We start from the raw sequence: 223,006 nt of genomic DNA on the forward strand, positions 1-223,006 counted from the left end.
GGTTTCCAAAAAGAAAACGGCCAGCGCGATGAGCGCCAGCCGTCTTCTGGTGGCCTTTGCGGCCGAGCTTACTTGCCCCAGATCTTCTTGTATTGGTCGCGGTAGCCGTTGCCCGGGTCGAAGCGGTTGTCCGGGCCGCCGTCGAATTCGACATTGTCCGACGTCACCACATGCAGCGGCGAGATGTAGCCCGACCATTTCTCGCCGGCCATGGCGCGGTTGAGCTCGTCGACGAGCTGCCAGCCCTGCAGGTTCAGCGGCTCTGCCACCGTCACCTTCTGGAACTGGCTGGAGCGGATGCGCTGGTAGGCGGATTCGGAACCGTCGCCCGCCGCCACGTTGATCGGCGCGTCGGTGCCGGATAATTTGCCGGCGGCCGCCAGCGACGGGCCCATGAAGTCGAAATAGAGATCGTTGATGGCCAGCGAATGGGTCCAGGCGTCGCCGTATTTCTGCAGCAGCGAGGTGGTGAGCTGCGGCATGCGCTGCGAGGTTTCGGCGATCGGCGTGTCGACATATTCGAGCACCTTGCCGCCGAGATCCTCGATCTCCTTCTTCATCCGGTCCGCCTTGGCGATGGCGATCTGGTAGGTGGAATCGGTGAAGATGATGACGCCAGGCTTGCCCTTGGCGTCGACAAAGGCCCAGTCGGCTGCCGCCTTCGACACTTCCATCGGATCGGTCGAGACGTTGGCGATGATGCCGAGATCGTCGATCGGGCCGACCGTCGGTGCCGCATGCCACGCCGCCATCGGAATCTTGGCCGCTTTGGCCTGCTCCATCGCCGGCTTCTGCTCGACGGCGTCGAAGCCGTTGATGATGATGCCGTCGGGATTAAGCGCGAGCGCCTGGCCGAAGGCCGCCGTGCGGCCGCCGATGGAGCCGGCGCCGTCAAGCGTCTTGACCGTCCAGCCGAGGGCCGCCGCTGCTTCCTCGACGCCCTTGGTGACGCCCAGGATGCCGCCGTTCTTCATGTCGGCGCCAAGCACCACGATCGTCTTGCCGGCAGCGCCTTTCGGTCCGGTCGTCGGGCCGTCCCATTTGTCGACCTTGCTGGCGTATTTGTCGACGACGGCCTTGGCGTCGGCCATCGGGTCGGCCAGCGCGGTTGAGACGATGCCAAGCGCCAGGCAGGCGACGCCGAGTTGAAGGACTGTTCTGCGATGCATGTTTCTTCTCCCATTAAGCATTGTCATTTGTCTTTGTCGGTTGGCTGGCGGCTGGGGGCGGCACGACCGCGCCGCGGCGGCGCTGCGCGTAGCCGGCAATGCCGATGGCGACGAGCAAGGTGACGCCGTTGAACAGCGGCTCGACCCAGAACGAGCCGCCGAATTGCTGGATGCCGGAAATGCCGGCGGCGAGGATGACGACGCCGATGATCGTGCCCCAGACATTGACGCGGCCGGGCTTGATGGTGGTCGATCCGAGGAAGGCACCGACCAGTGCCGGCAGCAGATATTCGAGACCGACGCTGGCCTGGCCGATCCGCAGCTTCGAGGCGAGAAGCACACCGCCCAGCGCGGTCAGCGCGCCCGAAGCAATGAAGGCGCCCATGACGAATTTCTGCACCGGTATGCCGTTGAGCGCGGCGGCCTTGGGATTGGCGCCGATGGCGTAGAGGTAGCGGCCGATCGGCATGTATTCGAGCACAAGCCACATCGCCAGCGCCAGGACGATCACGTAGTAGCCAGTGATCGGCAGGCCGAACAGCATCGTGCCGTTGAGAGCGAGGAAGCCGTCGGGAAGCATGCCGACGACCTGGCGGCCGCCCGTGTACCACATGGCCAATGCATAGAGCACGGTGCCGGTGCCGAGCGTGGCGATGAAGGAATCGATGCGCGCCACCTCGACCAGCAGGCCGTTGATGAAGCCGGTCACGACGCCGAGCAGGATGACGATGAGCACCGCGATCGGCCAGGGGACACCGAAGGCGGTCTGCAGGCTGATGGCCAGGATATGCCAGAGCACGATGCCGTAGCCGACGGTCAGGTCGATGCGGCCGGAGGCCATGGGGATCATCGCCGCCAGCGAGAGCAGGGCGATGATCGCCTTGTCGGAGATGATCGAGCGCAGATTGAGCAGCGTCGGGAAGGTGCGCGGCAGGAGCAGCGAGAACAGCAGGATGAGCAGCAGCGTCAGGATCGGCAGGCCGTAGACCGGCAGATAGCGCGCCGCCTTCTGGCCAAAGCTCAGCCCGGAGAGTTCCGAGCGGGTCGGCTCCAGCGCAGTCGATTTGATCGAGTTCATGGATCCTCCTCAGGCGGCTTCGGACACGGAGGCGGCGTGGATGAGCGCCGCCGTCGTCAAGGCATCGCCCGCCAGTTCGCGCACGATGCGGTTATGCGAGAAGACAAGGGCGCGATGGCAGATATGGGCGACCTCCTCGAAATCCGTGGACACGACGATGACCGCCAGCCCGGCCTCGACGGCCGCCGCGATCAGCCGGTAGATTTCGGCCTTGGCGCCGACATCGACACCCGCCGTCGGATCCTCGGCGATCAGCAGCTTGCGGCCCGTCGCCAGCCAGCGGCCGACGACCACCTTCTGCTGGTTGCCGCCGGAGAGCGCCTCGATCGGCAGATGCGGGTCGTTTGGCCTCAGGCCGAGCCGCGCGCCGAGCTCCTGCGTCAGCTCGCTCTCCCGCGCCGGCTTCATGAAGGAGAAAAGTCCGCGGCCGACCGCCGACGGGTTGAGATACATGTTCTCGCGCACGGACAGCGACAGCGCCACCGACTCCTCGGTGCGGTCGCGCGCGATCAGACCGACGCCGGCGGCAAGGGCTGCACCGACCGAGGACAAATCGAGGCGTTTGCCGTCGAGTGAGACTGTGCCGTCGAAAGGCTCGGCGCCGAACAGCGCGCGGCCGACGGCTTCCTGTCCTGCACCGCGCAGGCCGACCAGGCCGAGCAGTTCACCCGATCGCGCCTCGAAGCGAACCGGACCGACGCTGCCGCAGCGCAGATCCTCGACCTTCAGCCGCTCGGGTCCGTCCTGCCAGCGCGACTTGGCGAACATCTGGTGCGCCGGGCGGCCGACGATGAGATCGACCAGTTCCTGCGGCGTCGTCTCGGCAACCGGCTTGACCGCCACCATGCGGCCGTCGCGCATCACGGCGACACGGTCGGCGATGCGGAACACTTCGTCCAGGCGGTGCGAGACATAGATCATGCCGACGCCGCGCTCGCGCAACGGCCGCAGCGCCTGGAACAGGCGTTCGACCTCATCTGCCGGCAGGCTTGCCGTCGGCTCGTCGAGCACCAGCACGTCGGCTTCGGTGGCGAGCGCGCGGGCGATGGCCACCAGCGATTTCTCGGTGCGCGAAAGATCCTGGACGCGCGTCGCCGGATCGAAGGCGCAGCCGACCAGTGCCAGGGCGCTCTCGGCACGACGCTCGGTGTCGCGCCAGTCGATCAAGCCCGAGCGGCGCGAAAAACCCTGCGCCATGCCGACATTCTCGGCCACCGTCATCCATTCGATGAGGCCGAGATCCTGATGGATGAAGGCGACCTTCTGGGGCTGGTTGGGGCGCGGCGGGCGGTGGTGATAGTCCTCGCCGCGAAAGCGGATTGTTCCCTGGTCGCGCTTGTAAATGCCTGCCAGCGTCTTGATCAGCGTCGACTTGCCGGCGCCGTTCTCGCCCAGCAGCGCCACGACCTCGCCCTCGTGGATGTCGAGCGAGACCGACTTCAACGCCAGGGTGCCGCCGAAGCGCTTGGAGATGTCGATGAATTCGATGAGCTTGGGCCGCATCTATGGCCCTCCCAAGCCAAACAAACGGACTGAATTGGCAACGATGTTATCGCTAACATTTTTGCAGGTCAAGTCTTGAAAATGGCTCGCCGCGAAGGCTATCGATAGGCCGGCTTCGTGGAGGACAAGGCATGTTCGGAGACATTGAAGGCGCAGGCTTCGAGGTTCTCGACGAGCGGTTCGAGCGCTGCTTCGTCGGCCATGTCGCCGTCGAACGGCTGTGGACGGGCGGGCGCTGGCTGGAGGGTCCGGCATGGTTCGCAGCCGGGCGGTATCTGTGTTTTCGGACATCCCGGACGACCGCATCATGCGCTATGACGACACCAGCGGCATGGTCTCGGTTTTTCGCGCGCCGGCGAACAACGCCAACGGCAACACAGTCGACACTGAAGGGCGGCTGGTCACCTGCGAGCACCGCGCGCGGCGCGTCACCCGCACCGAGCATGACGGGTCGATCGCGGTGATCGCCGACCGCTTCGAGGGCAAGCGGCTGAATTCGCCCAACGATGTGGTGGTTCACTCGGACGGCACGGTGTGGTTTACCGATCCGCCCTATGGCATCGCGACGGACTATGAGGGCGACCGCGCCGAGCAGGAGATCGAGGGCTGCCACGTTTACCGCGCCGACCCTGCAACGGGCGCGGTGACACGCGTCGTCTCGACGATGGCGAAACCCAACGGTCTCGCCTTCTCGCCGGACGAAACCATCCTGTATGTCGGCGACACCGGCGTAACACACCAGAAGGATGGGCCGCGGCACATACGCAAGTTCGCTGTCGAGGGTGCCGCGCTCAACGAACTCGGCGTCTTCGCGACCTGCACGGCTGGCCTGTTCGACGGATTCAGGGTGGATACGGCTGGCCGCGTCTGGGCTGGCGCCGGCGATGGCGTCCATTGCTTCGACCCCGACGGCACGCTGATCGGCAAGATCCGCATTCCGGAGACGGTGGCGAACCTCACCTTCGGCGGCCCGAAACGCAACCGCCTGTTCATCACGGCGCGGCAGTCGCTCTATTCGGTGTATGTCGTGGCGAATGGCGCAGGGCGGGGATAGTCCTGCCTGCCCTGCCAGGCAGGCGATTTCCAAATGCCAAACTCAGCTGTTGCGATCCGCCACGAAGTTTGCCGCCTGCCTCAGCAGCGCCGCCTGTTCGCCATAGGGCTCGAGCAGCGCGTGGGCCTGGTAGACGAGGCCCTTCAGCTGTCGGCGCGCCCAGGGCGCGCCGTGCAGCGCCACCAGCGTTCCTTTGCCGGCGGCGGCGTCCTTGCCGGTCGCCTTGCCCATCTGGCTGGCGTCGGCGGTCAGGTCGAGCAGGTCGTCGGCAAGCTGGAAGGCAAGGCCGACCGCCGAGCCGAATTCGGCCAACCGCTCGCGGTCTTCCGCCGAAGCGCCGGCGATGATGGCGCCGGCTTCGCAGGCGAAGCGGATCAGCGCGCCGGTCTTCATCGCCTGCAGCCTTATGATGCCGGACTCGTCGGGCGGCGTCTGTTCGGCTTCGAGGTCGAGCTTCTGGCCACCGACCATGCCGCCGGCTCCGGCCGCACGGGCAAGCGCCAGCACCAGGGCCGTCCGCCGCTCCGCCGGCAGTACGGTCGCCTCGCCGGCGATGATGTCGAAGGCCAGAGTCAGCAAGGCGTCGCCGGCCAGGATGGCTGTCGCCTCGTCGAAAGCCTTGTGCACGGTCGGCTGGCCACGGCGCAGATCGTCATCGTCCATCGCTGGCAAATCATCATGGATCAGCGAATAGCAATGCACGCATTCGAGGGCCGCCGCGACGCGCAGTGCTGCTTCGCCATCGGCGGAGAAAAGGGCAGCACTTTCCATGACCAGGAAGGGGCGCAGGCGCTTGCCGCCGTTCAGCACGCCATGGCGCATCGCCGCCATCAGGCGGTCGGGCCGCGCGATCTCGCCCGAAAGCGGGCGGTCGTCGAGCAACCGCCGCAGCAGCACCTCGACGGCCGCTGCCCGCCGGATGAGCGCCATTTCGAACGCCATTTCGTCGTCATTCGTCATGGCCGGGAGCGGTAGCCGACACTCAGACGTTGCGCAAGAAGGCAAGCGCCATTATGCCGGAGCAGTAAGAGCCCGTTTGGAAACTCTACTCCTGCGGTCATCTGAAGGCGTTTTCTGTGCTTACGGTGCTCACGTACTCAAATGTACGCTCCGCTCCGGTTCTCGAAAACACCGTCATGTGACTCACAGGAGCGGGTTTCGAAACAAGCTCTCTGGCACGGGTTGGGCGGCTTGGCGGAACCGATCGTCGATCATGAAACCGAAAAGCTGGACATGGCGACGAGATCGCGCGGCGTGAACCGCCGCAATCTCAGGCGCTGGGTCCGGCGCGGCATCATCGTGGCCGCCGTACTGGCGTTGATTCCGACAGTGCTGACCTTCCTTTACCTGCCGTCCTTCGTGCATCCGGTGTCGACGCTGATGCTGAAGGACCTGGCGACCTTCTCCGGCTATGACCGGCGCTGGGTATCGATCGACGATGTCGCGCCGGTGCTGGCCCATTCGGTCATCATGTCTGAGGACGGGCAGTTCTGCTTCCACCGCGGCGTCGATCTCGGCGAATTGCGTGGCGTTGTCGACGACGCGCTGGCCGGCGAGGCAACGCGCGGCGCCTCGACCATCACCATGCAGACGGTGAAGAACCTGTTCCTGTGGTCGCGGCCGCTGGGCTCGGTGCGCAAGGTCGTCGAACTGCCGCTGGCCGTCTATTTCGACGCGGTGATGTCGAAACGCCGCATCATGGAAATCTATCTCAACATCGCCGAATGGGGGCCGGGCATCTACGGCATCGAGGCGGCGGCACAGCATCATTTCGGCATTTCGGCAAAACAGCTGTCGCGCCGGCAGGCGGCACTTCTCGCCGTCACCTTGCCCAATCCGATCGCCCGCAATCCGGCAAAACCCGGGCCGGGCCTACGACGGCTCGCCAATCTGATAGAGCGCAGGGCAGGTCGTTCCGGTGCTTATGTCGGCTGTCTCGAATAGCCGGCACAAAAAAGTTCATGGTAGCGCTGGCCAAAACGGCACAGGGCGTGTATAGGCACCCGACTTTCTCAGATTTAGGCCCCGACATGGCCCTTTCACGAGGGCGGGCGGGGCTTTTGACCATGTAGTGGAGCATATCCATGGCCGTTCCGAAACGCAAAACCTCTCCGTCCAAGCGCGGCATGCGCCGCTCGGCCGACGCCCTCAAGGCCCCGACCTATGTCGAGGACAAGAATTCCGGCGAAATGCGCCGCCCGCACCACATCGACCTGAAGACCGGCATGTATCGCGGTCGCCAGGTGCTGACCCCCAAGGAAAGCTGAGACCAGCTTTTCCAAAGGGTTGAGTTACAAAGGACCGGCCTGTGGCCGGTCTTTTTGCGTTTGGCGAACCTAATGCCCGGGGCCAAAGCTCCAGGCTGCCATCTCACCGGCGCAGCGCGCGCCGGCTGCTTCAAGCGCCGAGCCTCTGTCTCACGCTTGCCCGATGTTGGCTGACATGGTTGTTGCATCCGGTCTTCGACCGTGTTTGCGGCTTCTTACGAAAAATCTTGACGGCGTGCCTGTGGCGCATTCTACAGAAGGTGCCCCCATATGGAGACGCCAGATGTTCGGTGCCGTCCCGCTTTTGATCGTGCCTTTCATTCTCTACAATCTCGGCCTGCTCGGAATTTTCGGCGGCGGTGACGATCCATGGGCGAGCGAGATCTTCTCGTTCCGCATGATGTCGGGCGGGGTGTTCTCGATGACGCTGGGCGACCTGATGATCCTGATCGGGCTGATCTTCCTGTTCCTCGAAATGGTGAAGTCGGCGCGCACGACCAGCGCCTCGATCATGGACCATCTCCTGTCGACGCTGGTCTTCGTCGCCTTCCTGGTGGAGTTCCTGCTGGTCAAGGGCGCGGCGCATTCGATCTTCTTCACGCTGATGATCATCGCGCTGTTCGATGTGCTGGCCGGATTCGCAGTGTCGATGCGGTCGGCGAGCCGGGACATCAACGTTAACTAGACTAAGGGCTCAGCCCGGATCGGCGTTGAAGCCGGCGGCCTCGATGCCGGCGATGGCCGCTGCCTCGTCATTGTCCGACGTGTCGCCTGATATGCCGACGGCGCCGACAATAGTGCCGGCCTTGTCGCGGATCAGCACGCCGCCGACCACCGGCAGGACGCGTCCGCCCGACACATCGGAGATGCCGGCGACCAGATGCGGGCGCTCCTTGGCGAAGGCCTCGACCTTGCGTGAGCCCATGCCGATGGCCAGCGCGCCATAGGCCTTGCCGGCCGACATTTGCGGGCGCAGGAACGAGGCGCCGTCCTGGCGCTGGAAGGCGACCAGATGGCCGCCGGCGTCAAGCACCGAGACACCCAGCGGCTTGAGCTTGAGATCGGCGCCCTTGGCAAAGGCGGCATCGATGATTTGCCTGGCTTTTTCGAGCGGCAGCGCGGTCATGGCAATCTCCTGTTGGAAAGCGACAATCATCGGCGGGCGGCCGGCCGAAGCAATCCCGGTTTCGGTTGAAATTGCTTCTTGTGAAGCGGTGGGATGAAGGGCCGCTGTCTGGATGGCGCCGTCGAACGGCAACAGGCGAGCAGGCGCCGGCCGATTCAGGCGGGGGTGCCGAAGAGGTGCGTGTTATTTCTTCTTGGCGCGTGCAGGCTTCTTGGCGGGCAATGCCGGCGCGTTGGCGAGGTCTTCGGCTTCCTTGGCGAGCCGGAGCGCCCTCAGCTTGTCGGTCTTGACCTTGCGGGCGTCACTCTCGGCGGCATATTCCGCCATCGCCTTCTGGCGGACGGTCGCCGCTTCTTCCTGTTTCTTGAAGCGCAGATCGGCGCGCGCGCGGGCGGCATCCCGAGAGTTCTCAACCAAGACCTTATCCAATCCCGTGAATTGTGGTTTCCGCTTGTTCTAGCAGAGCCGGCCTCTCAACGGGGAAAATAGTTGTTTACGCGGCCGGGCTGGCGTTGAGAGCCTTGCTGGCGACCACGGCTTGATAGGCGGCCTGCAGGGTCGCGCGGACAGAAGGGCCGGACGCCGTATCGAGCGGCGTACCCAAATGCTCATGGCGCAATTCGTCCATGAATTTCTCCCACAGTGGCGGTCCGCCCTTTTCCAGGAGCTCGGCGCGGATCGAGAGTTCCTCGGTGGTTGGCAGCCAGACCCGGCCCCAAGCGCCGAGATGGGCGAGAATCGGCACCAGCGTGATGGCCATCTCGGTCAGGCTGTAGATCGCCTTCTGCTTGTGGCTGGGGTCGTCGGCCTTTGTCAGCATGCCCAATTCCATCAGCCGCTTCAGCCGGTCGGCAAGGATGTTGGAGGCAATGCCTTCCATCGAGCCGTTGAGCAGTTCGCGAAAATGCCGCCTGCCGCCGAAAATCATGTCGCGAAGGATGATCAGGCTCCAGCGGTCGCCGAACACTTCCAGCGACAGATTGATCGGGCAGCCGGACCGGCGATCGAGGCTCATTCGATTCTCTCCACACAAAACCAGTTGCATTATCGTATCAGTTTTATTATGGTGCAACCGATTGCAAAATGCAATCAGATTAGGAGCCCTGTGATGACGACGATCAATCGCCCCGAGATCCTATCCGAAGCCTTCGGCGACCCTGAAAATCCCCCCGCTGCTTTTGATCATGGGCGCGATGGCCTCGATGCTGTGGTGGCCGGAGGCGTTTTGCCGGGAGCTGGCGGATGCCGGCCTGTATGTTATCCGCTACGACAATCGCGATACCGGCCGTTCGACCAAATATCCGCCGGGCAAGGCGCCCTACACATTCGACGACATGGCGGACGACGCGATTGGTGTGCTCGACAGCCATGGCATCGACAAGGCCCATGTCGCCGGCATGTCGATGGGCGGCATGATCGCGCAGATCGCGGCGCTCAGGCACCCCTCCCGCGTCGCTTCGCTGACGGTGATCAGCAGTTCGCAGGTGGGGATGGACACCTCCCATCTGCCGCAGACGACCGATGCCTATATCGAGCATTCGGCCGCGGGCGCCGATGTCGACTGGTCGGACCGCCGCCAGGTGATTGATTTCATGGTCAGGGATGCCAGGGCGATCGCCAGCACCGCACACCCGTTCGACGAGGCCCTGATGCGGGCCTTCATCGAACAGGATTACGATCGCTCCGGCGGGTTCCTCAGCGCAACCAATCATTTCTCGCTCAAGGGTGGCGATGCGTGGAAGGGCCGCTTGCCAGAAATGGCGGCGCCGCTGCTGGTTATCCATGGCACATCAGATCCGATCTTTCCGGTCGAGCATGGCGAGGCGCTGGCCAAAACGGTCGCCGGCGCGAACCTCCTTCGCGTCGCGGGCGGCGGCCATGAGCTGCATTCGCAAGACTGGCCGGACATCGAAGCCGCCATCGTCTCGCATATCAGGTCCAATTGAGATTTCATGGGGTCGGTCTTGACGGGCGAGGTTTGCCACAATAGTTAAGTAATTGCTTCAGTGTTGACCTGGCGGGCGCATAGCTCTCGCCCATCGACGAACCAGAAAGAGACGAGCAAAGAATGTCCCTGACACTGCATTTCCATCCGCTGGCCTCTTTCTGCTGGAAGCCGCTGATCGCGCTCTATGAGAACGGCACGGTCTTCAATCCGGTCATCGTCGACCTTGGCGACGACCATTCGCGCGCGGCCTTCCTGAAGATTTCGCCGACCGGCAAGATGCCGGCGCTGCGCGACGATGCGCGCGACCGCACGGTGCTGGAATCGACCATCGTCGTTGAATATCTCGCCGCGCATTATCCGGGGCCGGTCGAACTCATCCCAGCCGACATCGACGCGGCGCTGGCGGTCCGCCAGGCCGACCGCTTCTATGATTTCTATGTGCAGGAGCCGATGCAGAAGATCGTCGGCGACCGGTTGCGGCCGCTCGACAAGACAGATCCGTTCGGCGTCGAACAGGCGCGCGGCCAGCTGCGCAACTCCTATGCCATCATCGAACAGGAGATGCAGTCGAAGATTTGGGCGGTGGGCGACGCCTTCACCATGGCCGATTGCGCGGCGTCGCCCGCGCTCTTCTATGCCAACAAGGTCGAGCCGTTCGGCGACAAATATCCGGCCGTGAAACGCTATCACGACCGGCTGCTGCAGCGCCCTGCCTTCGCCAGGGTAATCGAGGAGGCGCAGCCCTACTTCAAGTTCTTCCCCTACAACAACGGCTGACCGCTATGCTGCACGATGCCGCCCAGCTCGACCTGATGTTCCAGGCGCTTGCCGATCCGGCGCGGCGGCAGATGGTCGACCGGCTGTCGCGTGGCCCCGCCTCGGTCAGCCAACTGGCCGAACCGCTGGCGATGTCGCTGTCGGCCGTCGTCCAGCACCTCAACCTTCTGGAAGCAAGCGGGCTGGTTCGCACGCAGAAGGTTGGGCGCGTGCGCACCTGCCAGATTGAACCCAAGGCGCTCAGGGCGGCCGAACACTGGATCAATGAGCGGCGCCTCGCCTGGGAGCGCCGGCTGGACCGGCTGGGCGATTTTCTGGCGGAAACCAAACACGAAACATGAAGGAGATCTCAGTGAGCCAAAGATCCGTCGTCCATTCCACCTTCGTCGTCGAGCGTCTCTATCCGGCGGCGCCGTCGAAAGTCTTCTTCGCGCTCAGCAATGCAGACGCCAAGCGACGCTGGTTCACCGATCCCGACAATCCGATGCCCGGCCGCTTTGAAATGGACTTTCGCGTCGGCGGCAAAGAGGTCAATGCCGGCGGGCCAAAAGATGGTCCGATCCACGTCTACACCGCTACCTATCAGGATATCGTGCCGGACCAGCGTATCGTCTACAGCTATGACATGCTGTTCGGCGGAACCCGCATCTCGGTGTCGCTGGCCACGATCGAACTTTTTGCAGAAGGCAAGGGGACGCGGCTGGTGCTGACCGAGCAGGGCGCTTTCCTCGATGGCCACGACACCTCGTCAACGCGCGAGCACGGGACCGGAGTGCTGCTCGATCTGCTCGGCGCTTTTCTGGACAAAAAGACCTGAAGTGTTGGTCGGGCCGGTCAGAAACGGTCAGGCTTCCCAGAATTGATCGAGCCAGATGTTGAGCTTCAGGAAGCCGGAATTGCTGACTGTATAGACACGTCGCGTGCCTTCAGCCTTGGCGTTGACCAATCCGGCGTCCAGAAGCACTTTCAGATGCTGTGATACGGCCGGGCGTGATACTGGCAAGCCGGCGGCCAACTCGTTGACGGTTTTCGGGCCGCGTCGAAGTTCTTCCAGAAGATGGCGCCGATTGGGGTCGGCGATCGCCATGAAGGCGTCGGAAAACATCATGCCTCATTTGTGAGGCAAAGTTTTTCGAATCTCAACTGTCTGCTTCTGCTTTTCTTCTTGGATCGAGCCGCAATGCTTCCGGCGTCAGCGAGCGATCGGCCGGCTGCGTCTTGAAGGCATCGCGATTCTCGATCGGCACCGGAGCGCGGCGGCTGATGCGCAGCAGCGTGTAGCCGGCCAGCGACAGATGCGCGAAGGCGGTCGCCAGGAACAGACCCTCCGGTCGCATCCAGCCCATCAGCGCCGCCGCCAGCAAAGGGCCGATCATGGTGCCGAAGCCGTAAAGCAGCAGCAAGCCGCCCGATACCTTGACGAAATCCTCAGCACGGGCGTGGTCGTTGGCATGGGCCACGGCGATCGAATAGAGCGTGTAGGCGAAGGCGCCGTAAGCGGCGGTCAAGACGATGACAAAGACGGCGGAGCGCGGCTCGAAGAGGAAGACCAGCAGTGCGACCAACGCCGCGCCAAAAGCGGCACCGGCGAGCACGAAACGGCGGTCGGTCTTGTCGGACAGACGCCCGGCCGGCAGCTGCATGGCGGCGCCGGCGACGACGACAAGGCTCATCATCAAGGCGATCTCGGCCGTGGAAATGCCGATACGGGCGCCGTAGACGGCACCCAGCGTACCCCAGGCGCCGTTGGCGATACCGACCAGCAGGCAAGCGACCGCCGACACCGGCGAGTTGGCGTAGAGCCCCTTGACGTCGAGCTTGACGTCCTGCAGCGGTTTGGGGAGCGATGCCGAAGAAACCGCGGTCGGGATCAGCGACAGGCAGAACAGGATGCCGGTGATCATGAACAGCGATGCGGATTTCACATCGCCGCCGGCGACGATCATCTGCCCGCCCATGATCGAGGCATAGGTGACCATCATATAGAGGCCGAAGACGGTGCCGCGGTTCTCGTTGGTGGCTTTCTCGTTCAGCCAGCTTTCGATGACCATGAAGGCGCCGGCCATGGTGAAGCCGGTGAAGGCACGCAACAGGATCCAGACATATTCGTCGATGATCAGGCCGGTGAGCAGCGCCACGATGGCGCCGGACGCGGCAAAGGCGCCGAAGGCGCGCACATGTCCGGCGCGGCGCACAAGGCGCGGCGCGAAGAAACAGCCGGTGACGAAGCCACCGGCCCAGGCAGTGCCCATCAGGCCGAGCGATGCGGTCGAGAACCCCTCCACCTGGCCGCGCAGGGGCAACAGCAGCCCATGCAGACCCGATGCCGCGAGCAGAAAGGCAGTGCCGCGAAGCAGGGAGAGGATCGGTCGGTAGGATGCGAGCATTTTTTGATCCGGCTGGACTCTGAAAGGGATGGCAGGGTCTGAAGACAGTCGCATTCCGGCTTTTCAGCGGCGAGCCGTCCCGCCCCGGTCCACTATCCGCGGCGGAACAGTGCCTCGGCGGCCGATTTGGTGTTGTCCTTGGCCTTGAGCTCCGCTTCCAACCTGGCGATTTCTTCGCGCAATATGGCGATGCGCTCCGACAGCTCACCGACGGAGAGCAGCGACAGGTCCTGCCCGATCTCGTGCGGGCGCGCCTTCTTCTCGGGTTCGTCGTCGAAGATCGCCATCGTTGCTCCTCCTCCGCCACACCAGATTGGCCATTTGCCTGATTTGGCAATCAGCATACATAGGGCAAGGGCGTCGATGCAAACAGCCGGTAAGAATGCGGCGAGGAAAGGCGGGAAACTTCATGGCGAGCGGACAGAAAATTCCGGCGAGGATGACGGCGATCGCGATCTCGGAGCCGGGTGGCCCACGGGTGCTGAAACCGGAAACGCGCGACGTGCCGCAACCCGGCCCCGGCGAGATCCTGATCAAGGTGCATGCAGCCGGCGTCAACCGCCCCGACGTGCAGCAGCGCAAGGGCGCCTATCCGCCGCCGCCCGGCGCATCGGACCTGCCGGGCCTCGAAGTGTCGGGCGAAGTGGCAGCCCTTTGTGACGAGATATCGCGCTGGCGCATCGGCGACCGGGTCTGCGCGCTGACGCCCGGCGGCGGCTACGCCGAATATGTCAAGGTTCACACCGGCAGCGTGCTGCCGCTGCCAGCCGGGTTCACCCACACGGAAGCGGCGGCGGTGCCGGAAAACTATTTCACCGTCTGGCACAATGTGTTCGAACGCGGCGGCCTGAAGAAAGGCGAGACGCTGCTGGTGCATGGCGGCTCGTCCGGCATCGGCACGACGGCGGTCCAACTGGCGTCGGCCTTCGGCGCCTATGTCATCACCACCGCCGGCTCCGAGGAAAAATGCGATGCCTGCCTGAAGCTCGGCGCCGACCGCGCGATCAACTATCGCGAGGAGGATTTCGTCAAGGCGGTAAAAGAGGCGACGGATGGCAAGGGCGCCAATGTCATCCTCGACATGGTCGGCGGCGACTATGTCCAGCGAAACTATGAGGCCGCCGCCGTCGAGGGCCGCATCGTCCAGATCGCCGTGCAGGCCGGCGCCGTCGCCAGCGCCGATTTTTCCAAGATCATGGTCAAGCGGCTGACCCATACGGGTTCGACGCTGAGGCCGCGCACCGTCGAGTTCAAGGCGGCGATCGCGGCGGCTCTGGAGGCGCAGGTGTGGCCGCTGCTCGGCACGCGCAAGGTGGCACCCGTCATGGACATGATCTACCCGCTCACCGATGCCTGGCGCGCGCATGAGCGGATGGAGGAGGGCGAGCATATCGGCAAGATCGTGCTCGACGTCGGTTAGGACGCGCCGATATTCCGGTGAGGCCGGCCTGCAAATGGCTGATACCTGCGCTTCCGGCCTTCGCCGGCCGAAGCACTCATCTGGGCGGTCGCGGCAGCCAAGGCTATGGCCGGCGTAGGCCGGTGCTCGCGTACTTAAGTACGCTCCGCTCGTCGCAGGGCGACCCCGGAACCCACCATTCTCGACTCGGCCTGACCTGAATCTCGACACGTCCTGCGCCGAGGACTGCCTACGAGATGAACAGAAGCTTAATGGTGCAATGCAGCATTTGCATCATTGCTATGCAAAATCGGCCGTTCAAGTCCCCATCGATGATCACTATCTGTGCAGCATCGAAACGAACACCCCATCAGGAGGACTACCATGAACCCGATCCGCGCTTTCCGTAACTGGCGCATGTACAACGAGACCGTGCGTGAACTGAACAAGCTCAACGCCCGTCAGCTCAACGATCTCGGCATCAACCGCGCCGACATCGAACGGATCGCCCGCCAGGCGATCTAGTTTGAGCACGACCCGGCCGCAAGGCCGGGCTCATGCTGAGAAGTAGAGCCGTCGCAGACGTTTCCCGTTTCCGGTTCCGAGCCCGCTGGACCCGTCCAGCGGGTTTTGTCTTTTTGGGCCCAGGCAATTGCACTGGCAATTCCAAGGGGCGCGTGCAGCACTTCTGCGTCTCGTTCAAAAGTGCCCGTCCCTTCGGCCGAGGTTAGCCATTCGAATGTGCTTGCCGGTTCCTGAACGCATCGGGGCCGCCGCACTTCCAAAAACATTGCGAAACAGCAAGGGAACGGTTATACAGGCCGCGAATTTCCCATTTTGGTGGCCCTAAACCACCGCCCGCGCGGGAACGCGGGCGAACGAGAAGGATTTTTTAAATGGCCAATACGCTGCTGATGCCCAAGGCGACTGCCGTCTGGCTGGTCGACAACACCGCGCTCTCCTTCGAGCAGATCGCGCAGTTCTGCGGGCTGCATCCGCTCGAGGTCAAGGCGATCGCCGACGGCGAATCGGCGCAAGGCATCAAGGGCATGGACCCGATCATGACCGGCCAGCTGACCCGCGACGAGATCGCGCGCGCCGAGAAGGATCCGAACCAGCGCCTGAAGCTTTCCGACCCTAAGGTGCGGGTGCCGGAATCCAAGCGCAAGGGTCCGCGCTACACACCGCTGTCGAAGCGCCAGGACCGGCCGAACGCCATCCTGTGGCTGGTGCGCAACCATCCCGAGCTCAAGGACGCGCAGATTTCGCGTCTCGTCGGCACCACCAAGTCGACGATCGAGCAGATTCGCGAACGCAAGCATTGGAATTCGGCCAATCTGCAGCCGATGGACCCGGTGACGCTGGGTCTCGCCTCGCAGATCGACCTCGACATGGAAGTCAACCGCGCCTCGCGCGGCCGCGAGCAGGCGCAGCCGGTTGGCGACACGCTGCTGCCGGCCGCCCTGACCGAGCGGCTGGTGCCGGCTCCGGAAAAGCCGAAGGACGAAGATGCCGAACTCGACGCCAACGCCGTGTTCGCCAAGCTCTCGGCGCTGAAGTCGAAGAACGAAGACGCGGACGACGAGTGAGGAGAGGTCGGCCTTGGCCGATCAATCGACAACGATTTGTCGATTGAAGCGACGAACGCCCGGAGCCATAGCGAAGGGCAGTCCGAACTAAAAAAGCCCGCTTCGAGCGGGCTTTTTATTCCATATACAATCTCAGCTTCGCGCCACGCGGTCCGGTGCCATGCCGTAGTCTTCGCTGCGCTCCACCGCCCGGTAGAAGTCGGCGAGCTGCTTGCCGCGCTCCGGTTTGAAGATGCGGCCGGCGATCACCACCGAGGCGATGCGATCGATGCGGAAGGCGCGGAAATCGTCGCGCATTTCGCACCAGGCGACCAGCGTCCACACCTTGCCCCAGAACCACAGGCCGAGCGGCCTGATGTCGCGCGCGGTGCCGCGGCCGGCCTCGTCGCAATAGTCGATGGTCAGCACTTGGCGTTTTTCGACCGCACGCTCGATCAGGTCGATCGCCTCGCGGGCGGCGTCGCTGACCACCCACATCGGTGTGTGGATCTCGGTGCGGGCGATGCGATCCTTTTCGGCATCGGGCAGCACGGCGCCGATCTTGACCAGCGCCTCGTCGGCGGCCCGTGCCATGGCGGCGCCGCCAAAGGCGCGCACCATGCGCGCTCCCGCAACCAGCGCCACGATCTCGTCACGCGTGAACATCAGTGGCGGAAGGTCGAAACCCTCCCTCATCATGTAGCCAACACCGGCCTCGCCGTCGATCGGCACCCCGGTCGACTGCAGGTCGGCTATGTCGCGATAGATCGTTCGCTCGGAAACCTCGAGCCACGTGCCGAGCTTCTGGGCGGTGACCAGACGGCCACCACGCAGATGCTGCACGATCTGAAAGAGCCTGTCGGCGCGGCGCATCTTTTGCTTCCCCAGTATTGTTGCTGGAGCGGCTCCTGGACCGGAGCCACTCCCAGACGACATGCATTACGGTTTCAGTCCTTCGCGCTTACGCTGAGCGGCGACGAACTCCGCGCCAAAGGACAGTTTCTTCGTTGTTGGCGTCTTCTCATCGAGCACGCGCCAGAAGGGGGCGACGTCGCTCAGCGTCATGCCGCGATCGAGGTCTTCCTTGGCGGCTTCGGCAACCGTGCGCAGATGATAGCCTGTTGTGACCGGGCATGTCACTTCGGCGCCGTGTTCGATGGCAAGGGCGGTGCGCAACGCACGGATATCCATCTCGACGCCTGCGGGAATCGACCGGATAAAGTCGTCGACCTGGCGTGCCGTTGGCACCAGCATCGGCTGGCCCTCGACCACGTCACCCACCGTGCGCGGCGTCGGTTTCACGCCGTTGATGCCAGGCGTATTCAGCCTGTCGTTCCAACTTTTCATCGATTGTCCTCTCGGCCGGCCATGCGCATTATCCCACCATCGCATGCACCTCCTGACAGCATACTGTCAGGAGGCTTCAGCATATTCCCTGACAAACAGCGTTCGCATCTGAGCGAGATCGCTGGCTCTTTCGGGATAGAGTGTCTTCAGAAAGGCAAGGGCAAAGGTGCCGGGCGCAGAACCCGGCGCGGACACGATCCTGCCGTCGGCGACCGCATGCGGCACGTCCTGATAGTTGCTGTCGCCAGCATAGCCGGCTTCATGTCCGTTGATCCAGTCGCGGCCATTGCTGGTATGCCTGGCTTCTTCGAACATACCCGCACGGGCCAGCGCCAGCGTGCCGGCGCAGATACCGCCAACCACACCACCGCGCGTTGCTACTGCATTGAGCAGTCGAGCGACATCCGGCGGTGCCGTGCCCGCCCACTGGTCGGAACCGATGACGGCAACGGCGTCAAGATCGGCATTCTCTTCGACGCCGACCGAACGGTCGGGCGTCAGCCGAAAACCGCTGATTCCGGTCACGGGCTTGCCTTCGGGCGTCAGCGACACGGCGCGAGCGCCGAACCATTCAACCGCCGAGGCCGCAAGCAGCCCATATTCCCAGTCGGCAAAACCTTCGATGAAAAGGAAGCCGATTGTCTTCTGATCGGGCATAAGCTCGCTCCATCCCCCAGCGCGCCGCAGCTTTGTTGTCATGCATGTCGTGCCCCCAAAACCGGGGGCCACTTTTGGGCGACATGCATTGACATCTGGGCATTGGCGCGTCCATGTCCAATATCGACGTCGAAAAATTCGCCTCAATTGCCGAGGGAGCGACGTTCCGCATACATATCCGGCCAGCCGATATCCTTGCGGACGTCCGCAGGCAGCGCGTTCAGGAAACGCTGTGTGCGGATTTCGTTGCGCATGGTGCGAACCTTGCCGACATAATGCTGCATGCCGCGCAGAATGGTGTAACCGTTCATGACCAGTCTCCTCTCTTTTGATGGAGACACTATCGCACACCCCTCCTGACAGCAGTCTGTCAGGAGGATGTCAGGCGCTCAGCGATAGTTACGCCTCGACGCGTCTCTTTGAGGGGAAGCCTTTTTTCGATGCCGTCGCGCCCTCGCTGCAGCAAGCCGCGGAGCGCCTGATTGTTCACCGTAGGTGCAACAATATGTGCGGCATTGTTCATCTCATGGCGACGGACTGTCAGGATTGGCGGCCTTCAGCGCCGTGACCGCAGTTCTGATATGAAAGGAGAAAATTCTTCCCCAAAACCAGGGAGACGACCATGAGCCTGCAACTGACAGGAATCCACCATCTGACCGCCATCACCGCCAATGCCCCGGGCAATCTTCACTTCTACACGAGGGTGCTAGGCTTGCGGCTGGTCAAGAAGACGGTGAACCAGGACGACACATCGGCCTACCACCTCTTCTATGCCGACGGCGAAGCGACTCCGGGCACCGACCTTACCTTCTTCGACTGGCCGGTTGGCCGCGAGCGGCGCGGCACCCACTCCATCGCGCGCACCAGCCTCAGGGTCGGCAGTCCCGAAAGCCTTGCGTGGTGGAAGCAGCACCTGGCCGGTGAAAACATCGTGACAGGAGAGGTTGCCGACATTGGCGGCTATCCCAGCCTGGATTTCGAGGATCCCGAAGGCCAGCGCCTGCGGCTCATCAGCGATGGTGGCAAGGGCGGCAGCCATCCATGGGCGCAAAGCCCGGTGCCGGCTGAGCATCAGATCCGCGGGCTCGGGCCGATCGTCATCAGTGTCCCCGACATCACCAACACCGAGGCGGTGCTGACCCGGGTGATGAACATGCGCAAGGGCCGCGACTATGCCTCGCCGGACGGCGAGGGCCAGGTCCATGTCTTCGAAATGGGGGCTGGCGGGCCGGCGGCGGAGCTTCATGTCGCCGTGCAGCCAGGCCTGGCGCCAGCAAGGCAAGGCGCCGGCGCTGTTCACCACGTCGCCTTCAGGGCGCCGGACCAGGAGACGTTGCATCAGTGGACCGCCCGTCTGGCCGAATTCCGCCTGCCGTCGAGCGGCGAGGTCGAGCGTTACTACTTCCGTTCGCTCTATTTCCGCGAGCCGAACGGCATCCTGTTCGAGATCGCCACAGACGGGCCGGGCTTCACCGCCGATGAACCGCTGGAGACGCTGGGTGAAAGCCTGGCCCTGCCGCCGTTCCTTGAACCGAAGCGCGCCTCGATCGAAGCTGGTCTCAAGCCGCTGAAATAGATCGCCGCCTGAAGGTGGGCGCCACGTTTCCGGTTCGGATTGTGGCGCCTGTGCTTTCTCAGAGATCGAACAAGGCGCTTTGACAGCCAGCCGCGTTGCTGGTCAAAGGCGACATGACGAAACTCCTTGCCCTTGTGATCATCGGCTTCATGGTCATCCAGCTGATCAAACCGATCGGATGGCCGGGGCTCAAGCGCCGCGGCGATTTCTGGAAGCTGGCGCTGCTCGCCATGGCCGCGATCTCGTTGGCCGCCGTGCTTGGGCATTTGACGTAGCCTGCGCATGACAGGACCGCCGCCGCAAAGTCAGCCGGCAAGCACCAGGCCGACGAGATGTTCCGCCCAGGCGCGGTAACCTGCCTCCGAGGCGTGGAACCCGTCGGAGGCAAAACCGGCCTCGGGGTTGGTGATCGGCAAGCGTGGCGCCGGCACTGCGCCGCGCTCCAGGCAGAGGCGTTCACCCATCCGGTTCATTGCGGTGGCGCGGATCTCGAGGATCTTGCCGAGCAGCGGCGGCATGGCCGGCGCCCGCGTGAATTCGAGCACCGGCGACCACACCACGCGCGCCTCCGGCCATTTGGCGCGCAAGGCGTAGAGCAAGCCGCCGAACTCCTTCTTGAAGCGCGGCACCGAATGAAAATTCTTGGTGTCGTTGGTGCCGATGGCGAGCACGATATGCGTCCACGGATCGGCCGACAGATTGGGCAGGACATGGTCGCGGATCTGGCCTGACGTCGCCGAATTGAAGCCAGCGGCGCGCCAGCGTACGGCGCGGCCGGTGCGCTGCGCGATCAGCACGGCGAGTTGCGCGGCAAGCCCGTCTTCGGAATTGCCGATGCCGACCGAGGCGGCCGAGGAATCACCCAGCACCAGAAGCGAGATTGCCGGCGCCTTACCAGCGAGGTCGTGCATGACTGGTCCCCGTGCCGGCAGCATGCGCGTGGTGCGGCGGCGCACGCCGAGTCCCTGCCAGATATAGACTGGGAAGGCGAGCCAGGTGAGAGAGGCCGGGAAGCGCATGACGGAACCGTGGAATGATCTGCGGCAGGCTTAGCGCATGTTTGGGCCGAGGTGAACGGATCCTTGCACTGCCGGCCCGTGCCCTAAGGGCATGCATCGCCCTGCTGCGACCTGTTCCCATATTCATCGTGCAGCCGTACCCAGTCCATGAACGTGCCGTAAGGACCGGTCTCGTCACGGCCTTTCGGTGCGATGTCGAGATACTGATAGGCGCCGATAAACTGTTCGCTGCCACGGGCGCGCGACATGAAGGTCAGGAAGAGGTCACCGGTTTCGTTCTTGTGGAAGACAGTGGTGCCGGGCAGGTCTTTCGACGTCAGCACCGGTGTTTCGAAATTGTAGACCGCTTCGCCGGATGCGATCTGCTTGTCGGTGAAGGATACCTGCATATCGAAGTTGAAGTCCGAGGCATAGGAAGACACCCAGTCGAACTGCCAGCCCATGCGCTGCTTGTAGGGCAGCAGCTCAGCGAGCGGCGCCCGCGACACGGCGACAAGCGACACGTCATGATGCCTGAGATGCCGGTTGGCGCCATCCATATGGTCGGCGACGAAGGCACAGCTTTCGCAGTGATGGTTGGAACCTGGCGCGAACACGAAGTGGTAGACGATCAGCTGGCTGTTGGCGCCAAACAGGTCGGCCAGTCTCTTCGGCCCTTGTTCGGTCTCGAAAACATAGTCCTTCCTGATCTTCAGCCAGGGCAGTTCGCGCCGCTCGGCCGCGATGCGTTCGCGTAGCCGTGTCAGTTCCTTCTCGCGGGCCAGATGCGCCTTGTGCGCCTGGAACCAGTCTTCGCGTGAAACAACCTTGTTGCGATGCATGAACCTCTCCCTGTCTCTCATCCCAAGGACGTTCGGGATGGGCGCAAACCGACATCGCCGCCGGCAACGCCCACAGGAAATAGGAACGAGGAGGTCTTCCCCCAAATCCGCAGGCAACAAAAACCCGGGCGCATCGGCCCGGGTTCGAAGAGAGGCGGAAGAGTTGGGATCAGGCGGCCTGTTCGAGGCTCGCTTTCCATTTTCCGAGCGCCGCCAGATAGTTCATGTGGGCGCGGTGGGTGAAGGCGGCCTGGCCGGCGGCGACGTTCGACGCCTTGCCGCTCCATGCCTTCTGCGGGGCGGCCTGCAGTGCGCGGCCATAGGAGAAGGTCAGCTTCCACGGATGCGGCCCGATGGCGTTGATGGCGTTGAGGTTGGCGGTCGCCTCCTCGTCCTCCTGGCCGCCGGAAAGGAAGGCGATGCCCGGCACCGCCGTCGGCACGGTCTCGCGGAACAGTTTTATCGTCATCTCGGCGACCTTTTCGGGACTGTCCACCGTGCCCGACTTCTTGCCCGACAGAACCATGTTGGGCTTCAGGATGGTGCCTTCGAGCACGACGCCCGCCGCATGGAGTTCATCATAAAGCTTGATCAGGGTCGCCTTCGAGACCTCGTAGCAGGTGCCGATGTCGTGGGCGCCGTCCATCAGCACTTCCGGCTCGACGATCGGCACGATGCCGGCCTCCTGGCAGAGGGCGGCATAGCGGGCGAGCGCATGGGTGTTCGCGTTGATCGAATTGGTCGAAGGCACGCCCTTGCCGGTATCGATGTCGATCACCGCGCGCCATTTGGCGAAGCGGGCGCCGAGCTTGTAGTAATCGGCAAGCCGTTCGCGCAGGCCGTCGAGGCCCTCGGTGACGGTGTCGCCGGGAAAGCCGGCCAGCGGCTTGGCGCCGGCATCGACCTTGATGCCGGGAATGGCGCCTGATGCCTTGATGATGTCGACCAGCGGCGTGCCGTCGGCGGCCTTCTGGAGGATCGTTTCGTCATAGAGGATGACGCCGGAAATATACTTGGTCATCGCGTCCTTGGCGCGGAACATCATCTCGCGATAGTCGCGGCGGCTGTCGGCGGTCGATTCGACGCCGATGACGTCGAAGCGCTTTTTGATCGTGCCGGAACTTTCGTCAGCGGCCAGCAGGCCCTTGCCGTTGGCCACAATCGCGGCGGCAATGTCTTCGAGACGTTCGCTCATCATGCTTCTCCTGAAAGGGGTTCGTTCCGCGCTTAACGGAAGTCTACCGCCAAAGGAATGGCATCGGAAAGCTCGAATCGATTGAAAGTCGAGAGCGCCACTGAGCGCTCTCTCTATGTTGATGGTCTCAGCGCTTCAGCACGTCGACGCCGGGCAGCGGCTTGCCTTCCATCCATTCCAGGAAAGCGCCGCCGGCGGTCGAGACATAGGTGAAGTCGTCGGCGACACCGGCATGGTTGAGCGCCGCCACCGTGTCGCCGCCACCGGCGACGGAGACAAGCTTGCCGGCCTTGGTGCGCGCGGCCGCGTGTTTTGCCGCGGCAACCGTGGCGTGATCGAAAGGCTCGATCTCGAAGGCGCCGAGCGGGCCGTTCCAGACCAGCGTCGCGGCGCGGTCGATCCACTCCGCGATCGTGGTCACGGTCTTTTCGCCGACATCGAGGATCATGCCGTCGGCCGGCACGTCGGAGATGGCGACCGTCTCACAGGCTGCACCGGCCTTGAATTCCTTGGCGACGACGCCGTCGACCGGCAGGATGATGGCGCAGCCGGCTTCGGCCGCCTCGATCATGATCTGCTTGGCGGTCGGGGCGAGGTCGTGCTCACACAGCGACTTGCCGACATCGGTGCCGCGCGCGGCAAGGAAAGTGTTGGCCATGCCGCCGCCGATCACCAGCGCGTCGACCTTCTTCACCAGGTTCATCAACAGGTCGATCTTGGTCGAGACCTTGGCGCCACCGACGATGGCGACGACCGGGCGGACCGGATTGCCCAGGCCTTTCTCCAGCGCTTCGAGCTCGGCCTGCATGGTGCGGCCGGCAAAGGAGGGCAACAGACGCGCCAGTCCCTCGGTCGAGGAGTGGGCGCGGTGGGCCGCCGAAAAGGCGTCGTTGACGAAGATGTCGCCATTGGCGGCAAGCCGCTCGGTAAAGGCCGGATCGTTCTTCTCCTCGGTCTTGTAGAACCGGGTGTTTTCCAAGAGCAGCACGTCGCCCTTGTTCATGGCGGCGACAGCGCTTCCCGCCGTGTCGCCGACGCAATCCGAGGCAAAGCCGACGGGACGGCCGAGCACCTGCGCCGTTGCCCTGGCGATCGGCTCAAGCGAGAATTCGGCGGAAGGGCCATCCTTGGGCCGGCCGAAATGGGCAAGCAGGATGACCTTGGCGCCCTTGCCGGACAGTTCGGCGATGGTCGGCGCGATGCGTTCGATGCGGGTGGCGTCGGTGACCTTGCCGTCGGCGACGGGAACGTTGAGGTCGACGCGCACCAGCACGCGCTTGCCGCTGATGTTGCCGATATCGTCCAGTGTCTTGAAGGCAGCCATGCCGGTCCCTTTCCTCGGAAAATCGCCGGGACCATACCTCGCATCAATGACGATGCAAGGCTTTGGCCGCGGTGCGGGGCGAAATTTTGCGGCGGGCGGGGACATAGTCCGTGAAGATCGCCCCACGCGGATGGGGTGAGGCAAACAATCGCCCTTGTCAGCTCCCGGTCGTTGCCTTTTCAACCGGTGGCTCAGGCGGCTCATCTGTCTGTGCCGCCTCCTGCGTCTCGGTCGGCTTGCGCCAGTTGCGGATGAAGGCGCTGAGACGGTCGCCCATCTCGCCGGCGCTCAGGAACACCGGCACCCGCGCCACCGGCGCGGTCGGTTCGAAGGAGAGGCCGAGACCCGTGATCCTGCCCTTGTCGTCGACATCCCTGACGATCAGCTCGATCTGGCCAATCAGCACGCGATCGGCATATTCGGCATGGCCGCCAAGCCGCGCCGTGACCAGCGCGCCGACGGTCTGCTTCTGCTCCGCCTCGGTCAGGCCCGGCGCGTAAGCGGCTTCCAGTTCGGCGGCGGAGCGAGCCGGGTCGACGGCGAAGGCGCCGAAGAAATCGGCGTCTTCCGGGTCGACCACCGCGCGGCTGGCAAACAGTTTGTCGAGCAGGCGCGGATAGCGGTCCGGCACGAAGATGTAGACCTGGTCGCCGGCGGCGAGCCGCCCCATGTCCTGGAAGCGCATCGAGCGTCCGTCGCGCAGCACCAGCGAGGGCCGCGCCCAGCGCGGAATGCGCTCGCCGCGCGCCACCGGGCTGCCATGCGCCACGCGATAGGCGAGAAGCTCGTGATGGGCGGAGCCGGGGAGTTCGAGTTCGACCTTGTCGAGTGGGCCAAGCCGCGCCGGCACGATGAGGCCGAGGCGACGCGCCAGCGGCCCGACGGTCCAGCCCTGGGTGACCAGCGACACCAGAACGATGATGAAGGCGGCGTTGAAGATGGTGCGGCCGTTCTCCAGCCCACCAAGCAGCGGCGTGATGGCGAGCAGGATCGAGACCGCGCCGCGCAGGCCGACCCAGGAGACGAAAGCGACTTCGGGACGTGGCAGGCGGAACGGGATCAGGCAGAGCCAGACGGCGATGGGCCGCGCGACAAACATCAGGAACAGGCCAAGCGCTATCGCCGGCACCATGATCGCCGGGAATTGCGAGGGGGTGGCGAACAGGCCGAGGATCAGGAACATGATGATCTGCGCCAGCCACGACATGCCGTCCTGGAAGCGCTTGAGGATGGTGACGGCGCGGATGTCGGAATTGCCGGCGATGAGGCCGGCGATATAGACCGCCAGGAAGCCCGAGCCGCCAATGGCGCCGGCGGCGGCGAAAATCATCAGCGACAGCGTCAGCACGAAGATCGGCAGCAGGCCATGGTCGAGGTTGAGCCGGTCGACGAGGCGCACGATGGCAAGGCCGCCGAGCACCCCGACAATGGCGCCGAGGCCCATATTGACGAGGAAGCCAAGGATCAGGCTGGTGGCGAGCACATTGGCTTCGGGATTGGCGTGGGCGGCGATGATCTCGACCAGGGTGATGGTCAGGAAGATGGCGATCGGGTCGTTGGTGCCGGATTCCACCTCGAGCGTGGAGCGCACGCGCTCGCGCAGATTGATCTCGCCGGCGCGCAGCAGGAAGAACACCGCTGCGGCATCGGTCGAAGCGACGGCGGCACCGAGCAGGAAGGATTCCAGCCAGCTGAGGTCGAGCAGATAGTAGGCGGCTGCTCCGAACAGGCCGGTGGTGATAAGCACGCCGAAGGTCGCCAGCGAAAGGGCCGGTCCCGCCGCCTGCCGCAAGGCGTTGAGCGGCGTGCCGAAGCCGGAGTCGAACAGGATGACCGCCAGCGCCAGTGAGCCGGCAAAATAGGCGATGCGGGCATTGTCGAATTCGATGCCGAGGCCGTCGGTTCCCGTGGCGAGCCCGATGCAGAGAAACAGAAGCAGGAGGGGGGCGCCGAAGCGGAAGGCGATCAGGCTCGAAAACGCGGCGGCGACAACAAGCGCCGTGCCAACCAGCGTAACGAGATAGATCGCATGCTCCATCCGTGATTTGCCCCTAGAATTCCTCTGTCTTCCCGATTCAAGGGAGAGTGAGGCGAAGGCATGACCAGTGCAAGGCGGGAGGGTGGTTTTTAGGCTGAAGCCGCTGATTTTCGGACAGTACGGCGTTGCTACTCCGGCAAATGAAAACGCCCGGACAGAGCCGGGCGTTTCAAGTCTCTGGAAGAGGGGTCCGCGATCAGGCGATGGTCTTGCCGAAAGCGACGGCGGTGTCGCCCATGCGGTTGGAGAAGCCCCACTCATTGTCGTACCAGGACAGCACCGAAACGAAGTTGCCGTCCATCACCTTGGTCTGGTCGAGCGCCATGATCGACGAACGCGGATCGTGGTTGAAATCGATCGACACGTTCGGGTGATGGGTGACGCCGAGGATGCCCTTCAGCTTGCCGTTGGAGGCGGCGATGACCGCTTCGTTGATTTCCTGGACCGTGGTCGCGCGCTTGGCGATGAACTTGAAGTCGACGACCGAGACGTTCGGAGTTCGGCACGCGGATCGAGATGCCGTCGAGCTTGCCCTTGAGGTCGGGCAGCACAAGGCCGATGGCCTTGGCGGCACCGGTCGAGGTCGGGATCTGCGACAGGGCCGCGGCGCGAGCGCGGTAGAGATCCTTGTGCATGGTGTCCAGCGTCGGCTGATCGCCCGTGTAGGAGTGGATCGTCGTCATCATGCCCTTTTCGATGCCGACCGTCTCATGCAGCACGGCGGCCAGCGGCGCCAGGCAGTTGGTGGTGCAGGACGCGTTCGAGATGACGATGTGGTCTTTGGTCAGCTTGTCGTGGTTGATGCCGTAGACGACGGTTAGGTCAGCGCCGTCTGCAGGTGCGGAGACCAGCACGCGCTTGGCGCCGGCGGTCAAATGTGCGGCGGCCTTGTCACGGGCGGTGAAGATGCCGGTGCATTCGAGCGCGATGTCGACGCCCAGTTCCTTCCACGGCAGCTGCGTCGGATCCTTGATGGCGGTGACCTTGAACTTTTCCTTGCCGACGGTGATCTGGTCGCCATCGACGCTTACTTCATGGGGGAAACGGCCATGCACGCTGTCGTAGCGCAGCAGGTGCGCATTGGTCTCGACCGGGCCGAGATCGTTGACGGCGACGACGTCGATGTCCTTGCGGCCGGATTCATGGATGGCGCGCAGGATGTTGCGGCCGATGCGGCCGAATCCGTTGATGGCAACTCTGACAGTCATTTTTCTCTCCCTGGGAGCTGGAAGGCTGACGATGGGTCCGCAGCTTCATAGCGGCGGACGGGCAAAGAATCCAGCCGCAGCGACGTGGATTTAAATCGATTAGGTTGGGCCAGTCCCGACGCGATTTCGCGGGGCATTTTTGTTTTGTGCATGCCGTTGTCCCAAAACCGCGACACAGTTTTGAGCGGCATGCACAGCCTTACTTGGCGTGCAGGCAGGCTTCCGCCGCCTTGGCCGCTGCTTCGGCGGTGATACCGAAATGCGGGTAGAGCTGCTCGATCGTGCCCGAGGCGCCGAAGCCGGTCATGCCGACGAAGATGCCATCCGAGCCGATGAGATGATCCCAGCCCTGGCGGATGCCGGCCTCGATCGCCATCTTGATCGGCGCGTTGCCGATCGTCTTCTTGCGGTAGTCGTCGCTCTGCTTGTCGAACAGTTCGAAGCAAGGCACCGACACGACGCGGGTCGGGTGGCCGTGCTTCTCGAGCAGGTCGCGGGCGCCGAGCGCGATCTCGACCTCGGAGCCGGTGGCGAAGATCGTCACCGCCGCCTCGCCGCTGGCCGCGGCCAGCTCGTAGGCGCCCAGGCTGCTCAGGTTGTTGGCCGAGTGCTCGGTGCGCACCGTCGGGAGGTTCTGGCGGGTCAGCGCCAGCGTCGAGGGCGTCTTCTCGGTTTCGAGCGCGATCTGCCAGCATTCGGCGGTCTCCACCGCGTCGGCCGGACGAAAGACATTGTGGTTGGGGATGGCGCGCAGGGCCGCCAGATGCTCGACCGGCTGGTGGGTCGGGCCGTCTTCGCCCAGACCAATGGAATCATGGGTCATGACGAAGATCGAGCGGATGCCCATCAGCGAGGAAAGCCGCATGGACGGGCGGGCATAGTCGGAGAAGCACATGAAGGTGCCGCCATAGGCGATGAGGCCGCCGTGCAGCGTCAGGCCGTTGATGGCGGCCGCCATGCCGTGCTCGCGGATGCCGTAGTGGACATAGCGCTGGCCGTAATCGTCCGGCGTGATGTTCTTGGTCTGGCTGGTTTTGGTGTTGTTGGAGCCGGTGAGGTCGGCCGAGCCGCCGATGGTTTCCGGCACGGCGCCGTTGATGACCTCAAGCGCCATTTCCGACGACTTTCGGGTGGCGACCTTCGGCTTGTCGGCCGAGAGCTTCTTCTTGTAGTCGGCGATGACGGCGTCGAAATTGGACGGCAGCTTGCCGGCCAGGCGGCGCTCGAACTCGGCCTTCAGCTTCGGCTCGGCCTTGGCGAGACGGTCTTCCCAGTCGGCGCGCGGCTTGGCGCCGGCCTTGCCGGCGGTGCGCCAGGCATCGAGGATGTCGGCCGGAATTTCGAAGGGCGGCGACTCCCAGTTGAAGAACTTGCGCGCACCGGCGATCTCGTCGGCGCCGAGCGGCGAGCCGTGCGCCTTGTTGGTGCCGGCCTTGGTCGGGGCGCCGAAGCCGATGGTCGTCTTGCAGGCGATCATCGTCGGCTTGTCGGAGTGGCGGGCGGCTTCGATGGCATAGGCGATGGCTTCCGGATCGGTGCCGTCGATGTGGCTGGCGTTCCAGCCGGAGGCCTGGAAGCGGGCGACCTGGTCGGTGTTGTCGGCAAGCGAGACCGGACCGTCGATCGAGATGTTGTTGTTGTCCCAGAAGACGATCAGCTTGTTGAGCTTCAGATGCCCGGCCAGCGCGATGGCTTCCTGGGAAACGCCTTCCATCAGGCAGCCGTCGCCGGCCAGCACATAGGTGTAGTGGCTGACGAGGTCGTTGCCGAAGGCAGCGTTCATGATGCGCTCGCCGAGCGCGAAGCCGACCGAATTGGCGAGACCCTGGCCGAGCGGGCCGGTCGTCGTCTCGATGCCGGTGGCATGGCCGTATTCGGGATGGCCTGCCGTCTTCGAGCCCAACTGGCGGAAGTGCTTGATCTGATCGATGGTCATGTCTTCATAACCGGTCAGATGCAGCAGCGAATAAAGCAGCATCGAGCCGTGGCCGGCCGACAGGATGAAGCGGTCGCGGTCGGGCCAGTGCGGGGCCTTGGGGTCGTATTTCAGGAAGCGGGTGAACAGCACCGTGGCGATGTCGGCGCAGCCCATCGGCAGGCCGGGATGGCCGGACTGGGCCTTCTCGACGGCATCCATGGCGAGAAAACGGATCGCATTGGCCATCCGGTCATGTTGTTCACGCGACGTCATGGTTCCTCCAGAGGTGGGGGTTTGGGGCTTGGGAGAGCCCTTGAAAAGGGTGCGCGACACATAGCAGGCGCGGGCTTTTAGTCAACAAATCGGGTGCAGATTTGCCGGTCTTGTGATGCCGGCGGCGGGTCTACATTAGCGTTAGCAGGGGACAGTCGCGAGAGCTTTGTTGACGTTGCCTTCACCCGGTGCCTAATGTTTCCCGGATAACGCGTTCTGAACGCGAACGATTCGGTGATGGGCAGGGCACAGGACGAAGGCCATGACCGGGGAAACCACGCTCAAGGAAGTCATCTCCAGGCTGGGCAAGGCCATCGAGGGGCTGGAAAACGCCGTCGCGGCCAAGCTGGAGCATGAACGCGATTACTCGGAAGCCGAGGCCGAAGTGCAGCGGATGAATGCCGACCGCTCCCGGCTGGCGCAGGAACTCGACAATTCCGAAGCGCGCGCCGAACGGCTGGAGGACGCCAACAAGGAAGTCTCGCGACGGCTGGTGACCGCCATGGAAACCATCCGCGCCGTGTTGGACAGATAGGAGCTGGCCCATGGCACAGGTCACGGTCTCAATCGACGGCAAGCAGTATCGCATGGCCTGCGACGAGGGCCAGGAAGAGCATCTGATCGACCTCGCCGAACGCTTCGATCGCTATGTCTCGCATCTGAAGGATCCTTCGGCGAGATCGGCGACCAGCGGCTGACCGTCATGGCCGGCATCATGGTGATGGACGAACTCTCGGAACTGCAGAAGCGCGTCAAGGGCATGGAAAGCGAAGTGCTGACCTTGCGCAAGACACGCGACGAGGCGCTGACCAAGGCCGACAAGAGCGACAGCGTGCTGACCAACGCGCTTGGCGCGCTGGCGCAGCGCATGGAAGATCTGGCGACGTCGCTGGCGGTGAAATCCTAGACATTGCCGGCGCCGACAGCGAAATTTCCACATTCCCCAAGAAAAGGCGAAATTTTTTCGCGGCCTGCACCGCTGCCGGGCGACCTCAGCGTTTTGAACGTCGCCGAGGGAGTGGTAAAAGGGTGGGAGCCCGCCAACGGGCGGCATTCACAGGGGTAGGAACCATGAGCCTTCGCATCAACGACATCGCGCCGGATTTCACCGCCGAGACCACGCAAGGGACGATCAGCTTTCACGACTGGATCGGTGACGGCTGGGCGATCCTCTTCAGCCACCCGAAGAATTTCACACCGGTCTGCACCACCGAGCTTGGCACGATGGCGGGGCTGGAAGGTGAGTTCAAGAAACGCAACGTCAAGATCATCGGCATCTCCGTCGATCCGGTTGCAAGCCACGACAAGTGGCAGGCCGACATCAAGACGGCGACCGGCCAAACGGTGCACTATCCGCTGATCGGCGACAAGGACCTCAAGGTCGCCAAGCTCTATGACATGCTACCCGCCGGTGCTGGCGAGACCTCGGAAGGCCGCACGCCCGCCGACAATGCCACCGTGCGCTCGGTCTATGTCATCGGGCCGGACAAGAAGATCAAGCTGGTGCTGACCTATCCGATGACCACGGGCCGCAACTTCGACGAGATCCTGCGCGCGGTCGATTCCATGCAGCTCACCGCCAAGCATCAGGTGGCGACGCCGGCCAACTGGAAGCAGGGCGAGGACGTCATCATCACCGCCGCCGTTTCCAACGAGGATGCAATCAAGCGTTTTGGCGCCTTCGAGACCATCCTGCCCTATCTCAGGAAGACCAAGCAGCCGTCCGCCTGAAGTCGGCGCCGGGACGGTTTTGCCGTTTCTATCTCTGCGGGCCAAGTCATGCTTGACTGGCTCGCCGGGGTGGACAACCATGCTCACAATGGGTGCTGGTGGAGAAAATCGTTCCCGCCGGCGATGGGTGAGGGAGCCGGAAGTGGACGTAACTTTGGCCAGGCCAATGGTCAGGGGGTTTTACGACAAGCCGACCGGGGCCATCCAGTATGTCGTCACCGATCCGGCGACGAAGCGGTGCGCGATCATCGATCCGATCCTCGACTTCGATGAGAGATCCGGCGCGACGGGTACGAAGAGCGCTGATGCGGTGCTCGATTTCATTGGAGAAAGCGGGCTGGAGCTCGAGTGGATCCTCGATACCCACCCGCATGCCGACCATTTCTCGGCCGCGCACTATCTGAAACGGAAGACCGGGGCGTTGGTAGCGATCGGCGACAGGATCGTCGATGTCCAGAAGCTGTGGAGGGTGATCTACAACTGGCCGGATTTTCCCGCCGACGGTTCGCAGTGGGACAGGCTGTTCAGGGAAGGCGAGACGTTTGCGATCGGCAGCCTTCCGGTCAAGGTGCTGTTCTCACCCGGGCATACGCTGGCCTCGATTAGCTATGTGGTCGGCGACGCCGCCTTCGTGCATGACACGCTGTTCATGCCGGACAGCGGCACGGCGCGGGCGGATTTTCCCGGCGGCAGCGCCGCGCGGCTGTGGCGCTCGATCCAGGACATACTGGCTTTGCCCGATGAGACGCGTGTCTTCGTCGGCCATGACTATCAGCCCGGTGGACGCGAGCCCTTGTGGGAGAGCACGGTGGCCGCGCAGAAGGCAACGAACATCCATCTCGTTGCCGCCCACAGCGAGGCCGAGTTCGTGACGCTGCGCGAGGCGCGCGACCGGACATTGCCGATGCCGCGGCTGATCCTGCATGCGCTGCAGGTCAATATGAATGGCGGCCGGCTGCCGGAACCGGAAGCCAATGGAAGGCGGTATCTGAAGTTTCCGCTGGATCCGCTTTGAGGTCGCAACTCGGCGGTCAGGAACAAAAAAAGCGGCGCCAGTTTCCTGGCGCCGCCTTTTCATTTCGTTGCCGAGGCTGACTTTAAGCCGCCGGCTGGGCCTCGATTGTGCGCAGCGCCTGGGTCTGGCGCTTGGCGGCGGCCTTGACGGCATCCTGCACCTTCTCGAAGGCGCGCACTTCGATCTGGCGCACGCGCTCGCGGCTGATGTCGAACTCGGCCGACAGCTCTTCCAGCGTCAGCGGCTCCTCGGCGAGGCGACGGGCCTCGAAGATGCGCCGCTCGCGCTCATTGAGCACGGCAAGAGCGCCTGACAGCATGCCGCGCCGGTTCTCCAGCTCGTCCTGCTCGATCAGCATCTCTTCCTGGCTTTCGTGGTCGTCGACCAGCCAGTCCTGCCATTCGCCGGATTCGCCTTCCGTTGCCCGGATCGGCGCGTTGAGTGAAGCGTCGCCGGACAGGCGGCGGTTCATCGACACCACCTCGGCTTCGGAGACGTTCAGCCGCGTGGCGATCTCGGCGATCTGGTCGGGCTTGAGGTCGCCGTCATCCAGCGCCTGGATCTTGCCCTTCACCTTGCGCAGGTTGAAGAACAGACGCTTCTGGTTGGCGGTCGTGCCCATCTTGACCAGGCTCCACGAGCGCAGGATGTATTCCTGGATCGAGGCCTTGATCCACCACATGGCGTAGGTCGCGAGGCGGAAGCCGCGCTCGGGTTCGAATTTCTTGACGGCCTGCATCAGGCCGACATTGCCTTCCGAGATCACCTCGCCGATCGGCAGGCCGTAGCCGCGATAGCCCATGGCGATCTTGGCGACGAGCCGCAAATGGCTGGTGACGAGCTTGTGCGCGGCGGACGTGTCTTCATGCTCGGCATAGCGCTTGGCGAGCATGTACTCTTCCTGCGGCTGAAGCATGGGAAAGCGGCGGATTTCTTCCAGGTAGCGGCTGAGGCCGCCTTCGCCGGAAACAATACTGGGTAGTGACTGGGCCATGATAGCGCCCCCTCTCATTGGAGTGATGCCCCCGAAACGCGGCGGGCATTTGACGCGAGCACCCAAAGGCTCGCTCGCGACGTCAGATATATACAGGAACAAAACCAGAAAAGACAGGCATTTGTTCAACACGAAACAGTGTGTCACGCTGAAGTGAACAATGCCAGTCAGGTTTTTTGATGGCTGGTTTCGAGCTTGTTGATGGCGGGTTCAGAGATTGCGAAAGCCGCCGACGAGTTCCTCCATGTCCCCCGGTATCGGCGCCTCGAACCTCATGGGTAGATGGGTATCGGGATGGCGAAATGCAAGGAGCCAGGCATGCAAAGCTTGGCGGGAAAATGCCTTGACCTGACTTTTCAGCGGTTCCGGCAGCCGGTTGGCCTTGGTGCGGAAGGCCTGGCCGTAATCGGGGTCGCCGATCACCGGGTGGCCGATATGGGCCATGTGGACGCGAATCTGGTGGGTGCGGCCGGTTTCCAGCCGGCATTCGACCAGGCTTGCGGTGGCGAACTCCTGCTGTTTTTCGCCAAAACGCTCCTGGACGGCAAAGTGCGTGACGGCATGGCGGGCATCGTCGCGGCCTTCCGGCACCACGGCACGGCGCACCCGGTCGGCGGCACGGCCGAGCGGCGCATCGACTGTTCCGGTCGGCCTCTGCGGTATGCCCCAGACCAGCGCCAGATAGGCGCGTTCGAGATCGCCGGTCCGGCCGTGATCGGCGAAGGCTTCCGAAAGCGCCTTGTGGGCGCGGTCGGTCTTGGCCACCACCATGACGCCGCTGGTCTCCTTGTCGAGCCGGTGCACGATGCCCGGGCGGCGCACCCCGCCAATGCCGGACAGGCTGTCGCCGCAGTGATGGATCAGCGCGTTGACCAGTGTGCCGGTCCAGTTGCCGGCACCGGGATGCACGACCAGCCCCGCCGGCTTGTTGATGACGATCAGCGCGTCGTCCTCATAGAGCACGTCGAGCGGGATGTTTTCTCCCGCAGGCGCGGCCGGCTCGGGTTCCGGCATCGCAACCGATACGCTTTCGCCTGGAATCATCTTTCGCTTGGTCTCGTCGATAGGCTTGCCGTCGATAGAGACCGCGCCCTGCCTGATCAGCATCTGCACGCGGCTGCGCGACATATCAGGGCCGAGGCTGGCGGCCAGCCATTGGTCGAGGCGCTGGCCGGCCGCATCCGGTCCCGCAACCAGCACGGTGGGCGCTGTCGCGATGAATTGCTCCTCTATCAATTCAGGGGCCTCTTCGTTATGAGCGCTCATTGAAAAATTCCGGAATGTTTTGCCATGGCCAGCCCAATTGTCGACGAAGACCAGGAGAAGCCGCTCGACGCCGAAGCTGAAAAGGTGCGCAAGAAGCTCATCCGCTTCATGGGCATCAATCTCGGCCTGCTGTTTGTCGCCCTTATGGTGGTGATCGGAGCCCTTGTCTACAAAGCGCGCAACGCCCCGCCCGCGAACGCGCCGCTGGCCGGCGATATCCAGGTGCCCGCCGGCGAGCCGTTGAGCGGCGACATCGTGCTGCCGGTCGGCGCAAAAGTGGTCAGCCAGTCGCTGTCCGGCAACCGCATCTCGATCGACGCCGAGCTTGCCGACGGCGGTCGTGCGATCTTCGTCTATGATATCGCCGAGCGCCGCCTGATCGGCCAGTTCGCAATTCGCAACAAATAGGCCGGCGGCAATGCAACAAACAAGTTTGTCGCAGAAATGAACAGGCCTCAGTCATGACAGGCTTCGCCGGACATCGCCGTGTCGCGACCGTCGCGCTGGTCGTCGCCAATTATGACGAGGCGATCGCCTGGTATGTCGGGCGGCTGGGTTTCCTGCTCCTCGAGGATGTCGATCTCGGCGGCGGCAAGCGCTGGGTCACGGTCGCGCCGGCCAACGGGCAGGGCGCCAGGCTGCTCTTGGCCGAGGCGTCCGACGAGGCACAAAGGCATAGCATCGGCAACCAGACGGGTGGCCGGGTCTTCCTGTTCCTCGAAACCGACGACTTTGCCCGCGACCATGCGGCGATGCTGGAAAAGGGCGTCGAGTTCCGCGAGGCGCCGCGTTTCGAACCCTACGGCACGGTCGCGGTTTTTGCCGATCTGCACGGCAATCTCTGGGATCTGATCGAGCCCAAGCGGTAACCTGTGGGCTGCTTTTCGCTTGCTGCAGTAAAGCCGCCGAACCCCAGTTGCTTTTTCCCAGCCGTCAGCCTATATCGCCGGTTCTTGAGCGCGCCCATCGTCTAGCGGTCAGGACACCGCCCTCTCACGGCGGGAACAGGGGTTCGATTCCCCTTGGGCGTACCAGAGATTTCAAGCACTCGCAAAACCGTCAAACATGCCTTCCGTGGAGGTCATTTTCGCTTCCCATTGAGCCGCATACGCCCCATTCGCCCGATGGCTCCGGCCGGCGGGCTTTTTCGTTTTGGGAACCATTTCAGCGCAAGCTAGATGAATCGCGGTGTTTCGAGGAATGAGAACCATGAGCAGCGGCTCCGACGATCCGCCAATTGAGCGACGCTCGCATCTTCGGAGTGCTGTCCTAAAAGACGGGACCATCATCACTGAAGATGCGACCATCCGGTGCTCCGTCAGAAATCAGCACGCTCACGGTGCAGAGCTACGAGTGGATCCGGGCGTGGTTATTCCTGAGCGGTTCGTTCTTCACATCCCTGCGGATGACGCTAGATATCGTGCTGTCGTGCGATGGAGAAAAAACGAGCGGCTTGGTGTGCAGATCTATTGAAACAGGATGCGGAAAATGGCTGTGTCTAAGAAGACAGCCCTAAACTGTCGGCAAGGATCGTGATCCGGGCTAGGCCATGGGAATACTTCGACCGAGATCTAAGCCGAAGAAGGCTTACCCAAATAGCGATCGGTTCGGAGAGGACGGCCGGCGCATTTACAGCGCCTATGCCGCCGCAGACGGAAGGCCAGACAAACAAGGCAAGCGCCGCCGCTTGCCGTTGCTTATCAGCGGAGCGTCGGTGGCCGCCGTTGTAGGCCTCTTGATGTACTTGATAGGGGCTGGCTAACCAGCCAGCGCATGCCCACCCTTTTTCCATCAAAGTCTAACGATCGGGACAGCGCACTGGAAAGTACGTGCGGTAACTGTTGATTCAACCATTGCTGGTATTTTAGATGCGTGTGGTAGCGGCTCCGGCAGTGCGGCGGGGGCTGGGTTGCCGGAGCCGCCTGCGCGGTCCGGTTGGGGTTTGACCGCGCTGTTCCAAAATAGGACAGCGCGGTCAACGATTCGTTAAAATTCCCCAGACCTAATTAAGTACTGGCTAATGAAGTGGTTTACGGGTCCGGTGCGATTTCTGGGAAAAATGAGCACATTAGAGCAGGTCTTCGTTAGAGCAGGTCTTCGTTCCTAGAGCATTTCACAGTTTCATGGAAACGGCGAACCGCTCTAACTCTTTGTTTTGACGCAATTCCCAAGGGAAAGCGCTGCGCGCTCTCCCGAGAAAACCGCTCACACTTTCCCTGGAATTGCTCTAGACCTTTTGTTTTGCTGCCCTGTAATCAGCTTCCCACGGCAATGCGTCAAAGTCCGGCTTGAGCCCGCCAGCGCGGTAGGCTTCCTGGGCCATGTAATTGCATTTGGCCTTCTCCAGGATGCAGGCGAAGGGCGGATTTCCTGGGCAACGGTAAAGGCCTACTGCTTCCACCTTAGAAATTCCCCGTGAATATCTCAGAATGGATTCCATGGCTGCCTATGCATGTCGTCCTTCGTTGTGATGAAGCCCAAGGACTTGGTACCGAGGCCCGGCGCACAGTTGGGTGCGGGCCTCACATGCGAATGAAGGAGCGCCAGGAAGGACGTGCCAGGAGGTGCGGGACGCGTCTCCGCTGTAGGTAGCCGGCGGCACCAAGTTCGACCGATGCGCTGCGACTACCGACGACCAAATCGACCGCCACCGGCAACCAACCGGATGATCAGGAGAAGTACAATCGCGCCGACGGTGGCGTTGACGATCAAGCTGATCGTCCCGGTCCCAAGATGGATGCCTAAGCGAGGCAGCAGCCAGTCGCCGATGAGCGCGCCGATGATCCCGATTGCTATGTCCCCGATCAGACCAAAGCCGGCCCCTCGTACGATCTTTCCGGCCAACCATCCGGCAACAAGGCCGACTACCAATACGACAATGATGCTCTCGTTTGACAGATGCATGCTGATCCTCGTGGGGCTCCCTTTTTTCACCGTGCTACTGGCGCCCGCAGCCTAGCCGATGAGTTCCATAGCCGATCCTCTATCCGCACGAAAGCCACAGCGCTTGCTGCCGCCACTCGCGGCGATCAGCCCGTGTCATCCAATCGATGGATGAAGCCCATGATGGCCGGCGTTACCTTGATGCATGGCGTGGCTTAAACCCCTGCGCTATTGAGCGCCGGCTGAGGAGTCCGAGTCTACCGGCGCTCCCTTTTTTACCTCTGACGCTCGCAAGTCGCCTTGCCGGCGCGCCCCGAAGATCAGGAATAGATCCCAGGCACCAGACGCACGGTCACGCCATTGACTATCACCTCGGCCATAGATCCGGCCTTGGCTGCGCACTTGCAGATAGCGGTGATCTGGCGGGCGAACAGGCGCGTCAACCATGCGTCTGGTCGGACTCCCAGCTGTCGATCGTTTCAAGTCGTTCACCTTGCGCGAGGAAGGCGCAAGGATGATGATGACGGCGCTACATGGCTTCCTCGATGGTATCGATTGAACAAGACCTGCGCCGACCTCCAAGGGCCTGCCAAACCAGATGTTGCCTTCATGATCGATTCACCCAAGCATCAGGATTCCGATGAGGCCATCGAGCCGGGTTTTCAGGCAATCGAGGCGCGCAGAGTTCCCTTGCCTGTCGGCTACCGACAGGGCGTGATCTCGGCGATCACTGTATTGCTAGGATTTTCGCTTCTTTTCCTGCGGTATTGGAATTTCGAAGCTGACGGCGGATGGACGACTGCCTCGATCCTGGCGACGCTCCTGCTCGCGCTGGCCATCGTCCTGCAACTCGTCGCACTGTGGCGTTCACTGCTCCCGCGCGACGACGACGAGCCGGTCTATCAGGTCACACTGCGCTGGTTCCTCGCCTCGATCATCGCTCTCCTTGCGGGCGTGCTGCTGGCCGGACTGACCGCTTCGCACGTCTTCAATCTTTGATCGGGGCAATTGCGGGCTGATCAACCATCCGCTTTTACGCCGCAAGGTCGTCCTGTTGACTGCAAGGAAAAGCCCCGCCGACCGGGAGTCAAGCGGGGCCCTTGGAGTAGCCGCAGGGGACTGGCTGTGGACTACTCAGTGATCCGTAGGATCATATCCAATGTAGCCCTCAGGATGATGTGCCGCATCGGCCGAACAGATGAAGGAAACAGCCCTATCCACATTCGTGGCCATCCTCTCTGCGCGTAGAAGGGCCCTGGACAACACTCGGGCATGCACCCGCGCGGATCGCGTTCAGCCTGGCGGGATTGGCGAGGCCCGCGAAAGCGCGGCGGCCCGCGTGCCTCGAATCCCCCCAATTTAAGTCAGGCCGCGACGCTTGAAAGCGCAACGATCCCTGTTACTTACGGCGTGGGGTAGCATCCGCGGCAACGTGGATTTTGGGTCGGGTAGAGTTGGAATGGCGTCAGTGAAGATGATTTGCCCGCGCTGCTATGGCGGCGGCAAGGTTTTCGATTGCTCCAGATGGAGTGCGTCGAAAGGGCATTGCTGCCCGCAAGGGACGCACCAGACCAGTTGCCCGGGCAAGACCGTTACCTGCACCGAGTGCAGTGGCCTGGGAATGCTGGCGGAAGCCGAACTCAGGGCCGTCGCCTAGTCGTGGCTTCGGCCGGGACGTGGTAAGGGCGGCTTTCGCCTTGCGATCGCTTCCGCCGTCTCTTGAGCTTTAGGGCCAAGAGCGGGTTTCCCGTCATGCAGCGATAGGACTTACGGCTTCTGGCGCGGCGGGTCCGATTGCACTAGCATCACCTCATGGATTTCGAGGCAGGGCTCAAGCGGCGCACTGAACGCCGGGTGCCAGGCAGATCCTGACGGGCAACGATGCCACGGGGAGAAGGCCGATGCAGAAACTGCAAGCGCAGGGCGTCCACCACATCACGCTGGTCGGCGCCGGGCGCCAGACCTCGATCGATTTCTGGGAAGGCGTGCTCGGCATGCCGTTCATCTTCGAGCAGCCCAACCTCGACAAGGCCAGCGAAAGCCATCTCTATTTCGATCCGGGCGACGGCCGCTTGATCACCGTCTTCACCGATGAGAGCCGCACGCCGCAGAAGCGGCGCACGCCGACCGATCCGGGCTGCGTCCACCACATCGCGTTTGCGGTGTCGCGTGTCACCTTCCTGCAGGCGGTCGCCCGGCTCGATGAGCGCGGCATCAAGCACAGCGGCGTCAAGGATCGCGGCTTCATGGATTCGATTTATTTCGAGGATCCGCTCGGCCTGCTGATCGAACTCGCCTCCTACCGCTTCGAGCCGCCAGCGGGTTTCACCCATGCGGACGTGCTGATGCAGGCGCACAGGCTGCGTGTCGGACGCGGTGATTACAACATCGCCGAGGCACACCTTGCCGACGCGATCCAGGCGCTTGTCGAGAGCTCCCGCGCGACTTTGTCGGACGACCGGGCGCCGAAGAATCCATACTGACGGCCAACAAAAACAGAGGGAGGACAATAATGGCAAAGACAGTGACCAAGAGTGCTGGGAAATCCGGTGCCCAGGCAAAGCCGAAAGCCGCCGCTGCGGCAAAAGTGGGCGCGAAAGCAGCGGCAAAACCGGCAGCTCAAAAGTCGGCGCCGAAGGCCGCCAAGGCCAAGTCGGCGAAAAAGCCGGCGCTGAAGCTCAGCATGCTGAAGCCGAGCGTCAACAACATGACGGTGCGGGTGTTTGCCCGCGCGGCCGGGTTCGACGCCGCCGAGACCGACGCCTGGGGCCACACGCGTTCGCCCGAATATATGGCGCGCAATCCGGCGCATCTGACGCCGATGATCGAGGACAAGGGGCTGCCCAGGGGCGTGCTGTGGGAAAGCTGCGCTATCATGCAGTATCTCGCCAACAAGCACGGGCTGGAGAAATTCTATCCGAAGGCGCCGGCCAAGCGGGCGATGGTCGACAGCGCCATGTTCTACCTGATCGGCACGCTCTACCCCCTTGTGGCGCGCGCCACCTACCCGGCGCTGGGGTTCCCGCAATATGCCGGCGAGGTCGGCCACAGCGATGCCCATCCGGACAAGAAGTCGGAAGCACAGAAGGCCGCGATGGCCGCGATCGCCGAGCCGCTGGAGGTCTTCCACAGCTTCTTCAGGGACGGCAAGCCGTTCATCGGCGGCAAGAACCCGTCGATCGCTGACATAAGGCTGGCGGCGACGCTCGAGTTCCTGGCGGTCATCGACTACGCGCTGCCCAAATGGGCGAAGGAGTATATGGCGGCAATCGAGAAGAAGCTCGGCAAGGCCTACGCCGAGCCGGCCGGCGACGTGCGTGGCTACATCGCCTATGTGCGGTCGCAGGCGAAGGCTTCAGCTTAAGACTTTGTTAACCAAAGCCCTGTCTACTGGCAGGAATTCACCGCGCGACCACGGATGTACTGGCGCATGATCGGTGGAAGGAAAGGTCGGCTCCGTGCCGGCCTTTTTGCTTTTTCGGCCTCATGTCGGGACATCGCGCGACGGTGACCAGGCAACGCTAGAACTGTTCACCGTTTCACCGAAACGGCGAGCCGCTCTATCTCTTTGTTTTTTACGCAATTCCGGACGGAAAACCGCTCACACTTTTCCTGGAATTGCACCAGAGCATCAACTATTCACATCGGGATATTGTCATGGCCGACGCTGGCTCTAACATCGCTTTCAGCGGATTCGGCTCGGAATGCCGGCCTGGAGAGAGATGAGGGCTTGCGATGAAATGCGTGGCGGCAATGCTGATGATGGCAGGTGGAATGCTGGCTGGGACGCTTCTCCCGTCACAGGCAGCAGTGCTCAACACAATGGATGATGTCGGGGACGCGATCCAGGCGTGCTGGACGCCGCCGGCGGACGCCGGGAATTCGACCGTAACCCTGAGCTTCAGCTTCAAGCGCGACGGCTCGCTGATCGGTCCGCCACGGCCGACCGCCGTCAAAGTCGCCGGCGATGACAAGGCGCGGAAGGCATTCATCGACGCGGCCATTGCCGCCGTCAAGAATTGCACGCCCCTGACTTTTTCACCGGCTTTGGCGCAGGGCGTCGGCGGCAACGTCTTCACGTTGCAACTGGTTTCTCCGAAGAAATAGCTGTTGCCGCCGACCTTTCAGTGAGAAATGGCGGCACTTGGCTACACATTCCTGATGTCCATGGGCGAGGGAAAGCTTTCGGACAGATTGCCTGGTAAGGCCTCACGCCTCCGCCAGGCTGGCTTTCCAGAACCAATTGCTCAATGGCTCAGGCGCCGGACCTCGGCATGCCGTGCCAGATCAGGTGTCTCGAACACGTAGTCGCTCCAGGCCGATTCCGGAATCTGTCCGGCCAAATAGCACTCAAGCAACAGATTTTGCTCGGGATTGAGCGGTCGTGGCGCGCGCTCGTGATCCAGCCCGAGAGAATGAAAAAGGTTTCTTGTCAGTTCCGATACCGTGAAGTGGATCGACATCTGCGTTCTCCTCTGCCCATCAACGCGGCAGTCAGGCAAAGGTTTCAAGGTCAGGTGCCGGTAACGCCGGATTGATCGTTCGCCCCTGCGGCCCATGGTCCAGCGATTTCGACAGCCGCCGGACTGGCCGCATTGTTTTCCGGTTCGTCTCAATCTTGAAATAAAAATGTAATATCGAATTTACAGGAGCGATCCTATTACACTAGATGAAAGTCTGTTTCATGTCGTAACTCTTCAATTATTAGGTATAGCTCATTTAGTTATAGATTATCCAAGTCGAAAGAACGCGATTCCAGTCCGTCAGCAACAAGGACAACGTCGCCCCGATGATCCGTTTCTGGTTTCTCATGATGATCGCACTGGTGACGGTGGCGGCCTCTGCGCTTGGCACGGCGTCTTCCTACGCGGATAGTTGCAGCGCCATCAGAGGTCAGTTGCTTTCTGGCGGCCGCGGTGGGGGCGCGAGCCCCGAACTGGCGCAACTGCGCCGCCAGCTTGCGGCGATCCAGGGCCTGGAGAGGCAACGCAGATGCACGGCGCAAAGCGCCACGGGCGGCTTCTTCAACGCTTGTGCCGACCTTGCCAGAAACCGCACGGAGGTGCTGCGCCAGATGGCCGCCGCATCCAATTCTGGCCGGGACATTTCGGGCCTGCAGGCACGGTTCGCGGCGCTCGGCTGCACGTCCGGGGCGAAGGAGCGCCCGGCGCCGAAGACCCAGTCCGGCGGAGCAATCTATGCCGGCAATGCGATGCTGTTTTGCGTGCGCCTGTCGGATGGCTACTTCTTCCCGCGCCAAAGTCGCAATTTGCCGGCAACGACGATGTCAAGGATATGGCCGATCAGTGCCGTTACATCTGCGATGATCCGGCCGTCGATCTCTACACGCTCAGCGATGCCAGTCTTGAAACCGAAAAGATGGTCGCGCTCGATACGCGCAAACCCTATACCGAACTGCCGTCGGCTTTCCGCTACCGCGACGATGCCAGTTTCAAGGCCTGCGACGTCAAGCGCTACTACCAGCGCGTTGCCGAATTGCGGGCAAGGACGGTGACGCCGACAAACATGACCAACGCCGTCATTCCCCTGCCGCAGCCAAAGCCGGACCTCGGCAACGTTGCGGCGATCCCGCAATCCGGCACCGAGACCGCGGCTGTCGCTCAGCTGCAGTCGATCGAGGCCAGCAAGCGGCCGGTGCGCGTGGTCGGCCCGGCCTTCTTCCCGGCTGAATGACCGCCCCTCTCTGCGCATCCATCGGATAACAGCTTGCAGCAGGCTGTCATGGTGCAGCCGGCTATAGAACCGTCTGGAACAGAGGGGCGCTCACGGCGTTGTGATCGACATCAGCCAGGAGAAACGCCATGGCCACGTTCAGGGAAATGCGGGTTCTGGAGATCGTCGAAGACGGCTCACTGACCAATGACGAGAAGGTCGCCGAACTGCGTGAGATCGAATCCGAGGCGCGCGGCCTGCAGCGGGCGGCGTCGGAGAGTTCCATGGGCGATGATGACGGCTGGCAGGACGATTTGCGCCAGGTTCGTCTTGCGCTCGACAAGCTTGGCGCAAAGGAACCGAAGAAGGGCGCGGCATCGCTATAGGCCTGTCCGCTGTGAGGCTCCGGCGGGCAGCTTCCCTGAATTGCTCCTATTCGCAGACCATGCGAACCCGTTGGCCTGGCGCGCTCACGTTCCTGCAAGCCAATTGCTTTTGCGAATCCGAGTCCGAGGGCGGGGGAGGCGGCGGCGAAAATCGCGTCTGGTGCCGTCTATGCACGGCAGGCTTCAAAACCCTGCGATCAGAAAGTCGTCCGGGTGGCGGCTGTGGCGGCACCGGAAAGGCGCCGTTGTCGGCCTGCGGTGCGTAGTCGATATTGGGCGGCGGCCGGTCCCAGAAGCGCCTGGCGTCGAGCGGCCGCGGGATGATCACCGTGCCGTCATAGCTGCGCGAACAGCCACTGCCGAAAAGCAGCACCACGCCCAGCAAGAAAGGCCCTATCCGTCCATACATTAGCAACACCCCTGCACGGGCTTATAACGCGGCCTTGGTACGCCCGACAACCGGACTGAATAACGCAGGAGGAACGCGCTGGTTGCGCCGTTAAGGTTAGCGGATCGTTAATGCTTCTCGGGCACATTCCGCCGACGAACCGCGGAGGGAGGGTTCGGCCTTGATTTTCGGGGTGGGGACAGCATGGCGGAAGCGGACGAAACAATCGGCGCGCGCGGCAAGCGTGAGCCCGGCAAGGCGGTACATCGCCGCGATGCGCCACCGCGCGCGGACATGGATTCGACCGATGCGCTTCGCCAACTGGTCGAGGCAGGCTCGGACTGGGTTTGGGAGACCGACGCCGAACTGCGGTTCTCCTGGCTTTCCCCCACCTACCAGGCGGCCACCGGCATCGATCCGGCCGATGTGCTTGGCCGGTTCCGCTTCGATTTCCTCAACCAGGTCCTGAAGGGCAACCACAGCGCGGCTGCGCATCTGGAGGATCTGCAGGCGCGCCGGCCGTTCCGCGACTTCGTCTACGAACTGAAGGGCGGCGGCACCGACTGCCGCTGGGTGCTGACGTCAGGCTTCCCACGGTTTGACAGCGAAGGAGAATTTGCCGGCTATCGCGGCATAGGCCGCAATGTCACGGCGCTGGCCAGCGCCTTCGAGACCGTGGAGCAGAACCCGTTGTCGGGCAGCGAACCCGACCGGCATCTTGCCGATCTGGAACGGACGATGGACGCCATGCACATGGGCGTCGTGCTTCTTGATGCCAAGCTCGACACGCTGATCGTCAACAAGGCCTATCGCGACCTGTCGAGGATTCCGGACGATGCCGTGACCGTCGGCGCTCCGTTCAGCCGGCTGATGGAACTCAACCGCCGCAATGGCATCTATGGCGACATCGACGAACAGCCGTGGCAGCGCTACCTCGCCACCCGTATCGAGGAGATTCGCGCCGGCTCCGTCGCGCCACGCGAATTTGTCCATGCCGACGGCAGGACGATGATGTTCTCGGTGACGGCGCTGTCCGGCGGCAAGCGGCTCTTGACCTACTACGAGGTCACCGAACTCAAGCGTCGCGATGCCGAGATCGAGAGCGCCAACGCCAAAATCGCCGAGACCTTCGTCAATCTGCGCACCATGGTCGATGAGATGCCGATCGGCGTTCTCGTCCTCGATGCCGATATGCGTGCCGAAGTCATCAATCGCGCCTTCTATGACTTCTGGAGGATCGATCCCGGCCGCGCCGGCATCGGCTCGGCCTTCCGCGAGCTGATGGAAGCCAGCCGCGGCATCGACCCTTACGGCGCCGATGAAATTGCCTGGCAACGTCACACGGCCGAGCGCGAAGCCGAAATCAGGGCTGGCGTCGCCGGCTCCAGGCAATTGCCGCACAATGACGGGCGCACGCTTGTCGCATCGCTGGCGCCGCTGCCCGGCGGCAAGCGGCTCATCTCCTATGTCGACGTCACCGACATGAAGGGCCGCGAGACCGAGGCACAGGATGCGCGCAGGCATCTTGCCAGCGTGCTGGAATCGCTGCCGGCCGGCGTCATCATCTACGACCGCGACGACAAGTTCGTCTTCGCCAACCGCAAGCTGCAGGACTCGCTGCCCGCGCTGAAACCCTTCTGGCAGCCTGGCCGCAGCTTCCGCGAGGCGCTGGAGTTCGGCCATTCGGTCGGCTATTTCCGCTCGAGCGGCGATGCCGGCATCGACACGCTGTACGAGGCCGATTCCGAACGCTGGCTCGACAGCATGCTGGCGCGCTACCACCTGCCAAATTCTTCCTACGAGCGGCTCAATGCCGATGGACGCTGGTACCAGGTCTACGACATGCGCACCGATGACGGCACGTTCATCGGCGTGCGTGTCGACATCACCGACATCAAGAGCCGCGAGGCGGCGCTGCGCGACTCGATGCGCCAGATCGATCTCTTCCGGCACGTTATGGACGAGTTGCCGGTGGCCGCCTTCATCAAGGCGCAGGACCTGAGCATCGAATTCGTCAACAAGGCCTGGTGCGCGATTACCGGCCTCGCCAAGGAAGACGTCATCGGCCGGACCGATCGCCAGCTGTTCGGCGCCGAGGACGCTGAAGGCTACAGCCATGACGACACCGATGTCGTGGCGACCGGCGCCGTGCGCGAGGTCGAGGAGCCCGTCACCCACCGCGACGGCACGGTGCGGCAATTGATGACGCGCAAGAGCCGCCTGGTGGCCATTGACGGATCGGTGCATCTGGTCGGCTCCAGCACCGACATCACCGACGTCAAGGCGCGCGAGCGGGCTCTGGAAGAGAGCATGCGCGAGAACGAGGTGTTCCGCAGCCTGATCGATAATGTACCGGTGTCGATCTACGCCAAGCGCTCCGATCTCCGGCAGTTCTATGTCAACAAGGGCTGGTGCGACCTGACCGGTCTCGGCAGGGAAGATGCGATCGGCAAGACAGACATCGAGATCTTCGGGCCGGATGGCGAGGCTTTCGTGGCCGGCGATCTGGCGGTGCTGCGCACCGGCGATACCCAGGAGATCGAGGAGAGTGTGACACTCCCCGATGGCAGCGTCAGTTCGCGCGCAAGGGCGCGATGATCGCGTCGGACGGTTCGCTCTACCTGATCGGATCGACCACCGACATCACGGAACTGAAGATGCGCGAGGCGGAGCTCAGCGAGGCGCGCCAGCGCGCCGTGCTCGCCGACCGCGCCAAGTCGGAATTCCTTGCCAATATGAGCCATGAGATCCGCACGCCGATGAATGGTGTGCTGGGCATGGCGGAACTCCTGGCCAAATCCAATCTCGATCCGAAGCAGAAGACGTTCACCGACATCATCGTCAAGTCGGGCAACGCGCTGTTGACCATCATCAACGACATCCTGGATTTCTCCAAGATCGATGCCGGCCAGATGGTGCTCGATCCGGCGCCCTTCAACCTTGCCGAGGCGATCGAGGACGTGGCGACGCTGGTGTCGACACGGGCCAAGGAAAAGGACCTCGAGCTCATCGTGCGCGTCGAGCCGAGGCTCGAAAGCCTGTTCATCGGCGATGTCGGCCGCATCCGCCAGATCGTCACCAACCTGCTCGGCAATGCGGTGAAATTCACCGATGAAGGCCATGTGCTGGTCGATGTGACCGGCGAGAGGGTCCCAACCGGAACCAGGCTGACGATCTCGGTCACCGACACCGGAATCGGCATCCCCGAGGAAAAACTGAAACTGGTGTTCGAGAAATTCAGCCAGGTCGACACCTCCTCGACCAGGCGGCACGAGGGCACCGGGCTAGGTCTTGCCATCACCTCACGGCTGGTCGAACTGATGGGCGGCGAGATCGGCGTCGAGAGCGCCGAGGGCAAGGGCTCGACCTTCTGGTTCACGGTAACGTTGCCCAGGGCCGGACAGCAGAACGGGCAGCGCATCATGCCGGTGGACGTGACCGGCGCACGCGTGCTGATCGTCGACGACAATGCCGTCAACCGAGCCATCCTGACCGAGCAGATGACTTCGTGGACGTTCGATTCCTGCGCGGCCGAAAGCGGCGCCGAGGGTCTCAAGGTGCTGATCGCGGCCGCCGCCTATGGCGTGCCTGTCGATTGCGTCGTGCTCGACTACCAGATGCCAGAGATGAGCGGTGCCGAAATGGCGCGCATCGTGCGCAACACCGAAGGCCTTGCCGAGACGCCGATCATCATGCTGACCTCGGTCGACCAGTCGCTCGCCAACACCAGTTACCGCGATCTCGGCATCGACGCCCAGCTGATCAAGCCGGCGCGCTCCTCCGTGCTCCTGGAGACGCTGGTCGCGACCATCCAGCGCCATCGCCACACCACGGACATCCCGGTCCAGCTTGCAACCGAGAGACTTGATGCTCCCCAGCGGCCGCCACTGGCGCTGTCCGAACAACGCGCGCAATTGCAGCCGCCGCCGGTTCGTCCGAGGCTGCCTGCCACCGGCGATGGCGGACACAGGCTGGATATCCTCGTGGCCGAGGACAATGAGGTGAACCAGATGGTCTTCACCCAGATTCTTGGCGAGACCGGTTACGGCTTCGAGATCGTCGGCAATGGCCGCAAGGCGCTCGACGCCTTCGGCAAGCTCAATCCGTGCATGATCCTGATGGATGTCTCGATGCCGGAGATGAGCGGGCTCGAGGCGACCGCCGCGATCCGCCAACTGGAGCAGGAAACCGGCACGCATGTGCCGATTGTCGGCGTCACCGCGCATGCGCTCAAGGGCGATCGCGAACGCTGCCTTGAGGCGGGCATGGACGATTATCTGCCCAAGCCGATCAGCCCCAGGGCCCTGCTGGAGAAGTCGAGCGCTGGCTCGGCGCCAGCCGCCAGGTCCAGCGCAGCGCGGGATAGCAGCGCGCGTCGCCCGGTTCCAAGGATCTGAAGAGGCAAGCCGAGGGAATCAATCGCGGATTTGCTGCTACCCCTACGTGCAATGCCTATGGTGCGATCGCACCATACCAAAGGCGGCGCCGAGTCGGAACAATAGCAAAATCGAATTCCGCCTTTTGCAGTTACGGGCGGGAGCAGCGACCGCCGGAAAGAGACAGCGTCAACCTACCCCAACGGACCTGTTTTTGGCGATGGCCCGGCCACGACACGCTCTGGCCTTGAGCAACGCACTCCCGTCCGGATTTTCTTCACCTGGGAAAGCCCCGCCGAATCCGGCGGTGGCCGCAGCCGGCGGATGGCTCAAGTCCCTGATTTCGGGGGCAAACCTGGACCTGGCCACGACCATCTGCCGTCACCGTCTTTTCGAGTGCCAGCGACGCGTTACCGGGCTGACATGAAACTGTCATGCGACTGTAATAATCGAAGTCTATTGGCCTCAGCGGGCGCCGGTTTTGAATGGCGCCGAGAGACCATCTTCCGAACAGGAGCAGGCCACATGAGACATTTCATCCGCTCGGCGGCCGTTGCGATTGCAATGGCTACAGCGTCTACCTTCACCCTTTCCGCAGCCATCGCAGCTGACCTTTCCGGCGCCGGCTCGACCTTCATCTATCCGGTGTTCGCCAAGTGGGCTGATACCTACAAGAAGGATACCGGCGTCGGCCTCAACTACCAGTCGATCGGCTCCGGCGGCGGCATCAAGCAGGTCATCGCCAAGACCGTGACCTTCGGCGCCACCGACAAGCCGATGTCCGATGCCGATCTGGAAAAGAACGGCCTCGTGCAGTTCCCGATGGTGATGGGCGGCATCGTGCCGATCGTCAACCTCACTGGCGTCAAGCCGGGCGAACTCGTCCTCGACGGCAAGACCCTCGCCCAGATCTATCTCGGCGCCATCACCACCTGGGACGACGCCGCGATCAAGGCGCTGAACCCCAGCCTCAAGCTGCCGTCGACCGCGATCGCCGTGGTCCACCGTTCGGACGGCTCGGGCACCACCTTCAACTTCACCAACTATCTGGTGAAGCTCTCGCCCGACTGGAAGGACAAGGTTGGTTCGGACACCGCCGTCGAATGGCCGACGGGCGTCGGCGCCAAGGGCAGCGAAGGCGTTGCCAACACCGTCAAGCAGACGGACGGCGGCATCGGCTACGTCGAATACGCCTATGCCAAGCAGAACAACCTGTCCTACTCCAAGATGCTGAATGCAGCCGGCAAGGTCGTCGAGCCGTCGCTCGAATCCTTCGGCGCTGCCGCTTCGAATGCCGACTTCAAGACTGCCAAGAACTTCAACGTCATCATCACCAACGAGCCCGGCGACACCACCTGGCCGATCGCTGCCTCCACCTGGGTGCTGATCCACACGGCTCCGGATGATGCCGCTGCCACCGGCGAAGCGCTCAAGTTCTTCGCCTGGGCCTACAAGGACGGCAAGGAAACCGCCAAGGCGCTCGACTACGTGTCGATCCCCGACAGCGTCGTCGACCTGATCAAGGCTTCGTGGAAGGCCGACATCCAGGCCGGCGGCAAGCCCGTCTACGCCGGCGAGTAATATCGTCTGAAGGAGCGCCGCGTTCGCGGCGCTCCTTTTCTCATCAACTTGAAAGAGCCGAGCTTGACATGAGCGCTGTCCAGGAAGCCTTGCCAGCCGTTAGAGGTTCGCGCGACGCCACCGTTCGACGGTTCGCGCTGACCGATTCGATCTTCCATGGAATGACCCGCGCCGCCGCCATATTGGTGCTGGTCCTGCTCGGTGGCGTTGCGATCTCTCTGGTAGCCGGTTCCTGGCAAGCACTGTCGACCTTCGGCTTCTCCTTCCTGACCAGCGAAAGCTGGAACCCGGTGACGGAGAAGTTCGGTGCCCTGGCGCCGATCTACGGCACCATCATCACCTCGGCCATAGCCATCCTGATCGCCGTGCCGCTCGGTATCGGCATCGCCATCTTCCTCACCGAGCTTTGCCCGCGCCCGCTTCGAGGTCCGATCGGCATGGCGGTGGAACTGCTGGCCGGCATCCCTTCGATCATCTACGGCATCTGGGGCCTGTTCGTGCTGGCGCCGTTCCTGCAGACGACGGTGCAGCCTTTCATCATCAGCGTGTTCCACGGCGTTCCGGGCCTCAACGGCCTGTTCGCCGGTCCCCCTTACGGCATCGGCCTGCTGACCTCGGCGATGATCCTGGCCATCATGATCCTGCCTTTCATCACCTCGATCACCAAGGACGTCTTTGATACGGTGCCATCGGTGCTCAAGGAATCGGCCTATGGCATCGGCTGCACGACCTGGGAAGTCACGCGCCGGGTCGTCATTCCTTACACGCGCATCGGCATCATGGGCGGCGTCATGCTCGCTCTCGGCCGTGCGCTCGGCGAAACGATGGCGGTGACCTTCGTCATCGGCAACGCGCACCGCATCTCGACGTCGCTGTTTGCGCCGGCAACGACCATCTCGGCGACCATCGCCAACGAATTCACCGAAGCGGTCGGCGATCTCTACACCTCCTCGCTGGTGGCGCTCGGCCTGATCCTGTTCGTCATCACCTTCCTGATCCTTGCCATCGCCCGCTACATGCTGATGCGCATTGACGCCCGCACCGGAGCCTGACCGATGTCGACAGCCGCATCGCTTCACCAGAGCCGCAAGCGCAAGAATGGCGTGATGATGACGCTGTGCGTCGTTGCCGCCGGCATCGGCCTTGCCTGGCTGGCGCTGATCCTTGGCGCCCTGCTCTACAAGGGCCTGTCCGGCGTCTCACTGTCGGTCTTCACGGAAATGACGCCACCGCCCGGCGATGCCGGCGGCCTGCTCAACGCCATCTACGGCAGCATCGTGATGACCATCATCGGCATCATCGTCGGCACGCCGATCGGCGTGTTGGCCGGCACCTACATGGCCGAGTACGGCCGCTTCTCGAAGCTCACCACCGTGGTGCGCTTCATCAACGACATCCTTTTGTCGGCTCCGTCGATCATCATCGGCCTGTTCGTCTATGAGCTGATGGTGCGGCCGATGGGGCATTTCTCAGCAATCGCCGGCGCCGTCGCACTTGCCATCCTGGTCATCCCGGTCGTGGTGCGCACCACTGAAGACATGCTCAATCTGGTGCCAAACGCCTTGCGCGAAGCCGGCACCGCGATCGGCGCGCCGCGCTGGGTGGTGATCCGCTCGGTTGCCTACCGCGCCGCACTTTCCGGCATCGTCACCGGCATATTGCTGGCCATCGCCCGCATCTCCGGCGAGACGGCGCCGCTTCTTTTCACGGCGCTGAACAACCAGTTCTGGTCGAGCAATCTCAACGCGCCGATGGCCAGCCTGCCTGTCACCATCTTCCAGTTCGCTCTCAGCCCTTACGAGGAATGGCAGCAGCTGGCCTGGACCGGCGCACTCATCATCACATTGACGGTTCTCGCGCTCAGCATCTTTGCGCGCAGCCTGACCGGACGCAGAGAGGACAAATGAGCCAGATGTTGTCTCCAGACATGACGATCGCCGCCGAGGCGGTGGCCAAGGCCAAGATCGAGGTCAAGAACCTCAACTTCTACTATGGCCAGTCGAAGGCCCTGAAGGATATCACGCTGTCGCTGCCCGAACGCAGCGTCACCGCCTTCATCGGCCCTTCGGGCTGCGGGAAGTCGACGCTGCTGCGCGTCTTCAACCGCATCTACGAGCTCTATCCCAAGCAGACCGCCGAGGGCCAGGTGCTGCTCGACGGCCAGAACGTTCTCGACCGCTCGCAGGACCTCAACCTGCTGCGCACCAAGATCGGCATGGTGTTCCAGAAGCCGACGCCGTTCCCGATGTCGATCTACGAGAACATCGCTTTCGGCGTCAGGCTCTATGAGAAGATCAGCAAGGCCGAGATGGACGGCCGTGTCGAGCAGGCGCTGAAGCGCGCGGCACTCTGGACCGAGGTCAAGGACAAGCTCAATGCCAGCGGCCTCAGCCTGTCGGGCGGCCAGCAGCAGCGGCTGTGCATCGCCCGCACCGTGGCGGTGAAGCCGGAAGTCATCCTGCTCGACGAGCCGGCCTCGGCGCTCGACCCGCTGTCGACCGCCAAGATCGAGGAGCTGATCGACGAATTGCAAGCCGACTACACGATCGTCATCGTCACCCACAATATGCAGCAGGCGGCGCGCGTGTCGAAGCAGACCGCCTTCATGTATCTGGGCGAACTGGTCGAGTTCGACAAAACCGAGAAGATCTTCACGTCGCCTCGCGAGAAGCGCACGCAAGACTACATCACCGGCCGCTTCGGCTGATCGCACGCATACGAGGACCAGGATCATGGCCGAACATACAGTCGCAGCCTTCGACGAGGATCTCGGACAGATCAGCAGGCTGATCAGCGACATGGGCGATCTCGCCGGCTCGATGGTCGGCGGTGCCACCAAGGCACTGCTGAATTCCGACAATGCTCTGGCACAGCGCGTGGTCTCCGACGACGCCATCATGGATGCGCGCCAGCGCGAGCTCGACGACCGCGCCATCACACTGATCGCCAAGCGCCAGCCTATGGCCGACGATCTGCGTCATGTCGTCGGCTCGATCCGCATGGCCGGCGACCTCGAACGCATCGGCGATCTTGCCAAGAACATCGCCAAGCGCGTCGGCACCGTCGGGCTCAGCGCCACGCCGCGCGATCTTTCGCACTCCATCGACGCCATGGCGCAGCTGGTGTTGATCCAGGTGCAGGGCGTGATCGAAGAGTATGCGGCGCGCGATGCCGCCGCGCTGGCGAAGCTGCGCGCCGACGACGAGCGCATCGACGTCAAATACACCTCCGTCTTCCGCGAACTGCTGACCTATATGATGGAGGATCCGCGCAACATCACGGCTTGCACGCATCTGCTGTTCTGCGCCAAGAATCTCGAACGCATCGGCGACCATGTGACCAACATCGCCGAAAACGCGTACTATGTCCTGACCGGCACGCAACTGCCCGCCAACCGTCCAAAACAGGACGAGACGGCGATGTCGGCGCCGGCGGCCTGAGCGCAGGGGTAACCAATCGATGATCGCACCACGCATCATGGTGGTGGAGGATGAGGAGCCGCTTGGCGTGCTCCTCCGCTACAATCTGGAATCGGAGGGTTACCAGGTCGAGGTGGTGACACGCGGCGACGAAGCCGAAATCCGCCTGCAGGAAAACGTGCCCGACCTTCTGGTGCTCGACTGGATGGTGCCGGCGGTGTCCGGCATCGAACTCTGCCGGCGCCTGCGGATGCGGCCCGAGACCGAGCGGCTGCCGATCATCATGCTGACCGCGCGCGGCGAGGAAAGCGACCGTGTGCGCGGCCTTTCGACCGGCGCCGACGACTATCTGGTCAAGCCGTTCTCGACGCCGGAATTCATGGCTCGCGTCAAGGCGCTGCTGCGCCGCGCCAAGCCGGAAGTTCTGTCCAGCGTGCTCAAGGTCGGCGACATCGTGCTCGACCGCGAATCGCACCGGGTCTATCGCAAGAAGAGCGAGATCCGGCTCGGGCCGACCGAGTTCCGCCTCCTCGAATTCATGATGCGCCATCCCGGTCGCGTGTTCTCGCGCAGCCAGTTGCTCGACAATGTCTGGGGCGAGACGATCTACATCGACGAGCGCACCGTGGACGTGCATGTCGGCCGGCTGCGCAAGGCGGTCAACAATGGCCGCATGCCCGATGTTATCAGGACCATTCGGGGGGCGGGCTACGCGATCCGCGAGGATTAGGGATATGCTGATATTCAGGTGATGCCGGCCTGCGAATGGCGGTTTCCCGCGCTTCCGGTACTCACGGACCCAAATGTCCGCTCCGTTCCGGTTCTCGGAACCCGCCATTCTCGACTCGGCCTGACCTGAATCTCAACATATCCCTGCGCGTTACTCAGGCAACGTTCTTGCCGGCAACGCCTGACTTACCCTGCCCGCCCGGCGCGAAAATCTCCTGGTCGACGAAGGTCAGTGCGCGCATGGCGCAGCCTTCGCGGATCAGCGGCAGTTCGTTCGGTTCGGTGTCGAAGGAAATCGATTTCGAGTGCTGGCCGCCAGCGGTCTGGGCGATCGCCTCGCGCAATGCCGGCTCGATCAGGTCGAAGGCGGCGGCGCTGACGCCGACCATGGCGACGGGTGCGGGATCGATCAGCGCGAACAGGCTGCCGAGGCCATAGCCGAGCGCCTCGCCGGCTTTACGATAGGCTTCGCGCTCGGGCCCGTCCCGTTCCCGCGCCGTCGCGGCCAGTGCCCGCATCTGGGCGTCGCTGACATCTGCGACCGGCTCGGTGTCCTCACCGAGCTGCCGGGCATTGCGCCAGATGGCGTAGTTGCCGGCATAGGCCTCGACGCAGCCGCGCCGCCCGCAGCGGCAGAGCGCGCCGCCTGGCCGATGGATCATGTGGCCGAACTCGCCGCCCGAGGAATGGGTGCCGGTGAACAGCTCGCCCTTCAACACCAGCCCCATGCCGATGCCGTGCGAAAGCAGGATGGCGATGAAGTCGTCGCGGTAACGCTCGGGATCGCGCCAGCGCAGCGCCACCGCCATCATGTTGCAGTCGTTTTCCATGGTGGCGGGGATGCCGAACTCGGCTTCGAGTATATCGGCGAAGGCGATGTCGGTCTGTGGCGTGATCGGCGACCACAGCATCGCCCGGGCCTCGGTGTCGGTGATGCCCTGGATTGCCAGTGCGATGCGGGCGACGCTGCGCACGTCGATATCGGGATCATCGAGGCGGCGCCGCACGATGGCGACGCATTCGCCGATCAGCGCCTCGCGCGACATGGTCAGCGTGTCCAGCCGGCGCTGTTCCTCCGATATCACCTGGCCGGCATAGTCGATGACCGCGACGGACAGGAAATTCAGCGACAGCACCACGGTCATGACGGCCGCGGCCTCCGGGTTGAGGCCGAGGCCGACCTGCGGCCTGCCGCGCTTCAGCGAGCCGGCCTCGCTCGGCTTGCCTTCGGCCAGGATGCCTTCACCGATCAGATCGGAGGAAATCGCCGATATGGTCGAATGGCTGAGGCCGGTGGTCGCGGCGATCTCGGTGCGCGAGGGCCGGCCGGCCCGGCGCACGGCCGCAATCACCATGGCGCGGTTGCGCCGGCGCAGATCGTCGTGACGGATTCCGACCGACATGTTTTCCCACATCCTCCCGGTCGCCGCGGTTCCTCCGGCCCCTCAAACGCCGCGTGCGACACGGTCAAATACTGGCAGAAGCGGCCCGTCCTGTCATTTATTTATTCCGAGGCTCGAAAAAAATTCGCAGGGACATCAAAATCCATCAGAATCGTTGTTGACAGCGTTCCGGTGTTGGATCAGTGTTTTTCGAGGCTCGAAAAAATAGAGCCTCTGTGCCGGCCTTAGGGCCAGTTTGGTCGCGCCATACGCGGCGCAGGGAGGAATATCATGAAGAGATTCACAGCCGCCATCCTGGCGGGTGTCGCCATGTCGCTGACGCTCGCGTCGGTCGCGCAGGCGAAGGACAAGGTCATTGGCGTTTCGTGGTCCAACTTCCAGGAAGAGCGCTGGAAGACTGACGAGGCCGCGATGAAGAAGGCGATCGAGGCCGCCGGCGACAAGTACATTTCCGCCGACGCACAGTCCAATCCCGGCAAGCAGCTTACCGATGTCGAGAGCCTCATCTCGCAGGGCGCCAATTCGCTGATCATCCTGGCGCAGGATGCCTCGGCCATCGGCCCGGCCGTGCAGAAGGCCCTGGACGAAGGCATTCCCGTCGTCGGCTATGACCGCCTGATCGAGAACAAGGACGTCTTCTACCTGACCTTCGACAACAAGGAAGTCGGCCGCTTGCAGGCCGCTGCGGTGTTCAAGGCCAAGCCGGAAGGCAACTATGTCTTCATCAAGGGCTCGGGCTCCGATCCGAATGCCGATTTCCTGTTCTCGGGCTCGATGGAAGTGCTCAAGGCGGCCATTGACAGCGGCAAGATCAAGAATGTCGGTGAGGCCTATACGGACGGCTGGCTGCCCGCCAACGCCCAGAAGAACATGGAACAGTTCCTGACCGCCAACGACAACAAGGTCGACGCGGTCGTCGCGGCCAATGACGGCACCGCCGGCGGCGTCGTCGCGGCGCTGACGGCGCAAGGTCTCGCCGGCACCGTGCCGGTGTCGGGCCAGGACGGCGACCATGCCGCGCTCAACCGCATCGCGCTCGGCACCCAGACCGTGTCGGTTTGGAAGGACGCGCGCGAACTCGGCAAGAACGCCGCTGAGATCGCCTCGCAGCTGGCCGACGGCAAGAAGATGACCGACATAGCTGGTGTGAAGGACTTCACGACACCTGGCGGCAACACCGTCAAGTCGCTGTTCCTGACCCCGGTCGCCATCACCAAGGACAATCTCAACGTCGTCATCGACGCCGGCTGGATCAAGAAGGACGAAGTCTGCGCGGGCGTCGCCGCCGGCAGCGTCGCGGCCTGCAACTAAACGGCGCAATACGGTTCGATATCGACGCCGCGGCCCGAAAAGCCGCGGCGTTTCTCAAGGGGCTTCCCGCTTCAAATGACTGCGGAAAGCAAATAGCATCCATGTTCCGGCATCCGCGCCAGACGGTAAACCGGTGGGAGGATAGCATGACCGACACGACCTCTAATCAACCGGTCGGCAGCACTGCGGCGGACAAGGCGCGTGCATCCGAACTCAGTGCCGTTGGACGGTTTCTCAAGGCCACCGAACTCGACACGCGCATGCTTGGCATGGTCGGTGCGCTGCTGGTCATCTGGGTCGGCATCCATATCCTGTCGGGTGGGCTTTTCCTGACGCCGCGCAATCTGTGGAACCTGTCGGTGCAGACCTCTTCGGTCGCGATCATGGCGACCGGCATGGTGCTGGTCATCGTCATGCGCAACATCGACCTCTCGGTCGGATCCGTCGAAGGTGTGATCGGCATGATCATGGGTGTGGCGCAGGCCGAATTCCTCATTCGCGTCGTCGGTTTCCAGCTCGGAAATCCCTGGCTCTGGATCATCGCGCTGGCGGCCGGCGTGGTGCTTGGCCTCCTGATCGGCGCATTCCAGGGCTTCATCATCGCCTATATGGAGGTTCCGGCCTTTATCGTAACGCTGGGCGGCCTGCTGGTCTGGCGCGGCATGGCATGGCTGATCACCAGCGGGCGCACGGTCGCGCCGCTCGACACAACCTTCCAACTGATGGGCGGCGGACCACGCGGCTCGATCGGCGCCACTGCCAGCTGGATCGTCGGTGTCGTCGCCTGCGTGGCGGTTGCCTTCATGCTGCTCAACGGCAGGTCGCAGCGCAAGCGGTTCCACTTTCCGCTGCGCCCCGTCTGGGCCGAGACCTTGCTTGGCGTGGTTGCCTGCGCCGCTATCCTTGGCGCCGTCTGGATCGCCAATTCCTATCCATGGCCGATCGGCATCGTGCGCCAGTACGCCCAGCAGAACGGCATTGCCATTCCCGAAGGCGGGCTGTTCATCGCGCATGGCATTGCCATACCGGTGCTGATGGCGGTGGCCGTGGGCATCATCATGACCTTCATCACCAAGCGTACGCGTTTCGGCCGCTATGTCTTTGCCATTGGCGGCAATCCGGAGGCGGCCGAGCTTGCCGGCATCAACACGCGCTGGGTGACCATGAAGGTGTTCATGATCATGGGCGTGCTGGCCGCCATCAGCGCGGCGATCTCGTCGGCCCGGCTCAACGCGTCGACCAATGCACTGGGCACGCTGGACGAGCTTCTGGTCATCGCCGCCGCTGTCATCGGCGGCACGTCGCTCGCCGGTGGCGCCGGTACGGTGATGGGCGCAATGCTGGGCGCGCTTCTGATGCAGTCATTGCAGTCGGGCATGGTGCTGCTCGGCATCGACTCGCCGCTGCAGAGCATCGTGGTCGGCGCCGTGCTGGTCATCGCGGTGTGGCTCGACACCGTCTATCGCAAGCGGGTTTAGGGGGAGAAACGATCATGGCCAACAAAACCGCTCCCGCAACTGCCTCCACAACTGCCCCCTCTGGCACGCCGCTGATCGACATGCGCAACATCTCGATCGCCTTTGGCGGCATCCGCGCCGTCGACGATGCTTCGATCGATCTTTTCCCCGGCGAGGTCGTGGCGCTGCTCGGCCATAACGGCGCCGGTAAGTCGACGCTGATCAAGATCCTATCCGGCGCCTACAAGCGCGACGGCGGCCAGATCTTCGTCAATGGCGAGGAGGCTTTGATCGCCAATCCGCGCGATGCCAAGAAATACGGCATCGAGACGATCTACCAGACCCTCGCCTTGGCCGACAATGTCGACGCCGCCGCCAATCTGTTCCTCGGTCGCGAGCTGATGACCGGCTGGGGCACGCTCGACGACGTTGCCATGGAAGCCGAGGCCCGCAAGGTGATGGGCCGGCTCAATCCGCGCTTCCAGCGGTTCAAGGAGCCGGTCATCAAGCTGTCGGGCGGCCAGCGGCAATCGGTGGCGATTGCGCGCGCGATCCTGTTCAACGCCCGCATCCTGATCATGGACGAGCCGACGGCCGCCCTTGGTCCGCAGGAAACCGCGCAGGTCGGCGAACTGGTCAAGCAGCTCAAATCCGATGGTATCGGCATCTTCCTGATCAGCCACGACATTCACGATGTGTTCGAGCTGGCCGACCGAGTCTGCGTTATGAAGAACGGCCAGGTTGTCGGCACCGCGCGCACCACCGACGTCACCCAGGACGAGGTGCTCGGCATGATCATCCTGGGCAAATGTCCTCCGGGCGCCATTCCCGGGCCGGGCGCGCTGAAGATCGCGGCCTGAGGCTGTCGGCGGCCCGATATGGGTTTGATCGACATAGCCGGTTGCCGCTCACGTGATATGCCAGTGATCGCGATGGCTTGGCCTTGCCATTGTGTTGGCCTGATGACTTGCCCATAAAGGTCCGGTATTGCTCATGGACCGCATCATCCGTTGAAGAAACTTTTTCCGATTGTCGCGTTCATCGCCGTTGCGCTGATCAGCATGACCATGGCGGGTTTCGCCTATTTCGCGACGCAGGAGGCCTCCCGCATCAAGTTCGAAGCGGCGGCCGACGATGCACTCAACCGGATCGAGAGCCGGATCGACCTGCATTTGTCGCTGCTGCGGTCGACACAGGCGCTGTTCGACGCCCGCAATGGCGACATCTCCCAGAGTGAGTTCAAGGCGTTCTTCAACGCGCTGGATGTCGACAACAATTTCGCCGGCCTGCGCGGCATCGGCTTCCTCGGCCTCGTCAAGACGGGCGCCGAGGCGGCGGTTGAACGCGACATCCTCCACGATTTTGGCGTCAGCCATCCGGTCTATCCGGAAACGACGCAGCCCTGGCGCGCGCCCATCATGCTCTTCGAACCGCTGGATCCGTCCAATCAGGCCAGTATCGGTTATGACATGTTCAGCGAAGCGGTGCGGCGCGCGGCGATCGAGAAGGCAATGGCCGATGATCAGCAGCACGCGAGCGGCCTGGTGCAACTGGGCCAGGGCACGGGTGCCACGCAGACCTTCCCCGGCTTCCTGGTCTTCGTGCGGCTCAACGTCGAAACCGCGCCGGAGGTCATCAACGCATCGCGGTCCTCGACCGCGGGCTTTCTCTATGCAGCCTTCCGGGCCCGCGACCTGTTCCAGATCGCGCTCAGCCGCGCGCCGCTGCTGCCGGTCAACACCGAGATCTATGACGGCGCGGCGAACAGCGACAATCTGTTGTTCCGGTCGGAGACGCCGCCGGCTTCGTCCTTTGGCGACCGGCTGCTGGTCACCCGCAAGATCACGGTGGCCGGCCGGCCGTGGACGGTGCTGTTCAGGCCGACCAGCGCCTTCTCGCAGCCGTCGTCGCGCGCCATCCCGGTGATGCTGGGGCTGTTCGGCCTGCTGGCGGCGGGCGCCATCGCACTGGTGGCGCGCTATCAGGAGCGCGCCTATGAGGCGGCATCGCGCCTGCACGAGACGACCGAAAAGAGCCTGCTCGAAAAAGACCTGATGCTGCAGGAGATGAAGCATCGCATCAAGAATTCGATCACCCGGGTGCTGGCGATCGCGCGGCAGACGGCGTTGCGGGCGACTGACGTCAACGAGTTCTCGGCATCCTTCTCGGCCAGGCTGCAGGCAATGGCGGCCTCCCAGGACATGCTGACGCGCTCGCGTTGGCAGAAGGCCGATCTCGCCGATCTGCTGCGCATCGAGCTTGGCCAGGTGTTCGGCAAGGACCTGCCCGAGGGGTTGCTGTCAGGACCGGAGGTGCTGCTCGACGAGACCACCACGCAGGCGCTTGGCCTGACCTTCCATGAGCTGGCGACCAATGCGCTGAAATATGGCGAAGCCGGCAATTCCGCCAATTCGCTCAGGAGTGACTGGGCGCTTAAGGTGGTCTGGTCGGTGGAAGGGCGTGGGCGCGAGCGGACGCTGGCGCTGAACTGGCGGGAGGCCGGAAAGAAGAAAGTCGAGGCGCCGGCCGAGACCGGATTCGGCACCAAGCTGATCGACCTCAATGTCACGCGCGAACTGCGCGGCACGATCAAGCGCGATTTTCAGGCCGATGGTCTGAAGGTGGAAATACGAATCCCACTGACTGGCTGACGGCGACCAGCCAGGCGGATGGCAATCGAACGCCAATACGTACAAAATCCGGAGGCCGGCGGGCCGGCCTCCGGATCGAAGTTTCGACTATCGCCGGATTAGTTGCAGCGCGCCGTGTAAATCCGTCCGCGATGATCGCGATACTGGCAATAGCCGTTCTGCAGCTTGCGAACCAGCAGGCCGGAACCGGCCCCGACAGCCGCACCGATCAGCGCGCCCTTGCCGCCGCCGACCAGACCGCCGATACCGGCGCCAATCAAGCCGCCGCCAACGACGTCCTGCTCGGTCGAGGTGCAGCCGCTGAGAGCAGCCACCGCAACCATGGCAATAATCATCTTCCGCATAGAGTCACTCCTCACTTTGTGTCCACACTTTGGTAAGCTCCAACAGCCATTTAGCACGAAATGACGGCCTTTGCTGCTCGAATTTATTGTTGGCTAAGATAGTCTTTTTCTGGGCGTACTGCGTTAGATGCCATGACCAGGCTGGAAATGGCAAGCGAAGCTTCGAGGCTGCCATCGGGACGCACATTCCAGACGATCTGATCATAATCATCCTCGAGCGCGGGATCGACAGCGAGACACTTGGCGACAATATGCTGCGCCTGTCCCTGCACGTCGCCCATGGCGAAGGGACGCTCGGCGGTGCATGCGTCGGCGGTTTCGAAAATGCTCACCGGCACCTGCAGTTCGTGGCACTCGGTCATCGAATTGCTGCAACCGATGACCAGCAACAATGCAGCGATGTGTTCCATGGCGACGTGTCCTCTCGCCACAATAACGGCCCAGATCGGCCGAAAGTTCCTGAGCGACCGGGGTGGACACACGAATAATGCCAGCGCTGCAAGCGGTTGAACGCCGGGCAATGTTGCCGGCAGGGGATTTAGGTCAGGTCAGCTGGAACACGGCGATTAGGAGAATTGTCGCGGCCGCCGCCAGGACGATGCCCCACAGCAATGCGTGATGCGATAGGGAAAGCGGTTCCGCGGATGCTTCGGGATCCTGAAATTCGCCCATCGAAACACGGGCGGCCTGTTCCAGTCTGTTTATGTCGGTGACCGTCAAGCATTTCCTCCCCACACCGTGCCGCAGCCCAGTGGGTTGCAGCGGTATCTGGGTAAAACAGCATCCGCTCTTATGGTGAACAGCCGGTTAAGGATCGTTGCTTGCCGCCAGAGCCGGATGATTTCAGGTCAGATCGACCTGAAATCTGAATCCGCCTCTAAATCAAAGAGATAGAGTCACTCACTGCGTCTCGAAATTGCTGTGCGGGACGACAAGGCGGTATTCAAGGCGGCCGTCCGCGATGTCGAGGCTCGCGGTTCCGCTGAGCGATGTAGGCACCACCCGCTCCAGCGCGACGCTGCCGAAACGCTTTTGATTCCCCCGGCCGCCATTGGCTCCTATGGTCTCGGCCCATGTCAGCGACAGGGCGACCTCGCCAGTGGCGGCGGTGTTGAGATTGGCGGTCACTTCGACGAATCCATCTGGCCGGGACAGGGCGCCGTAGCTGACCGAGTTGACGGCGAGCTCATGCATCGCCAGGCCGATATGCAGGGCGGCATTGGGATTGAGATAGGGATTGGCGCCCCGGAAGCGAAGGCCGTGCGACGTGTTCGTTCCGTAGCGGCCGACCTGGCTCGTCACCAGTTCATGAAGGGCCGCACCGCGCCAGTTCGAGGACGTCACCAGATCCTGGGAGGAGGCCAGCGACTGCAGCCGGCCGCGAAAACGCGTCAGGAAGTCGCCGATGCCATCGGAATAGCGACCGGTCTGGGTCGCGATGCTCTGGATGATCGCCAGGAGGTTCTTCGAGCGGTGGCTGACCTCGCGCAGCAGCGTTGTCAGTGTCTGTTCGCGCCGCTTTTGCTCGGTTGTCTCGACCATGGTGGTGACGACACCTTGCACGTCACCGGCGTCACCCCGGTCGGCATCGACCCAGATCTGAAACCAGCGGACGCCGTTCTCGACCGGGACACTGATCTCGAGCCGCTCTGGGTTGCCGGTCGCGACCACGTCGCGCTTGGCGGCGCTGATGCGGTCTGCCTGCGCCATCGGTAGAATGCCATTGCTGTCGGAATTGTCCGAGGCCCAGGGCGCGCGCATGTTGCGAGCCCATACGTTTTTCATCTCGCGATCCTGATAGAGAACGGAAATGCCGGCATTGTGCAGTGCGTGGAGAAGAGCCCGGCCAAGCTGCATGCCACTTTCTGCCGGATGCAGGGCGATGACTTCGTCGCTCCGTGCGCCTTCCGTTCTATCTGCAGTCCTGGAGCGCATCGGTCGATTTGTCCACCCAACTCAGGCTGAACGGCTCACTGTGAAATGGGTTCCCAAATGAAATTTCCCGGAAACCTGTCCCCTAAAACGGTCCGCCGGACGGTGCCTTTTGAAGGGCTCCGTCCGGCGGTGGCTGGAAACCGTTTGAGGGGTGCGGCTTCCAGTGTTCGCTCGGATAGGTGTTCGCCCTCACGCCCGTTTGAACAGGCCGGCCAGCAGCGAAATGACCAGGAAGGCGAGAAAGATGAAGAACAATATCTGCGCGATACCGGCAGATGTGCCGGCGATGCCGCCGAAACCAAGCGCGCCGGCTATGATCGCCACGACGAGAAATACGAGCGCCCAGTAGAGCATGGTTCATCTCCTTCCGAATGATGCAGGGAAACGTGGGTGGATGCGGTTTGTTCCACCCTTTGCTGAAAAAGACGGCGCTTGCAAATGGTTCGCAGTGGAGCTCTCGAAATTCTCGGTTGATGGATCGGGTTACCAAAAAGGCCGCCCGATGCATCGCATCGAACGGCCTTTGATGTCGGGTATTCCTGCCGGAAAAGCAGCGGACCTAAAGCGCGTCGCGCTGAAACGGGTTCATGCGACGCGCTTTAGATCTTTGCTTTTATGCATGTCGTTCCCCCAAAACCGAGATCACTTTTGGGCGACAGGCATTAGGCGGCGGCCTTCGCCTGGCGGTCGAAGAACAGCGCCTGGCTGATCAGCGCCTTGACCATGTCGGGATTGAACGGCTTGGTCACCAGGAAGGCCGGTTCGGGGCGCTCGCCGGTCAGCAGGCGCTCGGGAAAGGCGGTGATGAAGATCACCGGCACCGAGGTTGACGAGAGGATCTCGTTGACCGCCTCGATACCCGAGCTGCCGTCGGCGAGCTGGATGTCGGCCAGCACCATCTTCGGCCGCGTCTTGCCGAACATCGTCACCGCTTCGGCGTGCGTGCGCGCCGTCCCGACGACACGATGACCGAGGCTCTCGACCATCTCCTCTATGTCCATGGCGATCAGCGGTTCGTCCTCGATGATGAGCACGTCGGTCGCCACCTGGCGGGAAATCTCATTGCTTGCCTGGGCAAGCAGCTCGGAGAATTGCTGGTCGCCGACGTCCAGTATCTCGGCCGCCTCGTCTTCGCTGAAGCCTTCGACGGCAACCAGCAGGAAGGCCTGGCGCGGAAGAGGCGCGATCGCATTGAGATTGGCGGCGGCGCGCTGCTCCCATGCCGATTGGGCCTGCTCCTGTGGCACGCGGATGGCCACCGAGGTGAAGAGTTTGGCGAAAACCTTGTAGAGCGCGATACGGTCGCTCGATGCCTCGGGGAAGATGTCGACGTCGGCTATGATGGCCTCAAGCATCGCAGCGACCAGCGCGTCGCCGCTCTCTTGCGATCCCGAGACGGCACGCGAGAAGCGGCGCAGGAACGGCAGGTGCGGTGCGATGGTGGCGGATAAACTCATGGTAAGACGTCTCCCTCAGAATGACGTGATTGCACGGATTGCAGGCCAAGCTGATTGCAAGCCCCGCTAATACAACGCGGATTTTCCGAAAAAGTTCCGGCCGATATGGAACGAATAGGCGAGAGCGGCGTTTCGGTGTCGGGATGGGCAACCAGACGAGGGTGCCGCTTGCCTTGTGTTGAGTTGAATATGAGCGGCCTGGGCGCTGGGAATATAAGGGCGAAATGAAGGACATGACGAAAGATATTTTGGCTGGCGCCGTGGGCAGGCGCCGGAACGGTGCCGGCGATCCGCTCGGGCCGAACTCCGAAATCGGTCGCAAACTCAAACAATATTATGACGAGCTGGTCTCCGACGATGTGCCGGATCGCTTCGCCCAGTTGCTCAGCCAGCTGGAACAGGCCGAACCCGCACAGAAGAAGGACTGAGGCATGGCAGCGGTCTCCCAAGGCTTCAAGACCGATCTGCTTGGGGCAATCCCGAGCTTGCGGGCCTTTGCCGTGTCGCTGACGCAGAATGCCGACAAGGCCGACGACCTCGTTCAGGAAACGCTGGTCAAGGCCTGGGACAAGCATGAGAGCTTCCAGCCCGGCACCAATCTCAAGGCATGGCTTTTCACCATCCTGCGCAATGAATTCTATTCACAGATGCGCAAACGCGGCCGCGAGGTGCAGGACAGCGACGGCATCATGACGGCCAGGCTTGCCGTGCATCCGGCCCAGCACGGCCAACTCGACCTCAAGGATTTTCGTGGCGCTCTCGAGCAATTGCCGGAAGACCAGCGCGAGGCCATCATCCTCATTGGCGCTTCAGGCTTCTCCTATGAGGAGGCCGCCGAAATCTGCGGTTGCGCGGTCGGAACGATCAAGAGCCGCGTCAGCAGGGCCCGCACGCGCCTGCAGGAAATCCTGAAGATTTCGGGCGAGGACGAATATGGTCCCGATGCGATCTCGGCTCAGGTCACGGGGACGGCGGCGCATTAACGCGAGGTCTGGACAACGGGATGCGGATGCGGCCGCATCGGTCTCATCCGGGAGAGCCACGTCCATAGGCCAGCGCGACCGCTTCGACGAGATCTTCGCCTGAATAGGGTTTGGTGACCAGCCGCACCCCCGGAAAGGATGCCTTGATCTCGTCAGCGTCCGAATAGCCGGAGGCAAACACGAACGGGACGCCTGTTTCACGTAAACCGGCTGCGAATTCGAGCGTCGAGGTGCCGCCCAGCATCAGATCAACGATGGCCGCGTCGAATTGCGTTGCGATCTTTCGGTCATCGATCTCGGCAAGGTCGCGGGCAACCACCACCTCGCCGGCTCCGTGGTCGCGGCAGAGCTGCTCGACATCCATGGCGATGAGGAATTCGTCCTCCAGGACAAGAATTCGCAATCCGTCAAGCAAATGGGGCACGGGTAATCGCTCCTTGAAACGCCGGGAGTCATGATCGCAATTCCGCGCGCTGTCATTTAAAAAAGACATGCCACCAGCGGCGGAACCCGATCCCCGGCAAAGCGTTTGAAACCGGCCTGCCGACCGGCAGGCTTTCGAAGGGGGTCGAAATGCCAAGCCAGAATGCACGTTCTTTCGCAAGCCGCCAATACCCTTGCGAAAATTGCCCGTTGCGGCCCCTGCCCGTGTTCCGGGAGTTCGAAAAGAGGAACTCGCCTTCATCAGCACATTCAAGAAGGGGGAACTGGCGGTCGACAAGGGCGCCACGGTCCTCGTGGAAGGAAGCCACAGCGCCCATCTCTACACGGTGCTGTCCGGCTGGGCGTTCCGCTACAAGCTGTTGCCGGACGGGCGCCGACAGATCCTCAACTATCTCATGCCCGGCGATCTCATCGGCCTGCAAGGCAGCGTCATGGGGGAAATGCAGCATTCCGTCGAGGCCCTGTCGCCAATGCTGCTGTGTGTCTTCGAGCGCGACAATCTGCACGAGCTCTACCGCAACCATCCGGGTCTCGCCTACGACATAACCTGGATCGCGTCGCGTGAAGAACGCATGCTGGACGAGAACCTGCTCAGTGTCGGCCGCCGCAGCGCGATCGAACGCGCCGCCTACCTTATCGCCTTCATCGGCAGCCGCGCCAAAGTCGTCGGATTGAACGGCAAGAAATCCATCCAGATTCCGATCACGCAGCAGCACATCGCCGACACGCTTGGCCTCTCGCTGGTTCACACCAACAAGACGATCCGCAAGCTGATGGACCGCAAGCTGATCGTCTGGCGCGATGGTGGTTGCGAGGTCGTCGACAATGAAGCGCTCAAGTTGCTCGCGGGCTGGGAAGGGCTGGGCGAGGGGCGTCGCCCTCTGATCTGAGACGCACCTCTCGCCATGGATTGGCGATTGGTGCGCACGCGCATGTTTTTCGGCTAGAGCAATTTCACTGTTTCACGGAAACAGCGAACTGCTCTATCTCTTTGTTTTGACGCAACTCCCAAGGGAAAGTGCTACGCACTTTTCCCGGGAAAACCGTTCGCACTTTTCCTGGAGTTGCTCTAGTTTGTCCCGATGCCGGAACCTTGAGACGCACGGCGCGTTTGAAATCGAGCAATCACAAGGAGTTAAGCAATGGCAACCGCTGCAGGGAAGACCGCCAACGAAGCGCGGGCAAATTCGGACCTCGAAGCCGACATCCGTCAGTTGAAGGCCGATATCGACAAGCTTACCAAGCAGTTGGCCAAGACCGGTGAACATGGCTATGGCACCGCCCGCCGCGCGGCCACCGAGGGAGTCGAGCAATTGCGCGCGCAGGGTGAAGCTGCGTTTGACAGCCTTCGCGGCAGTGCCAAGGATATCGAGGCGCAGTTGCTGGCAAATGTTCGCGAAAAGCCGGTGACGTCGCTGGCGATCGCCGCCGGCGTTGGCTTCCTCTTCGCGCTGCTTGCGCGTCGCTAGTTCCGCCTGAGATGGGTCTGCTGGCATCCCTGCTCTCGGGTTTCGCCTCGGGTGAAACCATCGCCGCCATACGTCGCGCACGTACGGCGGCCATCGTGTATGCGATAGCCGCTTTGGCGGCACTTTGCGGCCTCGGCTTTCTGGTCGGGGCGGCCTATATCTGGGCCGCCGCCCGTTATGGATCATTCTCCGCGGCGCTTGGCTTCGGTGTCGGCTTCCTGGTGATCGCCGGCCTCGTGCTTCTGGTCCATCGGCTGATGTCCGGCGCCCGTGCCCGCAGCGAGGCAAGGCGGCGCAAAGCCGACATGAGGGCGCTCGGCATTACGGCGGCACTCGCCGTGCTGCCGGTATTGCTCAAGGGAAAAGGCGGCCTCGGTGTCATTCTGGGCCCGGCCGTGGCGCTCGCCGCCTATGCCATCTACCGCGAGAATGTGAAGCCCGACGATCCGGATGGCGGGGAGGGAAATAACGCTGCCGCTCCCGATTATTATCCGTCACTTGGACAGATCCTCCAACGGCATCGATATTTCGGCGAAGACGCCTTCCGGCCGGAATTCATGGGTCACTTCGCTTGAAATGACCTTGGCCAGGCTGCGGCGGATGAGGATCGAGCCGAAGCCGTGGCGCTGCGGCGGGGCGACTGCCGGTCCGCCGCTTTCGCGCCAGGTCAACACCAGCCGACGGCTGCCCTTCCTGCCTTGTGTCTTCCAGTCGAGATCGACCTTGCCCGATGCAATCGACAGCGATCCATATTGCAGCGCGTTGCTGGCCAGTTCGTGCAGGATGAGTCCGAGGCCGACGGCCTGATCGGGCGACAGCAAGAGGTCGGCGCCGGAGATGGTGATGCGCGGCTGGTCGGCTGTGTCAAAGGGCCTGATCTCGATCTGGACGAGCTCGCGGATGCCGATGCCGCGCCACTCGCGGTCGGACAAGAGATTGTGGGCGATGCCCAGCGCCTGAAGACGGGCGCTGAAAGCTTCGAGGAATTCGCTCGGCTGGCGGGCATGGCGCACGGTCTGCGTCGCCAGCGCCTGGACGGTCGCCAGCGTGTTCTTGACGCGGTGGTTGAGCTCGCGCAGCAAAAGTCGTTGCCGCTCGTCGCCGAGCTTGCGTTCGGAAATGTCGTAGTTGACGCCGAAGATCAGCGTCGGCTTGCCGTCGCCGTCGCGCTCGATGACGCGGCCGCGCGTGGCCACCCAACGTGGCGGATGAAAGCCCTTCACGCGGTATTCGCCAAAATAGTCGTCGCTGCCGGACAGGGCATCGCGGAAGCGGGTTTCGGTCTGGTAGACGTCGCGCGGATCGATGGCAGTCAGGATGTCGCGCGCCCGCAGACGGGTCGAGCGCGGCAGGTTGAACAGTTCCGACAGCCGGACATCGCATTCGATCATGTCGGTGCGGATATCCCATGCCCAGCTGGCAAGCGAGGCCGCGTCGAGCGCGATGGCACGCCGCTTCTCCTCGCGTACCAGGGCGGCCTCGGCGATGGCGCCGCTGCGGGTCGCGTCCTTCAAGGTGAACAGGCTGGCGGCGAGGCCGGCCAACGTCTTCAGCTGGTTGAGCTCGGCCTGCGATGGATAGGCGTGCGGCTTGCGATCGAGCACGCACAGCGTGCCGATCCTGGCACCCGCCACCACCATCGGCGCGCCGGCATAGAAGCGCACATGATGCTTGCCGGTCACCAGCGGGTTGGTTTTGAAGCGCGGGTCCGTCGTCGCGTCCGTCACCACCATGGGATCGTCGCCGGCGGCGATGGCGTGGGCACAGAAGGAGATGTCGGTCGCGGTCTCGGTCTGGTCGAGGCCAAAGCACGACTTAAACCATTGCCGTTCGAGATCGACCAGCGTGACCAGGGCGATCGGCGCCTGCATCACAGCCGCGGCAAGGCTGCTGATGCGGTCGAAATCCGGATCGGCCGCCGTATCCAGCATCTCCAGCCCGTGCAGCACGGCCAGCCGGTCTTCGGCATTGACCGCGAGCGCCACCTCGGCCGGCAGGCTCGCCCCTATTTCCGCCTTGCTGTTCACCCCAATCCCCAAATGCCCATGCCGGTCTTCGCCGTCTTGCCGATCCAACGGCCCATGGCAAGGTGGCATTCCCGGAACCATCCTAGCGAGGAACCGTTACCCGACCGTGATTTGCCGAAGGCGCCCACGGGCGCGGAGCGAGACAAGGACCGGCCATGGCCAAGATCATTCCCGAGGACAAAGCGCGTCAGGGGCGGTGGGGCTGGCACGGCCTGCGCATCCTGATCGCCGCGCTGCTTCTGGCCTTTGCTGCCTGGGGCATCGCCGAAATCTACGGTGAGGCGACCAAGACACCGGCGACGCAGCAGGGAAGCGCGCCGAGCGGCTAGATTTTCGGCCGTCATCGTTGGAGATCGCATCAGGCGGCCTTTGCCTCGGCAATGCTGGCCGGCACCAGGACATTCAGCGCGCCGGGCCGGATTTCGATCGTCGTCTCACGCTCGAGCCTGACCAGTTCGCCGTCCATGACGGCGCGGAATTTTCTGCTGCCGGAATGGATTTTCAGGACGGTGCGGTCAGCCTGATGGATTTCGACATGTTCATTGTCACGCCATTTGCCACGCGCCACGTTGAAGAGAAATTTCACCAGCTCGGCGCGCTGCTGCGCCACCGTGACATAGATGCCGAGCACGCCACCCGAAGGATTGTCCGCATAGGGCAGATGGCCCTCACCGAACAGATTGTTGGTGACGCCGATGCCTGAGATGCGCGTCGTCATCTCAGCCTTGCCGATGGTGAGCGTGACGTTCATCGCCGGCGGGTTCTTGATTGTCGCCCATGCCGCCTTGGCCGAAGCTCCGATCTTGCCCAGGCGCGAGCCGAATTCCGTTCCCTGGCGCAGCTGCACCATCTTCGCATGCATGCCGATCGAGAATTGATGAATGAAGGGCCGGCCGTTGGCGGTGGCCACGTCGACGGCGATGATCTCACCATCAGCGAAGGATTTCAGCGCGGCATCGAGCGACTGCGGAATGCCGAGGCCGCGCGCAAACAGGTTCATGGTGCCGGCCGGCAAGATGGCAAGCGCCTTCTTCGTGCCCATCAGCCTCGCGGCCGCCGCTGAAATGGTTCCGTCGCCGCCACCCGCCAGCACCACATCGACGGCGCGGCGCGAAGCGGCGCTGTCGAGGCTTTCCACCACGTCCTTGCCGGCAACCACGTCAATGCTCAAGGAATGGCCTGCGGCCTCCAGCGTCTGACGCATCCTGTCGGAGAAGGCGGCTAGGTCGGTGGTGCGCAAGGTGCCGCCATCCCGGTTCAGCACCGCTGCAAATTTCATGCCCCGCTCCGTCGGCTCAACCATGGTCTGGCCGGGACGCGCCCAGCCGAAGGCTGAAACGTGGCGAAGCTGTAAAGGTTCCGTTGGAGGGGTGCAATTCGGCGCGTGTTCTCCGGCCGCCGCGCAACTGCTCCGTGCTTTTTGACTGAGACATCCACCCCAATTTTGTCGGAACAACAGCATGATCACGACGTTGTGAACCCGTGGAGATGCCGCGTCCGATCTTCCCAGCGACGGTTCGACAGGATGCGGCGTGCACGAAATCACACAGCAGGAGAGACCATCATGATCCGCACCCTTTTAGCCACGACCGCACTCGCAACGTTGATCGCGACGGGCGCCTTGGCGCAGACCGCGACGACCCCCGCACCGGCCGCCGCACCGTCCGTCCAGGAGCCTGCGGCCACAGCGCCATTGCCTCGTGCCGAAGGCAGTATCGTCACCAACATCATCGGCGAATCCGTCTATAACGGCACAGGCGACGACGCCGAGAACATCGGCAAGGTCAGCGATGTCGTCTTCGACAAGGACGGCATGGCAAAATCGGTTGTCATTGGCGTCGGCGGCTTCCTTGGCGTCGGCACTAAGAATGTCGCGTTCGACTATGACAAGCTGCAGTGGGCCGAAAAGAACGGCGACCGCTGGCTGGTTGCCCAGACCACCAAGGACGAACTGACGGCGCATCCTGAGTTTGACAGCAAGCCCTATGGCGCCGCGCCGGCACCTGCCACTTCCACCGACGCGGCAGCACCGGCAGCTCCTGCGACGACGGATACCGCGCAGGCTCCTGCCGCCGCCTCCGCCGAACCGGTGAAGCGTGGTGATGGCAACCTTGCCACCAACATCATTGGCGAGACCGTCTACAACGGCACCAGCGATGACGCGCAGAACATCGGCAGCGTCAACGACATCGTGCTGAACAAGGAAGGCAAGGCGGAATCGCTGGTCATCGGCGTCGGTGGTTTCCTTGGCCTCGGCGCCAAGAATGTCACCTATGATTTCAGCAAGGCGCAGTGGGCGGAGAAGAACGGCGACCGCTGGCTGGTGGCGCAGACCACCAAGGAAGAGCTGCAGGCGCAGCCGGATTTCAACCGCAAGGCCTATGACCCGGTGCCGGCAACGACGGCATCCAACGAACCGGCGGCAACCGCGCCAGCCGCTCCTGCTGCCGCTCCGGCTGACAAGACAGCTGCTACGCCTGATGCCATTGCCCCTGATCAGACACAGACGGCTGCCATCGACAAGTCGACGCTGACGGCGATGCCGGTTGGAGAAATCAGAGGTGACGATCTGAAGGGTGCGACGGTCTACGGCGCCAACGACGCCAAGGTCGGGGAGATCGGCGATGTCGTGCTGACGCCCGACAAGAAGACCGACGCGGTGATCGTCAATGTCGGAGGCTTCCTTGGCATTGGCGAGAAGGAGGTGGCGGTCGGCTTGGATAATCTCAAATTCATGACCGACAAGGACGGCAAGAAATATCTCTACACCACCTTCACCAAGGAACAGCTCGAGGCACAGCCTGCCTATGACAAGGGCAGCTATGCCGAGAAGCGCGACCAGCAGCGGTTGATTGTGAAGTAGGGCAGTAGGGCAGTAGGGCAGTAGGGCAGTAGGGCAGTAGGGCAGTAGGGCAGCGGCGTCGGTGCCGGTGTATCCAAACTCCTGCCTTACTGCCTTACGCCTTCACTCCCTCACTGCCTTACTCACATGTCCCACCACGCCATTGTCCGTTAACTCCGCCAGCGCCAGTGACTGGTCGAGATGTCGGCCCGCCAGGCGAGAAGCCGTTCGGCGAATTCCAGACGGGTGGACAGATGCGCGGGGCTGGTGGCGAGGTTGGTCAGTTCGCCAGGGTCGGTCTCGACGTTGAAAAGCAAGGGTGGCAAGCCGCCGCCGAAATGCACGTATTTGAATTTTTTGGTGCGGATGACAGCCAGGTTGCACTGGCGCGAGGCAATGCCGAAATGCGCTTCGGCCTCGCCATCGGCGATCGAGCGGAAGTCGAACTCCCAATGCGCGGCGTCGCGCCAGATAGCGGGGGTTCCGCCGCTCAGGAATGGTTTGAGCGACCATCCATCGAGATGCGGTTCGGGGGGCTCGCCAAGCAGGTCTATAAGTGTGGGCAAGATGTCTACCGCTTCGGTGAAGCGATCGACCGTGCTGCCGGCAGCCTTGCCATGCCGCGGATCGCGAATGATCAGCGGGATGTGGTAGCTGCCATCGAAGTAGCCGCCCTTGCCCAGCATGAAATGATCGCCCATCATCTCGGCGTGATCCGAGGTGAGAACGATGATTGTGTCGTCCCACGCGCCCGAAGCCTTGAGCGCCTGCCATACCAGGCCAAGCTTTGCGTCGACCTCCGAGATCATGCCGTAATAAATCGCCCGGATGCGGCGGAAATCATCCTCGCTCCAGTCGTGCACCTTGCCCGCGGCGCCGGGGCGGAATTTCGCGCGTTTCTGCCGGCTGAGATCATAGGCGAGATAGGGATGGCTTTGCGCTTCAGCCCGCCAGCTCTCCGCGCGGTGAAAAGCCGGGCCGTCGGCCGGATCGTACAGTGTGTTGTAAGGTTCCGGCACGATGAAGGGCGGGTGCGGGCTGATGAAGGAAAGATGCGCGAACCAGGGTGTGGCCTGCTCCTGCTCGCCAAGCCAGCGGATGAACTCGCCGACAAGGAAAGCCGTCGGCGTATGATCTTTCGAATAGATCGGCGGTGCCTCGGTCACTGCGTCGGCGTCGTTTTCCTCGTCTACGGGACGGTGGATGCCCGGAAATCCGGCGCTCGCGTCGATGCCCTGCTGCTTCAGCCAGGACAGCCACTGCTTCTGGTGCTCGGGCAGCAGCTGGCGCACCGTGAATCCGGGTAGCACGCCTTCATAGCTTTTCAGTCTTGGATCGCCAGGTGCCAGCTGGCGCGGATCGAGCGACACGTCGGTATAGCCGAACAGCGTCGGATCGTAGCCTATGCCGCGCGCATGCTGCGCGATGTTGCCGTGACGGGCGTCCAGCGGTGAGCCGTTACGGCAGACGCGGTTGTTCATCTGGTAGAGCCCGGTGTAGAGGCAAGCACGCGCCGGCGAACAGGGTGCGGCGCCGCCATAGTGGCGCTTGAACAGCACGCCCTCGGCGGCCAGCGCGTCGGCGTTCGGCGTCTTCACCACGGGATGGCCGGCAGCCGACAGGCAATCACCGCGCCACTGGTCGCAAGTGATCAGGAGAACATTCGGGCGCCTGGCTTTTCCTGTCACTCGCGATACCTTTCGCTGCATGTTCGAACGTGCTCATGGAACCGATTTCCGGCAAGGGCGCAAGGCCGCCCGCATTAGTCAATCGGTGAACAAACCTCTTTTCATTGTTCACTTTTACAGCACAGTCCATTCTGTGTTTGCCGCCTTTGCCGCAAGCAGGGGTATCCTCATATTGGCGTGGACAGCGGCAAGGGCCGCACAAACACCAAGGGAAGGAGCAAGACAATGCTCGACCAGATCAAGGGCCTGCATCACGTCACCTCGATGGCCAGGGATGCGCGCCAGAACAATGATTTCTTCACCCACAAGCTCGGCCTGCGCCGGGTCAAGAAGACCGTCAATTTCGACGCACCCGACGTCTACCATCTCTATTATGGCGACGAGGCGGGCACGCCCGGTTCGGTGATGACCTATTTTCCGTTTCCCAACATCGGCAAGGGCCGTCCCGGCGTCGGCGAGGTCGGCACCACGGTCTACTCCGTGCCGGAAGGCACGCTCGCGTATTGGGAAAAGCGCTTCGCCGACGAAGGCGTGACCGGTGTTTCCCGCGAGGAGAGTTTTGGTGAGAAGCGGCTCAGCTTTGCAGGTCCCGACGGCGACGGTTTCGCGCTCGTCGAGGACAAGGCCGATAGCAGGGCGCCGTGGACGAAAGGCGGCATTCCGGCCGACGAGGCGATCCGTGGTTTTCACTCGGTTTCGCTCAGGCTGAAGGATGGCGGCGCCACCGAGGAGCTGTTGAAATTCATGGGCTACGAGGAAGTCGACAAATCAGGCACTATCAGGCGGCTTACCGTGAAGAACGGCAATGGTGCCGATGTCGTCGACATCGAATCGCTGCCGACCGCGGCCTTCGCCGATCTCGGTGCCGGCTCGGTCCACCATGTCGCTTTCGCCGTCGAGAACCGCGCCAAGCAGCTCGAAGTGCGCAAGGCATTGATGGATACGGGCTATGGAGTGACGCCGGTGATCGACCGTGATTATTTCTGGGCGATCTATTTCCGCACGCCGGGCGGCGTCCTGTTCGAAGTCGCCACCAACGAGCCGGGGTTCGATAAGGATGAGGACACCGCGCATCTGGGCGAAGCGCTGAAGCTGCCGACGCAGCACCAGCATTTGCGGCCCTATCTCGAACAGCATCTGCAGAAGCTGGAAGGCTGAGGTCATGAGCAACGACGCTTACATCCACAAGGTGCTGCCCGGTTCGCCGGGCGGTCCCTTGCTTTTCGTCTTCCACGGCACCGGCGGTGACGAGAGCCAGCTTCTGTCGCCGGGGCGCGATCTCGTGCCCCATGCCACCATCATCTCGCCACGCGGCGATGTGTCGGAATACGGTGCGGCGCGCTTCTTCGCCGCACCGGCGAGGGTGTCTACGACATGGACGACCTGGCGCGGGCAACGGACAAGATGGTGGCCTTCGTCAAGGCGCATGTCGAAGCGGCGAAGCCCTCGGCGGTGCTTGGCCTCGGCTATTCCAACGGTGCCAACATACTGGCCTCGGTGGTGTTCGCCGAGCCTGAGTTGTTCGACGCCACGGTGCTGATGCATCCGCTGATCCCGTTCGAGCCGCAGGTCAAGGGCAGCCTCGCCGGCCGCCACATGCTGCTGACCGCCGGCAAGCGCGATCCGATCTGTCCGCCGAACCTGACGACGCGGCTTGAGGCCTATTTGCGTGCCGATGGCGCCGATGTCACAGTGGAATGGCACGAAGGCGGGCACGAGGTGCGGCCAAATGAAATCGAAGCGGCCCGGCGGCTCTTCGCTGGTGTCGCTCAAGGAGTTTAGACATGCCCGACCAACTGCCTGAAATCGAACTGGAGGACCGCGGTTCCAAAGGGCGCTATGTGCTGCGCGGCCCCGGCGGCGCCGAGGCCGAGATGACCTTCACCAAGATCGGTGAACACCAGATCATCATCGACCATACCGAAGTGCCGGACGCGTTTCGCGGCCAGGGTGCCGGGCTTCGGCTCGTCACCCGTGCCGTCGAGGATGCGCGCGCGGCGGGCAAGAAGATCATCCCGCTTTGCCCCTTCGCCAACGCCCAGTTCCGCCGCCACGCGGAATGGGCTGACGTGCTGAAGCAGTAGGGGGAGCGCAGGCACGTCATCGATAGGCTGCAGCGGGGGGATAAAGGGGCAGTCCCCGCTGCCGGGTGGCTTTGTCATTTGCCGCGACCGGATATCTTGCCTAGATATGATGTCTCGCCGTGCCGACAAACGAACTGAATGATCCCCCTATGACCGAAACCGACCTCGTCCCCGTCTTCGACGGCCACAACGATACGCTGCTCAGGCTGTATCAGTCGAAGGACACGGACGTCGAAAAGCTGTTCGTCGAAGGCAAGTCGGGCGGCCATATCGACCTGCCGCGCGCCAAGGCCGGCGGCTTCGCTGGCGGCATGTTCGCCATCTTCCCGCCGCCGGTCGAGAAAGCCAGGCGCAGCGCCGTGCCCTTGGCGCCGAGCGACAGCGAACCGCTGCCGCCGGAGGTGCCACGCGCCGATGCGCTCAATTCGACGATCGCGATGGCCTCGATCCTGTTCCGGCTGGAACGGGCCGGAGCTCTGGCCATCTGCCGCACTGCCGGCGACATTCACAACGCCATGGCCAAAGGCACGATCGCCGCGGTGTTCCACATCGAGGGTGTCGAGGCGATCGATCCTGAACTCACCATGCTCGACGTGCTGCATGCCGCCGGCCTGCGCTCGCTCGGCATCGTCTGGAGCCGGCCGAACGCCTTCGGCAACGGCGTGCCGTTCCGCTTTCCGTCCTCGCCGGATACCGGCCCGGGGCTGACCGATGCCGGCAAGGCGCTGGTCAAGGCCTGCAACGAACTGAAGATCATGATCGATCTTTCGCATCTCAACGAGAAGGGTTTTCGCGATGTCGCCGCGCTCAGCGACGCGCCGCTGGTCGCCACTCATTCCAACGTGCATGCGCTCTGCACCCATTCGCGCAACCTCACCGATTGGCAGCTCGGCGCCATCCGCGAGTCCGGCGGCATGGTCGGGCTCAACTTCGCCACCGGCTTCCTGCGCGAGGACGGCCGCATGAATGCCGACACCAGCCTCGACATCATGGTGCGTCATGTCGATTCCCTGCTGCAGGCTTTGGGCGAGGACGGCGTCGGCCTCGGCTCGGATTTCGACGGCGCCATGATCCCGGCCGTCATCGGCGACGTTGCCGGCCTGCCGAAGCTGATCGATGCCTTGGCCGCGCGTGGTTTCGGCCGGGCGCTGATCGAGAAGATCGCTTACCGCAACTGGTTGAGCATGCTCGAAAGAACCATTGGGTAGCGCGCAGGCGCTACTCGAAACCGATCCTTTTGAGCCAGTCCTTGCCGACGCCGCGGTCGCGGATGATCGGCAGTGGGTTCTCCGAATCGAGCCGCGCGCAGATACGGTAGACCTCGAGCGTCTCTGCGCTCATCTCATCGCGCTTGTAGAAGAACATGGCGGCGGCATAGCGCGTGCGTCCGGACCATTTTTCGCCGAGCGGCGTGTTGACCAGCTCCCACTGTTCCGCCGCCTCCAGATCCGCTTCGTCGGCCATGGTCAAAACTCCGCCGGCGGATCGGCGGTGCGGCGGTCGAGCTTGATGAAGGGTCGCGGCACCACCTTGGCCCGCTTCATCAGCTTCTGATACTGCAGCTCGCGCATGGCGTAGATCTCGACCCAGAGGTCGTCCACGACAGTATCACCGTAGGGCCGCGCCAGCGAGGCGATGGCGATGTTGCGCTTGGCCATCGGCGACCACATTGCAGCGCTGACCAGTCCGACCTCTTGGGATTTCTTGTAGTAGACGATGGCGTGTTCGGCCGGGATGTTGCCTTCGATCTCCAGCCCGACCAGCACATGGCGCAGCTTGCGTTTGGCGCGCGCCTCGAGGATGGCGCGGCGACCGTTGAAATGGCCCTTTTCCGGATCGATCATGAAGCCGAGCCCGATCTCGTCGGGCCTGCGCAAGCGGTCGGCGCGGATGGCATGTTCGGCGGTGGTGAAATCGGCATTGGCAACGATCAGCCCGGCTTCGAGCCGCGCGCGATTGAGCGCGGTGTAGCCGATGGCGCGGATGCCGCGAAGCTCGCCCGCCGTCATCAGCCGGTCCCAGAGGCTGGGTGCCTTCTCGGCCGAAACGAACAGTTCGTAGCCGAGATCGCCGGTGAAGCCGGTGCGCGAGATGGTGAGGGTGCCGCCATCATGTGCAAACTCGGCCAGGTCGAAGATCTTCAATCTCTCGACACCCGCGAAGCCGGCATCGCGCAGCACGGCGAAGGAGGTCGGCCCTTGCAGAGCGAGACCGGCAACGGCCTCAGTTTCTTCCGAGACGGTGACATCGAATCCAATGGCACTGTCGAGCAGCCAGGGTAGATGCCGCTCCTGCGAACAGAGACGAAAGCGTGTCGGCGAGAGCCGGAACAGCGTGCCGTCGTCGAGGACGAAACCCTCGTCATCGCACCACGCCGTATAGTGGACGCGGCCGGCTTTGAGTTTCGTCACGTCGCGCAGGGTGACGCGATCGAGGAAGGCTTCGGCGTCCGGCCCCTCGATCCGGTATTTGGTCATCGGCGAGATGTCGAACAAAGCCGCCTGGCTGCGGATGGCGAAATATTCGAGCTCCTCGTCCCACAGCGAGTGCGGCGCGCGGTAGCCGGCCCAATTGTACCAGTCCTGGGTTTTGGCCAGCGCATCAAGGCGCGGCTGGAACGGCGTGCCGAGGCGCAGTGTGCGGAAGTGGTCTTGCGCGGCGATGCGGGCGGAAACAGCCGCATCTTCTGTCTTTGCAACGGGCTTCTTCCTGCTTGCCTGAGCCATGGCCTACCCCTTCATCGCGATGATGCTTCGTGCGGCATTGAGCCCTGGTGCACCGGAGACGCCGCCACCCGGATGCGAGCCGGCGCCGGCCAGGAACAGCCCTTCCAGCGGCGTGTCGTAGCCGGACCAGCCGGAGACGGGACGCGAGATCAGCATCTGGTCGGCCTGCAATTCGCCGTGGTGCCAATGGCCGCCGGGCATGCGATAGCGCGCCTCGATATCGGCCGGTGTCAGCAGCTCGGCATGGAGGACGCTCTTGCCGATGCTAGGCGCATGAGCCTCGAGCTGCGCCATGACTGCCCTAAGGAATTTCGACTTGCCGGCATCCCAGCCTTCCTTCAAGGCGTAGGGCGCGTATTGCACCACCGCCGAGAGCACACAGGCGCCATCAGGCGCCAGCGATGGATCGGCGAGGCTGGGCAAGGTGATTTCCATCACCGGCTCGGGCGAGAACTCGCCATACTTGCATGGGTTGAAAGCGCGCTCGACGTGATCGGGCGAGGGCGCGATGACCAGCCGGCCCTTGTGAGCGGCGGCATCGGCACCGGTGAACTGTGGCGGCCGGTCGAGTGCGAGATGCAGCTTGGCGGCATCGCCCTTCATGCGGATGTTTTTCACCTTGCGCACGAAGCCGGTGTCGATCTCGCGCGGCCGGACAAGGTCGAGGAAAGTGGTCGCCGGATTGATGGCCGAGACAATGGTCCTGGCGCGCAGTTCCTCGCCAGTGTCGAGCGCGACGCCGACGGCGCGGCCTTTCTCGACGATGATTTTTGCTGCGGCAACCGATGTGCGGATGGTGACGCCGGCCTTCTCCGCCGAGGCGCGGATGGCGGCGACGACCGCACCCATACCGCCCTTCGGCAGCATTTGCGCGCCGGCCGCGCCGCCGGTCTCGCCAGCCAGGCGATAGTAAAGACCAAGCAGCGAGGTCGGCGAGCGCGGACCGAGATGGCTGCCAAGCGTCGCGTCGAAGGCGAGCAGGCCTTTCAGCCTGTCATCCCTGAGCTGCTCATCGAGCAGGTCGGCGACGTTCATCAAGAGCACGCGCAGGAAGTCGCGCATATCCTCCTTGCCGAGTTTCTTCAGCGCCAGCGCGGTCTGGCCGAGGGCTGCGGTCTCCAGCAACGACATGCCGGCGAGATCGGGCGCGCGACGGGAGAGGAAGGGTTTCAGGATGCCGGCATAGCGCAGCAATTGCGCACGCAGTTCCTTCCAGGCGGATTGCTCGGACGCGCTGGCGCCGGTCAGCACCTCGCCATAGGCGCCATGCAGCATTAGCGCCGGGCCGTCCTTCGATAGCGCCACCGACGGCAGGAAGTCAGCGCGGGCGACTTTTAGCCCATGCTTCTCCAGTTCCAGCGTCTTCACCACATCGGGATGCAGACGGTTCAGCAGATGGGCGATCGAAGAGGCGCGAAAACCCGGGGCGAACTCCTCGGTGCGCGCGGCACCGCCCACTTCGGCTCCCGCCTCCAACACCAGAACCTTGCGGCCGGCCTTGCCCAGTGTGGCGGCAGCGACGAGGCCGTTGTGGCCGCCGCCGATGACGATTGCATCAAATGACGTCATGGGCCGGGCTCATATGCGAGGTGGATTTGGCGAGATCGCGCAGGATTTCGGCGGCGGCATTGCGGCCGGGCGCGCCCATGACGCCGCCGCCGGGGTGGGTCGAGGAGCCGCACATATAGAGCCCGCCAACCGGCGAGCGGTATTGTGCGTAGCCCGGCACCGGGCGGTTGAACAGAAGCTGGTCGAAGGTCAATTCGCCCTGAAAGATGTTGCCTTCGGTGAGGCCGACCTCGGCTTCGATCTCGCGCGGCGTGCGCACCTCCATGTGGACGATGCGGTCGCGGAAGCCGGGTGAGTACTCAGATATCTGCGCAATCACGCTCTCGGCGAAACCGTCGCGGTCGGCATCTGTCCATTCGCGGCCGTTCACCTTGGGCGGCGCGTATTGCACGAAGCAGCTCATGAAGTGCTTGCCCGGCGGCGCCATCGTCGGGTCGAGCGTCGTCGGGATGACCATGTCGAGGAACGGGTCGGCCGACCAGCGCCCGGCCTTCCAGTCGTCATAGGCGCGTTCCATGCGCTCCATTGAATCGGTGAAATGCATGTCGCCGCGATAGACCGGCGAATCCTTCGGCAGCGCCGGAAATTCCGGCAGCGAATCGAGCGCGATGTTGACCTTGCCGGAGGAGCCGCGGATCTTGAAGTTCTTGACCCGACGCAGAAAGATGTCGGGCAGTTCCTTTTCCTCGACCAGCTTCAGAAAGGTACGCTTCACGTCGGCGTTGGAGACGACGAGCTTGCCATAAATCTCCTCACCGCCGGCCAGCACAACGCCCTTCGCCTTGCCTCTGGCAACCAGCACATGGTCGACCTCGGCGCCGGTGCGGATGGTGCCGCCCGAGGCCTTGAACGACGCGGCCAGCGCCTTGGTGACCGCGCCCATGCCGCCGCGCGCATAGCCCCAGGCGCCGACCGAGCCGTCGACCTCGCCCATATAGTGGTGCAAGAGCACGTAGGCCGTGCCGGGCGACATCGGCCCGAGCGCGGTGCCGATGATGCCGGACAGAGCGAAGTTCGCCTTGATGACATCGGTCTCGAAATACTCGTCGAGGAACTCCGAGATCGACATGGTCCAGAAGCGCAGCGTCAGCGCCATTTCTTCCGCCGACAGGCCAGCGAATTTCTTGCCGAGATAGAGCAGCTCGCCGAGGTCGCGCGGCTTGAGGCTGGTCGGGTCGGGCGCGGTGCGCATCAGCAGCGGCTGGATGAAGCGGCACTGCCGCGTGACGTCGCGGGCGTAGCGGTCATAGGCCTCGGCATCGCGCCTGGAGAAGCGGGCGAATTCGCGTCGGTGCGCATCATGGTCGCGGTAGTTGGCGAGATAGTCGCCATCCCTCGTGAATACCGCGCCGCCTTCATAGGAAATGACCTGCAGGCCGAAGCGCGGCAGTTCGAGGTCGCGCATGATTTCCGGGCGGAACAGCGAGCAGACATAGGAGCAGTTGGAGTAGAGAAAACCCGGTGTCAGCTCGCGGCTGGTGGCCGCGCCGCCGACCCATTCGTTCTTCTCCACCACCAGCACGTCGAGCCCGGCGCGCTGCAGGTAGCAGGCATTGACCAGGCCGTTGTGTCCGCCGCCGATGATGATCGCGTCCCAAGCTTTCATTGTGGCTCAATCTCTTTGTTTCTACGCAATTCCCAAGGGAAAGCGCTGAGCGGTTTTCCCGGGAAAACCGCTCACACTTTTCGTGGAATTGCTCTGTGCGATCCGTTGTTCATTTTTGCGTGATCTGTTCCCGATTGCGCGGAATTTGGCATGGTAACGGCCATTCTGTCCAGCCATTCTGAATGAATGTTCAACAAATGATGTTGCGTTTTCCCTGACATGCGCTACGCTTTGCCGACATTCGACAGTGCGCAATTCGGCGATTGGGGACCGAGGGCCGATGATCGAAGCGGCAGATGCCGAACCGGAATATGACGACACCGCCATCCGCTTCCTCGAGGCGCTCTGGGGCGATGGTTACCTGTCGCCGGGCGGGCCGGAAGAGGTCGATCGGGTGGTCGACGGACTTTCGCTCAAGGGCAAGACGATCCTCGATATCGGCTGCGGTTCCGGTGGCATCACCCTGCACCTGATCGAGCGTCATGGCGCCGCTCATGCCACCGGCTTCGATGTCGAGCAGCCGGTGATCGAGGCGGCCAGACGGCGAGCAGCAGTGCGTGGTCTGGCCAAGCGCGCCAGCTTCGTTCAGGCGCCACCCGGACCACTGCCCTTCGCCGATCGCTCCTTCGATACCGTTTTTTCCAAGGACGCGCTGCTGCATGTGCCTGACAAGGACGGCCTGTTCGCCGAAATCTTCCGTGTGCTGAAGCCGGGCGGCGTCTTTGCCGCTTCCAACTGGATGATTGGGCATGATGGCGAACCCTCACCCGAGATGAAGGCCTATATCGCGGCGGAAGGGCTGTCCTTCGCCATGGCCTCGCCGGCGCGCTATGCAGAGGCGATGCGCAAGGCGGGCTTTGCCGACATCACCATGCGCGACCGCAATCCCTGGTATCGCGAGGTCGCGCGCGGCGAGCTCGTGCGACTCAAGGGACCGCTCTACGCCCGAGCCGCGGCCGCGGTCGGCGCGGCCTATGTCGACAAGAATATCAAGACCTGGGAGGCAATGCAGAAGGTGCTTGACAGTGGCGAGCACCGTCCCACTCATCTGCGCGGTTGGAGGCCGGTTGGATAGCCGGCGATGCTGGAGACCGTCACACCCATGAAGACTTCCGAGGCCAGGGACATTCTCGCCGAAGCGGCGCAAAAGGGCGATGCCGAAAAGCGCGGCCGCAAGGCTTCGAAGGAAGTCCGTCAGTTGCAGCTGATCGAGGCGACGATCGATTCTCTGGCCAAGCGCGGCTACGCCGAGACGACGATGGCCGATGTCGCCGATGGCGCGGGCCTCTCGCGAGGCATCGTCAACTTCCATTTCGAGAGCAAGGAAAAGCTGCTCATCGCGACGCTGCAGCATATGTATGACGAGTATTCGGCGCATTGGCGCGCCGCCCTGCAGAAGGCAGGCGACGATCCGGCGCGGCAGCTGCAGCAACTGGTGTGGGCCGACTTCGACCGCTCGATCTGCAACAAGCGCAAGCTCGCCGCCTGGCTGGCCTTTTGGGGCGAGGCCAAGTCGCGGCCGACCTATCAGGCGCTGAGCAGTTCGCGCGATAATTATTACCAGCAGGTCTTCATCGATCTCTGCACGACGCTCAAGCAGAGCGGCTCGTATGCTTATGAGCCGCAAGTGATGGCGCTGGCGCTGTCGGCCATGCTGGAGGGGCTGTGGCTGCGGCTGATGATGGGCACCGAGGACACAACGCGCGAAACAGCCTTGCAGGCGGCCAATGCTTTTTTGGCCGCTGCCTTCCCGAAGCATTACGGTTAGCAACAGCCGGCCGCCAAGACCGGCAAGACCAAAAGAGGATGGAACAGCATGAAGAACCTTAGCCGACGCCTGACATTGACATTGGCGCTGGGCGGCGCGCTTGCGGCTTCGGCGGCAGCGTTCGCCGTCGCCGCCGACAAGGACCTGATCGTGTTCGACTGGTCCGGCTATGAAGCCCCCAGCTTCCACCCGAAATATGTCGAGAAGAACGGCGATTCGCCGACCTTCGCCTTCTTCGGTGACGAGGACGAGGCGTTCGAGAAGGTGCGCTCCGGCTTCAAGGCCGATCTCGGTCATCCTTGCTCGCAGAGCGTGACGAAGTGGCGCGAAGCAGGCCTCTTGCAGCCGCTCGATACCTCGAAGATCACGGGCTGGAAAGACCTCAATCCAGGCATCATGGCGATGAAAAATCTCGCCACGACCGATGACGGCAAGGCGTGGTTCATGCCGTGGGACTGGGGCAACACGCAGCTCACCTACAACTCCTCCAAGATCGACGCCAAGGACGTGCAGTCGCTGAAGGCATTCGCCGATCCGAAGTTCAAGGGCCGGGTGTCGATCGGCGACAATGTCGACGATGCCTATGCGCTGGCGAGCCTCGCCATCGGGCTGAGGGACTGGACCAAGATGACGGATGACCAGTTCAAGCAGGCATCCGACTTCCTGCGCCAGGTGCACAAGAATGTCCGCTCCTACTGGACCGACACCACCGACATCGTCCAGCTGTTGAGCGGTGGCGAGGTCGACCTCGCCTGGGCCTGGAACGATGCGACGGTGCAGTCGGTCGCCGCCGGCGTGCCGATCAAATCCGTAAAGGATACCAATGAAGGCATCTCGACCTGGGTCTGCGGCTATGTCCTGTTCAAGGACGCGCCCGGCAACATCGACAAGGCCTATGATTATCTGAACGCCGTCAACGATCCGGAGACCGCCAAGGTGCTGGTCAAGGACTGGGGCTATGGCCAGGCCAATGCCAAGGGCATGGCCGGGGTCGATCAGGCGATCCTCAGGGAAAAAGGCTATGACGACGTGCAGAAATTCGTCGACAAGACGCTGTTCCAGTCGCCGCTGCCGACCGATCTCAAGCTGAAGATGATCGCCGAATTCGAAAAGATCAAAGCCGGGTATTGATCCTTTTGGAGACATTGACCCGGCACCGGCTGTTGCATGGGAGGCGTGGTGCGTTGCAGGAACAATTCAAGGAGCGCACTAGGAAGTGGGTCGCGGTGGCCGCTGAGTTCGAGAAATCGAGGAACGACCCCGTGACCTGTCCTTTCTGTGAGGCCGCGATCCTTGCCGTGTACGATGTACCCCTCAATAGTAAAGGCGGGTACGAGCGGTGGGTGCATTGCCCTCAGTGCAAGGAGAAGACCGAGTTTTTGGTCGGCCCGCTGGGTTCCGATTGAGACATGCCAGTTAAGCGGCGGGCTCGCCAAAGTCGGCGATTTCTCCTAACCTCGCTCGATGTCTTCGCGATGGGGGAGTCTCGCGCCATGAAGTCAGTGCTACGCCGCCTTAGCCTTGCCGCCGCTTGTATCATCGGCGCCGGCGCGGCCTATGCCTGGGCGGAAGGCGGTGGCGATCTCGTGGTGTTCGACTGGTCCGGTTACGAGGATCCGCTGCTGCATCCCGCCTACACCGCCAAACACGGCGCCGAGCCGACCTTCGCTTTCTTTGGTGACGAGGACGAGGCTTTCGAGAAGATGCGGGCGGGCTTCAAGACCGACATCGCGCATCCCTGTTCGCAAAGTGTGGCGAAATGGCGCGACGCGGGCCTGCTGCAGCCGCTCGACACCTCCCGGATTGCCGGCTGGAAGGACCTCAATCCCGGCATCATGGCGATGAAAAACCTCACCACCACCGCCGACGGCAAGGCCTGGTTCATGCCGTTCGACTGGGGCAACACGGCATTGCTCTACCGCACCGACAATGTGACGGCTGACGAGGCGAAGTCGCTGCGGATCCTGGCCGATCCGAAATTCAAAGGGCGCGTCACCATCGGCGACAATGTCGACGATGCCTACGCGCTGGCGAGCCTGGTCATCGGCCTGAAGGACTGGACCAAGATGACCGACGCGCAGTTCAAGGAGGCGTCGGATTTCCTGCGCCAGGTGCACAAGAACGTGCGTCTCTACTGGACCGACTCGAGCGATATCGATCAGGCGTTTTCCGGCAACGAGGTCGACCTTGCCTGGGGCTGGGGCCAGACACTGATCGCGATGAGCGGGCAAGGTGTTCCCGTCGCCATGAACCGCGATACCAGGGAAGGCATGTCGACCTGGGTGTGCGGCTACGTGTTGATGAAGGACGCGCCGGGCAAGCTCGACCAGGCCTATGATTTCCTGAGCGCGGTCAATGCGCCCGATATTTCGAAGTACATGGTCACGACGTTCGGCTACGGTCATGGCAACAGCGCCGGCATGGCCGCGATCGACCACAAGGTACTGGCCGAGCGCGGCTTTGACGACATCGACAAGTTCCTCGACAAGACGCTATTCCAGCAGCCGGTCGCGCCGGAACTGAAGAAGCGCATGGTCGACGAGTTCGAGAAGATCAAGGCCGGCTATTGACGAGCGAACCGGAAAGAACCGACGTCGTCATCGTCGGTGCCGGCTTCACCGGCCTGTCGGCGGCGCTTGCGTTGAAGCAGGCCGGCATCGGCTTTCTGCTGCTCGAGGCGCGTGATCGCGTCGGCGGACGGGTCGAAGCCAGGCGAAACGGACTTGGCGAGCGCATCGACAGCGGCGGCCAGTTCCTGTGCCAGGACATGCCGGAAGTGATGGCGCTGGCGAAGGCGCGCGGCAAGACCTTCGTCGAAACCTATGTCGAGGGTGATTTCATCACCCATCCGCCGATGCCGGCCAGGGACGCCAAGCAGACCTATTACGGCGCGATGGCGATTCGAGAGCGCATGAACGGCATCGAGCCGGACGACCCTTCGATAGAAGGCATGAGCGTCGCCGCCTGGCTGGAACAGCAGCATGATCCCATCGATGCCAAGACGGCTTTCCGCTCGATGATCGAAGGCCTGTGGTGCCTGCCGATGGACAAGGTGCCGCTGTGGTACCTGATCGACAATGACCGGCGCATCACCAACGAGGTGCCGGAGCTGCAGTATTCTCTGCGCGAGACCATGCAGTCGCTGGCCGAGGACCTGGCTGGCGATCTCGGTGACATAGTGCGGCTTGGCGAACCGGTCACGCGCGTCGAGCATGGACCGCAAGGCGTTCGTGTCGTCACGGGCAATAGCGTGATCGAAGCGCGCCAGGTGCTGGTCGCGCTGCCGCCGGCGACGGCCGCGAAGCTCGACTTCGCGCCTGCCTTGCCGCCGTTGCTCGGGCGAGCGCTTGGGGTCTGGGAAAGCGGCGCGGTGATCAAGACCCTGGTTCGCTACGCCAAGCCGTTCTGGCGCCAGCAGGGGTTGAGCGGCATGGTGATGTGGCGCGACCTGCCGGGACTGTTTGCCTGCGACGCCAGCAAGGACGCGAAGCATGCCGCGCTCGTCGTCTTCATCGGCGGGCCGCTGGCGCTGCGCTGGCGTGCACTCGATGCGGCGGGGCTGCGTGCCGAAGTGACCAGCCGATTGCAAGAAGCCCTCGGTCCGGATGCCGGCGACGCCATCGATTTCAGTTCGCGCGACTGGATACAGGATCGCTGGAGCGGCGGCGCCTACAGCGACCTCATCGTCGACGCGACTGCGAGGGATGCCGAGCGAACGATTCTTGCGGGTGCGCCGCCGGTCCATTTCGCCGCTTCGGAACTGTCGCCATCCTTTCCGGGCTACGTCGAGGGTGCGATCGTCGCGGGGCGCATCGCGGCACGCAGGATCATCGCCGAGCTTCAGTCGCCCATCGCCACCAGCGCTTCAGGATCGTAGGCAAGGCGGATCGGGGTGCCGACCGGAATGTCGTCGGCGCCGAAATCGTTGGTCTCTGTCACCGACAGCGGTTTTTCCAGCCCCGGTATCTCGACGATCAGGTGGGTGATCTCGCCGAAATAGTGGCGCTCGACCACCTTGCCGGCGACCTCGAATTTTGCCGTCGCATTGTCCCACAGCACGCGCAGACGCTCAGGCCTTATGCCGAGCGTAGCGGCGCCGCCATTGCGCACGAAAGCCTTCGGCTTGTCGGTTTTGACACGGCCGAAGCCGAGCGTGTCGACGACCAGCGAGGCGCCGTTCTCCTCGACGATCTCGGCCTTGACGAAGTTCATGCCGCCGAGGAAGTCGGCGACCTGTCGGTTGACCGGGCGCTGGTAGATCTCCTTGGGCGAGGCGACCTGCGCGATCTTGCCGCCGAACATCACGGCAATGCGGTCGGACATGGCGAGCGCTTCATACTGGTCGTGGGTGACCAGTACGAAGGTGATGCCGACGGCCTGCTGCAGGCGGCGCAGCTCGACCTGCATTTGTTCGCGCAATTTCTTGTCGAGCGCCGACAGCGGTTCGTCGAGCAGCAGCACCTTGGGGCGCATGACAAGTGCTCGGGCAAGCGCCACGCGCTGGCGCTGGCCGCCGGACAGCTCTGTCGCCAGCCGCTTGCCGAGTCCGGTCAGCGAGACCTGCGCCAGCGCCTCCTCGACCCGGCGCTTCTCCTCGCCGCCCTGCAGCTTCAGCCGCTTCAGCCCATAGGCGACGTTCTGCTCCACATTGAGATGCGGGAAGATCGCATAGCTCTGGAACACCATGTTGGTCGGCCGGCGGTTGGCCGGAATGCCTTCCATAGGCTGGCCGCCGACGGCAATGGATCCGCTGGTCGGATTGTCGAAACCGGCGATCATGCGCAGCAGCGTGGTCTTGCCGCAGCCGGACGGGCCGAGCAGCGAGAAGAATTCGCCTTCCCTGATGGTCAGGGAGGCGTCGTCCAGCGCCTTGAACGATCCATAGCTGCGGGTGACGTTGCGGATCTCGATCATGGCTCGATCGGATTGCGCGCGCTCGATCTGCGGCTGTTCAGGCATAGAGGCCTCCCTCGTTCTGGGTGCGTCTGGCCGCGCGGCGGCGCAGGATTTCGGCGACGGTCATCAACAGGAAAGAGGCAACGAGCAGAAGCGTCCCCAGCGCCAGCACACCGGGCAGTTTCGAGGCGAAGCGCAACTGGCCCCAGATGTAGATCGGCAGCGTCGCTTCGGTGCCGGTCAGGAAGAAGGCGATGATGAACTCGTCCAGCGAGATGGTGAAGCAGACGAGCAGGCTGGAGATGATGGCTGGCGCCACCATCGGCAGCGTCACACGGCGGAAGGTGCCGAAGGCGCTTTCGCCGAGATCGGCGGAGGCTTCCTCCAGGCTGCGATCAAAACCCTCGAAGCCGGAGGTCAGCACCGTCATCGAATAGGGAATGCAGATCAGGACATGGCCGAGCACGACGGTGAACAGCGACAGGCTGAGACCCAGTTGCAGCATCACCAGCAGCATCGAGATGGCGACGATCACCTCGGGCAGCACCAGCGGCGCCATGATGAGGCCGTTGATGGTGCGGCGGCCGGGATAGCGGTAGCGGGTGATCGAACGGGCGGCGAGGATACCGAGCACCGTGGCGAGAACCGAGGCGCAGACGCCGACTTTCAGGCTGTTCCAGGCGGCGTCGAGCAGAGCCGGCGTGTGCGGCAGGTCCGCATACCATTGCAGGGTGAAGCCGGTGAGCGGAAACTTCGGTGTCGGGGCGACGTTGACCGAGAAGATCGGCAGGAAGATCACAGGCAGATAAAGGAAGACGATATAGAGGAACGCATAGACGGACAGCCAGCCGCCCGACAGGAAGCGCCGCGCCCTCATCGTGCCAGCCTCTGCAGAGCGCGGATGATCAGCACCGTGGCGCCGGCCATCAGCGTGACGATCAGCATGGTGGTGACGGAAAGGGCGGCCCCCAATGGCCAGTTGGCCGCCTTGCCGAACTGTGCCTGGATGGCGTTGGCGATCATGACGCCGTCCTTGCCGCCGACCAGCTTCGGCGTGACGTAGTCGCCGACGGTCGGGATCATGACGATCAGCGCCGCCGAGATGACGCCCGGCGCCGACAGCGGCAAGGTCACGCGCAGGAATGAACGCAAGGGACCATCGCCGAGATCGGTGGCCGCTTCGACCAGCGTGCGGTCGACTTTTTCCAGCGAGACGAAGATCGGCAGGATGGCGAAGGCCGCCCAGGCGTGGGTAAGGGTGATGATGACGGCGCTCGAATTGTAGAGCAGGGCGGTCGACGGCTCGTCGATGATCCCGAGCCCCATCAGGCCGGAATTGAGCACGCCGTTATAGCCGAGGATGACCTTCCACGACATCACGCGCAGGAGATAGCTGGTCCAGAACGGGATGGTGATGAGGAACAGCCACAGGCTCTTGTGACGGCCGCCATGGAAGGAAATGTAATAGGCGATCGGGTAGGCGAGGATGACGGTGAACAGGCTGACCGTCAGCGAGATATAGAGCGAGCGCCACAACAGATCGCGGTAGATCGGCTCGGTCAACGCGACGCGGTAGTTCTCCAGCGTGAAGGTGCGGTCGATGGTCAGATAGTGCTGCGTCCAGAAGGAGTGGGCGATGACCACCAGGATCGGCAGGACCAGCAGGATCAGTGCATAGAGAAAGGTCGGACTGATCAGGGCAAAGCCCTGCACGGGCTCTGATTGCAGAAGGGCATTTCGTCTGGCCCGCGTCATGCGCAACGGGGGCGACCCTTCCGCCGCCGCCGTCATTGCAGGGCCCCGGGGGTGATCTCGGTTGCGGGCTTGGACTTTTCCGCCATGCGGCATCCCATTGTGCTGACGCCGACTATTGTTCCCCTTGCCGGCTTTCTTTCATCATGCGCGCATCCGTGGATTGAAATCAAGCGCTATTTCTGAGATATTGATTGAACGAACATTCAACATCAGGTGAAGAAAGCCACTATTTCCGGGCTTTGACGCTGAATTTGGAGTTCGAAAAAAATTGATAGAGATGTGGAGACGATGATGGCTGCGGTGAGAGATCTGAAGGCGAGCGAAATGGCGGCGTCCGGGGATGACGACGCCGTCGAACTGGGCAAGCGCCATCTCATCCAGCCCTGGCCTTATGCCGGTTCGGTAGGTACCGAAGCACGCGCGCTGATCGGCGAGGGCGATGGCATCTACATCACCGACAATACCGGCAAGCGGCTGATCGACGGGCCTGCCGGCATGTGGTGCGTCAATGTCGGCCACCGCCGCGAGGAACTGGCCAGGGTGATGTACGACCAGGCGATGGCGCTGTCCTACAACACGCCCTGGTACACGATGAACGCGCCGTCGGCGGAACTTGCCATGCGCATCGCCGGCCATGCGCCGGGCGATCTCAGCCATGTCTTCTACACCACCGGCGGCTCTTCGGCCGTCGAGACGGCGCTGCGCTTCATGCAGTTCTACAACAATGTGCGCGGCCGGCCTGAGAAGAAGCTGATCCTGTCGCGCGGCGGCGCCTATCACGGCTCGACCTATCTGTCGGCCTCGCTCAACGGCCGCCCGCGCGACCGTGACTGGATGGACGGCGCCGACGAGCTGGTGATCAAACTGTCCTCGCCCGATCCGTTCCGCCGTCCGCACGGCATGAGCCTTGCCGCCTTCACGGATTTCCTGGTCGACCAGTTCCGCGACACGGTCGCCCGTGTCGGCGCCGACAAGATCGGTGTTTTCGTTGGCGAGCCGGTGCAGGCATCGGGCGGCGTGGTCATCCCGCCGGACGGCTACCTCAAGCGCATCCGCGAGATCTGCCGCGACAACGACATCCTCTATGTCTCCGACGAGGTGGTGACGGGCTTCGGCCGGCTTGGCCATGTCTTCGCCTCGGGCGATGTGTTCGGCATCGATCCCGACATGATCACCTTCGCCAAGGGCGTCACCTCGGGCTACTTCCCGCTCGGCGGCGTCATCATCTCGGAGCGGCTGCTGCAGGAACTGCGCCGCTCGAACCATCCCGACGCGATGTTCGGCCATGGCCTGACCTACACCAGCCATCCCGTCGGCTGCGCCGTGGCGCTGAAAAACCTCGACCTGCTGGAAGAAGGCGTGCTTGCCCATACGCGGGCGGTCGCGCCCTATTTCCAGGCGCAGCTGAAGACGCTGGAAGAACTGCCGCTGGTCGGCGAGGTGCGCGGCGCCGGGCTGATGGGCTGCGTCGAATGCGTTGCCGACCGCGAAAGCAAGGACCCGCTGCAGCTCGACAAGGATGTCGGCAAACGCATCGATGCCCATTGCCATGAACTCGGGCTCTTGGTGCGGCCGCTGATCAACATGTGCGTGATGTCGCCGCCGCTGATCATCACCCGCGAACAGATCGACGACATGGTCGCGATTCTGCGCGAGGGCATTTCGCGGACCATGGATGATCTCAGGAAAGAAGGTGTGTGGCGGGGGTGACAACTCTTCCTTCTCCCCGTGGAACGGGGAGAAGGTGCCCAACGGGCGGATGAGGAGCGGCGCTGACATTGGCGGTTGGCCGTGCACGAGGACTTCATCCGTCTGAGGCGATGACCTCACCGGCCGTCGCAGCGCCGGCTTACAAGATTTCAGTCGAAGATAGCTTTCTGAGCTTGAGGGCAAGCCAATCGCGAGGCGCTGGCGCCGCCCCTCATCCGCCCTTCGGGCGTTCGTCGCTCGAAAAGCCAAGCAGTTGGCTTTTCATCCGCTGTGCGGACCGCTCCTCACCTCCCCGTGAAACGGGGAGAAGGAAGCTACCCCCTTGACCTGAGCGCGTCGTTCAAATTCCACATATCCTTCTCCTCGGGCGCGGTTTCCAGGCCGAGCACCGGCAGCATCTTGCGCAGATGGTCGTGGTGGGTGCGCACGCCGTATTCGAGGTCGGAGAGGTAAAAACCCTCGAAGGCTTCGGAGAGCATGGATTCGTTCGACCACACCGACAGTTGGACATCTTCCGACATGGTGTCGCGGTCGATGCGGAAGGAAAGGTATCGGGCGGCGGCCTGCTCGCGGCTTTCGTCGCGGTAGCGGTAGATGGCGCCGCGCAGCAGGGTTTCACCCGTCGACAGCGGAAACTCCTGATAGAACTGCACGGATTCCGGCATCACCGAAATGACCGCATTGGGGAAGATGCCGTAATAGACCCAGGCCTTCTTCAGATAGTCTGGCAGATGCGTCGGCTCGGGCGCGATCTTGACGTAGTTCTTGACGCTCCAGCGGCGGCCGGCATGCGGGTTGTAGGTGGCGAAGGACCGCGACACGCCGTTGATGAAAGGCTCGTCGAAATAGGTCGCGCCATAGAGATCCTGCAGGGCAGGATGCGCCATGGCGACGTGATAGCCCTCATTGTCGACATCGCGCACCGACTTCCAGTTGACCGGGGTCTTCTGGCTCCAGATGCCCCAGGACGGCACCATGTCGGCGGCCTTGTAATGCGCGAATTCGGGCTCGATCGGCTTCATCAGCTCAGCGACGGAAGGCTGCGGTCCGCCATTGCGGAAGCGGATGAAGATAAAACCCATCCAGATTTCGAGGTCGAGCTGCATCAGGCCGAACTCGGTCTTGTCGAGATCAGGGAAGGAGCGCGGGCGCGCGGCGCCGCGCAGCGTGCCGTCCAGATTGTAGACCCAGCCATGGAACGGGCATACCAGCGCGTTCTTGCAATTGCCCTGGCTGTCGGCGACGACACGGCTGCCGCGGTGGCGGCACATATTGTTGAAGCCGCGCACGACGCCGTCCTTGCCGCGAACGATCAAAGCGCGCTCGCCGACCACGTCCATGGTCAGATAGTCGCCGGCGTTCGGGATGTCGCTGACATGTCCGACGATCTGCCAGTGATTGCGGAAGACATGTTCCTTCTCGAGCTCGAGAAGGGCATCGGAATGGTAACTCCAGCCCGGTAGTCCCCGCCGGTCCCAATCGTTGGGGATCGCCACGTCACGGAGGTGCGGGTTCATAAAACGTCTCTTCTTTTTGTTGAATAATCATTCAATAAAATCATATTTTGCATTGAAATGCAATGGCTTGTGAAAATGCGAAGGATTCCAAGGCAGGTTCCTTGAATCGCCCACGGCTGAATTCGATACAGCTGCCGGCCAGGAAAATCGCAGAGAATCCGGGTGTTAGCCCTGGTTCCGAAACGCCATTCAAGCGCGATTTCACGAAGCGTGCGGGCTGAGGAACAAGACACCTCGCTGGAGGTAAAAAAGGGTTCGTGGCACTCAATCAAATTGGCTGTTCGGCAGACGTTTGAGCCGGGACCGCCTGGCGGGGTCGGCCCGAGATTCGCTTGCCCGGCGAAATTTGAGCCGGAGTGACCGATTCTGCCCGGTTTTGCCCGATAGCTCCGTTTCAATGTGGTTACATTGCCAGTTCCACCCCAATTTTGTGCTGTTACAAAGTGCGATTAAGTTCGTTTCATCATCAAAAAGAAACGCAGCGAAGGGGAAGACAATGCATGCGAAAGTCGAGACCATCAGCAGCGAGCACCGCCTTCAGGCTCCAGAGCGCGCTGACCGCCGCCCGAAACTGGCCCTACGCCAACGCGCCAGCGATCACCCCATGGCCATGTTCATGGCGCTGGCTGCTTGCGCCGTCATCGGCATGGCGTTTACGCCGACGGTCGGGCCGGCCTTCGCTTCGTTGAACCCGCCGGCCAACGTCGTTGACGGGGCGCCGACGACAATCAAGACCGCTCGCCTGCCGATGCCGGCGCTCGACTTCGCTTGCAAGGGCCAGGCTTGGGGTGCCGAGAGCGTCGATTGCCTGCGCGCCATCGCCCAGCAGTCCGGCACGCACAAGGCCCGTGCGATCCGCATGATCGCCAATGCCGCGCCGCTGACCAACACGCCTAACATTTTCTGATTTTTGTCGAAGCATGATCCCGAAAACCGGTTCCCTCTTCGGGCTCCTGCTCTGACCTCCCCGAGCGCTCCTCCAGCGCTCCCTTCGGCTCCCGCCCGCATGTCGGCCGGGAGCCCTTTTTATCCCTTCAATGCCGCTTGCTCGGCAATGGTTGAAAGCACGCTGCGCACATCCAGCGTGCTGAACGGTTTTTCCAGGATCTGCGGCCGCTGCTGCGCCGGCAAGGCCTCGATTTCGGCCTTGGCGCCGATCAGGTCGCCGGTAACCAATACGAAACGCCGTGCCAACTCAGGCCTCTCGGCAAGCAGTTCGCGGTAGATGGCCATGCCTGATGTGCCGGGCATGCGCAGGTCCGAAAAAACGATGTCCGGCGGCATGTGGCCGCTCAAGGTGGCGGAGCCCGATTCCCAGACCGGCGCGATCCGCGACTTGATGCCCATCAACTCAAGAATGTCGGACAAGGAGCCCGCAACGTCAGGCTCGTCGTCGATGATCAGGGCATGACGCAGGCCGCTCGAGCGCGGCTGGGTTTCGCCGGCAGCGGCGTTCCCCGCCGAAATGGCCGGCAACTGGACAACGAAACGCGCGCCCCTGGGCTGCACTTCCTCGAACCAGACATTGCCATTGTGCCGTTCGATGATTGATTTCGAGATCGACAGGCCGATGCCGGTACCGACACCGACCGGCTTGGTGGTGAAATAGGATTCGAAGATGCGGTTGCGGATCGCTTCGGGAATGCCGGGTCCGTTGTCCTCGACCGAGAAGCCGGGATTGCCGCGATCGCTGAGGAAGGTCCGCACCTTGATCAACCGGTCGCCGGCAATGCCGGCCAGTGCGTGCTGGCTGTTGATGAGGAAATTGGCCGCCACTTGCGTCACGTGGTCGGCGTCGGCCATGGCCAGCAGCGGACCCGGCGCGAAATCGGTGTCGATGATGATGCCGCTCGAGCGTGCGCCATAGGCAGTCACCTCGAGCGCGGCGCGGATCACCTGGTTTAGATCGGTCTCGGCTTGCGCGGCCGGATGAAGCCGGACCATCGACAGGAAGCTCTTGACGATGCGGCCGCAGCGCTCGGCGGCGGCACGCACCTTCTCGGCGCGCACCTTGGTCTGCGGATCGGTGGCGAATTCATGCAGCAGCGTCGATTGCGCGACCACCACCGCCAAGGGGTTGTTGAGCTCGTGCGAAACACCCGCAAGCAGCGAGCCCATCGCCGCCATCTTCTCGTTCTGGTGCAGCTTCTCGCGCTGCCGGTTGATCTCTTCCTCGGCACGCAGCCTGTCGCGCAGGTCGCGGATCGAGCCGAAGATCAAGCGGCGGTCGGCGACCCGCATCTCGGTCGCCGTCAGCTCGATAGGAAACACCTCGCCGGCGGCGTTCTGCGTCACGGTCTCCAGCCGCTGGCCGACCATCGGCGCGCCGCGGCCCGACATGTAGTCGGCGCCCGAGGAATAGCCCTTGCGGTAGTATTCCGGCACAACGGTGTCGAGCAGGTCCTTGCCGAGGATGTCGCTGCGTTGGAAGCCGAACATCTTTTCGGCGGCCGGATTGAATTCGATGATCGATCCGGCCTCGTCGATGACGATGATGGCGTCGAGCGAGGCCTGCAGCATGGTGCGGCGGATCACTTCGCTGGCATGGGCGTCGGAGGGCGAGTGTTCGATGGCGTCGCCGATGGCGAGCGCGATGATGTGCAGCGTTGCCTCTTCCTCGTCGGTCCACTCGCGCTCGTCGACGCAGTCATTGACGGCGAGCGTGCCCCACAGATGGCCGTGCGCGAAGACCGACACCGACAGGAACGACTTGATGTTCTGCTTTTCGAAATCGGTTCTCAGGAACCCTTCGAGATTGCGCGTATGCCCGGCGAAGATCTTGCCTTGCCGTTCGTCCTCGGCCACGCGCTCCAGCAGCGGATCGGAGTTGACGATCGACTGCATGATGACGGTCGGTGACGCCAGCTCTCCACCGAAGTCGGGGTCGATCCAATAGGCGGCGACCGACTGGGCAAAGCCCTGGCCTGGCAGTTCGCGCAAACGGAACAGGATGCCGCGCTGGCATTCGATGGCCCGGCATAGCGTCTCCAGTATGCCCTCCATCTCGCGCTGCCAGTCGCCGGCCTCGCGCAGCCGGCGAACGACGCGCACGGCCGCCATCGCCGCGCCCTGCCTGAAACCCTGCATATCGGTGCTTGTCGCTTCGCCCGTCATTTTCAGCCGTTGTTCCAAAGTCATGCCCAATTCGATAGGGCCAATCCGATCGGCCCAATCCGATCGGCGAACAACGGCTGCGAACCTGAGACCCTGTGGGTCTGGTGCTCAGTTGCTGTCGCCGGTCGGCAGCGAGAAGATATAGCCTTCGCCGCGTACCGTGCGCAGGAATTTCGGGTTGGCCGGGTCCGCCTCGATCTTCTTTCTCAGGCGCATGATGCGGATGTCGACGGCGCGCGATGATTCCGGATCCTCGGTGAAGCCGATCGCCTCCGAGATCGCGGCGCGCGTCAAAAGCCGGTTGGCGCGGGTCAGGAAAACCTCCAGCACGTCGAACTCGCTCTTGGCCATTTCGATCACCGCGCCGTTGGCGCCGGTGACCAGCCTGCCGTCAAGATCGGCCTGGAACGGGCCGAAGGCGACGGAACGGCGGTCCGTCCTGGCTTTCCTGTCGAGCAACTCAGTCGGCTGCGGAACGCGGCGCAACACGCTGCGGACCCTCGCCAGCACTTCGCGCAGTTCGTATGGCTTGACGATATAGTCGTCGGCGCCGAGTTCCAGCCCGACGATGCGGTCGAGCGCGGTACCGGCGGCGGTCGCGTAGATGATGCCGATCGGCATTTTCGAGCGCAGCCACCGGCCGAGCGACAGCCCGTCCTCGCCCGGCATGGCGATGTCGAGAATGGCCAGATGGAAGGCTTTGGTCTCGATCAGGCTGCGCGCGGCGGCCGCGGTTTTCCGCGGTCGCCACATCATAGCCGGCGGCGCCGAGATATTCGGCTACCGCGTCCCTCAGGTCGGGCTCGTCCTCGACGATAACAATTCTTGCCCGCACGATGCCCTCGCTGCCACTTTCAGTGGAAAGTAGATTGGGTATAAACATCATGTCCAGCACTCATATCCGGTTGCAAGGGAATGGTTGGAAAACATGGCAGCACGAGCCGTCATCGCGCTTGTTTCCGTCGCCGACGTGGTGGCGACCGAACTGGCTGACCATCTCGAGCGGCGCGGCCATGACGTGCGCCAGGCGCGGCAGCCCTGGGAGGCGGAATCGCTGCTGGCTGGCAAAGGCATCGACGTCGTCGTCGTCGGCGACAGTCTCAGCCAGGCGGAGGGGCGGGATCTGCTCAGGCGCTATGGCGGCCAAGGCGAGGGCGGCGAGGCTGGGCCCGATTTCATCCTGATCTGCCGGCCGGCCGATCTCCTCGACAAGGTGCTGGCGCTGGAACTGGGGGCGGCCGACGTCGTCGAAAGCCCGCTCAATGTCAGGGAACTCGCCGCCCGCGTTGGCGGCCTGCTTTCGCGGCGCGGCAGGGGCACCCAGGAACTGATCGTGCTGGAGAACGCGACCGTCGATCTGAGATCGGCCATCGTCATGCACCGCTCCGGTACGGAGGAACAGCTTTCGCCCGGTCAGGTGGCGCTGCTCAGGCTGTTCCTGGCGAGCCCCCGCAAGGTGCTGACGCGTGACGACATCATCGCCGCCGCACCGGCCGAAAATGCCGACGCCTTCGATCGCTCGATCGATTCGCGCATCGTGCGGCTGCGTCGCAAGCTCGACACCGAGACCATCACCACCATACGTGGCGCCGGCTACCGGTTCGATCCGCCGCAGCAATTCTCCGACTGACGGCAGTGCGCTCGGGTTATCTTTCTGGCTGAGCATCGGATTTTCCATTCACCGATGCTCCTGCAGTTCAGCGTACCACCAGCAACGACGGACCCGATGGCATGTCGCTGCTCATGACGAGTTCGTTTGCGTGGGCGGCGCGGTCCTTGAGGAGCACGGTGGCAAGGGCGGCAAAGCCCAGCAGGCCCTGCGCATAAAGCAGTGCGGAAAGCACCGAGGCCGCGAATTTCGTTTTCATCGTTCCAACTCCCAGAAATCAAATTTGAAGCGGGTCGCTTCAGGAAACTCCCGAAGTGCCCGCGCCGCCCACGGAGCCCCCCGCAGCGGCGCGGGCCTTCGGTCCTCTCGGCAGCAAGTTGCCGGAGGGGCCGCGCAATGCCAGCAACCGAAGGCCAACCCGCCAGAGGGCCTTGAGCCGGGCGATGCGCAGGCTGGAAACAATCCAGACCGAGGCGGAAAACAGGGCGACGTGCAGGGTAGAGATCTCGCTCGAGGTCATCGCCGCCAGCCTTGCCACGGGACCGCCGGCAACTGTGCCGACGCCGCCGATGGCCACCGCCGCGATGCTGATCCTGAAGAGCCAGGACCGCGTGTTCGATTTCGTTCCCATGGTCGTTGCCGTCTGCTTTCGCTACGTCAACTTTCGTTCCGGCCCGTATCCGGATCATGCCGCCTGAAGCTGCGCTTTGTTGCCGATTGGTTTCGAGATCGACCCTGGATCTTTCATATAGAGGAAATTCGAACTTTCATTTCGTGGGGAATACCTATGTGCTGCTTCTTTTCTCCGGTTTGTGGGCGATGATCGCCGCCGCCCTGGCTGCTTGGTTTGTTAACCAGAGGAAACATAATCGAAACATAAACGAGCATTTCGCGAAATCTGTCCGAAACATGCCGCAGCGATAAGCCGGTCATCGAATTGGAGCCGGCCGACCGGCAGAGAGAGGGGACATCATGCACACCACCATTTCCGCCAAGCTCATCAACATCACCGCCGCTGCGCTGACGGGTACAGCACTTCTGTTCGGCGCCAACGCGGCCCATGCCGCCAACAAGATCGTGGCGCGGGTCTCGCTTTCACAGCAGGTCATGGAAGTCTCGGTCGATGGCCGGCCGACCTTCGCCTGGAAGGTTTCCACCGGCGACCGGGCGCATGTGACGCCGACGGGCTCGTTCAAGCCGACGCGCATGCATGAGATGTGGTATTCGAAGAAGTACGACAACGCGCCGATGCCGCACTCGGTGTTCTTCAGCGGCGGCTACGCGGTGCACGCCACCTATGCGATCAAGCGGCTCGGCCAGCCGGCCTCGCATGGCTGCGTGCGGCTGCATCCCGACAATGCCGCCGATTTCTACCAGCTGGTCGAGACCTTCGGGCCGGCCAACACCAGCATCGTCATCGTCAAGTAGCAGGCTGAGGAGCGGGCCGGCTTACTGTCGTGCCCTGTTCAAGGCTCCCGCTGGAAATTGTCCAGCGGTATCGAGCGCAGCCAAAAAGAGGCCGGGAATTTCCCGGCCTCTTTTTTCTCGGCTTCCGAGAGCTCTTTGTTTTGACGCAATTCCGGACGGAAAACCGCTTCACACTTTTCCTGGAATTGCTCTATCAGTCCGGCAATGCCGGCATCAGCTTCGGATCCGGCTTTTCCGCAAGATGCGGCAGGTCCTTGCTGGCGATGAAGGTGTAGAACATCGGCACGACGAACAGCGTGAACATGGTTCCGACCAGGATGCCGGTGAAGATGACCAAGCCCATCGAATAGCGGGCCGCCGCACCTGCGCCGCTCGACGTGATCAGCGGCACGACGCCAAGCGCCATAGCTGCCGTCGTCATCAGGATCGGCCGCAGGCGCACCTTGGCCGAGGCGATGATGGCATCACGCCGCCGCATGCCATGCGCTTCGCGCTGCTGGTTGGCGAATTCGACCAGCAGGATGCCGTGCTTGGTGATCAGGCCGATCAGCGTGATCAGACCGACCTGCGTGTAGATGTTGAGCGTGCCGAGGCCCAGATTGAGCGGCACGATCGCGCCGAAGATCGACAGCGGCACCGCCATCATGATGATCAGCGGGTCGCGGAAGCTTTCAAACTGCGCCGCCAGCACCAGGTAGATGACGATGATGGCCGCTCCGAAAGCGATCAGGATGGTGTTGCCCTGTTCCTTCTCCTGCCGGGACTGGCCGGAGTAGTCGATGAAGAAGGTGTCGGGCAGGCTCTCCCTGGCGATACCCTCGAGGACTTTCAAACCGTCGCCCGTGGTGACGCCGGGCAGCGGCAGTGCGGAGATCGTCGACGAATTCAGCTGGTTGAACTGTTCGATCGCGGCCGGCGACGCATTGTTCGAAATCTTCACCACGGCAGACAGCGGCACCATCTCGCCCGTCACGCTGCGCACGAAATATTCGCCGAGCCGTTCGGGGTTGTCGCGGAATTGCTGCGGCACCTGCGGGATGATGTCGTAGCTGTTGGAGTCGCGGTCGAACTGCGCCACTTCGGCGCCGCCGACCAGCAGCGTCAGCGTGCGACCGATATCGGCGATCGGCAGGTTGAGTGCGGCGGCGCGATCCCGATCGATGGTCACCGTCACCTGCGGCGAGTCATAAGACATCGAGTTCTGCACGACGATGAAGCGACCGGAGGCCTGCGCCTTGTTCTTGATCTGCTCGGCCGCCTTATATACTTCCGCGGAATCACCGGTCGAGCGTACCACCAAAGCGATCGGCAGACCGCCACCGGAGCCCGGCAGCGTCGGCGGTGCGAAGACGAAGGCCTGGACACCCGCCACCTTGGCGAGGCGGGCCGTAATGTCGGCCTGCAGCTCCTTCGAACTGCGCTTGCGCTCAGCCCAATCCTTGAAGGCAAAGCCGACGAAGGCGCTGTTTGTCGTGCCACCGAAGGCGACCGCCGAGAACTGCGCCCGCGTTTCGGGAATATCCCTCACCAGGCCGAGCATCTGGTTCACATAGGTTTCGGTATAGTCCGATGTCGCATAGGTCGGCGCGGTCACAATCGAGAGCAGGAAGCCCTGATCCTCTTCCGGCGCCAGCTCGCTCGAAGTCTTGGTGAACATGAAGCCGGTCACGCCGACCAGCGCGAGCACGATGATCAGCGTCAAAGGACGGTAGTTCAGCGAGCCGGTGACGGCCCGCTCATAGACATGCTCGACCCGCGCGAAAATGCCATCGACAATGCGCTGGAAACGGCCGGGCGTGCCGGCCTTCAGGAGGCGCGCCGACATCATCGGGGTGATGGTGACGGCGATGACGCCCGACAGCACGACCGAGCCGGCGAGCGTGACCGCGAATTCGCGGAACAGCGCGCCAGTCAGGCCGCCGGTGAAGGCCAGCGGCGCGAACACGGCGGCCAGCGTCATGGTCATGGCGACAATGGCAGAAGCGATTTCTCGCATGCCGCTGAACGCTGCCTGCATCGGCGACATGTGGTCTTCTTCCATGTGGCGGTGGATATTCTCCACCACCACGATGGCGTCATCGACGACAAGGCCGATCGCCAGCACCATGGCCAGCAACGACAGAAGGTTGATCGAATAGCCCACCGCAAACAACAGGAAGCAGACGCCTATCAGCGACAGCGGGATGGTGACGATCGGCATCATCACCGAGCGGAACGAGCCAAGGAACAACAGGATGACCACGACGACGATGGCAACAGCCTCGGCGATGGTCTTGAAGACCTCGTCGATCGAGGCGCTGATCTGCCCGGTCGCGTCGTAGACGACCTCGATCGTCATGCCTTTCGGCAGCGTTTCCTGAATCTGCGGCACGAGCTTGGTGAGCGCTGCCGCGGTGGTCAGCGGGTTGGCCGCCGGGGTCGGGAAGATAGCGAGGAAGGTGCCGGGCTTGCCGTTGAAGGAGACCCTGGTGTCGGTGTTCTCCGCGCCGAGTTCGACGCGGGCCACGTCGCGCAGCCGCACCACATTGCCGTCGGTCGAGCGCAAAGGCAGTTCGGCGAAGGCTTCCGGTGTCTGCAGCGTCGAGCGCACGGTGATCGACGAGACGACATATTCGTTCTGGGTGTTGCCGGGCGCCGACAGGAAGTTGGAATTGTTGATTGCCGCCAGCACTTCCGCCGCCGTCACGCCGCGCGCGGCAAGCCTGATCGGGTCGATCCAGACGCGCATCGAGTATTGCTGGGCACCGAAGATCTGGACGTCGGCGACACCTTCGACCGTCGACATGCGGGGCCTGATGACGCGCTCGATATACTCCGTGAGCTGCTCCTTCGTCATGTTCGGATTCTGCATCGAGATGTACATCATCGCGAACTGCTGGCCGGTGCCCTTGACGATAACCGGATCCTTGGAGGCGTCCGGCAAGGTGCCGCGCACGCCCTGGACTTTGGACAGCACTTCGGTCAGCGCCACGTCGGGGTTGGAGCCGAGCTTCATCTGCACCGTCACGGTGCTGGAGGACGGCCGGCTGGACGAAGTGACGTAGTCGATGTTCTCGGTCGAGGCGACGGCCCGCGCGATCGGGGCGGAAATGAAGCCCTGGATCAGGTCGGCGCTGGCGCCCGGATAGGCCGTCGTGATGGTGATCGCGGTCTCGTCAACCTTCGGATATTGCCGGATCGACAGGTTGAAGATGCCCTGAAAACCCAAGAGCAGGATCATGCAGGCAAGGACCGTCGACAGGACGGGCCGGCGAATGAAGAGATCGGAAAAGCTCATTGCTGGTCGGCCTGCTTGTTCGCCGATTTGGTCGGATCGATGGTGTTGTCGACGTTGACGGACATGCCGTTGAACAGGCGGTTCTGACCCGCGGTGACGACCTCTTCGCCAGCCTTCAGCCCTTCGACGATCTCGACCATGCCTTGATTGCGGCGGCCGGGCTTGACGAAGACCTGCGACAGCACCAGCGCGGGCTTATCGCCTTCCGTCGCCGGCTTGGCCGGGTCGGCAGCCGGCTTGGTGGCATCGGAAGCGGCCTTGTCCGCTGGCTTTGCAGCATCGGCGGCCGGTTTCGTGGCATCAGCCGCCGGCTTCATGGCATCAGCCGCCGGTTTCATCGCGTCCGCCGGCTTGGCGTCGGCCGGTTTGTCGGTGGCCGTGGCGGCTGCTTTTTCTTCTGGCTTGGCCGGGGCGGCCTCGGCGGGCTTGGCCGGCTGCACCACGAAGATATAGTCACCATAGAGGCTGGTGGTCAGCGCCGTCTGCGGCAGCGACAGCACGTTCTGCTCCTCGGGCAGTTCGACACGCACCTGCACGAACTGGCCAGGGGTCAGTTTGCCATCGGGATTGGCGACTTCCGCCCTGATGTTCACCAGCCGGCTGGACGGGTCGATCTTGGGGTCGATGCCGCGAATGGCGCCGGCAAATGGCATGTCCGCGCCGCTGAGGCCCAGCCGAACCGTCTGACCGATCTTGAGCAGCGGCAGCTGCTGTTCGGGAACCGAGAAGTCGACGCGCATCGTGTCGAGATCCTGCAGCGTCACCACCGCGGTGCCGGGCGACAGATACTGGCCGAGGTCGATCTTCGGGATGCCAACCGTGCCGGCGAAAGGCGCCGTCAGCTGCTTCTGATCGAGCACGGCCTGCAGCCTGGTGACCTGGGATGCCGAAGCGGACGCCGCCGCACGCGCACTGTCCAGTGTCGAGTCGGAGCCGACACCGCGCCTGGTCAGTTCGATGGCGCGGGTCAGTGACACCTGATCGAGCGCGGCCTGCGCCTTCTGTGCGTCGAGATCGGCGCGCTCGACGGCATCGTCGAGCTGCAGCAGCACCGCGTTGGCCGCCACTTTCTCGTTGGCATGGAAGGGGATTTCCTTGACGATGCCGGCTGTCTCGACCGTGAGGTCGACACCGCGCACGGCTCGCACTGTACCGATCGCCTCGACGCCAGGGGTCCAGCTCGACGGCTTGGCGATGGTCGTCGACACGGTCGCCGCCGGCGGCTTCATCGTGGCGAAATACTGCTTGATGCCATTGTCGCGCAGGAAGTTGAAGCCGACGATGCCGCCGACCACGATGACGAGCACGGCCAGGACCAAAATAATGATAAAGATACGGAGTATGCGCTTGAACAAGGAAGTCCCCTCAGTCGAAATCCGGCGCGAAGCTCGGACATCGGGACACATATCGACTGCGGGTCCCGATTTCAAATAATGGCGGCTTTACTGTACCGTCTGGACGGTCTTGTCAATTGGGCCTAAGCTTGCGAAGGGAGGCGCCATGAGAGCCCAACGTCCGAATTCGCGCGAGAAAATTCTCGCCGCAGCGGCTGATGTCGCCCGGGAGTCCGGACCCGGCAGCCTGTCGCTGGAAGCGGTGGCCAGCCGCGCCGGTGTGTCGAAGGGCGGGCTGCTCTACAATTTCCCGACCAAGGCCAAATTGATGCAGGGTCTGGTCGAGGGCTATCTGCGCGATTTCGAGCAAGCGCTGGAATCCGCCAACAGCAGCGACGATGGCAAAAATCCGCTCGCCGTCTACATCAAACTGTCGGCCAATGATTGCGAGGAAAAGCAGCCCTCGGCGTCCTGGATCTTTTCGGCGATTGCCGAGGATCCCGATTTCATGACGCCGATAAAGACGTTCAAGCGACAGCTTTTCGAACGGCTGAAAGGCGACACGAAAGACCTCAAATCGCTGCTGGTCTGTTATCTCGCCATCGAGGGGCTGCGCAGCATGAACCTCTTCGATTCCGAGGTGATGTCGAAGGACGAGCGCGAGCTGCTGGTCTCGTCCCTGCTGGAGATCGCCAAATAGGCGGCGCCAAGAATGACCGTTGTTGCGGGCATTCAACCCGCGGCGCGCTCGATATCCCGGCGCAGGACGATCGCGGTTGTCAGGTCCTCGACGCCGCCGAGCGTGGCAATGAGGTCGCGCACCGTGTTGAGCCTGTCGATCGACGGCACCTCGACCTCGACGATGAGATCGAGCTGGCCACTCACCGACGACACGCGCCGGACCTCCGGATGGCGCGCCAACTGGTCGAGAATGCCGATCGACGGCGTGCGGATCAGCGTGACCAGCAGGAAAGCGCAGACAAGCCCGGCGTCCATTTGACCAATATCGGCCCGGTAACCTCTGATGACGCCGCTCTTTTCCAACGAAGCCACCCGCTCGCTCGTCGCGCTGCGCGACAGGCCGATGCGCCCGGCAAGCGTCTTCAGCGGGATGCGGGCTTCCTTCGACAGAATGGCGAGGATGTCCCGGTCCTTGGCGTCCAGTTCTTTCATGACGTCACGCTCCAAGCGGCTCCGTTAATGTGCCGGCCAATGCAGTCATTGTGCCGGCGCAACCGACGCTTTGCCGGATGCCCGATTTTTTGACCCATGCCAAGCTCAGACAAAGCAGATCTGGAATCCCGATGACCAACGTTTCACACCCAGCGCCTCAAGTCTCGCAGAACGAGGCGGTTGATATCGCAACGCGGCACTTCGGGATTTCCGGCAGCGTCGCCCCGCTCGACAGCGAGCGCGACCGGAATTTCAAGCTGACCGCCCCCGACCATTCGCTGTGGATCCTGAAAATCGTCAACGCCAGCGAACCGCTCGTCGAGAGCGAATTCCAGACGGCATTGTTCGATCACCTCGCGCGCAACAGCCCGGATATGGCCGTGCCGCGTCTGAGGAAGACGGTGCAGGGCGCTTCGCTCGCCCATGCCAAGGGGCCTGGCGGCGAGGATCATGCCGTGCGCCTTGTGTCGTGGCTGCCCGGCCGACCGCTGGCCGAGAGCCCGACCACGCCGGCGCTGCTCGAAAGCCTGGGCGGCGCGCTCGGCCGGCTGGATCGAGCCCTGCAGGGCTTCATTCATCCGGGCGCGTTGCGCACGTTCGACTGGGACATCCGCCAGGCAGGTGCCGCGCGGCAACGCCTCCACCACATTGATGACGAACAGGACCGTGCCTTGCTGGAGCGGTTCCTCGATCATTTCGATGCCGTGGTGGCCCCCCGGCTGCCGTCCTTGCGGGCGCAGGTGATCCACAACGACGCCAATGACTGGAATGTGCTCGTCGATCCCGAAAGGCCCGAGCGTGTCACCGGGCTGATCGATTTTGGCGATGCTTTGCATAGTGTGCTGATCGCCGAGGTTGCCGTCGCCTGCGCCTATGCCATCCTCGATGCCGAGGATCCGATCGGCGCCGCCGCACGGTTGGCCGCCGGCTTCCATGCGGAATATCCGTTGCGGGAGGAAGAGCTCGACCTGCTCTTCGACCTCATCGCGATGCGGCTCGTCACCTCGGTCACCCTGTCGGCCGCACGCAGGGACCGTACCGCCGACAATCCGTATCTTTCGATCTCGGAAGCGCCGGCCTGGCGATTGCTGCGTCGTCTGGACAGAATGAACCGGCGCTTCGCGACGGCAATCCTGCGCCATGCCTGCGGCTTCGAAGCCGCTCCCGGAGCGCGCGCCGTGACAGGCTGGATCGCGGCAAACCGCGCACAGCTCGCGCCAATCCTCAACCGTCATCCGGCGACGCTTGCCAAGGCGCTCGTGCCTTACGGCGATCCGCACAATCCGATGACGGTGACATCGGCCGCGCAGCAGCCCGAAAAGGCCACCGCCTGGTGGGACGCCTATTGCGCCGAGCATGGCATTGCACTCGGCATCGGCCCATGGGGCGAAGCGCGCACGGTCTACACCAGCGACATCTTCCAGTCGCGTTTCGTCGAAGGCGCGCGGCGCGCCAATCATCTCGGCCTCGACCTTTTCATGCCGGCGGGGACGCGGCTTTACACACCGCTGGCCGCCACCGTCAGAAGCGTCGAGATCGAGGAAGATCCGCTCGGCTATGGCTGCCTGGTGGCGCTGGAGCATAGACCGCAGGGCTGTCCGCCCTTCGTGACTTTGTGGGGACATATGGCGCATGAGGCCGGGCGTCGGCTGAAGGCCGGCGATTATCTGGAGGCTGGCGCGCTTGTCGGCGAGATGGGCACACCAGTCGAGAATGGCGGCTGGGCGCCGCATCTGCATTTCCAGATATCGACGGATACGAGCCTTGCCGCCCGCGACATTCTCGGGGTCGGCGAGGAACGTTATCTCGCCGTGTGGAAGGAACTGTTTCCGGATGCCGCTGATCTCGCCGGCATTCCACCCGAGACCTTCCGCCAAAGCGGCCGGTCCCGTCCTGAAATCGTCGCCGCGCGCAAGGCGTCGCTGCTGCCCAATCTCTCCATTTCCTACTCCGAGCCGATCAAGTTCGTGCGTGGCGAGGGCGTCTGGCTGATCGACGATCGCGGCCGCGCCTATCTCGACTGCTTCAACAATGTCTGCCACCTCGGCCATGCCCATCGCGATGTGGTCGAGGCGATCGCGGGCCAGGCTGCAAAGCTCAACACCAACACCCGCTATTTGCACGACGCGATCGTCACCTATGCGGAGCGGCTGACGGCGACGCTGCCTGCCGGCCTGTCGGTGGCGTCCTTTGCCTGCTCGGGCAGCGAGGCCAACAGCCTGATGCTGCGCATGGCACGGACCCATACCGGCCGCAGCGAGGCGATCGTGCTCGACTGGGCCTATCACGGCACGACGCAGGAACTGATCGATCTCAGCCCCTATAAATACAAGCGCAAGGGCGGCAAGGGGCGCCCGGCGCATGTGTTCGAGGCGACCATTCCCGACAGCTACCATGCTCCGGCCGAATGGCCGGTCGACGAACATGCAAAAAGGTTTGCCGAAAGCGTCGCCGAGCAGATCGCCGATATGGCCAGACAAGGCCGCGCCCCCGGCCTGTTCCTGGCGGAATCGATCCCCAGCGTCGCCGGCCAGGTGTTCCTGCCGGAGGGCTATCTCGCGGAAGTCTACGCCATGGTGCGCGCCGCCGGTGGCATTTGCGCGGCTGACGAGGTGCAGGTCGGCTTCGGCCGTGTCGGTAGCCATTGGTGGGCCTTCGAAGCCCAGGGGGTGACGCCCGACATCGTCACCATGGGCAAGCCGATCGGCAACGGCCATCCGATGGCGGCCGTGGTGACGACATCAGAGATATCAGCCTCGTTCAACAACGGCATGGAGTATTTCAACACGTTTGGCGGCAATCCGGTGTCCTGCGCCGCCGGGCTCGCGGTGCTCGATGTCATCGAGCGTGACGGGCTCAGGCGCAATGCCCTGGAGATCGGTAGCTATCTCATGGCGCGGTTCAAGGCTTTGCAGGACCGCTACGACATCATCGGTGATGTGCGCGGCCAGGGCCTCTTCCTCGGTATCGAACTGGTCGAGGACCGCAAGAGCAAGGCGCCGGCGACCGCGCTTGCCCGCCGCATCGATGACGGGGTGAGGGCACGCGGCGTGCTGATCGGCACCGAGGGGCCGCATGACAATGTGCTGAAGATGCGCCCGCCGATGATCTTCAGCCGGGCCAACGCCGATCATCTGGTCGGCGTTCTCGACGAGACGCTGGCGGCGGTTCTGGCGGAAGGGGCTTAGGACATATCTGCGCACCGCCCTGGCGGTGCGTGAGCAGAATTCAGGAACAACGATTTTTGGGAACGTCCGGCGCGTCACGCGCCGGCAGCAGGAGAGGCTTTGCCTCATCAAGGGAGGAAACCATGAGACATGCATTGATCACCGCGCTCTTGCTCGCATCGGCCACGATGCCGGCGAAGGCGGACACATTCGACATCGTCAAACAGAGGGGCTCGATCATCTGCGGCGTCAGCCAGGGCGTGGCGGGCTTTTCGGCGCCGGACGACCAGGGCAAATGGAGCGGCTTCGACATCGATTTCTGCCGCGCGGTTTCGGCCGCCGTTTTCGGCGACCCCGACAAGGTGAGCTATGTGCCGCTGTCGACCAAGGAGCGCTTCACCGCGCTGCAGGCCGGCACCGTCGACATCCTGTCGCGGCAGTCGACCTGGACCTTGTCGCGCGACACTGGCATGGGCATCCACTTCGTCGGCGCCGCCTATTATGACGGCCAGGGCTTCATGGTGCGCAAGGACCTCAGCGTCGACAGTGCGCTCAAGCTCTCAGGCGCCACGGTCTGCGCGGAACAAGGCACCACCACCGAGCAGAATGTCGCCGACTATTTCACCGCCCACCAGATGAAATACGAGGCGGTGGTCATCGATTCCGCCGACAGCATCATCAAGGCGTTCGACAGCGGCCGCTGCGACGTCTACACCACCGACGCCTCGGCGCTCTATGCGCAGCGCCTGAAGCTGACCGATCCTGCCGCCTTCACGGTGCTGCCGGAAATCATCTCGAAGGAGCCGCTCGGCCCGGCCGTTCGCAAGAGCGACGACAAGTGGTTCGACATCGTGCGCTGGACGCTGTTCTCGCTGATCGAGGCGGAAGAGGAAGGCATCACCCAGGCCAATGCGGAAGCCTCGCTGAAATCGCAAAATCCGACGATCCGCCGGTTCCTTGGTGTCGAGGGCGACAATGGCAAGCAGATCGGGCTCGACCCTGCCTTTGCCTACAACATCGTTGCCAAGGTCGGCAATTATGGCGAGATGTTCGAGCGCAATCTCGGCCAGTCCAGCCAGCTGAAAATCGCCCGCGGCATCAACGCGCTGTGGAACGCCGGCGGCCTGATGTACGCACCGCCGGCGCGCTGACATCCAAAGTCCAAGCCGCGCATGTCTTCAGGCGTGTGCGGCCTTTCTTAAACCGTCGGCAGGGCCTTGCCTGTCGACGGGTCGACAAGCGAAGCGCTGTCTCATCGAAGGTGAGGCTGCGCTTTTCGCCCTTGGCGAGTTGCGACCTTGGCGGCAGGCAGGCCGTCAGCCGCTGCGCGCCGATGCGGGCTGTGGTGACCAGTTCGGGGCCGGTCAGTTCGACGACTTCGATCTCCACGGGCAATGACAAATCCGTCGGGGCGGTCGCCACGCGCAGCGCTTCGGGCCTGATGCCGACGACCAGCCGTGCGCCCTCACGCGCCGCATTCGCATAGCGCGCCGGCAAGGGGATCCGCACATCGGACTCGGCAATGGCCAGCTTGCCGTCGGTGATGCTGGCCTGCAGCATGTTCATCGACGGCGCGCCGACAAAGCCGGCGACATAGAGCGTCGCCGGTTCATTGTAGATCTCCTCCGGCGTGCCAAGCTGTTCGATCCTGCCGTCGCGCATGACCGCGATGCGTGTCGCCAGCGTCATCGCCTCGATCTGGTCGTGGGTGACGTAGACCACGGTGGTCTGCAGCATCTGGTGCAGCCGCTTCAGCTCGGTGCGCATTTCCAGGCGTAGCTTGGCGTCGAGGTTGGAGAGCGGTTCGTCGAAGAGAAAAACCTGGGGCTTGCGCACCAGCGCCCTGCCGATGGCGACGCGCTGGCGCTGGCCGCCGGAAAGCTGGCTCGGCTTGCGGTCGAGCAGGGCTTCGATCTGCAGCAGTCTTGCCGCCTCGGCCACCGCCTTTTCGCGCTCGTCGGCTGCAACGCCGCGCATCTCCAGGCCGAAGCCGATGTTGCGGCGCACGGTCAGGTTCGGATAGAGCGCGTAGGACTGGAAGACCATGGCGATGTCGCGGTTCTTGGGATGGACGCCCAGGATCGAACGGCCGCCGATCAGCACGTCGCCGCTCGTCGCTTCGGCGAGCCCCGCGATGATGTTGAGAAGCGTCGACTTTCCGCAGCCTGAGGAACCGAGCAACACCAGGAACTCGCCGCTCTGCAGCGCGATGTCGATGCCTTTCAGCGTTTCGACACTGCCGTAGTTCTTGCGGATGTTGCGGATTTCAAGCGCGCTCATGCGTGGACCCCTTGAACTGCATCGGCCCGCCATAGTTGCGGGGCAGAGTGGAAATGGCGCGCGAGGCGACATGCGTCGCGGCGGAAAGGCAAGCGGACAGCGGTTGTTCCTGGGCGAGGGCGGCGAGGAAGGCGGCGTTGAAGACATCGCCGGCGCCAATCGTGTCGACGACGCGGACATCGGGCGCCACGGCTTCGACGAGTGCCCCATCCGGACCGATGGCGATCGCGCCTCGCGGGCCGCGCTTGACGACAAAGGTTGCGCCTTGCCGCATGCTGGATCGGATCTCGCGCGCGGCCTGCTGCGGGCTTGGCATTCCCGCCAGGGTTACCGTCTCGACTTCGTTGAACAGCGCCAACGCGCAGCGCGAAAGCCATGCGCGCGTGGCGACGCAATTGGCCTCGGTCCAGCCGTCGATCGGCCAGCCGGTGTCGAGCGCCACGGCGATGCCGTGGCTGTCCGCCCAGTCGAAGAACCCATCGTAATCGCGGGTGAGGTCGTCGGTCAGGAAAGAGCCGCACAACAGCGCGTAACCGCCGGAGAGCGCGTTGCCATCGAGGACGGACAAGACATCGGCGAGGCTGAAGCGCGGCAGGTGGCCGCGCGTGGTGAAGAAGGTCCGTTCGCCATCCGGGTGAGTCATGCCGACAGACAGCGTCGTGCCTTCGGAGCGGACCGGCCATGTCTCGGCACGGCTGCCGAACGCCTCGCGAAGCCATTGGCCGAACTGGTCGTCGCCGACATTGGCGGCGATAGCGAAGTCGACGCCCAGTGCTTGCCAGGCGAGCGCGCTGTTGCCGGCCTGGCCGCCGACGCGCAATTCGTCATGGTCGACGACGGTTTCCGTCCCGCCTTTGGCCATGGCGCAACCGGACCGACGATCAGGTCGACATTGACGTTGCCGATCACCGCAAGCGGACGCATCACTCGCTCCTGGTGATCTTGGTGGAGCGCACAGGCGTGCCGGCATTGTCGACGCGGGCATCGGCAAAGGCGATCATCAGGCGCTGCGCCACCGGCAGCATGGCGAAGACCGCTGCAAGACCGGAAGCCGGCTTGAAGGAGAGCGTGACAGGGCCCGCGACGGGCGGTTGCCCGGAGGCGTCGAAGATGATGAGCGGTGCGCCGGCCTCGACAACGGAAAGCGCCATGGCCGTCACCAGTTCCGCGGTCGGGTCGTTACCGCGAAACAGGATGACGCCGACCTTCGGCCCGAGCATCTCCATCGGTCCATGCCGCAACTGGCCGCCTTCGAGCGCGAAGCAGGGCAGCCGGGACAGTTCGGTAAGACCAAGCGCCAGCGCCTCGGCGACACCTTGCAGCCGGCGCCCCGAGGTGACGATGCTCGTCACCTTTTCCAACGCGGCGAGTGCCTGCGTGATGTCGCTGTCCTGCGGCCGGTCCAGTGCGCCGAGAGCGGCACTTGGGTCTTCGCCGAGTGCGGCCAGGATGGCCAGATGCAAGGCGAAGGTCACGGTCAGGCTGCGGGTGGCGGCGAAGGCCAGTTCGGTGCCGCCGGCGCCGACCAGGCAAGGCGCGGTGCGGGCGAGGAAAGAACCGCTTTCGAGGGTCAGGCCGAAAACCTCGACAGCGCTGCCGGCCTCCGCAAACCATCTGACGACCTCGGCGCTCTCGCCGGACTGCGAGGTGACGAGCACCGTCTTACCGCCGAGCGGCACCGGTTGGCCGAGCTGTTCGGAGAGCGGCAGGGCCAGCGCATCGACGCCGAGCGCGCGGTAGAGCGGCTCGACGGCGCGCCCGACCGCGTGCGAACCGCCCATGCCGAGCAGCAGCAAACGGCCTGTCTTCCTGATCGAGTCGGCAACGTTTGCCGCCATGGCAGCGTTGTTCTCGAACGACGCACGCGCATCCGCGTGCTGGCGCGCCATTTCGCGGTCGATGGCGACCAGCCCGGCGGGCCGAATTTTTGTTGCAGTCATCGTCATCCTTTCACACCGCCGCTGGTCAGGCCCGAGATCAGCGCGCGCTGCATGACCAGGCCGATCAGCACCGGCGGCAAGGCGGCCAGCACGCCGGCGGTGGCGATCAGCCCGTAGTCGGAAACACGACCGCCGGCCAAATCGGCGATGGCGACGGTCAAGGTTTTTGCGCGCTGGTCGGAGGTGAACAGCAGCGCGTAGAAGAATTCGTCCCAGGCGAGCAGCACGGCAAACAGCGCCGATGTCGCCATCACCGGTGCCGCCAGCGGCAGCGTGATGATGCGCAGGGTCTGGAACAGGCCGGCGCCGTCGATCATCGCCGCCGCCTCGATCTCGCGCGGGATCGAGTCAAAACCGGATTTCATCAGCCAGGTGGTGAAGGGCGCCAAGATGGTCAAATAGACCAGCGCTAGGCCGAAGACGTTGTTGAGCAGGCCAAGATGCGACAGGCCCATATAAAGTGGCACGGCGAGCGCCACCGGCGGCAGCATGTAGGTGGCGATGACCATCGACAGCGACCAGCCGATCGCCGGCGTGCGCGACACCGCCCAGCCGGCGGGGATTGCCAGAGCGAGGGCCGCCAGCGTCGCCATGCCGGCGATCTCCAGGCTGTTGCGCAGCGACGAGGTGAAGGCGGCGCCGGCGCTGTTCTCGGCGGTCGACAGCAATGTCTGGTAGCGGGAGAAGTCGGCTGCCTGCGGCCACCAGCGCAGCGGCTTGGCGGCAAGGTCGGCGGCCGGCGAAATGCTCATGATGAACAGCCAGGCGATGGGTGCCAGGATGATGGCGGCAAGCAGCACCGCGCAGGCATAGACGAAGATTGTGAAGGCGGGGCTCCTGCGTTCCATCAGGCGGCACTCCCGGCGGTTTTCCTCACCAGTGCCGCATAGGCGATGGCGAGCACGGTGACGAGCAAGGTGACGATCAGCGCCAGCGATGCGCCGGAGCCGGCGCGCTGGAAGGAGAAGGCCTCCTGGTAGACGAGGATCGACAGCGTGCGGGTGCTGTTGGCCGGACCGCCGCGGGTCATCACCCAGATGATGTCGAAGACCTTGAAGGCCTCGATGGTGCGCAGCACCAGCGCCACCATCAGCGGGCCGGCGAGATAGGGCAGGATGACGAAGCGGAAGCGGTTGAATGGTCCCGCGCCATCGACAAGCGAGGCGGCGGTGATGTCGCGCGGCACCGCCTGCAAGGCGGCGAGCGCGATCAGCGCCACCAGCGGAAAGTTCTTCCAGCAGTCGGCGACGATCAGCGCCGCCAGCGCAGTGCCGGGTTCACCCAGCCAGGAGCGGTAGGCGTCGATGAGATTGACCTGCGTCAAGGCGGCGTTCAGCGCGCCATATTCGGGATTGTAGATCAGCCGCCACAGCGTGGCGTTGACCACGGTCGGCAGCGCCCAGGGCAATATCATCAGGGCGCGCAGGACGGCGCGGCCGTGGAACTGCTGATTGAGCAGAAGGGCGGCGAGAACGCCGATCACCATTTCGGCGGCAACGGAAATGACCGCGAACAGTGTCGTGGTCACCAGCGTGCGCGAAAAGTTCGAGCTCGACAGCATGTTGGTGTAATTGTCGAAGCCGACGTAATTGCCGCCGGTGCCGACCAGCTTGGCGTCGGTGAAGGACAAGTTGACCGTATCGACCAGCGGCCAGCCGATGACGGCGACCATGACCACGAGCAGCGGCAGCATCAAGAGCCAGGCACGGGTCGTCATCCAGGTGCCCGACATCGGAGCAGCCTCTCTTCATTCATGATTTCAGACATAGCACGGGCGGCACAAGGCCGCCCGTAACTGGAGAAAAATGCCTTAGAGGCCGCTGTTCTTCGCAGCGGTGTTCAAGGCGTCTTCCGGCGAAGACTGACCGAGCAGCGATTCCTGGATCGCCTGCTGCAGCGCGGTCGACAGCTCCTGGTACTTCGGTGTGGTCGGACGCGGATACATGGCGGCCAGGCCGAGCTTGGCAGCGGCGATCAGCTCCTCCTGGCCCTTGGTGACGGCCGGGTCGTCATAGGACGAGGCCCAGATCGGCAGCGAGAGCTTGGCATACTGGTTCTGCGTCGCCTGCGAGGTCATGAAGGCGATGTACTTCCAGGCTTCGTCCGGATGCTTGGAGACCGCGGTCACGCCAAGGCCCATCGAGCCGTTGACGGCCGACACGTCGCTGATGCCGGTGACGCCGGGTGCCGGCACGACGCCGACCTTGCCCACGACCTTCGAGTCCTTCGGATCGTTGGCCATGTTGTACATGTAGGTCCAGTTCAGCGCGAAGGCGGCGTCGCCGTTCTCAAAGACCTTGCGCACGTCCTCTTCCAGGAATTCCTTGGAATTCGGGTTGGTGAGGCCGGACTTGTAGCTGTCGACCATGTATTTCAGCGCCGAAAGGCCGCCGCCATTCTGGAAGTCCGGCTTGCCGTCCTTGAGGAAGTCGCCGCCATAGGCGCTGACCAGCGTGGTGTAGTCGCAGATCGCGGCTTCGGCCTGCGACCAGCTCCAGGCGATCGGCGTCTTCAGCAGGCCCTTGTCCTGGATGATCTTGGCCTGTGCGCCAAGCTCTTCCCAGGTCTTGGGCGGTGCCTTGATGCCGGCCTTTTCCAGGATTTCCTTGTTGTAGAACAGGTATTTGGTGTCGAGGATCCAGGGCATGCCATAGTACTTGCCGTCATACTGGACGGTGGTCCAGGCGCCGGGCAGCACGCCCTTCTTCATATCGTCGGTGATCTTCGACGAGACGTCGACCAGCACCTTGTTGGTGGCGTACTCGGCCGGCCAGATGACGTCGAACAGCACGACGTCGTAGCCGCCGCCCGAACCCTGAGCCAGCACCGTCTTGTCGTGCAGGCCTTCATAGGGGACGAATTCGAGATTGACCTTGACGTCCGGGTTGGCCTTGGTGAAGGCGTCCGTCATGGCGCGCACGTCCGCCTCGCTGTAGGCGGCCTGGGCCATGAAAAGCGCGTTGAGCGTCGTCTCGGCGAAAGCGTGAGGGACGAGCAGTCCTCCGGCGAAGACCGCGCCGACCAGTGCCTTGGTGATTGTCTTAAGCATCTTCTTCTCCCATTTCCGGTGTTACGGGCTGGCGATACGGGCGTGTCGCATCGTCTTCCCGGATCCATGTCGCGTGACCTGATGGTTACCCGGCTGCCCAGTGGCGACAGGCTGGGGGCCTTTGCCATCTTGTTTTGGGGCATTCGGTTTGCATTAAGTCAACTCGCTTGACTTAATTAGTCGATCAATATTCTAATGGTGTCAAGAGGGGAAACGCCGGTGGATGACATCAGCCCGATCCGCGCCAAAAGCGGCACCAACCAGGAAGGCACCAGCGCGCACAACCGCCGGGTCATGATCGAGGCGCTGCGCCTCAACGGCGCCCTGTCACGCGCCGATCTGGCGCGGGCGACGCAGCTCACCAAGCAGGCGGTCTCCAACATCATCGAGGATCTCGAAAGCGACGGCCTGGTCGTCGCGCTCGATGCGGTGCGCAAGGGCAGGGGGCAACCGTCGACCCCCTACAGGCTGGTGCCAGAAGGCGCCTTCGCCATCGGCCTGCATATCGACCGCCATCTGACGCGCGCGGTCGCCGTCGACCTGATGGGCAGCGTGCTGGCGCGGGCCGAGGCGAACCTGCCTTTCGATGAGCCGTCGAAGGGCGTCGAGATCATCCTCGAGCTGATCGCAGGTGTCCGCCGCGACCTGGCCGGCATTTCGGCCCAGTCGGAAAAACGGCTGGTCGGTCTCGGCGTCGCTATGCCCGGTCCTTTCGGCCTGAAGGATTCCGACGACAAATGGATGATGCCGGCCTGGCAGAAATTTCCGCTGCTGGAGACGCTGGCCAAAGGCACGGGGCTGAATGTCGGCCTGCAGAATGACGCCGCGGCCTGCGCCACGGCGGAGCGCATCGTCGGCGCCGCGCACGGCGTCGACCACGCGGTCTGCCTTTATGTCGGTTACGGCATCGGCGCCGGACTGATCCTCAATGGCGAGCTCTACAGCGGCGGCCATGGCAATGCCGGCGAAATCGGCATGGCGCTGCTGGCGCCGGCCGGCCCCGGCTCGACGCCGCTCGAGCATCGCGCCTCGCTGGCCTCGCTCTACCAGCATCTCGGCCTCAACCCGGCGGACAGCGATATCTACGAACAGATGAACGCCCTGGTGTTGGCCGAGAACCCCAGGATGATGGTCTGGATCGATGGTGCGGCGCATGATCTGCGCTGGAGCGTGCATCTCATCGAAACGATCTTCGACCCGCAGACCGTCATCCTGACAAGCGGCGCGCCGGAAGCGCTGGCGCGCCGGCTGGTCGAGGCGATGCACCCGTTGCTACCATCGATCGCCGACCGGCCCGGAAGGATGCTGCCTCGCCTTCAGCTTGGCACCACCGATCCCTGGTCGATCGCGCTTGGTGCGGCCGCGGCACCGATCAGCCGTGCCTTCGATCCGCTGTTCTCGGCGATCCTGAAGACAAGTCCCGGTGCTGGATGAGGGAGAGCGGGCGCCGAGGGCAAAGGCCTTTCTGGCGTCACACAGGGTTCATCGACCGGACATAGCGTCTTTCCCAGTTCTTTGCTGCAATGCAATAGGAGTGGGACATGGTGGACATAATTTCCAGTGAGGCGGGCATTCCGAGACCGGATCATCCGCTGGATAGTTCGGGCAGCGCCAAGTGGTTCTTGCCGGCCTTCGGCGTGCTGGTGCTGGTCGGCGTGGTCTATGTCGGCTACGCGCTGAGCCAGGATCTGGCGGTGGCCAAGACCGTGCCGTGGATCCTGCTCGGCATCGCCCTGCTGATCGCGCTCGGCTTCGAATTCGTCAATGGTTTCCATGACACCGCCAATGCGGTGGCGACCGTCATTTACACGCGCTCCCTGCCGGCCGAATTTGCCGTCATGTGGTCCGGCGCCTTCAATTTCCTCGGCGTTCTCACCTCCAGCGGTGCGGTCGCCTTCGGCATCCTGTCGCTGCTGCCGGTCGAGCTGATCCTGCAGGTCGGCTCCTCCTCCGGCTTTGCCATGGTGTTCGCGCTGCTGGTCGCCGCCATCCTGTGGAACCTCGGCACCTGGTTCCTCGGCCTGCCGGCCTCGAGCTCACACACAATGGTCGGCTCGATCATCGGCGTCGGCCTCGCCAACCAGTTCATGGCTCCGGCCGGCAGCGCCACCAGCGGCGTTGACTGGTCGCAGGCGACCAATGTCGGCATCACCCTCTTGGTATCGCCGATCATCGGCTTCTTCGCCGCGGCGATCCTGCTCTATGCAATGAAGCTTCTGGTGCGCAATCCGGCGCTCTACGAGGCGCCAAAAGGCAACACGCCGCCGCCATGGTGGATCCGCGGCCTGCTGATCTTCACCTGCACCGGTGTCAGCTTCGCGCATGGCTCCAATGACGGGCAGAAAGGCATGGGCCTGATCATGCTGATCCTGATCGGCGTCGTGCCGACGGCCTATGCGCTGAACCGTACGCCCGACATCAACTATCTCGAGGCCTACAAGGCGGCTTCGGTCAACGTCGAGACCGCGCTGGGCAAATATGCCAAGCCCGGAGTCACCGTCGCGGATGCCAAGGCTGCCAAGGCAGCCGTCCAGGATGCCGTGCGCACCCGGACCTGGAGCGACCAGACGACGGTTGCGCTGCAGACCTACATCCACAACACCACCGCTTCGCTGCAGCCCTACGCATCCGTCGACAACGTGCCGACCGATCTGGTCAGCAACGCCCGCAACGACATCTACCTGATCGGCGAGGCGCTCAAGCTGATCGACAAGAAGAAGCTGCTGCCGATGCAGGACGCCGACCTGAAGGCGGTCACCGACTACCACAAGGCCGTCGACAATGCGACGAAGTTCATTCCGATCTGGGTGAAGGTCGCGGTTGCGCTGGCGTTGGGCCTCGGCACCATGGTCGGCTGGAAACGCATCGTCGTGACCGTCGGCGAGAAGATCGGCAAGAGCCATCTGACCTATGGCCAGGGCGCGGCGGCCGAACTGGTGGCGATGGTAACCATCGGCATGGCCGACCGGCTCGGCCTGCCGGTGTCGACCACCCATGTGCTGTCGTCGGGTGTCGCCGGAACGATGGCCGCCAACGGCTCGGGCCTACAATGGTCGACAGTGCGCAACCTGTTGCTGGCCTGGGTGCTGACCCTGCCATGCTCGATCGCGCTGGCCTTCACGCTGTTCATCATCTTCCGCCAGGTGTTCTGAGCGGAACCCTCAAAGGAACGGCGCCACCTGCGGCGCCGTTTCTCTTTGTCGGCCTATCCTGCGAAGACCAATGAAAAGTCAGATCGTGTGCCTTCCCAAACGGGCGCTGCTTCGAACGGTTCAGCTTTCGATGGAATCGTTGGCAGGCTCCAGCCGAGGCTCACTCCTACCGCCGCGCAACTTCCGCCCTGTTACGGCGGCGCAGCTGGCGTAGCGACAATATGTGTAGCATGATCGAGCTTGGCACCACGAAAGCAGGGGTCAGCACACCCGGATAATCGCCTGCGCCGATGCTCTGCACATCGGGGACAATCAACTGCCATGGGCCGGGCGAGGTGATTATGCCCATGGTGATCGCAACGGCGAAGTCGGCAAGCCCGAGGATGTTCCAGAGAGTTGCCGCCCTCCGGCCTTTGTCTGTCCCGGTCGCCACTGCCATCGCAGCCGGCAACGCGAACAATCCGGTCAGCATGTCGCCGATGCCTGCCGGCGCTGCGAACGCGCCGGGCAGCGCACCGCGCAGCCAGGCCGCGATAGCCCACGTGCCGAATACGCGGTAAAGCTGAAGCATGACGAGCCAGCTCGCTGGCATGGCATCGAGCACTAGCCCGATCCGCTTCGAGAGCAGCAAGAGCGGCGCCCCGATGATCACCGGTAGGAAGATCGCCGATGGCAATACCGGAAAAGACACAGTGCCGGCGTGAAAGACGCCGTTGATCGCGGCGCTCCAGGCGAAGGCGAGCCACAGCGTGTCCGGGATCATGATCGCCAGCCAGGTCGTGCGGCGTTGAGCTGGCGTCAGGCTCGTGTGTTCGAGGCCGAGCCATAATCCCAGCGCGATGAGCCCGTGGGCTGCGAGCTGGTGGGCCGTGGTCGGAACGCCAGTGGCCGGGATCGCTGGCCATCTGTAGATCACCAGGAGCCAAAGCGAGGTGAGCGGCGCAAACCAGAGCAGGCCGCGCCAGGCGTCACGCGATGAAACGATAGCAGGTGAAACAGCTTCGACGGTCATCAGCGGTACTCCACTAAGCCTAGCGCATTTGCCTGCGCTCAGATGTACACCTGCTTTCAGCGAGCTAATATTCGCGACAATGTTGATAGGCTGTGAAGAAGGACTTCACAATCCGGCGGAGCTTGCTCGACGGCGTGAGGGAGTGCCGATGCGTTTGCACCGTAGTTTCGCCGAACTGCCGCAGAACTCATGGTGACGGCCAGACGGATCGCATCCCTGTTCCGCATGTCTGGGCAGCGCTCGTGATAGGCACGATGCTGCAGTGTCGGTTTGACCAACCGGCGAAGGAATCCGTTCGCGGGCGAAGTCCGCTTTGTAGATTGCTCCGCTTGTCCTGGACGCAAATGTCAGGTCGGGTCTTCGCGGTGCAGATCGTGGATGGCAACGCCATCGACATTGGTCGGCATCGTCAGCCACTTGCGATGGCGCAAGGTGCGCTGCGTGTCTTCCAGGCCGGTCTCCCAATGCTCGCGCATCGAGGTGCCGGAGAATTCGTAGTCCTTGGCATGCCCCTCATAGCCTTTGTGCTGGTAGATGAGGTGCACGATGTTGACGATGCCGGCATCGGAATAGTCGGCGATCAGCGCTTCTTCCGCCGGCGTCAGTTGCTCCTTCGGCACGCGCTTCAACGCATCGAGCAGGCGCATCTTCAGGCCATGGATGCGCTTGAAATTGTCGGTGTTCTGGCGCGTGCGGCTGGAATACATGATGTCCTTGTGGCGCGACAGCACGTCCGGCATGCTGCGCGGCAGCACGCCGCGAGCGCTGAACAGGTCGACCTGGAACACCAGCGACGAACGGTCCTCGTCCTGGTCAAGCAGATATTGCAGCGGCGTGTTGGAGACGATGCCGCCATCCCAGTAATACTCGCCTTCGATGCGCACCGATGGAAAGGCCGGCGGCAGCGCGCCGCTGGCCATGATGTGCTCGGGTCCGATGCGCACCTTGTCGGTGTCGAAATAGACGAAATTGCCTGTCCGCACGTTGACCGCGCCGACACTCAGCCGTTTCTTGCCGTCGTTGAGCACGTCGAAGTCGATGAGGCTCTCCAGCGTGTCTTTCAGTTCAGCGGTGTCGTAGAAGCTGGTCGCACCCTCGGCGCCCTGCGGCTCGAACCAGGGATTGGGGTTGCGTGGCTTGAAGAAGCCGGGCTGGCCCATGGTCATCGTCATCCACGACGAGGTGCGGTTGCGGATGTCGCGGTAAATGTCGCCTTCAGGCGTGTACGACCAGATCTTGCGGCCCGAGATGGTCTGCCAGAACTGTTCGAGCCGCTGCAGTCGGCGGCTGGGTTCATTGCCGGCGATGATCGAGGCATTGATGGCGCCGATCGACACGCCGGACAGCCAGCTCGGCTCGCAGCCGGCCTCGGCCAGCGCCTGATAGACGCCGGCCTGATAGGCGCCGAGCGCGCCGCCGCCCTGGAACACCAAAGCGATGCGGTCATATTGCGCCGAGATTTCCGCGATCGTCGCGGCGGCTTCCTTGTTTCGGTGGCGTTCAAGCACGAATTTTCTCCGGCTGGGTTGTGCTGGTTGCGAGCCGGCTGTGATCGGCAAGATAATCGTGGACGACCTCACCCAACCCAAGCGTCAGATCGGCCTTGAAGTGGACGGCGGATACGATGTCGAGCACCGGCAGCTTCGCCACGTCGGCCATGACGTGGGGCCTGAGATCAAGCGCCGCAGGCGCCGTCCAGGCTTCCTTCAGCGTGATGTCGGTGAGGTAATAGCGCACGAGTTCGCAGATGCGCGGCGTGCCGTCGACATGCGGGATGATCTTGATCAGGAAATTGGGAGCGGCGAGTGCTGCGAGCACGGAATCATGATCGGCTTCCCGGTGCTTGTAGCCCATCGTGCCGGTGGCGCACAGAACGCTGCCATAGTGCAGCGTGCCGACGATCACCTCGCCTTCATGGACGATCTTGGGGTTGGCCAGCTTCTTGGGAAATCCCCACAACTCGCGGCCGCCGGCGATCGGCGCATCGTCGTCGAGATACATCGAATGGACGTAGCCGCCATGCTGGCCCTTGTACTTCACCGGGATGACCTGGCCGGTCTCGGTGTAGTCGCCGAAGCCCGTGGAATCAGGCATGCGGATGAATTCATACTTGACCAGCGGCTCGTCGATCTCCAGCGGCGCCGGCACGACGGCTTCGAGCGCCTCGCGCGTCGTGCGGTAGGTGATGATGATGTATTCGCGATCGAAGAAACGATAGGGCCCGGGCGGGAAAGACGGATTGGTCAGCGGCATCGCATAGGCGCGCTTCACGACATCGGCGATTTCCAAGCTGCACCCCCAAGGTTTTGTCAGGCGAAGTTTTGCCAAGCCAAGTTTTGTCTGGCGAATTTCGTTCAGGAATGACCGCGCGAATGCGCAAGCAATTATGTTGCACGGCACCATGACAATGCCGTGTCAGCCTGACGACCATGGTTTCGCAGCGGTCGAGAGCCATGCCGGGGCTGTCGTCTGGCTGTAATCGCATCGACACATGGCTCTGTCATTGTCATGTTGCGACGCACAATTGTATCCTCTCATTCCCCTCCCACCTCTCGCGAGATCACCATGGGTTCCCTGTCTTCGAAGAATGCCCTCGTCACCGGCTCGACCAGCGGTATCGGCCTGGCCATCGCCCGCGCCTTCGCCGCCGAGGGCGCCAATGTCACCATCAATGGTCTCGGCGACCCGGTCGCCATCGAGCAGGAGCGCTCGGGCATCGAGAAGGATTTCGGCGTCAAGTGCCGCTACTCCGACGCCAACATGATGGATGGTGCGGCGGTCAGCGCCATGGTGCATGACGCCGAGGCGGCGTTCGGCAGCCTCGACATCCTGGTCAACAATGCCGGCATCCAGCATGTCGCGCCGATCGAGGAGTTTCCCGACGACAAGTGGGAAGCCATCATCCGCATCAATCTTCTGGCGGCCTTCTATGCCATCAAGGCGGTGGTGCCCGGCATGAAGGCACGCAAATGGGGCCGCATCATCAACACGGCCTCGGCGCATGCGCTGGTCGCCTCGCCGTTCAAGTCGGCCTATGTCTCGGCCAAGCACGGCATTGCCGGGTTGACCAAGACGGTGGCACTGGAAGTCGCGCAGGACGGCATCACCGTCAACGCCATCGCGCCTGGCTATGTCTGGACGCCGCTGGTCGAGAAGCAGATCCCCGACACGATGAAGGCGCGCGGCATGACCGAAGAGCAGGTCAAGCACGACGTGCTGCTCGCAGCACAGCCGACGAAGGAATTCGTCACCGTCGAGGAACTTGCGGCGCTGACGCTGTTCCTGTGCTCGGACGCGGCCAAGCAAATCACCGGAACGACCTTGCCGATGGACGGCGGCTGGACGGCCCAGTAAGGCGCACGTTCCGGCCTTTTTCCTCCCAGTACCTCGCAAACATGCTTTCCCTATCGCCGCCCGATCCATTGTATCGTGGTGGCGGCAGCGGAAAGATCGGGAGGTTTTCACCGCCGCCTGCCGCGTCGCAGACCGGCTGATGACAAGGGGGGAGGGAGGCGCTTTCCCCTCAACCGTCATCAAGCCGTTACCTAGGCCTCCTATTTCGAACCTAGGGAGCGGGCAGTTGCGCATCGCGGTGCACAGCTGTGCAACAGGTGAATGATGACGAAGGAAAACTTCCTCGAGCGTCAACCGATGACGGCGGACAAGACTTCGACCACAGGAGACAAGAGTTCGGACAAGCTCCGCTCGGTCAGCGCGCTGCATGTCGCGCGCCAGGCTGGCGTGTCGCGTTCGGCGGTGTCGCGCGCCTTCACGCCGGGCGCCAGCGTCGCCACGGAAACGCGCGAGAAAATCATGCGCGCCGCCGAAGAACTTGGCTATCAGGTCAACGACCTGGCGCGCGGCCTGCTCGCCAACCAGAGCCGGCTGGTCGGCCTGGTGGTGACCAAACCGGAAGTCGGCTTTCGCGCTCACCTTGCTGCCGCGCTGACCAAGGCGCTGATCCATCGCGGCAATGTTACCGTCATGATCAACACCGGCCAAACCGAGCAGGAGTTGATCGCGGCCCAGAAGACACTGCTTGGCCATCGTGCCGAGGCGACGATCATCCTGTCCGGCTCGCCGCCCTCGTCCTTCTTCGAGCTTGCACGGCGCAATGGCCAGCCGCTTGTGGTGATCGGCCGTTCCGAACCCGATGCCGACCACATCCAGACTGACGGCAGCGCGGCGGCGAAGCTCGCGGCCGCGCTGTTCGTCGCGCGCGGCATGACCAGGCTTGGCCTGGCGGGATCGCTGTCCGGCACGCCCACCATCAGCGAACGCGAGGATGCCTTCTGCGCCGAGGCAGCGCGCCTGGGCGCGGAGGTCATGGTCGCGCGAGGCCGGGATACCGACTATGCCGGAGGGTTGGAGGTGGGCAAGGTCCTCATCGATAGCCAGGATCGGCCGCAGGCGATCTTCTGCGTCAACGACCTCATCGCTTTCGGCGTCATGGACCATGCCCGTCAGGCCGGTCTCGACATCCCCAATGACCTCTCAGTGATCGGCTTCGACGATATTCCGGAAGCCGGCTGGCTAGCCTATCAGCTGACCACCTTCCGCCAGGATCCGGAGATCATGGCGGCCAAGGCGGTCACATTGCTCGACCTGCGCCAGCGGCAGCCGGATCTGCCGCCCATTCGCGAGCGCTTCAATGTGCCGCTCGTCGTGCGCGGCAGTTTTGTTCCGCATGATGCGGAACACTCTTGACCAGTCCTCTTGAATTCAAAGCCACAGGTCGACCCCCATGAAAATCATCCAGCTCTCCGATCCGCATCTGATGACGCCCGGTGGCATTCTCTACGGCTCCGATCCGTCGGCGAGGCTGGACGCCTGCCTGGCCGACATCGGCAAGAACCATGCCGATGCCGAACTGGTGGTGATCTCGGGCGACCTGACCAATGATGGCGAGCGTGCCGCCTATGCGGCGTTGCGGGAGAGGCTGGCGCAATTTTCTCCACCCTGCCGGCTGATGCTCGGCAACCATGACGACCGGGCGTTATTTTTCGAGATGTTCCCGAAGGCCGCCACCGAGCGCGGGTTCGTCCAGAGTGTGTTCGACGGCAGCGAGGGCCGTCTGATCCTGCTCGACACGCTGGACAGCGGCCATGTCGAGGGCAGGCTGTGCGCGGCGCGGCTCGAATGGCTGGACGAAAAGCTCAGGGAAGCGCGCGGCCCGACCTTCCTGTTCATGCACCACCCGCCTTTCCGAATACACATGCCGGTCCTCGACGAGGTCAGGCTCGCCGATGCTGACGGCTTCCATGAGGTGCTCTCGCGCCATGGCAATGTCCGTCACATCTTTGCGGGGCATGTCCATCGGCAAATCGCCGGCAGCTGGCGCGGCATCCCGGTCAGCACGCTGCGCAGCACCAACCATCAGACCGCGCTCGATTTCTCGGACAACTGGCGGCTGGGGCACGAGCCACCCGCCTATGCGGTGATCTTCATCGATGCCGATGGCGTGATCGTGCACTTCCATGATTTTCCGGTGCCGCCGGTGTCGGGATCGAGTTCTGTAAAAGTTCCCGATTCCGAGAAGGGCTTCAGCGGCAGTGACGCGGCGAGCATCGCGACCGGCTGAACGAGGCCGCCCATCTCCCGTGCGCCAAGGATCCTATCCCGGCGATCGCCTCTCCGCGCGCGCGCCTGCCCGTTGCCGTCCTTCACGGTGTTTTTGGCGCATATCCGGTCTCCGCGAAAGGGCGTCAAAAAGCATATGAAATTGGACATTAGTCTTGACAGAAATACAGATGTTCAATACCCGTCAAGCGAATGAACAAGCCTGCAATGTGGGAGGAATGAGCGGTATGGCTTCCAATATTTCGTTGACGGGCCTTGCCCGCGATCTCGATGAACGCGGCAAGTCGGGCAAGCCCATCCGCATCGGGCTGATCGGGTCCGGCGAGATGGGAACCGACATCGTCACCCGCGTCGCCCATATGTCCGGCATCGAGATCGGCGCGATCTCTGAACTGAATCTACCCGCCGCCAGCCGAGCGGTCGATATTGCCTTCCAGGAAACCGGCCATGCGCGCGAGGTGTCGAATGCCTCGGCCATGAACGCCGCCATGGAGGCCGGCAAGGTGGCGGTCACCAACGATGCCAGTCTGGTCATCAACAATGACTTGATCGACGTCGTCATCGACGCAACCGGCGTTCCCGCCGTCGGTGCCGAGATCGGGCTGCGCGCCATGGAGCATGGCAAGCATCTGGTGATGATGAATGTCGAGGCCGATGTCACCATCGGCGCCTATCTGAAGAGCGAGGCCGACCGGCTGGGCGTCACCTATTCGCTGGGCGCCGGCGACGAACCGTCCTCCTGCATGGAGCTGATCGAATTCGTCTCGGCGATGGGCCATCCGATCGTCGCCGCCGGCAAGGGCAAGAACAATCCGCTCAACATCGATGCGACGCCGCCCGCCTATGAGGAAGAGGCCAAGCGCCGGCACATGAATGTGCGCATGCTTGTCGAATTCGTCGACGGCTCCAAGACCATGGTCGAGATGGCGGCGATCGCCAATGCCACCGGGCTGGTGCCCGACAAGGCCGGCATGCATGGCCCGGCCGCGACGCTCGGCGAACTGTCGAAAGTCCTGGTGCCTGAAAAGGATGGCGGCGTGCTGTCCAGGGTCGGCGTCGTCGACTACTCGATCGGCAAGGGCGTCGCGCCCGGCGTTTTCGTCGTCGCCGACATGTCGCATCCGCGCATTTCGGAGCGCATGGAGGATCTGAAAATGGGCAAGGGTCCCTACTTCACCTTCCATCGCCCCTATCACCTGACCTCGCTGGAAGTGCCGCTGACTTGCGCGCGCGTCGTGCTCTACGGCAAGGCCGACATGGTGCCGCTGGCGAAGCCGGTGGCCGAAGTCGCCGCAGTGGCCAAGAAGGACATGCAGCCGGGTGAAAAGCTCGATGCGATCGGCGAATATTGCTACCGCGCCTGGATCATGACGGCGCCGGAAGCGCGTGCCGCCAGGGCCATTCCCTGCGGCCTGCTTCAGGGCGGCTCGGTCACCGCGCCGATCAAGAAGGGCGAGCTCATAACCTATGCCAATGCTGCACCGGCTCCAGGCTCCAAGATCGCCGAACTGCGCGCCCGCCAGGACAAACTCGTCTACGGAACCGTGGGAGCCTGATCATGGCCGGGGCCAGCAAAGCCGTCGCGGACAGTCGCGCCAACCTGCCTTTCGTCTATCGCCAGTACAGCGCCGAGCAGCTCAAGCAGGTGCTCTACAAGATGTATCTCATCCGCCGCTTCGAAGAGGGCGCGGAGGAGAGCTATATGCGTGGCCTGATCCACGGCACCATGCATTTGTCGATCGGCCAGGAAGCCAGCGCCATGGGCATCTGCATGCCGCTTGGCGAGGATGACCAGATCACCTCGACGCATCGCGGCCATGGCCACTGCATCGCCAAGGGCGCCGAGGTGAAGCGCATGTTCGCCGAATTCTTCGGCAAGACCACGGGCTACTGCAAGGGCCGTGGCGGCTCGATGCACATTGCCGATGTCGCCAAGGGCAATCTCGGTGCCAACGGCATCGTCGGCGGCGGCATTCCGATCGCGGTCGGTGCAGCACTTTCCTCCAAGATGATGAAGACCGGCAAGGTCGTCGTCTCCTTCTTCGGCGACGGCGCCAACAATGAGGGCGCCTTCCACGAGGCGCTCAATATGGCGGCGGTCTGGAAGCTGCCGGTCATCTTCGTCTGCGAAAACAATGGTTACGGCATGTCGACGTCGACCGCCCGTTCCACCGCGGCGAAGAACATCGCCGACCGCGCCGCCGCCTATTCGATGCCCGGTGTCATCGTCAACGGCAACATTTTTCGGAGGTCGCCGAGGCGTCCTACAGGGCCGTCGAGCGCGCCCGCGCCGGCGAAGGGCCGACGCTGATCGAGTCCAAGACCTACCGCCATCGCGGCCATTCCAAGAGCGACCGCAACCGCTATCGCACCAAGGAAGAGATCGAGGACTGGATGTCGAACCGCGATCCGATCACGCTGTTCGAAAACGAGCTGCGCGAATTCGGCTTCATCGACGACGAGGGCATCGAGGCCATCCGCGGTGCTGTGGCGCGGGAGATTGCCGACGGCATCGAATTCGCCAAGGCGAGCCCGTCGCCTGACGTCAGCGAGACCGGAAATTACGTGTATACGGAGCAGGCGTGATGGACGCGATGGTGCGTGAACTGAGCTACGCCCAGGCGATCCAGGAAGCCATGGCGATCGCCATGGACATGGATGAACGCGTCTTCCTGATGGGCGAGGACATCGGCGTCTATGGCGGCGCCTTCCAGGTGACCGGCGATCTGGTTGAGCGCTTCGGCACCGAGCGCGTCATCGATACGCCGATTTCGGAACTGGGCGGGGCGGGCGTCGCCGTCGGTGCTGCCCTCACAGGCATGCGGCCGATCTTCGAGTTCCAGTTCTCGGATTTCGCCACGCTGGCCATGGAGCAGATCGTCAACCAGGCGGCCAAGATGCGCTTCATGCTGGGCGGCGAGGTTTCGGTTCCGGTGGTGATGCGCTTTCCCGCCGGCTCCGGCACCGGTGCCGCCGCGCAGCACAGCCAGAGCCTGGAGGCGTGGCTCGGCCATGTGCCGGGCCTGAAGGTCATTCAGCCGGCGACGCCCTATGATGCCAAGGGCATGCTTCTGGCGGCCGTCGCCGACCCCGATCCGGTGATGATCTTCGAGCACAAGCTGCTCTACAAGATGAAGGGTCCGGTGCCCGAGGGCTATTACACCGTGCCGATCGGCAAGGCCGACATCCGCCGCGAAGGCCGCGATCTTACCATCGTCGCCACCTCGATCATGGTGCAGAAGGCGCTTGATGCCGCCGCCACGCTGGAAGCCGAGGGCATCGACGTCGAAGTCGTCGACCTCCGGACCATCCGGCCGATGGACAAGCAGACCGTCATCGACAGCGTCAAGAAGACGTCGCGGCTGATGTGCGTCTACGAAGCGGTCAAGACGCTGGGCATCGGCGCCGAGGTCAGCGCCATGATCGCCGAGAGCGAGGCGTTCGACTATCTCGATGCGCCGATCGTGCGGCTCGGCGGCGCCGAGACGCCGATCCCCTACAATCCGGAGCTCGAGAAAGCGACGGTGCCGCAGGTTCCCGACATCATCACCGCCGCGCGCGACCTCGTCAAAGGGGTTCGCTGATCCATGCCGACCGAAGTCATTCTTCCCAAGGTCGACATGGACATGGCGACCGGACAGATCTCGCGCTGGTTCGCCGAGGAGGGTGCCCGGGTCAAGAAGGGCGACGTGCTGTTCGAGATCGAAACCGACAAGGCGGCGATGGAGATCGATGCGCCGGCCAGCGGCGTGCTGCGCGATGTGACGGGCAAGGAAGGCGTCGACATTCCGGTCGGCGCGCCGGTTGCGTGGATTTATGCCGATGATGAAAGTTATGCGCCAATCTCCCCTCTCGAGGGGGAGATGTCGGCAAAGCCGACAGAGGGGGTCGCCTCAGGAGGCACCTCCCAGTCCAGCACCGCCCTTGCGCTGAGCCCGGTCGAACCGACCCCACCCGACCGGCCTTTGGCCGGCCACCCTCCCCTCGAGGGGGAGGGGAAGACCCGCGCGACACCCTTGGCTCGTCGTTTGGCCCGGGAAGCAGGGCTGAACCTGTCAGGCCTAACAGGCTCCGGACCCTATGGCCGCGTGGTGAAGGCCGATATCGAAGCCGCGATCTCCTCCCCCCTCGAGGGGGAGGTGTCCGCGAAGCGGACGGAGGGGGTCGCCCCAGAAGGCACCGCCTTTGCGCCGAGCCCAGTCGAACCGACCCCACCCCGACCGGCCTTCGGCCGGCCACCCTCCCCTCAAGGGGGAGGGGGACGTTCTGCGCCTCTTCGAACCCGACTCCTACGAACTCGTCCCGCATGACAATATGCGCAAGACCATCGCGCGGCGGCTGGTCGAGGCCAAGACCACCATCCCGCATTTTTATCTGACGCTCGACTGCGAACTCGATGCGCTGCTCGCGCTGCGCACGCAGATCAATGCTGCCGCCCCCATGAAGAAGACGGACAAGGGTGAGGCTCCCGCCTACAAGCTGTCGGTCAACGACATGGTGATCAAGGCGATGGCGATGGCCTTGAAAGCGGTGCCGGATGCCAATGCCTCATGGACCGAAAGCGCCATGGTCAAGCACAGGCATGCCGATGTCGGTGTCGCCGTGTCGATCCCAGGCGGTCTCATCACGCCGATCATCCGCAAGGCGGACGAAAGACGCTGTCGACCATTTCCAACGAGATGAAGGATCTGGCCAGCCGCGCCCGCAGCCGCAAGCTGAAGCCGGAAGAGTATCAGGGCGGCACGACAGCCGTCTCTAATCTCGGCATGTTCGGCATCAAGGACTTTGCCGCGGTCATCAATCCGCCGCATGCGACGATCCTGGCGGTCGGCGCCGGCGAGGAGCGCGCGGTGGTCAAGAACGGCGAGATCAGAATAGCCACCGTGATGTCGGTGACGCTGTCGACCGATCATCGCGCCGTCGACGGAGCGCTTGGCGCCGAACTCTTGGTCTCCTTCAAGCGGCTGATCGAAAATCCGATGGGCATGCTGGTCTAGATCAAGGCGTCTTGACGGGTATCGGGAAAGCATAATTCCGGGCGCCAGTTGCGCCGGCGGCCACAATGGTCATGAGGCTTGCGGAAGGTCACTTCCGCAGGCCCTCTCGCCGTGCCGTGAGAGCATTTCAAGCCAAGTTGTTGCTTGATCCGATCGCGCATGTGCGCTGTCATCCACCAGTCATATGCGCCGTGCAGGGAGGGGACGGGAACCGGCCACAACACCGGACCGCTCATGCACGGACAAGACAGGAGGTCTCATGAAGACGCTACTCATCAAGCTGCTGGCCAGCCAGCTGGCGCTCGCGGCAGCTTTGTTTGCCGGCGTGGCAAGCGCCGAAACACTGACACTCTACACATCGCAGCCGGAAGCCGACGCGGCCAAGACCGTGGACGCCTTCAAGAAGGCGCAGCCCGGCATCGACGTGACCATCTATCGTTCCGGAACCAGCGACATCCTCACCAAGATGGCGGCCGAGTTCGCAGCCGGCAGCCCGCAGCCCGACGTGCTGCTCATCGCCGATGCGGTCTCGATGGAGCTGCTGAAGAAGGACGACCGGCTGCTGCCCTACCCCGAAGCCAAGCTCGACGGCATCGAGGCGGATGCCTATGACGCCGACAAGACCTATTTCGGCAGCAAGCTGATCACCACCGGCATCGTCTACAACACCGCGGCCACGCAAAAGCCTGAGCATTGGGCCGATCTCGCCAAGCCCGCCTATGCCGATGGCCTGGTCATGCCGAGCCCGCTCTATTCGGGTGCCGCCGCCTATCTGCTTTCGGGCTTCGCCGGCGATACTGACTACGGCTGGGATTTCTTCCAGAAGCTGAAGACCAACAACACCGTCAGCGTGCGCGGCAATGGCGCGGTGCTGAAGTCGGTGGCATCGGGCGAGAAGCCTTATGGCATCCTGGTCGACTTCATGGCGATGAACGCCAAGAAGAAGGGCTCGCCTGTCGAGTTCGTATTCCCCTCGGAAGGCGTTCCGGCGGTGACTGAGCCGGTCGCCATCATGAAGACCGCCAAGAATGTCGACGGTGCCAAGAAGTTCGTCGACTTCATTCTGTCGGATGAAGGCCAGAAGCTGGCGCTGTCGATGGGCTACCTGCCGGCGCGCGGTTCGGTCGGCCGCCCCGACTGGCTGCCGGAAGGCGTCAAGGTCAAGGTGATGCCGTTCGACACCAAGGCGATCGTTGCCAAGACCGACGCCGACAAGGCGAAGTTCCAGGAACTGTTCGGCGGCTGAGCCGGCAATCGCGGCGGGATGCCGTTTCGGCGGCATCCCGGACCTTGGGAACGCAGTCATGGCAACACGGATCAGGGAAAGCCGCGGTCAGGAAATGGCCCTGACGGCGGCAGTGGCCGTCGTCATCGTGCTGCTTTCGCTGCTGCCCATGCTGCGTCTCATCAAGGAGATCGTGGCACCCGGTGGCACCTTGTCGACCGTGGCCGTGGAGGCCGGATTGCGGAGCCCGGCGACCTGGATCGCGACCTGGCATACGCTGGTCGTCGGCATCGGCGGCACCTTGCTTGCCGTGCTGTCGGGAACGCTGGTGGCGGTTCTCGTCTCGCTAACCGACATACGCGGCCGCAGCGCCCTGGTGCTGTGCTACGTCATGCCGCTGATGATCGCGCCGCAGGTGACGGCGCTGGCCTGGCTGCAATTGTTCGGCCCGGCCAGCCCATTCCTCAAGCTGTTCGGCGCGGCACCGCCGCTCGGCACGAAGAACCCGCTCTATTCGACCTCGGGCATCATCCTGCTGCTTGGTGTGCAGTATGGCCCGCTGGTGTTCCTGCTGGTGCGGGCAGGCCTGCGCAAACTGCCGCGCGAACTGGTCGAGGCCGCACGCGCCGGCGGCGCCGGCTGGTTCACCGTGCTGGTCACCATCGTGCTGCCTTTAATGACACCATCGATCATGGCGGCCGCGGCACTGGCCTTCGTGTCCTGCGTAGGCAATTTCGGTATTCCCGCCTTTCTCGGTATTCCCGCCAACTATCTCGTGCTGCCGACGCTGATCTATCAGCGGCTGGCCGGCGGCGGTCCGGCGGTGCTGGGCGAGACCGCGTTCCTGTCGGTGCTGATCGGCGTCATCGCCATGGCCGGCATCTTCGCGCAGGAACTCATGAGCCGTCGACGCGACTACCGCATCAGTTCCACCTCACTGCCGGCCGAGCCCTACGAGCTTGGCCGCTGGCGACCGGTCGTTCAGGCAGGCATGTGGCTGTTGATCGTGCTGGTGCTGTTCCTGCCGCTGTTCGGGCTGGTGCTGACCTCGCTGGTGCCGGGCTACGGCATCGCGCTCACCGCCAAGACCATGACGCTCGACAATTACCGCTTCGTTCTGTTCGAGCATGATGCCGCCAACCGAGCCTTCTTCAACAGTTTCTGGCTGTCGATCGCGGCCGCCTTCTTCGCGGTCATCGTCGCCGTTCCGATCGGCTATCTCATTGCCTGGGGCAAGCAGCGCTGGGTGCGGCTACTCAATTTGTCGGTCGAGCTGCCTTATGCCTTGCCAGGCGTGGTGCTGGCGATCGCCTCGCTGCTGCTCTTCCTGCGGCCGATCCCGCTGACCGGCATCCAGCTTTACAACACGGTCTGGATCATCCTTTACGCCTACCTCGCCCGCTTCCTGGTGCTGGCGCTGCGGCCGACCATCAGCGGCTATCACCAGATCGACCGGGCACTGGAAGAGGCGGCGCAGGTGGCGGGTGCCGGCCTGTTCACACGCATGCGCACCATCATCTTTCCGCTGGTCGCGCCGGCGGCCATCGCCGGTGGCCTGCTGATCTTCATGACGGCGCTCAGCGAACTCACCGTGTCGGCGCTGCTGTGGTCGTCGGGTTCCGAGACGATCGGCGTGGTTATGTTTTCCTTCGAGCAGGGCGGCGATTCCAACTATGCGGCGGCGATGTCGATCATCACGGTCGCGGTCACCTTCCTGCTGATGCTGGTGACCAATCTGCTTGCCCCGCATCTTCCGAGCGGAGCTCTGCCATGGCGCGACTGACCCTGGACCATGTGACCAAGAGCTTCGCCGATTTCGATGCGGTGAAGGATGTCTCGATCGACGTCGCCGACGGCGAGTTCCTGGCCGTGCTCGGGCCGTCCGGCTGTGGCAAGACGACGTTGCTGCGGCTCGTCGCCGGTTTCGAGAAGGTAACCTCGGGCGAAATCCGCATCGGCAGTGATCTCGTGTCGAACAGCGGCGGCAGCGTCGCACCGGAGAAGCGGCGCGTCGGCATCGTCTTCCAGAACTACGCGCTGTGGCCGCACATGACGGTCGCCGAGAATATCGGCTATTCGCTGAAGGTGGCGAAGCTCGACAAGGCGATTGCGCGCCAGAAGGTGGAAGACGCGCTCGCTTTGGTCAATCTGCAGGGGCTGGGCGAGCGCAGGCCGGCCAATCTGTCCGGCGGCCAGCGCCAGCGCGTGGCGTTGGCGCGCTGCCTTGTCGCCGCGCCGTCGCTGGTGCTGTTCGACGAGCCGCTCGCCAATCTCGACGTCCACCTCAGAGCCTCGATGGAGGACGAGTTTGCCGCCTTCCACAAACGCACCGGCACGACCATCGTCTACATCACCCATGATCAGGCCGAGGCGATGGCGCTGGCCGACCGCATCGCGGTGATGGACCACGGCCGCTTGATGCAGTTGGCGACGCCGCGCGAACTCTATCATGAGCCGACAAACGAAATGGTGGCCTCCTTCATCTCGCAAGGAATTTTGTTACCCGCGGATGTCTTGTCCAGTGAAGATGGCGGTCACTGCAAGGTCCGGGTTCTCGGAACCGAGCTGGTGGTCCGCTGCCGCCCCGGCGAGCGGCCACGCGCGGGCGCGAAGATCTGCTGCCGGTCCGCTGATCTCGATGTGTCGCCGGATGGTGCGGGCCTCGACGGTTTGGTCAAGCGAGTGATCTACCAAGGGGGTGCCGCGCGCATCGAATTCGCGCCTGCCGCCGCTCCCGACCTCACCTTGCACTTCGAACAGCCCGACCCGGTCGTGCTGGAGAGCGGAGCCCAGGCGCGGCTGCGCATAAAGTCCGGCTGGCTGATCCCGGCCGCAGGGACAGCCCCGTGATGCTGGACTTGCTTGGCGGCTTTGAGTTGCGCGCCGGGAACACGGCCCTGCGCGTCGTGGTCCAGATCACCAAGCTGTCAGTGGCCAAATTGCGCCAATCCCGTGCTTATGCTTGAAGCCGCCGCTATTTCATTCCACATCGGTCAGGATGAAGGACGAGGCACAAGAACGGCGTCGGAATCTGCTGTGGGGCATCCCCGCATCGCTGATCCTGCACGTGCTTGTCGTGGCGCTCCTGTTATACGGTATACCCACGCCTCCCCAACAGCCGCAGGAGGAGCAGCCGGTCAATGTCGCGATCGTGCCTCCACCCGATCAGCCAAAGCCGAAACCTGTTCCTCCGCCGCCGCCAAAGCAGCCCAAAGCCGAAAAGCCACCGGAACAGAAGGTGGAAAAGCCGCCCGAGCAGCCACCTAAGCCGGTGAACACTCCGGTTTTGAAGCCCGTTTTCCAGTATGGCGAGAAAGATACCGGGCCCGAGAAATCTCTCGACGGTGGCAGCGCTCAAGCCAACGCGCCGTCGCCGGCCAAGGAGGCTACCAAGCCGCCGGTCGAACCGAAGCCGGCACCAACCCAGTCCGCTCCGTCAGCAAATCCCGAGGAACAGGCAGATACCAGAAAGGCCGACGAGAAGCCGGTAACCGCCTCGCCGGACGCCAACCCCGCGCAAAGCGAGGAGAAGCAGGCGACTGAGGATACTGACAAACAGCAGCCGGACAAACAGGAGGCGGCGCCGCAAACCGACGAGAAGCAAGCGGTGCCAAAGCCATTGGCTGCCGAGGCCGGCGGCAAGCCTGCACCGCCACCCCCTGCCGAAAAGGCAAAGCCTAAACCTGCAAAGCCGATGAAGTTCAAATCCGCAGGGGCCTTCAAAGCCCCAAGCGGGAAGGCAGGAAGGTCAAATCCCACCAATACCGACATTGCGGGATCGCCGATCTATTCCGGCCTTCCGGGCGTCAGGAAGCTTTACTCGCAGGGAGCAACCGGCGATGCGTTCGCCACAAGTTCCATGGAGAACGTGCCGCGCGATCAGCGCGTTGCCAACCTTTGCGGCAACGTTCTGGACCAGGAATTGCAAAGTGCCGATTATACACCCAAATGGGTGCCGACCATTCCGCTGAAGCTGGGTAACGTTCTTAACCCTCCGCAGGCCGCCTTCAGCACAAGAACCCAATGGTACAATCTGAACTTCCGGTGCGAGGTCGACGCCGATGCGACGAGGGTCCTGTCGTTCAACTTCCGGGTCGGGTCATTGATCCCGCCCGGCGAATGGGCAAGCCGTGGATTCACGAAGTATCCGTTAAATTAGGCCGGCAGGCCGAGTCCTGGATGCCGAAGGCCAGCGGCGAATTTACGCCAATCCAGTGCTTATGCTTGAAGCCGCCGTTATTTCATTCCACATCGGTCAGGATGAAGGACGAGGAACGAGAACGGCGTCGGTATCTGCTGTGGGGCATCCCCGCATCGCTGATCCTGCACGTTCTTGTCGCGGCGCTGCTTGTGTATGGCCTGCCCGTGCCTTCCCAACAGCCGCGCGAGGAGGAACCGGTCAATGTCGCGCTCGTCCCTCCGCCCGATCAGCCGAAACCGAAGCCTGCTCCGGCGCCGCCTCCTAAGCCACCGGAACCGAAGGTAGAAAAACCACCCGAACAGAAGGTTGAAAAGCCGCCTCCGCCGGAAAAGCAGGCGCAGAAGCCCTCGCCAGTCGAGGTGCTGAAGCCTGTTTTTCAGTTCGGCGATAAGGATACCGGCCCGAGGAAATCCCTGGATGGGGCGAGCGCTCAGGACAGATCGCCGTCTCCGGCCAAGGATGACGCTTCGAAGCCGCCTGTCGTGCCGAAGCCCGCAGACAGTCAACCTGTCACGCCGGCAGACTCCGAGCAGCAGGCAGCTTCAAGCGCGGAGATGGACAAACAACAGGCCGCTAAACAGGAGGCAGACAAGCAGGCGGCGCTCGACGCCGCCAAGCAACAGGGCGAGGCACCAGCGCCTTTGGCTGCCGATGGCGGCGACGGCGAGATCGAGCTTCCCATGTCGGCCGTAACGCCGCAGCCCAAACCTACAAATGCGCCGAAGCCCAGCCCCTCAAAAGCCTCGAAGTCTGCATCGCGGAACGGTTCGGGCTTTCCGGGTGTTCGCAAGCTCTATTCGCAAGGCGCTACCGGCGATGCACTGGCCACGACCGCGATGGACGCGGTGCCTCGCGGTCAGCGTGCTGCCATACTTTGCGCCAACGCGTTGCAGCAGCAGTTGCTGGATGCCTCTTATTTTCCCAAATGGGTGCCATCTGTTTCGCTGAAAGCTGGCAATATTGTCGACGGCTCGGATGTCGCTTTCAGCACCACAATGACGTGGTACCATCTGAGCTTCCGGTGCGAGGTCGACACCGATGCGACGAGGGTCTTGTCGCTCGACTTCCGTGTCGGCGCTGAGATTCCACGCAGCGAATGGCCGCGGCCTCTCTAGTTTCTGCCAGCCTAGGCCGGCACGCCGAGCCCGGACAATTGCCGGCTAATTTCTTGCCAGTCGGCGCAGACGAAATCGGCACCCGCCGCCGTCAGCCGCGCGGCATGTTCGGCATAGGTGTGGCCGCCGCCGGTGTAGCCGATCGCCGTCATGCCGGCGGCGACCGCGCCCTGGATGCCGAAGGGCGAGTCCTCGATGACGATGCAGTCGGCCGGGGCGACGCCCATCATGGCGGCGGCGAACAGGAAGATGTCGGGCGCCGGCTTGCCGTTCTTGACCATCGAGGAGCTGTAGATCGCCTCGCCAAAGAAACGCGCCAGCCCGGTGACGGCGAGGCTATGGTTTATGCGCTCGACCGACGACGACGAGGCAACGCAGCGGTCGCCCTCGAGCGTTTCCAGAAACGCGGCGATCCCCGGCATCGGTTTCAATTCCTCGGTGAACAGCGCCTTGGTCTCGGCCCAGATGTCGCCGTCGGCGGCGGCGGGAAATTGATGCCCCGTCAACTCCTTGATCCTGGCGATGATGTCGGACTGCTTCATGCCGACGCATTGGGCGATGATGCCGCCATGGACGCCGGGCATGCCGTGCTTTTCATAGACGCGTTCATAGGCCCTAGCGGCCAGCGGCTCGCTGTCGACGAGAACGCCGTCGCAATCGAAGATGATAGGCCTTGGTCGCGCCACGCGCTTGTCTCCTCACGTCAATTTCCGCACATCGCTATCGGCAAAAAATCAAATGTTCAATAGTGCGATGTCTTGATCGCGTTTTGGGCATGAAGCGGCGGGCAGTCAAAGCTGGCGTAGCGCATCGCTTGCGCGGGCGGATCCGAGCGCCCTTTGCATGGCTTGCCGGGACTGTGCGCGGTCCGGCGTGATCCAGTTCGGTTCCGCACCGAGGAAGCGGTCGAGGAAGGCCACCGCGTAGGCCGGCATCTCGGTCACGTTCTCGCGATAGGACCACCAGGTGCGCAGATCGTCGGCGCATTTGTCGATGCTGGGCGCCGTGCCGAACTCCTGCTCGTAGATCGCCGAAATCACCGAGACGCAGTAGTTGGTGTAGAGGAAACCTTCCGGCCAGAAGCGGATAATTTCGAGCGTGCCGGCATTCTGATCCTTTTCGATGAGCTCGGCGAGGCCGGAGATTTCCCTGGCCGGCGCCTGCTTGATTAGCTCGCGCAACACGAGGCCGGCGGCAAAGACGATGAAGTCGGCGCGGTCTATCGCGGCGAAGCGCTTCTGCGCCTCCATGATCTCGACCCAGTCGAGAAAAGCCCTTGTCAACTTCGCCTCGTTGATCTCGAAACGCACGCCGAACGTGTCCGAGACCACCTTGGCGCTGCCGCGAAAGGTGGCGCGGAACCAGCGCAGCTGCCGCAAGCGGTGGCGCAGGTCGGGCATAAGGGCCAGTTCATCCCTGAAGGGCAGTTCCATTGCATGCATCCCGTTTGACGACAGGCTAGCACAACCCTGCAGCCGCCGAAATCGGCAGACGGCCTGTGGATGGCGTGGTGGAGGCCAATATCATACATATTGACATTCGCGGAAACAAATGTTCTCACTTTGCTGTTGTCTCGTGCCGGTCCAAGGTGCGGTTCAACGGAGGCTTCGGGAGGAGAACCGAATGGCGATTTGGCAGTGGGGACTGCTTCTGCTGGTTATTGTGTGGGCGCTGCAGTCGCTCGGCGTCTGGCTGCAGATGCGGCACTATTCGGATGTCTTCCGGGGCGTCACCGACCAGTACAAGGATGGCTTCGTCGGAGCCGGCAATTTTCGCGGCCGGTTGGCCAAGGGCACCATCGCGCTCGTCGTGGTGACGCCTGACCTGATCGTGCGCCGCGTGATGGTGATGAGCGGCCGGTCCGTCTTCACCAAGTTCAAGAGACATCAAGAATTCGAGGGTGTTCCCCTCGATCAACTCCGGTCCAACCCTGCGATCATGGGGGAGGGGGAACCCGGTGTGGCCGAGGCCGTGAAGCGGGCGATCGAACAGATCGACAAAGCACGGTCGGAGCCGGGGAAGAAGCCGGGTCTATCCGGTTTGAACGTAGCAAGGGCCTAGAGGACGCCGCGCACCGACTGGGATAACCGGCGGGCGGCATAAGGAGGAGAAATGTCTGTATTTTCGTTGTTGGCGCAGCATGCCGACATGGCCGTGCACAATCTGCATGTCGCAGGTGCCATGGTCTCGGATGCTGCATTGCATGGCAAGCTCGCCGTCGAGCATGCGTCCGATCATCTCGTTGTCCTGGCGCAAGCAGACAGCGGACCGATCACCGTCGATCAGTTCAAGGAAAAGCTGAAGGAAGTCCAGCAGGAAGAGCAGCTCGGCTGGCTGACCGCCATCGGCAAGTACTTCATCGGCATCTTCCAGAAGGGCGGCGAAGTGTTCGCCGGCTTCGTCACCGGCATCATTCCGACACTGGTGGTGCTGATGACCGCCTTCTACGCCGTCACCGAGCTGGTCGGCGAGGAGCGCGTGCACGGCCTGGCGCGCGGCGCCGGCAGGATTGCCTTGACCCGCTATACACTGCTGCCGCTGCTGGCGGTGTTCTTCCTGACCAATCCGATGGCCTACACGTTCGGATCGTTCCTCGAAGAAAAGCACAAGCCGGCCTTCTATGACGCGGCCGTCTCCTACGTGCACCCGCCGCTTGGCCTATTCCCGCACATCAATCCGGGTGAATATTTCGTCTGGGGCGGTATTCTCGTGGCTCTGCTCGAGCTTGAGAAGAAGGGCGTTGTCGTCGCCGGTTACCACGTCAAGGTGGCGATCTGGTACGCCATTGTCGGCCTCGTCGTCATCCTGCTCAAGGGCATGCTGACCGAGCGCATCACCATGATCATGGCACGCCGCCAGGGCGTCGAGCTGTAAGGGCGGGAGGACATCATGGCCAAGACATTCAAAGCCGTAAAAATCTCCCGGGGCAACACAGGCTGGGGCGGCCCGCTCGTCATCGAGCCGACCAGCCAGCGCGACAAGGTCGTCTCCGTCACCGGCGGCGGCATCCATCCCGTGGCCCAGTTGATCGCCGACATGACTGGCGCCACGGCCGTCGACGGCTTCAAGGCGCCGCCGGTCGAAGGCGAGATGGCAGTGGTCGTCGTCGATTGCGGCGGCACCGCACGCTGCGGCGTCTATCCGCGCAAGCGCATCCCGACCGTCAATCTGACGCCGGTCGGCCAGGCTGGGCCGCTCGCCCAGTTCATCACCGAGGACATCTACGTTTCGGGCGTGAAGCCGGCCAACGTCACAATGGCTGACGGATCCGAGGCGGTCACCACTGCGGGGGGAGCAGCATCGATGAGTTCAAACAACAACAACGCTGCCGCGGCACCACAGTCGCTGCCGAGCGAAGGCGGGCTGATCGGCCTGATCAGCTCGATCGGCCGCGTCATGGGCCGGGTGGTCGGCATCTTCTTCAATTCCGGCCGCCGCACGATCGACCAGGTGGTGCGCAACGTGCTGCCGTTCATGGCCTTCGTGACCATGCTCATCGGCTTGATCCTCTACACCGGCATCGGTGACGTGCTCGCCCAGCCGATGGGTCCGCTAGCCAACAACATCGTCGGCCTGCTGATCATCTCGGCCATTTGCGGCCTGCCGTTCCTGTCTCCCATCCTCGGGCCAGGCGCCGTCATCGCGCAGGTCATCGGCGTGGCGATCATCGGCCCGCAGATCGCCAACGGCACGATTTCACCGGCGATGGCCCTGCCGGCGCTGTTTGCCTACAACACGCAGGTGGGCTGCGACTTCGTTCCCGTCGGCCTGGCGCTCGGCGAAGCCAAGCCGAAGACGATCGAAATCGGTGTCCCGGCGGTGCTCATCAGCCGTCAGATCATGGGCCCGGTCTCGGTGCTGATCGCCTGGGTCGTCAGCCTGATTGTGTTCTAAAAGCAATTCCAGGAAAAGTGTCAGCGGTTTTCCGTCAGGAATTGCGTCAAAACAAAGAGATAGAGCGGTTCGCCGTTTCCGTGAAAACGGTGAGCCGCTCTAAGGAAAGTTGAAAATGAGGTTCGCCATATGACGGTTCTGTTGAGAACACGGGTCACTGCCATCGGGCCCGAAGTGGCGGATCTTGCCGAAGGGGGCGTGGTCATCCTGTTTGCGGATGGCTCGCCGCCGGAGCTTGCCGAGGTTTCGGTGCTCCACAAGACGGAGCTCGGACCCAGCGACGGCGCGCCGCAAAAGGGCGCGTCGATCACCCTTGGTCCGGTTTCCGCTGTTATAACCGCCGTCGGCTCCAGCGCGTGGAGCAAGGTGCTCGAGATGGGCCACGTCGTCATCTCGTTCAACGGCGCCACCGAGGCCGAGAGGCCGGGCGAAATCTGTGCATCGCAGGTCGACGCCCAAGCGCTCGTGGCCGCCCTGAAGACAGACGCGATCATCACCATCGCCGCCTGAAGCATTCGCGCCGCTGCCCGTCTGGTCACGGCGCTAGGAAAAGCAGAGTATTTGCCATGGAACGCTCGACCATCGTCAGAGTGCATGAAGGTTTGCACGCCCGTCCCGCCACGCGCTTCGTCAAGCTCGCCAAGGGCTTCGAATCCGATGTCGAACTGGTCAAGGACGGCAAGGCGGTCAGCGCCAAGAGCTCCGTCAAGCTGATGCTGCTGGCGGTCAAGGAAAACCAGGAAGTCACCGTGCGGGCCAACGGCGCCGACGCCATCGAGGCGATCGAAGCGCTGATCGGCTATCTGGAAAACCCCAAGGCGGGCCTCGACGATGAAGCCGAGCCGCACAGCCCGGCCAATGATGCCGGCCAGGAAACGGCACCCGCACCGGTGCTCCAATCCGTGCCCGGTCAGGCAAACGGCTTGCGCGGTGTCGCCGCCAGCGAGGGCGTCGCCATCGGGCCAGCTTTCGCACATTTCCCGCCTGACATCGCCGGACAGGGCCGCCTGTTGCAGGCTGACGAAATCGCCGGCGAGATCGACAGGTTCCGTACCGCCGTCGCCGCCGTCCAGGCGCGCATGGACCGAGCCTTGGCGCAGGACAGCCTGTCCGCGGGAGACCGGGGCATCGTCGCGGCACTCAGGGATATCGCCGCCGACGACAGCCTGACCGGCGAGGCCGAAAAGGCGATCAAGGGCGGCAATGATGCGGTCTCGGCCGTCATCACCGCAGCCGCCACCATCGCCGCCGATTTCAACGCCGTCGACGATCACTATCTCAATGCCCGGGCGGACGATGTCCATGCCGTGGGGCGGCAGATCTGCCTGGTGCTGCTCGGCCAGGACGACGTCAGCCTCGAAAACATCCCCGAAGGCGCCATTCTGATCGCCGACGACATCGGCGCCTGGGATCTGGCGCGCGCGCCGCTGAAGCGCATTGGCGGCGTCATTTGCGGCCATGGCGGCGCCACATCGCACATCGCCATCATCGCTCGCTCGCATGGTATTCCGGCGGTGTTGGGCCTTGGCGACCAGGTCAATGCCTTGCGCACCGCGCGCGACGTGGCGCTTGACGGCAACACCGGCCATGTGATCATCGACCCGGACGCGGCGACGCGCGCCGATTACGCGGGCCGTGTCGAGGCGGCGGCCAAGGAACGCGCCGGCCTGACCGCCTTCAAGACGGTGACACCCAAGCGCGCCGACGGCAAGGTGATCGAGGTCGCGGCCAATATCGGCTCACTGGAGGAGATCGAGGCGGCGCAGGAAGCCGGCGCCATGGGTGTCGGCCTGTTCCGCACCGAGCTACTGTTCATGCGCCACATGCACCTTCCCTCGGAAGACATGCAGGCCGAGACCTATGCGGCGTTGGCCAAGGCCTTTGCACCCTATCCGGTCATCGTGCGCACGCTCGACATCGGCGGCGACAAGCCGATTGCCGGCATCGAGTTCCCCGACGAGGAGAACCCCTTTCTCGGCTGGCGCGGCATCCGCATGTGCCTCGACCGGCCCGATATCTTCAAGCGCCAGCTCAGGGCGCTGCTGAGGGCCGCTGTGCACGGCAACATCAAGGTGATGCTGCCGATGGTGTCCGATATTTCCGAAGTCACGCGCACCCGCGCACTGGTCGACGAATGCGCTGCCGAACTCAAGGCCGAAGGCATGGCGCATGCGACGTTCGATCTCGGCGTAATGATCGAAACCCCGGCCGCCGTGTTGATCGCGCCGGCGCTGGCCAGAGAGGTGGCCTTCTTCTCGATCGGCACCAACGACCTGACCCAGTACATCATGGCCGCCGACCGGCTCAACCCGACCGTCGCCAAGCTCAACGACGTCACCAATCCGGCGGTCATGTCGGCGATCGAGTTGACGGCCAAAGCCGGCGTCGCCGCCGGCATCATGGTCGGCATGTGCGGCGAGGCCGCCGGACGGCCGGATTTGATCCCGGCCTTCATCGAGATGGGCCTGACCGAGCTTTCGATGAGCCCGGCCTCGATCCAGCGCGCCAAGAAGACGATCACGGCCATGGCAACCGGGGACTAGTCCCCGACAGCTGCCGGAGCTACGGCAAATGCGCAAGCAAGGTGGCAAAGACCGGCGTCAGTTCCTCGACCGGGCTTGCCTTGGCGCAGGCCTGCACAATGCGGTCGTGACGGATATCGGCGGCCAGGATGGCGATCTCCAGCATGTCCGGCTCCGGCGCGCCGTCGCGGCCGGTTGTCGCCAGGCCGCAGGCCAGAACGACCGGCGCCAGGCAGCTTATGTCGGGCGCCCGTTCGCCTGCCGTTTCCGGCGCGGCTTCGGCAAAGCGCACCGGTCGCTGGTTGAGCAACTCGACCAGCAGCGCCGCGCAGGTGGCCGCGATTGCCTGCAGTCCGGCAGCTCCGGGCATGGCCAGGGCAGCCAGCAGATCGCCATGGCGCTTGCGCATCGTGGCATGCGCGGCGGCGAAATCGGCTTCGTGGATGCGGGCATTGTCGATCTTCAGCCCGGCCAGCACCGCCTTGGTCAGATAGTACATGTCGCGCCGGAACAGGCGCTCGGCGCTCAACTGCTGGTCTTCGTTTCCGGCCGGGAAATAGGTGCCGAGGCCTTTCACGGTCGTGCCGTCCACCTTGATCGGGCGCTCATGCGGGACGAAGGATTCGGCGATCGACAACGCTTCGTCGACGGCGCTCGCGGCATGGCTGAGCAGGCCCTCGATGCCCTTGCCCGGAAATGGCGGCAGATGGCTGGTCGCTTCGCGCAGGACGCTGGCGTCGCCGCTGCCGTCATGGCGGCTCTGGCGGATGATGTCGCGGACTTCCCGCAACCGGTCCTTCAGATTGACGCGGACGTCTTCGGAGATTTGTCGGAGCATCGCGGATCGCCTCGAAAGTGCCATGGAGGGCGGCCAGCAGGGGGCCGGCCACCAACTCTACATTGTTCCTATCGATTGGTAGATCAATAGGCGATACTAGGCCAGCACGCAGAATCGGCGACGGCGCGCTCGTCCGTCGCCGCGGGGGAGGGATGATTTGGCCAGGCGACGACAAACCGGAGAGGGGCGTGCCGAAGAGGGGTGGGCGGGAGCCGAAACGACCGAACAGGTCGCTAGTGAAAGCCGGACGGACCGCCTCAGGATCCGGGCCGCCTGGATGTATTTCGTCGAGCAGATGACACAGAACGAGATCGCCGATGTGCTCGGCGTCGGTCGCGTCACCATCGTGCGCATGCTGGCCGAGGCGCGGGCGCGCAACGAGGTGAAGATCACCATCGAGAGCGAATTGTCGGAGATTGTACGGCTGGAGCGCGCCTTGGAACGGACGTTCGGCCTGCAGCAGGCACTGGTGGCGCCGCTCACGGCGCCCAATGCCGATCCGATCCCGGCGATCAGCGCCAAGACCGGGGCTTTCCTGTCCGACACGATGAAGTCAGGCATGCGTGTCGGCGTCGGCTGGGGCCGGACGCTGTTCTCCAGCCTGCCCTTCATCAGCGCCAAATCGCTCACGGACTTCAAGGTCATCTCGCTGCTGGGCGGTGTCGGCGTCGTGCGGCGCTACAACCCGGCCGAGTTCGCCTGGCGCTTCGCCCAGATATTCCAGGGCGACGGCTATCTGATCCCGACGCCGGCCGTCGTCGACAGCGTCGAGACGAAGATCGCGCTGGTCGAGCGCTGCGGCCTGCAGGAGGTTTTTGAGATGGCCAACGTGCTCGATGCCGTTCTGCTGAGCGTCGGTGGCATTGCTTCGGCCACCACCTTCTCGCGCGGCGGCTTTCTCAGGGAAGCGGACCGGGAGGCCCTGCTCGAGCGTGGTGCCGTCGGCGACCTTCTGTTCCATTTCTTCGACCGCAATGGCGATCTGGTCGATCATCCCGTCAACAGCCATGTGATGTCGGTGGAGGTCGACCGTCTGCGCGCGGCGCCAATCCGCATCCTCACCTCCGGCGGCGAGGAGAAGACCGAGGCGCTGCTCGGCGCCATGAACCTGATCGCGCCGACGATCCTGATCACCGATGAGGAAAGCGCAAGGCGTATGCTCGAGGCGGTCAGCGCAAGCTGAAGGATCCCGTGATGTAATCGGGCCAGGCCTGCTGCTCGTCGAAAACGGCGGCGAGATCCGGTGTGTCCGCCAATATTCCGCCGAGCACCAGCGCCGTGGCGACGCCGGCGCCGTTGCCGCCCGCTATGTCATGCTCGACGCTGTCGCCGACGCAGACCACGCTGCCACGCTCAGGCTCGCCGGCCAACGCCAGGGCGGCATCGAAAATCGCCGGATAGGGCTTGCCGATGCGGGTGACACTGCCGCCCAGGCTTTCGTAGAGATCGGCGATCTCGCCGGCGCCGAAGCGCGGTCCGACCGCCGTCAGCATGATCCTGTCGGGATTGGTGCAGAAGCACGGTACCTGCCGCGCCGCTGCCCGGGCAAGTAGTTCGCGATAATGGTCGAGGTCATGGCGGTCGCCCTCGCTGGCCGAGATCAGCACCAGCTCGGCGTCTTCACCGGCCTCGGTCAGCACGAAGGGCAGGTCTTCGATCGCCGTGCGGTCGTTGTCGCGGCTGATCAGCAGGCATTTTGTCCCCGGGCGCAGCTTTCCCGATGCCGCCATGTCATTGAAGGACCGCCACGCCACCTCGCCGGACGACACAAAATGGTCCCAGCTGCCGGCGGTGAAGCCGAGTTTCAGCAGGCGGTCCTCATTGGGCCTGGCGCGCTTGCCGGAATTGGAGACCAGCACCACCGTCTTGCCGGCGCGCTTCAGTTCCGACAACGCCTCCACCGCGCCGGGATAGGGAGCCTGGCCGTCATGCAGCACGCCGAACTGGTCGAGCAGGAAGACCTGGTATCGCTCAGCCAGCGGTCCGATGCCGTCGAGGCGTTCGATTGTTTTCGCGCTCATAGCAGTCCCGCCTTGCTTGCACCCTTCAGCGCCAGCCGCGCCGTGCCGGCGGCCGCCTCGTCGGAAAGCGTGGGCAGGAAATCGACGCCGAGCTTGCGTTGCCGGATCGCCGTCCAGGCCGCATTTGCTGCGCCGCCGCCGACACTCCTGACCGAGGTCAGCGCCGGTGCGCCGAGTTCGGCCAGCCTGCGATAGCCGAGTGCCTCGATCGCGGCGATGCCTTCGAGCATCGCCTTGAGATAGTCGGCATCGTCAGCCGGCCTTGGGGTAAGGCGCGGCGGCAGGGCGGGATCGGCGATCGGGAAGCGCTCGCCAGCCGTACCGAGCGGATAGTAGTCGAGGCCGGTTTCTGTCGTGGGGTCGATCGCGGTACTCAGCTCGATGATCCGCGCCAGTGAAAAATGCTGCGCCAGCACCTTGCCACCGGAATTCGACGCGCCACCCGCCAGCCAGGTGTCGCCGAGGCGATGGCTGTAGATGCCGAAGCGCGGTGCCGAGATCGGCCGGTCGGAGAGGATCTTGATGGTGAGCGAAGATCCCAGTGCCGTGACGCCGTCGCCGGCGGCCGTGGCGCCCGTCGCCAGGAACGAGGCGCAGCCATCCGTGGTGCCGGCGACCACGACCACATCGCGCGGCAGACCGAAAAGCTGCGCGGCAGCGGCAGTGAGCGTGCCGGTGACATCGCTTGGTTCGACGACATCAGGCAATAAATCCATGCGCATGCCGGTGGCCGCGATCCAGTCCGGCCAGCTGCGCGCCTCGATGTCGTAGCCTGTCTTCAGCGCATTGTTCTCGTCGCTGACGTCGAAGCGGCCGGACAGATTGCCGGCGATCCAGTCTGCCTGGTGCAGCACGGCTGCGATGCCGGGCAGATGCTGGAACCGCAGGGCCTTGGCGAGGCCTGAAGTCGCGCCGTGCGCGGCACTTGCCTCAGGCGCCTCGCGGGCGACGGCGGCCAGGATGTCGGCGTCGTCGACCTTGTCGTTGTACATCAACGGTTCGGCCAGCGGCCGCCCGGCGGCGTCGACCGGCAGCAGCGTGCCTGACGTGCCGTCGATGGCGATGGCGCGGACCTCGGCACGGTCGATGCCCGAAAGCAGCTCCGTCAGAGCCGTCTGCACGGCTTGCCACCACGCCGAGGGGTCTCGGGGATTTTGGCCAAATCTGTCGAGCCGGACAGCGGACTGGCCGGCAATGGAAAAATCCGGGCGCATGGCGACGGCGCGCGCGCCCGACGTGCCAATGTCGATGCCGATGACAAGGGGCATCATGTCTTCAATCCTTTGCTAGCCGCCGGCGGCATTGAGCTTCTGGCGATACTGCTCGGCGTCCCAATTGACCAGTTCATCATTCTCGGCGGCGGTGAGATAGTTCAATCGTGCCGCGACATCGACGCGTGCTGTCACGTCGCCGAGGCAGCGTTGCATGGCATCGGCTCCGGCGCTGGCGTCGCCGCGCATCAGCACGCCGGCGCCCGGAAACAGGATCGCCACAGGCAGTGCGCCGAGCCGCGCGGTGACGCTGGCCGCGTTCTCGCCCGGCTTGGCCACCACCGAACCCTGGCCGAGGAAGATGACATGGTCCGGATAAAGGCTGCCGGCCTCGGCCATGCGGCGGCTTTCCGCATCGAGCGCGACCGCATGCGCTTCGGCATCCGCCGGCAATCGATAGACGCTGTCGCCGGCAAGCGCCGTCAGGGCCGCGATGTCGGGCGCTGCAGTCGCACGCGCCGGCCGTGCCAGCAGCGAGCGGACGCGGTGGAGCAGCCGCTCCGCCTCGGCGACGGTTTCGGCGGCGACGACCAGTCCGTGATTGCCGAGGATCAGCACGTCGACACCAGGCCGCAGTTTCTCGGCAATGCCGCGGGCAAGCGGCAGGCCCGGCCGGAAGTAGGGCACATAGGCCCATTCGATGCCGGCGAGCCGCCTGGTGACCTCGGCCTCGCCATCGGCCTGCACGGCAAGCGAAATCGTGTCGACGCAGTGGACATGCAGCACCACCCGTTGCGGCATCAAGGCATGCACCGTGGTTTCGATCGACGGGCGCAGGCCGCGCGGATTGAGTTCATCGATGGCAAAGGCCTGCGGCTTGTCTGCGGCCGGATCGCGTTTTTCGACCGCCTTGAGCAGCGGCGCCATCGCCACCGGCACCATGATGTCGTGGGTGAGTGCATCCTTCAGCCAGGTGCCGGAGGCTTTGATCCACAGCGTGTCGCCAGCCTTGAGCGAGGTGTTGCCGCCCGCCGCCTGGGTCATATGCGGGTCCAGTCCAATGCCAGCCGAAAGCGCCCGCAAGGCTGCCAGTTCCTGCGCATCAGCTTGGGTTGCCATGGCGCCTTTCCTTTAACGCTTGCGCGAAATCCCGTCGCCCGGGCCGCTGTTGGCGCTGATATCGCAGATATGAGTGATCTACGTCAACAGTGATCTACTATCGTCAAAACTGGCTTGCAATCTGACTAATGTTGAGTAAGTTGCACCAATCGCCATGGAAAAATGGCATTTGGGGAGGAAAGAGTTGAGCGACCTCGGCCGCCAGCGTCAGATCGTCGAATTGCTGCGGGACCGCCCGTTCGCCTCGGTACGCGAACTGCAGGAGCGGCTGGGTGTTTCGGCGGCAACGGTCCGGCGCGACATCGACCGGATCGACGAGGCCGGTGAAGCGCGCAAGGTCTATGGCGGCATCTCGGCGCTCGACGGCGCTTCACAGGCGGGCATCGCCTATGCCCGGCCCTATGACGAGAACCGTGACCTCGCCGTCGAGGCCAAGCGTCAGATCGCGGCCGTCGCCGCGACCATGGTGCGCGATGGCGACGCGGTCATCGTCCATGGCGGCTCGACCTGCTTCCATCTCGGCGTCAAGCTCGCCGACCGCAACATCCGCCTCTACACCAATTCGATGCCGCTCGCGGCCTATCTCAGCGACCATGGCCATTGCAGCCTGACGGTCGCCGGCGGCGACCTGCATCGCGAACCCGGCATCATCCACTCGCCGACCCAGGCAACGCCCTTCTATGCCTCGAAATTTTTCCTCGGCGCGCAGGGCCTCAACCAGGAAGGCGTGTTGGAATCGCACCCGCTGCTGGTGCGCTCCATCGTCGAGCTCAGCCTCTGCGCCGACCAGATCGTGGTGCTGGCCGATAGCCGCAAACTGTCGATCCACGCGCGCAATGTCGCGCTGCCGCTGTCGCGCATCGGCACGCTGATCACCGATGACGGCCTTTCGGATGCCGATGCGCGCATGCTGGAAGATGCCGGTGTCATGGTGCGGATTGCCTCCACCTCGGGAGCGATCGCGTGAAAGTGGCAGTGCTCGATTTCGGCAAGACCAATTCGAAGCTGTTCGTCTTCGGCCAGGATGGACGCATCCTTGACGAGCGCCGGACCCAGCCGAAATGGATGCGCCGAGACGGCTTCAGCGTGCTCGACGAGGCCGGCCTGCATGATTGGGCGCTCGGTGCCGTCACCGATGCGGTTGAAAACCATGGCGTCGAAGGGGTGATGGTGTCGGGCCATGGCTGCACCTTTGCCCTGGTGGACGACACGGCGCTGACGCGTCCGATCCTCGACTACGAGCAGGAACCGCCGGCCGAGACCGCTGCCCGGATCGATCGCCGCATTCCGGATTTTGCCGAGACGTTCTCGCCCCGCTTGCCGCTCGGCTTCAACTATGGCCGTCACATGTTGTGGCTGCAGGAAGTCGATCCCGATGTGTTCGTGGCGGCGAAATCGATCCTCGGCTATCCCCAGTACTGGAGCTGGCGCCTCGGCGGCCGACCCGTCTCGGAAGTCTCCTATCTCGGCTGCCATTCGCATTTGTGGGCGCCGCGCAAACGGGACTTTTCCTCATTGGTCGACGCCGAGGGGTGGCGCGGCCAGATGCCGGCCTTCGCACGCGCCGGCGCGGTCATTGGCGAGCGGCGTCTCGGCAGCAGCTCGCCGCCGATCGCCATCCACAATGGCGTCCACGACTCGAATGCGGCGCTCTATGCCTATCGCCGCCAGAAGCTTGGCCCGCTGACAGTGGTGTCGACCGGCACCTGGGTCGTCGTGCTCAATCCCGATTGCCCGCTGGACGTGCTCGATCGTGACCGCGACATGCTGGTCAATGTCGATGTCGACGGCGGCCCGGTGCCGACTGTCCGCTTCATGGGCGGGCGCGAATTCGCCGCCATCAGCGACGGCTGGCAAGGCGCGATTCCGCATGGCGCGGTCGAGCAAGCGATCGACGCCGGCATCATGGCGCTGCCGAGCTTCGCGCCGGGCGGGCCGATGCCGGACCGTCCCGGCCGGCTGGTCGGGTGCACGCCCGATGCCGGAGAACGCGCCGCTGTGGCGCTGCTTTACGTGGCGCTGATGGTCGATCTCTGCCTCGACCTGATCCATTCGCAGAACACCGTCATTGTCGATGGCGGGCTGAACACTGGCGGCCTGCTTGCCGGGCTCGTGGCGCAGCTGCGTCCCGGCCAGGCCTTCCTGCAAGGCGCCACGCTGGAAGGCAGCGCCACGGGCGCGGCCGCGCTCGCGTTCGAGAGCGTCGGACGCGACTTCGCCGCCGAGGTGCCGGAGCCGGTGCATGCGACGCGCTTCGGTGGCCTTGCCGGCTACCGCGACACTTGGCGTGATCGCGTTGCCGGTCACGGCGCCGCCGTCAAGGCGGCAGGTGGTGCACGATGAGCGCGACCGCGCAGAAGCAGGCGAGCAGCCATCCGGTGCTGGAGATGCGCCACATCTCCAAGACCTTCGGTGCGATCCGCGCCTTGCAGGATGTTTCGCTCACCGTTCATGCCGGCGAGCTGCACGCACTGATGGGCGAGAACGGCGCCGGCAAGTCGACGCTGATGAAGGTGCTGTCGGGCGCCTATCGGCCGGACGCCGGCGGCGAGATCCTGATCGATGGCGTGCCCGCCGCGACCGGCGATCCGATCAAGGCACGGGCAGCGGGCATCGCTGTGATCTATCAGGAGCTGTCGCTGGCGCCCAATCTGACGGTGGCGCAGAACATCTTCCTCGGCAACGAGCCGCGGCGCTTCGGCATCGTCGACCGCGACCAGTGCAGCCGGCGCGCGAACGAAATCATCGCGCGGCTCGGTGTCTCCTTTTCGGCGCGTGCGCTGGTCTCAAGCCTGTCGCTTGGCGAGCGCCAGCTGGTCGAGATTGCGCGCGCGCTGTCGACCAATGCGCGCATCATCGTCATGGACGAGCCGACGACATCGCTGACATCGCGCGAGACCGACAGCCTGTTCGAAGTGATCGCGACGCTGAAGGCGCAAGGCATCGCCATCATCTACATCAGCCATCGCATGGAAGAGGTCTACCAGCTCGCCGACCGCGTCAGCGTGCTGCGCGACAGCGGCTATGTCGGCACGCTCGAGCGCGCCGACCTCAACGCCTCGCGGCTGGTGTCGATGATGGTCGGCCGCGATCTCTCCGCCTTCTACAAGAAGGATCATCGCCCGCCGGACGCGAAGCGCGCCGTCGCGCTTTCGGTACGCGGCATGTCCGACGGGCGCCTGCTGAAGAACTGCTCGTTCGACCTCCACAAGGGCGAGGTGCTGGCTCTCGCGGGTCTCGTCGGCTCCGGCCGCACCGAGCTTGCCCGGCTGATCTTCGGCGCCGACAGGCGCAGCGCCGGGACGCTGGAACTCGATGGCAGACCGATCTCCATCGGCTCGCCGCGCGAGGCGCTCGATGCCGGCATCGCCTACCTGACCGAGGACCGCAAGGAGCTCGGCCTGTTCCTCGATATGTCGATTTCCGACAACATCAGCATGGGCGTGCTGGCCAGGGACGCGCGGGCCGGCGGGTTCCGCGATTTCGGCGCGGCCGACAGGCGCGCGGCAAAAGCCATTGCGGATCTGTCGATCCGCACCCGCTCGGCGCAGGTCAATGCCGGCTCGCTGTCGGGCGGCAACCAGCAGAAGGTGCTGCTCGCCCGGCTGCTGGAGACCGAGCCGAAGGTCGTCATCCTCGACGAACCGACCCGTGGCGTCGATGTCGGCGCCAAGTCGGAAATCTACCGGCTGATCGACAATCTCGCCAACAGCGGCATCGCCATCCTGATGATTTCAAGCGAATTGCCCGAGGTGATCGGCGTCGCCGACCGCGTGCTGGTGATGCGCGACGGCGTCATTGCGGGCGAGGTGACCGCATCCGGGGGCGAGCCGCTGCGTCAGGAAGCGATCATGGAACTTGCGACGGGAGCGGCTCAGGAATGACCGACAAAACGATGACCAGCGTGGATCAGGTGACGGTCAGGAGCCGGCGGCTGCGCACGGCCTTCGCCGCGCTTGGCATGCTGCCGGTGCTGGTGCTGCTGGCGGCGGGCTTCCAATTCATCAATCCCCGCTTCCTCACCGAAACCAATCTGCTCATCGTCACGCAGCAATCGTCGATCAACATCGTGCTTGCCGCCGGCATGACCTTCGTCATCCTGACCGGCGGCATCGACCTGTCGGTCGGCTCCATCCTCGCCGCTTCGGCGATGGTGGCGGTGCTGGTGTCGCTGGTGCCGGACTGGGGCCTGCTCGGCGTGCCCGCTGCCATCCTGGCCGGCCTTGGCTTCGGTCTCATCAACGGGCTGCTCGTCGCCTATATCAGGCTGCCGCCCTTCATCGTCACGCTGGGCTCGCTGACGGCCGTGCGCGGCATTGCCCGCCTGCTCGGGCAGGACACGACCGTGTTCAACTCGGACCTGCCGTTCGACTTCATCGGCAATGGCTCGCTGTTCGGCATTCCCTGGCTGGTCGTCATCGCACTGTCGGTGGTCGTTTTGTCCTGGCTGGTGCTCAAGCGCACCGTGCTCGGCACCTGGATCTATGCCGTTGGCGGCAATGCCGAAGCGGCGCGGCTGACCGGCATCAAGGTGCCGCTGGTGCTGCTCTTCGTCTATGGCGTGTCCGGCCTGCTCGCGGGCCTCGGCGGCGCCATGTCGGCGGCGAGGCTTTACGCCGCCAATGGCCTGCAGCTCGGCCAGTCCTACGAGCTCGACGCCATTGCCGCCGTCATCCTTGGCGGCACCAGTTTCGTCGGCGGCGTTGGTTCGATCTGGGGCACGCTGATCGGTGGCCTGATCATCGCGGTGCTCTCCAACGGGCTCATCTTGGCCGGGGTTTCGGACATCTGGCAGTACATCATCAAGGGATTGGTCATCATCGTGGCGGTCGCCCTCGACCGCTACCGGCTCCAGGCAGGGGCAAGAACGTGAGTGACCTGGTCGCCGGCATCAAAGACCGGCTTGTGTAACGCACCGTGAGAGGCGCGGTGCATCAGGAGGAAGTAAGCGTAATGAAGACCATCGCCAAACTGCTCTGCGGCGCCGCGTTCGCGGCCGTCGCCATCGCGCCGGCATCGGCCAAGGACCTCAACAAGGTCGGCATCTCGGTCGGCCTGCTCGGCAATCCCTTCTTCGTTGCCACCATCAAGGGCATCGAGGACGCGGCCAAGAAGATCAATCCGAAAGTCGAGGTCACGTCGGTGTCGGCTGACTATGACCTCAACAAGCAGGTCTCGCAGGTGGATTCCTTCATCGCCGCCGGCGTCGACGTGATCATGCTCAACGCCGTCGACGCCAAGGCGATCGCGCCGGCGGTGAAGAAGGCGCAGGCAGCCGGCATCATCGTTGCCGCTTTCGACGTTTCGGCGCCGGGTGCCGACGTCACCGTGATGACCAACAACGTCAAGGCCGGCGAGGAAGCCTGCCAGTATCTGGTCGATCACACCGGCGGCAAGGGCGACTACGTTATCCTCAACGGCCCGGCATCGTCGTCGATCCTGGAGCGGGTCAAGGGCTGCAAGAACGTGCTTTCGCAGCATGCCGACATCAAGATCCTGTCCGACGACCAGAACGCCGAAGGTTCGCGCGACGGCGGCCTGAAAGTGTTCCAATCCCTGCTCACTCGTTTCGACAAGATCGACGCGGTGTTCGCCATCAACGATCCGACGGCGATCGGCGCTCAGCTCGCCGCCAAGCAGCTCAACCGCTCCGAGTTCATCTTCACCGCGGTCGACGGCGCGCCAGATATCGAGAAGGAGCTCTCTTCCGGCAAGTCGATGATCAAGGCCTCGGCCTCGCAGGACCCCTATGTGATGGCCGGCCAGTCGCTGACGATGGCGGCCGACCTGCTGGCCGGCAAGAAGCCGGCGGAACCGATCGTGCTGCTCGATCCCAAGCTGATCACCGCCGAGACCCTGAAGGACTACAAGGGCTGGACCGCGGCCCGCTGATCACTCCTAGAGCGGTTCACCGTTTCACGGAAACGGCGAACCGCTCTAACTCTTTGTTTTGACGCAATTCCGAACGGAAAACCGCTACACACTTTTCCTGGAATTGCTCTAAAGGCGCGACCGGATTGATCCGGCCGCGCCCACCCTCATCGCCGCTAACCGGAGACGATCATGGCGCGCATCGGAATCCATTCATTCGTCTGGTCGGCAAGCTCGGCGCAGAGCGCGCTTGAACGCACGCTGGCCAACACCAGGGAGGCCGGCTTCGACCTGATCGAATTCTCCTATCTCGACCCGGCCGATGTCGACATTGGCTGGCTCGCCAAGCGCATCGCCGATCTCGGTCTCGGTGTGGCGATCAGCATCGGATTGCCTGGTGATGGCGACATATCGAGCGCCGACAAGGCGGTCGCCGCACACGGCGTCGAGATCCTCAACCAGACCATCGCGCTGACGCGCGACCTTGGCGGCAGCAAGGTTGCCGGCATTCTGTCGGCCAGCCACGGCCTGCAGGTTGAAGCGCCGACGCGCGATCAATGGAACCGCAGCGCCGGAACTCTGGCCAAGGTCGCCGAGACGGCGAAGGCGGCCGGCGTCACGCTCAATCTCGAAATCGTCAACCGCTTCGAAAGCAATTTGCTCAACACCGCCGCACAAGGTCTCGCCTTCATCGAGGACACAGGCTCGGACAACATCTTCCTGCATCTCGACACGTTCCACATGAACATCGAGGAAGCCGATGTCGGACTGGCCATCCGTCACGGCGCCGGCAAGATCGGCTATGTCCATATTGGCGAGAGCCATCGCGGTTTTCTCGGCACCGGCAATATCGACTTCGCAGGGATATTCGATGCGCTGACCGCCATCGGCTATGCCGATGATCTCAGCTTCGAATCCTTTTCCTCGGAGATCGTCGACGAGAACCTGTCGAAGAAGACCGCGATCTGGCGCAATCTGTGGACCGACAATATGGCACTCGCCAAGCACGCGCGCGCCTTCATCGGCCTCGGGCTGGAGACGGCGCGGCGCAAGGCGGAACTCGTCTCTGCGCGTCACAAGCCGTAGGGCGGTCGCGGGCGGCAGGATTTTCTGAGCTGCCTGGATGCGCAGACGCCGCTGGTTATCGTGATACGTGCATTGCCCCCGTCATGTGCATGGGCTATCCGACCTCTGCGACACATGAAGCAGAAGGAGCCAGGCATGACGAACCAGACGATCCTCAAATTCGGCGCGATCGAACACGCGGAAGCCGGCGATCTGCCCGGCTGGATCGTGGTCGAGGGTCACCCGACCATGCAAACCGCGGTCCAGCACACGACGGAGGACGGCAATGTGATGTCGGGCACGTGGCGGGCGTCGCCTGGCACCTATCACGCGACCTACACCGACTATGAGTTCGTGCACATGATCGCCGGCCGCATCATCATCACCCCCGACGGCGGCACGCCTGTCGAAGTCGGCCCTGGCGATGCTTTCGTGGTGGAAGCCGATTTCAAGGGAACCTGGAAGATCATCGAGCCGGTGACCAAGCATTTTGTGGTCAGGGTCGGCTGAGCCGGCTTGTTCGGGTAGGCCGCTGATGGTCGGCACCATGGCGGACATTTAATGCCGACCGCATAGCGTCAGCTCGGAGAGAGCTTCCAACAGTCACAGTGTCGCGCCAACCCAGGCGGCCCAAACGCCGCATTGACCTGGCCGGGCATCGGCAGTCTCTTAGGATCGCCCCTGGCGCTCAATGACTGATCGAGGAGACGACCGATGCATCGACGCGGTTTTCTGGCAGCTGGTCTTGCGGCGGTTCTTGTGAGTGAGCGCGCCGTCGCCCAGATGAAGATGGACGACATGCCCGGCATGGATATGGGCGGCGACGCGGGCCACGACATGGGCGCGGCGCCACAAGGCGCGGCCGTGCTGCCGGAGGGCGAGGCATTGCGCGAATTGCCCCTGCTCGCCAACGAAGCCAGCACGCCCGGCCTGTTCAAGGCGACGCTGACGGCCGCATCCGCCACGGCGCGTTTTGCGGAGGGACTGGACACGCCGATCCTCGGTTACAACGGCACCAGCCCCGGGCCGCTGATCGAGGCGGTCGAGGGCGACCGTGTCGAGATCACCTTCGCCAACCGGATCGCGGACGAGGCAAGCACCATCCACTGGCACGGCATGCCGGTGCCGGCTGACCAGGACGGCAATCCAATGGACCCGGTCGCCACCGGCACCGATCGCACCTACAGCTTCGATCTGCCGGAAGGCAGTGCCGGCTCCTATTGGTATCACCCGCATCCGCACGGCAAGACGGCCGAGCAGGTCTATCGCGGCCTTGCCGGCGCGTTCGTGGTCAAGCCGAAGGCCGATCCGATCCCGGCCGCCCATGGCGATACCGTGCTGGTGTTCACCGACCTGCGCCTTGCCGCCGACGGCACCTTGCCCGACAACACGATGACGGACCTGATGAACGGGCGCGTCGGCGACCATGTGCTGGTCAACGGACAGAAGAATCCGACGCTGACGGTCCCCTTTGGCACGAAGCGGCGCTTCCGGCTTTACAATGCGACCAACGCGCGGTTTTTACGGCTCTCCTTCGACGACGCGGCGATGACGATCATCGGGACGGACGGCGGTCTGCTGGAGAGCCCGGTCGCGGCCGGCGACATCCTGCTTAGCCCGGCGGAACGGCTTGAACTGGTCGTCTCTTTCAATAAGCCCGGCGCGGCCGCGCTTACCACGCTAGACTATGACCGCGGCTGGATGGGGCCGGGGCGCCCTGCCGACGCCGGCCTGACGCTGTTGACGGTCAGTGTTTCCGAAACGGCGGCCGAGCCGGTCCCGCCACTGCCGGACAGGCTGCGTCCGGTCGCGCAGCTCGGGGCTCCTGCCGTCAGTCGCCGCTTTGTCTTCACCGAAACCATGGCCATGAATGCCAGCGGCATGGAGATGGGGTTCCTGATCAACGGCGCCGCTTTCGACATGAAGCGCATCGACGTCGTCGCCAAGGTAGGCGAGGTCGAACTCTGGGAGATCGTCAACCAGGCGGACATGGATCATCCATTCCATGTGCATGGGACGCAGTTCCAGGTGGTCGAGCACGAACGCGGCGGCACCATATCAAAGCCGGCCTATCGCGCCTGGAAGGACACGGTCAACGTCGCGCGCGGAGAGACGGTCAGGCTGCTGTTGCGGCAGGACCGGCCGGGGCCAAGGATGTATCATTGCCACATCCTTGAGCATGAGCAGCTCGGCATGATGGGCATTGTCGACGTGCGGGCATAGTCCGGCATGGCGGCGCTCTATGGCGCACTGTTCATCAGCGCGTTCCTCGCCGCAACCGTCCTGCCTGTTTCATCGGAGGCGGTGCTCGCCGGCCTGATCGTCTCCGGCCGCGGCGATCCCGCATTGCTTCTTGCCGTCGCCACGATCGGTAACACGCTCGGCTCCGTGGTGAACTGGGTTCTGGGGCGTGGCATCGACACGCTGCGGAACAGAAGCTGGTTTCCAGTCAGTCCGGATCGCTATGAGCAGGCATGCCGGATGTTCCGGCGCTTTGGCGAGTGGACGTTGTTGTTTGCCTGGCTGCCGGTTGTCGGGGATGCTTTCACCCTTGCGGCGGGGACTGCACGCGTGAACCTCGGCGTGTTCGTCGCTCTTGTCGCAACAGGCAAGGCTGCACGCTATGCGGTGATCATTGCGGCAGGGTTGTGGGCGACGGCGTGATCAGCCGTTACACGTCTTTCCTGGAATGGCTCTGGTCCTGAGAGGCCGTGCGCGACCGGCCAAAAACCATGCTTTGCATGACACCATCGCGTAACAGCACGAAATGCGCGAGGGCAGCCAGGACGTGAACACCGGCAAGCCCAAGCAGTATCCAGACCAGCTTCTGATGCACGAACGCGAAGCCCCTTGCTGACAGCGCGCCGACCGATGGCGCCAATGGCACGGGCAAGTCTCCGAAGAGCCGTGCGGGAGGCATGAAAGGCATTGGCCGGTAGCCCAGCCATCCCGTTATCAGGACGGCGAGGATCGTGACGTAGAGAACCATGTGGAAGAAAGCCGTCGCAAACCGCATCAACCGCGAGGTTGGCCTGACGGGAGCCCAGGTGAAGATGCGCCAGCAAAGCCTGAGGACGATGATGGCCAGGATCGTCACGCCGATCGACATGTGAAGCGGCAGCCAGTTCATCATCGCCATGCCCGGCCCCCGCATCGGCCCGAAGGCAATGACGATTTGCGCCACGAGCGCGATCACCGTCAGCCAATGCAGCAGACGAATGCCGAAATGCCAATGCAGGCGAGGTTTCGCGCTCGCCTCCGCTGCCCGACGGTTCTCAAGGGTGCGCATGGTCAGGCGAGCCAGTTTTCTATCGACGGTCCCAGGACGTGCAGATCGGCATCGCTCAGTTCGTGACCCGCAGGCACTGTTAGCGCGGACACTGTCGCGTGACGCTCGCTCAGGACCGACGCAAGACCGGGGAGAAGCGATGCATAGGGATCATCGCGGCCCTCGATCATCACTATCCGGCAGCCCGACAGATCTGCGTCCGGCCGGGCCTCGAGGACCAGTGAGGGGCGAAGCAGGATGGTGCGCTGGGCCAGGGGCGGATGCAGCAGCATGGCCGCCACAAGGAAGTTGGCGCCGTTGGAATATCCGAGGAACGCCAGTCTGTTCGTGTCCAGCCGATAGCCGCCGATCGCACCATCCACGAAGGCGGCAAAGGCTGCTGCCTCGGCCCTTATGTCGGCTTGATCGAACGCGGTTGCCGAAAACCGGCGGAACCAGCGCAAGGTGCCCTCCTCGACGCTGCGCCCGCGCACCCCCAGCAAGGTGGCGCGCGGCGCCAGGCTCGCCGCGAACGGCATCAGGTCGGCCTCGTTGCCGCCGGTCCCATGCAACAGCACGAGCGTCGTGCCGTCCGGGTCGGATGGCACATGGAACCGGTGCACGAAGGGCAGGTCGAGATACCGTATGCGATCCTCGCCCGGCAACGAAAACTGCGGCAGCCGCGTGCGGATGGCGTCCGCCCGCTCGGCGTCGGAAGGCGGAACGAAGAGCACCGAACCGAGGGTTCCGATGGGTTCATCGACCGTCATTCCGGGTCCGTCCGTTGCGAGTTCGAACAAGGTCTCTCCCGGCTCACGGACGTAGAGCGATACGAAATATTTGCGGTCGTGAACGTTGGTGGCGCTGGAGTTGAGGCTTGCAAGCCGGCGCTCCACCGTCTCCAGCGCAGCGAGGTCCGGCGCGCGGAAGGCGATATGGTCGACGACGCCGGTCCCTGGCACGCCCGGCCAGAAACCAACGGCGTCACGGACGTCGACAACGTCCCCGCTGTCCGAGACGAGGCGCTGCACGGTCCCGGCATGCTTGAGCGGGCGATAGCCGAAATAATCCTGCAGGAATGCCGAGGTCTGCTCGGCAACCGCAGAGAAAATCGTCGCGCCGCGGATGCACTGGATTGCGTTGGCCGGCTCGATTCCCGGGCTGACGGCCGGTGAGGCATGCGCGGGCAGGGCGCTGCCGACGATCTTGATCGCTACGCCGTCCGGATCGGTCAAGCGCAGCACGGGCTCGCCGAATTCCTGCGTTGGTCCGCTCGCATTCAGTCCGAATTGCAACGACCGCATGATCCAGAAGCCGATGGCGCCGGGCTGAACGGACAGCGCGACTTCCGCGACCTGACCGAGGCCGATCCGGCCGGGTGATCCGTCCTCCCACACGAGGAAGGTGATCAGGGATCCCGGCGAACCGATGGTGTCGCCATAACACAGATGCAGTTGCTCGGCGTCCTCGAAACCACCCGTCCGCTTGACCAGGCGCAGTCCGAGAAAGCCGACATAGAAATCGACGTTGGCCTGGACCTTGCGTGTAACCAGCGTGATGTGGTGGATGCCCGATGTCATTCGGTCGATGCCTTCCTCAACCGTTCCTTGCCATCATCGGCGCGTGCCGGTCATCCGAGTTGAACAAATTGCTTTGTGGCAACGCCGCCGCCGAATTGCTGGGAACGGCCGCCTTCGGTGATAACTAAAGCGCGCAAAGGCTCCGCGCCCAGTCTAGTCGACCCACTGGCCGAGTCAGAGCTGCGGCTAACCCTCGGACAAATCACCCGAATTTCGAGCCAGCCGCTGCGACTCATATTTGCAGTGACTGAATGGTGATCCCGACAGGAATCGAACCTGTGACCTACAGATTAGGAATCTGCCGCTCTATCCTACTGAGCTACGGGACCACGCGGCCCGACACATAGCCGCTTCGGACCGTTTCGCCAAGAGGCCGGCCGCATGCAATCGGCCAGCCTTTTGTGCGGCGCTCGTCAGGCGGCGAGCGCGGTTTCCGCCAGTTTCACCCAGTAGCTCATGCCATGCGGGATGGCCTCGTCGTTGAAATCGTAGGCCGGGTTGTGAAGACCGGCGGTTTCACCATTGCCGATGAAGATGAAGGCGCCGGGGCGGGCTTCCAGCATATACGAGAAATCCTCGCCGCCCATCACCGGCTGGATGCCGCGATGGACATGGGCATCGCCGGCGACGGTCGCCGCGATGTCGCTGGCAAACACCGTCTCCTCGGCATGATTGAAGGTCACGGGGTAATTTGCCTGGTAGTCGACCTCGATCTTGGCGCCGAAAGCGGTCGCCAGGCCGTCGCAGATGGTGCGGATACGCTCCTCGGATTTCTTGGCGATCTCCTTGCGCAAGGTGCGCACGGTGCCGGCGATCTCGGCCGATTCGGGAATAATGTTGTAGGCATCACCGGCATGGAACTTGGTCACCGACACCACCACGGCCTCGACCGGATCGGTGCTGCGCGAGGCGATCGTCTGCAGCGCGCCGACCAGCTGGCTGGTGATGACGATCGGGTCGATCGTGCCGTGCGGCATCGCGGCATGGCCGCCCCTGCCTTTCACGGTGATGGTGAACTCGGCCGTCGCCGCCATGATCGGACCCGGGCGGATGGCGAACTGGCCGACAGGCAGGCCCGGCATGTTGTGCATGCCGAACACTTTGGAGATGTCGAAGCGCTCCATCATGCCGTCCTTGACCATCTCGTTGCCGCCGCCACCACCTTCTTCCGCCGGCTGGAAGATCACCGCCACCGAGCCCGCGAAATTGCGCGTCTCGGCGAGATATTTCGCTGCACCCAGCAGCATCGCCGTGTGGCCGTCGTGGCCGCAGGCGTGCATCTTGCCGGGAACGGTCGAGGCGTAGGGCTTGCCTGATATCTCGTTGAGTGGCAGCGCGTCCATGTCGGCGCGCAGACCGATGGTGGTGCCTTCGCCCTGGCGGCCGCGGATGATGCCGACGACGCCGGTCTTGCCGAGGCCGGTGACCACATCGTCGCAACCGAACTCTTTCAGCTTTTCGGTGACGAAAGCCGCCGTCTTGAAGACGTCGAAGTTCAGCTCGGGCGTCTGGTGCAGATGCCGGCGCCAGCCGGCGACTTCGTCCTGCATTTCAGCGGCGCGGTTCAGGATTGGCATGATGGTTCCATTTCGTCGTTGGAGCAGCCGGCTTCAGCCTGGTGTTTTGCAATTGTGCCGGGGTTTTGCAATTGTGCCCGGGTTTTGGAATTGTCTTTGTCAGGCACTTTGCCATGTTGGCGTCACATAGGGTAAATAGCACCGCACCAATGTGGTCCGTTTTTGAGGGTCGGACTCATTATGCTGGCGGTCACGTAACGAAATCTTACGGAGCCAGGGGCGACTACGGCAAGAGGCGATTTCGGATTTGATCATGCGGCACAGGCATTTCCTCAAACTATTCCCGGCTGGCGCAATCATGCTGTCGGTCCTGGCTGGGCCGGCGCTGGCCAATCCGGTGGTTGTCTTCGACCTCAAGAATGGCCAGATCCTGCAGCATCAGGATGCCTTCAAACGCTGGTATCCCGCCTCGCTCAGCAAGCTGATGACCGCCTATGTGACCTTCCGGGCGATCGCTGCGGGCGAAGTCCAGCTCGATTCGCCGATCAAAGTGACCAAGCACTCCGCCGGCGAACCGCCAAGCAAAATGGGTTTCAAGCCGGGCTCGGTGATGCGGCTCGACAATGCGTTGAAGATGATGCTGGTCAAATCGGCCAATGACATCGCCATGGCGGTCGGCGAGAATGTCGGCGGCTCGCAGGCCGCCTTCGCCGAAAGGATGAATGCCGAGGCCGCCCGGCTCGGCATGAACGGCACCCATTTCGTCAACCCAAACGGCCTCTACTCGCCCGACCAGTACACGACGGCGCGCGACCTTTCGGTCCTGGTGATGGCGATCCGTCGCGAGTTCCCGCAATATGCGCCGTGGTTCTCGATCGAAGGTCTTGCGGTCGGCAAGAAGGCCATCCCGAACTATAATCTCCTGATCGGCCGCTATCCCGGCGCCGATGGCATGAAGACGGGCTTCGTCTGCCCTTCCGGCTTCAACATGATCGGTTCGGCGACGCGCAACGGCCGCACGCTGGTCGCGGTCGTGCTTGGCGAGAAGTCGGCGGTCAGCCGTGCCGAGGCCGCGGCAAAACTGCTCGACCAGGGGTTTGACACGCAAGCCGCCGGCCCGGCCACCGTCGCAACACTGGCGCCCTATGGCGACACGGTTTCGCCCAACGACATGCATGACGAGGTCTGCAAGAAGAAGACGAAGGAGGAGCAGTCCGAGGCGCCACCGGCCACTGCGGCCAAGGACGCGCCGAAATCGCCCTATCAGGAGAAGCTCGACCATGTGCCGACGCTGGTTGCCGTCGGCCTCGGTGGCGCCACCGGTCCGGCGCCGAAGGCGATGCTCGACCAGGGCGGCCAGGAATATGCCGACGTGCCGATCCCAAGCTGGCGGCCCGATCGGCCGGCGCCGACCGGCGCCGACCCGGCAGTGGTGGGTTCAGCAGCTCAGGGTGACCAGCCGGTCAAGGCCGCGAACTAACCTGATGAGCGGCTTTCCGATCCCCGTTTCGGTGCTGACCGGCTTCCTCGGTGCCGGCAAGACGACGTTGCTCAACCGGCTGCTGAAGGATCCGGCGCTGGCCGACACGGCGGTCATCATCAACGAATATGGCGAGGTGGCGATCGACCATTTGCTGGTCGAACAGGCCTCCGACGGCATCATCCAGCTCTCGGACGGCTGCCTGTGCTGCACCGTGCGCGGCGAACTGGTCGACACGCTGGCCGACCTGGTCGACCGGCTGCAGACCGGCCGCATCGCCCGGCTGGCCCGCGTCATCGTCGAGACCACGGGCCTTGCCGACCCGGCGCCGGTGCTGCAGTCGATCATGGCGCATCCGGCACTTGTCCAGGCGTTTCGGCTCGACGGCGTCATCACGCTGGTCGACGCGGTCAATGGCAATGTCACGCTCGATGCGCATGTCGAAGCCGTCAAGCAGGTCGCCGTCGCCGACCGTATCGTGCTGAGCAAGGCCGACCTGGTGACCGATACCGGCGACCTTGACACGCTGCGGGCGCGCCTGCGGCAGGTCAATCCAGGTGCCGAACTGCTTGATGCCGGCAATTCAACAACAGGCGTGGCGGCGCTGTTCGACTGCGGCCTCTACAATCCCGCCACCAAATCCGCCGACGTTCGGCGCTGGCTCGGCGAGGAGGCGGCGCATGATCATGCCCACGACCATCACCATGGGCATAACCATGACCACGATCACAGTCACGATCATGGCCATCGCCACGATCAGCGCGTGCGCTCCTATTCGCTGGTCCATGACGGTCCGGTGCCGTTTTCGGCCATCGAGATGTTTCTCGACCTGCTGCGTTCGACGCATGGCGAGAAGCTGCTGCGCATGAAGGGCGTGATCGAACTTAGGGAAGATCCGTCACGACCGCTGGTCATCCACGGCGTGCAGAAGATCCTGCATCCGCCGGCAAGGCTGCCGGCCTGGCCGGACGGCCAGCGCGGCACACGGCTGGTGCTGATCACGCTCGATATGCCCGAGGACTATGTGCGCCGGCTGTTCGCCGCCTTCACCAACCGGCCGTCGATCGACACGCCCGACCGCGCGGCGCTGGAAAACAATCCGCTGGCGATCGCCGGAAGATAGCGTTTTAGATCGAAATTCAGACTGTTTCGCCGCGCTCGACCAGGAATCGATGGCCGCCTGACATCGCTGCTGTTTCAATCAGCTGGTGGCCGGCGTCCGAGCAAAAGGCGGGAATATCGATGACGGCGAGCGGGTCGGTGGTTTCGAGCCACAGCCGGCTGCCAGGCTGCATTCCCGCCAACCGCTTCTTTGCCTTCAGTACCGGCAAAGGGCAGTTCAGCCCTTTCAGGTCATAGATAGCGGTATCCCCAGCCAAGCTCAGCCGCCGAACATGCCGAGCAGCTTGTTCTTCAGCTTTGCCACCGTGCCTTCGCCGGCGTCGGCGGCTTGTGTTTTCGGCTGCCGGCGCGGCCTCGGTCGGGGTGGCGATGGTGGCGGTGGCGACTGGGGCTTCCTTGGCGGCCTTAGCCGCCTCCTTTTCGGCGAGCGCCTGTGCCTTGGCGGCTTCCTTGGCTTGCTTGGCGGCCTCTATGGCGGCGAGCCTCTGCTCCTCGGCCTTCTGCTTGGCTGCCTTTTCGGCGTCGAGTGCCGCCATCTTGCGGCCAGCCGGTGAATCGATGCGGCCCATGCGCGCCGTCTCGGTCACTGTGCCGTCGTTGTTGAGCGACGGCGGATCGATCGGCACGCGCTCGCCGCGCGCCCGCCGCTTCGACCAGTCGGAGACGATGCTGGCTTCCTTGATGCCGGCAATGGTCGGCTTAGGTGGCGGCACGCTGGCCTTGAGCGCGCCGTTGTACGCGGCGTCGTAGGTGCTCTGATAGGCGTTGTAGGCGCTCTTCAGCGAGTCCGGCTGCGTGGTCGTCGGGCACGGCCCGGTCGGATCGAAGGTCTGGCCGTCGGCGGCAACCTGATTGAAGACATAGCGCTTCTCGCAGACATCGACCTTCGGCGGCACCTTGGTGATCTCGAAATTGTCGTAGCCGACCTTCAGCATCTTCCAGAATTCATAATTCGGGTCGTTGCGGTAGCGCGCCATGTTGGCGGCGGTCATGCGGAACGGAAAGGCCTCGACCTGGAACTCGGTCTGCCCGCCCTGGAAGGCGTCGCGGCCGAAGGCATAGATCTGCTCGATCTGCGCGTCGGTCATCGAATAGCAGCCCGAAGACGAACAGGCGCCGTGCACCATCAGATTCTGGCCGGTGCGGCCATTGGCGCGGTCATAGGCGTTGGGAAAACCGATGTTGAAGGACAGATGGTAATTCGAGCGCGGATTCATCTGCGACGGCCGCACCGTATAGAAGCCCTCCGGCGCCTGGCGGTCGCCTTCGGTGTATTTCGGCCCGAGCTTGCCCGACCATTTGCAGATGTCGTAGCTCGCCACCATGTCGTAGCGGCCGTTGGTCTTGGCCTTCCAGATCTCGAGCTTGCCCTCTTCCTTGAAGATGCGGGCCATCACCGAGGAGGTGCGGATCATGCCCTTGGCCTTCATGTCGGCCAGGATCTTGTCGGGCAGCGGCTTGTTGGCTTCCGGGGCAAAGTCCTTCATCGACGAATCATCGCAGCCAGCAATGGCTATCGAGGTGATGAGGACTCCGGTGCGGGCGAGCTTGGCAAACATGGATACGGCTATGTCTTTTCCCTCGGGCCAATGGCTTCGAAACGGCCGAGCCCGTATGCTGAACACCGACGGACCGTAAGCCCGTTAACCTTGAAAATTCCTTACCACAAGCTTCGACCAACCGCTGGCGGCAATTTCATTGACCCGAATGCGGCGGCATTTTTGTGGCGAAATTGCTCATTGTCGCCACATTGCTATGGGCGCGTCGCTTCCGATGGCCTTGTTCCGCCGTCAGAGGGCAATCAGAGGCTGCGGCCCATCGCCAGATATTTCTCGCGGCGCTGTTCGCGGAAGTCGGTGTTGGCGCCGGCGAATTCCTTCATCGTCTTGGCAATGAGGTCGCCGGTCGCGGCAATCACCGTTTCGGGGGCGCGCTGGGCGCCGCCCATCGGCTCGGGGATGATGGCGTCGATGATCTTCAGTTCCAGAAGATCCTGCGCGGTGATCTTCATATTGGTCGCCGCGTCCTTGGAGCGCGTGGTGTCGCGCCACAGGATCGAGGCCGCACCTTCCGGCGAAATCACCGAATAGATGGCATGTTCGAGCATGTAGACACGGTTGGCGGTGGCGATGGCGATAGCGCCGCCTGAACCGCCTTCGCCGATGACCACCGAGATCGACGGCACTTTCAGCCCAAGGCATGCCGAGGTCGAACGGGCGATGGCTTCGGCCTGGCCGCGCTCCTCGGCGCCGACGCCAGGATAGGCGCCCGCCGTGTCGACCAGCGTCAACAGTGGAATCTTGAAGCGGTCGGCCAGTTCCATCAGCCGCACCGCCTTGCGATATCCCTCGGGACGCACGGAGCCGAAATTGTGCTTCAGGCGGCTGGTCGTGTCCGAGCCCTTTTCCTGACCGATGATCGCGATAGGCTCGCCGCGGAAACGGGCGAAACCGCCGACGATCGCCTGGTCCTCTCCGAAATTGCGGTCGCCGGCGAGCGGCGTGAAATCGCTGAACAGGCCCTTGATGTAGTCAACGCAGTGCGGCCTGTCGGAATGGCGCGCCACCTGCACCTTCTGCCAGGGCGTCAGCGCCTTGTAGAGCTCGCGCAGCGCGTCGCGCGAACGCTTCTCGAGCCTGGTGATCTCATCGGCGACATCGACCGCCTCGCCGTTCTCGGCAAGCTTCTTGAGCTCGAGGATCTTGAGCTCAAGATCTTGCACCGGCTTTTCGAAATCGAGGTAATTGTACATGCTTGAGCGGACCGATACGTCGGAAGGCAAGGACTGCGGAACCGTTGAAACCAAGGCGCCGGGCGGTGAAATGTCGTCCTCACATAGCGATATGAGGCCTAGTCGGCAAGCGGATGATGATCGTTGACCAGCCGCACCAGCCGCTCCTCCAGCACATGGGTGTAAATCTGTGTCGTCGATATGTCGGCATGGCCGAGCAACTGCTGCACGGCCCTGAGATCGGCACCGTTCTGCAGGAGATGGCTGGCGAAAGCATGGCGCAGCACATGCGGCGATATCTTGGCCGAGGCGATGCCGGCGCGCGCCGCCAGGCCTTTCAGGTCGCGGGCAAAGACCTGGCGCGAGAGATAGCCGCTATCGGATGCCGCCGGAAACAGGAACGGGCTGTCGGCGAAGGTGGGCACCCCGGCCCGAGCGGCAAGCCAGGCGCGCATCGCCGTGCGCGCCTTGGCCGACAGCGGCACCATGCGCTCCTTGTCGCCCTTGCCGCGCACCATGAAGAAACGGTCGTCGCGCTGCGCCACCGTCACCGGCAGGCCGACCAGCTCGGAAACCCGCAGGCCGGTGGCGTAGAGCACCTCGACCAGCGCATGCAGGCGCAAGGCTGCCAGCCGGTCGCTGTGGCCACGCCCGGCATCGCCGGCTTCGGTCGCGGCGCGGTCGATCAGCCGGCCGGTGTCGGCCTCGCTCATCGTCTTGGGCAGCGGGCGGCCTTTTTCGGGCTGTCCAGCGTGCCGGTCGGGTCGTCGGTGCGCAGGCCCTCAGCGTAAAGGAACTTAAAGAACTGGCGGATCGCCGACAGTTTACGCGCCTGCGAGGTCGGCGCGAAGCCGCGCGCGGCGATGTCGTCGAGATAGGCGCGGATATCGGCGGCACTCGCGGCGGCGAGCCCGCCATCGATCTCGGTCGAGGCGTCTTCGAGGTCGCGGCGGTAGGAGGACAGCGTGTTCTCCGCAGCGCCGCGCTCGGCGCTCATCATTTCCAGGAAGGCCTCGATGCGGGCGGCGCTGTTCATCCTTGAGGATCAGTTTTTCTTGGAGTCAGTTCTTCTTGGGGTTCAGCTTTTCCGGCGGGACACGCACGCTCATCTCCGCTTTTTTCGGCTCGACGAACATTACCAGCGCGAACATCGTACCATAGGCAATGCCGGCCAGAATCGCGAGGGTCACGACAAAGCGAAACAGTGTCGGCATCAATTTTCGCTCGTCTTCTTGTTCTGCGTTTCCAAACCCTGTGCCCTTATGGGACGCCAATCCGGCCAATTCAAGGAAGAAGCGGAGGCCTGTTAGCAACTTCTGATGCAGGCGTCCCCCGGCCGATATAGGCTTGCCTATGCTCGGCACGCTTGACGCAAACGGGCTTTTCATGTCGATACGCCGGCAAAGAGGGCCCAAGAAACAGCTGATGACCCAGGCAAATCCTCCAGGCGAGACCCACTCAGCGCTGCTTGGCCGGCTGGGCAGCCGGTCCATCGTCTTTGTCGGCCTGATGGGCGCCGGCAAGACGGCGATCGGCCGCAAGGTGGCGACCATGCTTTCGCTGCCTTTCATCGACAGCGACCAGGAGATCGAGAGCGTCTCGCGCATGACCGTGCCGGAACTGTTCGAGCGCTATGGCGAGACCGAGTTCAGGGGCCTGGAACAACGCGTCATCCTGCGCGTGCTGGAGAACGGTCCGCAGGTGCTGTCGACCGGCGGCGGCGCCTTCATGAACGCGCAGACGCGCGAGGCCATCGCCGCGCATGGTGTGTCGGTGTGGCTGAAGGCCGAACTCGACCTTCTGATGGAACGAGTCTCCAAGAAGCAGAACCGGCCGCTGCTGAAGAGCGCCGACCCCCGCGCCGTGCTGGAGCGGCTGATGGGCGAGCGCTATCCGGTCTATGCCACATCGAATGTCACCGTGCTGACCCGCGACGACCGCAAGGAGGTCATCGCCGCCGAGGTGCTGGATGCGCTGTGCCGGCATTTCGGCATCGATGAAATCGCGGCGACGGGCGAGGTGGAATCGTGAGCGCGGATCAGCCCGTCACCGTCGAAGTCGGCCTTGGCGACCGGGCCTACGACATATTGATCGGTTCAGGACTACTGTCACGCGCGGGTGAGGAAATTTCGCGCCGGTTGCCGGGCACGCGCGCGGCTGTCGTCACCGACGAGAATGTTGCGGCAGCGCATCTCGATACGCTGAAAGCAGGGCTTGAGAAGGGCGGTATCCAGCCCAGCGTCATCACGATGCCGCCCGGCGAGAAGACCAAGAGCTTTGCCCATCTTGAAGAGGTGGTCGACGGCGTGCTGGCCGCCAGGCTGGAGCGCGGCGACGTCGTCATCGCGCTGGGCGGTGGCGTCATCGGCGATCTCACCGGTTTTGCCGCCGGCATTGTGCGGCGCGGCATGAATTTCGTGCAGATCCCGACCTCGCTGCTGGCACAGGTCGATTCCTCCGTCGGCGGCAAGACCGGCATCAACAGCCCGCGCGGCAAGAACCTGGTCGGCGTCTTCCTGCAGCCTAGGCTGGTGCTGGCCGATACGGAAGTGCTGGACACGCTGCCGATCCGCGAATTCCGCGCCGGCTATGCCGAGCTCGCCAAATACGGGCTGATCGACCGGCCGGAACTTTTCGCATGGCTGGAAGCGAACTGGGAGAAGGTGTTCGCCGGCGGGCCGGAGAGGGGAGAGGCGATTGCCGAGGCCTGCCGCGCCAAGGCCGATGTCGTCGCCCGCGACGAGTTCGAGACCGGGGACCGCGCGCTTCTCAATCTCGGCCATACATTCGGCCACGCGCTCGAAGCCGCCACGCAGTATGACGGAGCCCGGCTCGTCCATGGCGAGGGGGTCGCGATCGGCATGGCGCTGGCGCATCGCTTCTCCTCGCGACTCAATCTGGCCAGCCCCGACGACGCGGCGCGCGTCGAGACGCATCTGCGCGCCGTCGGCCTGCCCTGGCGGATGGCCGACATTCCGGGTGATCTGCCCGATGCCGAAGCGCTGCTTTCCTTCATAACCCAAGACAAGAAGGTGTCGCGCGGCGCGCTGACCTTCATCCTGACGCGCGGCATCGGCCAGGCCTTCATTGCCAAGGACGTTCCGGCCTCGGAAGTGCTGTCGTTCCTGAGGGAAAACCATCCAGCCAGCCGGAAAGCCGGCTGAGATGGACAACGGCTGGGTCATCGTCGCCGTCCTTGCCATCCTCATCCTGCTGGTCATTGCCGTGCGCACGCGCCTTCTCGCCATGTTCGGCTACGAGCTGTCGCGCATCGAGCCGCAGCGCTCGAGCCAGGACGAATTGCGCGGCGCGGTCGACGATTTCCGCCGCGACGGCCAGGTGGTGCGCGAGGACCGCGACCGCATCGGCGGCCTGTTCGACCTCGAAGAGCTCGAAGTCTCCGACATCATGGTTCACCGCACCAATATGCGCTCGGTCAATGCCGACAATGCGCCGGAAGCGGTGGTGCGCGAGATCCTGCAGAGCCCGCACACGCGCATGCCGCTGTGGAAGGGCTCGCTCGACAATATTGTCGGCGTGCTGCACGCCAAGGATCTGCTGCGTGCGTTGAACGAAGTCGGCAATGATTTTTCCAAGATCGACGTGATGAAGATCGCCTCGAAACCATGGTTCGTGCCCGACACCACGACCTTGCAGGAGCAGCTCAACGCCTTTTTGCGCCGCAAGGCGCATTTCGCCGTCGTCGTCGACGAATATGGCGAGGTCGAAGGGCTGGTGACGCTGGAGGACATAATCGAGGAGATCGTCGGCGAAATCGCCGATGAGCACGACGTCGATATCCAGGGCGTCAAGCAGGAGGCCGACGGCTCCGTCGTCGTCGACGGCAATGTGCCGATCCGCGACCTGAACCGGGCGCTAGACTGGAACCTGCCGGACGAGGAAGCGACCACGATTGCCGGCCTCGTCATCCACGAGGCGCAGTCGATCCCCGATGAGAAGCAGGCCTTCACCTTCCACGGCAAGCGCTTCATCGTTATGAAGCGCGACAAGAACCGCATTGCCCGGTTGAGGATCAGGCCGGCCGGCGACGCTTAGAGCAGTTCGCATTTAGGTTGACTTGTATCCGGCGCTTTCGATGTAGTTGTTACATTCATTTGAGGTGACGACGTCGAGGGTGCTGGCGATGGCGCTGTGTACGGCCTGGATGCTTCGCTTGGCGGCACGTCGCATGCAGTGCTTGAGCTTGGCGAAGAGCTTCTCGATTGGATTGAGATCTGGACTGTAAGGCGGCAGGAAGAAGAGCCGCGCACCGGCGGCCCTGACGATGTCGCGGACGGCTTGGCCCTTGTGAGATCCGAGATTGTCGAGAATGACGATGTCACCCGGCTTCAGGGTCTTGATGAGTTCGGTTTCGACATAGACACGGAAGGCCTGCGCATTGATGGGTCCGTCAATGACCCAAGGCGCCTCTACCCGATCATGCCGCAGTGCGGCGATGAAGGTCATCGTCTTCCAATGACCATATGGCGCGTGAGCCATCAGCCGCTTGCCGCGCACACCCCAGCCGCGCAACGGCGCCATGTTGGTCTTGACCCACGTTTCATCCAGGAAGACCAGGCGCGTTGGGTCAATGCGGGTCTGATAGCGCATCCATTGCGTCCGCCGACGCATCAGCTTTGGCTTGAGTTGCTCAGCCGGCAGAACGGTTTTTTTTAAAACTCTTGCCCTCGCGATGCAGGAAGCGACCGACGCTGGCAGGGTGGATGATGAGACCCCGGTCAGCCAGTGCGGCCGTCAATTCATGAAGCGTTATGTTGGCATCCCGCTCGACCTCGCTCAGGACGAAGGCACGATGCTCCCCGTCAATCAGATAGGGTCGATGACCGCCCATCTTGCCGGGTGCCGCACTGCCCAGCCGACGCTTGCGCGCCGCCCACTTGATCACGCTCGAAACTGCCACCTTCAGTGCCGCGGCCACCTCTCGGCTCGTCTCGCCTTCTTCAAGGCGAGCCAACGCCCGTTCCCGCAAATCCATCGAATAAGGCTTGGCCATCTGTCCCGACCTCCAACGGTCAGAACATCGAATCTGATTTGCTCAGTCTTGGGAATCCCGATTCAGACAAAACGCGAACCGCTCTAACTCTTTGTTTTGACGCAATTCCCAAGGGAAAGCGCTATGCGCTTTTCCCGGGAAACCGTTTCACACTTTTCCTGGAATTGTTCTAAAGCCCTTGTTCTACGCCTGTCGTTTGTCCCGCCGCTGCGCACTTTTGGGCGACGTGCGTCAGGCCGAGAGCCGTGAGGACCAGCGCAACCACCGAGCCTCATTCTGCGATCTGGCTCGTCGAGCGTTCGTGGATCGTCAGCCCCGTCTCAGCGTCGACAGCCGCCAAACTGACCTCATAACCCCAAAGCCTCCGGATGTGACGAAGCGTGGCGTCACGGCTGGCATCCTCGAGAAGGATGCCGTGATTCACCTTGTGCTGCAGTCGCAAATGCCGGTCGCCGAGCAGATCGACATCCACCACCTGAATGTCCGGTCGGTTCGCGCCGACATCGTAGCTGTGAGCAAGCGCGGCGCGTATCTTTTCATAGCCGCGCTCGTTGTGGATCGAGGCAACCTGAAAATGCGGTTGGTCGGCAACGTCGCCGAGCACAAAAAACCGCCACTTCCGGATCATGGCTGGGCTGAGGTATTGGCGGATGAAGGACTCGTCGCGATGCTCTGCCCATGCGTCGAGCAGGACCTCGCGCCAGTTTCCGCGGCCGGCGATGTTGGGAAACCAATCCCGATCCTCGGCCGTCGGCTCGGTCGAGATGCGCTGAATGTCCTGCATCATGTCGAGGCCGAGAGCGTAGGGGTTGATGCCGGAAAAGCGCGGATCGTCGAACGCCGGCTGGAAGATCACATTGGAATGATTGCGCAGGATTTCGAGCATGGCGCCCTCGCTGATCCGGCCGCGGTCGAACAGCATGTTCATCAACGTATAGTGCACGAAGGTGGCGCAGCCCTCGTTCATCACCTGTGTTTGCCGTTGCGGATAAAAATATTGTGCTATGACACGAACGATCCTGATGATCTCACGCTGCCAGGGATCCAGAATCGGGCTGTTCTTTTCCAGGAAATAGAGCAGGTTTTCCTCGGGCAGGTTGAGCGATTTCTTCCACTCCGGGTCTTGGGCCTTGTCCTTGACCCTTTGCTGCGAAGGCGGCAGCGTGCGCCACAAATCGTTGTAGGAGCGCTCTTCGTATTCGAGACGCTCGCGAAGCCCTTCGCGCTGCCGTTCCGACGACAGCTTCGGTGGCCGGCGATAGCGGAACACGCCCTGTTCCATCAGCGCGTGGGTGGAATCGAGGACAGCCTCGACGGTAGCGAGACCGTGCCGCTCCTCGCAACGAGCAATGTAGCTCTTGGCGAAGTCCAGGTAGCTGAGGATCGCCCCAGCGTCCGTCCACTGCTTGAACAAATGATTGTTCTTGAAGAAATGGTTATGCCCGAGCGCGGCATGAGCCGTCACCAAGGCCTGCAGGGCCATGGTGTTTTCCTCCATCAGATAGACGATGCAGGGATTGGAATTGATGACCAGTTCATAGGCAAGCCCGCGCCCGCCTTTGCGATAGAGCAGGTCCTGGTAGAGGAAGTGTTTGCCGAAAGACCAGTGGTGGTACATCAGTGGCATACCGACTGACGAGTAAGCGTCGAGCATCTGTTGGGAGGAGATGATCTCCATCTGCACGGGATAGGTATCGAGATGAAGCTCTTCGACCGCGATTGCCTCGATCGCGTCATAGGTCCGCGACAATTTCGTAAAATCCCAGTCGGATCCGGAAAAAAGCAGATCGGATTTACCGGCTTGTCTGGCCATCGGCCCCTCTCACGCTCTCTTAAGGACAGCAGGCTGTTTGCCGAAGAGCTGGCGAAAGACCGGGTAGATATCGGCGGGCGTGGCGATGCGGCTCATCTGGAAGTTCGACCATTTCAGGTCGATCGCGCTATAGGCACGCCATAGCGATGTCCCGTTTTCGGTCGTGCCGAAGATATGGGCTTCGCGCTTGTCGATAATCTCGACGTAGGCAAAATACTGGCACAGCCGCATGAGCTTCCCGTCGAGCAGGGCTATGCAGCGCTCGGAATCGGTGACGGAATTGTCTCCGTCGGAGGCCTGGGCGGCATAGATGTTCCACTCGCTGGGCGGATATCGCTGCCTGATGATGCGATGCATTTCCTCGAGCGCGGTGGAAACGATTGTACCGCCGCTTTGCGTGCAATTGAAGAACGTCTCCTCGTCAACCTCCTGCGCCTCGTGGGTATGGCGGATGAAGACGATCTCGATGCGATCATAGCGCCGTTTCAAGAACAGGTGCAGCAGCACGAAGAAGCGCTTGGCCAGATCCTTTTCGCGCTCGCCCATGGACCCGGACACATCCATCAGACAGAACATGACGGCATTGGCGTTCGGCACAGGCTGGGGATCGAAGCGGTTGAATCGGATGTCGACAGGATCGACAAAGGCAATTCGCCTGCGCCGCCGCTCCAACCGGTCAAGCTCCTGCCGCAATGCCGCAACGCGCTGGTGCGCCGCTGCGCTGGATGGCACCAACTCAAGCATGGCGATTTCCTCGAGGATCGCGTCCAACTCCTCCTGCTTAGGGCGCCTCAGCGCGATGCGCCGGCCGTGGCTGTTACGCATCGTGCGCCCAACATTGATGTTGGTCGGTGAACCGGTGGCGGCGAAGCCAGCCCGGCGCGGCTTGAAGGCAAGGATTTCCTTGAGGTTGAGCTTGACCATATCCGGGAGTTCGAGATCCTCGAAAAAAAGATCGAGCACCTCTTCGCGTGACAGCACGAAACGAAAGTCGTCTTCAGACGCCTTGTTTCCCGGGACGACGCCCCGGCGCCGACGCCCTGGCCGGGCTTGGGGATCAGGTCTCCAGGGGAGAAATGCCTATTGCCCGGCAGGATGTGCTGGCGCCTGCCGCCGTTCCTGGCGTTGTTGAAAGCCGGCTCGCCCGTGCCTCTTTCGGGCATGGGCACGGCGTGCTCGGCATCCACGTCTGCGATCCTGCCGATGCGGATCTGATCGCGAATGCTCCGCTTGAGCTCTTCCCGCGCGCGCCTGACGAAGCGCTGGCGATTGCCCAGGCTTTTGTCCTTCGGATTCAGGCGACGGTCGATAAAGATAGGCATGGAACCATTCGGGCTTTCTCAACCCGCCTTGTTCACGCGCATGTACCAGTCGACAAGCCGGCGCACCTGCCGCTCGGTGTAGCCGCGTTCCACCATGCGCTGCACGAATTCATTGTGCCGCTTTTCCGTGACGCTGTCCTGCTTGGAGCCGAAACTGATCACCGGCAAGAGGTCTTCGACCTGGCCGAACATGCGCTTCTCGATGACCTCGCGAAGTTTCTCATAACCTGTCCACGATGGGTTGCGGCCGTGGTTTCGCGCCCGGGCACGCAGCGTGAATTTGACCACTTCATTGCGGAAGTCCTTGGGATTGGCGATGCCGGCTGGTTTCTCGACCTGCGACAATTCCTTGTCCAATACCTCGCGATTGAGAATCTGGCCGTATCGGGATCCTTGTAGTCCTGATCCTCAATCCAGGCATCGGCATAGGCGATGTAACGGTCGAAGAGGTTCTGGCCATACTCGCTGTATGATTCCAGATAGGCCTTCTGGATTTCGTGGCCGATGAACTCGGCATAGCGCGTTGCCAGTTCCGACTTGATGAAGTCGAGATAGGCAGCTTCCGTTTCCTTTGGAAACTGCTCGCGCTTGATCGCCTCCTCCAGGATGTAGATCAGATGCACGGGATCGGCAGCCACCTCCTTGGTGTCGTAGTTGAATGTCTGCGACAGGATCTTGAAGGCGAAGCGTGTACTGACGCCGGTCATGCCTTCGTCGACGCCGGCGGTATCGCGATATTCCTGGACCGACTTCGCCTTGGGATCGACCTCCTTGAGGTTCTCGCCGTCATAGGCGCGCATCTTGGTGTAGAGCGGCGAATTGTCGTGCTCGGCAAGGCGGGTCGAGACCGTGAATCGGCTGAGAATGTCCAGCACTTCGGGTGCGCAGGGGCTGGTGGCCAAGTCGCTCTCGCGCAGCAGCTTTTCATAGATCTGCCTCTCTTCGGTGATCCGCAGGCAATACGGCACCTTGACCACGAGGATGCGGTCGAGAAAGGCCTCGTTGTTCCTGTTGTTCTTGAACTGTTGCCATTCCGATTCGTTGGAATGGGCAATGATGATGCCCTGATAGGGAAAGGCGCCGAAATTCTCGGTGCCGTTGTAGCTGCCTTCCTGGGTCGCCGTCAGCAACGGATGCAGGACCTTGATAGGCGCCTTGAACATCTCGACGAATTCGAGCAGGCCTTGCGTGGTCCGGTTCAGTCCGCCGCTGTAGGAATAGGCGTCCGGATCGGACTGGCTGAAATTTTCCAGTTGTCTGATGTCGACCTTGCCAACCAGGGCCGAGACATCCTGATTGTTCTCGTCGCCGGGCTCTGTCTTGGCAATGCCGATCTGGCGCAGCCGCGAAGGCATCAACTTGACCACGCTGAATTTGGAAATGTCGCCGGAAAGTTCGTCGAGCCGCTTGGCCGCCCATGGTGAGATGAGCCCGTTCAGCCGGCGTCGGGCTATGCCGTATTTATCCTCCAGCAGGTCGCCCATGCGATCGGGATGGAAAAGGCCAAGTGGCGATTCGAAAACCGGGCTGATCTGGTTACCGACCTTCAGCGTGTAGATCGGGCGCAGCTCCATCAATTTCTTCAGCCGTTCGGCCAGAGAGGATTTACCGCCGCCGACAGGGCCAAGGAGGTAGAGGATCTGCTTGCGCTCCTCGAGTCCCTGGGACGCGTAGCGGAAATACCCGGCGATGCGCTCGATCGTTTCCTCCATTCCGTAGAAGTCGGAGAAGGAGGGATAGATCTTAACGGTGCGGTTCGAGAAAATGCGGCCGAGCCGTTCATCCTTGCTGGTGTCGACCAGGTTCGGCTCGCCGATTGCCTCGACCATCCGTTCAGGCGCCGAGGCATACATTGATTTGTCCTCTCGGCAAGCAAGGAGATACTGCTGGAGGCTGATTTCTTCCTGGGCCGCGTTCGCATAAATCTCCGAAAACAGATCGAAGACGTCGGACTGATTCTCGCGCATGATACTTTGCCCTCAGAGCCGTTCTGGCTGCCGGCTGGCTCATCATATATTCAACTGCCGCAACGCATTAGGGTTCCTTCACATGAAGGAGAGCGTGCGCGTCTGTCATTGAGACCTGGGACACCCACCCATGTCACTGAAATTCCTGTCCAAATACTTAAGTGGTGATGGCCAGATGAGGCCGTCAAGGGGTAGATATTGATTTCGTGAGCTGAACGACAAGGGCAGTGCATTGATGCGGCCTGAATCGGCGTTGCGATCCGATGCGAGTTCAACGAAGCCCGGCTGATCCAGCCTCCTCTATAACGGACGAGTCCCTAAAGCTTGAGGTCCGCATCGATGGTCGATCGCCGAGGCAGACCGCTAAGCATTACCAATCCTTAACTGGACGCTCGCGGTGCCTGCGGGCACTGTTGGCTACACGGTCGGGAGACCACGATGATCGATCGACGAAGCTTCATTCTGGCCTCGGTGGCGGCGGTGCTGCCATTGGGAGCATCGGCCGCGTGGCGCGCGCGCCAACCCGCGCAAAAAACCTTCGACTACGGTCCGGCCAAGCTCGATGTCTACGCGCCCGATGGTGCGAAAAACCTGCCTGTCGTCTTCTTTGTCCATGGCGGGGCCTGGGAGTTCGGCAAGCGCAGCCAGGTGGGTGCCAAGCCGGCTTTCCTGCTCGCCAACGGCTTCTGCTTCGTCTCGATCGACTATCGCATGCTGCCGGAGGCCGATGTCGCGACCCAGGCCGGGGACGTGGAAAATGCCTATGCCTATGTCAGGGCCAACATTGCCGGGCATGGCGGCGACCCAAACCGCATTGTCGGCATGGGCCATTCGGCCGGTTGCCACCTGATTGCGTTAACCGGCATGCGCGGCGGGCTGCCCGGCGTCGCCGGGCTGCTGCTCGACGATACCAGGGCCTATGATCTTGCGGCACTTGAGAAAAATGGCGGCATGGTGCGGGCCTATGCAAGGGTATTTTCCGACCCTTCGCAATGGGCGGCACTGTCGCCGGCCAGCTTTGTCGATGGCCGCAAAGCATCCGCCGACTTTCATCGCCTATTCCGGGGCTTCAGGCCGTGGCGAGGATTCGAAAGCCTTTGCCGAGCGCCTTCGCGCCACCGGGACCAAAGTCACCCTGTTCGACGGCAGTGCCTATACGCACATGTCGATCAACCGCGATTTCGGCGAAGATGGTTATGCGCTGACCGCCGCAGCCCTGGCATTCCTGAAATCGACGGTCGGCTGATCCCCGCCGACTTCCGCTCGCCTATCCCTTTAACTGGATCATGCCAAAAGCGGCGGCGGGATATTGCCGTGCGGACATTCGTGAGTGCAATTGGTCCTCATGATTGGGAGAAAAATTGCATGAATGGCGCTGATGTCCTTTGTGATGTGCTGCTGGCCAATGATGTGACGGTCTGCTTCGCCAATCCCGGCACCTCCGAAATGCATTTCGTCGCCGCGCTCGACCGCAAGCCCGAGATGCGTTGCGTGCTCGGCCTGTTCGAGGGCGTGGTGACCGGTGCCGCCGACGGCTATGCGCGCATGACCGACCGCCCGGCCGCGACTTTGCTGCATACCGGCCCTGGCCTGGCCAATGGGCTGGCCAACATGCACAATGCCCGGCGTGCGTTCAGCCCGATGATCAACATCGTCGGCGACCATGCCTCCTACCACCTGCCGCTTGATGCGCCGCTCACCAGCGACATCGAAGGCCTGGCGGCGCCGATGTCCAACTGGGTTCGCCGCATCGCCGGGCCAGAAGATGTCCAGCCGGCCACGGAGGCGGCTTTCCGCGCCTCGCTCACACCTCCGGGCGTCACCACGCTGATCCTGCCCGCGGATGCGGCATGGGGCGGCGCTGCCCCGGCGTCGCCGGGCAAGGTCGTCCTTTCGCCGCCGCCGGGTGTCGACGTCGATGCCGTACGCGAGACCGCCGCGGCGATCCGTGCGGCTCCGGGGCGTGTCGGCATGATCGTTCGGGGGCGAGCCGCGCGGGCCGATGCGCTCGAGATCGCCGGCCAGATCTCGACGGCCTGCGATATCCGCCTGTTCAGCGAGGTCCTGATCGCCCGCATGCAACGCGGGCGCGGGCGTGTCGCGCCGGCCCGCATCCCCTATCCAATCGATGCGGCAACGGCGTTGCTGAGCGACATCGACGTGCTGGTACTGGTCGGCGGCAAGGAGCCGGTCGCCTTCTTCGCCTATCCGGAAAAACCGGGACGGCTCGTCCGCGATGACTGCCGGGTGCTGACGCTCGCCGCCCATGGTCAGGACCTGCATGCGGCGCTGGAGGCATTTCGCGATGAGCTCGGCGTCAAACCATCGCAGCGGACGGTGGTTGCGACCGCTTTCCCGGACGAAGCTGCGCCGAGCGGCAAGCTCACCGACGACGCCATCGCGCTGTCGGTGGCGCACAAGCTGCCGGACAATGCGATCGTCTGCGACGAGGCGGTCACCTCGGCCAGGCGTTTCTTCGCCCTGTCCGCCTTTGCCGCGCCGCATGACTACATGATGGGCACTGGCGGATCGATCGGCGGCGGCATTCCGATGGCGACCGGGGCGGCGATCGCCTGTCCCGACCGCAAGGTGATCAATCTGGAGGCCGATGGCAGTGGCATGTACACGGTGCAGGGGCTGTGGACACAGGCGCGGGAAAATCTCGACGTGGTGACGATCGTCTTTGCCAACCGCACCTACGCGATCCTGCATGGCGAGATGAAGAATGTCGGCGTCAATGCGATCGGCGAGAACGCCAGGCGCATGCTCGATCTCGACCATCCCGCGCTAGACTGGGTGTCGCTGGCCAAAGGCATGGGCGTGGAAGCGGCGCGGGCCGAGACATGCGAGCAGTTCGACGTGCTGCTGGACAGCGCCTTATCGCGGCGCGGGCCGTTCCTGATCGAAGCGGTGATCTGAAGGGGCCGCGAAAGGCTAGGGGCAGATCGGCCTACCAGCGGGTCTTCTCACCAGGCGCCGCCGGTTCGATCGCCAGCGCGTGCACGCCGGCTTTCAATTCGTCGGCGAGCAGTTCGTTGACGGCGCGGTGGCGGTCAATGCGGCTCATGCCCGCAAAGCTGGAAGAAACGAGGCGGACGCGAAAATGCGTCTCGCCGGTGCCGTCATAGGCGCCGTGATGGTCGGAGCCATGGTGGTGATGGCCGGCGTGGAGATGGCTTTCGTTGATGATGACCAGCCGCTCCGGCGAAAATGCCTTGTTGAGCTTGTCTTCCATGGTCGCCTGTATGGACATTGTCGTCTCCGTTCACCACATATGGCTGGCGCACCAGCGTGAAAACCGGAAATCGGTTCCACAGGGGCCGCTGCCGCGCAACTAAATCCGCTATTCGCCTGCTTTAAGCCGCGATTCAGCGGTTAGGGCGATGATCGCGAAAATGTCAATTCTTGTTTCGCATCTGCGAACGCCCCATAAATGGGTGAGATGAAGCCGTACCCCAAATATTTCGAGAAGATTCGCATCCGCCCGGAGAAGGATGCGGAGCTGAAGTCGCACTCGCCGATCTGCCAGTGGGACGGCTGCAAGGAGGCCGGTACCCATCGCGCGCCGGTCGGGCGGATGAAGGAGGGCGAGTATTTCCGCTTCTGCTTCGACCATGTGCGCGAGTACAACAAGGGCTTCAACTATTTTTCCGGCGTGCCGGACACCGAAGTCGCCCGTTTCCAGAAGGAAGCGATGACCGGCCACCGGCCGACCTGGAAGATGGGCGTCAATGGCGCCTCGACGCGTTCGTCGCCCGATATGGCGCAGATGCGCTCCGGCCGCGCCGGCTATTACAACCGCATGCGCGACCCGTTCGACCTCTTCAAGGGGCCGAAGGATCCGCGCGAGGCGCGCGAGCGCAAGGCCAAGCCGCTTGAGGCCAAGGCGCTGGAAACGCTTGGCCTTGATACAAAGGCGACTGGCAAGGATATCAAGGCGCGCTATAAGGAACTGGTGAAACGTCACCATCCGGATGCGAATGGTGGCGACAGAGGTTCGGAAGACCGGTTCCGCGATGTGCTGCAGGCCTATCGCGTGCTCAAACAGGCGGGCCTGTGCTGAGCGACCCTATGGTTTGTGTCGTTTTCCAACTTTCATAAGGTTGGAAAAGGCTTTAAGACCGCCCCCGAACAAAATCGATTGCCGGCGAAACGGGACGTTTCGCCCGTGGAGACGTTGAGAGATATGAACAAGGTCGATCGCGACATCGCCAACCTGCCCGACACGACGGTGTCGGTGAAGGAGAAATTCGGCTTCGACTCCAAGATGGTGGTGCCGGCCTATTCGGTGACATCAGAACATGTGCCTGACGTCGATCCGGACTATTTGTTCGACAAGGCGACGACGCTGGCGATCCTTGCCGGCTTTGCCTACAACCGCCGCGTCATGGTGTCGGGCTATCACGGCACCGGCAAGTCGACCCATATCGAACAGGTCGCCGCCCGCCTCAACTGGCCCTGCGTGCGCGTCAATCTCGACAGCCATGTCAGCCGTATCGATCTCGTCGGCAAGGACGCGATCGTGGTCAAGGACGGCTTGCAGATCACCGAATTCCGCGACGGCATCCTGCCCTGGGCCTACCAGCACAATGTCGCGCTCTGCTTCGACGAGTATGATGCCGGCCGTCCGGACGTGATGTTCGTCATCCAGCGCGTGCTGGAATCCTCGGGTCGGCTGACGCTGCTTGACCAGAGCCGGGTCATCCGTCCGCATCCGGCGTTCCGGCTGTTTTCGACCGCCAACACGGTCGGCCTCGGCGACACGACCGGCCTCTACCACGGCACGCAGCAGATCAACCAGGCGCAGATGGACCGCTGGTCGATCGTCACCACGCTGAATTACCTCCCGCACGACAATGAAGTGAACATCGTGCTGGCCAAGGCCAAGCACTATCGCGACAACAAGGGCAAGGACATCGTCAACAAGATGGTGCGCGTCGCCGACATGACGCGCTCGGCCTTCATCAATGGCGACCTGTCGACGGTGATGAGCCCGCGTACCGTCATCACCTGGGCCGAGAATGCCGAGATCTTCGGCAATATCGGCATGGCGTTCCGGCTGACCTTCCTCAACAAATGCGACGAACTGGAGCGTTCGGTGGTTGCCGAGTTCTACCAGCGCGCCTTCGGTGAGGATCTGCCCGAGAGCGCCGCCAACGTGGTGCTGGGCTAAGCATAGCCTCGATGGCGGGTCCGGGCGACAACACGCGCAACAAGTCGAAGACGGGGTCTGAAGCCGACAGCTTCAAGCGCGCCGTCACCGTCTGCATGCGCGCCATTGCCGGCGACAAGGACATGGAAGTCGGCTTCGCCAAGGATCGGCCGGCACTTGCCGGCAGCCGCGCGCGTTTGCCCGAATTGCCGAAAAAGGCATCGAAGACCGATATCGCGATCACCCGCGGCCTCGGTGATTCCATGGCGCTGAAGCGCGCCTGCCACGATGCGCGCATCCACACCAAGCTGGCGCCGGAAGGCAAGGCGGCCCGCGCCATCTATGACGCGGTCGAGCAGGCCCGCGTCGAGGCGATCGGCAGCCGCGCCATGCAAGGCGTCGCCGACAATATCGGCTCGATGCTGGAGGACAAATACGCCAAGGCCAATCTCGTCGACGTCAAGGACAAGGCCGACGCGCCGATCGAGGAAGCGCTGGCGCTGATGGTGCGCGAGAAGCTGACCGGGCGCCCGGTGCCCAAGAGCGGCGAGCGGCTCGTCGAGCTGTGGCGGCCCTGGGTCGAGGAAAAGGCCAAGGCCGACCTCGACGGGCTGTCGGCCAAGCTCGACGACCAGCAGGCCTTTGCCCGCGTCGTGCGCGAGATGCTCGCCTCCATGGAGATGGCCGAGGAACTCGGCGACGACCAGGAGACGGAAGACTCCGAGGACAATGACGACAACCAGCCGCAAGGCGAGGAGCAGAGCGAGGAGGGCGGCGAAGAGGATTCCGGCTCCGAGCAGTCGCAGTCCGAGGATGCCGAGGCGTCCGCCGATGACGAGCAATCCTCCGAGACGGAGGCCTCCGACGCCACAGCCGACGATCTGTCCGACGATGACGATGCGGATGCCGAGACGCCCGGCGAGGCTAGGCGCAACGACAATCCCTTCACCAATCTGCCGAAGGAAATCGACTACAAGGTTTTCACCACGGCTTTCGACGAGACGGTCGGTGCCGAGGAATTGTGCGAAGAGGAAGAGCTCGACCGGCTGCGCGCGTTTCTCGACAAGCAACTGGCCAATCTGTCCGGCGTCGTAGGACGGCTCGCCAATCGCCTGCAGCGCCGGCTGATGGCGCAGCAGAACCGCTCCTGGGATTTCGACCTGGAAGAGGGCTATCTCGACCCGGCGCGCCTGGTGCGCGTCGTCATCGATCCGATGCAGCCGCTGTCCTTCAAGCAGGAACGCGACACCAAATTCCGCGACACGGTGGTGACGCTGGTGCTCGATAATTCGGGCTCGATGCGCGGCCGGCCGATCACGGTCGCCGCCACCTGCGCCGACATTCTGGCCCGCACGCTGGAGCGCTGCGGCGTCTCGGTGGAGATCCTCGGCTTCACCACGCGCGCGTGGAAGGGTGGGCAGGCGCGTGAAAAATGGCTGAAGGACGGCAAGCCTCCGAACCCGGGCCGGCTCAACGATCTGCGCCACATCATCTACAAATCCGCCGATCATCCGTGGCGGCGGGCACGGCGCAATCTCGGCCTGATGATGCGCGAAGGCCTGCTCAAGGAAAACATCGACGGCGAGGCGCTGCTTTGGGCGCACAATCGCCTGATCGCCCGCCCTGAACAGCGCAAGATCCTGATGATGATCTCGGACGGCGCGCCGGTCGACGATTCGACGCTTTCGGTCAATCCGGGCAACTATCTCGAGCGCCATCTGCGCGCCGTCATTGAACTGATCGAGACGCGCTCGCCGGTGGAACTGCTGGCCATCGGCATCGGCCATGACGTTACGCGCTATTACAGGCGCGCCGTCACCATTGTCGATGCCGAGGAACTGGCCGGCGCCATGACCGAGCAACTGGCATCGCTGTTTGCCGAGGAAAGCGCACGCGACACGCGGCGCGGCGGCATGCGGCGCGCCGGATGATCTTTTCGCGCGGCGGCTTTCGGCAGACACTTTTCGCCGCCATCGCCCTGCTCGCCGGCACGGCGTCCGCGCCAGCCGGTGCGGCTGGCTCGGCCCCGGTTGAACCCATCGAGGTTTCGGCCCGCCCGATCACTGAATTCCGCATTGGCCGGACCGACAGGCAGTTCGGTTCGCTCGAATTCGTCGGCGGGCTGGAAATGACCTCGAAATCGCGCGACTTCGGCGCGCTGTCGGCTTTCCGGTTTCTGAAAGCGGGCAGCGATTTCATCGGCGTGGCTGACACCGGCTATTGGTTCTTCGGCACGGTGGCCCGCGATGCCGACAGGCGTCCCGTGGGCATCCAGAACTTCCGCATGCAGCAGATGGTCGACCAGAGCGGCCAGCCGATCGACGAGAAATGGGAAGTCGATGCCGAAGGCCTCGCGGTCAAGGATGGCATCGCCACGGTCGGTTTCGAGCGCAACCACCGCGTCGCCCAGTTCAAGATCGATCCGGCCAACATGAAAGGGCCATACCGGCAGCTGGATTTCCTGGTGCCGGCGCGGGAGTTGCGCCAGAATCGCGGCTTCGAGACCGTCACCCATGCCAATCCCAACGGCCAGCATACGGGCGGTCTGGTTGTGGTCTCGGAAAAGAGCCTCGACAAATCGGGCAACATCTATGCCGCCATCATCGAAGGGCCGCACAAAGGTGTCTTCACCGTCAAGCGCAACGGCGATTTCGACATCACCGATGGCGCCTTCCTGCCGGATGGCGACCTTTTGCTGCTGGAGCGCAGTTTCACCATGGCGGGTGGCCTCAAGATGCGGCTGCGGCGCATCTATGGCGAGAGTGTCGAGAAAGGCGCCGTCGCCGACGGGCCGGTGCTGCTGGACGCCGACATGGGCTACCAGATCGACAATATGGAAGGGCTCGACGTCTGGACCCGCGACGATGGCGCGGTGATGGTGTCGCTGGTCTCCGACGACAACCATTCGATCCTGCAGCGCAACCTCTATTTGGAATTTATCCTGCACCAGGATTGAGCGGCGCTCCAACTGCGAAGCTGAAGTTGAGCTTTCAACGGCGGGTTCGATTTGGGGCGGGTTCGATTTGGTCGGACGCCTTCCCTACTCCGTCGCTGCTTTGCAGCGCCGCGTCAATCAAACCGCTTGGCGCGGCAGAGGACACATAGGGGAGAACTGTTACCCATGTATAGGCTGGAGAGGCTCCGCTCGACGGAAGAGGGCGACCTTTCACAGATCCGCCTGATTGCTTGCTTGCCGCAGCTTAGGCGCTCGCCGCGTCGTGCCTAATTTGCGGCGACTTCGCGTTTGACGGACGCCTTCCCCCACTCCGTCGCTGCTTCGCAGCGCCACCTCTCCCCCCTCCGGAGGGAGAGGAAAGGTGCCAGCCGGCATAAGCTCGCGCCTTTCCTCTACCCCGTCGATCGGGCAGGGCTATCGCATATGAGCGATTGCCTGGATGAGATAGTCGTCATTCCAAGCGCATTTCTTGATGCGGTGGCTAATGGGGACTTTGTCGATGTCGGCGGCCTGAAGGATATTTCTGGCGATGCGGTTGATGAGGGCGGTGTTGGCGGGAGCGTTGTCCTTGCGGGCACGACTGAGGTCCTCGTGCAGATGAACGTCGAGCATCCAGTGCAGTGCGTTCTCGATCTGCCAATGGGCTCTGGTGAGGTCGATCGCCTGCTGTGGCGACAGCAGCGTTGAGGCCATGAACAGGCGCGTCAGCGGCTCGGCCTGATCGCGCCGGCTGGTGATGCGGATGAAGGCCTTGTGCCCCGGCATCATTGGTTCAGCCGCCACCACGACCTCTGCCTGCCGCCATTCGTTGCGGCCATGGCTGGTCTCGGTCCGCTCAGTGACGGCGGGAGTGGTCTGGGCCAGTTGTTGATTGGCCCGAGCCAACCAATGCCGGCGGTTTCCCTTGAGTGCGAGCAGATAGTCGCCGCCGCGCTGAATGATGGCCTTGGCCATGCGCGTGTGGCAGTGGAGGGCATCGGCCGTGACCAATCGGCCAGTAAGATCAATGAGTTCGACGACCTTGAGGGCAGCCTCGACCTCATTGTCTTCGTCGCCGGGCGAGACCCCGCCAAACACAGCCGCGTCTGGCTGGCAAAGGCCGACACCGTCAGGGGCGGGCTGGCCGCAAGGCCTTTCTCATAGGCCCGCCGCAGCGCCTTGCCATCAAGTGCGACCACACCCTGACGTGCCTGGGCAAAGCCTGCGGCAAAGGCGGCGAACGCCCGTCCGAAGGCCTCCGGATCGAGCAGGCGCAACAGCCGCGAGAAGGTGTCGTGGCTAGGCGCCTCCTCATAGTCGATCAAGCGCGACAGCGCCTGTTTGCGCTCTTGCGCGAACAACGAAAACTCCGTTGCGCTGGTCGCGCCACACAGGCTCGCAGCGATCATCATCACGATCAGGTCGCCAAGCCGATGTGTGGCGTTGGCCGCGCGCGGATCAGGCACCGTACCGAAATAGCTCTCAAGGCTGGTAATGGCAGTCACTCCTCGCTGGACTGCCTTCCCAAGAATCCCTTCTCAAACCAACTTCAAGCCCAAAATCGCCATATGCGATTCCCCTGGTCGATCGGGGGAGAGGTGGCTCGGCGAAGCCGAGATGGAGTGGGGGTCGACTGCCCGTCACCCGATTGACGCTCGGCAAAACACTTTAGTCTAGACTTGACAATTGGCGTCGCTGGCGCAATACTCAAGTCCATGCTTGACTATTCCAAGATCGACAGCATCCTGCGCGCGCTCGCCGAGCCAACCCGCCGCCAGATCCTGGAACGCTTGAGCCGTGGACCGGCCACCGTCAGCCAGCTGGCGGAGCCGTTCGGCATGACCTTTGCCGCCGTGCTGCAACATTTGCAGGTGCTGGAGGCCTGCGGACTGATCCGCAGCGAGAAGATCGGGCGGGTGCGCACCTGCCGGATCGAACCGGGCGGGCTCGCTCCGCTCGCCGACTGGATTGCGGAGCGCCGCATTCCGGCGGAACGCCACCCTCGACCGCCTTGGCGAGATTCTGGCCGAGACGGACCAATCATCCCCGAAAGTTCAAGACCAGGAAAAGGACGACCAGACATGAACCAGATCGCCCCCGTGAAAGACGAGCATTCCGTCATCCACTCCACATTCACCATCGAGCGCACCTACCCGCAGTCGCCGGATCGTGTCTTCCATGCCTTCGCCGACAAGGCGACGGTGCGGCGCTGGCGGGTCGAAGGCGATGGTTTCACTATCGCCGAATTCAGCTTCGATTTTCGGGTCGGAGGCGGCGAGGTGTCGCGCTTCAGCTATGGCGGCGGCCCGGAGGTCAGGCTCGACGCGCAGTTCCAGGACATCGTTCCGGACCAGCGCATCGTGTTTTCCTACCGGATGGCAATCGGGCCGCAGCCGATGTCGGCGTCACTGACCACGGTAGAGCTGATACCCTCGGGTGATGGCACAAGGCTAACCTATACCGAACAAGGTGCCTTCTTCGATGGAGTCGATTCCGCCAAGGGTCGGGAGGAGGGGACGCGCGGGCTGCTGGAGGCTCTTGCCGCGGAGCTCCAGAAGTCAAACTAGAACGAAACCGCCGGGGCTTCGGTCAGGACCGTGAGCCGTTGGTGGCGATCCAGATGACATGGCGCGCGCCGCGCTTGCCGTTGGCGCGCGTGTTGACCTCCTCGACCGCGAAGCCCGCCTGCTTCAGCCGCCGCGTGAAGCCGCTGTCCGGTCCCTGGGACCACACCGCCAGCACGCCGCCCGGCTTGAGGGCGGCGCGTGCGGCGCCGAGGCCTGCCAGGCTGTAGAGGGCGTCATTGCCCTTGTGGACGATGCCTTCGGGGCCATTGTCGACATCGAGCAGGATCGCGTCCCAGGCCGCAGGCCCGGACCGTATCAACTGGCCGACATCGGTCTCCTCTATGGTGACGCGGGGGTCGTCGAGGCAGCTGCCAAACACCTCCGCCATCGGGCCGCGTGCCCAGGCAACGACCGCCGGCACCAGTTCCGCGACAACGACGCCGGCATCGTTGCCGAGTTCGGCCAAGGCGGCGCGCAATGTAAAACCCATGCCAAGCCCGCCGATCAGGATTCTCGGCTGCCGATGGCCCGCAATCCTTTGGCAGGACAGTTTCGCCAGCGCTTGCTCGGAGCCGCTGAGGCGGCTGTTCATCAGCTCGTTGGTGCCGAGCATGATCGAGAATTCGCTGCCGCGCCGTTTCAGGCGAAGTTCTTGGGCACCATCCCCGGTCTTTGCCGAATCGAGCTGGACCCAGGGGATCATCGTCTAGACGGCCACCGCCGGCTGGCTCCAGCGGGCGGCGAGCAGCCGGTAGGGGATGAGCGCAACCACGGCGATGATCAGCTTCACCGAGAGGTCGCCCAGCGCCCAGGAAACCCAGCGCATGGCGTCGACGTGGAAGACACCCATCAGCGGTGCCGTCTCAAGCGCAAAGCCGTCGTTCGGGCCGGCAAAAGCGAAAGCGGCCGAGAAGGCGACGGTGAAGAACACCATGGTGTCGAACACCGATCCGACCAGAGTGCCGACGATCGGCGCCCGCCACCAGCTCTGCCGGCGCAGCCGGTTGAACACCGTCACGTCGAGCAGCTGCGCGGACAGGAACGCCGCTCCGGACGCCGCCGCGATTCGAACCAGCCGGTCGGCGGCGGTCTCGAATTCGATCAGGCCATGGCGAAACAGGAAGGGCGGCACGAGGATCGAACAGACCACCGCCGTCATGAAGCCGACAAAGACGATCCGGCGCGCCACGGCGGGGCCATATCGGCGGTTGGCGAGGTCGGTGACCAGGAAGGAGAAGGGATAGGTGAAAGCGCCCCAGGTGAGCAGGTCGGCCAGCGAGAGGCCACCGATCTGGCCCTGCATCGGGAACTGCACGAGAATGTTCGACGCCACGACGACAAGCGCCATGGCGGCCACGAAGGGCAGATATCGCGAGAAGGAAGTCATTTTTTTATCCTGGGTAATGGAACCAGCGGAGCATCATGCCCATCGGGCGGTGCTCGCTTCGTAGTTGAGCATCGGATGTCGAACCTTGCGGATCTATCCGATGCCCAAGGCCAACAAGAGGTTGGCCCGGGCGGTCCCCCGCCTTTATCCGATGTTACGCAGCGACCTGTTCGGCCAGCTTCTTGGCGATCTGCTTCTTCAAGAGACGCGCGCGCTGCGACAGTTCCTTGACGTCGGCCTTGGCCAGGAAAGCGTCGAGACCGCCGCGATGTTCGACCGAACGCAGCGCGTTGGCCGAAATGCGCAGGCGCACATTCTGGTTCAGCGCTTCCGAAATCAGCGTCACATTGACGAGGTTTGGCAGGAAGCGACGCTTGGTCTTGTTGTTGGCGTGGCTCACATTGTTGCCGGTCTGGACTGCCTTGGCAGTGAGTTCGCAGGTGCGGGACATAATTCTAACCTTCAATTCTCTCGGGACCTGCCAAACCTTTGTGCCCACGCCGGGTGGCGCGCGGTTCTGGTCAGGCGGCCTTATGGAAAAAGTTGGCGTTCCATAGTTGCATTTCGCCGGGGCGTCAAGCTCCGGCTTTGCCACGGAAGCGCCCGGCATTTCATATTAAGGCCGGATTTCATCCTATAAGCGGTCTCATAGGGACATGCCAGACCGGAGTCGCCCGCCTCCGGCCCAAAATCAAGGATCCGATCCCGCCATGCCTCGTTTGTCTCACGCGCTCGGTGCCGCGCTTGCCATCGCCTTGCCCTCCGCCGCGTCGGCTGCCTCGCCGCAGTCCTTCAAGGGCGAGTACACGGTGTCGTTCCTTGGTCTCTCGATCGCAAGATCGACCTTCTCCAGCCATTATGAGAATGGCGCCTACGCGATCGAAGGCAGCGTGTCCGCTGCAGGCCTCGCCAAGCTGTTCGACGACACGCGCGGCACCATTTCGTCCAAGGGCACGATTTCGGGCAAGAAGATGGTGCCGCAGGCATTCCGGGCCGATTACACGTCCGGCAAGAAGGCATCGGTGGTCGATATCCGCTTCACCAATGGCGCTGTGACCTCGACGCAGGTCATTCCGGCGCCGGAAAAGCGTGACCCCAACAATTGGGTGCCGATCGGTGCCGGCGACCTGGCATCGGTGCTCGATCCGATGGCCGCCACCGTCGTCCATGCCGACAGCCTCGACCAGGTCTGCGGCCGCAAGGTCAAGTTCTATGATGGCGAGATGCGCGCCGACCTGACGCTGACCTACGTTTCGAAAGGCACCATCTCGGTGCCGGGCTACAAGGGCGACACCATCACCTGCCGGATGGGCTTCGAGCCGGTGGCGGGCTATCGCAAAGGCCGCAAGGCGCTCAACTATCTCAAGAACAAAAGCCGCATGATGGTGACGTTTGCGCCGCTCGGCCAAACCGGAGTATATGCGCCGATCCACGCCACGGTGGGAACGCAGATCGGCACCTTGACCATCAGCGCCGGGCGTTTCGAAGCGGTACAATAGGGCACACCCCTGGGGACAGAACAGGGCGCGCCACGGGAGAGGACATGGCGCGCGCAACACTGATCGGTTTTTCGGCGGTCGCCATGTGGGCGCTTTTGGCGCTGCTCACCGATGCGTCGGGCAAGGTGCCGCCATTCCTTTTGTCGGCGATCACCTTCTCGATCGGCACTGGCGTCGGGCTTGTCGCGCGGCTGTTCATGCCGGCCGCCGACAAGAGCCAGAAGATTCCACCACAGGTCTGGCTGATCGGCATTGCTGGCCTGTTCGGCTACCATTTTTTCTATTTCACAGCGCTGCGCAACGCGCCGGCGGTGGAGGCCAGCCTGATCGCCTATCTGTGGCCGCTGCTGATCGTGCTCGGCTCGGCGCTGATGCCGGGCGAAAAACTGGCGTGGAACCATGTCGTCGGCGCGCTGCTCGGCCTGGCCGGCACCGTGCTGATCGTCACCAAGGGCGGCGGGCTGGCCTTCGACGCGCGCTACACGTTCGGCTATGCCATGGCTGCCGTCTGCGCGCTGCTGTGGTCGTCCTACTCGCTTTTGTCGCGGCGCTTTCCGTCGGTGCCGACCAGCATCGTCACCTGGTTTTGCGCGGCGACTGCCGTGCTGTCGCTCGTTTGCCATCTGGCGCTGGAGCAAACGGTGTTGCCTGAAGGCGTCGGCCAGTGGCTGGCGGTGCTTGGGCTTGGCCTGATGCCGGTGGGGGCGGCCTTCTATGCCTGGGACATCGGCGTCAAACGCGGCAACATCCAGGTGCTGGGCGCGGCAAGCTATGCGGCGCCGCTGTTGTCGACGCTGGTGCTGATCGCGGCCGGCGTCGCCGAGCCGTCGCTGCGCATCCTCGCCGCCTGCGTGCTCATCACTGGCGGTGCGGCCTTGGCGGCAAAATCGCTGTTCCTGCGCAAGCCGGCCGTCGCTGGGAGCCGAGCCGAGGCAGCCGAAAGCGGAGCCGGGGCATGACCATGCCGTTTGGCGGCGGCATCGACGCCAATGCCAATGCGACGCTGATCTTCTCGCTGGTTGCGGCGGTGATCTATGCTTTCACGCTCGGCATGCCGCAGAGCCTCGCCCGCTCCGCGGCAAAGACGCTTAGCGTCGCGATGCTTGCCGTGCTTTCGGCGCTGCAAGGCGGCCCGCTGCTGCTGGTCGTGGCCCTGGCGCTTAGCGCGGTGGGCGACGCCTTCCTGTCGCGCGACGGCGAAAAGGCGTTTCTCGGCGGGTTGGCGAGTTTTCTCGTCGCCCACATTGTCTACATCGCACTGTTCCTGCGCAGCGGTGGCGGGCTGGGATTGCTCGGCGCCGAATCCTGGCGCGGGGCCATCGCACTGGCACTGGCGGTGTTCGTGATCGTCATGCTCGCCGCGCTCTGGCGCCGCGTCGGCCCCAGCCTGCGTGTGCCGATCGCCTGTTATGTCGTGGCGATCCTGGCGATGGGCATGTCCGCTCTGACCACCAACAGCGCCTGGGTCATCGGCGGCGCCGTGCTGTTCATGGCATCGGACGGGCTGCTCGCCACTGAGAAGTTTCTGGTGGCGGCCATCTCGCCGCATCGCGCGTGGATGCGATTTGCGGTGTGGGTTTTGTACTACGCCGCCCAGTTCGCGATCACGCTGGGTTTCCTGCTGGGGTAGGCTGCCAGCCTGGCTCGGCCAGTTCGAAAGCGGCGAAATCGAAGCCCGGCGCGACCGTGCAGCCGACCAGCGTCCAGTCGCCCAGGCTGCGCGCCGATTGCCACCAGCCTGCCGGCACGACGATCTGCGGCCGTTCACCCGCCGCGAGCCCGATGCCGAGCACCTGCTCGATCACCGTTGACCCTTCTTCCCACATCGACAGCGCCAGCGGCGCGCCAGCATGGAAATGCCAGACCTCGGCGGCATCCTTGACGCGATGCCAAGCCGAGAGCTGGTGCTGTTCCAGCAGGAAATAGATGGCGGTCGAATGGCCGCGTGCACCGCCGGCTTCGTCGCGAAAGGTTTCCGTGTACCAGCCGCCTTCCGGATGCGGCTTCAATCCGAGTGTCGCAATGATTTCTGCTGAACTGGTCATCGGTCGAAGGCCTGCACGATGCTCAAAAATTGTCCTTGCGCTTGCGGATCTCGGCGAACACTTCGGCATCTCCAGCCTTTTCCATGCCGAGATGCTTGCGGATCGCCGGATCGTGCCAGCGCAGGAAGGGATTGGTCGACAATTCCTCGCCGATCGTCGTCGGCAGCGTCGGCTTGCTGTCGGCCCGCAGCGCCTCGATCCTGGCGGCGCGCTCCTTCAACGCCGAATTGGTCGGGTCGACGGTCAACGCGAAACGGGCGTTGGCGAGCGTGTATTCATGGCCGCAATAGATAGACGTCGCGGCGGGAAGGGCGGCAAGTTTCTTCAGTGATTCATACATCACCGGCGGCTTGCATTCGAACAGCCGCCCACAGCCCAGCGCGAACAGCGTGTCGGCAGTGAAAGCCACCTGCGACGCCGGCAGATGATAGGAAACGTGGCCGGCGGTGTGGCCGGGAGTGGCGATCACCTCGATCCGCTCGTCGCCGAGATGAAGGATGGAGCCTTCTTCTACGGTCTCGTCGATGCCGGGAATCTTGGCCTTTTCCGCCTCCGGGCCGACGATGCGCAGTTTGAAGCGCTTCTTCAGCGCCAGATTGGCCTCGACGTGGTCCATATGATGATGCGTGGTCAGGATCATCGTCGGCGTCCAGCCGGTGCGCTTGATCGCGGCCAGGATAGGCGCTTCCTCGGGTGCGTCGATGAGCGCGGTCTGCCCGCTTTTGCGGTCATGCACCAGCACGCCGAAATTATCGCTGCGGCACATGAACTGTTCGATTTCGACCGCCATCGTATCTCTCCATTTTGTCGCCGCAGACATAGGGCGCCAGAGGGCGGATGTCATCCCGGAGATGACAAGTGTCACTCCGGAGATGACAATGTCACTCCCGGAGATGATGAATGTCATCCGGGGATGTGTCGGCAACCTCAGGGGCTCTTTGTTGAAACCTGCCGATATCACGGCTACATCCCTGGCATGCATTCCGACATCGTCGACCTTCGCTCCTTCTACTCGACAACGCTCGGCCGGTTCGCCGAGCGCTCGATCACCATGGCGCTGTCGTCGATATGGGCCACCGTCCCCAATGAAAGGCTGGTCGGTCTCGGCTATACCTTGCCATGGTTGGAACGTTTCGGTTCCGACGCCGAGCGGGTCTTTGCCTTCATGCCGGCGACGCAGGGCGCCGTGGTCTGGCCGGCGGCAGGACCGACGGCGACGGCGCTGGTCTTCGACGAGGAACTGCCGCTGGTCGATTCCTGCATCGACCGCATGCTGCTCGTCCATTCGCTCGAACATGTCGAAAACCCGCGCGAGACGCTGAACGAGATCTGGCGGGTGCTGTCGCCGGCGGGCCGCGTCGTCATCGTCGTGCCCAACCGGCGCGGTGTCTGGGCACGCTTCGAGCATACGCCGTTCGGCAATGGCCGGCCGTTCTCACGCGGGCAGCTGACGGAACTGCTGCGTGAGGCGAATTTCACGCCCGCCGCCTGGTCGGATGCGCTGTTCTTCCCACCATCGCGACGACGCTTCATGATGCGCTTCCACAATGTGCTGGAGCGCGCCGGCCGGCGGCTGTGGCCGATCTTTTCCGGCGTCATCGTCGTCGAGGCGCAGAAACGGCTCTATCAGGGTGTGCCGGTGGCCCAGCGCGCCTCGCGCCGCGTTTTCGTGCCGGTGCTGTCGCCACACGGCGCGACACGGCTCGGCCGCCGGGCCGAGGCGACAGCCGCGGCAGCAGCGGCTCGCCAGGTGAAACCTTCGTGATCAGCGCGGAAACTTTCCTCGCGCGGCATTTTTCCGACCTATCTGTCGTGCTGGGTTCGCGGACTAACAGGCGGCTGCCGTCGGCTCCCTTCATCCGGTTTCAGCATCGCACCTGAACGCAAGGACCTCTGACATGGCTGATCAACTGGACAATCAGGCCACCGTTCAGCCGATCGCCGTGGCCGTCGAGGCCAGCAGCCTGCGCGATCAGGTGGCGACGATCAAGCGGGCGCTGGTGGTGTCCCCGGTTCGCAAATGGTTGCTGTGGACGTCGGTCGGCATCATGGCCGTCATCATCGCGACGTCGATTGGCCAGGTCCTGCTCAACCGCTGGAACCAGCCCTTCTACGATGCGCTGGCGCGCCGCGACATGGCGGCCTTCCTGCACCAGCTCCTCGTCTTTGCGATGATCGCCGGCGGCCTGCTGGTGCTCAATATCGGCCAGACCTGGCTCAACCAGATGATCCGGCTGAAGCTGCGCGAGGCACTGACGCTGGACCTGATCGACCAGTGGATGCGGCCGGCGCGCGCCTTCCGGCTGGCCAATGCCGGCGCCATCGGCGTCAATCCCGATCAGCGCATGCAGCAGGACGCGGCGCATCTCTCGGACCTGTCGACCGACCTCGGCGTCGGCCTGCTGCAGTCGCTCATCCTGCTCCTGTCCTTCGTCGGCGTGCTGTGGGAACTGTCCTCGGGCTTCGTCTTCCACATTGGCGGCTGGTCGCTGGCGATACCGGGCTACATGGTGTGGGCCGCGTTCCTCTATGCCGGCATCGCCTCCTGGCTGAGCTGGCTGGTCGGTCGGCCGCTGATCAGGCTCAACAGCGATCGCTACACGCGCGAAGCCGAGCTGCGCTCCTCCATGGTGCGCGTCAACGAGAATGTCGATGCGATCGCGCTCTACCATGGCGAAGACGACGCCAAACGGCGGCTCGAACTCGACCTCGGCACGGTGCTGGGCGCGATGCGGCGCATCTTCACGGCCCAGATCAATCTATCCTGGGTGACCGATACCTATGGCTGGATCACGGTCGTGGCTCCCATTCTGGTCGCGTCGCCGGTTTATTTTTCCGGCGATATCAGCTTCGGCGGACTAATGATGGCGGTCGGTGCCTTCAACCAGGTGCATTCTTCCTTGCGCTGGTTCATCAACAACATCGGCAGCATCGCCGACTGGCGCGCGACGCTGATGCGTGTCGCCGACTTCCGTATCGCGCTCGATGAAACCGATGTGCTGCACGACACTGAAAGGCGCATCACCTTCGATCAAAATGCCAATGGCAGCCTGACGTTCGAGAGGCTCCAGGTGGCTTCGCCGGAGGGCTGCACAAAACTCTCCGACCAGTATGTCGAGATCCGCCCCGGCGAGCGGGTGATGATCACCGGCGAGCCGGGTGCCGGCAAGACGCTGTTCTTCCGCGCCATTGCCGGGCTTTGGCCTTGGGGCAGCGGCAAGATCGGCCTGCCAGCTGGAGAAACCCTCATCTTCGTGCCGCGCGTGCCGTATTTGCCGGCCGGCACATTGCGCGAGGTGCTCAATCACGCGAACGGGCATGCGCCCGCAAGTGATACCGATATTGCGGCGGTGCTGGCCGAGGTTGGCCTTGAACGGCTGTCGTCGTCGCTCGACCGTGTCGGGCGCTGGGACCATGAATTGGGCGATGACGAACAGCGCTTGCTGGGCGTGGCCAGGCTCGCCTTGCGGCAGCCGAAATGGGTGATCATCGACGAGGCGATGGACGCGTTCGACGGACCGGCACTGCGGCACGTGTTGGCGATGCTGGAAAAGCATCTCAAGGGCGCCGCGATCATCAACATCGGGCGCGGTCAGCACAACAACCAGTTCTTTCCGCGCGGCCTGACGATCGTCAAGGATTCGGGTGCACAGCCGCTGAAACCAGCCCGCGTCAGGGCCGGCGCTATCGATCCGCCGCCGGTCGTCAAGCGCCGCAAGAAGTAGGGCTGTTTTCCCGCGCTGTCGCAGCAAGCTTTATTTCGCCGCGATCGCGAAGGAAGATTTCCCGGAGAAACAGAATTTGGCGGTGGCGATGCTTGATGCTCTGCGCCTGCTTGCCTGTCTTGCCTGTGCCCAGCCAACTCCGGTTGCCTCGCCATCGGATGCGCTGACTGTCGACGTCGAGTTGGTGTTGGCTGTCGATATCTCCCTGTCGATAGACGAGAGGGAGTTCGCGCTGCAGCGCGCCGGCTATGTCGAGGCACTGCGGCATCCCGATTTCATAAGGGCAGTCCGGTCCGGCAATACGGGCCGCATCGCGATTGCCTATTTCGAATGGGCCGGCACGGTGCGCGATGACGCGGTCATCAACTGGCAGATCATCGACAGCGCCGAGAGCGCCAACAGCTTTGCCGACAAGGTGGCCGCGCGCCCGTTCCGGAGTTTTCGCGGCACCTCGATTTCCACGGCACTTGCCTTCGGCGCCGGGCTTTTCGACAGGACGGATTTCGTCGGTGAACGCAGCGTCATCGATGTTTCCGGCGATGGCCCCAACAATATCGGGCCGCCGGTCACCGCGATGCGCGATGCGGCAACCGCCAAAGGCATCGTCATCAACGGCCTGCCGATCCTGATCAACACATCGCCAACTTTCAAGCATCTCGACCAGTATTACGCGCAGTGCGTGACCGGCGGACCGGGCTCCTTCGTGCTGCCAATTTATGCGGCAGCCGAATTTTCCACCGCCATCCGGCGCAAGCTGATCCTCGAAGTGAGCGGCATTCAGGACAAGGCCAGGGTCATTCCCGTCGACGCGGATGCGCCGATCGACTGCCTGCAAGGCGAACGGGACAGGCGATTCCTGTCGGATCCCTATTTCCCGGAACTCGACCGGTGAGTTTTGTGACGGGTTCAGGCATGCCGGGCGCCGAACTTGTTGCGAAACTCAGTGTGGACGTTGCGGCGCCAGCGCCGGCCACAGACATAACCGTTGATCAGTTCCGGCAGCGAATAGCCGAGCGTTTTCGACGAACGGTTGGCCATGTAGCCCTCAAACGCCTCCGGTATCCGACCCCTGAGAATATCGGCGATGATCTGCCGCGAGATCATGTAGGGCGGAATGTGCGGGTAGACGCGGGCGATATGCGGGTGTTTATCCATCAGGTTCGCATAGGCTTCGACATAGCCGCTACGGCGGCGCGAAATCGAATTCTGCGAATTGTGTTTCGTCCAGTCGAGATCTCCGGACAGTTGCGCGCCGAAGCGCCGGGCGAGGCGCAGCAGCAATTCCCGGTCCTGCATCCGGGTGATGTCGCTGTCATAGCCGCCAATGGCGAGCAAAGCCTCGCGGCGTGCGGTGATAGCGGTACCGGCGATGAAGATTGTCTGCGCCACAAGCGTCCGCTCCAGCATCATCGGGCTGATGAATGCCTCGGGATTGACGCAGTTGGTGGCGCGGCCGCTCTTCAGCGAGACGTATGAGCTGATCAGCACCTGAAGCGTGGGATTGTTGTCGAACCAGGCCAAGGTCCGTTCAAGTCGATGCGGCATGTAGACATCGTCGGAATCGAGGAATGTCACCACCGGAGCCCGCGCGCGCTCTATTCCGGCATTCCTGGCGGCGTTGGCGCCCCGCCATTTCGCCCCGACATAGATCAGCCGCGGGTCGCGGATGCGCGCCAGCGCCGCCTCCGTGCCATCGGTGGAACCATCGTCGACGACGATATGCTCAAGCCTCGGCATGCTCTGGGAAAGGACGCTTTCGATGGCGCGCAATACCGTTTCGCGCCGATTGTGGGTCGGCGTGATGACTGTGATGAGGGGCGAACGCTCCGTCTTCCCGGTCATATCGCGTCAGCCGTTCCCAGCGCAAAAATGCGCTTCCTGCCAGGTCTTTCGATCTTCAGGGTGATCGAATCGATCGGACTTCCCCCCTCCACGACGCATCGTCGGATTCGTTGGTGACGCTACAAAAAACAGCTTCCCGTGTCATCCATCCTGCTGGCGCTCAGCCCGTGCGGAAGCACGAATTCCCGTCCTAGCGCTCCAATTGCAACAGCGTGGCCGGGTAAGAGCGTTTGCGATGGGTCGTTGGAGGGATCGGTCCATCGCGACTGTGTCGCGTTCATTCCATTACCTCGGACGTAATCGCTTTGCTATCGGCCCTCCGGCAGATTGCCCTGGCGAGGCTGGCAGATCGGCTTCGATCGACAAGGGAGTTACGTCATGACCGCTTACGCCGTTGCCCATATGCGCCAAGTCACAATGGGCCCGCAGATCGTCGAATACCTGCACAAGATCGATGCCACGCTGGAGCCATTCGGCGGCCGTTTCGTGGTCCATGGCGGCAATGTCGAGGTGATTGAGAACGACTGGCCGGGCAACCTCATCATCATCGAATTTCCCGACCGGCATCAGGTGCGCAGCTGGTACAATTCGCCCGCTTACCAGGCGATACTGGCGCTGCGCACGGGAAATTCTCAATCCGACGTGGTGTTCGTTGACGGCGTCGAACATCCGCACAAGGCCACGGATGTCCTGGACTAGAGCAGTTCACCGTTTCATGGAAACGGCGAACGGCTCTAACTCTTTGTTTTGACGCAATTCCGGACGGAAAACCGCTCACACTTTTCCTGGAATTGCTCTAGCGGTCGGCAATCAGCCGCTGTGGAGCTTGCGGGTTGCGCCTGGATACGCTTATCCGCCGGCAAAGTCGGGCAGAACTTCAATTTCGTCAGGGATGAGGCCCAGGGCCAGGCTGAACTGACCCCAAAATGCCAAACTGTAGAACGCCAGGCCGACAAGCAGAGACAATGGAATTTGCCAGACCGGCATCCCCGTTTGCCGGGCATGCCGTATAATGCGCCGTGTTGTGCGCCACGACATGGTGAGCCATCGGCTGAGCGACTTTACGATCCGCCGGCTACGACGAGAGGATACAAGTTCTCGAAATTTCCGGTCGGCATCGCGACCGGTCACCAGTGCGCGCCAGCGGAAGAAGCGCCAGCCGCGCGGCGGGTGGTGATAGACACGTGCATTGGCGCTGACGAGTTTATGGCCGTCGCGCTCAAGCGCACGCATCAGCAGCGTGCAGGAAACCTTGAAGCCATTGCTTTCGGGAAAGGGGTGATTGGTGATCCAGTCGCGGCGAAAGGCCACGTTGTTGGCGTTTATCGCGCGTTTCGAAGCAAAGCGCGTATCCTTTTGCGCCATCGGGAAAAACCAGATCAGCGCAAATGTTCTCGACATGAAATCATCGTAATAAAGGTAGGTGTATCCATTTACGGCCACGGTCGCGGGATCTTGAAATGGACCAAGCATGGCTGAGAGCCATCCGGATTCCACCACGGTATCGGAGTCCGTGAAAATGACGATGTCGCCGTCGGTTGCCGGAATGCCGTTGTTCTTGAGATCGTAGTACCTGCCCCCTGGGCATGCGGCGAAGATCACGTCGGCGACCTGTTCCAGCTGCGATGCTGCAGGTGCGATATTGCTTCTCAGCAAAAGTGTGTCCGCGTCGTCTCCGCCATGGGAGATAACGACCTGTGGCCTGGCAAGGCCCAGCGAAGAAACAGCGCCGATTTCCCGCGCCAAGGCGGTCAGTCCAACGCTGACCTCTTCCAAGTCTACCGACCTGGCATTCTCCATTTCCAGGACAAGGGAATAGCTCAGCGAATCTACAGGCACGTTTTATGGAATCCTATTATAGCGCAAGGAGTTCAAACAACGCCTCGGAAGCACGAAGAAATCGAGATAATCAACCCCTACCGCTTCAGCAAAAAAACCGCTTGCTGGCCGAAGAAATTCCAGAACCACCAGGGCATCGACAGGCCGATGTTCTGGCCGGCGGCATCGAGCGCGGTCGCCTTTTCCACCGTCGCGCCGAGTTCCTCGCACAGATTGACGAAGTCGCGGATGGTGCAGAAATGGATGTTGGGCGTGTCGTACCAGGAATAGGGCAGGTCCTGGGTCACCGGCATGCGGCCTTTGACGAACAGCGACAGGCGCACCCGCCAATGGCCGAAATTGGGGAAGGAGACGATCGCCCGATTGCCGATCCGGAGCAATTCGTCGAGCACCAGCTTCGGGTTGCGGGTGGCCTGCAAGGTCTGCGACAGGACGACGAAGTCAAAACCCTTGTCGGGATAGAATTCGAGATCCTTGTCGGCATCGCCCTGGATGACAGAGAGGCCGCGCGCCACGCATTCGTTGACGCCGCGCTGCGACAGCTCAAGCCCACGGCCGTCGACCTGCTTGGTGTCCTGCAGCAATTCAAGCAATGAGCCGTCACCCGAACCGACGTCGAGCACGCGGGACTGAGGCGGGATGAGGTTGGCGACGACCTCGAGGTCGACGCGCTGGCTGCCGTTGACGCTCATGATGCGAGTCCTCTGGCGCGGGCTGCCGAGCCGATGAAGCCGTTGATGGCGGCAAACAGTTCCGGCTCGTCGAGCAGGAAGGCGTCGTGGCCGTCGGTCGGTTTCGATCTCGACGAAGGATACCGAGGCACCGGCGGCGTTGAGCGCATGCACGATGGAGCGGCTTTCTTCCGTCGGAAACAGCCAGTCCGATGTGAACGACACCAGGCAGAAGCGGGTCTTGGTGCCGGCAAAGGCGTCGGCCAGGCGGCCGCCATGGTCGGCAGCAATGTCGAAATAGTCCATCGACCGCGTCATGTAGAGATAGGAATTGGCGTCGAAGCGGTCGACGAAGGTCATGCCTTGGTGGCGCAGATAGCTTTCGATCTGGAAGTCGGCATCAAAGCCGAAAGTCAGGTGGTCGCGGTCCTGCAGATTGCGACCGAATTTGCGGTGCAGGGCGGCTTCCGACAGGTAGGTGATGTGGGCGGCCATGCGCGCCACCGCCAGGCCCTTTTCCGGGCGCCTGCCATGCTCGAAATATTTGCCGCCATGCCAGTCCGGATCGGCCATGACGGCCTGCCGGCCGACCTCGTGGAAGGCGATGTTCTGCGAGGAATGGCGCGCGCCGGTGGCGATCGGCAGCGCCGAAAAGACGCGCTCGGGATAGCTCGATGCCCATTCCAGCACCTGCATGCCGCCCATCGAGCCGCCGAGCACGCAGAACAGTTTCTCGATGCCGAAATGGTCGATCAGCATCTGCTGTGCGCGCACCATGTCGCGGATGGTGATGACCGGCAGGTCGAGCCCATAGGGCTTGCCGGTGGCGGGGTTGGTCGAAGCCGGGCCGGTGGAGCCGAGGCAACCGCCGATGACGTTGGAGCAGATGACGAAGAAACGGTTGGTGTCGATGATCTTGCCAGGGCCGATCAACACTTCCCACCAGCCCGGCTTGCCGGTCACCGGATTGGTGTTGGCGACATGCTGGTCGCCGGTCAGCGCATGGCAGACAAGGATGGCATTGGAGCGGGCATCGTTCAGCGTGCCATAGGTCTGGTAGGCGATCTGGAACGGAGACAAAAGCGTGCCGGCATCGAGCTTGAGCGGTTGGTCCGGCCCGAAGCGCAACACCGGGCTCGACGGCTGGTCGGCCTCGTTGTTGGTCTTTCTTGCGCGCAGAGCGGCCATTCACATCTCTTCCATCGGTCGTCCGGCCAAGCGCGGACAACAAAAAACCGGCATTGCCGTCGCAAAGCCGGTTACAGGATGCAAACGGCCCTTTAGCAAGTTGTTTAACGTGGCTGCAAGCCGACCGGCCAAATCACCACGGAAGTTCTTATCTCTTCTAGGGCCATGGGGTGTTGGCGTCAACGGCGGCGTTTCTCACGGATCGTTGTCCTTCTCGCCACCTTGCACAATTTGTGTAAATTACGTAAATTGCGTAAGCCAATCGAAGTCACTTCGGTTTTGTCACAGTCGACTTCACAGGCCCTTGCAGCAGATGGAGGCAAAGCATGCCCCGGAACACCGCAATCCCGGCGAGCGATTTCGCCCGAAATTTTGCTAAATATCAGGACGAAGCCATCTCCAAGAAGGTCATCAATGTGACCAATCATGGCCGAGTTGTGGGGGCGTATCTTTCCGCCGAGGAGTTCGAGCACTACGAATTGCTGAAGCGTCGTGAGCGTGAAATCCTGATCGTGGGCGAACTTGACGACGACACCATAGCTTCTATCGAATCGGCTGAGTATGGCGTGGAACCGAAGTGAGCCTGCCGCTTCCGAAACCGGGTCTGGTCATTCGCTATAATTTTCTTTGGAGTGCCGAACGCCTCTCCGGCAAAGTCGAAGGCACAAAGGATCGTCCTTGCGCGATCGTCGTTGCCACGCCGACGGACACGGATGGCCACATCCGCACCATTGTCGCTCCGATCACCCATAGCCCACCATCCGACAAGGCAACATCGGTCGAGATTCCGGCGGTGGTTTGCCGAGCTCTCGGCCTCGATGAAGGCCGGCACTGGATACGCCTTGACGAGTTGAACCGCTTCCTTTGGCCTGGCTACGATATTCGACCGCGCTCCAACGGCAGTTACGCCTATGGAATGCTTCCGCCAGCCTTGTTCGATCAACTGCGGCACGGAATTCTGCAGCTTCAGCGGGCCCGCAAAGCCCGAATCATTAGCCGTGACGATTGACGCCGCACGCGGCGGGCACCTCTCGACATTGCCGTCCACGGCTTGTATTCCCGCTGCGGCCTCGGATGAGGCTTTCTCGACAGGTTTTTACGACATGACGCAGACACCGGATCAGGCACGTCCAACCCCGCGCGCGGGCATCATGGACATCGACGCCTATGTGCCGGGCAAGAGCGCCGCACCCGCCGGTGTCGCCAAGGTCTACAAGCTGTCGTCGAACGAGAACCCGCTCGGTCCGTCACCGAAGGCGATCGAGGCCGCGCGTGAGGTTGCAGCCAGGCTCGATATCTATCCCGACGGCACCGCCAGGCGGCTGCGGGAGGCGATCGCCGAGGTGCATGGCCTCAACGCGCAGAACATCATCTGTTCCAACGGTTCCGACGAGATCCTCGGCCTTCTGGCGCAGACCTATCTGGCGCCCGGCGACGAGGCCATGTTCACCGAACACGCCTTCATGGTCTACAAGATCTACATCCAGTCGGCCGGCGCCACCCCGGTTGTTATCAAGGAGACCGACGAGCGCGCCGACATCGATGCGATACTGGCCGCCGTCACGCCGCGCACGAAAATCGTGTTTCTCGCCAACCCCAACAACCCGACCGGCACCTATGTGCCTTTCCAGGAAGTGCGCCGCCTGCATGCCGGCCTGCCGAAGAATGTGCTGCTTGTGCTCGACGCGGCCTATGCCGAATATGTCCGCCGCAACGATTATGAAGCCGGCATCGAGCTGGTCGGCAGCGCCGAGAACGTGGTGATGACCCGCACCTTCTCCAAGATCGGCCTCGGCGGCGCGCGAATCGGATGGATGTATGCGCCCATTCACATTGTCGACGCCATCAACCGCGTGCGCGGTCCCTTCAACGTCAACGCGACGGCGATCGAGGCCGGTATCGCCGCAATCCGTGACCGCGCCCATGTCGAGCGCAGCGTGGCGCATAACGAGACCTGGCTCGCCTGGCTGAGCCAAGAGATGACCGGGCTCGGGCTGCGGGTGACGCCCAGCGTCGGCAATTTCCTGCTCATCCATTTTCCCGACGATCAGAAGCATTCGGCGGCTGCTGCGGACGACTATCTGACCGCGCGCGGCTATATTTTGCGGCGCGTTTCCGGCTACGGTTTTCCCAATGCGCTGCGCATGACCGTCGGCACTGAAGAGGCCAATCGCGGCGTTGTCGCCGCGCTCACGACATTCCTGAAAAGTTAGAACGCCCGAAAGCTGCAAAGCCATGACATCACCGATGTTTGAAAAGATCGCGCTGGTCGGCATCGGCCTGATCGGCTCGTCGCTGGCCCGCGTCATCCGCCGCGAAGGGTTGGCCGGTCACATTGCCATCTCCACCCGCAGCGCGGCAACGCTGAAGCGGGCGGAGGAGCTTGGACTGGGCGATTCCTACACGGCCGACGCGAAGGAAGCGGTCCGCGATGCCGATCTGGTCATCGTCTCGGTGCCGGTCGGCTCGTCCGGCGCGGTGGCCGAGGAAATCGCACCGGCGCTGAAGACGGGCGCCATCCTCACCGACGTCGGCTCGACCAAGGCTTCCGTCATCGCGCAGATGCAGCCGCATGTGCCGGAGGGCGTCCACTTCATTCCCGGCCATCCGCTGGCGGGCACGGAAAAATCCGGACCGGATGCCGGTTTCGCCGATTTGTTCGACAATCGCTGGTGCATCTTCACGCCGCTGTCGGACACCGATCCGGAGGCGCTGGAGAGACTGTCGGAATTCTGGCGCCGCTGCGGCGCCAACATCGATACGATGGATCCCCAGCATCACGACATGACGCTGGCCATCGTCTCGCATCTGCCGCACATCATCGCCTACAATATCGTCGGCACCGCCGACGATCTGGAATCGGTGACCAAGACCGAAGTCATCAAATATTCCGCCTCCGGCTTTCGCGATTTCACGCGTCTGGCCGCCTCCGATCCGACCATGTGGCGGGATGTGTGCCTGCACAACAAGGACGCCATCCTGGAGATGCTGGCGCGGTTCTCGGAAGATCTGGCGTTCCTGCAGCGGGCGATCCGCTGGGGCGACGGCGACAAGCTGTTCGACCTGTTCACCCGCACCCGGGCGGTGCGCCGCTCGATCATCGAGGCTGGCCAGGACATCGACGCGCCCGATTTCGGCCGTCAGGCCGTAGAACACCCCGCGAAAACTTAAACCTGTCAGGTGGGCCAGGTCGCCGCGACCATCGCCAGTGTCTCGGCCCGGTCCGGTGCGCCGAGCCTACCGCCGAAGCGCAGGCATTTGAGCGCGGCGGCGGCACTGGCGAAACGCAGGGCCTGCTCGACCGGCATGGCTTCCGCCAGTCCGACAGCAAAGGCGCCGTGAAAGACATCGCCGGCGGCGAGCGTGTCGACCGCCTTGATTTTGGGTGCCGCGACATGACGGGATGATCCCGCTGCCCGATCGAACCACCAGGTGCCTGCCGCGCCGCCGGTGATAGCGACGAAGGCATCCGTGCGGGAGGCCATGTCGGTGCAGGCTGTCTCCAGATCCAGCGCCTGGCCGCATATGATGCGGACTGCCGGCTCGGAGGCGACGATGTGTGTGGCCAGTGGCAACAATTGCTCCAGAACCGCCAGCGGCGCGGTGTCGGCATCGAGGATTGCCGGCCGGCCGACAGCGTGCGCCGCCTTGAGGGCAAGGGCCGCGGCACCCGGCCAGCGCACGTCGACCAGCACGGCATCGAATGCCGTGATGTCCGCGAAAGGCAAAACCTCGGGATCGGTCTGGGCGAGGCTGTCATAGAAAGGCACGATGATGCGCTCGCCATGCGCATCGACCAGGATCGAGGCAAGTGCCGAGCGGGCGCCACTGACGCGGCGGACATAGCTGCAGTCGACACCCTCGGCCTCGACCCCGGCAATCAGCTGATCGCCGATGGGATCGTCGCCGGCGCTCGCCCACAAAGACACCTCGGCGCCCGGGCGATGCGCGGCGCAGGCGGCGCTCGTGGCCATGCCCGAGGCGATCTGGACACCGTCGGCGGCAATGAACTTTCCCTGATGCGTCGGCAGCGTCTCGACAAGCAGGATGGTGTCCAGCGTCAGCGCGCCGACACTGAGGAGCCTTACGGGTCTTGCCATGACCGCGCTATTGCACCGGCTTGATCTTGCCGAGCGGGATGAAGCCGAGCGAGGCCTTGCCCTTGACCACTTTCAGCGGCATCGACGGTTCGCTGCCGAGCATGGCGAGAGCGGCAAAGCCCTGTTCGATCGCGTTCTTCTGCTCGGGTATCGCGCCGGCCAGGATGGATGCCACGGCCTTGGGGTCCTTGATCCGGATCATCAGATCGGCGTCGACCAGACCCTCAGCGTCCACCGACAGCGGTCCGGAAACGGTGACCCGCGCCGTGCCGGAGGACAGATCGAGGTTGCGAATCTCGACCTTCTGGCCGCGCAGGCTCTTCACCTGCGTTCCAATCAGCGCGACACCATTCTTCAACGTGGCGTCGCCGCTGGCGTCGAGCGCCGGCAGCACGCGCCCGCCGATCGCATCAGCGTCGATCTCCAGATCGGTGAAGCTGCCGATATAGTCGACGTCCTGACCGTTGGGCTGCAACTGGCCGGCCGCCCTGCCGGCGCTGAACAGTTCCACCGGATCGGTGTCGTCGGCCGGATCGGTCTGCCCGGACAGCCCTTCCGCCTGCAGCGCGATGCGCTGCGGCAGCGGCCATGACAGTTTGACCTTGGCCTGCAGATTGTCCCAGTCGATCCACAGCGGCACCATGCCGGGAACGGAGGTCCTGAGCGGGCCGCGCAGATCGGCGACCGGCGACAAAGGCTGGATGATCTGGGCGACGGCATTGAAGGAGCCGGCCGAGGCCGCGATGTTCCTGGCGTCGTCCTCATAGGCGAGGTTGTCGCAGGAGACGGTAAAGCTCAAGGGGTAGCCGCTGACCTCGAGATTGGCGCAGCCAGCCTGGATGCCACTCTTGTTGAGCGTGGCAACCGCCTTGTCGGCCTCAGCCCTGACCCGGTTGGCCAGGTAGAACCAGCCACCGCTGTAGATTGCGAACAGCACAACGATGAACGCCACAAGCCAGAACAGGCCGCGGCGGGGCTTTGGTTGGCGTTCGTCACTTGACGTCATGCTTTGGCTCTCATTAACGCATGGATGTTGGTGGACGGACCTTCAATTCCGACAACCAGGTAGACATTGGCGAATAGGTAGCCGGGGACGGACGGAAAAAACACCGGTTCCGGTGTGGTGGTGCCATTCTTTTTGCAATCAGGCGCGGCGATATGGGCGATTTTTGGGTGTTTGGCTATGGGTCGCTGATCTGGCGGCCGGGTTTTGCGCATGTCGAGACGCGGCGCGCCCATTTGCATGGCTATCGCCGCTCGCTCTGTGTCTATTCCTTCGTGCACCGCGGCACGCGCCAGCGACCCGGCCTGGTGCTCGGCCTCGACCATGGCGGCTCCTGCGTCGGCCTGGCTTTCCGTGTGCCTGGGGAATTGCGCGACGAGGTCATCGCCTATCTGCGCGAACGCGAGCTGGTCACATCAGTCTATCTCGAGCGCACGCTCAAAGTCCGCCTCGTCGGCGGCGGCACGGTCGAAGCGGTGGCCTACATCGTCGACCGCAAGCATGAGCAATATGCCGGCGCGCTGGACGCTGCGCATGCGGCGGCGGTGGTGCGCGGCGCAATCGGCCAATCCGGCGACAATGAGGATTATGTGCTCAGCACGCTGAAGCATCTGCAAGCGCTAGGCATCCGCGACCATTGGCTTGAAGAAGTGGCACGGGGGATAGCGCCTTTGTGAAGCGCTGGCTCTGCGGAAAAAGGTGGCCAGGCCTTTGACCTCGACGCGGCAAGACCTAGCTTAGGCTCCGAACCCAGCCAGCGGGCGGCATTCCGCCCGGTCCAAATCACCACGGAGATCCGTCTTGCAGAAACGCCGTCTCGGTCGCACCGACCTTTCCATCGCGCCGCTGGTTCTGGGCGGCAACGTCTTCGGCTGGACTGCCGACGAGAAAACCTCTTTCGACCTGCTCGACCGCTTCGTCGGCGGCGGTCTCAACGCCATCGACACGGCCGACGCCTATTCGCGCTGGGTGCCGGGCAACAAGGGCGGCGAATCCGAAACCATTATCGGCAGCTGGATGAAGGATCGTGGCAATCGCGACAAGGTCGTGGTGATCACCAAGGTCGGCTCGGATATGGGGCAGGGGCACAAGGACCTGTCCGCCGCCTATATCGAAAAGGCCGTCGATGCCTCGCTGAAGCGGCTGCAGACCGATGTCATCGACCTCTATCTGTCGCACTGGCCCGATCCGACCACGCCCTATGAGGAAACGCTTGGCGCCTATGAAAAGCTGCTCGCCAAGGGCAAGGTCCGCCATGTCGGCTGCTCGAACCTCGACGCCGGCCAGTTGCGAGCCGCACTCGATGTGGCGAGCCTGCGCAGCCTGCCGCGCTATGAGGTGCTGCAGCCGGAATACAATCTCTACGACCGCTCCTCCTTCGATGGGCCGTTGCACGATCTGTGCGCGGCCGAAGATATCGGCGTCATCACCTATTTCAGCCTGGCCAAGGGTTTCCTAAGCGGCAAATACCGCAGCGAGACCGATCTTGGCAAAAGCCCGCGTGGCGGCGGGGTGAAGGACTACCTCAACGCGCGCGGCATGCGCATCCTGTCAGCGCTCGACGCGGTGTCGGCGAGGCATTCGGCGAAGCAAGCGGAAGTCGCGCTTGCCTGGGTTATCGCGCGGCCCGGCGTCACCGCACCGATCGCCAGCGCCACCAAGCCCGACCAGATGGACAGTTTGATCAAGGCCGCGTCACTGAAATTGACTGCCGACGACATGGCCGAACTCGACAAGGCGAGCGGCTGAAGCCTCGGCCATCGCGATACACACGAACGTCCAAGACCACCCTCCTGTCTTGCCATAGCGTCCTGCGCTCGAGGCAAGACAGAGGGTGCAATGACGGAGCCGCTTCTTTCGCAACCGCAGCTTTGGCGACCGCTGCTCGCCCTGGTGCTGGCCGCCACGGTGGTCATGGGCAGTCCAGGTCCGGCAACGATAAGCGTTACCGCTGTTGGCGCCGCCTTCGGCCTGCGCGACTCGCTACGCTACACCTGCGGGATCGTTGTTGGCACGACCGCCGTCTTGCTGGTCGTGGCGACCGGGATCATGGCGGTGCTTTCCTCAATGCCGAGGCTGGCGCCGGTGCTGGTTGTCGCGTCCGCCGCCTACATCCTCTATCTCGCTTTCAGGATCGCCACGGCGCCGCCGCTGGCCGCGCGCACGGCCGAGGCTTCGCGCCCGACCTGGCTGGCCGGATTTCTGCTGGCGGTCGCCAACCCGAAAGCCTATGTAGCGATCGCCGCCGTCTTTGCCGGCGCCTCGTCGAACCAGGGCGGTGCTGACCTCGGCCTATGGCTGAAGCTGACGGTTCTGGCAGGAATGATCGTTGTCATCCATGCCGTGTGGCTGCTTGCCGGTGCGGCGTTCGCGCGCTTCCTGCGCAGGCCTGTCGCCTCGCGCATCATCAATCTGGTCTTCGCCGCGACGCTGGTGCTGACCACGGTGCTGGCTGTCTACGGCTGATTGCTCGGCCTGAGGGCCTTCAGGCCTTCGCGCCGAGCTCCCGCAGCCGCTTCACCGCGGTCGGCGGGAAGGCCGGAGGGTTGGGGGCGCGGGATGCCTCGACGAGCATCTGGTCGCAAGCGGCTTCCGTCTCGCCGATCAGCCGCGCCATGAACTCGTCCTTGCCGAGGCCTGGTGGGATAGGCGGCAGGAAACGCGCCTTGATCGTGCCGGGGTAGCGCAGGAACTTGCGGCGCGGCCAATAGAGGCCGGCGACATGGGCGACCGGCACCACCGGAACGCCAAGCTGTGCGTAGATCTCGACGATACCGTATTTGTAGGCCGGCTCGTCGCCCGGCGCCCGGCGTGTGCCCTCGGGATAGATGATCAGCTGGCGTGGGTTGCGCGCCATCTCTGCCTTGGTCGCCGTGACCACAGCCTTCAAGGCCTTGGAGCGGCTGCCGCGATCCACCGGGATCATGCGCATCTTCATGATGTACCAGCCGAAGAACGGGATCCAGGTCAGTTCGCGCTTGAGGATGTAGAGCGGGTCCTCAAGGAAAGGGAAGAAGGCGATCGCGTCCCAGAACGACTGGTGCTTGGGCGCCAGGATGAAGGAGCCCTCGGGGAGATTCTCCTGCCCGGTGATGTCGTTCTTGGTTCCGGCGATCTTGTCATAGAGCCACATGCAGCTGCGCGACCAGAATTTCGGCACGAACCAGGCACGGTGGCGGGGCGACAGGAAATAATACGGGGTCCAGAGGATCATCTGGACGATCAGATTGACGTAGAAGACGAAGTTGAACGCCAGCGATCTGACATAGAGCATGGGGGAGGTCCGGTGAGGAAGTGTGCGTTGGTTACACCAAGCGCGGGAAAAAGGAAATGGCCGAAGCGCGTTCCGACCGATGCTGAAGCACGGCCCACGCCATCGCAGGCACGCTAGCCCAATTGCGCCAGCCGCTCCTTCAGGCGCGGTGCCGCGAAATCGAGGAAGGCGCGCAGCTTGACCGGCAGCAGGCCGTGGCCCGCACGCACCAGGCTCACCGGCCACGGTTCCGGCTCGAACTCTTGCAGCAGGATGCGCAGCATGCCGGACCGCACGGCGGCATCGACCTGATAGGAAAGCACTTTTGTCAGCCCGACGCCGGCAATCGCGGCATCGATCGCCGCCTCGGCGGTGTTGACCTGAAGCCGCGAGCGGACCTGAACCGTGACTTCCGTCTTGCCTCTGGTAAAGCCCCATGGGGCGGCGGAGGAAAGTCCCTCGAAGGTGATGCAATTGTGGGTGCTTAGATCATCGGGGGTGGTGGGCGTGCCGTGTTCGGCCAGATAGGCCGGACTGGCGCAGACGACGCGGCGGATCGAGCCGACGCCAATGGCGACAAGGCTGGAATCGGGCAAGTGGCCGATGCGCAGTGCAAGATCGAAATGGTCCTCGACAAGCTGGGTGATGCGGTCCGCCAGGGTCAGGCGGATGTCCACGTCGGGATAGGCCGCGAGAAAGCCGGTGACGACCGGCAGCACATGGAGACGACCGAACACGACCGGCGCGGTGATGGCCAGTTCACCGGTCGGAGCGCTGTATTCGCCCGCTGCCGCGCGTTCAGCCTCGCCAACGTCATCGAGGATGCGGCGGCAGGCGGCAAGATAAGCCTCGCCGGCATCGGTCGGCGTCAGCCGGCGCGTCGAGCGGTTCAGCAGCCGGGTGTTGAGATGGCGTTCCAGATCCGAAATCTTGCGGCTGACCGTCGCGAGCGGAATGCCGAAACGGCGGGCCGCGGCGGAAAGGCTGCCAGCCTCCACCGCGGCGACAAAGAGCGACATGGCTTCAAGACGATCCATAGCTTCTTCCGGAAAATGGAAGGACTGGTTGCAAATATGTCATCTGCATTTCAGGAATGGAAGGATTTATATCTCGAGCACGGCCTTGGTCTGCAGCATGGCCAATCAAAGGAGTTCCTATGTCTGAAAGCCGCCCGCCGCTTCCGCCTTTCACCGCCGAGACCGCAGCGCAGAAGGCGCGGATGGCCGAGGATGCTTGGAATTCGCGTGATCCGGCACGGGTCGCGCTCGCCTATACGACCGACAGCCGCTGGCGCAACCGTGCCGAATTCCTGCAAGGCCGCGATGCCATCCAGGCCTTCCTGACACGCAAATGGAGCCGCGAACTCGACTACCGGCTGATCAAGGAGGTCTGGGCGTTTCACGGCAATCGCATCGCCGTGCGCTTCGCCTATGAATGGCACGACGACAGCGGCTCCTGGTTCCGCAGCTATGGCAACGAGAACTGGGAGTTCGACGAGCACGGGCTGATGCGCCTGCGCATCGCCAGCATCAACGACCTGCCGATCAGCGAGGCTGACCGCAAGTACCATTGGCCGCTCGGGCGCCGCCCGGATGACCATCCAACATTGTCGGAGCTCGGGCTTTAAAACTGGAAAAACCGGCGCCGAGCAAGGAGGTTTCGATGAACGCGCATGCTTTCACCAGTGACGTCGCCTTCACGCCGACCGTCAAGGCGATCCAGGCGCGCAAGGGTTCGCGCCAGTCTTACGCCCGCGTCGAGGAGCGTGGTGGCTGGCAGGCCGTCATCACACCGGACCTTGCCGCCTTCATCGAGATGCAGACCAGCATCTTCCTGTCGACGGCCAATGGCGATGGCCAACCCTACATCCAGCATCGCGGCGGGCCGGCCGGCTTTCTCAAGGTGCTGGACGAAGAGACGATCGGCTTCGCGGATTTTTCCGGCAACAGGCAGTTCATCACGCAGGGTAATCTGGCGGACAATCCACGCGCCTTCCTGTTTCTGATCGACTACATGCTGCGCCAGCGCATCAAGATCTGGGGTACGGCGCGCGTCGTCGAAGGCGATGCTGAGTTGATGGCGAAGCTGATGCCTGGGGATTACAAGGCGCGGCCTGAACAGGTCATCCTGTTCACCGTCTCGGCCTGGGATTCCAACTGCCCGCAACACATCCCGCAGCGCTTCGAGGCGGCTGACGTGGCTGCAGCGCTTGGCGAGCGGGACAGGCGCATTCAACAGCTCGAGCAGGAGGTCATGCGGCTGAAGGCGGCGTCAAAGCAGGCCGACAAGGAATGATGATGCGGCGAGGGGTTCAGCCGCCGGCCGCGGTCTCGGCCAGTGCCAGCCCGTCGGGCGTCTGCTTCACCGGCACGATGCCGCGCGCCAGCGCCAGCAGATATTTGGTGTATTCGGTGAACAGCACGCGCAGCGCCCGCGGCTTGGTCAGCCAGCCGCCATTGTCGAGGTTGGAATTGACCACTGGATAGGGTTCCAGCTTGGCGCCATGCAGCAGGCGGCCCATTTCCAGCAGGCTGCGCGGCATGTGGTAGTTGTTGGTGACGAGGATCACGGTGCCATACGCATGGCTTTCGACCCATTTGGCACTTTCCTCGGCATTGCCGATCGTGTCGAGCGCGGCCCGGTCGATGTCGACGCAGCAGGAAAACAGCTTCTTGTCGCCGCCGGTCGCGACCTGAAGCTGGCGACGGCTGGCGGAAGGATGCACGCCGCTGATCAACAGCCGCTCGCCCTTGCCGGACGCCAGCAGATCCATCGCGGCGTCGAGGCGCGACTGGCCACCGGTGAGCACGATGATGGCATCGGCCTTCTCCGGATTGGCGGGCGTTGTCAGATGGGCGACCTTGTTGGCGAACCAGCCGAAACCGCCGGCAAACAATGTTGCAAGGACGAGGAGGGAGAGCGCGGATATCCGCAGTGCGGTCTTTAAACGGCTAATCGCGCTGTGGTCACGCAGACGCGCAACCACCACTGGCATCTGTCCAACCGTCCCGGTCGAATCCCGCACGTCCATGGCCATATGGTTAATCCCGAAATGCGGCCTTTGGTAGGTAAAAGACGCAATTTGCGTTACGCCGGTTCTCCATCCGTGATCACTTTGCTTCCATCCCCGCCAAGGCAGGCCCCCTTTTCATGCTTCGGGTTGGCGAACGTCGATATCGCTGAGATAGGTGACGACGGTGGCATGCGAGGTCGCCGCCGTCAGCGCGCCGATCACCAGAACCATCAGGACGACGCCGAGATAGCCCGCCGAACCGATGGCGAAATTGCCGAACAAAGCGGTTGCCTGGTCGGCCTGCGGCGTCGCCATGTTGCGCGACGACCACCAGGAAAAGACGATGAAAACGAGGACCGCCGCCGCACCGCCGGCAGCCGCGCCCTTCATGCCGGTGACCAGGAAATGGCGGCGGAATTCGCGCGCGATGAAGGCCGCCTCGGCGCCGACGAAATGCAGCACCTCGATGATGTGGCCATTGCCGGCCATGGCACCGCGGGTCGCGAAGACAACGGTCAGCACGGTCGCCGACAGCATCAGGGCCAGCACGGCAATGCCGATGGTCACCGTGGTGCGAGCCATGGCCACCAGCCGGTCGACCCAGGTGCGGTGATCGTCGAGCGACGCGCTCGGCAGTTTCGGCGTGATCGCGGCGCGCATGGCGGCGAAGTCGGGCGGGCTGTTCTCGTCGATGGTGACGATGATCAGGCGCGGCACCGGCAGCTCGTCGATGTTGAGACCAGAGCCGAGCCATGGCTCCAGCAGCCTGGCGGTCGCCTCGCGGTCGATGATCCTTGTCGACTTCACGCCAGGGAATTCGCCAGCAATCTGCGAGGCCTGGGCAAGGGCGGCCTCCATATCGAGGCCGTCCGCCGGCTTGATCTGGATCGTCGCCTCGCGCGAGATCTGGTTCTCCCAGACCGAAGCGGTGTCACGCACCAGCGTCACCGCGCCGAAAGTCAGGCAAGACAGGAAGGTCATGATGGCGATGACCAGGACGAGCGCCCGGCCGGCGATGTTCTGCGCCGGCACGATCGGCGCCATCCGACGCTGAGCGCGCGGCCTTGCCTCGGCCGCCTCGGCGTCCTGCTCATGCTCTTCAAGATGTTCGGCGGACAGGTCAGTCATAGATGTCCAGCCTTCCGCCGGCCAGGATCATGCGGCGCGCGTCGACCTGTTCCATCAGGCCAAGATCATGGGTGGCAATCACCACGGCGGTGCCCAGTCGATTGAGTTCGATGAACAGCCTGAGCAGGCGCCGCGCCAGCGGCGGATCGACATTGCCGGTCGGTTCGTCGGCCAGCAGGATTTCCGGCTGTTCGATCAGGGCACGGGCGATGGCGGCGCGCTGCTTCTCGCCGCCCGACAGGACCGGCGGCAGCACATGCATGCGCTCGCCCAGCCCCACCCATTTCAACAGCTCGGTGACATCGGTGCGGTAGCTTGCTTCCTCGCGCCCGCGCACGCGCAGCGGCAGCGCGACATTCTCATAGGTGGTCATGTGGTCGAGCAGGCGAAAATCCTGGAACACCACGCCGATGCGGCGGCGCAAATGCGGCAGTTCGGTGCGCGAGATGCGCGAGCGGTCCTTGCCGAAAATAGTGATCAGCCCGCGTGTCGGCTTCAGTGACATGAACAAAAGGCGCAGCAACGTCGTCTTGCCGGCGCCCGAAGGGCCGCTCAGGAACTGGAAGGAGCGCTCCGGTATATGCAGGGAGATGTCGCGGAGGATTTCCGGACCCATGCCATAGCGGAGGCCGACATTTTCGAAGCGAATCAATTTCGACGACCTGAAATTCCTGGCGGCGGCGAGCCTGCCTGTTCTGAGAAAAGACCATCGGCCGGCATGGTTAACCGGCGGTTAATTCCTGGGTTGTTTCGGCGCGTCACGAGGGCTCCGGTGGGGAAGCGTTAACCATTTTTGTTTACGCAAAAGAAACGAAAAGCGAACACGCGCAATAACGGGGCCATGATGGCTGACGAACGAACCGCGCGCCCGGTTTCCGGCGAAATCATGACCGATCCCCCGGCAATCGCCGTGGTGGACCGGATCGTGCGCGGCCCGGCGGCCGATATCGTCGATGCCGACTATGAAGTGATGCCGCGCCTTGCCCCTACCGTGGAAAGCGTTTCACCGCCGCCGCGCCTGATTGTCACGCCGTCCATCGAAGGCATGGACATGCTGCGCAAGCCGGAACCACCGGCGGAACGGCCGCCGGCCGCGCGCGGCGGGCCGATTTTCTGGATCGCCGGCATTGGTGCCGCCTTGGCCGCCTTCTGGGTCTCCGGCGGCCATGCGCTGGTGCGCCAGGCGCCGTTCCTGTCCGGCGCTCAAGCATCGGCGCTGACCATTTCAGGCGTCACCTCGCACGTCGACGCCTCGGGGGCCAATCCGGTGCTGTTCGTCGATGGCGAGGCCGCCAATGACGGGACGGGGCCGGCGACAATGCCGCCGCTCGAAATCCGGGTGACCGGCAATGACGGGCGCACAACCCGCTATACGTTGGGGACATCCGGCCATTCGCTGGCGTCGGGCGAAAGATTCGGCTTTGCCAGCCGCCTCGACGTGCCTAAGAACGGCGTAAGGACTGTGTTGGTCACCTTCGCCGAATAGCGTGCGTCGATATTCAGGTGAGGCCGGCCTGCAAACGGCGGTTCCCTGCGCTTCCGGTGCTCACGTACGAAAAGTACGCTCCGCTCCGGTTCTCGCGAACCACCGTTTTCGGCTCGGCCTGACCTGAATCTCAACACACGCTCGGTGTGAAGGCGTGTGGGTAAAAACTTGAGGGGGCGAAAAATGCCAATCGTACGCGACAAGGACATCGAAGTCCTGTTTTCGGCATCGGCGATCGCGCGCCGCAATCTCGAACTCGCCAAGGAGATTGCCGAGCACGACTACCATGATCTGCTGGTGATTTCGGTGCTGAAGGGCTCGTTCATCTTCGCCGCCGACCTGATCCGCGCCATGCATGATGTCGGCCTGTCGCCCGAGGTCGAGTTCATCTTCATTTCCAGCTATGGCGCCGGTACCACCAGCGGCGAGGTGAGGGTGCTGCGCGACATCGACAATGAGGTTGCCGGCCGCGACGTGCTGCTGATCGACGACATTCTGGAATCGGGCAAGACGCTGACCTTCACCCGTGACCTGATGCTGTCGCGTGGCGCGAAAAGTTGTGCCATCGCCGTGCTGCTCGACAAGCGCATGCGCCGCCAGACAGCGCTCACCGCCGACTATGTCGGCTTCGACTGCCCCGATTATTTCGTCGTCGGCTATGGCATGGATGTCGCGCACGCCTTCCGTGAATTGCCGTTCGTGGGTGTCGTGAAAGGCGACGCGTGAGGCCGTTGCCTTGCGCCGACAAGTTCTGAAAAAGGCCTTAACGGCGGCGGAAAAATTAGCCCGGTCAGGCGCTGGGTACCTTCAGAAAAAGTCAACTTTTCGCGGCCAAATTGCCGGCCATGGCAAAGCTTCTGATCGTCGAGGACGATGAATCCGTCCGTACCCTCGCTGCCCGCGCGCTTGAACGCGCCGGCCACGCAATCGATATCGCCGCCGACGGCGCCCAAGGCCTGGCGCTGATCCGCGCCGCGCATGGCGGTTACGATCTCGTCGTCTCCGATATCCGCATGCCGGAAATGGACGGCATCGAGATGGCGATCGCGGCCGCCGCCCTTTTCCCGGCGATGAAGATCATGCTGATGACCGGTTATGCCGACCAGCGCGAGCGCGCCGAGGAGTTGGACGGCATCATCCTCGATGTCGTGCAAAAGCCCTTTACTCTGGCCGAAATCCGCTCGCGCGTCGAACGGGCGCTGATCTGCTTCGCTTGATCAGGCTGGATCTCTGATAGCAAGCACCGGCGCCGTACTCACGCGCCGTCCGATGTTCAGCGCCAGCAGGCCGGCGCCGATGATCAGGGCCGCGCCGATGACGGTCGTTGACCTGGGCACCTCGGCGAAGAACAGGAAACCCCAGAGCGGCGACCACAGAATGCCGGTGTATTCGAAGGTGGCGACGCGGTTGGCCGGCGCCAGCCTGTAGCCCTGCGACAGAAGGATCATGCCGGCGGAGGCGACGAAACCGCAGGCGGCCATTTTGAGGAAATCCGGCAGCGTCGGCCATATCCACGGCCGCACCAGGAACTCCAGGCTCGGGTGGACCGCGTGGGTTATGCCGGCCAGATGGAATGTGCCGGCGACCACGCCAGCGCCGATGAGATAGGCGCCGTTCTGATAGAAGGCCATGACGGTGGACGATTCGGTGTCGCCGATCTTACGCGCCATCAGCTGGGAGAAACCGTAGAGCGCTGCCGAGCCCAGCGACAGCAGCGCCGCCCAGTCGAACAGGCCGGCGCCGGGGCGCACCATCACGACGACGCCAAGCAGTCCGATCAGCACCGTCGCCAGCGTCTGCCAGGAGACGCGTTCGCCGAGATAGGGGCCGGCCAGCGCCATGATGAACAGCGGCGCCATGAAATAGAGCGCCACCGCATCGGCCAGCGGCAGCGCGGCGATGGCCAGATAATACACCGTGTAGGAGCTGAACTGAATGAAGGCGCGGATCGTCAGCAGGCCGAACCGCTTCGACAGGACTGCCCGCAGCCCGACATCGGCGTGGACGAGCACAATCAGGATCGGCAGGGCGATGATCGAGCGGATCGCCATCACCTCGGTCACCGGGTAACCGCTCGATACAGCCTTGACGAGCGGGTCCTGCAGCGAGAAGACCAGCACGCCCAGACACAGGCTCAGGATGCCGCGCACCATCCTATTCTGCATCTGCGTTCCGGCTCCTGCGCGTGTGACCCGAAGCTTTCGCCTGCGGGTAAAAAGAACCCGCCACCGTTTCGGGCAGCGGGCACGAGTGAGGACTCTTGATTGGTCCGCGGCCGATTTCGCAGCCGCATATCCAATGGGTGAGACGACTATCATCCCGCGTTTGACATGTTGCAAACGAATTGGAATGATGCCAGCAATCAAATCTGCTTATGATGGATTTTCATGCGCCCAACCCTCGACAGCGATCTGCTGCGCACCTTTGTCGCCATCGCCGAGGCCGGCAATTTCACCAGGGCGGCCGAGCAGGCCGGCCGCACCCAGTCGGCCGTGTCGATGCAGATGAAGAAGCTCGAAGAGCTGGTCGGCGACAGCCTGTTCGAGCGCGGCTCACGTGGCGTCGCGCTGACGCGGCGTGGTGGCGAACTGATCGTCAATGCCCGCCGCATCGTCTCGCTGCTCGATGAAACGGCGGCGTCGATGGCGGCGGCGCCGCTCGGCGGGCCGGTGCGCATCGGCATTCCGGAGGAATATGGCCACGCCATCCTGTCGCGCGCGCTGGGCGCATTCTCGAAACGCCACACCAAGGTCGAGGTCACCGTGCGCTACGCGCATTCGGAGGCGCAGCTGGCAGCGCTCGCCGCCGGCGAACTCGATCTATGCGTCGTGTTCGAATGGCAGGATCCGGCCGGCGGCGAAGTGCTGATGCACGACCCGACGGTCTGGGTGACGTCGACGCTGCATCACATGCACGAGGAACGGCCGGTGCCGATCGCGCTCTACAACCGGGTCAGCTGGTGCAAGGACTTTGCCATAAAATCGCTGGAGCAGCGCGGTCTTGCCTACCGTGTCGCCTATACCAGCGACACCACCGGCGGCCTGAAGCTCGCCGTCACCTCGGGGCTGGCGATCGCGCCGATCTCGCGCAGCAACATTCCGGACGGCTGCCGCGAACTGACGTCGGCCGACGGCTTTGGCGACATCGATTCCTCCAATGTGGTGATGCATCGCAGCCCGAACGCGTCAGGCGAGGCGATCGACGGCATGCAGGAGGCGATCCGCGAAGCGTTCGTCAACCGGCAAGGTCAGTCTCTGACATCCTCATAGAAGGTCAGGCGGTTGCCGAACGGATCGGCGACCGTGACCTCCTTCGTCTTCCAAGGGGTCTCCTCCAACCCCGGCCTGGCAAAGCGGTACTTTCTTTCGGTCAACTCGTGGTGGAGTCCCGCAATGTCGGTCGTCTCGATCCGGAGATGAGAGCCCGGCGCGCCGTCGCCATGATGTTCGCTCAGATGCAAGACGCAGCCGTCGCGATAAATGCCTGTGTAAAGCGGCGTCTTGTCTTCGTAGCGGTGTTCGAACTGCACTTCGAAACCGAGAAAATCGAGGTAGAATTCATGCGCCTTGGCAACATCGAAGATGCGCAGGATGGGCGTGACAGTACCGAGCTTCGGCATGGTGTTGCAACCGTTCGAGAGGGGGGCGGGCGGGGCTTGGGGGCGGCGGTCCCTATTTCAGCTCAAGCAGCCGTTCGAGATAGCTGCGCTCGATATCGGGGCTGAGCGCGTTGCCGAGCCGCTTGCGGATCGCTTCCAAGATCTGGCGCGCGCGCTGGACGTCGATCTCGTCGGGGACCTTCACCGAATCGCCGAAATCCGGACCCTGGCTGGCGCGCGGCCGGCCGAGCGGGTCGCGGTCGGCATTCTGCTGACGCCCGCCTTCCTGGCTGCCGCCCTGGTCGCCTTGCATGGCCTGCATCTGCTTCATCATGTCCTTGGCGCCCTTGCGCAGCGCCTCGAGCGCCCGGCCCTGGTGCCCGACGGCCTCGTCGCCCTGGCCCTCGCCAAGCGCCTGCTCGGCGCTGCCCATGGACTTGCCGGCCTCGCCAAATCCTTCATTGGGCTCCATGCCCATGCCTTCGAGGCTCTTCTTCAGCTTATCGAGATCGCTCTTCAGCTGGCCCTGGCCTTCCTGCAACTGCTTCAGCGCATCGGCGAATTCCTGCGGCGTCATCGGCTTCGGCCTCGCCAGCGGATCGCGGTCCTGGCCAACGCCTGGCTTGTCCTGGTCTTCGCCGCCGCCCTGGCCAAGTTGCTCGTCGCGGTTCTCTCCGCGCTGGCGCTCACCGCGCTGCATCTGGTCCATGCGGAAGGTGTCGTTCATCATCTCCTGCTGGCGCCGCAGGATTTCGCCGAGCTTGTCCATCTGCTGGCGCATCTGGCTGTCCTGCTCACCGCCCTGCTGCTGACGGCCGGCCTGGAGATTGTTCATCATGTCCTGCAGCTGCGACAGCAATTGCTGCGCCTTGTCGCGATCGCCCGATTTCGCCAGATTCTCGATCTGGTCCATCATCCGGTCGATGTCGCTCTGGCGCAGTTCCTGGCCGTTCTGCTGCATCTGCGGCGCATTCGGGTTCTGCTTGGCGCGTTCGGCGAATTCCTGCAGGAACTGGTTCATCGCCTCGCGCAGTTCCTTCATCGCTTTTTCGATTTCCTGGTCGCTGGCGCCGTTCTTGATGGCGTCCTGCAGGGCCTGCTGCGCCTGGCGCAGCCGCTTCTCGGCGGCCGAGAGGTTGCCCTCCTCGATGCCGAGCGCGATTTCCCAGAGATAGGCGACCTCGCTGCGCAGCTGATCGTCGTTGCCGGCCAGCTTCAGCCGGCTGCGCGCGCTCATGATGGCGAGGTAGTGGGACATGTTGTCGAACGTGTCTTCGGGCCGCAGCGTGATGGCGTCGATCAGGTCAACCACGCGGGGCTTGGCATTGGCGTCGAGCGCCAACAGGCGGCGCTGTTCGATCACCGCCCGCGCCAGCGGATTGGCGAACGGCCGCTCGGGCATCACCAGCGTCTTGGTTTCGCTCGACGCGGTGTGGCCGGCGTCGTCGGTGGCGACCAGCGTCAGCTTGATGCTGCTGCCGGCCCAGACATGCTCGGTCAGGTCCTTGGTGGTCTTGGCGGCATTCGACTTGCCGCCGCGGCGCGGCAGCGCCAGCGGCATTTCGGGCGGGCCGTAGAGTGGATGCGCATCCGGCGCCTGCGGGTCGGCCTGTTCGAAGACCGCCTTGGCGGTGGCGGCGCCGTAATCGTCGTCGATCTGGTAGTTGAGTTCGAAGGCGCCGTTGGCGGCGCGCTTGGGCTCGCCGACGAAGCGGATCTGCGGCGGCTTGTCCGCGATCACGGCGAAGGCCCAGCGGCCGAGCTGGTCCTCGCCCGATTTCAGAGTCAGCGTGCCGTCGCCGGTCAGCTTGCCGGTGAACTGGCGCACCTTTGATGGCGCCGCCGGGCTCACGGCTGGCTTGGCGGTGGCGGCCTGCGGTCCGGCCGGGTCGATGGTGCGAGCATTGCCATCCTTGTCGGCATAGGCGAGCGTTTCCTCGCCCGAGCCTCCGGTGACGCGCAAGGAGACGTCGCTGCCCTCGGGACATGAAACGTCGGCGTCGCCTGGTTGGCGTCGGCGGTCAGGAAGATCGGCGGCTTGCCGGTGTAGGCCGGCGGCGTCACCCACGCATCGATGCGCGGCGGCACGGCATCATGCGCGCCGTGGGCGCTGAAGCCGTCAGTCATCCTGCCGCCGGTCGGCCCGAAGGAGAAGGCAAAGGCGGTGACGAGCAGGAGCGCCGCCACGGCGCGCAGCCCCCAAGGGTCGCGCTCCGGTACGCGCGTGCGCGGCAGGTCGGCGCCGAGGCTATCGAGCCTTGCCGCCATTCGCTTCTGGTGTTCGCGCCACAGCGCCTGCGAGAAGCTGCTTTCCCGGCCGCTTGGCCGGTCAGACTGCACCAGCACGGGGCTGTGCAGCAGTTCGTTGGCGGCCTCGATGCGGCGGTCGACCTCGGCGGGCCCAGGCAAGCGGAAGAAGCGCAACGGATAGAGCGCCGCCAGCCCTGCCAGGCCGAATGCCGCGACAAGGCCGATGCGCGCGATATCCGGTAGACGGGAGAAAACGCCGAACCAGGAGATGCTCAGGAACAGGCTGGCGACAATGATCAGCGGCAGCAGCAGCGGCCAGCCGCGCTCGACCATCATCGAGACCCGCGTCGCCAGCCGGCTGAGCGCAAGGCGCCCGGCGAGACCGCGATCGCTAGAGGTGGGTCGTTGCGTCATCGGCCCTTCCTGGAATCAGGCGGGATAGCCCGATCCTCACGACTCGAAGAATACCAGCAAACACGGCAAAGGCGAGGCGCTTTCAAAAAACGTGAAGCCCGCCGAAATGGTTGCGATCAGAAATTGGCGGGGTTCGCGTTGGCGCCACAGACCAGTACGGCGACGCGT

At 63.3% G+C, this 223,006-nt stretch carries 199 protein-coding genes, 2 tRNA genes, 24 pseudogenes and 1 riboswitch (1 of these 226 only partly in view); of the genes and pseudogenes, 124 read left to right on the forward strand and 101 right to left on the reverse strand.

The genetic code is table 11. From position 1 onward, the window contains the following. Window positions 1-68 precede the first annotated feature (68 nt). The 3 genes from AC0V8S_RS07895 to AC0V8S_RS07905 are packed head-to-tail and all read right to left on the reverse strand — an operon-like array spanning window position 69 to window position 3,750. Entirely contained in the window at window positions 69-1,169 is a 1,101-nt protein-coding gene (locus AC0V8S_RS07895; RefSeq protein ID WP_475437361.1) for an ABC transporter substrate-binding protein, read from the reverse strand. Window positions 1,170-1,182: 13 nt separating this feature from the next. Then, complete coding sequence (locus AC0V8S_RS07900) at window positions 1,183-2,247, reverse strand: ABC transporter permease (protein WP_095201234.1); 1,065 nt, start codon at window positions 2,245-2,247, stop codon at window positions 1,183-1,185. A gap of 9 nt (window positions 2,248-2,256) precedes the next feature. Next, window positions 2,257-3,750 carry a sugar ABC transporter ATP-binding protein gene (locus AC0V8S_RS07905; RefSeq protein WP_475437362.1) on the reverse strand — a complete coding sequence of 498 codons (1,494 nt, stop codon included), beginning with the start codon at window positions 3,748-3,750 and terminating at the stop codon, window positions 2,257-2,259. Between the two features lie 131 nt (window positions 3,751-3,881). Between AC0V8S_RS07905 and AC0V8S_RS07910 the strand changes: the two are divergent. Then, a pseudogene (locus AC0V8S_RS07910) lies at window positions 3,882-4,804 on the forward strand (SMP-30/gluconolactonase/LRE family protein). A gap of 42 nt (window positions 4,805-4,846) precedes the next feature. Here AC0V8S_RS07910 and AC0V8S_RS07915 read toward each other — a convergent pair. After that, on the reverse strand, window positions 4,847-5,764 hold the full coding sequence (locus tag AC0V8S_RS07915) for a polyprenyl synthetase family protein (RefSeq protein ID WP_475437363.1): 918 nt from the start codon (window positions 5,762-5,764) through the stop codon (window positions 4,847-4,849). Between the two features lie 222 nt (window positions 5,765-5,986). Here AC0V8S_RS07915 and AC0V8S_RS07920 point away from each other — a divergent pair, with 222 nt between their 5' ends. From AC0V8S_RS07920 to AC0V8S_RS07930, 3 genes are all read left to right on the forward strand, one after another. Further along, complete coding sequence (locus tag AC0V8S_RS07920) at window positions 5,987-6,748, forward strand: biosynthetic peptidoglycan transglycosylase (protein ID WP_475437364.1); 762 nt, start codon at window positions 5,987-5,989, stop codon at window positions 6,746-6,748. 140 nt (window positions 6,749-6,888) lie between these two features. Then, window positions 6,889-7,071 (forward strand): 50S ribosomal protein L32, encoded by a 183-nt coding sequence (gene rpmF, locus AC0V8S_RS07925; RefSeq protein ID WP_008834724.1) that lies wholly within the window; start codon window positions 6,889-6,891, stop codon window positions 7,069-7,071. 283 nt (window positions 7,072-7,354) lie between these two features. Then, window positions 7,355-7,756 carry a hypothetical protein gene (locus tag AC0V8S_RS07930; protein WP_095201239.1) on the forward strand — a complete coding sequence of 134 codons (402 nt, stop codon included), beginning with the start codon at window positions 7,355-7,357 and terminating at the stop codon, window positions 7,754-7,756. Window positions 7,757-7,765: 9 nt separating this feature from the next. Here AC0V8S_RS07930 and AC0V8S_RS07935 read toward each other — a convergent pair whose 3' ends face one another. The 3 genes from AC0V8S_RS07935 to AC0V8S_RS07945 form a co-directional block, all read right to left on the reverse strand. Continuing rightward, window positions 7,766-8,197, reverse strand: coding sequence for a GlcG/HbpS family heme-binding protein (locus tag AC0V8S_RS07935; RefSeq protein ID WP_183463796.1), 432 nt, complete (start codon window positions 8,195-8,197; stop codon window positions 7,766-7,768). Between the two features lie 183 nt (window positions 8,198-8,380). After that, a complete protein-coding gene (locus tag AC0V8S_RS07940) occupies window positions 8,381-8,614 on the reverse strand; it encodes a hypothetical protein (protein ID WP_183463794.1) in 234 nt (77 codons plus the stop codon). 76 nt (window positions 8,615-8,690) lie between these two features. Then, window positions 8,691-9,212 carry a winged helix-turn-helix transcriptional regulator gene (locus AC0V8S_RS07945; RefSeq protein ID WP_183463792.1) on the reverse strand — a complete coding sequence of 174 codons (522 nt, stop codon included), beginning with the start codon at window positions 9,210-9,212 and terminating at the stop codon, window positions 8,691-8,693. 93 nt (window positions 9,213-9,305) lie between these two features. On the opposite strand from AC0V8S_RS07945, the pseudogene AC0V8S_RS07950 reads away from it, so the two are divergent. From AC0V8S_RS07950 to AC0V8S_RS07965, 4 genes and pseudogenes are all read left to right on the forward strand, one after another. After that, window positions 9,306-10,143, forward strand: a pseudogene (locus tag AC0V8S_RS07950) (alpha/beta fold hydrolase). A gap of 122 nt (window positions 10,144-10,265) precedes the next feature. Beyond that, window positions 10,266-10,922: a glutathione S-transferase family protein gene (locus tag AC0V8S_RS07955; RefSeq protein WP_183463790.1), complete on the forward strand. Its 657-nt coding sequence runs from the start codon at window positions 10,266-10,268 to the stop codon at window positions 10,920-10,922. A 5-nt stretch (window positions 10,923-10,927) separates the two neighbouring features. Beyond that, complete coding sequence (locus tag AC0V8S_RS07960; RefSeq protein WP_183463789.1) at window positions 10,928-11,263, forward strand: ArsR/SmtB family transcription factor; 336 nt, start codon at window positions 10,928-10,930, stop codon at window positions 11,261-11,263. Window positions 11,264-11,274: 11 nt separating this feature from the next. Beyond that, entirely contained in the window at window positions 11,275-11,739 is a 465-nt protein-coding gene (locus AC0V8S_RS07965; protein WP_475437365.1) for an SRPBCC family protein, read from the forward strand. Between the two features lie 27 nt (window positions 11,740-11,766). Here the strand turns inward: AC0V8S_RS07965 and AC0V8S_RS07970 are convergent, their stop codons facing one another. The 3 genes from AC0V8S_RS07970 to AC0V8S_RS07980 all read right to left on the reverse strand — a co-directional run bounded on the left by AC0V8S_RS07970 (window position 11,767) and on the right by AC0V8S_RS07980 (window position 13,596). Further along, window positions 11,767-12,030 carry an ArsR/SmtB family transcription factor gene (locus tag AC0V8S_RS07970; protein WP_027041916.1) on the reverse strand — a complete coding sequence of 88 codons (264 nt, stop codon included), beginning with the start codon at window positions 12,028-12,030 and terminating at the stop codon, window positions 11,767-11,769. A 31-nt stretch (window positions 12,031-12,061) separates the two neighbouring features. After that, window positions 12,062-13,309, reverse strand: a complete 1,248-nt coding sequence (locus tag AC0V8S_RS07975) for an MFS transporter (protein ID WP_183463785.1) — start codon at window positions 13,307-13,309, stop codon at window positions 12,062-12,064. 92 nt (window positions 13,310-13,401) lie between these two features. After that, window positions 13,402-13,596: a DUF1192 domain-containing protein gene (locus tag AC0V8S_RS07980; protein ID WP_475437366.1), complete on the reverse strand. Its 195-nt coding sequence runs from the start codon at window positions 13,594-13,596 to the stop codon at window positions 13,402-13,404. Between the two features lie 122 nt (window positions 13,597-13,718). Here AC0V8S_RS07980 and AC0V8S_RS07985 point away from each other — a divergent pair, with 122 nt between their 5' ends. From AC0V8S_RS07985 to AC0V8S_RS07995, 3 genes are all read left to right on the forward strand, one after another. Next, the gene (locus tag AC0V8S_RS07985) at window positions 13,719-14,729 is read left to right on the forward strand and encodes an NAD(P)H-quinone oxidoreductase (protein ID WP_475437367.1); all 1,011 of its coding nucleotides are present in this window, start codon (window positions 13,719-13,721) and stop codon (window positions 14,727-14,729) included. A 363-nt stretch (window positions 14,730-15,092) separates the two neighbouring features. Further along, window positions 15,093-15,233, forward strand: a complete 141-nt coding sequence (locus AC0V8S_RS07990) for a DUF1127 domain-containing protein (RefSeq protein ID WP_006327955.1) — start codon at window positions 15,093-15,095, stop codon at window positions 15,231-15,233. A 371-nt stretch (window positions 15,234-15,604) separates the two neighbouring features. Further along, complete coding sequence (locus AC0V8S_RS07995; protein ID WP_044548374.1) at window positions 15,605-16,297, forward strand: DUF1013 domain-containing protein; 693 nt, start codon at window positions 15,605-15,607, stop codon at window positions 16,295-16,297. Between the two features lie 132 nt (window positions 16,298-16,429). Here AC0V8S_RS07995 and AC0V8S_RS08000 read toward each other — a convergent pair whose 3' ends face one another. The 4 genes from AC0V8S_RS08000 to AC0V8S_RS08015 form a co-directional block, all read right to left on the reverse strand. Further along, window positions 16,430-17,149: a helix-turn-helix transcriptional regulator gene (locus AC0V8S_RS08000; RefSeq protein ID WP_095201249.1), complete on the reverse strand. Its 720-nt coding sequence runs from the start codon at window positions 17,147-17,149 to the stop codon at window positions 16,430-16,432. Window positions 17,150-17,215: 66 nt separating this feature from the next. Continuing rightward, complete coding sequence (locus AC0V8S_RS08005; protein ID WP_475437368.1) at window positions 17,216-17,623, reverse strand: hypothetical protein; 408 nt, start codon at window positions 17,621-17,623, stop codon at window positions 17,216-17,218. A 66-nt stretch (window positions 17,624-17,689) separates the two neighbouring features. Next, window positions 17,690-18,280, reverse strand: a complete 591-nt coding sequence (locus tag AC0V8S_RS08010; protein ID WP_183463777.1) for a DJ-1/PfpI family protein — start codon at window positions 18,278-18,280, stop codon at window positions 17,690-17,692. 143 nt (window positions 18,281-18,423) lie between these two features. After that, complete coding sequence (locus AC0V8S_RS08015) at window positions 18,424-18,591, reverse strand: hypothetical protein (RefSeq protein ID WP_183463775.1); 168 nt, start codon at window positions 18,589-18,591, stop codon at window positions 18,424-18,426. A 311-nt stretch (window positions 18,592-18,902) separates the two neighbouring features. On the opposite strand from AC0V8S_RS08015, the gene AC0V8S_RS08020 reads away from it, so the two are divergent. Together AC0V8S_RS08020 and AC0V8S_RS08025 are read left to right on the forward strand one after the other, a co-directional pair. Further along, window positions 18,903-19,856 (forward strand): ring-cleaving dioxygenase, encoded by a 954-nt coding sequence (locus AC0V8S_RS08020; RefSeq protein ID WP_475437369.1) that lies wholly within the window; start codon window positions 18,903-18,905, stop codon window positions 19,854-19,856. A 113-nt stretch (window positions 19,857-19,969) separates the two neighbouring features. After that, window positions 19,970-20,131 (forward strand): hypothetical protein, encoded by a 162-nt coding sequence (locus AC0V8S_RS08025; protein WP_080643995.1) that lies wholly within the window; start codon window positions 19,970-19,972, stop codon window positions 20,129-20,131. A gap of 30 nt (window positions 20,132-20,161) precedes the next feature. Here the strand turns inward: AC0V8S_RS08025 and AC0V8S_RS08030 are convergent, their stop codons facing one another. From AC0V8S_RS08030 to tkt, 7 genes and pseudogenes are all read right to left on the reverse strand, one after another. Then, the gene (locus AC0V8S_RS08030) at window positions 20,162-20,875 is read right to left on the reverse strand and encodes an SGNH/GDSL hydrolase family protein (RefSeq protein ID WP_475437370.1); all 714 of its coding nucleotides are present in this window, start codon (window positions 20,873-20,875) and stop codon (window positions 20,162-20,164) included. 83 nt (window positions 20,876-20,958) lie between these two features. After that, the gene (locus AC0V8S_RS08035; protein ID WP_475437371.1) at window positions 20,959-21,696 is read right to left on the reverse strand and encodes a DUF899 domain-containing protein; all 738 of its coding nucleotides are present in this window, start codon (window positions 21,694-21,696) and stop codon (window positions 20,959-20,961) included. Window positions 21,697-21,865: 169 nt separating this feature from the next. Then, complete coding sequence (locus AC0V8S_RS08040) at window positions 21,866-22,891, reverse strand: class I fructose-bisphosphate aldolase (RefSeq protein ID WP_475437372.1); 1,026 nt, start codon at window positions 22,889-22,891, stop codon at window positions 21,866-21,868. 127 nt (window positions 22,892-23,018) lie between these two features. Further along, window positions 23,019-24,215, reverse strand: a complete 1,197-nt coding sequence (locus tag AC0V8S_RS08045) for a phosphoglycerate kinase (RefSeq protein WP_475437373.1) — start codon at window positions 24,213-24,215, stop codon at window positions 23,019-23,021. Window positions 24,216-24,372: 157 nt separating this feature from the next. Continuing rightward, entirely contained in the window at window positions 24,373-26,253 is a 1,881-nt protein-coding gene (locus AC0V8S_RS08050; RefSeq protein ID WP_475437374.1) for a potassium/proton antiporter, read from the reverse strand. A 196-nt stretch (window positions 26,254-26,449) separates the two neighbouring features. Continuing rightward, window positions 26,450-27,461, reverse strand: a pseudogene (gene gap, locus AC0V8S_RS08055) (type I glyceraldehyde-3-phosphate dehydrogenase). 199 nt (window positions 27,462-27,660) lie between these two features. Further along, window positions 27,661-29,652, reverse strand: a complete 1,992-nt coding sequence (gene tkt, locus AC0V8S_RS08060) for a transketolase (RefSeq protein WP_183463751.1) — start codon at window positions 29,650-29,652, stop codon at window positions 27,661-27,663. A gap of 262 nt (window positions 29,653-29,914) precedes the next feature. Between tkt and AC0V8S_RS08065 the strand changes: the two genes are divergently transcribed. From AC0V8S_RS08065 to AC0V8S_RS08080, 4 genes and pseudogenes are all read left to right on the forward strand, one after another. Further along, window positions 29,915-30,187, forward strand: coding sequence for a DUF4164 domain-containing protein (locus AC0V8S_RS08065; protein ID WP_095089347.1), 273 nt, complete (start codon window positions 29,915-29,917; stop codon window positions 30,185-30,187). Window positions 30,188-30,197: 10 nt separating this feature from the next. After that, window positions 30,198-30,559: pseudogene (locus AC0V8S_RS08070) on the forward strand (cell division protein ZapA). 164 nt (window positions 30,560-30,723) lie between these two features. After that, window positions 30,724-31,383, forward strand: coding sequence for a peroxiredoxin (locus AC0V8S_RS08075; RefSeq protein WP_019861622.1), 660 nt, complete (start codon window positions 30,724-30,726; stop codon window positions 31,381-31,383). Between the two features lie 142 nt (window positions 31,384-31,525). Continuing rightward, a complete protein-coding gene (locus AC0V8S_RS08080; protein ID WP_244661890.1) occupies window positions 31,526-32,398 on the forward strand; it encodes an MBL fold metallo-hydrolase in 873 nt (290 codons plus the stop codon). A gap of 82 nt (window positions 32,399-32,480) precedes the next feature. On the opposite strand, the gene rpoH is transcribed toward AC0V8S_RS08080, so the two are convergent. After that, window positions 32,481-33,392: an RNA polymerase sigma factor RpoH gene (gene rpoH / locus AC0V8S_RS08085; RefSeq protein ID WP_019861619.1), complete on the reverse strand. Its 912-nt coding sequence runs from the start codon at window positions 33,390-33,392 to the stop codon at window positions 32,481-32,483. 210 nt (window positions 33,393-33,602) lie between these two features. Further along, entirely contained in the window at window positions 33,603-34,658 is a 1,056-nt protein-coding gene (locus AC0V8S_RS08090; RefSeq protein WP_475437375.1) for an RluA family pseudouridine synthase, read from the reverse strand. A 24-nt stretch (window positions 34,659-34,682) separates the two neighbouring features. On the opposite strand from AC0V8S_RS08090, the gene AC0V8S_RS08095 reads away from it, so the two are divergent. From AC0V8S_RS08095 to AC0V8S_RS08110, 4 genes are all read left to right on the forward strand, one after another. Beyond that, the gene (locus AC0V8S_RS08095; RefSeq protein ID WP_475437376.1) at window positions 34,683-35,066 is read left to right on the forward strand and encodes a fimbrial protein; all 384 of its coding nucleotides are present in this window, start codon (window positions 34,683-34,685) and stop codon (window positions 35,064-35,066) included. 53 nt (window positions 35,067-35,119) lie between these two features. Next, window positions 35,120-35,527 carry a VOC family protein gene (locus AC0V8S_RS08100; RefSeq protein WP_475437377.1) on the forward strand — a complete coding sequence of 136 codons (408 nt, stop codon included), beginning with the start codon at window positions 35,120-35,122 and terminating at the stop codon, window positions 35,525-35,527. A gap of 90 nt (window positions 35,528-35,617) precedes the next feature. Further along, window positions 35,618-35,692, forward strand: a tRNA-Glu gene (locus tag AC0V8S_RS08105). Between the two features lie 175 nt (window positions 35,693-35,867). Beyond that, window positions 35,868-36,131, forward strand: coding sequence for a PilZ domain-containing protein (locus AC0V8S_RS08110; protein ID WP_244661889.1), 264 nt, complete (start codon window positions 35,868-35,870; stop codon window positions 36,129-36,131). Window positions 36,132-37,283: 1,152 nt separating this feature from the next. Here AC0V8S_RS08110 and AC0V8S_RS08115 read toward each other — a convergent pair. Then, entirely contained in the window at window positions 37,284-37,562 is a 279-nt protein-coding gene (locus AC0V8S_RS08115) for a GlsB/YeaQ/YmgE family stress response membrane protein (RefSeq protein ID WP_183463743.1), read from the reverse strand. A 534-nt stretch (window positions 37,563-38,096) separates the two neighbouring features. Here AC0V8S_RS08115 and AC0V8S_RS08120 point away from each other — a divergent pair. From AC0V8S_RS08120 to AC0V8S_RS08135, 4 genes are all read left to right on the forward strand, one after another. Next, window positions 38,097-38,540: a hypothetical protein gene (locus AC0V8S_RS08120; protein ID WP_475437378.1), complete on the forward strand. Its 444-nt coding sequence runs from the start codon at window positions 38,097-38,099 to the stop codon at window positions 38,538-38,540. Window positions 38,541-39,442: 902 nt separating this feature from the next. Continuing rightward, window positions 39,443-40,024, forward strand: a complete 582-nt coding sequence (locus AC0V8S_RS08125) for a VOC family protein (protein WP_475437379.1) — start codon at window positions 39,443-39,445, stop codon at window positions 40,022-40,024. Between the two features lie 29 nt (window positions 40,025-40,053). Further along, window positions 40,054-40,905 (forward strand): glutathione S-transferase family protein, encoded by an 852-nt coding sequence (locus AC0V8S_RS08130; RefSeq protein ID WP_475437380.1) that lies wholly within the window; start codon window positions 40,054-40,056, stop codon window positions 40,903-40,905. 371 nt (window positions 40,906-41,276) lie between these two features. Further along, on the forward strand, window positions 41,277-41,648 hold the full coding sequence (locus AC0V8S_RS08135; RefSeq protein ID WP_475437381.1) for a hypothetical protein: 372 nt from the start codon (window positions 41,277-41,279) through the stop codon (window positions 41,646-41,648). A gap of 140 nt (window positions 41,649-41,788) precedes the next feature. On the opposite strand, the gene AC0V8S_RS08140 is transcribed toward AC0V8S_RS08135, so the two are convergent. Next, entirely contained in the window at window positions 41,789-42,004 is a 216-nt protein-coding gene (locus AC0V8S_RS08140; RefSeq protein WP_140772725.1) for a hypothetical protein, read from the reverse strand. An 832-nt stretch (window positions 42,005-42,836) separates the two neighbouring features. On the opposite strand from AC0V8S_RS08140, the gene AC0V8S_RS08145 reads away from it, so the two are divergent. Further along, on the forward strand, window positions 42,837-43,235 hold the full coding sequence (locus AC0V8S_RS08145) for a DUF2865 domain-containing protein (protein ID WP_475437382.1): 399 nt from the start codon (window positions 42,837-42,839) through the stop codon (window positions 43,233-43,235). Between the two features lie 128 nt (window positions 43,236-43,363). After that, window positions 43,364-43,600 carry a hypothetical protein gene (locus AC0V8S_RS08150; protein WP_095201295.1) on the forward strand — a complete coding sequence of 79 codons (237 nt, stop codon included), beginning with the start codon at window positions 43,364-43,366 and terminating at the stop codon, window positions 43,598-43,600. A gap of 46 nt (window positions 43,601-43,646) precedes the next feature. Here AC0V8S_RS08150 and AC0V8S_RS08155 read toward each other — a convergent pair whose 3' ends face one another. Next, on the reverse strand, window positions 43,647-43,976 hold the full coding sequence (locus tag AC0V8S_RS08155) for a hypothetical protein (protein ID WP_475438589.1): 330 nt from the start codon (window positions 43,974-43,976) through the stop codon (window positions 43,647-43,649). 216 nt (window positions 43,977-44,192) lie between these two features. Here AC0V8S_RS08155 and AC0V8S_RS08160 point away from each other — a divergent pair. The 7 genes and pseudogenes from AC0V8S_RS08160 to phoB all read left to right on the forward strand — a co-directional run bounded on the left by AC0V8S_RS08160 (window position 44,193) and on the right by phoB (window position 54,094). After that, window positions 44,193-48,354 (forward strand): annotated as a pseudogene (locus tag AC0V8S_RS08160) (PAS domain-containing protein). A gap of 535 nt (window positions 48,355-48,889) precedes the next feature. Then, the gene (pstS, locus tag AC0V8S_RS08165; RefSeq protein WP_475437383.1) at window positions 48,890-49,945 is read left to right on the forward strand and encodes a phosphate ABC transporter substrate-binding protein PstS; all 1,056 of its coding nucleotides are present in this window, start codon (window positions 48,890-48,892) and stop codon (window positions 49,943-49,945) included. A gap of 68 nt (window positions 49,946-50,013) precedes the next feature. Next, on the forward strand, window positions 50,014-50,997 hold the full coding sequence (gene pstC / locus AC0V8S_RS08170) for a phosphate ABC transporter permease subunit PstC (protein WP_475437384.1): 984 nt from the start codon (window positions 50,014-50,016) through the stop codon (window positions 50,995-50,997). A gap of 3 nt (window positions 50,998-51,000) precedes the next feature. Next, on the forward strand, window positions 51,001-51,852 hold the full coding sequence (gene pstA, locus AC0V8S_RS08175; protein WP_475437385.1) for a phosphate ABC transporter permease PstA: 852 nt from the start codon (window positions 51,001-51,003) through the stop codon (window positions 51,850-51,852). Continuing rightward, a complete protein-coding gene (gene pstB / locus AC0V8S_RS08180; protein ID WP_027053973.1) occupies window positions 51,849-52,652 on the forward strand; it encodes a phosphate ABC transporter ATP-binding protein PstB in 804 nt (267 codons plus the stop codon). The genes pstA and pstB overlap by 4 nt, the downstream gene beginning before the upstream one ends. Window positions 52,653-52,677: 25 nt before the next feature. Next, entirely contained in the window at window positions 52,678-53,385 is a 708-nt protein-coding gene (gene phoU, locus AC0V8S_RS08185) for a phosphate signaling complex protein PhoU (protein WP_010911897.1), read from the forward strand. Between the two features lie 19 nt (window positions 53,386-53,404). Beyond that, window positions 53,405-54,094, forward strand: a complete 690-nt coding sequence (phoB, locus tag AC0V8S_RS08190; RefSeq protein WP_010911896.1) for a phosphate regulon transcriptional regulator PhoB — start codon at window positions 53,405-53,407, stop codon at window positions 54,092-54,094. A gap of 154 nt (window positions 54,095-54,248) precedes the next feature. Here the strand turns inward: phoB and AC0V8S_RS08195 are convergent, their stop codons facing one another. After that, window positions 54,249-55,496: an ROK family protein gene (locus tag AC0V8S_RS08195; RefSeq protein WP_475437386.1), complete on the reverse strand. Its 1,248-nt coding sequence runs from the start codon at window positions 55,494-55,496 to the stop codon at window positions 54,249-54,251. A 270-nt stretch (window positions 55,497-55,766) separates the two neighbouring features. Between AC0V8S_RS08195 and xylF the strand changes: the two genes are divergently transcribed. The 4 genes from xylF (at window position 55,767) to AC0V8S_RS08215 (ending at window position 60,915) form a co-directional block, all read left to right on the forward strand. Beyond that, window positions 55,767-56,807, forward strand: a complete 1,041-nt coding sequence (gene xylF / locus AC0V8S_RS08200) for a D-xylose ABC transporter substrate-binding protein (RefSeq protein WP_095201302.1) — start codon at window positions 55,767-55,769, stop codon at window positions 56,805-56,807. Between the two features lie 146 nt (window positions 56,808-56,953). After that, window positions 56,954-58,285 carry a sugar ABC transporter permease gene (locus AC0V8S_RS08205; RefSeq protein WP_475437387.1) on the forward strand — a complete coding sequence of 444 codons (1,332 nt, stop codon included), beginning with the start codon at window positions 56,954-56,956 and terminating at the stop codon, window positions 58,283-58,285. A 14-nt stretch (window positions 58,286-58,299) separates the two neighbouring features. After that, entirely contained in the window at window positions 58,300-59,124 is an 825-nt protein-coding gene (locus AC0V8S_RS08210) for an ATP-binding cassette domain-containing protein (RefSeq protein WP_475437388.1), read from the forward strand. A 150-nt stretch (window positions 59,125-59,274) separates the two neighbouring features. Beyond that, window positions 59,275-60,915 (forward strand): CHASE domain-containing protein, encoded by a 1,641-nt coding sequence (locus AC0V8S_RS08215; RefSeq protein ID WP_475437389.1) that lies wholly within the window; start codon window positions 59,275-59,277, stop codon window positions 60,913-60,915. Window positions 60,916-61,013: 98 nt separating this feature from the next. On the opposite strand, the gene AC0V8S_RS08220 is transcribed toward AC0V8S_RS08215, so the two are convergent. The 6 genes from AC0V8S_RS08220 to AC0V8S_RS08245 form a co-directional block, all read right to left on the reverse strand. Then, complete coding sequence (locus AC0V8S_RS08220) at window positions 61,014-61,259, reverse strand: YMGG-like glycine zipper-containing protein (RefSeq protein WP_096450964.1); 246 nt, start codon at window positions 61,257-61,259, stop codon at window positions 61,014-61,016. Between the two features lie 83 nt (window positions 61,260-61,342). Beyond that, window positions 61,343-61,669 (reverse strand): hypothetical protein, encoded by a 327-nt coding sequence (locus AC0V8S_RS08225; protein ID WP_183463717.1) that lies wholly within the window; start codon window positions 61,667-61,669, stop codon window positions 61,343-61,345. 133 nt (window positions 61,670-61,802) lie between these two features. After that, window positions 61,803-61,979 (reverse strand): hypothetical protein, encoded by a 177-nt coding sequence (locus AC0V8S_RS08230; RefSeq protein WP_183463715.1) that lies wholly within the window; start codon window positions 61,977-61,979, stop codon window positions 61,803-61,805. Window positions 61,980-62,159: 180 nt separating this feature from the next. Further along, window positions 62,160-63,194 carry a sensor histidine kinase gene (locus AC0V8S_RS08235; protein WP_475437390.1) on the reverse strand — a complete coding sequence of 345 codons (1,035 nt, stop codon included), beginning with the start codon at window positions 63,192-63,194 and terminating at the stop codon, window positions 62,160-62,162. Between the two features lie 189 nt (window positions 63,195-63,383). Then, window positions 63,384-63,548: a DUF1328 domain-containing protein gene (locus AC0V8S_RS08240; RefSeq protein WP_027031438.1), complete on the reverse strand. Its 165-nt coding sequence runs from the start codon at window positions 63,546-63,548 to the stop codon at window positions 63,384-63,386. A 308-nt stretch (window positions 63,549-63,856) separates the two neighbouring features. After that, the gene (locus AC0V8S_RS08245; RefSeq protein ID WP_064990804.1) at window positions 63,857-64,651 is read right to left on the reverse strand and encodes a response regulator; all 795 of its coding nucleotides are present in this window, start codon (window positions 64,649-64,651) and stop codon (window positions 63,857-63,859) included. A gap of 224 nt (window positions 64,652-64,875) precedes the next feature. Here AC0V8S_RS08245 and AC0V8S_RS08250 point away from each other — a divergent pair, with 224 nt between their 5' ends. Together AC0V8S_RS08250 and AC0V8S_RS08255 are read left to right on the forward strand one after the other, a co-directional pair. Next, the gene (locus tag AC0V8S_RS08250) at window positions 64,876-65,079 is read left to right on the forward strand and encodes a NepR family anti-sigma factor (RefSeq protein ID WP_095201308.1); all 204 of its coding nucleotides are present in this window, start codon (window positions 64,876-64,878) and stop codon (window positions 65,077-65,079) included. A gap of 3 nt (window positions 65,080-65,082) precedes the next feature. After that, window positions 65,083-65,634, forward strand: coding sequence for an RNA polymerase sigma factor (locus tag AC0V8S_RS08255; RefSeq protein WP_010911883.1), 552 nt, complete (start codon window positions 65,083-65,085; stop codon window positions 65,632-65,634). 43 nt (window positions 65,635-65,677) lie between these two features. On the opposite strand, the gene AC0V8S_RS08260 is transcribed toward AC0V8S_RS08255, so the two are convergent. Further along, window positions 65,678-66,127 (reverse strand): response regulator, encoded by a 450-nt coding sequence (locus AC0V8S_RS08260; protein ID WP_095201309.1) that lies wholly within the window; start codon window positions 66,125-66,127, stop codon window positions 65,678-65,680. An 80-nt stretch (window positions 66,128-66,207) separates the two neighbouring features. On the opposite strand from AC0V8S_RS08260, the pseudogene AC0V8S_RS08265 reads away from it, so the two are divergent. From AC0V8S_RS08265 to AC0V8S_RS08275, 3 genes and pseudogenes are all read left to right on the forward strand, one after another. After that, window positions 66,208-66,968, forward strand: a pseudogene (locus tag AC0V8S_RS08265) (Crp/Fnr family transcriptional regulator). A 252-nt stretch (window positions 66,969-67,220) separates the two neighbouring features. Next, complete coding sequence (locus AC0V8S_RS08270; protein ID WP_069090305.1) at window positions 67,221-67,547, forward strand: ElaB/YgaM/YqjD family protein; 327 nt, start codon at window positions 67,221-67,223, stop codon at window positions 67,545-67,547. A gap of 11 nt (window positions 67,548-67,558) precedes the next feature. Continuing rightward, window positions 67,559-68,011 (forward strand): annotated as a pseudogene (locus AC0V8S_RS08275) (hypothetical protein); the annotation flags it as partial. Between the two features lie 30 nt (window positions 68,012-68,041). Here AC0V8S_RS08275 and AC0V8S_RS08280 read toward each other — a convergent pair. Beyond that, window positions 68,042-69,574 carry a sensor histidine kinase gene (locus AC0V8S_RS08280; RefSeq protein ID WP_475437391.1) on the reverse strand — a complete coding sequence of 511 codons (1,533 nt, stop codon included), beginning with the start codon at window positions 69,572-69,574 and terminating at the stop codon, window positions 68,042-68,044. 155 nt (window positions 69,575-69,729) lie between these two features. Here AC0V8S_RS08280 and AC0V8S_RS08285 point away from each other — a divergent pair, with 155 nt between their 5' ends. Continuing rightward, entirely contained in the window at window positions 69,730-69,903 is a 174-nt protein-coding gene (locus tag AC0V8S_RS08285; protein ID WP_095201314.1) for a hypothetical protein, read from the forward strand. A 29-nt stretch (window positions 69,904-69,932) separates the two neighbouring features. Here AC0V8S_RS08285 and AC0V8S_RS08290 read toward each other — a convergent pair whose 3' ends face one another. Continuing rightward, complete coding sequence (locus tag AC0V8S_RS08290; RefSeq protein WP_475437392.1) at window positions 69,933-70,853, reverse strand: diacylglycerol/lipid kinase family protein; 921 nt, start codon at window positions 70,851-70,853, stop codon at window positions 69,933-69,935. Window positions 70,854-71,138: 285 nt separating this feature from the next. Between AC0V8S_RS08290 and AC0V8S_RS08295 the strand changes: the two genes are divergently transcribed. Next, window positions 71,139-72,437: a PRC-barrel domain-containing protein gene (locus AC0V8S_RS08295; RefSeq protein WP_475437393.1), complete on the forward strand. Its 1,299-nt coding sequence runs from the start codon at window positions 71,139-71,141 to the stop codon at window positions 72,435-72,437. Window positions 72,438-72,539: 102 nt separating this feature from the next. Here AC0V8S_RS08295 and AC0V8S_RS08300 read toward each other — a convergent pair. Continuing rightward, window positions 72,540-74,104, reverse strand: a pseudogene (locus AC0V8S_RS08300) (alkaline phosphatase family protein). Between the two features lie 225 nt (window positions 74,105-74,329). Between AC0V8S_RS08300 and AC0V8S_RS08305 the strand changes: the two are divergent. From AC0V8S_RS08305 to AC0V8S_RS08320, 4 genes and pseudogenes are all read left to right on the forward strand, one after another. Beyond that, window positions 74,330-75,262 (forward strand): VOC family protein, encoded by a 933-nt coding sequence (locus tag AC0V8S_RS08305; protein WP_475437394.1) that lies wholly within the window; start codon window positions 74,330-74,332, stop codon window positions 75,260-75,262. 4 nt (window positions 75,263-75,266) lie between these two features. Next, window positions 75,267-75,886: pseudogene (locus AC0V8S_RS08310) on the forward strand (alpha/beta hydrolase). A gap of 2 nt (window positions 75,887-75,888) precedes the next feature. Beyond that, window positions 75,889-76,188, forward strand: a complete 300-nt coding sequence (locus tag AC0V8S_RS08315) for a GNAT family N-acetyltransferase (RefSeq protein WP_095772167.1) — start codon at window positions 75,889-75,891, stop codon at window positions 76,186-76,188. A gap of 149 nt (window positions 76,189-76,337) precedes the next feature. Continuing rightward, entirely contained in the window at window positions 76,338-77,396 is a 1,059-nt protein-coding gene (locus AC0V8S_RS08320; protein WP_475437395.1) for a dipeptidase, read from the forward strand. A gap of 10 nt (window positions 77,397-77,406) precedes the next feature. Here the strand turns inward: AC0V8S_RS08320 and AC0V8S_RS08325 are convergent, their stop codons facing one another. From AC0V8S_RS08325 to AC0V8S_RS08340, 4 genes are read right to left on the reverse strand one after another with little or no spacing between them, the layout of a single operon-like run. Beyond that, on the reverse strand, window positions 77,407-77,652 hold the full coding sequence (locus AC0V8S_RS08325) for a hypothetical protein (protein WP_475437396.1): 246 nt from the start codon (window positions 77,650-77,652) through the stop codon (window positions 77,407-77,409). Between the two features lie 2 nt (window positions 77,653-77,654). Next, entirely contained in the window at window positions 77,655-78,914 is a 1,260-nt protein-coding gene (locus AC0V8S_RS08330; protein ID WP_475437397.1) for an aminomethyl transferase family protein, read from the reverse strand. A 3-nt stretch (window positions 78,915-78,917) separates the two neighbouring features. Further along, window positions 78,918-80,483, reverse strand: coding sequence for a phytoene desaturase family protein (locus AC0V8S_RS08335; RefSeq protein WP_475437398.1), 1,566 nt, complete (start codon window positions 80,481-80,483; stop codon window positions 78,918-78,920). Further along, entirely contained in the window at window positions 80,470-82,089 is a 1,620-nt protein-coding gene (locus tag AC0V8S_RS08340; RefSeq protein WP_475437399.1) for a phytoene desaturase family protein, read from the reverse strand. The genes AC0V8S_RS08335 and AC0V8S_RS08340 overlap by 14 nt, the downstream gene beginning before the upstream one ends. Window positions 82,090-82,369: 280 nt before the next feature. On the opposite strand from AC0V8S_RS08340, the gene AC0V8S_RS08345 reads away from it, so the two are divergent. The 5 genes from AC0V8S_RS08345 (at window position 82,370) to AC0V8S_RS08365 (ending at window position 87,734) form a co-directional block, all read left to right on the forward strand. Next, a complete protein-coding gene (locus AC0V8S_RS08345; RefSeq protein WP_475437400.1) occupies window positions 82,370-83,164 on the forward strand; it encodes a class I SAM-dependent methyltransferase in 795 nt (264 codons plus the stop codon). Between the two features lie 6 nt (window positions 83,165-83,170). Continuing rightward, window positions 83,171-83,857 carry a transcriptional regulator BetI gene (gene betI / locus AC0V8S_RS08350; protein WP_475437401.1) on the forward strand — a complete coding sequence of 229 codons (687 nt, stop codon included), beginning with the start codon at window positions 83,171-83,173 and terminating at the stop codon, window positions 83,855-83,857. Window positions 83,858-83,905: 48 nt separating this feature from the next. Next, a complete protein-coding gene (locus tag AC0V8S_RS08355; protein ID WP_475437402.1) occupies window positions 83,906-84,988 on the forward strand; it encodes an ABC transporter substrate-binding protein in 1,083 nt (360 codons plus the stop codon). Between the two features lie 362 nt (window positions 84,989-85,350). After that, on the forward strand, window positions 85,351-86,427 hold the full coding sequence (locus AC0V8S_RS08360) for an extracellular solute-binding protein (protein WP_475437403.1): 1,077 nt from the start codon (window positions 85,351-85,353) through the stop codon (window positions 86,425-86,427). Then, window positions 86,424-87,734, forward strand: a complete 1,311-nt coding sequence (locus AC0V8S_RS08365) for a flavin monoamine oxidase family protein (protein ID WP_475437404.1) — start codon at window positions 86,424-86,426, stop codon at window positions 87,732-87,734. Before AC0V8S_RS08360 ends, AC0V8S_RS08365 begins: the two co-directional genes overlap by 4 nt. On the opposite strand, the gene AC0V8S_RS08370 is transcribed toward AC0V8S_RS08365, so the two are convergent. Genes AC0V8S_RS08370 through AC0V8S_RS08380 form a run of 3 tightly spaced genes read right to left on the reverse strand, consistent with a single transcriptional unit; the run spans window position 87,698 to window position 90,544 of the window. Beyond that, on the reverse strand, window positions 87,698-88,771 hold the full coding sequence (locus AC0V8S_RS08370) for an ABC transporter ATP-binding protein (RefSeq protein ID WP_115140700.1): 1,074 nt from the start codon (window positions 88,769-88,771) through the stop codon (window positions 87,698-87,700). The genes AC0V8S_RS08365 and AC0V8S_RS08370 overlap by 37 nt on opposite strands. Window positions 88,772-88,808: 37 nt before the next feature. Continuing rightward, window positions 88,809-89,630 (reverse strand): ABC transporter permease, encoded by an 822-nt coding sequence (locus AC0V8S_RS08375; RefSeq protein WP_475437405.1) that lies wholly within the window; start codon window positions 89,628-89,630, stop codon window positions 88,809-88,811. Further along, window positions 89,627-90,544 carry an ABC transporter permease gene (locus AC0V8S_RS08380; RefSeq protein WP_095201332.1) on the reverse strand — a complete coding sequence of 306 codons (918 nt, stop codon included), beginning with the start codon at window positions 90,542-90,544 and terminating at the stop codon, window positions 89,627-89,629. The genes AC0V8S_RS08375 and AC0V8S_RS08380 overlap by 4 nt, the downstream gene beginning before the upstream one ends. Before the next feature lie 255 nt (window positions 90,545-90,799). On the opposite strand from AC0V8S_RS08380, the gene AC0V8S_RS08385 reads away from it, so the two are divergent. Continuing rightward, a complete protein-coding gene (locus AC0V8S_RS08385; RefSeq protein ID WP_183463686.1) occupies window positions 90,800-92,218 on the forward strand; it encodes an aminotransferase in 1,419 nt (472 codons plus the stop codon). Window positions 92,219-92,532: 314 nt separating this feature from the next. Here AC0V8S_RS08385 and AC0V8S_RS08390 read toward each other — a convergent pair whose 3' ends face one another. Next, window positions 92,533-93,735, reverse strand: coding sequence for an aromatic ring-hydroxylating oxygenase subunit alpha (locus AC0V8S_RS08390; protein ID WP_183463685.1), 1,203 nt, complete (start codon window positions 93,733-93,735; stop codon window positions 92,533-92,535). A gap of 496 nt (window positions 93,736-94,231) precedes the next feature. On the opposite strand from AC0V8S_RS08390, the gene AC0V8S_RS08395 reads away from it, so the two are divergent. Next, window positions 94,232-94,642, forward strand: a complete 411-nt coding sequence (locus AC0V8S_RS08395; RefSeq protein ID WP_183463683.1) for a hypothetical protein — start codon at window positions 94,232-94,234, stop codon at window positions 94,640-94,642. A 119-nt stretch (window positions 94,643-94,761) separates the two neighbouring features. On the opposite strand, the gene AC0V8S_RS08400 is transcribed toward AC0V8S_RS08395, so the two are convergent. Together AC0V8S_RS08400 and AC0V8S_RS08405 are read right to left on the reverse strand one after the other, a co-directional pair. Further along, on the reverse strand, window positions 94,762-96,849 hold the full coding sequence (locus AC0V8S_RS08400) for a PAS domain S-box protein (protein ID WP_475438590.1): 2,088 nt from the start codon (window positions 96,847-96,849) through the stop codon (window positions 94,762-94,764). A 108-nt stretch (window positions 96,850-96,957) separates the two neighbouring features. Continuing rightward, window positions 96,958-97,732 (reverse strand): annotated as a pseudogene (locus AC0V8S_RS08405) (response regulator). Between the two features lie 45 nt (window positions 97,733-97,777). On the opposite strand from AC0V8S_RS08405, the gene AC0V8S_RS08410 reads away from it, so the two are divergent. Next, window positions 97,778-98,479: a winged helix-turn-helix domain-containing protein gene (locus tag AC0V8S_RS08410; RefSeq protein ID WP_475437406.1), complete on the forward strand. Its 702-nt coding sequence runs from the start codon at window positions 97,778-97,780 to the stop codon at window positions 98,477-98,479. Window positions 98,480-98,546: 67 nt separating this feature from the next. On the opposite strand, the gene AC0V8S_RS08415 is transcribed toward AC0V8S_RS08410, so the two are convergent. Continuing rightward, on the reverse strand, window positions 98,547-98,717 hold the full coding sequence (locus AC0V8S_RS08415) for a hypothetical protein (protein WP_183463679.1): 171 nt from the start codon (window positions 98,715-98,717) through the stop codon (window positions 98,547-98,549). A gap of 184 nt (window positions 98,718-98,901) precedes the next feature. Here AC0V8S_RS08415 and AC0V8S_RS08420 point away from each other — a divergent pair, with 184 nt between their 5' ends. Continuing rightward, window positions 98,902-99,156, forward strand: coding sequence for a hypothetical protein (locus AC0V8S_RS08420; RefSeq protein ID WP_475437407.1), 255 nt, complete (start codon window positions 98,902-98,904; stop codon window positions 99,154-99,156). Window positions 99,157-99,430: 274 nt separating this feature from the next. Further along, window positions 99,431-99,886 carry a L,D-transpeptidase gene (locus AC0V8S_RS08425; RefSeq protein ID WP_183463675.1) on the forward strand — a complete coding sequence of 152 codons (456 nt, stop codon included), beginning with the start codon at window positions 99,431-99,433 and terminating at the stop codon, window positions 99,884-99,886. 193 nt (window positions 99,887-100,079) lie between these two features. On the opposite strand, the gene AC0V8S_RS08430 is transcribed toward AC0V8S_RS08425, so the two are convergent. Both AC0V8S_RS08430 and AC0V8S_RS08435 read right to left on the reverse strand, forming a co-directional pair. Next, entirely contained in the window at window positions 100,080-103,163 is a 3,084-nt protein-coding gene (locus AC0V8S_RS08430; RefSeq protein ID WP_475437408.1) for an efflux RND transporter permease subunit, read from the reverse strand. Then, the gene (locus tag AC0V8S_RS08435) at window positions 103,160-104,518 is read right to left on the reverse strand and encodes an efflux RND transporter periplasmic adaptor subunit (protein ID WP_183463671.1); all 1,359 of its coding nucleotides are present in this window, start codon (window positions 104,516-104,518) and stop codon (window positions 103,160-103,162) included. Before AC0V8S_RS08435 ends, AC0V8S_RS08430 begins: the two co-directional genes overlap by 4 nt. 145 nt (window positions 104,519-104,663) lie before the next feature. Between AC0V8S_RS08435 and AC0V8S_RS08440 the strand changes: the two genes are divergently transcribed. Further along, window positions 104,664-105,197, forward strand: a complete 534-nt coding sequence (locus tag AC0V8S_RS08440) for a TetR/AcrR family transcriptional regulator (protein WP_183463669.1) — start codon at window positions 104,664-104,666, stop codon at window positions 105,195-105,197. 32 nt (window positions 105,198-105,229) lie between these two features. Here the strand turns inward: AC0V8S_RS08440 and AC0V8S_RS08445 are convergent, their stop codons facing one another. After that, window positions 105,230-105,670, reverse strand: coding sequence for an Lrp/AsnC family transcriptional regulator (locus AC0V8S_RS08445; protein WP_475437409.1), 441 nt, complete (start codon window positions 105,668-105,670; stop codon window positions 105,230-105,232). A 131-nt stretch (window positions 105,671-105,801) separates the two neighbouring features. Here AC0V8S_RS08445 and AC0V8S_RS08450 point away from each other — a divergent pair, with 131 nt between their 5' ends. Beyond that, window positions 105,802-108,858 carry an aminotransferase class III-fold pyridoxal phosphate-dependent enzyme gene (locus tag AC0V8S_RS08450; RefSeq protein ID WP_475437410.1) on the forward strand — a complete coding sequence of 1,019 codons (3,057 nt, stop codon included), beginning with the start codon at window positions 105,802-105,804 and terminating at the stop codon, window positions 108,856-108,858. A gap of 122 nt (window positions 108,859-108,980) precedes the next feature. Further along, entirely contained in the window at window positions 108,981-109,988 is a 1,008-nt protein-coding gene (locus AC0V8S_RS08455) for an amino acid ABC transporter substrate-binding protein (protein WP_475437411.1), read from the forward strand. A gap of 52 nt (window positions 109,989-110,040) precedes the next feature. Here AC0V8S_RS08455 and AC0V8S_RS08460 read toward each other — a convergent pair. From AC0V8S_RS08460 to AC0V8S_RS08485, 6 genes and pseudogenes are all read right to left on the reverse strand, one after another. Next, window positions 110,041-111,117: pseudogene (locus AC0V8S_RS08460) on the reverse strand (ABC transporter ATP-binding protein); the annotation flags it as partial. Next, window positions 111,104-112,041 (reverse strand): annotated as a pseudogene (locus AC0V8S_RS08465) (PfkB family carbohydrate kinase). The pseudogenes AC0V8S_RS08465 and AC0V8S_RS08460, both read right to left, overlap by 14 nt. Continuing rightward, entirely contained in the window at window positions 112,041-113,063 is a 1,023-nt protein-coding gene (locus AC0V8S_RS08470) for an SIS domain-containing protein (protein WP_475437412.1), read from the reverse strand. Before AC0V8S_RS08470 ends, AC0V8S_RS08465 begins: the two are co-directional and overlap by 1 nt. Then, the gene (locus AC0V8S_RS08475; protein WP_183463656.1) at window positions 113,060-113,905 is read right to left on the reverse strand and encodes a carbohydrate ABC transporter permease; all 846 of its coding nucleotides are present in this window, start codon (window positions 113,903-113,905) and stop codon (window positions 113,060-113,062) included. Before AC0V8S_RS08475 ends, AC0V8S_RS08470 begins: the two co-directional genes overlap by 4 nt. Then, window positions 113,905-114,789 carry a carbohydrate ABC transporter permease gene (locus AC0V8S_RS08480; RefSeq protein WP_475437413.1) on the reverse strand — a complete coding sequence of 295 codons (885 nt, stop codon included), beginning with the start codon at window positions 114,787-114,789 and terminating at the stop codon, window positions 113,905-113,907. Before AC0V8S_RS08480 ends, AC0V8S_RS08475 begins: the two co-directional genes overlap by 1 nt. A gap of 78 nt (window positions 114,790-114,867) precedes the next feature. Next, complete coding sequence (locus tag AC0V8S_RS08485; RefSeq protein WP_475437414.1) at window positions 114,868-116,106, reverse strand: extracellular solute-binding protein; 1,239 nt, start codon at window positions 116,104-116,106, stop codon at window positions 114,868-114,870. A gap of 219 nt (window positions 116,107-116,325) precedes the next feature. On the opposite strand from AC0V8S_RS08485, the gene AC0V8S_RS08490 reads away from it, so the two are divergent. Beyond that, window positions 116,326-117,540, forward strand: a complete 1,215-nt coding sequence (locus AC0V8S_RS08490; RefSeq protein ID WP_475437415.1) for an ROK family protein — start codon at window positions 116,326-116,328, stop codon at window positions 117,538-117,540. Between the two features lie 107 nt (window positions 117,541-117,647). Then, the gene (locus AC0V8S_RS08495) at window positions 117,648-119,258 is read left to right on the forward strand and encodes an inorganic phosphate transporter (RefSeq protein WP_475437416.1); all 1,611 of its coding nucleotides are present in this window, start codon (window positions 117,648-117,650) and stop codon (window positions 119,256-119,258) included. 166 nt (window positions 119,259-119,424) lie between these two features. Here AC0V8S_RS08495 and AC0V8S_RS08500 read toward each other — a convergent pair whose 3' ends face one another. The 3 genes from AC0V8S_RS08500 to AC0V8S_RS08510 form a co-directional block, all read right to left on the reverse strand. Then, window positions 119,425-120,270 carry an MFS transporter gene (locus AC0V8S_RS08500; RefSeq protein WP_183463647.1) on the reverse strand — a complete coding sequence of 282 codons (846 nt, stop codon included), beginning with the start codon at window positions 120,268-120,270 and terminating at the stop codon, window positions 119,425-119,427. A 347-nt stretch (window positions 120,271-120,617) separates the two neighbouring features. Further along, window positions 120,618-121,778 (reverse strand): patatin-like phospholipase family protein, encoded by a 1,161-nt coding sequence (locus tag AC0V8S_RS08505; protein ID WP_183463645.1) that lies wholly within the window; start codon window positions 121,776-121,778, stop codon window positions 120,618-120,620. Next, entirely contained in the window at window positions 121,771-122,559 is a 789-nt protein-coding gene (locus tag AC0V8S_RS08510) for an acetoacetate decarboxylase (protein ID WP_140891486.1), read from the reverse strand. Before AC0V8S_RS08510 ends, AC0V8S_RS08505 begins: the two co-directional genes overlap by 8 nt. Window positions 122,560-122,835: 276 nt before the next feature. Between AC0V8S_RS08510 and AC0V8S_RS08515 the strand changes: the two genes are divergently transcribed. The 12 genes and pseudogenes from AC0V8S_RS08515 to AC0V8S_RS08570 all read left to right on the forward strand — a co-directional run bounded on the left by AC0V8S_RS08515 (window position 122,836) and on the right by AC0V8S_RS08570 (window position 137,388). Next, window positions 122,836-123,624 (forward strand): 3-hydroxybutyrate dehydrogenase, encoded by a 789-nt coding sequence (locus AC0V8S_RS08515; protein WP_183463643.1) that lies wholly within the window; start codon window positions 122,836-122,838, stop codon window positions 123,622-123,624. A gap of 297 nt (window positions 123,625-123,921) precedes the next feature. Then, the gene (locus tag AC0V8S_RS08520; protein WP_475438591.1) at window positions 123,922-124,977 is read left to right on the forward strand and encodes a LacI family DNA-binding transcriptional regulator; all 1,056 of its coding nucleotides are present in this window, start codon (window positions 123,922-123,924) and stop codon (window positions 124,975-124,977) included. 37 nt (window positions 124,978-125,014) lie between these two features. Beyond that, window positions 125,015-125,851 carry a phosphodiesterase gene (locus AC0V8S_RS08525; RefSeq protein ID WP_475437417.1) on the forward strand — a complete coding sequence of 279 codons (837 nt, stop codon included), beginning with the start codon at window positions 125,015-125,017 and terminating at the stop codon, window positions 125,849-125,851. A gap of 226 nt (window positions 125,852-126,077) precedes the next feature. Then, on the forward strand, window positions 126,078-127,406 hold the full coding sequence (locus AC0V8S_RS08530; RefSeq protein WP_183463639.1) for an NAD(P)H-dependent oxidoreductase: 1,329 nt from the start codon (window positions 126,078-126,080) through the stop codon (window positions 127,404-127,406). Between the two features lie 2 nt (window positions 127,407-127,408). Beyond that, a pseudogene (locus AC0V8S_RS08535) lies at window positions 127,409-128,436 on the forward strand (thiamine pyrophosphate-dependent dehydrogenase E1 component subunit alpha). Beyond that, window positions 128,436-129,434, forward strand: a complete 999-nt coding sequence (locus AC0V8S_RS08540) for an alpha-ketoacid dehydrogenase subunit beta (protein WP_183463635.1) — start codon at window positions 128,436-128,438, stop codon at window positions 129,432-129,434. The pseudogene AC0V8S_RS08535 and the gene AC0V8S_RS08540 overlap by 1 nt, the downstream one beginning before the upstream one ends. A gap of 3 nt (window positions 129,435-129,437) precedes the next feature. Beyond that, window positions 129,438-130,847, forward strand: a pseudogene (locus AC0V8S_RS08545) (pyruvate dehydrogenase complex dihydrolipoamide acetyltransferase). Window positions 130,848-131,106: 259 nt separating this feature from the next. Next, on the forward strand, window positions 131,107-132,093 hold the full coding sequence (locus tag AC0V8S_RS08550) for an ABC transporter substrate-binding protein (RefSeq protein WP_183463633.1): 987 nt from the start codon (window positions 131,107-131,109) through the stop codon (window positions 132,091-132,093). 58 nt (window positions 132,094-132,151) lie between these two features. Further along, entirely contained in the window at window positions 132,152-133,855 is a 1,704-nt protein-coding gene (locus AC0V8S_RS08555; RefSeq protein ID WP_475437418.1) for an ABC transporter permease, read from the forward strand. Further along, a complete protein-coding gene (locus tag AC0V8S_RS08560) occupies window positions 133,843-134,922 on the forward strand; it encodes an ABC transporter ATP-binding protein (RefSeq protein WP_475437419.1) in 1,080 nt (359 codons plus the stop codon). Before AC0V8S_RS08555 ends, AC0V8S_RS08560 begins: the two co-directional genes overlap by 13 nt. 148 nt (window positions 134,923-135,070) lie before the next feature. Then, on the forward strand, window positions 135,071-136,231 hold the full coding sequence (locus AC0V8S_RS08565) for a DUF930 domain-containing protein (protein WP_183463628.1): 1,161 nt from the start codon (window positions 135,071-135,073) through the stop codon (window positions 136,229-136,231). Window positions 136,232-136,332: 101 nt separating this feature from the next. Then, window positions 136,333-137,388, forward strand: coding sequence for a DUF930 domain-containing protein (locus AC0V8S_RS08570; RefSeq protein WP_475438592.1), 1,056 nt, complete (start codon window positions 136,333-136,335; stop codon window positions 137,386-137,388). A gap of 11 nt (window positions 137,389-137,399) precedes the next feature. On the opposite strand, the gene AC0V8S_RS08575 is transcribed toward AC0V8S_RS08570, so the two are convergent. Continuing rightward, window positions 137,400-138,074, reverse strand: coding sequence for an HAD family hydrolase (locus tag AC0V8S_RS08575; protein WP_475437420.1), 675 nt, complete (start codon window positions 138,072-138,074; stop codon window positions 137,400-137,402). A 105-nt stretch (window positions 138,075-138,179) separates the two neighbouring features. Next, window positions 138,180-138,821 carry a hypothetical protein gene (locus tag AC0V8S_RS08580; RefSeq protein WP_475437421.1) on the reverse strand — a complete coding sequence of 214 codons (642 nt, stop codon included), beginning with the start codon at window positions 138,819-138,821 and terminating at the stop codon, window positions 138,180-138,182. 190 nt (window positions 138,822-139,011) lie between these two features. Here AC0V8S_RS08580 and AC0V8S_RS08585 point away from each other — a divergent pair, with 190 nt between their 5' ends. From AC0V8S_RS08585 to ptsP, 5 genes are all read left to right on the forward strand, one after another. Beyond that, a complete protein-coding gene (locus tag AC0V8S_RS08585; RefSeq protein WP_475437422.1) occupies window positions 139,012-139,449 on the forward strand; it encodes a transcriptional regulator GutM in 438 nt (145 codons plus the stop codon). A gap of 51 nt (window positions 139,450-139,500) precedes the next feature. After that, a complete protein-coding gene (gene srlA / locus AC0V8S_RS08590; RefSeq protein WP_095201367.1) occupies window positions 139,501-140,262 on the forward strand; it encodes a PTS glucitol/sorbitol transporter subunit IIC in 762 nt (253 codons plus the stop codon). 15 nt (window positions 140,263-140,277) lie between these two features. Beyond that, on the forward strand, window positions 140,278-141,282 hold the full coding sequence (srlE, locus tag AC0V8S_RS08595) for a PTS glucitol/sorbitol transporter subunit IIB (RefSeq protein ID WP_475437423.1): 1,005 nt from the start codon (window positions 140,278-140,280) through the stop codon (window positions 141,280-141,282). A gap of 129 nt (window positions 141,283-141,411) precedes the next feature. Beyond that, window positions 141,412-141,792 (forward strand): PTS glucitol/sorbitol transporter subunit IIA, encoded by a 381-nt coding sequence (locus tag AC0V8S_RS08600; protein ID WP_183463622.1) that lies wholly within the window; start codon window positions 141,412-141,414, stop codon window positions 141,790-141,792. 56 nt (window positions 141,793-141,848) lie between these two features. After that, window positions 141,849-143,825 carry a phosphoenolpyruvate--protein phosphotransferase gene (ptsP, locus tag AC0V8S_RS08605; RefSeq protein ID WP_183463620.1) on the forward strand — a complete coding sequence of 659 codons (1,977 nt, stop codon included), beginning with the start codon at window positions 141,849-141,851 and terminating at the stop codon, window positions 143,823-143,825. Between the two features lie 19 nt (window positions 143,826-143,844). Here the strand turns inward: ptsP and AC0V8S_RS08610 are convergent, their stop codons facing one another. Next, entirely contained in the window at window positions 143,845-144,642 is a 798-nt protein-coding gene (locus AC0V8S_RS08610; RefSeq protein ID WP_183463618.1) for a hypothetical protein, read from the reverse strand. Window positions 144,643-144,799: 157 nt separating this feature from the next. On the opposite strand from AC0V8S_RS08610, the gene AC0V8S_RS08615 reads away from it, so the two are divergent. Beyond that, the gene (locus AC0V8S_RS08615) at window positions 144,800-145,825 is read left to right on the forward strand and encodes a sugar-binding transcriptional regulator (RefSeq protein WP_183463616.1); all 1,026 of its coding nucleotides are present in this window, start codon (window positions 144,800-144,802) and stop codon (window positions 145,823-145,825) included. Here the strand turns inward: AC0V8S_RS08615 and AC0V8S_RS08620 are convergent. Genes AC0V8S_RS08620 through AC0V8S_RS08630 form a run of 3 tightly spaced genes read right to left on the reverse strand, consistent with a single transcriptional unit; the run spans window position 145,812 to window position 148,993 of the window. Next, window positions 145,812-146,663 (reverse strand): TIGR01459 family HAD-type hydrolase, encoded by an 852-nt coding sequence (locus tag AC0V8S_RS08620; protein ID WP_475437424.1) that lies wholly within the window; start codon window positions 146,661-146,663, stop codon window positions 145,812-145,814. The two genes, AC0V8S_RS08615 and AC0V8S_RS08620, sit on opposite strands and share 14 nt — an antisense overlap. Beyond that, window positions 146,660-147,934: an FGGY-family carbohydrate kinase gene (locus tag AC0V8S_RS08625; RefSeq protein ID WP_475437425.1), complete on the reverse strand. Its 1,275-nt coding sequence runs from the start codon at window positions 147,932-147,934 to the stop codon at window positions 146,660-146,662. The genes AC0V8S_RS08620 and AC0V8S_RS08625 overlap by 4 nt, the downstream gene beginning before the upstream one ends. Window positions 147,935-147,949: 15 nt before the next feature. Next, a complete protein-coding gene (locus AC0V8S_RS08630; protein ID WP_475437426.1) occupies window positions 147,950-148,993 on the reverse strand; it encodes a class II aldolase/adducin family protein in 1,044 nt (347 codons plus the stop codon). Window positions 148,994-149,177: 184 nt separating this feature from the next. On the opposite strand from AC0V8S_RS08630, the gene AC0V8S_RS08635 reads away from it, so the two are divergent. From AC0V8S_RS08635 to AC0V8S_RS08675, 9 genes are all read left to right on the forward strand, one after another. Beyond that, window positions 149,178-149,960, forward strand: a complete 783-nt coding sequence (locus tag AC0V8S_RS08635) for a DeoR/GlpR family DNA-binding transcription regulator (protein WP_475437427.1) — start codon at window positions 149,178-149,180, stop codon at window positions 149,958-149,960. Next, on the forward strand, window positions 149,957-151,336 hold the full coding sequence (locus AC0V8S_RS08640; RefSeq protein WP_183463607.1) for an FGGY-family carbohydrate kinase: 1,380 nt from the start codon (window positions 149,957-149,959) through the stop codon (window positions 151,334-151,336). The genes AC0V8S_RS08635 and AC0V8S_RS08640 overlap by 4 nt, the downstream gene beginning before the upstream one ends. Then, window positions 151,333-152,877 carry a sugar ABC transporter ATP-binding protein gene (locus tag AC0V8S_RS08645; RefSeq protein ID WP_475437428.1) on the forward strand — a complete coding sequence of 515 codons (1,545 nt, stop codon included), beginning with the start codon at window positions 151,333-151,335 and terminating at the stop codon, window positions 152,875-152,877. Before AC0V8S_RS08640 ends, AC0V8S_RS08645 begins: the two co-directional genes overlap by 4 nt. Beyond that, window positions 152,874-153,866 carry an ABC transporter permease subunit gene (locus AC0V8S_RS08650; RefSeq protein WP_183463603.1) on the forward strand — a complete coding sequence of 331 codons (993 nt, stop codon included), beginning with the start codon at window positions 152,874-152,876 and terminating at the stop codon, window positions 153,864-153,866. The genes AC0V8S_RS08645 and AC0V8S_RS08650 overlap by 4 nt, the downstream gene beginning before the upstream one ends. 80 nt (window positions 153,867-153,946) lie before the next feature. After that, window positions 153,947-154,885 (forward strand): ABC transporter substrate-binding protein, encoded by a 939-nt coding sequence (locus AC0V8S_RS08655; RefSeq protein WP_475437429.1) that lies wholly within the window; start codon window positions 153,947-153,949, stop codon window positions 154,883-154,885. A 171-nt stretch (window positions 154,886-155,056) separates the two neighbouring features. Then, window positions 155,057-155,950 carry a sugar phosphate isomerase/epimerase family protein gene (locus AC0V8S_RS08660; protein ID WP_475437430.1) on the forward strand — a complete coding sequence of 298 codons (894 nt, stop codon included), beginning with the start codon at window positions 155,057-155,059 and terminating at the stop codon, window positions 155,948-155,950. A 135-nt stretch (window positions 155,951-156,085) separates the two neighbouring features. Continuing rightward, window positions 156,086-156,439 carry a cupin domain-containing protein gene (locus AC0V8S_RS08665; RefSeq protein WP_475437431.1) on the forward strand — a complete coding sequence of 118 codons (354 nt, stop codon included), beginning with the start codon at window positions 156,086-156,088 and terminating at the stop codon, window positions 156,437-156,439. 204 nt (window positions 156,440-156,643) lie between these two features. Then, a complete protein-coding gene (locus AC0V8S_RS08670) occupies window positions 156,644-158,152 on the forward strand; it encodes a multicopper oxidase family protein (RefSeq protein WP_475437432.1) in 1,509 nt (502 codons plus the stop codon). A 6-nt stretch (window positions 158,153-158,158) separates the two neighbouring features. After that, complete coding sequence (locus tag AC0V8S_RS08675; RefSeq protein ID WP_183463594.1) at window positions 158,159-158,593, forward strand: YqaA family protein; 435 nt, start codon at window positions 158,159-158,161, stop codon at window positions 158,591-158,593. Window positions 158,594-158,600: 7 nt separating this feature from the next. Here the strand turns inward: AC0V8S_RS08675 and AC0V8S_RS08680 are convergent, their stop codons facing one another. From AC0V8S_RS08680 to AC0V8S_RS08695, 4 genes are all read right to left on the reverse strand, one after another. Further along, a complete protein-coding gene (locus AC0V8S_RS08680) occupies window positions 158,601-159,218 on the reverse strand; it encodes a cytochrome b (RefSeq protein WP_475437433.1) in 618 nt (205 codons plus the stop codon). Between the two features lie 2 nt (window positions 159,219-159,220). Beyond that, window positions 159,221-160,777: a VOC family protein gene (locus tag AC0V8S_RS08685; RefSeq protein WP_475437434.1), complete on the reverse strand. Its 1,557-nt coding sequence runs from the start codon at window positions 160,775-160,777 to the stop codon at window positions 159,221-159,223. 252 nt (window positions 160,778-161,029) lie between these two features. Further along, window positions 161,030-161,106: transfer RNA gene (locus AC0V8S_RS08690), tRNA-Arg, on the reverse strand. An 84-nt stretch (window positions 161,107-161,190) separates the two neighbouring features. Next, window positions 161,191-162,354 carry a M20 aminoacylase family protein gene (locus tag AC0V8S_RS08695; protein ID WP_183463588.1) on the reverse strand — a complete coding sequence of 388 codons (1,164 nt, stop codon included), beginning with the start codon at window positions 162,352-162,354 and terminating at the stop codon, window positions 161,191-161,193. A gap of 253 nt (window positions 162,355-162,607) precedes the next feature. Between AC0V8S_RS08695 and AC0V8S_RS08700 the strand changes: the two genes are divergently transcribed. Next, complete coding sequence (locus tag AC0V8S_RS08700; protein WP_095204020.1) at window positions 162,608-163,774, forward strand: D-alanyl-D-alanine carboxypeptidase family protein; 1,167 nt, start codon at window positions 162,608-162,610, stop codon at window positions 163,772-163,774. A 4-nt stretch (window positions 163,775-163,778) separates the two neighbouring features. Then, window positions 163,779-164,897 (forward strand): CobW family GTP-binding protein, encoded by a 1,119-nt coding sequence (locus AC0V8S_RS08705; protein ID WP_183463583.1) that lies wholly within the window; start codon window positions 163,779-163,781, stop codon window positions 164,895-164,897. Window positions 164,898-164,913: 16 nt separating this feature from the next. Here the strand turns inward: AC0V8S_RS08705 and AC0V8S_RS08710 are convergent, their stop codons facing one another. From AC0V8S_RS08710 to AC0V8S_RS08730, 5 genes and pseudogenes are all read right to left on the reverse strand, one after another. Then, a complete protein-coding gene (locus AC0V8S_RS08710) occupies window positions 164,914-165,153 on the reverse strand; it encodes a sulfurtransferase TusA family protein (RefSeq protein ID WP_181179827.1) in 240 nt (79 codons plus the stop codon). 2 nt (window positions 165,154-165,155) lie between these two features. Further along, window positions 165,156-166,455, reverse strand: a pseudogene (locus tag AC0V8S_RS08715) (L,D-transpeptidase family protein). A gap of 242 nt (window positions 166,456-166,697) precedes the next feature. Then, window positions 166,698-167,648 carry an acetyl-CoA carboxylase carboxyltransferase subunit alpha gene (locus AC0V8S_RS08720; RefSeq protein ID WP_183463580.1) on the reverse strand — a complete coding sequence of 317 codons (951 nt, stop codon included), beginning with the start codon at window positions 167,646-167,648 and terminating at the stop codon, window positions 166,698-166,700. Window positions 167,649-167,746: 98 nt separating this feature from the next. Then, a pseudogene (locus AC0V8S_RS08725) lies at window positions 167,747-168,663 on the reverse strand (site-specific tyrosine recombinase XerD). Between the two features lie 25 nt (window positions 168,664-168,688). Further along, window positions 168,689-168,841 carry a histidine kinase gene (locus tag AC0V8S_RS08730; protein ID WP_183465052.1) on the reverse strand — a complete coding sequence of 51 codons (153 nt, stop codon included), beginning with the start codon at window positions 168,839-168,841 and terminating at the stop codon, window positions 168,689-168,691. A 211-nt stretch (window positions 168,842-169,052) separates the two neighbouring features. On the opposite strand from AC0V8S_RS08730, the gene AC0V8S_RS08735 reads away from it, so the two are divergent. Genes AC0V8S_RS08735 through AC0V8S_RS08745 form a run of 3 tightly spaced genes read left to right on the forward strand, consistent with a single transcriptional unit; the run spans window position 169,053 to window position 171,683 of the window. Continuing rightward, window positions 169,053-169,658, forward strand: a complete 606-nt coding sequence (locus tag AC0V8S_RS08735; RefSeq protein WP_183463576.1) for a shikimate kinase — start codon at window positions 169,053-169,055, stop codon at window positions 169,656-169,658. Continuing rightward, a complete protein-coding gene (gene aroB, locus AC0V8S_RS08740; RefSeq protein ID WP_475437435.1) occupies window positions 169,655-170,791 on the forward strand; it encodes a 3-dehydroquinate synthase in 1,137 nt (378 codons plus the stop codon). Before AC0V8S_RS08735 ends, aroB begins: the two co-directional genes overlap by 4 nt. Before the next feature lies 1 nt (window position 170,792). After that, window positions 170,793-171,683, forward strand: a complete 891-nt coding sequence (locus AC0V8S_RS08745) for an HlyC/CorC family transporter (RefSeq protein WP_183463572.1) — start codon at window positions 170,793-170,795, stop codon at window positions 171,681-171,683. A 12-nt stretch (window positions 171,684-171,695) separates the two neighbouring features. Here the strand turns inward: AC0V8S_RS08745 and AC0V8S_RS08750 are convergent. The 4 genes and pseudogenes from AC0V8S_RS08750 to AC0V8S_RS08765 form a co-directional block, all read right to left on the reverse strand. Next, window positions 171,696-172,641, reverse strand: a protein-coding gene (locus AC0V8S_RS08750; RefSeq protein WP_183458765.1) for an IS630 family transposase whose coding sequence is annotated in 2 segments (ribosomal slippage) — window positions 171,696-172,301 and window positions 172,303-172,641 — 945 coding nt in all. Because the reading frame shifts where the segments join, the coding sequence is not laid out codon by codon here. A 271-nt stretch (window positions 172,642-172,912) separates the two neighbouring features. After that, window positions 172,913-174,454 (reverse strand): SpoVR family protein, encoded by a 1,542-nt coding sequence (locus tag AC0V8S_RS08755; protein WP_475437436.1) that lies wholly within the window; start codon window positions 174,452-174,454, stop codon window positions 172,913-172,915. Between the two features lie 9 nt (window positions 174,455-174,463). After that, a pseudogene (locus AC0V8S_RS08760) lies at window positions 174,464-175,776 on the reverse strand (YeaH/YhbH family protein). 18 nt (window positions 175,777-175,794) lie between these two features. Then, a pseudogene (locus AC0V8S_RS08765) lies at window positions 175,795-177,743 on the reverse strand (PrkA family serine protein kinase). 438 nt (window positions 177,744-178,181) lie between these two features. Between AC0V8S_RS08765 and AC0V8S_RS08770 the strand changes: the two are divergent. Both AC0V8S_RS08770 and AC0V8S_RS08775 read left to right on the forward strand, forming a co-directional pair. Then, a pseudogene (locus tag AC0V8S_RS08770) lies at window positions 178,182-178,989 on the forward strand (alpha/beta hydrolase). A 119-nt stretch (window positions 178,990-179,108) separates the two neighbouring features. Beyond that, a complete protein-coding gene (locus AC0V8S_RS08775) occupies window positions 179,109-180,662 on the forward strand; it encodes an acetolactate synthase large subunit (RefSeq protein ID WP_183463564.1) in 1,554 nt (517 codons plus the stop codon). A 31-nt stretch (window positions 180,663-180,693) separates the two neighbouring features. Here the strand turns inward: AC0V8S_RS08775 and AC0V8S_RS08780 are convergent, their stop codons facing one another. Next, the gene (locus tag AC0V8S_RS08780) at window positions 180,694-180,996 is read right to left on the reverse strand and encodes a BolA family protein (protein ID WP_475437437.1); all 303 of its coding nucleotides are present in this window, start codon (window positions 180,994-180,996) and stop codon (window positions 180,694-180,696) included. 180 nt (window positions 180,997-181,176) lie between these two features. Between AC0V8S_RS08780 and AC0V8S_RS08785 the strand changes: the two genes are divergently transcribed. From AC0V8S_RS08785 to AC0V8S_RS08800, 4 genes are all read left to right on the forward strand, one after another. Next, window positions 181,177-181,806, forward strand: coding sequence for a J domain-containing protein (locus tag AC0V8S_RS08785; protein WP_095204007.1), 630 nt, complete (start codon window positions 181,177-181,179; stop codon window positions 181,804-181,806). 123 nt (window positions 181,807-181,929) lie between these two features. After that, entirely contained in the window at window positions 181,930-182,916 is a 987-nt protein-coding gene (gene cobS / locus AC0V8S_RS08790) for a cobaltochelatase subunit CobS (RefSeq protein ID WP_095204006.1), read from the forward strand. 11 nt (window positions 182,917-182,927) lie between these two features. Then, window positions 182,928-184,826: a cobaltochelatase subunit CobT gene (gene cobT, locus AC0V8S_RS08795; protein ID WP_183463562.1), complete on the forward strand. Its 1,899-nt coding sequence runs from the start codon at window positions 182,928-182,930 to the stop codon at window positions 184,824-184,826. Continuing rightward, complete coding sequence (locus AC0V8S_RS08800; protein ID WP_475437438.1) at window positions 184,823-185,851, forward strand: esterase-like activity of phytase family protein; 1,029 nt, start codon at window positions 184,823-184,825, stop codon at window positions 185,849-185,851. Before cobT ends, AC0V8S_RS08800 begins: the two co-directional genes overlap by 4 nt. Before the next feature lie 414 nt (window positions 185,852-186,265). On the opposite strand, the pseudogene AC0V8S_RS08805 reads toward AC0V8S_RS08800, so the two are convergent. Next, a pseudogene (locus AC0V8S_RS08805) lies at window positions 186,266-187,335 on the reverse strand (ISAs1 family transposase). Between the two features lie 210 nt (window positions 187,336-187,545). Between AC0V8S_RS08805 and AC0V8S_RS08810 the strand changes: the two are divergent. Together AC0V8S_RS08810 and AC0V8S_RS08815 are read left to right on the forward strand one after the other, a co-directional pair. Continuing rightward, window positions 187,546-187,915: pseudogene (locus tag AC0V8S_RS08810) on the forward strand (ArsR/SmtB family transcription factor). A gap of 104 nt (window positions 187,916-188,019) precedes the next feature. Further along, window positions 188,020-188,397: pseudogene (locus AC0V8S_RS08815) on the forward strand (SRPBCC family protein); the annotation flags it as partial. A 22-nt stretch (window positions 188,398-188,419) separates the two neighbouring features. On the opposite strand, the gene AC0V8S_RS08820 reads toward AC0V8S_RS08815, so the two are convergent. The 3 genes from AC0V8S_RS08820 to rpmB all read right to left on the reverse strand — a co-directional run bounded on the left by AC0V8S_RS08820 (window position 188,420) and on the right by rpmB (window position 190,235). After that, complete coding sequence (locus AC0V8S_RS08820) at window positions 188,420-189,100, reverse strand: hypothetical protein (RefSeq protein ID WP_475437439.1); 681 nt, start codon at window positions 189,098-189,100, stop codon at window positions 188,420-188,422. 3 nt (window positions 189,101-189,103) lie between these two features. Then, on the reverse strand, window positions 189,104-189,784 hold the full coding sequence (locus AC0V8S_RS08825) for a queuosine precursor transporter (protein WP_183463549.1): 681 nt from the start codon (window positions 189,782-189,784) through the stop codon (window positions 189,104-189,106). 154 nt (window positions 189,785-189,938) lie between these two features. Further along, complete coding sequence (gene rpmB, locus AC0V8S_RS08830) at window positions 189,939-190,235, reverse strand: 50S ribosomal protein L28 (RefSeq protein WP_010911765.1); 297 nt, start codon at window positions 190,233-190,235, stop codon at window positions 189,939-189,941. Between the two features lie 259 nt (window positions 190,236-190,494). Between rpmB and AC0V8S_RS08835 the strand changes: the two genes are divergently transcribed. The 3 genes from AC0V8S_RS08835 to AC0V8S_RS08845 are packed head-to-tail and all read left to right on the forward strand — an operon-like array spanning window position 190,495 to window position 192,913. Next, window positions 190,495-191,283 carry a DUF3108 domain-containing protein gene (locus AC0V8S_RS08835; RefSeq protein WP_183463547.1) on the forward strand — a complete coding sequence of 263 codons (789 nt, stop codon included), beginning with the start codon at window positions 190,495-190,497 and terminating at the stop codon, window positions 191,281-191,283. A 44-nt stretch (window positions 191,284-191,327) separates the two neighbouring features. Then, on the forward strand, window positions 191,328-192,242 hold the full coding sequence (gene yddG, locus AC0V8S_RS08840; protein ID WP_475437440.1) for an aromatic amino acid exporter YddG: 915 nt from the start codon (window positions 191,328-191,330) through the stop codon (window positions 192,240-192,242). Next, window positions 192,239-192,913: a lysoplasmalogenase family protein gene (locus AC0V8S_RS08845; protein ID WP_183463545.1), complete on the forward strand. Its 675-nt coding sequence runs from the start codon at window positions 192,239-192,241 to the stop codon at window positions 192,911-192,913. The genes yddG and AC0V8S_RS08845 overlap by 4 nt, the downstream gene beginning before the upstream one ends. Here the strand turns inward: AC0V8S_RS08845 and AC0V8S_RS08850 are convergent. Together AC0V8S_RS08850 and gloB are read right to left on the reverse strand one after the other, a co-directional pair. Then, window positions 192,888-193,328, reverse strand: a complete 441-nt coding sequence (locus AC0V8S_RS08850) for a cupin domain-containing protein (protein ID WP_095203997.1) — start codon at window positions 193,326-193,328, stop codon at window positions 192,888-192,890. The two genes, AC0V8S_RS08845 and AC0V8S_RS08850, sit on opposite strands and share 26 nt — an antisense overlap. Before the next feature lie 22 nt (window positions 193,329-193,350). Further along, window positions 193,351-194,118, reverse strand: a complete 768-nt coding sequence (gene gloB / locus AC0V8S_RS08855) for a hydroxyacylglutathione hydrolase (protein WP_475437441.1) — start codon at window positions 194,116-194,118, stop codon at window positions 193,351-193,353. A 186-nt stretch (window positions 194,119-194,304) separates the two neighbouring features. On the opposite strand from gloB, the gene AC0V8S_RS08860 reads away from it, so the two are divergent. The 3 genes from AC0V8S_RS08860 to AC0V8S_RS08870 all read left to right on the forward strand — a co-directional run bounded on the left by AC0V8S_RS08860 (window position 194,305) and on the right by AC0V8S_RS08870 (window position 197,945). Next, window positions 194,305-195,093 (forward strand): class I SAM-dependent methyltransferase, encoded by a 789-nt coding sequence (locus AC0V8S_RS08860; protein ID WP_475437442.1) that lies wholly within the window; start codon window positions 194,305-194,307, stop codon window positions 195,091-195,093. Window positions 195,094-195,226: 133 nt separating this feature from the next. After that, window positions 195,227-197,053 carry an ABC transporter ATP-binding protein/permease gene (locus AC0V8S_RS08865; RefSeq protein ID WP_475437443.1) on the forward strand — a complete coding sequence of 609 codons (1,827 nt, stop codon included), beginning with the start codon at window positions 195,227-195,229 and terminating at the stop codon, window positions 197,051-197,053. Between the two features lie 88 nt (window positions 197,054-197,141). Next, the gene (locus AC0V8S_RS08870; protein ID WP_475437444.1) at window positions 197,142-197,945 is read left to right on the forward strand and encodes a DUF1194 domain-containing protein; all 804 of its coding nucleotides are present in this window, start codon (window positions 197,142-197,144) and stop codon (window positions 197,943-197,945) included. A gap of 14 nt (window positions 197,946-197,959) precedes the next feature. Here the strand turns inward: AC0V8S_RS08870 and AC0V8S_RS08875 are convergent, their stop codons facing one another. Continuing rightward, window positions 197,960-198,895 (reverse strand): glycosyltransferase family 2 protein, encoded by a 936-nt coding sequence (locus AC0V8S_RS08875; RefSeq protein WP_475437445.1) that lies wholly within the window; start codon window positions 198,893-198,895, stop codon window positions 197,960-197,962. 378 nt (window positions 198,896-199,273) lie between these two features. On the opposite strand from AC0V8S_RS08875, the gene AC0V8S_RS08880 reads away from it, so the two are divergent. After that, complete coding sequence (locus AC0V8S_RS08880; protein ID WP_475437446.1) at window positions 199,274-199,594, forward strand: DUF1330 domain-containing protein; 321 nt, start codon at window positions 199,274-199,276, stop codon at window positions 199,592-199,594. A gap of 150 nt (window positions 199,595-199,744) precedes the next feature. On the opposite strand, the gene AC0V8S_RS08885 is transcribed toward AC0V8S_RS08880, so the two are convergent. From AC0V8S_RS08885 to metX, 3 genes and pseudogenes are all read right to left on the reverse strand, one after another. Then, window positions 199,745-200,671, reverse strand: coding sequence for a glycosyltransferase family 2 protein (locus AC0V8S_RS08885; protein WP_475437447.1), 927 nt, complete (start codon window positions 200,669-200,671; stop codon window positions 199,745-199,747). A gap of 140 nt (window positions 200,672-200,811) precedes the next feature. Beyond that, window positions 200,812-201,426, reverse strand: a complete 615-nt coding sequence (gene metW, locus AC0V8S_RS08890) for a methionine biosynthesis protein MetW (protein ID WP_475437448.1) — start codon at window positions 201,424-201,426, stop codon at window positions 200,812-200,814. Next, window positions 201,423-202,593 (reverse strand): annotated as a pseudogene (gene metX, locus AC0V8S_RS08895) (homoserine O-acetyltransferase MetX). Before metX ends, metW begins: the two are co-directional and overlap by 4 nt. 72 nt (window positions 202,594-202,665) lie before the next feature. Then, window positions 202,666-202,743: riboswitch (SAM riboswitch) on the reverse strand. 176 nt (window positions 202,744-202,919) lie between these two features. Between metX and AC0V8S_RS08900 the strand changes: the two are divergent. The 4 genes from AC0V8S_RS08900 (at window position 202,920) to AC0V8S_RS08915 (ending at window position 205,764) form a co-directional block, all read left to right on the forward strand. Beyond that, window positions 202,920-203,174, forward strand: coding sequence for a type II toxin-antitoxin system Phd/YefM family antitoxin (locus AC0V8S_RS08900; RefSeq protein WP_095203990.1), 255 nt, complete (start codon window positions 202,920-202,922; stop codon window positions 203,172-203,174). Next, window positions 203,171-203,602, forward strand: coding sequence for a hypothetical protein (locus AC0V8S_RS08905; RefSeq protein WP_475437449.1), 432 nt, complete (start codon window positions 203,171-203,173; stop codon window positions 203,600-203,602). The genes AC0V8S_RS08900 and AC0V8S_RS08905 overlap by 4 nt, the downstream gene beginning before the upstream one ends. Before the next feature lie 94 nt (window positions 203,603-203,696). After that, the gene (gene hisC, locus AC0V8S_RS08910; protein ID WP_475437450.1) at window positions 203,697-204,806 is read left to right on the forward strand and encodes a histidinol-phosphate transaminase; all 1,110 of its coding nucleotides are present in this window, start codon (window positions 203,697-203,699) and stop codon (window positions 204,804-204,806) included. Between the two features lie 22 nt (window positions 204,807-204,828). After that, a complete protein-coding gene (locus tag AC0V8S_RS08915; RefSeq protein ID WP_475437451.1) occupies window positions 204,829-205,764 on the forward strand; it encodes a prephenate/arogenate dehydrogenase family protein in 936 nt (311 codons plus the stop codon). A gap of 5 nt (window positions 205,765-205,769) precedes the next feature. Here AC0V8S_RS08915 and AC0V8S_RS08920 read toward each other — a convergent pair whose 3' ends face one another. Together AC0V8S_RS08920 and AC0V8S_RS08925 are read right to left on the reverse strand one after the other, a co-directional pair. Continuing rightward, window positions 205,770-206,693 carry a sugar kinase gene (locus tag AC0V8S_RS08920; RefSeq protein ID WP_475437452.1) on the reverse strand — a complete coding sequence of 308 codons (924 nt, stop codon included), beginning with the start codon at window positions 206,691-206,693 and terminating at the stop codon, window positions 205,770-205,772. 7 nt (window positions 206,694-206,700) lie between these two features. Beyond that, window positions 206,701-207,699: a DUF2125 domain-containing protein gene (locus tag AC0V8S_RS08925; RefSeq protein ID WP_475437453.1), complete on the reverse strand. Its 999-nt coding sequence runs from the start codon at window positions 207,697-207,699 to the stop codon at window positions 206,701-206,703. A 152-nt stretch (window positions 207,700-207,851) separates the two neighbouring features. Between AC0V8S_RS08925 and AC0V8S_RS08930 the strand changes: the two genes are divergently transcribed. The 3 genes from AC0V8S_RS08930 to AC0V8S_RS08940 all read left to right on the forward strand — a co-directional run bounded on the left by AC0V8S_RS08930 (window position 207,852) and on the right by AC0V8S_RS08940 (window position 210,162). Beyond that, window positions 207,852-208,373 (forward strand): gamma-glutamylcyclotransferase, encoded by a 522-nt coding sequence (locus AC0V8S_RS08930; protein ID WP_183463520.1) that lies wholly within the window; start codon window positions 207,852-207,854, stop codon window positions 208,371-208,373. Window positions 208,374-208,497: 124 nt separating this feature from the next. Further along, window positions 208,498-209,445, forward strand: a complete 948-nt coding sequence (locus AC0V8S_RS08935) for an aldo/keto reductase (protein WP_475437454.1) — start codon at window positions 208,498-208,500, stop codon at window positions 209,443-209,445. 90 nt (window positions 209,446-209,535) lie between these two features. Next, window positions 209,536-210,162 carry a LysE family translocator gene (locus tag AC0V8S_RS08940; protein WP_475437455.1) on the forward strand — a complete coding sequence of 209 codons (627 nt, stop codon included), beginning with the start codon at window positions 209,536-209,538 and terminating at the stop codon, window positions 210,160-210,162. Window positions 210,163-210,181: 19 nt separating this feature from the next. Here the strand turns inward: AC0V8S_RS08940 and AC0V8S_RS08945 are convergent, their stop codons facing one another. Beyond that, the gene (locus tag AC0V8S_RS08945) at window positions 210,182-210,970 is read right to left on the reverse strand and encodes a lysophospholipid acyltransferase family protein (protein ID WP_183463515.1); all 789 of its coding nucleotides are present in this window, start codon (window positions 210,968-210,970) and stop codon (window positions 210,182-210,184) included. 113 nt (window positions 210,971-211,083) lie between these two features. Next, window positions 211,084-211,986 (reverse strand): LysR family transcriptional regulator, encoded by a 903-nt coding sequence (locus AC0V8S_RS08950; protein ID WP_183463513.1) that lies wholly within the window; start codon window positions 211,984-211,986, stop codon window positions 211,084-211,086. 119 nt (window positions 211,987-212,105) lie between these two features. Here AC0V8S_RS08950 and AC0V8S_RS08955 point away from each other — a divergent pair, with 119 nt between their 5' ends. Together AC0V8S_RS08955 and AC0V8S_RS08960 are read left to right on the forward strand one after the other, a co-directional pair. Then, a complete protein-coding gene (locus AC0V8S_RS08955; protein ID WP_183463511.1) occupies window positions 212,106-212,576 on the forward strand; it encodes a nuclear transport factor 2 family protein in 471 nt (156 codons plus the stop codon). 35 nt (window positions 212,577-212,611) lie between these two features. After that, complete coding sequence (locus tag AC0V8S_RS08960) at window positions 212,612-213,244, forward strand: pyridoxamine 5'-phosphate oxidase family protein (RefSeq protein WP_475437456.1); 633 nt, start codon at window positions 212,612-212,614, stop codon at window positions 213,242-213,244. A gap of 16 nt (window positions 213,245-213,260) precedes the next feature. Here the strand turns inward: AC0V8S_RS08960 and AC0V8S_RS08965 are convergent, their stop codons facing one another. From AC0V8S_RS08965 to ftsE, 3 genes are all read right to left on the reverse strand, one after another. Beyond that, window positions 213,261-213,986: a YdcF family protein gene (locus AC0V8S_RS08965; protein ID WP_183463507.1), complete on the reverse strand. Its 726-nt coding sequence runs from the start codon at window positions 213,984-213,986 to the stop codon at window positions 213,261-213,263. A 111-nt stretch (window positions 213,987-214,097) separates the two neighbouring features. Continuing rightward, on the reverse strand, window positions 214,098-215,090 hold the full coding sequence (locus AC0V8S_RS08970) for a cell division protein FtsX (protein ID WP_183463505.1): 993 nt from the start codon (window positions 215,088-215,090) through the stop codon (window positions 214,098-214,100). Further along, window positions 215,083-215,742 carry a cell division ATP-binding protein FtsE gene (gene ftsE / locus AC0V8S_RS08975; RefSeq protein ID WP_010911739.1) on the reverse strand — a complete coding sequence of 220 codons (660 nt, stop codon included), beginning with the start codon at window positions 215,740-215,742 and terminating at the stop codon, window positions 215,083-215,085. The genes AC0V8S_RS08970 and ftsE overlap by 8 nt, the downstream gene beginning before the upstream one ends. A 189-nt stretch (window positions 215,743-215,931) precedes the next feature. Here ftsE and AC0V8S_RS08980 point away from each other — a divergent pair, with 189 nt between their 5' ends. The 3 genes from AC0V8S_RS08980 to AC0V8S_RS08990 all read left to right on the forward strand — a co-directional run bounded on the left by AC0V8S_RS08980 (window position 215,932) and on the right by AC0V8S_RS08990 (window position 217,793). Beyond that, window positions 215,932-216,576, forward strand: a complete 645-nt coding sequence (locus tag AC0V8S_RS08980) for a hypothetical protein (protein ID WP_475437457.1) — start codon at window positions 215,932-215,934, stop codon at window positions 216,574-216,576. Between the two features lie 183 nt (window positions 216,577-216,759). Continuing rightward, entirely contained in the window at window positions 216,760-217,302 is a 543-nt protein-coding gene (gene hpt, locus AC0V8S_RS08985; protein ID WP_095203975.1) for a hypoxanthine phosphoribosyltransferase, read from the forward strand. A gap of 119 nt (window positions 217,303-217,421) precedes the next feature. Further along, window positions 217,422-217,793: a response regulator gene (locus tag AC0V8S_RS08990; RefSeq protein WP_179298209.1), complete on the forward strand. Its 372-nt coding sequence runs from the start codon at window positions 217,422-217,424 to the stop codon at window positions 217,791-217,793. On the opposite strand, the gene AC0V8S_RS08995 is transcribed toward AC0V8S_RS08990, so the two are convergent. Continuing rightward, window positions 217,794-218,741 carry a DMT family transporter gene (locus AC0V8S_RS08995; RefSeq protein WP_095203973.1) on the reverse strand — a complete coding sequence of 316 codons (948 nt, stop codon included), beginning with the start codon at window positions 218,739-218,741 and terminating at the stop codon, window positions 217,794-217,796. It abuts the gene before it with no gap. A gap of 222 nt (window positions 218,742-218,963) precedes the next feature. Here AC0V8S_RS08995 and AC0V8S_RS09000 point away from each other — a divergent pair, with 222 nt between their 5' ends. Continuing rightward, window positions 218,964-219,845, forward strand: coding sequence for a LysR family transcriptional regulator (locus AC0V8S_RS09000; protein WP_475437458.1), 882 nt, complete (start codon window positions 218,964-218,966; stop codon window positions 219,843-219,845). On the opposite strand, the gene AC0V8S_RS09005 is transcribed toward AC0V8S_RS09000, so the two are convergent. The 3 genes and pseudogenes from AC0V8S_RS09005 to AC0V8S_RS09015 all read right to left on the reverse strand — a co-directional run. Next, a complete protein-coding gene (locus AC0V8S_RS09005; RefSeq protein WP_475437459.1) occupies window positions 219,824-220,195 on the reverse strand; it encodes a glyoxalase superfamily protein in 372 nt (123 codons plus the stop codon). The genes AC0V8S_RS09000 and AC0V8S_RS09005 overlap by 22 nt on opposite strands. Window positions 220,196-220,247: 52 nt before the next feature. After that, a pseudogene (locus tag AC0V8S_RS09010) lies at window positions 220,248-222,838 on the reverse strand (TIGR02302 family protein). Window positions 222,839-222,954: 116 nt separating this feature from the next. Continuing rightward, window positions 222,955-223,006 carry the 3' portion of a threonine/serine dehydratase gene (locus AC0V8S_RS09015; protein WP_475437460.1) on the reverse strand. Its footprint extends 890 nt past the window's final position, so the window shows 52 of its 942 coding nt (coding positions 891-942); its start codon lies beyond the right edge, outside the window; the stop codon is at window positions 222,955-222,957.

It is taken from the genome of Mesorhizobium oxytropidicola, assembly GCF_056174625.1.

Excerpts from the sequence above, each read along its gene's own strand:
- AC0V8S_RS07895 (WP_475437361.1), bottom strand. The coding sequence starts at position 1,169 with ATGCATCGCAGAACAGTCCTTCAACTCGGCGTCGCCTGCCTGGCGCTT.
- AC0V8S_RS07900 (WP_095201234.1), bottom strand. The coding sequence starts at position 2,247 with ATGAACTCGATCAAATCGACTGCGCTGGAGCCGACCCGCTCGGAACTC.
- AC0V8S_RS07905 (WP_475437362.1), bottom strand. The coding sequence starts at position 3,750 with ATGCGGCCCAAGCTCATCGAATTCATCGACATCTCCAAGCGCTTCGGC.
- AC0V8S_RS07915 (WP_475437363.1), bottom strand. The coding sequence starts at position 5,764 with ATGACGAATGACGACGAAATGGCGTTCGAAATGGCGCTCATCCGGCGG.
- rpmF (WP_008834724.1), top strand. The coding sequence starts at position 6,889 with ATGGCCGTTCCGAAACGCAAAACCTCTCCGTCCAAGCGCGGCATGCGC.
- AC0V8S_RS07930 (WP_095201239.1), top strand. The coding sequence starts at position 7,355 with ATGTTCGGTGCCGTCCCGCTTTTGATCGTGCCTTTCATTCTCTACAAT.
- AC0V8S_RS07935 (WP_183463796.1), bottom strand. The coding sequence starts at position 8,197 with ATGACCGCGCTGCCGCTCGAAAAAGCCAGGCAAATCATCGATGCCGCC.
- AC0V8S_RS07945 (WP_183463792.1), bottom strand. The coding sequence starts at position 9,212 with ATGAGCCTCGATCGCCGGTCCGGCTGCCCGATCAATCTGTCGCTGGAA.
- AC0V8S_RS07955 (WP_183463790.1), top strand. The coding sequence starts at position 10,266 with ATGTCCCTGACACTGCATTTCCATCCGCTGGCCTCTTTCTGCTGGAAG.
- AC0V8S_RS07960 (WP_183463789.1), top strand. The coding sequence starts at position 10,928 with ATGCTGCACGATGCCGCCCAGCTCGACCTGATGTTCCAGGCGCTTGCC.
- AC0V8S_RS07970 (WP_027041916.1), bottom strand. The coding sequence starts at position 12,030 with ATGATGTTTTCCGACGCCTTCATGGCGATCGCCGACCCCAATCGGCGC.
- AC0V8S_RS07975 (WP_183463785.1), bottom strand. The coding sequence starts at position 13,309 with ATGCTCGCATCCTACCGACCGATCCTCTCCCTGCTTCGCGGCACTGCC.
- AC0V8S_RS07980 (WP_475437366.1), bottom strand. The coding sequence starts at position 13,596 with ATGGCGATCTTCGACGACGAACCCGAGAAGAAGGCGCGCCCGCACGAG.
- AC0V8S_RS07985 (WP_475437367.1), top strand. The coding sequence starts at position 13,719 with ATGGCGAGCGGACAGAAAATTCCGGCGAGGATGACGGCGATCGCGATC.
- AC0V8S_RS07990 (WP_006327955.1), top strand. The coding sequence starts at position 15,093 with ATGAACCCGATCCGCGCTTTCCGTAACTGGCGCATGTACAACGAGACC.
- AC0V8S_RS07995 (WP_044548374.1), top strand. The coding sequence starts at position 15,605 with ATGGCCAATACGCTGCTGATGCCCAAGGCGACTGCCGTCTGGCTGGTC.
- AC0V8S_RS08000 (WP_095201249.1), bottom strand. The coding sequence starts at position 17,149 with ATGCGCCGCGCCGACAGGCTCTTTCAGATCGTGCAGCATCTGCGTGGT.
- AC0V8S_RS08005 (WP_475437368.1), bottom strand. The coding sequence starts at position 17,623 with ATGAAAAGTTGGAACGACAGGCTGAATACGCCTGGCATCAACGGCGTG.
- AC0V8S_RS08010 (WP_183463777.1), bottom strand. The coding sequence starts at position 18,280 with ATGCCCGATCAGAAGACAATCGGCTTCCTTTTCATCGAAGGTTTTGCC.
- AC0V8S_RS08015 (WP_183463775.1), bottom strand. The coding sequence starts at position 18,591 with ATGAACGGTTACACCATTCTGCGCGGCATGCAGCATTATGTCGGCAAG.
- AC0V8S_RS08020 (WP_475437369.1), top strand. The coding sequence starts at position 18,903 with ATGAGCCTGCAACTGACAGGAATCCACCATCTGACCGCCATCACCGCC.
- AC0V8S_RS08025 (WP_080643995.1), top strand. The coding sequence starts at position 19,970 with ATGACGAAACTCCTTGCCCTTGTGATCATCGGCTTCATGGTCATCCAG.
- AC0V8S_RS08030 (WP_475437370.1), bottom strand. The coding sequence starts at position 20,875 with ATGCGCTTCCCGGCCTCTCTCACCTGGCTCGCCTTCCCAGTCTATATC.
- AC0V8S_RS08035 (WP_475437371.1), bottom strand. The coding sequence starts at position 21,696 with ATGCATCGCAACAAGGTTGTTTCACGCGAAGACTGGTTCCAGGCGCAC.
- AC0V8S_RS08040 (WP_475437372.1), bottom strand. The coding sequence starts at position 22,891 with ATGAGCGAACGTCTCGAAGACATTGCCGCCGCGATTGTGGCCAACGGC.
- AC0V8S_RS08045 (WP_475437373.1), bottom strand. The coding sequence starts at position 24,215 with ATGGCTGCCTTCAAGACACTGGACGATATCGGCAACATCAGCGGCAAG.
- AC0V8S_RS08050 (WP_475437374.1), bottom strand. The coding sequence starts at position 26,253 with ATGGAGCATGCGATCTATCTCGTTACGCTGGTTGGCACGGCGCTTGTT.
- tkt (WP_183463751.1), bottom strand. The coding sequence starts at position 29,652 with ATGACGTCGCGTGAACAACATGACCGGATGGCCAATGCGATCCGTTTT.
- AC0V8S_RS08065 (WP_095089347.1), top strand. The coding sequence starts at position 29,915 with ATGACCGGGGAAACCACGCTCAAGGAAGTCATCTCCAGGCTGGGCAAG.
- AC0V8S_RS08075 (WP_019861622.1), top strand. The coding sequence starts at position 30,724 with ATGAGCCTTCGCATCAACGACATCGCGCCGGATTTCACCGCCGAGACC.
- rpoH (WP_019861619.1), bottom strand. The coding sequence starts at position 33,392 with ATGGCCCAGTCACTACCCAGTATTGTTTCCGGCGAAGGCGGCCTCAGC.
- AC0V8S_RS08090 (WP_475437375.1), bottom strand. The coding sequence starts at position 34,658 with ATGAGCGCTCATAACGAAGAGGCCCCTGAATTGATAGAGGAGCAATTC.
- AC0V8S_RS08095 (WP_475437376.1), top strand. The coding sequence starts at position 34,683 with ATGGCCAGCCCAATTGTCGACGAAGACCAGGAGAAGCCGCTCGACGCC.
- AC0V8S_RS08100 (WP_475437377.1), top strand. The coding sequence starts at position 35,120 with ATGACAGGCTTCGCCGGACATCGCCGTGTCGCGACCGTCGCGCTGGTC.
- AC0V8S_RS08110 (WP_244661889.1), top strand. The coding sequence starts at position 35,868 with ATGAGCAGCGGCTCCGACGATCCGCCAATTGAGCGACGCTCGCATCTT.
- AC0V8S_RS08115 (WP_183463743.1), bottom strand. The coding sequence starts at position 37,562 with ATGCATCTGTCAAACGAGAGCATCATTGTCGTATTGGTAGTCGGCCTT.
- AC0V8S_RS08125 (WP_475437379.1), top strand. The coding sequence starts at position 39,443 with ATGCAGAAACTGCAAGCGCAGGGCGTCCACCACATCACGCTGGTCGGC.
- AC0V8S_RS08130 (WP_475437380.1), top strand. The coding sequence starts at position 40,054 with ATGGCAAAGACAGTGACCAAGAGTGCTGGGAAATCCGGTGCCCAGGCA.
- AC0V8S_RS08135 (WP_475437381.1), top strand. The coding sequence starts at position 41,277 with ATGAAATGCGTGGCGGCAATGCTGATGATGGCAGGTGGAATGCTGGCT.
- AC0V8S_RS08140 (WP_140772725.1), bottom strand. The coding sequence starts at position 42,004 with ATGTCGATCCACTTCACGGTATCGGAACTGACAAGAAACCTTTTTCAT.
- AC0V8S_RS08145 (WP_475437382.1), top strand. The coding sequence starts at position 42,837 with ATGGCCGATCAGTGCCGTTACATCTGCGATGATCCGGCCGTCGATCTC.
- AC0V8S_RS08150 (WP_095201295.1), top strand. The coding sequence starts at position 43,364 with ATGGCCACGTTCAGGGAAATGCGGGTTCTGGAGATCGTCGAAGACGGC.
- pstS (WP_475437383.1), top strand. The coding sequence starts at position 48,890 with ATGAGACATTTCATCCGCTCGGCGGCCGTTGCGATTGCAATGGCTACA.
- pstC (WP_475437384.1), top strand. The coding sequence starts at position 50,014 with ATGAGCGCTGTCCAGGAAGCCTTGCCAGCCGTTAGAGGTTCGCGCGAC.
- pstA (WP_475437385.1), top strand. The coding sequence starts at position 51,001 with ATGTCGACAGCCGCATCGCTTCACCAGAGCCGCAAGCGCAAGAATGGC.
- pstB (WP_027053973.1), top strand. The coding sequence starts at position 51,849 with ATGAGCCAGATGTTGTCTCCAGACATGACGATCGCCGCCGAGGCGGTG.
- phoU (WP_010911897.1), top strand. The coding sequence starts at position 52,678 with ATGGCCGAACATACAGTCGCAGCCTTCGACGAGGATCTCGGACAGATC.
- phoB (WP_010911896.1), top strand. The coding sequence starts at position 53,405 with ATGATCGCACCACGCATCATGGTGGTGGAGGATGAGGAGCCGCTTGGC.
- AC0V8S_RS08195 (WP_475437386.1), bottom strand. The coding sequence starts at position 55,496 with ATGTCGGTCGGAATCCGTCACGACGATCTGCGCCGGCGCAACCGCGCC.
- xylF (WP_095201302.1), top strand. The coding sequence starts at position 55,767 with ATGAAGAGATTCACAGCCGCCATCCTGGCGGGTGTCGCCATGTCGCTG.
- AC0V8S_RS08205 (WP_475437387.1), top strand. The coding sequence starts at position 56,954 with ATGACCGACACGACCTCTAATCAACCGGTCGGCAGCACTGCGGCGGAC.
- AC0V8S_RS08210 (WP_475437388.1), top strand. The coding sequence starts at position 58,300 with ATGGCCAACAAAACCGCTCCCGCAACTGCCTCCACAACTGCCCCCTCT.
- AC0V8S_RS08220 (WP_096450964.1), bottom strand. The coding sequence starts at position 61,259 with ATGCGGAAGATGATTATTGCCATGGTTGCGGTGGCTGCTCTCAGCGGC.
- AC0V8S_RS08225 (WP_183463717.1), bottom strand. The coding sequence starts at position 61,669 with ATGGAACACATCGCTGCATTGTTGCTGGTCATCGGTTGCAGCAATTCG.
- AC0V8S_RS08235 (WP_475437390.1), bottom strand. The coding sequence starts at position 63,194 with ATGCGCTCCAGGACTGCAGATAGAACGGAAGGCGCACGGAGCGACGAA.
- AC0V8S_RS08240 (WP_027031438.1), bottom strand. The coding sequence starts at position 63,548 with ATGCTCTACTGGGCGCTCGTATTTCTCGTCGTGGCGATCATAGCCGGC.
- AC0V8S_RS08245 (WP_064990804.1), bottom strand. The coding sequence starts at position 64,651 with ATGAGTTTATCCGCCACCATCGCACCGCACCTGCCGTTCCTGCGCCGC.
- AC0V8S_RS08250 (WP_095201308.1), top strand. The coding sequence starts at position 64,876 with ATGAAGGACATGACGAAAGATATTTTGGCTGGCGCCGTGGGCAGGCGC.
- AC0V8S_RS08255 (WP_010911883.1), top strand. The coding sequence starts at position 65,083 with ATGGCAGCGGTCTCCCAAGGCTTCAAGACCGATCTGCTTGGGGCAATC.
- AC0V8S_RS08260 (WP_095201309.1), bottom strand. The coding sequence starts at position 66,127 with ATGTCTTTTTTAAATGACAGCGCGCGGAATTGCGATCATGACTCCCGG.
- AC0V8S_RS08270 (WP_069090305.1), top strand. The coding sequence starts at position 67,221 with ATGGCAACCGCTGCAGGGAAGACCGCCAACGAAGCGCGGGCAAATTCG.
- AC0V8S_RS08285 (WP_095201314.1), top strand. The coding sequence starts at position 69,730 with ATGGCCAAGATCATTCCCGAGGACAAAGCGCGTCAGGGGCGGTGGGGC.
- AC0V8S_RS08290 (WP_475437392.1), bottom strand. The coding sequence starts at position 70,853 with ATGAAATTTGCAGCGGTGCTGAACCGGGATGGCGGCACCTTGCGCACC.
- AC0V8S_RS08295 (WP_475437393.1), top strand. The coding sequence starts at position 71,139 with ATGATCCGCACCCTTTTAGCCACGACCGCACTCGCAACGTTGATCGCG.
- AC0V8S_RS08305 (WP_475437394.1), top strand. The coding sequence starts at position 74,330 with ATGCTCGACCAGATCAAGGGCCTGCATCACGTCACCTCGATGGCCAGG.
- AC0V8S_RS08315 (WP_095772167.1), top strand. The coding sequence starts at position 75,889 with ATGCCCGACCAACTGCCTGAAATCGAACTGGAGGACCGCGGTTCCAAA.
- AC0V8S_RS08320 (WP_475437395.1), top strand. The coding sequence starts at position 76,338 with ATGACCGAAACCGACCTCGTCCCCGTCTTCGACGGCCACAACGATACG.
- AC0V8S_RS08325 (WP_475437396.1), bottom strand. The coding sequence starts at position 77,652 with ATGGCCGACGAAGCGGATCTGGAGGCGGCGGAACAGTGGGAGCTGGTC.
- AC0V8S_RS08330 (WP_475437397.1), bottom strand. The coding sequence starts at position 78,914 with ATGGCTCAGGCAAGCAGGAAGAAGCCCGTTGCAAAGACAGAAGATGCG.
- AC0V8S_RS08335 (WP_475437398.1), bottom strand. The coding sequence starts at position 80,483 with ATGACGTCATTTGATGCAATCGTCATCGGCGGCGGCCACAACGGCCTC.
- AC0V8S_RS08340 (WP_475437399.1), bottom strand. The coding sequence starts at position 82,089 with ATGAAAGCTTGGGACGCGATCATCATCGGCGGCGGACACAACGGCCTG.
- AC0V8S_RS08345 (WP_475437400.1), top strand. The coding sequence starts at position 82,370 with ATGATCGAAGCGGCAGATGCCGAACCGGAATATGACGACACCGCCATC.
- betI (WP_475437401.1), top strand. The coding sequence starts at position 83,171 with ATGCTGGAGACCGTCACACCCATGAAGACTTCCGAGGCCAGGGACATT.
- AC0V8S_RS08355 (WP_475437402.1), top strand. The coding sequence starts at position 83,906 with ATGAAGAACCTTAGCCGACGCCTGACATTGACATTGGCGCTGGGCGGC.
- AC0V8S_RS08360 (WP_475437403.1), top strand. The coding sequence starts at position 85,351 with ATGAAGTCAGTGCTACGCCGCCTTAGCCTTGCCGCCGCTTGTATCATC.
- AC0V8S_RS08370 (WP_115140700.1), bottom strand. The coding sequence starts at position 88,771 with ATGATCGAGATCCGCAACGTCACCCGCAGCTATGGATCGTTCAAGGCG.
- AC0V8S_RS08375 (WP_475437405.1), bottom strand. The coding sequence starts at position 89,630 with ATGAGGGCGCGGCGCTTCCTGTCGGGCGGCTGGCTGTCCGTCTATGCG.
- AC0V8S_RS08380 (WP_095201332.1), bottom strand. The coding sequence starts at position 90,544 with ATGACGGCGGCGGCGGAAGGGTCGCCCCCGTTGCGCATGACGCGGGCC.
- AC0V8S_RS08385 (WP_183463686.1), top strand. The coding sequence starts at position 90,800 with ATGGCTGCGGTGAGAGATCTGAAGGCGAGCGAAATGGCGGCGTCCGGG.
- AC0V8S_RS08390 (WP_183463685.1), bottom strand. The coding sequence starts at position 93,735 with ATGAACCCGCACCTCCGTGACGTGGCGATCCCCAACGATTGGGACCGG.
- AC0V8S_RS08395 (WP_183463683.1), top strand. The coding sequence starts at position 94,232 with ATGCATGCGAAAGTCGAGACCATCAGCAGCGAGCACCGCCTTCAGGCT.
- AC0V8S_RS08400 (WP_475438590.1), bottom strand. The coding sequence starts at position 96,849 with ATGACGGGCGAAGCGACAAGCACCGATATGCAGGGTTTCAGGCAGGGC.
- AC0V8S_RS08410 (WP_475437406.1), top strand. The coding sequence starts at position 97,778 with ATGGCAGCACGAGCCGTCATCGCGCTTGTTTCCGTCGCCGACGTGGTG.
- AC0V8S_RS08415 (WP_183463679.1), bottom strand. The coding sequence starts at position 98,717 with ATGAAAACGAAATTCGCGGCCTCGGTGCTTTCCGCACTGCTTTATGCG.
- AC0V8S_RS08420 (WP_475437407.1), top strand. The coding sequence starts at position 98,902 with ATGCGCAGGCTGGAAACAATCCAGACCGAGGCGGAAAACAGGGCGACG.
- AC0V8S_RS08425 (WP_183463675.1), top strand. The coding sequence starts at position 99,431 with ATGCACACCACCATTTCCGCCAAGCTCATCAACATCACCGCCGCTGCG.
- AC0V8S_RS08430 (WP_475437408.1), bottom strand. The coding sequence starts at position 103,163 with ATGAGCTTTTCCGATCTCTTCATTCGCCGGCCCGTCCTGTCGACGGTC.
- AC0V8S_RS08440 (WP_183463669.1), top strand. The coding sequence starts at position 104,664 with ATGAGAGCCCAACGTCCGAATTCGCGCGAGAAAATTCTCGCCGCAGCG.
- AC0V8S_RS08445 (WP_475437409.1), bottom strand. The coding sequence starts at position 105,670 with ATGAAAGAACTGGACGCCAAGGACCGGGACATCCTCGCCATTCTGTCG.
- AC0V8S_RS08450 (WP_475437410.1), top strand. The coding sequence starts at position 105,802 with ATGACCAACGTTTCACACCCAGCGCCTCAAGTCTCGCAGAACGAGGCG.
- AC0V8S_RS08455 (WP_475437411.1), top strand. The coding sequence starts at position 108,981 with ATGAGACATGCATTGATCACCGCGCTCTTGCTCGCATCGGCCACGATG.
- AC0V8S_RS08470 (WP_475437412.1), bottom strand. The coding sequence starts at position 113,063 with ATGACGATGACTGCAACAAAAATTCGGCCCGCCGGGCTGGTCGCCATC.
- AC0V8S_RS08475 (WP_183463656.1), bottom strand. The coding sequence starts at position 113,905 with ATGGAACGCAGGAGCCCCGCCTTCACAATCTTCGTCTATGCCTGCGCG.
- AC0V8S_RS08480 (WP_475437413.1), bottom strand. The coding sequence starts at position 114,789 with ATGTCGGGCACCTGGATGACGACCCGTGCCTGGCTCTTGATGCTGCCG.
- AC0V8S_RS08485 (WP_475437414.1), bottom strand. The coding sequence starts at position 116,106 with ATGCTTAAGACAATCACCAAGGCACTGGTCGGCGCGGTCTTCGCCGGA.
- AC0V8S_RS08495 (WP_475437416.1), top strand. The coding sequence starts at position 117,648 with ATGGTGGACATAATTTCCAGTGAGGCGGGCATTCCGAGACCGGATCAT.
- AC0V8S_RS08500 (WP_183463647.1), bottom strand. The coding sequence starts at position 120,270 with ATGACCGTCGAAGCTGTTTCACCTGCTATCGTTTCATCGCGTGACGCC.
- AC0V8S_RS08515 (WP_183463643.1), top strand. The coding sequence starts at position 122,836 with ATGGGTTCCCTGTCTTCGAAGAATGCCCTCGTCACCGGCTCGACCAGC.
- AC0V8S_RS08520 (WP_475438591.1), top strand. The coding sequence starts at position 123,922 with ATGACGGCGGACAAGACTTCGACCACAGGAGACAAGAGTTCGGACAAG.
- AC0V8S_RS08525 (WP_475437417.1), top strand. The coding sequence starts at position 125,015 with ATGAAAATCATCCAGCTCTCCGATCCGCATCTGATGACGCCCGGTGGC.
- AC0V8S_RS08530 (WP_183463639.1), top strand. The coding sequence starts at position 126,078 with ATGGCTTCCAATATTTCGTTGACGGGCCTTGCCCGCGATCTCGATGAA.
- AC0V8S_RS08540 (WP_183463635.1), top strand. The coding sequence starts at position 128,436 with ATGGACGCGATGGTGCGTGAACTGAGCTACGCCCAGGCGATCCAGGAA.
- AC0V8S_RS08550 (WP_183463633.1), top strand. The coding sequence starts at position 131,107 with ATGAAGACGCTACTCATCAAGCTGCTGGCCAGCCAGCTGGCGCTCGCG.
- AC0V8S_RS08555 (WP_475437418.1), top strand. The coding sequence starts at position 132,152 with ATGGCAACACGGATCAGGGAAAGCCGCGGTCAGGAAATGGCCCTGACG.
- AC0V8S_RS08560 (WP_475437419.1), top strand. The coding sequence starts at position 133,843 with ATGGCGCGACTGACCCTGGACCATGTGACCAAGAGCTTCGCCGATTTC.
- AC0V8S_RS08565 (WP_183463628.1), top strand. The coding sequence starts at position 135,071 with ATGAAGGACGAGGCACAAGAACGGCGTCGGAATCTGCTGTGGGGCATC.
- AC0V8S_RS08570 (WP_475438592.1), top strand. The coding sequence starts at position 136,333 with ATGAAGGACGAGGAACGAGAACGGCGTCGGTATCTGCTGTGGGGCATC.
- AC0V8S_RS08580 (WP_475437421.1), bottom strand. The coding sequence starts at position 138,821 with ATGGAACTGCCCTTCAGGGATGAACTGGCCCTTATGCCCGACCTGCGC.
- AC0V8S_RS08585 (WP_475437422.1), top strand. The coding sequence starts at position 139,012 with ATGGCGATTTGGCAGTGGGGACTGCTTCTGCTGGTTATTGTGTGGGCG.
- srlA (WP_095201367.1), top strand. The coding sequence starts at position 139,501 with ATGTCTGTATTTTCGTTGTTGGCGCAGCATGCCGACATGGCCGTGCAC.
- srlE (WP_475437423.1), top strand. The coding sequence starts at position 140,278 with ATGGCCAAGACATTCAAAGCCGTAAAAATCTCCCGGGGCAACACAGGC.
- AC0V8S_RS08600 (WP_183463622.1), top strand. The coding sequence starts at position 141,412 with ATGACGGTTCTGTTGAGAACACGGGTCACTGCCATCGGGCCCGAAGTG.
- ptsP (WP_183463620.1), top strand. The coding sequence starts at position 141,849 with ATGGAACGCTCGACCATCGTCAGAGTGCATGAAGGTTTGCACGCCCGT.
- AC0V8S_RS08610 (WP_183463618.1), bottom strand. The coding sequence starts at position 144,642 with ATGCTCCGACAAATCTCCGAAGACGTCCGCGTCAATCTGAAGGACCGG.
- AC0V8S_RS08620 (WP_475437424.1), bottom strand. The coding sequence starts at position 146,663 with ATGAGCGCGAAAACAATCGAACGCCTCGACGGCATCGGACCGCTGGCT.
- AC0V8S_RS08625 (WP_475437425.1), bottom strand. The coding sequence starts at position 147,934 with ATGATGCCCCTTGTCATCGGCATCGACATTGGCACGTCGGGCGCGCGC.
- AC0V8S_RS08630 (WP_475437426.1), bottom strand. The coding sequence starts at position 148,993 with ATGGCAACCCAAGCTGATGCGCAGGAACTGGCAGCCTTGCGGGCGCTT.
- AC0V8S_RS08645 (WP_475437428.1), top strand. The coding sequence starts at position 151,333 with ATGAGCGCGACCGCGCAGAAGCAGGCGAGCAGCCATCCGGTGCTGGAG.
- AC0V8S_RS08650 (WP_183463603.1), top strand. The coding sequence starts at position 152,874 with ATGACCGACAAAACGATGACCAGCGTGGATCAGGTGACGGTCAGGAGC.
- AC0V8S_RS08655 (WP_475437429.1), top strand. The coding sequence starts at position 153,947 with ATGAAGACCATCGCCAAACTGCTCTGCGGCGCCGCGTTCGCGGCCGTC.
- AC0V8S_RS08660 (WP_475437430.1), top strand. The coding sequence starts at position 155,057 with ATGGCGCGCATCGGAATCCATTCATTCGTCTGGTCGGCAAGCTCGGCG.
- AC0V8S_RS08665 (WP_475437431.1), top strand. The coding sequence starts at position 156,086 with ATGACGAACCAGACGATCCTCAAATTCGGCGCGATCGAACACGCGGAA.
- AC0V8S_RS08670 (WP_475437432.1), top strand. The coding sequence starts at position 156,644 with ATGCATCGACGCGGTTTTCTGGCAGCTGGTCTTGCGGCGGTTCTTGTG.
- AC0V8S_RS08675 (WP_183463594.1), top strand. The coding sequence starts at position 158,159 with ATGGCGGCGCTCTATGGCGCACTGTTCATCAGCGCGTTCCTCGCCGCA.
- AC0V8S_RS08680 (WP_475437433.1), bottom strand. The coding sequence starts at position 159,218 with ATGCGCACCCTTGAGAACCGTCGGGCAGCGGAGGCGAGCGCGAAACCT.
- AC0V8S_RS08685 (WP_475437434.1), bottom strand. The coding sequence starts at position 160,777 with ATGACATCGGGCATCCACCACATCACGCTGGTTACACGCAAGGTCCAG.
- AC0V8S_RS08695 (WP_183463588.1), bottom strand. The coding sequence starts at position 162,354 with ATGCCAATCCTGAACCGCGCCGCTGAAATGCAGGACGAAGTCGCCGGC.
- AC0V8S_RS08700 (WP_095204020.1), top strand. The coding sequence starts at position 162,608 with ATGCGGCACAGGCATTTCCTCAAACTATTCCCGGCTGGCGCAATCATG.
- AC0V8S_RS08705 (WP_183463583.1), top strand. The coding sequence starts at position 163,779 with ATGAGCGGCTTTCCGATCCCCGTTTCGGTGCTGACCGGCTTCCTCGGT.
- AC0V8S_RS08720 (WP_183463580.1), bottom strand. The coding sequence starts at position 167,648 with ATGTACAATTACCTCGATTTCGAAAAGCCGGTGCAAGATCTTGAGCTC.
- AC0V8S_RS08730 (WP_183465052.1), bottom strand. The coding sequence starts at position 168,841 with ATGCCGACACTGTTTCGCTTTGTCGTGACCCTCGCGATTCTGGCCGGC.
- AC0V8S_RS08735 (WP_183463576.1), top strand. The coding sequence starts at position 169,053 with ATGACCCAGGCAAATCCTCCAGGCGAGACCCACTCAGCGCTGCTTGGC.
- AC0V8S_RS08745 (WP_183463572.1), top strand. The coding sequence starts at position 170,793 with ATGGACAACGGCTGGGTCATCGTCGCCGTCCTTGCCATCCTCATCCTG.
- AC0V8S_RS08755 (WP_475437436.1), bottom strand. The coding sequence starts at position 174,454 with ATGGCCAGACAAGCCGGTAAATCCGATCTGCTTTTTTCCGGATCCGAC.
- AC0V8S_RS08775 (WP_183463564.1), top strand. The coding sequence starts at position 179,109 with ATGAATGGCGCTGATGTCCTTTGTGATGTGCTGCTGGCCAATGATGTG.
- AC0V8S_RS08780 (WP_475437437.1), bottom strand. The coding sequence starts at position 180,996 with ATGTCCATACAGGCGACCATGGAAGACAAGCTCAACAAGGCATTTTCG.
- AC0V8S_RS08785 (WP_095204007.1), top strand. The coding sequence starts at position 181,177 with ATGGGTGAGATGAAGCCGTACCCCAAATATTTCGAGAAGATTCGCATC.
- cobS (WP_095204006.1), top strand. The coding sequence starts at position 181,930 with ATGAACAAGGTCGATCGCGACATCGCCAACCTGCCCGACACGACGGTG.
- cobT (WP_183463562.1), top strand. The coding sequence starts at position 182,928 with ATGGCGGGTCCGGGCGACAACACGCGCAACAAGTCGAAGACGGGGTCT.
- AC0V8S_RS08800 (WP_475437438.1), top strand. The coding sequence starts at position 184,823 with ATGATCTTTTCGCGCGGCGGCTTTCGGCAGACACTTTTCGCCGCCATC.
- AC0V8S_RS08820 (WP_475437439.1), bottom strand. The coding sequence starts at position 189,100 with ATGATCCCCTGGGTCCAGCTCGATTCGGCAAAGACCGGGGATGGTGCC.
- AC0V8S_RS08825 (WP_183463549.1), bottom strand. The coding sequence starts at position 189,784 with ATGACTTCCTTCTCGCGATATCTGCCCTTCGTGGCCGCCATGGCGCTT.
- rpmB (WP_010911765.1), bottom strand. The coding sequence starts at position 190,235 with ATGTCCCGCACCTGCGAACTCACTGCCAAGGCAGTCCAGACCGGCAAC.
- AC0V8S_RS08835 (WP_183463547.1), top strand. The coding sequence starts at position 190,495 with ATGCCTCGTTTGTCTCACGCGCTCGGTGCCGCGCTTGCCATCGCCTTG.
- yddG (WP_475437440.1), top strand. The coding sequence starts at position 191,328 with ATGGCGCGCGCAACACTGATCGGTTTTTCGGCGGTCGCCATGTGGGCG.
- AC0V8S_RS08845 (WP_183463545.1), top strand. The coding sequence starts at position 192,239 with ATGACCATGCCGTTTGGCGGCGGCATCGACGCCAATGCCAATGCGACG.
- AC0V8S_RS08850 (WP_095203997.1), bottom strand. The coding sequence starts at position 193,328 with ATGACCAGTTCAGCAGAAATCATTGCGACACTCGGATTGAAGCCGCAT.
- gloB (WP_475437441.1), bottom strand. The coding sequence starts at position 194,118 with ATGGCGGTCGAAATCGAACAGTTCATGTGCCGCAGCGATAATTTCGGC.
- AC0V8S_RS08860 (WP_475437442.1), top strand. The coding sequence starts at position 194,305 with ATGCATTCCGACATCGTCGACCTTCGCTCCTTCTACTCGACAACGCTC.
- AC0V8S_RS08865 (WP_475437443.1), top strand. The coding sequence starts at position 195,227 with ATGGCTGATCAACTGGACAATCAGGCCACCGTTCAGCCGATCGCCGTG.
- AC0V8S_RS08870 (WP_475437444.1), top strand. The coding sequence starts at position 197,142 with ATGCTTGATGCTCTGCGCCTGCTTGCCTGTCTTGCCTGTGCCCAGCCA.
- AC0V8S_RS08875 (WP_475437445.1), bottom strand. The coding sequence starts at position 198,895 with ATGACCGGGAAGACGGAGCGTTCGCCCCTCATCACAGTCATCACGCCG.
- AC0V8S_RS08880 (WP_475437446.1), top strand. The coding sequence starts at position 199,274 with ATGACCGCTTACGCCGTTGCCCATATGCGCCAAGTCACAATGGGCCCG.
- metW (WP_475437448.1), bottom strand. The coding sequence starts at position 201,426 with ATGAGCGTCAACGGCAGCCAGCGCGTCGACCTCGAGGTCGTCGCCAAC.
- AC0V8S_RS08900 (WP_095203990.1), top strand. The coding sequence starts at position 202,920 with ATGCCCCGGAACACCGCAATCCCGGCGAGCGATTTCGCCCGAAATTTT.
- hisC (WP_475437450.1), top strand. The coding sequence starts at position 203,697 with ATGACGCAGACACCGGATCAGGCACGTCCAACCCCGCGCGCGGGCATC.
- AC0V8S_RS08915 (WP_475437451.1), top strand. The coding sequence starts at position 204,829 with ATGACATCACCGATGTTTGAAAAGATCGCGCTGGTCGGCATCGGCCTG.
- AC0V8S_RS08920 (WP_475437452.1), bottom strand. The coding sequence starts at position 206,693 with ATGGCAAGACCCGTAAGGCTCCTCAGTGTCGGCGCGCTGACGCTGGAC.
- AC0V8S_RS08925 (WP_475437453.1), bottom strand. The coding sequence starts at position 207,699 with ATGACGTCAAGTGACGAACGCCAACCAAAGCCCCGCCGCGGCCTGTTC.
- AC0V8S_RS08930 (WP_183463520.1), top strand. The coding sequence starts at position 207,852 with ATGGGCGATTTTTGGGTGTTTGGCTATGGGTCGCTGATCTGGCGGCCG.
- AC0V8S_RS08940 (WP_475437455.1), top strand. The coding sequence starts at position 209,536 with ATGACGGAGCCGCTTCTTTCGCAACCGCAGCTTTGGCGACCGCTGCTC.
- AC0V8S_RS08945 (WP_183463515.1), bottom strand. The coding sequence starts at position 210,970 with ATGCTCTATGTCAGATCGCTGGCGTTCAACTTCGTCTTCTACGTCAAT.
- AC0V8S_RS08950 (WP_183463513.1), bottom strand. The coding sequence starts at position 211,986 with ATGGATCGTCTTGAAGCCATGTCGCTCTTTGTCGCCGCGGTGGAGGCT.
- AC0V8S_RS08955 (WP_183463511.1), top strand. The coding sequence starts at position 212,106 with ATGTCTGAAAGCCGCCCGCCGCTTCCGCCTTTCACCGCCGAGACCGCA.
- AC0V8S_RS08960 (WP_475437456.1), top strand. The coding sequence starts at position 212,612 with ATGAACGCGCATGCTTTCACCAGTGACGTCGCCTTCACGCCGACCGTC.
- AC0V8S_RS08965 (WP_183463507.1), bottom strand. The coding sequence starts at position 213,986 with ATGGCCATGGACGTGCGGGATTCGACCGGGACGGTTGGACAGATGCCA.
- AC0V8S_RS08970 (WP_183463505.1), bottom strand. The coding sequence starts at position 215,090 with ATGACTGACCTGTCCGCCGAACATCTTGAAGAGCATGAGCAGGACGCC.
- AC0V8S_RS08980 (WP_475437457.1), top strand. The coding sequence starts at position 215,932 with ATGATGGCTGACGAACGAACCGCGCGCCCGGTTTCCGGCGAAATCATG.
- hpt (WP_095203975.1), top strand. The coding sequence starts at position 216,760 with ATGCCAATCGTACGCGACAAGGACATCGAAGTCCTGTTTTCGGCATCG.
- AC0V8S_RS08990 (WP_179298209.1), top strand. The coding sequence starts at position 217,422 with ATGGCAAAGCTTCTGATCGTCGAGGACGATGAATCCGTCCGTACCCTC.
- AC0V8S_RS08995 (WP_095203973.1), bottom strand. The coding sequence starts at position 218,741 with ATGCAGAATAGGATGGTGCGCGGCATCCTGAGCCTGTGTCTGGGCGTG.
- AC0V8S_RS09000 (WP_475437458.1), top strand. The coding sequence starts at position 218,964 with ATGCGCCCAACCCTCGACAGCGATCTGCTGCGCACCTTTGTCGCCATC.
- AC0V8S_RS09005 (WP_475437459.1), bottom strand. The coding sequence starts at position 220,195 with ATGCCGAAGCTCGGTACTGTCACGCCCATCCTGCGCATCTTCGATGTT.